General features: G+C 71.4%; 189 protein-coding genes, 2 tRNA genes, 1 pseudogene and 1 riboswitch (1 of these 193 running past the window's edge). Of the genes and pseudogenes, 84 read left to right on the top strand and 108 right to left on the bottom strand.

Going from position 1 to position 230,686, the window contains the following annotated elements; translation table 11 throughout:
* The 5 genes from AC07DO_RS23345 to AC07DO_RS23325 all read left to right on the top strand — a co-directional run.
* A protein-coding gene (locus tag AC07DO_RS23345; protein WP_479062232.1) for a spermidine synthase family protein crosses the window boundary here: on the top strand, positions 1 to 631 show its 3' portion. It extends 47 nt beyond the left edge of the window; 631 of the gene's 678 nt are visible here — the last part of the coding sequence; its start codon lies beyond the left edge, outside the window; its stop codon occupies positions 629 to 631.
* Positions 632 to 696: 65 nt separating this feature from the next.
* Positions 697 to 1,434 carry a response regulator transcription factor gene (locus tag AC07DO_RS23340; protein WP_055568825.1) on the top strand — a complete coding sequence of 246 codons (738 nt, stop codon included), beginning with the start codon at positions 697 to 699 and terminating at the stop codon, positions 1,432 to 1,434.
* Between the two features lie 36 nt (positions 1,435 to 1,470).
* Entirely contained in the window at positions 1,471 to 2,550 is a 1,080-nt protein-coding gene (locus tag AC07DO_RS23335; protein ID WP_479062496.1) for a HAMP domain-containing sensor histidine kinase, read from the top strand.
* 276 nt (positions 2,551 to 2,826) lie between these two features.
* Positions 2,827 to 6,657 carry a multifunctional oxoglutarate decarboxylase/oxoglutarate dehydrogenase thiamine pyrophosphate-binding subunit/dihydrolipoyllysine-residue succinyltransferase subunit gene (locus AC07DO_RS23330; RefSeq protein WP_479062230.1) on the top strand — a complete coding sequence of 1,277 codons (3,831 nt, stop codon included), beginning with the start codon at positions 2,827 to 2,829 and terminating at the stop codon, positions 6,655 to 6,657.
* Positions 6,658 to 6,788: 131 nt separating this feature from the next.
* On the top strand, positions 6,789 to 6,971 hold the full coding sequence (locus tag AC07DO_RS23325) for a DUF6104 family protein (protein WP_003961784.1): 183 nt from the start codon (positions 6,789 to 6,791) through the stop codon (positions 6,969 to 6,971).
* Between the two features lie 38 nt (positions 6,972 to 7,009).
* Here AC07DO_RS23325 and AC07DO_RS23320 read toward each other — a convergent pair whose 3' ends face one another.
* On the bottom strand, positions 7,010 to 7,819 hold the full coding sequence (locus tag AC07DO_RS23320; protein WP_479062228.1) for a hypothetical protein: 810 nt from the start codon (positions 7,817 to 7,819) through the stop codon (positions 7,010 to 7,012).
* Positions 7,820 to 8,005: 186 nt separating this feature from the next.
* Between AC07DO_RS23320 and AC07DO_RS23315 the strand changes: the two genes are divergently transcribed.
* Positions 8,006 to 8,953 (top strand): DUF4097 family beta strand repeat-containing protein, encoded by a 948-nt coding sequence (locus AC07DO_RS23315; protein WP_479062227.1) that lies wholly within the window; start codon positions 8,006 to 8,008, stop codon positions 8,951 to 8,953.
* 1 nt (position 8,954) lies between these two features.
* Positions 8,955 to 9,974, top strand: coding sequence for a PadR family transcriptional regulator (locus AC07DO_RS23310; RefSeq protein WP_479062225.1), 1,020 nt, complete (start codon positions 8,955 to 8,957; stop codon positions 9,972 to 9,974).
* 32 nt (positions 9,975 to 10,006) lie between these two features.
* Here the strand turns inward: AC07DO_RS23310 and AC07DO_RS23305 are convergent, their stop codons facing one another.
* Together AC07DO_RS23305 and AC07DO_RS23300 are read right to left on the bottom strand one after the other, a co-directional pair.
* Positions 10,007 to 10,969: a zinc-binding dehydrogenase gene (locus AC07DO_RS23305; RefSeq protein ID WP_479062223.1), complete on the bottom strand. Its 963-nt coding sequence runs from the start codon at positions 10,967 to 10,969 to the stop codon at positions 10,007 to 10,009.
* Positions 10,970 to 11,088: 119 nt separating this feature from the next.
* Positions 11,089 to 12,303, bottom strand: a complete 1,215-nt coding sequence (locus AC07DO_RS23300) for an NAD(P)-dependent malic enzyme (protein ID WP_479062221.1) — start codon at positions 12,301 to 12,303, stop codon at positions 11,089 to 11,091.
* Positions 12,304 to 12,858: 555 nt separating this feature from the next.
* Here AC07DO_RS23300 and AC07DO_RS23295 point away from each other — a divergent pair.
* The 5 genes from AC07DO_RS23295 (at position 12,859) to AC07DO_RS23275 (ending at position 17,309) form a co-directional block, all read left to right on the top strand.
* Positions 12,859 to 13,821 (top strand): ABC transporter substrate-binding protein, encoded by a 963-nt coding sequence (locus tag AC07DO_RS23295; protein WP_479062220.1) that lies wholly within the window; start codon positions 12,859 to 12,861, stop codon positions 13,819 to 13,821.
* Between the two features lie 29 nt (positions 13,822 to 13,850).
* Positions 13,851 to 14,858 (top strand): amino acid ABC transporter permease, encoded by a 1,008-nt coding sequence (locus AC07DO_RS23290; RefSeq protein ID WP_479062218.1) that lies wholly within the window; start codon positions 13,851 to 13,853, stop codon positions 14,856 to 14,858.
* The gene (locus AC07DO_RS23285) at positions 14,855 to 15,616 is read left to right on the top strand and encodes an amino acid ABC transporter ATP-binding protein (RefSeq protein ID WP_479062216.1); all 762 of its coding nucleotides are present in this window, start codon (positions 14,855 to 14,857) and stop codon (positions 15,614 to 15,616) included. Before AC07DO_RS23290 ends, AC07DO_RS23285 begins: the two co-directional genes overlap by 4 nt.
* Positions 15,617 to 15,730: 114 nt before the next feature.
* Positions 15,731 to 16,387, top strand: a complete 657-nt coding sequence (locus tag AC07DO_RS23280; RefSeq protein WP_479062214.1) for a hypothetical protein — start codon at positions 15,731 to 15,733, stop codon at positions 16,385 to 16,387.
* Between the two features lie 127 nt (positions 16,388 to 16,514).
* Complete coding sequence (locus AC07DO_RS23275) at positions 16,515 to 17,309, top strand: AfsR/SARP family transcriptional regulator (RefSeq protein WP_479062212.1); 795 nt, start codon at positions 16,515 to 16,517, stop codon at positions 17,307 to 17,309.
* 58 nt (positions 17,310 to 17,367) lie between these two features.
* Here AC07DO_RS23275 and AC07DO_RS23270 read toward each other — a convergent pair whose 3' ends face one another.
* Complete coding sequence (locus AC07DO_RS23270) at positions 17,368 to 18,153, bottom strand: methyltransferase (RefSeq protein WP_479062210.1); 786 nt, start codon at positions 18,151 to 18,153, stop codon at positions 17,368 to 17,370.
* 91 nt (positions 18,154 to 18,244) lie between these two features.
* On the opposite strand from AC07DO_RS23270, the gene AC07DO_RS23265 reads away from it, so the two are divergent.
* The gene (locus tag AC07DO_RS23265; RefSeq protein WP_479062208.1) at positions 18,245 to 18,895 is read left to right on the top strand and encodes a CGNR zinc finger domain-containing protein; all 651 of its coding nucleotides are present in this window, start codon (positions 18,245 to 18,247) and stop codon (positions 18,893 to 18,895) included.
* On the opposite strand, the gene sodX is transcribed toward AC07DO_RS23265, so the two are convergent.
* Positions 18,778 to 19,212 carry a nickel-type superoxide dismutase maturation protease gene (sodX, locus tag AC07DO_RS23260; protein ID WP_479062494.1) on the bottom strand — a complete coding sequence of 145 codons (435 nt, stop codon included), beginning with the start codon at positions 19,210 to 19,212 and terminating at the stop codon, positions 18,778 to 18,780. The two genes, AC07DO_RS23265 and sodX, sit on opposite strands and share 118 nt — an antisense overlap.
* 144 nt (positions 19,213 to 19,356) lie before the next feature.
* On the opposite strand from sodX, the gene sodN reads away from it, so the two are divergent.
* Positions 19,357 to 19,752 (top strand): superoxide dismutase, Ni, encoded by a 396-nt coding sequence (gene sodN / locus AC07DO_RS23255; protein ID WP_055564736.1) that lies wholly within the window; start codon positions 19,357 to 19,359, stop codon positions 19,750 to 19,752.
* A 72-nt stretch (positions 19,753 to 19,824) separates the two neighbouring features.
* On the opposite strand, the gene AC07DO_RS23250 is transcribed toward sodN, so the two are convergent.
* Entirely contained in the window at positions 19,825 to 20,493 is a 669-nt protein-coding gene (locus tag AC07DO_RS23250; protein ID WP_479062492.1) for a response regulator, read from the bottom strand.
* Positions 20,494 to 20,570: 77 nt separating this feature from the next.
* The gene (locus AC07DO_RS23245) at positions 20,571 to 22,574 is read right to left on the bottom strand and encodes a sensor histidine kinase (protein WP_479062206.1); all 2,004 of its coding nucleotides are present in this window, start codon (positions 22,572 to 22,574) and stop codon (positions 20,571 to 20,573) included.
* Between the two features lie 106 nt (positions 22,575 to 22,680).
* On the opposite strand from AC07DO_RS23245, the gene AC07DO_RS23240 reads away from it, so the two are divergent.
* Entirely contained in the window at positions 22,681 to 23,805 is a 1,125-nt protein-coding gene (locus tag AC07DO_RS23240; protein ID WP_479062204.1) for a lysostaphin resistance A-like protein, read from the top strand.
* Positions 23,744 to 25,825, top strand: a complete 2,082-nt coding sequence (locus AC07DO_RS23235; RefSeq protein ID WP_479062203.1) for a GTP-binding protein — start codon at positions 23,744 to 23,746, stop codon at positions 25,823 to 25,825. Before AC07DO_RS23240 ends, AC07DO_RS23235 begins: the two co-directional genes overlap by 62 nt.
* Positions 25,826 to 25,834: 9 nt before the next feature.
* Here AC07DO_RS23235 and AC07DO_RS23230 read toward each other — a convergent pair whose 3' ends face one another.
* The 8 genes from AC07DO_RS23230 to AC07DO_RS23195 form a co-directional block, all read right to left on the bottom strand.
* Positions 25,835 to 26,767 carry a sigma-70 family RNA polymerase sigma factor gene (locus tag AC07DO_RS23230; protein ID WP_479062201.1) on the bottom strand — a complete coding sequence of 311 codons (933 nt, stop codon included), beginning with the start codon at positions 26,765 to 26,767 and terminating at the stop codon, positions 25,835 to 25,837.
* Positions 26,768 to 26,800: 33 nt separating this feature from the next.
* On the bottom strand, positions 26,801 to 27,739 hold the full coding sequence (locus tag AC07DO_RS23225; RefSeq protein ID WP_479062199.1) for an oxidoreductase: 939 nt from the start codon (positions 27,737 to 27,739) through the stop codon (positions 26,801 to 26,803).
* 186 nt (positions 27,740 to 27,925) lie between these two features.
* The gene (locus AC07DO_RS23220) at positions 27,926 to 28,555 is read right to left on the bottom strand and encodes an HAD-IA family hydrolase (protein ID WP_479062198.1); all 630 of its coding nucleotides are present in this window, start codon (positions 28,553 to 28,555) and stop codon (positions 27,926 to 27,928) included.
* Positions 28,556 to 28,604: 49 nt separating this feature from the next.
* Positions 28,605 to 29,237, bottom strand: coding sequence for a hypothetical protein (locus AC07DO_RS23215; protein ID WP_479062196.1), 633 nt, complete (start codon positions 29,235 to 29,237; stop codon positions 28,605 to 28,607).
* Positions 29,238 to 29,244: 7 nt separating this feature from the next.
* Positions 29,245 to 30,213 (bottom strand): hypothetical protein, encoded by a 969-nt coding sequence (locus AC07DO_RS23210; protein WP_479062194.1) that lies wholly within the window; start codon positions 30,211 to 30,213, stop codon positions 29,245 to 29,247.
* A 460-nt stretch (positions 30,214 to 30,673) separates the two neighbouring features.
* Positions 30,674 to 31,276, bottom strand: coding sequence for a GNAT family N-acetyltransferase (locus AC07DO_RS23205; protein WP_479062192.1), 603 nt, complete (start codon positions 31,274 to 31,276; stop codon positions 30,674 to 30,676).
* 96 nt (positions 31,277 to 31,372) lie between these two features.
* A complete protein-coding gene (locus AC07DO_RS23200) occupies positions 31,373 to 32,524 on the bottom strand; it encodes a family 2 encapsulin nanocompartment cargo protein polyprenyl transferase (RefSeq protein ID WP_479062190.1) in 1,152 nt (383 codons plus the stop codon).
* A 102-nt stretch (positions 32,525 to 32,626) separates the two neighbouring features.
* Positions 32,627 to 34,033 carry a family 2B encapsulin nanocompartment shell protein gene (locus AC07DO_RS23195; RefSeq protein ID WP_479062188.1) on the bottom strand — a complete coding sequence of 469 codons (1,407 nt, stop codon included), beginning with the start codon at positions 34,031 to 34,033 and terminating at the stop codon, positions 32,627 to 32,629.
* Positions 34,034 to 34,323: 290 nt separating this feature from the next.
* Here AC07DO_RS23195 and AC07DO_RS23190 point away from each other — a divergent pair, with 290 nt between their 5' ends.
* The 3 genes from AC07DO_RS23190 to AC07DO_RS23180 all read left to right on the top strand — a co-directional run bounded on the left by AC07DO_RS23190 (position 34,324) and on the right by AC07DO_RS23180 (position 36,232).
* Positions 34,324 to 34,560: a hypothetical protein gene (locus AC07DO_RS23190; RefSeq protein WP_479062186.1), complete on the top strand. Its 237-nt coding sequence runs from the start codon at positions 34,324 to 34,326 to the stop codon at positions 34,558 to 34,560.
* 138 nt (positions 34,561 to 34,698) lie between these two features.
* Positions 34,699 to 35,289, top strand: a complete 591-nt coding sequence (locus AC07DO_RS23185; protein ID WP_479062184.1) for an N-acetylmuramoyl-L-alanine amidase — start codon at positions 34,699 to 34,701, stop codon at positions 35,287 to 35,289.
* A gap of 10 nt (positions 35,290 to 35,299) precedes the next feature.
* A complete protein-coding gene (locus AC07DO_RS23180; RefSeq protein WP_479062182.1) occupies positions 35,300 to 36,232 on the top strand; it encodes a 1-aminocyclopropane-1-carboxylate deaminase/D-cysteine desulfhydrase in 933 nt (310 codons plus the stop codon).
* 13 nt (positions 36,233 to 36,245) lie between these two features.
* On the opposite strand, the gene AC07DO_RS23175 is transcribed toward AC07DO_RS23180, so the two are convergent.
* A complete protein-coding gene (locus tag AC07DO_RS23175; protein ID WP_479062180.1) occupies positions 36,246 to 37,844 on the bottom strand; it encodes a Na+/H+ antiporter in 1,599 nt (532 codons plus the stop codon).
* A 46-nt stretch (positions 37,845 to 37,890) separates the two neighbouring features.
* Between AC07DO_RS23175 and AC07DO_RS23170 the strand changes: the two genes are divergently transcribed.
* The 3 genes from AC07DO_RS23170 (at position 37,891) to AC07DO_RS23160 (ending at position 39,834) form a co-directional block, all read left to right on the top strand.
* On the top strand, positions 37,891 to 38,151 hold the full coding sequence (locus AC07DO_RS23170) for a UBP-type zinc finger domain-containing protein (RefSeq protein WP_479062178.1): 261 nt from the start codon (positions 37,891 to 37,893) through the stop codon (positions 38,149 to 38,151).
* Between the two features lie 247 nt (positions 38,152 to 38,398).
* On the top strand, positions 38,399 to 38,812 hold the full coding sequence (locus AC07DO_RS23165) for an ATP-binding protein (RefSeq protein WP_030780840.1): 414 nt from the start codon (positions 38,399 to 38,401) through the stop codon (positions 38,810 to 38,812).
* Positions 38,809 to 39,834 carry an RNA polymerase sigma factor SigF gene (locus tag AC07DO_RS23160; RefSeq protein ID WP_479062176.1) on the top strand — a complete coding sequence of 342 codons (1,026 nt, stop codon included), beginning with the start codon at positions 38,809 to 38,811 and terminating at the stop codon, positions 39,832 to 39,834. The genes AC07DO_RS23165 and AC07DO_RS23160 overlap by 4 nt, the downstream gene beginning before the upstream one ends.
* A gap of 16 nt (positions 39,835 to 39,850) precedes the next feature.
* On the opposite strand, the gene AC07DO_RS23155 is transcribed toward AC07DO_RS23160, so the two are convergent.
* Complete coding sequence (locus AC07DO_RS23155) at positions 39,851 to 40,309, bottom strand: hypothetical protein (protein ID WP_479062174.1); 459 nt, start codon at positions 40,307 to 40,309, stop codon at positions 39,851 to 39,853.
* Positions 40,310 to 40,389: 80 nt separating this feature from the next.
* Here AC07DO_RS23155 and AC07DO_RS23150 point away from each other — a divergent pair, with 80 nt between their 5' ends.
* Both AC07DO_RS23150 and AC07DO_RS23145 read left to right on the top strand, forming a co-directional pair.
* Complete coding sequence (locus tag AC07DO_RS23150) at positions 40,390 to 41,358, top strand: diacylglycerol/lipid kinase family protein (RefSeq protein WP_268773390.1); 969 nt, start codon at positions 40,390 to 40,392, stop codon at positions 41,356 to 41,358.
* A 316-nt stretch (positions 41,359 to 41,674) separates the two neighbouring features.
* On the top strand, positions 41,675 to 41,932 hold the full coding sequence (locus tag AC07DO_RS23145; RefSeq protein WP_016639615.1) for a WhiB family transcriptional regulator: 258 nt from the start codon (positions 41,675 to 41,677) through the stop codon (positions 41,930 to 41,932).
* Positions 41,933 to 42,149: 217 nt separating this feature from the next.
* On the opposite strand, the gene AC07DO_RS23140 is transcribed toward AC07DO_RS23145, so the two are convergent.
* Complete coding sequence (locus tag AC07DO_RS23140) at positions 42,150 to 43,616, bottom strand: sensor histidine kinase (protein ID WP_479062490.1); 1,467 nt, start codon at positions 43,614 to 43,616, stop codon at positions 42,150 to 42,152.
* Positions 43,617 to 43,977: 361 nt separating this feature from the next.
* Complete coding sequence (locus AC07DO_RS23135) at positions 43,978 to 44,568, bottom strand: TetR/AcrR family transcriptional regulator (RefSeq protein WP_479062172.1); 591 nt, start codon at positions 44,566 to 44,568, stop codon at positions 43,978 to 43,980.
* A gap of 94 nt (positions 44,569 to 44,662) precedes the next feature.
* On the opposite strand from AC07DO_RS23135, the gene AC07DO_RS23130 reads away from it, so the two are divergent.
* Both AC07DO_RS23130 and nagB read left to right on the top strand, forming a co-directional pair.
* Positions 44,663 to 45,427 (top strand): SDR family oxidoreductase, encoded by a 765-nt coding sequence (locus tag AC07DO_RS23130; protein ID WP_479062170.1) that lies wholly within the window; start codon positions 44,663 to 44,665, stop codon positions 45,425 to 45,427.
* A 259-nt stretch (positions 45,428 to 45,686) separates the two neighbouring features.
* Positions 45,687 to 46,472 carry a glucosamine-6-phosphate deaminase gene (gene nagB, locus AC07DO_RS23125; RefSeq protein WP_479062168.1) on the top strand — a complete coding sequence of 262 codons (786 nt, stop codon included), beginning with the start codon at positions 45,687 to 45,689 and terminating at the stop codon, positions 46,470 to 46,472.
* Positions 46,473 to 46,549: 77 nt separating this feature from the next.
* On the opposite strand, the gene AC07DO_RS23120 is transcribed toward nagB, so the two are convergent.
* The 4 genes from AC07DO_RS23120 to AC07DO_RS23105 form a co-directional block, all read right to left on the bottom strand.
* Positions 46,550 to 48,058, bottom strand: a complete 1,509-nt coding sequence (locus AC07DO_RS23120; RefSeq protein WP_479062166.1) for a glycoside hydrolase family 3 protein — start codon at positions 48,056 to 48,058, stop codon at positions 46,550 to 46,552.
* Positions 48,059 to 48,064: 6 nt separating this feature from the next.
* A complete protein-coding gene (locus tag AC07DO_RS23115; RefSeq protein ID WP_479062164.1) occupies positions 48,065 to 48,895 on the bottom strand; it encodes a carbohydrate ABC transporter permease in 831 nt (276 codons plus the stop codon).
* Positions 48,892 to 49,881 (bottom strand): carbohydrate ABC transporter permease, encoded by a 990-nt coding sequence (locus AC07DO_RS23110; RefSeq protein ID WP_479062162.1) that lies wholly within the window; start codon positions 49,879 to 49,881, stop codon positions 48,892 to 48,894. The genes AC07DO_RS23115 and AC07DO_RS23110 overlap by 4 nt, the downstream gene beginning before the upstream one ends.
* Positions 49,882 to 49,973: 92 nt before the next feature.
* Entirely contained in the window at positions 49,974 to 51,248 is a 1,275-nt protein-coding gene (locus AC07DO_RS23105; RefSeq protein WP_479062160.1) for an extracellular solute-binding protein, read from the bottom strand.
* 325 nt (positions 51,249 to 51,573) lie between these two features.
* Here AC07DO_RS23105 and AC07DO_RS23100 point away from each other — a divergent pair, with 325 nt between their 5' ends.
* The 7 genes from AC07DO_RS23100 (at position 51,574) to AC07DO_RS23070 (ending at position 60,639) form a co-directional block, all read left to right on the top strand.
* Positions 51,574 to 52,356: a GntR family transcriptional regulator gene (locus tag AC07DO_RS23100; RefSeq protein WP_479062489.1), complete on the top strand. Its 783-nt coding sequence runs from the start codon at positions 51,574 to 51,576 to the stop codon at positions 52,354 to 52,356.
* Positions 52,357 to 52,437: 81 nt separating this feature from the next.
* Positions 52,438 to 54,588, top strand: a complete 2,151-nt coding sequence (locus AC07DO_RS23095) for a carbon starvation CstA family protein (RefSeq protein ID WP_479062158.1) — start codon at positions 52,438 to 52,440, stop codon at positions 54,586 to 54,588.
* A gap of 17 nt (positions 54,589 to 54,605) precedes the next feature.
* The gene (locus AC07DO_RS23090) at positions 54,606 to 54,782 is read left to right on the top strand and encodes a CstA-like transporter-associated (seleno)protein (protein WP_479062487.1); all 177 of its coding nucleotides are present in this window, start codon (positions 54,606 to 54,608) and stop codon (positions 54,780 to 54,782) included.
* Positions 54,783 to 54,926: 144 nt separating this feature from the next.
* The gene (locus AC07DO_RS23085) at positions 54,927 to 55,196 is read left to right on the top strand and encodes a DUF3311 domain-containing protein (protein WP_479062157.1); all 270 of its coding nucleotides are present in this window, start codon (positions 54,927 to 54,929) and stop codon (positions 55,194 to 55,196) included.
* Entirely contained in the window at positions 55,193 to 56,839 is a 1,647-nt protein-coding gene (gene mctP, locus AC07DO_RS23080; RefSeq protein ID WP_479062155.1) for a monocarboxylate uptake permease MctP, read from the top strand. Before AC07DO_RS23085 ends, mctP begins: the two co-directional genes overlap by 4 nt.
* Before the next feature lie 106 nt (positions 56,840 to 56,945).
* Positions 56,946 to 57,068: riboswitch (cobalamin riboswitch) on the top strand.
* Between the two features lie 131 nt (positions 57,069 to 57,199).
* Positions 57,200 to 59,617: a ribonucleoside-diphosphate reductase subunit alpha gene (locus AC07DO_RS23075; protein WP_479062153.1), complete on the top strand. Its 2,418-nt coding sequence runs from the start codon at positions 57,200 to 57,202 to the stop codon at positions 59,615 to 59,617.
* Positions 59,617 to 60,639, top strand: a complete 1,023-nt coding sequence (locus AC07DO_RS23070) for a ribonucleotide-diphosphate reductase subunit beta (RefSeq protein WP_479062151.1) — start codon at positions 59,617 to 59,619, stop codon at positions 60,637 to 60,639. Before AC07DO_RS23075 ends, AC07DO_RS23070 begins: the two co-directional genes overlap by 1 nt.
* Before the next feature lie 78 nt (positions 60,640 to 60,717).
* Here AC07DO_RS23070 and AC07DO_RS23065 read toward each other — a convergent pair whose 3' ends face one another.
* From AC07DO_RS23065 to AC07DO_RS23020, 10 genes are all read right to left on the bottom strand, one after another.
* Entirely contained in the window at positions 60,718 to 62,094 is a 1,377-nt protein-coding gene (locus AC07DO_RS23065) for a bifunctional albaflavenone monooxygenase/terpene synthase (protein ID WP_479062150.1), read from the bottom strand.
* Positions 62,094 to 63,122: a terpene synthase family protein gene (locus tag AC07DO_RS23060; RefSeq protein WP_479062148.1), complete on the bottom strand. Its 1,029-nt coding sequence runs from the start codon at positions 63,120 to 63,122 to the stop codon at positions 62,094 to 62,096. Before AC07DO_RS23060 ends, AC07DO_RS23065 begins: the two co-directional genes overlap by 1 nt.
* Before the next feature lie 396 nt (positions 63,123 to 63,518).
* Positions 63,519 to 64,175, bottom strand: coding sequence for a peptide deformylase (gene def / locus AC07DO_RS23055; protein ID WP_479062147.1), 657 nt, complete (start codon positions 64,173 to 64,175; stop codon positions 63,519 to 63,521).
* 63 nt (positions 64,176 to 64,238) lie between these two features.
* Complete coding sequence (locus tag AC07DO_RS23050) at positions 64,239 to 65,219, bottom strand: tetratricopeptide repeat protein (RefSeq protein ID WP_150216282.1); 981 nt, start codon at positions 65,217 to 65,219, stop codon at positions 64,239 to 64,241.
* A 148-nt stretch (positions 65,220 to 65,367) separates the two neighbouring features.
* A complete protein-coding gene (locus AC07DO_RS23045) occupies positions 65,368 to 66,639 on the bottom strand; it encodes an HD-GYP domain-containing protein (protein WP_479062146.1) in 1,272 nt (423 codons plus the stop codon).
* Positions 66,636 to 68,015 carry an HD-GYP domain-containing protein gene (locus tag AC07DO_RS23040; protein WP_479062144.1) on the bottom strand — a complete coding sequence of 460 codons (1,380 nt, stop codon included), beginning with the start codon at positions 68,013 to 68,015 and terminating at the stop codon, positions 66,636 to 66,638. The genes AC07DO_RS23045 and AC07DO_RS23040 overlap by 4 nt, the downstream gene beginning before the upstream one ends.
* A 141-nt stretch (positions 68,016 to 68,156) precedes the next feature.
* A complete protein-coding gene (rsrA, locus tag AC07DO_RS23035) occupies positions 68,157 to 68,468 on the bottom strand; it encodes a mycothiol system anti-sigma-R factor (protein WP_150186125.1) in 312 nt (103 codons plus the stop codon).
* Positions 68,465 to 69,148 (bottom strand): sigma-70 family RNA polymerase sigma factor, encoded by a 684-nt coding sequence (locus AC07DO_RS23030; RefSeq protein ID WP_055563701.1) that lies wholly within the window; start codon positions 69,146 to 69,148, stop codon positions 68,465 to 68,467. The genes rsrA and AC07DO_RS23030 overlap by 4 nt, the downstream gene beginning before the upstream one ends.
* A gap of 231 nt (positions 69,149 to 69,379) precedes the next feature.
* A complete protein-coding gene (locus tag AC07DO_RS23025; RefSeq protein WP_479062142.1) occupies positions 69,380 to 70,033 on the bottom strand; it encodes an alpha/beta hydrolase family protein in 654 nt (217 codons plus the stop codon).
* A 1-nt stretch (position 70,034) separates the two neighbouring features.
* Positions 70,035 to 70,853 (bottom strand): SOS response-associated peptidase, encoded by an 819-nt coding sequence (locus AC07DO_RS23020; protein ID WP_479062141.1) that lies wholly within the window; start codon positions 70,851 to 70,853, stop codon positions 70,035 to 70,037.
* A gap of 49 nt (positions 70,854 to 70,902) precedes the next feature.
* On the opposite strand from AC07DO_RS23020, the gene AC07DO_RS23015 reads away from it, so the two are divergent.
* From AC07DO_RS23015 to AC07DO_RS23000, 4 genes are all read left to right on the top strand, one after another.
* Positions 70,903 to 71,625: a M50 family metallopeptidase gene (locus AC07DO_RS23015; RefSeq protein ID WP_479062140.1), complete on the top strand. Its 723-nt coding sequence runs from the start codon at positions 70,903 to 70,905 to the stop codon at positions 71,623 to 71,625.
* Positions 71,626 to 71,657: 32 nt separating this feature from the next.
* A complete protein-coding gene (aroA, locus tag AC07DO_RS23010) occupies positions 71,658 to 73,004 on the top strand; it encodes a 3-phosphoshikimate 1-carboxyvinyltransferase (RefSeq protein ID WP_479062139.1) in 1,347 nt (448 codons plus the stop codon).
* A 17-nt stretch (positions 73,005 to 73,021) separates the two neighbouring features.
* Positions 73,022 to 74,032: a ribosome small subunit-dependent GTPase A gene (rsgA, locus tag AC07DO_RS23005; RefSeq protein ID WP_479062138.1), complete on the top strand. Its 1,011-nt coding sequence runs from the start codon at positions 73,022 to 73,024 to the stop codon at positions 74,030 to 74,032.
* Between the two features lie 151 nt (positions 74,033 to 74,183).
* Entirely contained in the window at positions 74,184 to 74,507 is a 324-nt protein-coding gene (locus tag AC07DO_RS23000; protein WP_150172050.1) for a DMT family transporter, read from the top strand.
* A 17-nt stretch (positions 74,508 to 74,524) separates the two neighbouring features.
* On the opposite strand, the gene AC07DO_RS22995 is transcribed toward AC07DO_RS23000, so the two are convergent.
* On the bottom strand, positions 74,525 to 75,130 hold the full coding sequence (locus AC07DO_RS22995) for a TetR/AcrR family transcriptional regulator (protein ID WP_479062136.1): 606 nt from the start codon (positions 75,128 to 75,130) through the stop codon (positions 74,525 to 74,527).
* Between the two features lie 139 nt (positions 75,131 to 75,269).
* Here AC07DO_RS22995 and hisN point away from each other — a divergent pair, with 139 nt between their 5' ends.
* Both hisN and AC07DO_RS22985 read left to right on the top strand, forming a co-directional pair.
* Positions 75,270 to 76,070, top strand: a complete 801-nt coding sequence (gene hisN / locus AC07DO_RS22990) for a histidinol-phosphatase (RefSeq protein WP_479062135.1) — start codon at positions 75,270 to 75,272, stop codon at positions 76,068 to 76,070.
* A 155-nt stretch (positions 76,071 to 76,225) separates the two neighbouring features.
* Complete coding sequence (locus AC07DO_RS22985; protein ID WP_479062133.1) at positions 76,226 to 76,627, top strand: CBS domain-containing protein; 402 nt, start codon at positions 76,226 to 76,228, stop codon at positions 76,625 to 76,627.
* Between the two features lie 69 nt (positions 76,628 to 76,696).
* Here the strand turns inward: AC07DO_RS22985 and AC07DO_RS22980 are convergent, their stop codons facing one another.
* Positions 76,697 to 78,166, bottom strand: coding sequence for a catalase (locus tag AC07DO_RS22980; protein ID WP_479062132.1), 1,470 nt, complete (start codon positions 78,164 to 78,166; stop codon positions 76,697 to 76,699).
* Between the two features lie 124 nt (positions 78,167 to 78,290).
* Here AC07DO_RS22980 and AC07DO_RS22975 point away from each other — a divergent pair, with 124 nt between their 5' ends.
* The 4 genes from AC07DO_RS22975 (at position 78,291) to AC07DO_RS22960 (ending at position 81,707) form a co-directional block, all read left to right on the top strand.
* Positions 78,291 to 78,707 (top strand): Fur family transcriptional regulator, encoded by a 417-nt coding sequence (locus AC07DO_RS22975; RefSeq protein WP_479062131.1) that lies wholly within the window; start codon positions 78,291 to 78,293, stop codon positions 78,705 to 78,707.
* A 152-nt stretch (positions 78,708 to 78,859) separates the two neighbouring features.
* A complete protein-coding gene (locus tag AC07DO_RS22970) occupies positions 78,860 to 79,654 on the top strand; it encodes an ABC transporter ATP-binding protein (RefSeq protein ID WP_479062129.1) in 795 nt (264 codons plus the stop codon).
* Positions 79,651 to 80,547 (top strand): ABC transporter permease, encoded by an 897-nt coding sequence (locus tag AC07DO_RS22965; RefSeq protein ID WP_479062127.1) that lies wholly within the window; start codon positions 79,651 to 79,653, stop codon positions 80,545 to 80,547. Before AC07DO_RS22970 ends, AC07DO_RS22965 begins: the two co-directional genes overlap by 4 nt.
* Positions 80,548 to 80,570: 23 nt before the next feature.
* Positions 80,571 to 81,707 carry an ABC transporter substrate-binding protein gene (locus AC07DO_RS22960; protein ID WP_479062126.1) on the top strand — a complete coding sequence of 379 codons (1,137 nt, stop codon included), beginning with the start codon at positions 80,571 to 80,573 and terminating at the stop codon, positions 81,705 to 81,707.
* Between the two features lie 103 nt (positions 81,708 to 81,810).
* On the opposite strand, the gene AC07DO_RS22955 is transcribed toward AC07DO_RS22960, so the two are convergent.
* From AC07DO_RS22955 to AC07DO_RS22940, 4 genes are all read right to left on the bottom strand, one after another.
* A tRNA-Met gene (locus tag AC07DO_RS22955) sits at positions 81,811 to 81,884 on the bottom strand.
* A 77-nt stretch (positions 81,885 to 81,961) separates the two neighbouring features.
* A complete protein-coding gene (locus AC07DO_RS22950) occupies positions 81,962 to 83,806 on the bottom strand; it encodes a tetratricopeptide repeat protein (protein ID WP_479062124.1) in 1,845 nt (614 codons plus the stop codon).
* 245 nt (positions 83,807 to 84,051) lie between these two features.
* Positions 84,052 to 84,125: transfer RNA gene (locus tag AC07DO_RS22945), tRNA-Met, on the bottom strand.
* A gap of 50 nt (positions 84,126 to 84,175) precedes the next feature.
* A complete protein-coding gene (locus tag AC07DO_RS22940; RefSeq protein ID WP_479062485.1) occupies positions 84,176 to 87,130 on the bottom strand; it encodes a UPF0182 family membrane protein in 2,955 nt (984 codons plus the stop codon).
* 148 nt (positions 87,131 to 87,278) lie between these two features.
* On the opposite strand from AC07DO_RS22940, the gene AC07DO_RS22935 reads away from it, so the two are divergent.
* Complete coding sequence (locus AC07DO_RS22935; protein WP_399538573.1) at positions 87,279 to 87,818, top strand: PPA1309 family protein; 540 nt, start codon at positions 87,279 to 87,281, stop codon at positions 87,816 to 87,818.
* 76 nt (positions 87,819 to 87,894) lie between these two features.
* Here the strand turns inward: AC07DO_RS22935 and AC07DO_RS22930 are convergent, their stop codons facing one another.
* The 4 genes from AC07DO_RS22930 to AC07DO_RS22915 all read right to left on the bottom strand — a co-directional run bounded on the left by AC07DO_RS22930 (position 87,895) and on the right by AC07DO_RS22915 (position 91,086).
* Positions 87,895 to 88,986 carry a YlbL family protein gene (locus tag AC07DO_RS22930; RefSeq protein ID WP_479062122.1) on the bottom strand — a complete coding sequence of 364 codons (1,092 nt, stop codon included), beginning with the start codon at positions 88,984 to 88,986 and terminating at the stop codon, positions 87,895 to 87,897.
* Positions 88,987 to 89,046: 60 nt separating this feature from the next.
* Positions 89,047 to 89,217, bottom strand: a complete 171-nt coding sequence (locus AC07DO_RS22925; RefSeq protein ID WP_190329437.1) for a hypothetical protein — start codon at positions 89,215 to 89,217, stop codon at positions 89,047 to 89,049.
* 140 nt (positions 89,218 to 89,357) lie between these two features.
* Positions 89,358 to 89,822, bottom strand: a complete 465-nt coding sequence (locus tag AC07DO_RS22920; protein WP_479062120.1) for a molybdenum cofactor biosynthesis protein MoaE — start codon at positions 89,820 to 89,822, stop codon at positions 89,358 to 89,360.
* 151 nt (positions 89,823 to 89,973) lie between these two features.
* A complete protein-coding gene (locus AC07DO_RS22915; protein WP_150216299.1) occupies positions 89,974 to 91,086 on the bottom strand; it encodes an SDR family oxidoreductase in 1,113 nt (370 codons plus the stop codon).
* Positions 91,087 to 91,277: 191 nt separating this feature from the next.
* Here AC07DO_RS22915 and AC07DO_RS22910 point away from each other — a divergent pair, with 191 nt between their 5' ends.
* Positions 91,278 to 92,753 (top strand): zinc-dependent metalloprotease, encoded by a 1,476-nt coding sequence (locus tag AC07DO_RS22910; RefSeq protein ID WP_479062118.1) that lies wholly within the window; start codon positions 91,278 to 91,280, stop codon positions 92,751 to 92,753.
* Positions 92,750 to 93,274: an NUDIX hydrolase gene (locus tag AC07DO_RS22905; protein WP_479062117.1), complete on the top strand. Its 525-nt coding sequence runs from the start codon at positions 92,750 to 92,752 to the stop codon at positions 93,272 to 93,274. Before AC07DO_RS22910 ends, AC07DO_RS22905 begins: the two co-directional genes overlap by 4 nt.
* Before the next feature lie 98 nt (positions 93,275 to 93,372).
* Here the strand turns inward: AC07DO_RS22905 and AC07DO_RS22900 are convergent, their stop codons facing one another.
* The 4 genes from AC07DO_RS22900 to AC07DO_RS22885 all read right to left on the bottom strand — a co-directional run bounded on the left by AC07DO_RS22900 (position 93,373) and on the right by AC07DO_RS22885 (position 97,242).
* Positions 93,373 to 94,128 (bottom strand): AIM24 family protein, encoded by a 756-nt coding sequence (locus AC07DO_RS22900; RefSeq protein WP_479062116.1) that lies wholly within the window; start codon positions 94,126 to 94,128, stop codon positions 93,373 to 93,375.
* Positions 94,129 to 94,144: 16 nt separating this feature from the next.
* On the bottom strand, positions 94,145 to 94,825 hold the full coding sequence (locus AC07DO_RS22895) for an AIM24 family protein (RefSeq protein ID WP_479062114.1): 681 nt from the start codon (positions 94,823 to 94,825) through the stop codon (positions 94,145 to 94,147).
* Between the two features lie 11 nt (positions 94,826 to 94,836).
* On the bottom strand, positions 94,837 to 96,501 hold the full coding sequence (locus AC07DO_RS22890; RefSeq protein ID WP_479062113.1) for a TerD family protein: 1,665 nt from the start codon (positions 96,499 to 96,501) through the stop codon (positions 94,837 to 94,839).
* A gap of 117 nt (positions 96,502 to 96,618) precedes the next feature.
* Positions 96,619 to 97,242: a M48 metallopeptidase family protein gene (locus tag AC07DO_RS22885; protein ID WP_479062112.1), complete on the bottom strand. Its 624-nt coding sequence runs from the start codon at positions 97,240 to 97,242 to the stop codon at positions 96,619 to 96,621.
* Positions 97,243 to 97,445: 203 nt separating this feature from the next.
* Here AC07DO_RS22885 and AC07DO_RS22880 point away from each other — a divergent pair, with 203 nt between their 5' ends.
* Entirely contained in the window at positions 97,446 to 98,588 is a 1,143-nt protein-coding gene (locus AC07DO_RS22880; RefSeq protein ID WP_479062111.1) for a ThiF family adenylyltransferase, read from the top strand.
* 41 nt (positions 98,589 to 98,629) lie between these two features.
* The gene (locus tag AC07DO_RS22875) at positions 98,630 to 100,030 is read left to right on the top strand and encodes an ABC1 kinase family protein (protein WP_479062110.1); all 1,401 of its coding nucleotides are present in this window, start codon (positions 98,630 to 98,632) and stop codon (positions 100,028 to 100,030) included.
* 12 nt (positions 100,031 to 100,042) lie between these two features.
* On the opposite strand, the gene AC07DO_RS22870 is transcribed toward AC07DO_RS22875, so the two are convergent.
* The 5 genes from AC07DO_RS22870 to AC07DO_RS22850 form a co-directional block, all read right to left on the bottom strand.
* Positions 100,043 to 100,234, bottom strand: coding sequence for a hypothetical protein (locus AC07DO_RS22870; protein WP_479062108.1), 192 nt, complete (start codon positions 100,232 to 100,234; stop codon positions 100,043 to 100,045).
* 117 nt (positions 100,235 to 100,351) lie between these two features.
* Positions 100,352 to 100,672 (bottom strand): hypothetical protein, encoded by a 321-nt coding sequence (locus tag AC07DO_RS22865; RefSeq protein ID WP_479062107.1) that lies wholly within the window; start codon positions 100,670 to 100,672, stop codon positions 100,352 to 100,354.
* Positions 100,669 to 101,043: a WhiB family transcriptional regulator gene (locus tag AC07DO_RS22860; RefSeq protein ID WP_479062105.1), complete on the bottom strand. Its 375-nt coding sequence runs from the start codon at positions 101,041 to 101,043 to the stop codon at positions 100,669 to 100,671. The genes AC07DO_RS22865 and AC07DO_RS22860 overlap by 4 nt, the downstream gene beginning before the upstream one ends.
* Positions 101,044 to 101,213: 170 nt before the next feature.
* Positions 101,214 to 101,555 carry a hypothetical protein gene (locus AC07DO_RS22855; RefSeq protein WP_150172004.1) on the bottom strand — a complete coding sequence of 114 codons (342 nt, stop codon included), beginning with the start codon at positions 101,553 to 101,555 and terminating at the stop codon, positions 101,214 to 101,216.
* Positions 101,556 to 101,718: 163 nt separating this feature from the next.
* Positions 101,719 to 104,007, bottom strand: a complete 2,289-nt coding sequence (locus AC07DO_RS22850; RefSeq protein ID WP_479062484.1) for an ATP-dependent DNA helicase UvrD2 — start codon at positions 104,005 to 104,007, stop codon at positions 101,719 to 101,721.
* A 69-nt stretch (positions 104,008 to 104,076) separates the two neighbouring features.
* Here AC07DO_RS22850 and AC07DO_RS22845 point away from each other — a divergent pair, with 69 nt between their 5' ends.
* Positions 104,077 to 104,316 (top strand): mycoredoxin, encoded by a 240-nt coding sequence (locus AC07DO_RS22845; protein ID WP_150172002.1) that lies wholly within the window; start codon positions 104,077 to 104,079, stop codon positions 104,314 to 104,316.
* 28 nt (positions 104,317 to 104,344) lie between these two features.
* On the opposite strand, the gene nudC is transcribed toward AC07DO_RS22845, so the two are convergent.
* The 6 genes from nudC to AC07DO_RS22815 all read right to left on the bottom strand — a co-directional run bounded on the left by nudC (position 104,345) and on the right by AC07DO_RS22815 (position 115,866).
* A complete protein-coding gene (gene nudC / locus AC07DO_RS22840) occupies positions 104,345 to 105,292 on the bottom strand; it encodes an NAD(+) diphosphatase (RefSeq protein ID WP_479062103.1) in 948 nt (315 codons plus the stop codon).
* Positions 105,293 to 105,406: 114 nt separating this feature from the next.
* Positions 105,407 to 106,810: a dipeptidase gene (locus AC07DO_RS22835; RefSeq protein ID WP_479062101.1), complete on the bottom strand. Its 1,404-nt coding sequence runs from the start codon at positions 106,808 to 106,810 to the stop codon at positions 105,407 to 105,409.
* 10 nt (positions 106,811 to 106,820) lie between these two features.
* On the bottom strand, positions 106,821 to 110,420 hold the full coding sequence (locus tag AC07DO_RS22830; RefSeq protein ID WP_479062099.1) for an ATP-dependent helicase: 3,600 nt from the start codon (positions 110,418 to 110,420) through the stop codon (positions 106,821 to 106,823).
* 82 nt (positions 110,421 to 110,502) lie between these two features.
* The gene (locus tag AC07DO_RS22825; protein WP_479062098.1) at positions 110,503 to 111,198 is read right to left on the bottom strand and encodes a hypothetical protein; all 696 of its coding nucleotides are present in this window, start codon (positions 111,196 to 111,198) and stop codon (positions 110,503 to 110,505) included.
* 160 nt (positions 111,199 to 111,358) lie between these two features.
* Positions 111,359 to 115,108, bottom strand: coding sequence for a UvrD-helicase domain-containing protein (locus AC07DO_RS22820; RefSeq protein WP_479062096.1), 3,750 nt, complete (start codon positions 115,106 to 115,108; stop codon positions 111,359 to 111,361).
* Positions 115,109 to 115,395: 287 nt separating this feature from the next.
* Positions 115,396 to 115,866 carry an MGMT family protein gene (locus tag AC07DO_RS22815; protein ID WP_479062483.1) on the bottom strand — a complete coding sequence of 157 codons (471 nt, stop codon included), beginning with the start codon at positions 115,864 to 115,866 and terminating at the stop codon, positions 115,396 to 115,398.
* A gap of 203 nt (positions 115,867 to 116,069) precedes the next feature.
* Between AC07DO_RS22815 and AC07DO_RS22810 the strand changes: the two genes are divergently transcribed.
* Positions 116,070 to 118,838 (top strand): lysylphosphatidylglycerol synthase transmembrane domain-containing protein, encoded by a 2,769-nt coding sequence (locus AC07DO_RS22810; protein ID WP_479062095.1) that lies wholly within the window; start codon positions 116,070 to 116,072, stop codon positions 118,836 to 118,838.
* Positions 118,839 to 118,862: 24 nt separating this feature from the next.
* Here AC07DO_RS22810 and AC07DO_RS22805 read toward each other — a convergent pair whose 3' ends face one another.
* A complete protein-coding gene (locus tag AC07DO_RS22805) occupies positions 118,863 to 119,630 on the bottom strand; it encodes a YwiC-like family protein (protein ID WP_479062094.1) in 768 nt (255 codons plus the stop codon).
* A gap of 160 nt (positions 119,631 to 119,790) precedes the next feature.
* On the opposite strand from AC07DO_RS22805, the gene AC07DO_RS22800 reads away from it, so the two are divergent.
* From AC07DO_RS22800 to AC07DO_RS22765, 8 genes are all read left to right on the top strand, one after another.
* Positions 119,791 to 123,444: a nitrate reductase subunit alpha gene (locus tag AC07DO_RS22800; protein WP_479062093.1), complete on the top strand. Its 3,654-nt coding sequence runs from the start codon at positions 119,791 to 119,793 to the stop codon at positions 123,442 to 123,444.
* Positions 123,444 to 125,009 carry a nitrate reductase subunit beta gene (gene narH, locus AC07DO_RS22795; protein ID WP_479062092.1) on the top strand — a complete coding sequence of 522 codons (1,566 nt, stop codon included), beginning with the start codon at positions 123,444 to 123,446 and terminating at the stop codon, positions 125,007 to 125,009. The genes AC07DO_RS22800 and narH overlap by 1 nt, the downstream gene beginning before the upstream one ends.
* Entirely contained in the window at positions 125,006 to 125,662 is a 657-nt protein-coding gene (gene narJ, locus AC07DO_RS22790) for a nitrate reductase molybdenum cofactor assembly chaperone (RefSeq protein ID WP_479062091.1), read from the top strand. The genes narH and narJ overlap by 4 nt, the downstream gene beginning before the upstream one ends.
* Positions 125,662 to 126,384 carry a respiratory nitrate reductase subunit gamma gene (gene narI / locus AC07DO_RS22785; RefSeq protein ID WP_479062481.1) on the top strand — a complete coding sequence of 241 codons (723 nt, stop codon included), beginning with the start codon at positions 125,662 to 125,664 and terminating at the stop codon, positions 126,382 to 126,384. Before narJ ends, narI begins: the two co-directional genes overlap by 1 nt.
* Positions 126,381 to 127,589, top strand: coding sequence for a TIGR04053 family radical SAM/SPASM domain-containing protein (locus tag AC07DO_RS22780; RefSeq protein ID WP_479062090.1), 1,209 nt, complete (start codon positions 126,381 to 126,383; stop codon positions 127,587 to 127,589). Before narI ends, AC07DO_RS22780 begins: the two co-directional genes overlap by 4 nt.
* On the top strand, positions 127,586 to 129,025 hold the full coding sequence (hemG, locus tag AC07DO_RS22775; RefSeq protein ID WP_479062089.1) for a protoporphyrinogen oxidase: 1,440 nt from the start codon (positions 127,586 to 127,588) through the stop codon (positions 129,023 to 129,025). The genes AC07DO_RS22780 and hemG overlap by 4 nt, the downstream gene beginning before the upstream one ends.
* Before the next feature lie 104 nt (positions 129,026 to 129,129).
* Complete coding sequence (locus AC07DO_RS22770) at positions 129,130 to 130,680, top strand: alpha/beta hydrolase (RefSeq protein ID WP_479062087.1); 1,551 nt, start codon at positions 129,130 to 129,132, stop codon at positions 130,678 to 130,680.
* Between the two features lie 81 nt (positions 130,681 to 130,761).
* Entirely contained in the window at positions 130,762 to 132,327 is a 1,566-nt protein-coding gene (locus tag AC07DO_RS22765) for an alpha/beta hydrolase (RefSeq protein ID WP_479062085.1), read from the top strand.
* A 43-nt stretch (positions 132,328 to 132,370) separates the two neighbouring features.
* Here the strand turns inward: AC07DO_RS22765 and moeZ are convergent, their stop codons facing one another.
* The 12 genes from moeZ to AC07DO_RS22705 form a co-directional block, all read right to left on the bottom strand.
* On the bottom strand, positions 132,371 to 133,549 hold the full coding sequence (moeZ, locus tag AC07DO_RS22760) for an adenylyltransferase/sulfurtransferase MoeZ (RefSeq protein ID WP_479062083.1): 1,179 nt from the start codon (positions 133,547 to 133,549) through the stop codon (positions 132,371 to 132,373).
* Between the two features lie 63 nt (positions 133,550 to 133,612).
* A complete protein-coding gene (locus AC07DO_RS22755; RefSeq protein ID WP_479062082.1) occupies positions 133,613 to 134,362 on the bottom strand; it encodes a spherulation-specific family 4 protein in 750 nt (249 codons plus the stop codon).
* A complete protein-coding gene (locus tag AC07DO_RS22750; protein WP_150171966.1) occupies positions 134,350 to 135,309 on the bottom strand; it encodes an NAD-dependent epimerase/dehydratase family protein in 960 nt (319 codons plus the stop codon). Before AC07DO_RS22750 ends, AC07DO_RS22755 begins: the two co-directional genes overlap by 13 nt.
* Before the next feature lie 49 nt (positions 135,310 to 135,358).
* Positions 135,359 to 136,879, bottom strand: coding sequence for a hypothetical protein (locus AC07DO_RS22745; protein ID WP_479062081.1), 1,521 nt, complete (start codon positions 136,877 to 136,879; stop codon positions 135,359 to 135,361).
* Positions 136,876 to 138,633 carry a DUF3492 domain-containing protein gene (locus AC07DO_RS22740; RefSeq protein ID WP_479062080.1) on the bottom strand — a complete coding sequence of 586 codons (1,758 nt, stop codon included), beginning with the start codon at positions 138,631 to 138,633 and terminating at the stop codon, positions 136,876 to 136,878. The genes AC07DO_RS22745 and AC07DO_RS22740 overlap by 4 nt, the downstream gene beginning before the upstream one ends.
* 200 nt (positions 138,634 to 138,833) lie before the next feature.
* Complete coding sequence (locus AC07DO_RS22735) at positions 138,834 to 140,459, bottom strand: dipeptide ABC transporter ATP-binding protein (RefSeq protein WP_479062079.1); 1,626 nt, start codon at positions 140,457 to 140,459, stop codon at positions 138,834 to 138,836.
* The gene (locus AC07DO_RS22730; protein ID WP_479062078.1) at positions 140,456 to 141,454 is read right to left on the bottom strand and encodes an ABC transporter permease; all 999 of its coding nucleotides are present in this window, start codon (positions 141,452 to 141,454) and stop codon (positions 140,456 to 140,458) included. The genes AC07DO_RS22735 and AC07DO_RS22730 overlap by 4 nt, the downstream gene beginning before the upstream one ends.
* The gene (locus tag AC07DO_RS22725; protein ID WP_479062076.1) at positions 141,451 to 142,386 is read right to left on the bottom strand and encodes an ABC transporter permease; all 936 of its coding nucleotides are present in this window, start codon (positions 142,384 to 142,386) and stop codon (positions 141,451 to 141,453) included. Before AC07DO_RS22725 ends, AC07DO_RS22730 begins: the two co-directional genes overlap by 4 nt.
* Positions 142,383 to 144,110, bottom strand: a complete 1,728-nt coding sequence (locus tag AC07DO_RS22720; protein WP_479062074.1) for an ABC transporter substrate-binding protein — start codon at positions 144,108 to 144,110, stop codon at positions 142,383 to 142,385. Before AC07DO_RS22720 ends, AC07DO_RS22725 begins: the two co-directional genes overlap by 4 nt.
* A gap of 136 nt (positions 144,111 to 144,246) precedes the next feature.
* Positions 144,247 to 144,339, bottom strand: coding sequence for an Ms4533A family Cys-rich leader peptide (locus tag AC07DO_RS22715; protein ID WP_362328461.1), 93 nt, complete (start codon positions 144,337 to 144,339; stop codon positions 144,247 to 144,249).
* A 78-nt stretch (positions 144,340 to 144,417) separates the two neighbouring features.
* Positions 144,418 to 145,785 (bottom strand): DUF3152 domain-containing protein, encoded by a 1,368-nt coding sequence (locus tag AC07DO_RS22710; protein WP_479062073.1) that lies wholly within the window; start codon positions 145,783 to 145,785, stop codon positions 144,418 to 144,420.
* 8 nt (positions 145,786 to 145,793) lie between these two features.
* Positions 145,794 to 146,795, bottom strand: coding sequence for an alpha/beta fold hydrolase (locus AC07DO_RS22705; protein ID WP_479062072.1), 1,002 nt, complete (start codon positions 146,793 to 146,795; stop codon positions 145,794 to 145,796).
* A 233-nt stretch (positions 146,796 to 147,028) separates the two neighbouring features.
* Here AC07DO_RS22705 and AC07DO_RS22700 point away from each other — a divergent pair, with 233 nt between their 5' ends.
* The 4 genes from AC07DO_RS22700 to AC07DO_RS22685 all read left to right on the top strand — a co-directional run bounded on the left by AC07DO_RS22700 (position 147,029) and on the right by AC07DO_RS22685 (position 148,870).
* On the top strand, positions 147,029 to 147,247 hold the full coding sequence (locus tag AC07DO_RS22700) for a hypothetical protein (RefSeq protein ID WP_479062071.1): 219 nt from the start codon (positions 147,029 to 147,031) through the stop codon (positions 147,245 to 147,247).
* Between the two features lie 167 nt (positions 147,248 to 147,414).
* Positions 147,415 to 148,056, top strand: coding sequence for a TetR/AcrR family transcriptional regulator (locus AC07DO_RS22695; RefSeq protein ID WP_268773320.1), 642 nt, complete (start codon positions 147,415 to 147,417; stop codon positions 148,054 to 148,056).
* Between the two features lie 140 nt (positions 148,057 to 148,196).
* Entirely contained in the window at positions 148,197 to 148,424 is a 228-nt protein-coding gene (locus AC07DO_RS22690; RefSeq protein ID WP_362999486.1) for a DUF3107 domain-containing protein, read from the top strand.
* A 176-nt stretch (positions 148,425 to 148,600) separates the two neighbouring features.
* The gene (locus tag AC07DO_RS22685) at positions 148,601 to 148,870 is read left to right on the top strand and encodes a hypothetical protein (protein WP_479062070.1); all 270 of its coding nucleotides are present in this window, start codon (positions 148,601 to 148,603) and stop codon (positions 148,868 to 148,870) included.
* A 285-nt stretch (positions 148,871 to 149,155) separates the two neighbouring features.
* Here the strand turns inward: AC07DO_RS22685 and AC07DO_RS22680 are convergent, their stop codons facing one another.
* Positions 149,156 to 149,902 (bottom strand): ferritin-like fold-containing protein, encoded by a 747-nt coding sequence (locus AC07DO_RS22680; RefSeq protein ID WP_479062069.1) that lies wholly within the window; start codon positions 149,900 to 149,902, stop codon positions 149,156 to 149,158.
* Positions 149,903 to 150,257: 355 nt separating this feature from the next.
* Here AC07DO_RS22680 and AC07DO_RS22675 point away from each other — a divergent pair, with 355 nt between their 5' ends.
* Both AC07DO_RS22675 and AC07DO_RS22670 read left to right on the top strand, forming a co-directional pair.
* Positions 150,258 to 152,903, top strand: coding sequence for a DEAD/DEAH box helicase (locus tag AC07DO_RS22675; RefSeq protein WP_479062480.1), 2,646 nt, complete (start codon positions 150,258 to 150,260; stop codon positions 152,901 to 152,903).
* A 131-nt stretch (positions 152,904 to 153,034) separates the two neighbouring features.
* Positions 153,035 to 153,964 (top strand): alpha/beta fold hydrolase, encoded by a 930-nt coding sequence (locus tag AC07DO_RS22670; protein ID WP_479062068.1) that lies wholly within the window; start codon positions 153,035 to 153,037, stop codon positions 153,962 to 153,964.
* A gap of 61 nt (positions 153,965 to 154,025) precedes the next feature.
* On the opposite strand, the gene AC07DO_RS22665 is transcribed toward AC07DO_RS22670, so the two are convergent.
* Complete coding sequence (locus AC07DO_RS22665) at positions 154,026 to 154,934, bottom strand: NYN domain-containing protein (RefSeq protein ID WP_479062067.1); 909 nt, start codon at positions 154,932 to 154,934, stop codon at positions 154,026 to 154,028.
* A gap of 184 nt (positions 154,935 to 155,118) precedes the next feature.
* On the opposite strand from AC07DO_RS22665, the gene AC07DO_RS22660 reads away from it, so the two are divergent.
* Positions 155,119 to 155,271, top strand: coding sequence for a hypothetical protein (locus AC07DO_RS22660; protein ID WP_165283191.1), 153 nt, complete (start codon positions 155,119 to 155,121; stop codon positions 155,269 to 155,271).
* Between the two features lie 92 nt (positions 155,272 to 155,363).
* Here AC07DO_RS22660 and AC07DO_RS22655 read toward each other — a convergent pair whose 3' ends face one another.
* The 5 genes and pseudogenes from AC07DO_RS22655 to AC07DO_RS22635 form a co-directional block, all read right to left on the bottom strand.
* On the bottom strand, positions 155,364 to 156,554 hold the full coding sequence (locus tag AC07DO_RS22655) for a cytochrome P450 family protein (protein ID WP_479062066.1): 1,191 nt from the start codon (positions 156,552 to 156,554) through the stop codon (positions 155,364 to 155,366).
* A gap of 44 nt (positions 156,555 to 156,598) precedes the next feature.
* Positions 156,599 to 157,837: a cytochrome P450 gene (locus AC07DO_RS22650; RefSeq protein ID WP_479062065.1), complete on the bottom strand. Its 1,239-nt coding sequence runs from the start codon at positions 157,835 to 157,837 to the stop codon at positions 156,599 to 156,601.
* Positions 157,830 to 159,032, bottom strand: coding sequence for a cytochrome P450 family protein (locus tag AC07DO_RS22645; protein ID WP_479062064.1), 1,203 nt, complete (start codon positions 159,030 to 159,032; stop codon positions 157,830 to 157,832). The genes AC07DO_RS22650 and AC07DO_RS22645 overlap by 8 nt, the downstream gene beginning before the upstream one ends.
* Positions 159,033 to 159,084: 52 nt before the next feature.
* Positions 159,085 to 170,424, bottom strand: a pseudogene (locus tag AC07DO_RS22640) (SDR family NAD(P)-dependent oxidoreductase); the annotation flags it as partial.
* Positions 170,425 to 170,597: 173 nt separating this feature from the next.
* Positions 170,598 to 181,985: a type I polyketide synthase gene (locus AC07DO_RS22635; RefSeq protein ID WP_479062063.1), complete on the bottom strand. Its 11,388-nt coding sequence runs from the start codon at positions 181,983 to 181,985 to the stop codon at positions 170,598 to 170,600.
* Positions 181,986 to 182,698: 713 nt separating this feature from the next.
* Between AC07DO_RS22635 and AC07DO_RS22630 the strand changes: the two genes are divergently transcribed.
* From AC07DO_RS22630 to AC07DO_RS22615, 4 genes are all read left to right on the top strand, one after another.
* Positions 182,699 to 183,778, top strand: a complete 1,080-nt coding sequence (locus AC07DO_RS22630) for a polyprenyl synthetase family protein (RefSeq protein WP_479062062.1) — start codon at positions 182,699 to 182,701, stop codon at positions 183,776 to 183,778.
* Positions 183,775 to 184,692: a terpene synthase family protein gene (locus AC07DO_RS22625; RefSeq protein WP_479062061.1), complete on the top strand. Its 918-nt coding sequence runs from the start codon at positions 183,775 to 183,777 to the stop codon at positions 184,690 to 184,692. Before AC07DO_RS22630 ends, AC07DO_RS22625 begins: the two co-directional genes overlap by 4 nt.
* A 13-nt stretch (positions 184,693 to 184,705) precedes the next feature.
* Positions 184,706 to 186,076: a cytochrome P450 gene (locus AC07DO_RS22620; RefSeq protein ID WP_479062060.1), complete on the top strand. Its 1,371-nt coding sequence runs from the start codon at positions 184,706 to 184,708 to the stop codon at positions 186,074 to 186,076.
* Positions 186,077 to 186,154: 78 nt separating this feature from the next.
* On the top strand, positions 186,155 to 187,522 hold the full coding sequence (locus AC07DO_RS22615; protein ID WP_479062059.1) for a cytochrome P450: 1,368 nt from the start codon (positions 186,155 to 186,157) through the stop codon (positions 187,520 to 187,522).
* On the opposite strand, the gene AC07DO_RS22610 is transcribed toward AC07DO_RS22615, so the two are convergent.
* The 3 genes from AC07DO_RS22610 to AC07DO_RS22600 all read right to left on the bottom strand — a co-directional run bounded on the left by AC07DO_RS22610 (position 187,519) and on the right by AC07DO_RS22600 (position 189,991).
* Entirely contained in the window at positions 187,519 to 188,124 is a 606-nt protein-coding gene (locus tag AC07DO_RS22610) for a MarC family protein (RefSeq protein ID WP_479062058.1), read from the bottom strand. The genes AC07DO_RS22615 and AC07DO_RS22610 overlap by 4 nt on opposite strands.
* Positions 188,125 to 188,266: 142 nt before the next feature.
* The gene (locus AC07DO_RS22605; protein WP_479062057.1) at positions 188,267 to 189,142 is read right to left on the bottom strand and encodes a PHP domain-containing protein; all 876 of its coding nucleotides are present in this window, start codon (positions 189,140 to 189,142) and stop codon (positions 188,267 to 188,269) included.
* 207 nt (positions 189,143 to 189,349) lie between these two features.
* Positions 189,350 to 189,991, bottom strand: coding sequence for a DUF6758 family protein (locus tag AC07DO_RS22600; protein ID WP_268773314.1), 642 nt, complete (start codon positions 189,989 to 189,991; stop codon positions 189,350 to 189,352).
* A 172-nt stretch (positions 189,992 to 190,163) separates the two neighbouring features.
* Between AC07DO_RS22600 and AC07DO_RS22595 the strand changes: the two genes are divergently transcribed.
* Complete coding sequence (locus AC07DO_RS22595) at positions 190,164 to 191,417, top strand: MFS transporter (RefSeq protein ID WP_479062056.1); 1,254 nt, start codon at positions 190,164 to 190,166, stop codon at positions 191,415 to 191,417.
* A gap of 18 nt (positions 191,418 to 191,435) precedes the next feature.
* Here AC07DO_RS22595 and AC07DO_RS22590 read toward each other — a convergent pair whose 3' ends face one another.
* Complete coding sequence (locus AC07DO_RS22590; protein WP_479062054.1) at positions 191,436 to 192,020, bottom strand: suppressor of fused domain protein; 585 nt, start codon at positions 192,018 to 192,020, stop codon at positions 191,436 to 191,438.
* A gap of 498 nt (positions 192,021 to 192,518) precedes the next feature.
* Here AC07DO_RS22590 and AC07DO_RS22585 point away from each other — a divergent pair, with 498 nt between their 5' ends.
* Entirely contained in the window at positions 192,519 to 193,655 is a 1,137-nt protein-coding gene (locus AC07DO_RS22585) for a magnesium and cobalt transport protein CorA (protein WP_479062052.1), read from the top strand.
* 24 nt (positions 193,656 to 193,679) lie between these two features.
* Positions 193,680 to 194,192, top strand: coding sequence for a hypothetical protein (locus AC07DO_RS22580; protein WP_479062050.1), 513 nt, complete (start codon positions 193,680 to 193,682; stop codon positions 194,190 to 194,192).
* Between the two features lie 113 nt (positions 194,193 to 194,305).
* Here the strand turns inward: AC07DO_RS22580 and AC07DO_RS22575 are convergent, their stop codons facing one another.
* Positions 194,306 to 195,076, bottom strand: a complete 771-nt coding sequence (locus tag AC07DO_RS22575; protein ID WP_479062048.1) for a hypothetical protein — start codon at positions 195,074 to 195,076, stop codon at positions 194,306 to 194,308.
* 193 nt (positions 195,077 to 195,269) lie between these two features.
* On the opposite strand from AC07DO_RS22575, the gene AC07DO_RS22570 reads away from it, so the two are divergent.
* From AC07DO_RS22570 to AC07DO_RS22560, 3 genes are read left to right on the top strand one after another with little or no spacing between them, the layout of a single operon-like run.
* Complete coding sequence (locus AC07DO_RS22570; protein WP_479062046.1) at positions 195,270 to 196,547, top strand: magnesium transporter MgtE N-terminal domain-containing protein; 1,278 nt, start codon at positions 195,270 to 195,272, stop codon at positions 196,545 to 196,547.
* Positions 196,537 to 197,094 carry a DUF1003 domain-containing protein gene (locus AC07DO_RS22565; protein ID WP_479062044.1) on the top strand — a complete coding sequence of 186 codons (558 nt, stop codon included), beginning with the start codon at positions 196,537 to 196,539 and terminating at the stop codon, positions 197,092 to 197,094. The genes AC07DO_RS22570 and AC07DO_RS22565 overlap by 11 nt, the downstream gene beginning before the upstream one ends.
* A gap of 44 nt (positions 197,095 to 197,138) precedes the next feature.
* Entirely contained in the window at positions 197,139 to 198,272 is a 1,134-nt protein-coding gene (locus AC07DO_RS22560; protein WP_479062042.1) for an Mrp/NBP35 family ATP-binding protein, read from the top strand.
* Between the two features lie 144 nt (positions 198,273 to 198,416).
* Here the strand turns inward: AC07DO_RS22560 and AC07DO_RS22555 are convergent, their stop codons facing one another.
* From AC07DO_RS22555 to sigE, 5 genes are all read right to left on the bottom strand, one after another.
* Positions 198,417 to 199,085 (bottom strand): hypothetical protein, encoded by a 669-nt coding sequence (locus AC07DO_RS22555; protein ID WP_479062040.1) that lies wholly within the window; start codon positions 199,083 to 199,085, stop codon positions 198,417 to 198,419.
* A 120-nt stretch (positions 199,086 to 199,205) separates the two neighbouring features.
* Entirely contained in the window at positions 199,206 to 199,667 is a 462-nt protein-coding gene (locus AC07DO_RS22550; RefSeq protein WP_479062038.1) for a sec-independent translocase, read from the bottom strand.
* Between the two features lie 157 nt (positions 199,668 to 199,824).
* On the bottom strand, positions 199,825 to 201,390 hold the full coding sequence (locus AC07DO_RS22545; RefSeq protein WP_479062478.1) for a S1C family serine protease: 1,566 nt from the start codon (positions 201,388 to 201,390) through the stop codon (positions 199,825 to 199,827).
* Between the two features lie 718 nt (positions 201,391 to 202,108).
* Positions 202,109 to 203,119, bottom strand: a complete 1,011-nt coding sequence (locus AC07DO_RS22540) for an anti-sigma factor family protein (RefSeq protein WP_479062036.1) — start codon at positions 203,117 to 203,119, stop codon at positions 202,109 to 202,111.
* Entirely contained in the window at positions 203,116 to 203,889 is a 774-nt protein-coding gene (sigE, locus tag AC07DO_RS22535) for an RNA polymerase sigma factor SigE (protein ID WP_190329429.1), read from the bottom strand. Before sigE ends, AC07DO_RS22540 begins: the two co-directional genes overlap by 4 nt.
* A gap of 153 nt (positions 203,890 to 204,042) precedes the next feature.
* On the opposite strand from sigE, the gene AC07DO_RS22530 reads away from it, so the two are divergent.
* Complete coding sequence (locus AC07DO_RS22530) at positions 204,043 to 204,741, top strand: O-methyltransferase (protein ID WP_479062476.1); 699 nt, start codon at positions 204,043 to 204,045, stop codon at positions 204,739 to 204,741.
* Between the two features lie 111 nt (positions 204,742 to 204,852).
* On the opposite strand, the gene AC07DO_RS22525 is transcribed toward AC07DO_RS22530, so the two are convergent.
* Positions 204,853 to 205,020 (bottom strand): DUF3117 domain-containing protein, encoded by a 168-nt coding sequence (locus AC07DO_RS22525; protein WP_003966491.1) that lies wholly within the window; start codon positions 205,018 to 205,020, stop codon positions 204,853 to 204,855.
* A complete protein-coding gene (locus AC07DO_RS22520) occupies positions 205,008 to 205,289 on the bottom strand; it encodes a hypothetical protein (protein ID WP_479062034.1) in 282 nt (93 codons plus the stop codon). Before AC07DO_RS22520 ends, AC07DO_RS22525 begins: the two co-directional genes overlap by 13 nt.
* 39 nt (positions 205,290 to 205,328) lie before the next feature.
* Here AC07DO_RS22520 and chcB point away from each other — a divergent pair, with 39 nt between their 5' ends.
* The gene (gene chcB, locus AC07DO_RS22515) at positions 205,329 to 206,129 is read left to right on the top strand and encodes a 2-cyclohexenylcarbonyl CoA isomerase (protein ID WP_479062032.1); all 801 of its coding nucleotides are present in this window, start codon (positions 205,329 to 205,331) and stop codon (positions 206,127 to 206,129) included.
* Between the two features lie 12 nt (positions 206,130 to 206,141).
* On the opposite strand, the gene AC07DO_RS22510 is transcribed toward chcB, so the two are convergent.
* Positions 206,142 to 206,732, bottom strand: a complete 591-nt coding sequence (locus tag AC07DO_RS22510) for a DNA-3-methyladenine glycosylase I (RefSeq protein ID WP_479062030.1) — start codon at positions 206,730 to 206,732, stop codon at positions 206,142 to 206,144.
* Entirely contained in the window at positions 206,729 to 207,175 is a 447-nt protein-coding gene (locus tag AC07DO_RS22505) for a DivIVA domain-containing protein (RefSeq protein WP_479062029.1), read from the bottom strand. The genes AC07DO_RS22510 and AC07DO_RS22505 overlap by 4 nt, the downstream gene beginning before the upstream one ends.
* Positions 207,176 to 207,300: 125 nt before the next feature.
* Here AC07DO_RS22505 and folP point away from each other — a divergent pair, with 125 nt between their 5' ends.
* Positions 207,301 to 208,161: a dihydropteroate synthase gene (gene folP, locus AC07DO_RS22500; protein WP_479062028.1), complete on the top strand. Its 861-nt coding sequence runs from the start codon at positions 207,301 to 207,303 to the stop codon at positions 208,159 to 208,161.
* Positions 208,162 to 208,341: 180 nt separating this feature from the next.
* Here the strand turns inward: folP and AC07DO_RS22495 are convergent, their stop codons facing one another.
* Together AC07DO_RS22495 and dapE are read right to left on the bottom strand one after the other, a co-directional pair.
* Complete coding sequence (locus AC07DO_RS22495; RefSeq protein WP_479062026.1) at positions 208,342 to 209,124, bottom strand: LOG family protein; 783 nt, start codon at positions 209,122 to 209,124, stop codon at positions 208,342 to 208,344.
* Between the two features lie 108 nt (positions 209,125 to 209,232).
* Complete coding sequence (gene dapE / locus AC07DO_RS22490; protein WP_479062025.1) at positions 209,233 to 210,312, bottom strand: succinyl-diaminopimelate desuccinylase; 1,080 nt, start codon at positions 210,310 to 210,312, stop codon at positions 209,233 to 209,235.
* Positions 210,313 to 210,373: 61 nt separating this feature from the next.
* Here dapE and AC07DO_RS22485 point away from each other — a divergent pair, with 61 nt between their 5' ends.
* Complete coding sequence (locus AC07DO_RS22485) at positions 210,374 to 211,285, top strand: heavy metal transporter (RefSeq protein WP_479062023.1); 912 nt, start codon at positions 210,374 to 210,376, stop codon at positions 211,283 to 211,285.
* A 325-nt stretch (positions 211,286 to 211,610) separates the two neighbouring features.
* Positions 211,611 to 212,054 (top strand): ATP-binding protein, encoded by a 444-nt coding sequence (locus tag AC07DO_RS22480; RefSeq protein WP_479062022.1) that lies wholly within the window; start codon positions 211,611 to 211,613, stop codon positions 212,052 to 212,054.
* A gap of 69 nt (positions 212,055 to 212,123) precedes the next feature.
* On the opposite strand, the gene AC07DO_RS22475 is transcribed toward AC07DO_RS22480, so the two are convergent.
* Together AC07DO_RS22475 and fdxA are read right to left on the bottom strand one after the other, a co-directional pair.
* Positions 212,124 to 213,218, bottom strand: coding sequence for a bifunctional succinyldiaminopimelate transaminase/glutamate-prephenate aminotransferase (locus AC07DO_RS22475; protein WP_479062020.1), 1,095 nt, complete (start codon positions 213,216 to 213,218; stop codon positions 212,124 to 212,126).
* A gap of 97 nt (positions 213,219 to 213,315) precedes the next feature.
* Entirely contained in the window at positions 213,316 to 213,636 is a 321-nt protein-coding gene (gene fdxA / locus AC07DO_RS22470; protein WP_030573070.1) for a ferredoxin, read from the bottom strand.
* Between the two features lie 143 nt (positions 213,637 to 213,779).
* Between fdxA and AC07DO_RS22465 the strand changes: the two genes are divergently transcribed.
* The 3 genes from AC07DO_RS22465 to AC07DO_RS22455 all read left to right on the top strand — a co-directional run bounded on the left by AC07DO_RS22465 (position 213,780) and on the right by AC07DO_RS22455 (position 216,607).
* The gene (locus tag AC07DO_RS22465; RefSeq protein ID WP_479062018.1) at positions 213,780 to 214,781 is read left to right on the top strand and encodes a GNAT family N-acetyltransferase; all 1,002 of its coding nucleotides are present in this window, start codon (positions 213,780 to 213,782) and stop codon (positions 214,779 to 214,781) included.
* Positions 214,782 to 214,851: 70 nt separating this feature from the next.
* Positions 214,852 to 215,682, top strand: coding sequence for a transglutaminase family protein (locus tag AC07DO_RS22460; RefSeq protein WP_479062017.1), 831 nt, complete (start codon positions 214,852 to 214,854; stop codon positions 215,680 to 215,682).
* Positions 215,683 to 215,752: 70 nt separating this feature from the next.
* Positions 215,753 to 216,607, top strand: a complete 855-nt coding sequence (locus AC07DO_RS22455) for a SirB1 family protein (protein WP_479062016.1) — start codon at positions 215,753 to 215,755, stop codon at positions 216,605 to 216,607.
* Between the two features lie 25 nt (positions 216,608 to 216,632).
* Here the strand turns inward: AC07DO_RS22455 and AC07DO_RS22450 are convergent, their stop codons facing one another.
* The 8 genes from AC07DO_RS22450 to AC07DO_RS22415 form a co-directional block, all read right to left on the bottom strand.
* Positions 216,633 to 217,238: a response regulator gene (locus AC07DO_RS22450; RefSeq protein WP_479062014.1), complete on the bottom strand. Its 606-nt coding sequence runs from the start codon at positions 217,236 to 217,238 to the stop codon at positions 216,633 to 216,635.
* Positions 217,235 to 218,431, bottom strand: coding sequence for a sensor histidine kinase (locus AC07DO_RS22445; RefSeq protein ID WP_479062013.1), 1,197 nt, complete (start codon positions 218,429 to 218,431; stop codon positions 217,235 to 217,237). Before AC07DO_RS22445 ends, AC07DO_RS22450 begins: the two co-directional genes overlap by 4 nt.
* The gene (locus tag AC07DO_RS22440; RefSeq protein ID WP_479062012.1) at positions 218,428 to 219,168 is read right to left on the bottom strand and encodes an ABC transporter permease; all 741 of its coding nucleotides are present in this window, start codon (positions 219,166 to 219,168) and stop codon (positions 218,428 to 218,430) included. The genes AC07DO_RS22445 and AC07DO_RS22440 overlap by 4 nt, the downstream gene beginning before the upstream one ends.
* A complete protein-coding gene (locus AC07DO_RS22435; protein WP_479062474.1) occupies positions 219,165 to 220,106 on the bottom strand; it encodes an ABC transporter ATP-binding protein in 942 nt (313 codons plus the stop codon). Before AC07DO_RS22435 ends, AC07DO_RS22440 begins: the two co-directional genes overlap by 4 nt.
* A 153-nt stretch (positions 220,107 to 220,259) precedes the next feature.
* Complete coding sequence (locus AC07DO_RS22430; RefSeq protein ID WP_479062010.1) at positions 220,260 to 222,356, bottom strand: hypothetical protein; 2,097 nt, start codon at positions 222,354 to 222,356, stop codon at positions 220,260 to 220,262.
* Between the two features lie 165 nt (positions 222,357 to 222,521).
* Positions 222,522 to 222,890, bottom strand: a complete 369-nt coding sequence (locus AC07DO_RS22425; RefSeq protein WP_479062472.1) for a DUF6113 family protein — start codon at positions 222,888 to 222,890, stop codon at positions 222,522 to 222,524.
* A 131-nt stretch (positions 222,891 to 223,021) separates the two neighbouring features.
* Positions 223,022 to 223,960 (bottom strand): N-acetyl-1-D-myo-inositol-2-amino-2-deoxy-alpha-D-glucopyranoside deacetylase, encoded by a 939-nt coding sequence (gene mshB / locus AC07DO_RS22420; RefSeq protein ID WP_479062008.1) that lies wholly within the window; start codon positions 223,958 to 223,960, stop codon positions 223,022 to 223,024.
* 22 nt (positions 223,961 to 223,982) lie between these two features.
* Positions 223,983 to 224,177, bottom strand: coding sequence for a hypothetical protein (locus AC07DO_RS22415; RefSeq protein WP_150188427.1), 195 nt, complete (start codon positions 224,175 to 224,177; stop codon positions 223,983 to 223,985).
* Between the two features lie 147 nt (positions 224,178 to 224,324).
* On the opposite strand from AC07DO_RS22415, the gene AC07DO_RS22410 reads away from it, so the two are divergent.
* Entirely contained in the window at positions 224,325 to 226,502 is a 2,178-nt protein-coding gene (locus AC07DO_RS22410) for a S9 family peptidase (RefSeq protein WP_479062007.1), read from the top strand.
* 19 nt (positions 226,503 to 226,521) lie between these two features.
* Here AC07DO_RS22410 and AC07DO_RS22405 read toward each other — a convergent pair whose 3' ends face one another.
* The 4 genes from AC07DO_RS22405 to AC07DO_RS22390 are packed head-to-tail and all read right to left on the bottom strand — an operon-like array spanning position 226,522 to position 230,549.
* Positions 226,522 to 227,583, bottom strand: coding sequence for an ABC transporter ATP-binding protein (locus AC07DO_RS22405; RefSeq protein WP_479062006.1), 1,062 nt, complete (start codon positions 227,581 to 227,583; stop codon positions 226,522 to 226,524).
* The gene (locus AC07DO_RS22400) at positions 227,570 to 228,616 is read right to left on the bottom strand and encodes an ABC transporter ATP-binding protein (protein ID WP_479062004.1); all 1,047 of its coding nucleotides are present in this window, start codon (positions 228,614 to 228,616) and stop codon (positions 227,570 to 227,572) included. Before AC07DO_RS22400 ends, AC07DO_RS22405 begins: the two co-directional genes overlap by 14 nt.
* Before the next feature lie 6 nt (positions 228,617 to 228,622).
* Positions 228,623 to 229,633 carry an ABC transporter permease gene (locus AC07DO_RS22395; RefSeq protein WP_479062002.1) on the bottom strand — a complete coding sequence of 337 codons (1,011 nt, stop codon included), beginning with the start codon at positions 229,631 to 229,633 and terminating at the stop codon, positions 228,623 to 228,625.
* A complete protein-coding gene (locus AC07DO_RS22390) occupies positions 229,626 to 230,549 on the bottom strand; it encodes an ABC transporter permease (protein WP_479062001.1) in 924 nt (307 codons plus the stop codon). The genes AC07DO_RS22395 and AC07DO_RS22390 overlap by 8 nt, the downstream gene beginning before the upstream one ends.
* Between the last annotated feature and the right edge of the window lie 137 nt (positions 230,550 to 230,686).

The following is a 230,686-nucleotide window of genomic DNA, read 5'->3' as shown; positions in this document are numbered from 1 at the left end:
TCCTTACGGCGAGGTCGTCCTGCGGCGCCACGGTGAGCTGCTGCAGATCATCGCCAACGGCTGTTTCCTGATGGACACCTCAGACGGCCGCTCCGAGCGCCTGCTCGTCGACGCGGCCCGCGACGCCCTCGACGACCGCCCCGCTCCCGCCCTCCTCATCGGCGGCCTCGGCGTCGGCTTCTCCCTCGCGCACGCCGCCGCGGACCCCCGCTGGGGACGCATCGCCGTCGTCGAGCGCGAGCAGGCGATCATCGACTGGCACCACGACGGACCCCTCGCCGAGCTCTCCGGACCGGCGCTCCGCGACATACGTGCGCAGATTCTTCACACCGACCTCGTCTCCTACGTAACCGGAGCCACGGAGTCCTACGACGCGCTCTGTCTCGACATCGACAACGGCCCCGGCTGGACGGTGACGGAGGGCAACAACTCCCTTTACTCGCCTGCCGGTCTGGCCGCCTGCAAAGCCCGTCTGAACCCCGGCGGAGTGCTCGCCGTGTGGTCCGCGCAGCCCTCGTCCGCTTTCGACGAAGCTCTACGGAATGCCGGATTCCAGGGGGTACGAACCGAAGAGATCCCCGTTGCCCGAGGCGTCCCGGACGTGGTCCACCTCGGCGTCCGGGCTGCGTAGCCGAGGTGCCTTCACGACCCGTACTCTGCTGACCGAACACAAGCGATCAGTGTCAGGGGCGGGCGATGGAGCAGACACACACCTCCCACAACGGCGCCACGGCGATGCCGGGCGCCCAGCGCCGGGTGCTGGTGGTCGAGGACGACCCGACGATCGTCGACGCCATCGCGGCCCGGCTGCGCGCCGAGGGTTTCGTCGTGCAAACGGCCGGAGACGGCCCCTCGGCGGTCGACACCGCCCAGGCGTGGCAGCCCGACCTGCTGATTCTCGACATCATGCTGCCGGGCTTCGACGGCCTCGAGGTGTGCCGCCGGGTACAGGCCCAGCGGCCCGTCCCGGTCCTCATGCTCACCGCGCGTGACGACGAGACGGACATGCTGGTCGGGCTCGGCGTCGGCGCGGACGACTACATGACCAAGCCGTTCTCGATGCGCGAGCTCGCGGCCCGGGTGCACGTCCTGCTGCGCCGGGTCGAGCGGGCCGCCCTCGCCGCGACGACGCCGCGCAGCGGCATCCTGCGCCTGGGCGAGCTGGAGATCGACCACGCGCAGCGGCGGGTGCGGGTGCGCAGCGAGGACGTCCACCTGACGCCCACCGAGTTCGACCTGCTGGTCTGCCTGGCCAACACCCCGCGTGCCGTCCTGTCGCGCGAGCAGCTGCTGGCCGAGGTGTGGGACTGGGCCGACGCGTCCGGCACCCGCACCGTCGACAGCCACATCAAGGCGCTGCGCCGGAAGATCGGGGCCGAGCGGATCCGCACGGTGCACGGCGTGGGATACGCGCTGGAGACCCCCACCCCGTGAGGCGGAGGACCCCGTGAGGCGGAGGCGCGTGACGTGATGCACGGGCCCTTCGGAGGACTGCGGCCGTTCTCCATCAAGACCAAGCTCGGCGCCCTGGTCGTCGTCTCGGTGTTCATCACCACGGGCCTGCTCCTCGTGGCCATGAAGACCCAGACCGAGCTGCGCTTCATCACCGTCTTCTCGGTGATCGCCACGCTCCTCATCACGCAGTTCGTGGCGCACAGCCTCACCGCCCCGCTGGACGAGATGAACGCGGTGGCCCGCGCCGTCTCGCACGGCGACTACACGCGCCGGGCGCGCGGCGCCGACCGGCGCGACGAGCTGGGCGACGTGGCCGCCACGATCAACGCCATGGCGGACGACCTGGAGGCCCAGGACACCCAGCGCAAGGAGCTCGTCGCCAACGTCTCGCACGAGCTGCGCACCCCCATCGCGGCACTCCGCGCCGTCCTGGAGAACGTCGTCGACGGCGTCTCCGCCGCGGATCCCGAGACGATGCGCACGGCCCTGAAGCAGACCGAGCGCCTGGGGCGGCTCGTCGAGACGCTCCTGGACCTCTCCCGCCTGGACAACGGCGTCGTACCGCTGAAGGCCCGCCGCTTCGAGGTGTGGCCCTACCTGTCGGGCGTCCTGAAGGAGGCCAACATGGTGGCCTCCGCGCGCGCGGGCATCGCGTCGGGCTCCGGCAGCCACACGCGTACGGACGTCCACCTCCACCTCGACGTGTCACCCCCGGAACTGACGGCCCACGCGGACGCGGAGCGGCTCCACCAGGTCGTGGCGAACCTCATCGACAACGCGGTCAAGCACAGCCCGCCGCACGGGCGCGTGACGGTGCGGGCCCGGCGCGGCCCCTACCCCGAGTCCCTGGACCTGGAGGTGCTCGACGAGGGCCCCGGCATCCCGGAGTCGGAGTGGCACCGCGTCTTCGAGCGCTTCAACCGCGGCAGTCACGCGGGAGCCCCCGTGAAGGGCTCGGGCAACGACGGCGGGACGGGCCTCGGCCTGGCCATCGCGCGCTGGGCGGTCGATCTCCACGGAGGTCACATCGGAGTGGCCGAATCCCCTCGTGGCTGCCGGATCCAGGTCACTCTTCCGGGCCTGCCCGAGGCGTGAAGTTGACGTAGGGTTCGAGTGGAAGCGATTCGCGGGTGCCACTTCGGGGCACCCGGTGGGCGCCGCCGCGCGTAGACGTCGTACCCGACGTACCCGCGCGGCCATCTGGCGTTGCAGAACCTCGCTTGTTTCCCGCCATTTACAGCGCCGAAACCACGGATCCAGTGTGACTTACGCGACGGATGCCGGGCCCGGTCTGCACCTCACGGTCCGGGAGGCGTAGCCTTTATTTCCGCTGTCCATCACCTTGTGAAGCGGAAGAGGGCGGTTACCGCCGTGTCGTCACAGTCCCCCAGTAGCTCGAGCATCTCGACCGACCAAGACGGTCAGGGCAAGGACCCTGCTGCTGCCTTCGGTCCCAACGAGTGGCTCGTCGACGAGATCTACCAGCAGTACCTCCAGGACCCGAACTCGGTCGACCGAGCCTGGTGGGACTTCTTCGCCGACTACAAGCCAGGAACGGCAGCCTCTGCGGCCGCCGCCCCGGCGAAGCCGGCGGGTGACACGGCCGCGGGGGCCGCGTCCACCACTGCTCCCGCCCCTGCCGCGCCCGCCGCTCCGGCGAAGCCCGCGGCCCAGGCCGCCCCCGCCGCTCCCCAGGCGCAGGCACCGGCCGCTCCCGCGAAGCCCGCGGCCGCCGCTCCGGCGCCCGCCGCGAAGCCCGCCGCCGCCAAGCCCGCGGCCGCCAAGCCCGCCGCCAAGGCGGAGCCGGCGTCCCCTGCCGAGGGAGCCCCGGCCGGTCCCGAGTTCGTGACGCTGCGCGGCCCCGCCGCCGCGGTCGCGAAGAACATGAACGCCTCGATCGAGGTCCCGACGGCGACGTCGGTCCGCGCGGTCCCGGTGAAGCTGCTCTTCGACAACCGCATCGTCATCAACAACCACCTCAAGCGCGCCCGCGGCGGGAAGATCTCCTTCACGCACCTCATCGGGTACGCGATGGTGCAGGCCATCAAGGCCATGCCGTCGATGAACTACTCCTTCCAGGAGAAGGACGGCAAGCCCACCCTGGTCAAGCCGGAGCACATCAACTTCGGCCTCGCCATCGACCTGGTGAAGCCCAACGGCGACCGCCAGCTGGTCGTCGCGGGCATCAAGAAGGCCGAGACGCTGAACTTCTTCGAGTTCTGGCAGGCCTACGAGGACATCGTCCGGCGCGCCCGCGACGGCAAGCTCGGCATGGACGACTTCACCGGCGTCACGGTGTCGCTGACCAACCCCGGCGGCCTCGGCACCGTCCACTCGGTCCCCCGCCTGATGCCCGGACAGTCGGTCATCATGGGCGTCGGCTCGATGGACTACCCCGCGGAGTTCCAGGGCACCTCCCAGGACACCCTGAACAAGCTCGGCATCTCGAAGGTCATGACGCTCACGTCGACCTACGACCACCGGGTCATCCAGGGCGCCGCCTCCGGCGAGTTCCTGCGCATCGTCGCGAACCTCCTCCTCGGTGAGAACGAGTTCTACGACGAGATCTTCAAGGCGCTCCGGATCCCCTACGAGCCGGTCCGCTGGCTCAAGGACATCGACGCCTCGCACGACGACGACGTCACGAAGGCCGCCCGCGTCTTCGAGCTGATCCACTCCTACCGCGTCCGCGGCCACGTCATGGCCGACACGGACCCGCTGGAGTACAAGCAGCGCAAGCACCCCGACCTGGACATCACCGAGCACGGCCTCACCCTGTGGGACCTGGAGCGGGAGTTCGCGGTCGGCGGCTTCGCCGGCAAGTCGATGATGAAGCTGCGCGACGTCCTCGGCGTGCTGCGCGACTCGTACTGCCGCACCACCGGCGTCGAGTTCATGCACATCCAGGACCCGAAGCAGCGCAAGTGGCTGCAGGACCGCATCGAGCGGACCCACGCCACCAAGCCCGAGCGCGAGGAGCAGCTGCGCATCCTGCGCCGGCTGAACTCCGCGGAGGCCTTCGAGACCTTCCTGCAGACGAAGTACGTCGGCCAGAAGCGGTTCTCCCTGGAGGGCGGCGAGTCCGTCATCCCGCTGCTCGACGCCGTGCTCGACAGCGCCGCCGAGTCGCGCCTGGACGAGGTCGTCATCGGCATGGCCCACCGCGGCCGCCTGAACGTCCTCGCCAACATCGTCGGCAAGTCGTACGCCCAGATCTTCCGCGAGTTCGAGGGCAACATGGACCCCAAGTCCATGCACGGCTCCGGCGACGTGAAGTACCACCTGGGCGCCGAGGGCACCTTCACCGGTCTGGACGGCGAGCAGATCAAGGTGTCGCTGGCCGCCAACCCGTCCCACCTGGAGACGGTCGACCCGGTCATCGAGGGCATCGTCCGCGCCAAGCAGGACATCATCAACAAGGGCGGCACGGACTTCACGGTCCTGCCCGTCGCCCTGCACGGTGACGCGGCCTTCGCGGGCCAGGGTGTGGTCGCCGAGACGCTCAACATGTCGCAGCTGCGCGGCTACCGCACGGGCGGCACGGTCCACATCGTCATCAACAACCAGGTCGGCTTCACCGCCGCCCCGGAGTCGTCGCGCTCCTCCATGTACGCCACCGACGTGGCCCGCATGATCGAGGCGCCGATCTTCCACGTGAACGGCGACGACCCCGAGGCCGTCGTCCGCGTCGCCCGCCTCGCCTTCGAGTTCCGCCAGGCGTTCAACAAGGACGTGGTCATCGACCTCATCTGCTACCGCCGCCGCGGGCACAACGAGTCGGACAACCCGGCGTTCACGCAGCCGCTGATGTACGACCTGATCGACAAGAAGCGCTCGGTGCGCAAGCTCTACACCGAGTCCCTCATCGGTCGCGGCGACATCACCCTGGAAGAGGCCGAGCAGGCGCTCCAGGACTTCCAGGGCCAGCTGGAGAAGGTCTTCACCGAGGTCCGCGAGGCCGTCTCGCAGCCCGCGCAGGCCGACGTGCCCGCGCCGCAGGCCGAGTTCCCTGTGCACGTCGAGACCGCGATCTCCCAGGAGGTCGTCAAGCGGATCGCCGAGTCCCAGGTCAACATCCCCGACCGGGTCACCGTCCACCCGCGTCTGCTGCCGCAGCTGCAGCGCCGCGCGACGATGGTCGAAGAGGGCACGATCGACTGGGGCATGGGCGAGACCCTCGCCATCGGCTCGCTGCTCCTGGAAGGCACCCCGGTCCGTCTGTCGGGCCAGGACTCCCGCCGCGGCACGTTCGGCCAGCGCCACGCGGTCCTCATCGACCGCGCGACGGGCGAGGACTACACGCCGCTGATGTACCTCTCCGAGGACCAGGCGCGCTACAACGTCTACGACTCGCTGCTCTCCGAGTACGCGGTGATGGGCTTCGAGTACGGCTACTCGCTGGCCCGCCCGGAGTCGCTCGTCATGTGGGAAGCGCAGTTCGGTGACTTCGTCAACGGCGCGCAGACGGTGGTGGACGAGTACATCTCCGCCGCCGAGCAGAAGTGGAACCAGCACTCCGGTGTCACGCTGCTCCTGCCGCACGGCTACGAGGGCCAGGGTCCGGACCACTCGTCCGCCCGTATCGAGCGCTTCCTCCAGCTGTGCGCGCAGAACAACATGACGGTCGCGATGCCGACCCTTCCGTCGAACTACTTCCACCTCCTGCGGTGGCAGGTGCACAACCCGCACCACAAGCCGCTGGTGGTCTTCACCCCGAAGTCGATGCTGCGCCTCAAGGCGGCGGCCTCGAAGACGGAGGAGTTCACGACGGGCGGCTTCCGTCCGGTCATCGGCGACAGCCACGTCGACCCGTCGGCGGTCCGCAAGGTCGTCTTCTGCGCGGGCAAGCTGTACTACGATCTGGAGGCCGAGCGGCAGAAGCGCGGCGCCGACGACACGGCCCTCATCCGCATCGAGCGCCTGTACCCGCTGCCGGGTGCGGAGCTCCAGGCGGAGATCGCCAAGTACCCGAACGCCGAGAAATACCTGTGGGCGCAGGAGGAGCCGGCGAACCAGGGCGCGTGGCCCTTCATCGCCCTCAACCTCATCGACCACCTGGACCTGGCGGTCGGCGCGGACATCCCGCACGGCGAGCGCCTGCGCCGCATCTCGCGGCCGCACGGCTCGTCCCCGGCGGTCGGTTCGGCCAAGCGTCACCAGGCCGAGCAGGAGCAGCTGATCGGCGAGGTCTTCGAGGCGTAGTCCCCGACGGTCGTACGCAGGTGGGCCCGTCCCCCGAGTTCCATGACTCGGGGGACGGGCCCTCCGGCGTTCCGGGCCGCGACCGGCGCCTATCCTGAGGTGGAACGATCCGTCCGCATCAGGAGCTTGAGTTGTACTTCACCGACCGTGGCATCGAGGAGCTTGAGAAGCGGCGCGGCGAGGAGGAGGTCACCTTCGAGTGGCTCGCCGAGCAGCTCCGCACGTTCGTGGACCTGAACCCGGACTTCGAGGTCCCGGTCGAGCGCCTGGCGACGTGGCTCGCGCGGCTGGACGACGAGGACGAGGACGAGTAACCGTCACGTCGTCGTCGTGAGGGCGGGGCGCCGGGGCCTCAGGAGCTCCGTACGCGGTCGTACGCGAGTCCCGCCGCGCCCTGGGCCATCAGGAGCGCCGCCGCCGCGCCCCAGCCTCCGCTGCGGCGCCGTACGGCCCACACCGCCAGCGGGACGCCCGCGGCGAGCTGGGCGGCCGCCAGGGCCCTGGCGCGGGGGCCGCGCACCCAGGGGCCCAGAGGGCCCTTCTCGACCGCTCCGAACTCCGCTCTGACCGCGTCCCGCCATCCGGGCCACTCGACCTGGCGCACACCCTCCTGGACGCGGGCCACCGCGCGCAGGCGGTCCGCCGGTTCGCCGGGGCCGAGGCCCGGCGGGAGGGTGAGGCCCGCGCGGGTGAGGACGGCGAGGAGGCCGAGCATCCTGGCCCGCGCGTCCGCCTCCGTGTCGGGGCGGGTCAGCGCCTCCAGGGACTGCATGTCCAGGACGGGGTCGAGGCCGAGCCGCGCCGCGAACGTGCGCATCGCCTCGTCCTCCCCGACGGGCGTCCCGTTGGCCAGCCATTCGTACCCGACCGTCCGCCGGAACCCCGAGGCGAGGGTGTAGCCGGAGCGGTCGCCGTCCCACCACAGGGCGAGCACGGGCCACGCCGAGCCGACGGCGAGCGCGGTGGCCCATCCCGTCAGGACACGGTCGACGGGCTCTTCGCCGTGCAGCCACGGCTTGCCCTCGGGCACGAGCACGCTCCAGTCGCGGCCGGCCTCCGCGAGCAGCATCCGCTCACGGAGCAGCTGGGCCGCGATCTCCACGACGTCGGGCTCGGCCCGGCAGAGCAGCAGCGCACCTGGGGAGGAAACATCGGACGACATGGCCCCACGCTAGGACAGATCGCTGCAATCAGCGCAATCAGCGCACCATCGGTCCAGTCGGCTCAAAGAGCTCTGCATGCGCTCACCCGTACGAGTTCTTGACTTCCCCGTCCCGCGATATATCGTGAATAGCAGAAGACGCGATATGGCGCGTCGTATCCGGCCCGCCGCCCAGGAGGTCAGCTCATGTCGGAGTGGTCCGTCGCCGAGCCCGTGAAGCTCACGTTCGACGCCCCCGTGACCGCACTCCACGTCCGTGTCGTCAACGGGACGGTGAACGTGGTGGGCACGGACGAGGCCTCCGCCCGCCTGGAGGTCAGCGAGATAGAGGGGCCACCGCTCCGGGTGACCCACGAGGACGGCACGCTGACGGTGGCGTACGAAGACCTGCCCTGGAAGGGCTTCCTCAAGTGGCTCGACCGCAAGGGCTGGCGCCGCAGCGCGGTCGTCTCCCTGGCCGTGCCCGCGGCCACGCGCGTCGAGGTGGGCGTGGTCGGCGCGGGCGCCGTGGTCTCCGGCATCGAGGGCCGCGCCGAGGTGAAGGGGGTCACCGGCGACACGACCCTGCTCGGCCTCGCGGGCGCGGTCCGCGCGGACACCGTCTCCGGCGACGTGGAGGCGCAGGGCGTCACCGGCGACCTCCGCTTCAACTCCGTGTCCGGCGGCCTCACGGTCGTCGAGGCGGCGGGCCCCTCCGTCCGGGCCGACTCCGTGAGCGGCTCGATGATCGTGGACCTCGACCCGGCGGGCACCCCGACCGACGTCGCCCTGACGAGCGTCTCCGGCGAGATCGCGATCCGGCTCCCCCACCCCGCGGACGCGGAGGTCGAGGTGGACACGGCGAGCGGATCCGTGTCGAACGCCTTCGAGGACCTGCGGGTCGGGGGCCAGTGGGGCGCCAAGCGGATCACGGGGCGCCTCGGCGCGGGACGCGGGCGGCTCAGGGCGACGACGGTCTCCGGATCCATCGCGCTCCTGCGCAGGCCCCAGATGGAGGAAGATCCGTACGACGACGAGAACGACGGCCCGACCCACGGCCCGACCCACGGCCCGACCGACGGCCCGACCGATGGCCCGACCGATGGCCCGACCGATGGCCCGACCGATGGCCCGATCCACAAGAAGGTGCTCTGAAATGCCCCCCGTGTTCGCCCACGGCCGCCTGCGCCTGTACCTGCTCAAGCTGCTCGACGAGGCCCCCCGCCACGGCTACGAGGTGATCAGGCTCCTGGAGGAGCGCTTCCACGGGCTGTACGCACCCTCCGCGGGCACCGTGTACCCCCGCCTCGCGAAGCTGGAGGCCGAGGGTCTCGTCACGCACACCACCGAGGGCGGCCGGAAGGTCTACGCCATCACGGACGCGGGCCGCGCCGAGCTGGCCGGCCGCAGCGGTGAGCTGGCCGACCTGGAGCTGGAGATCCGCGAATCGGTCGCCGAACTCGCCGCCGAGATCCGCGACGGGGTGCAGGGCGCCGCGGGCGACCTGCGCCGTGAGATGCGGGCCGCTGCCAAGGAGGCGCTCGGCCCGGACGGTTCGGAGAGCTGGCACCAGACCAAGGAGGAGTTCAAGCGCGCCAAGCAGGGGTGGAAGGAACAGGCCCGGCGCGCGAAGGACGAGAGCCGCCGCGCCCGCGAGGAGGCGCAGCGCGCCCGCCGTCAGGCGAAGGACGCCCAGGACCAGGCCCACGCCCAGGCGCGGCAGGCCCAGGCGGAGGCACAGCGCATCGTCCGGCACGTACAGGAGCAGGTGCAGGACCACTTCACGCGCGGCGACTGGCCGACGGGCGTACGGGAGGGGCTGACCGAACTGGCCAAGGAGTTCGGCGACTTCGGGACGCGGCTCGGCAAGGACTTCGGCAAGGGCTTCGGCACCCGCACCGACCCAGGTACCGCCACCGCGGGCAACGAGCCCACGTTCAGCGTCGCCCGCGAGGACCTCCCCGTGGAGTACGCGCCCGACTGGGCCCGCGAGGACACCACCGGCGACCCCGGCCGTGACCTCGACCGTCTCCTCGACCGCTTCCGCGACGACATCCGCGACGCGGCCCGCGACCACGGCGTGACGGAGTCCCAGCTCAGGGAGGCGCGCCGCCACCTGTCGCAGGCGGCGGCACACATCGGCGCGGCACTCCGGGCCCCGGCCACGGAGAGCTGAGGCAGCGGGGAGCCGAGGGAGCCCCGCGAAGGTCAGACCTCCAGCACGATCTTCCCGAACTGCTCGCCCGACTCCAGGCGCTGGAAGCCCTCCCTGGCCCGGTCCAGGGGCAGGATCTCGTCGACCACGGGCCGCACGCCCGTGGTCGCGCAGAAGGACAGCAGGTCCTCCAGCTCGTCCTTGGTGCCCATGGTCGAGCCGACGACCTTGAGTTCGAGGAAGAAGATGCGGGTGAGCTCGGCGTGCGAGGGGCGGTCGCCGCTGGTTGCTCCGGAGATGACCAGCGAGCCGCCCGGCTTCAGCGACTTGACCGAGTGGGACCAGGTCGCCGCGCCCACGGTCTCGATGACCGCGTCCACCCGCTGCGGAAGGCGCGCACCCGCCTCGACCGCCTCCACCGCGCCCAGCTCGAGGGCCCGCTTCCGCTTGGCCTCGTCGCGGCTGGTCGCGAAGACCCGCAGGCCCGCCGCCTTGCCGAGCACGATCGCCGCCGTGGCGACACCGCCGCCCGCGCCCTGCACGAGGACCGAGTCGCCGGGCCGTACACCGGCGTTGGTGAAGAGCATGCGGTAGGCGGTCAGCCAGGCGGTGGGCAGGCAGGCCGCCTCGGCGAAGGAGAGTTCCTTCGGCTTGGGCAGCACGTTCCAGGTGGGGACGGCCACGCGCTCGGCGAAGGTGCCCTGGTACTTCTCGGTGAGGATGGAGCGGCCCTCGTGCGGCCCGACGCCGTGCCCCGACTGCCCGATGACGGAGTGGAGCACCACCTCGTTCCCGTCCTCGTCGATCCCCGCGGCGTCGCAGCCGAGGATCATGGGCAGCTTGTCCTCGCCCAGGCCGACGCCGCGCAGCGACCACAGGTCGTGGTGGTTGAGGGAGGCGGCCTTGACGTTCACGGTCGACCAGCCGGGGCGCGCCTCGGGGGCGGGCCGCTCCCCCAACTCGAGGCCGTCGAGCGGCTGGTCACGGTCGATACGGGCAGCGTAGGCAGCGAACATGAGGAGACCCTAGGCGTGCGGGACGCTCCGGCGGAACCACGTACGGCTGTGACACGCACCGCGCCCCCTGCCGCACTGAGTGGCACGGCAGGGGGCGCGTCCGTTCGCGTGGGCCCGGGTCAGGCGCGGGCGACACCCTCGGCGCGGGCCGCGGCGGCGACCGCCGCGGTCACGGCCGGAGCGACGCGCTCGTCGAACGGCGACGGAATCACGTAGTCCGCGGAGAGCTCGTCGCCGACGACGTCGGCGAGGGCGTCGGCCGCGGCGATCTTCATGCCCTCGGTGATGCGGGAGGCCCGCACCTGGAGCGCGCCCGCGAAGATGCCGGGGAAGGCCAGCACGTTGTTGATCTGGTTCGGGTAGTCCGAGCGGCCGGTCGCCACCACAGCCGCGTACTTGTGCGCGACGTCCGGGTGGACCTCGGGGTTCGGGTTGGCCATGGCGAACACGAACGCGTTCGGCGCCATCGACGCGACGGCCGGTTCCGGGACGGTGCCGCCGGAGACGCCGATGAACACGTCGGCGCCCTTCAGGGCCGCCTCGAGCGAGCCGCTGATCCCGGCCTTGTTCGTCAGCTCGGCGAGCTCGCGCTTGACCGGGGTGAGGTCGTCCCGGCCGCGGCTCACGATGCCCTTGCGGTCCGCGACCGCCACGTCGCCGAGCCCCGCCTCCAGGAGGAACTTGGCGATGGCGACACCGGCCGCGCCGGCGCCGGAGATGACGGCCCGCAGGTCACCGAGGGTGCGCCCGGTCAGCTTCGCCGCGTTCCGCAGCGCCGCCAGCGTCACGACGGCCGTGCCGTGCTGGTCGTCGTGGAAGACGGGAATGTCGAGCCGCTCCTGGAGCTTGCGCTCGATCTCGAAGCACCGCGGCGCCGAGATGTCCTCCAGGTTGACGCCGCCGAAGGACGGGGCGAGGCGCACCACCGTCTCGACGATCTCGTCGGCGTCCGTCGTCGCGAGCGCGATCGGCACCGCGTCCACGCCGCCGAACTGCTTGAACAGGATGGCCTTGCCCTCCATCACGGGGAGGGAGGCCTCGGCGCCGATGTCGCCGAGACCGAGCACGGCGGTCCCGTCGGTCACCACGGCGACGACATTGGATTTCCACGTGTAGTCGTGGACGAGTTCCGGACGCTCGGCGATCGCGCTGCACACTTTCGCGACGCCGGGCGTGTACGCCAGGGACAGGTCGTCCTTGTCGCGGACCGGCACGGTGGCCTGCACGGCCATCTTGCCGCCGCGGTGCAGCGCAAACGCCGGATCGAAGGGCTCGTCTGCGCCCTCGTGACCCGTACTGCTGTCGCTGCGAGGATTGACGATCTCCGCTGCCACTTGTCTGACCCCTTAAGTCTTATTCATCAGTTGAGGGTGTCCACTCCCGGTTGGGAAGTGGGCGGGCACCGCGTCCGTTCCCCGCCTGTCGGCGGAGGGAGGTACGGACACGCGAGCGCGCCGCACACGCGCCCTGGGCCCCGGATGAGGGGTGTAGCCAACCTTTGTACCTGAAGGCGGTGGGCACGGGCGAGTGACATTGGTTGCAGCATGCTCAGCAGAAGTCCCTGGAGGCCGGGACGAGGGGCACTGGGGAATGCCCGATTCCTCCAGATTCTCCGAATAGGGCATTTCGTGGCCCACTCAAGCGCCAATGGTCCACATCGCGAGATACGCCGGATACCGATTGGTTAACGACGATTCGCTCCGACCCCGTTACGCCCCTGCCATACCGGGATGTTGTGTTTCGAGGCCCGCCCGTTATCCGATTTTGATATCTCCGGCACCCAGAATCGGACGGTCCGAATGGCAAGATGCGGTCATCACACGAGGTCGCGACACCCGAAGGTGTGTGCCCGACCGCTCGGCAACTCCCTCATCCGCCGGAGGACCCTCATGACCGCACGCTCCATCTGTCGTACCACCGCCGGTAAGTCCGCGAAGTCCCGGATGGCCACGGTCGGCGCGATCGCGGTCGCCGGTGCGCTGCTGCTGACCGGCTGCGGTGACCAGACCGACTCCGCGAAGGAGGGCGGCGGCAAGGAGAACAGCGCCCCGCTCTTCGACAAGCTGCCGAAGAACATCCAGGACAAGGGCGTCATCAACGTCGGCACGGACGCCCAGTACGCGCCCATGGAGTTCGAGGAGGGCGGCAAGATCGTCGGTATCGACCCCGATCTCGCCACCGCTCTCGGCAAGCAGCTCGGCGTCGAGTTCAAGTTCACCTCCGGCACCTTCGACGGACTGATCACCTCGCTGAACTCGGGCCGCCAGGACGTCGTCATGTCCGCCATGTCGGACACCAAGAAGCGTCAGCAGGGCCTGGACGACAAGGGCAAGAAGGTCGGCACGGGCGTCGACTTCGTCGACTACTTCATGTCGGGCGTCTCGCTCCTCGTGAAGAAGGGCAACCCCGAGAAGATCGAGTCCATGGACGACCTGTGCGGCGAGAAGGTCGCCGTGCAGCGGGGCACGATCTACGAGGACACCTTCAAGGCGCAGTCCGCGAAGTGCAAGAAGGACGGCAAGAAGGCCATCGACATCGGCGCGTTCGAGAACGACGCCGAGGCCCAGACGCGCGTCAAGTCCGGCGGCGCGGTCGCCGACCTGAACGACTCCCCGGTCTCCCAGCACATCGCCAAGACGGCAGGCGGCGGCAAGGAGTTCGAGGTCACGGGCGGCATCACCGACGCGGGCCCGTTCGGCATCGCCGTCAGCAAGAAGAACCCGGAGCTGCGTGACGCCCTCAAGGCGGCCCTCGACGCGATCCTCAAGAACGGCGAGTACGAGAAGGTCCTGGCCAAGTGGCAGGTCAAGGACAGTGCCGTCAAGAAGGCCACCATCAATGCCGGCAAGTGAGCGTCGAGCACCGTTGAAGGGCAGTCACCGTGACTGACAAGTTCGACAAGGCGGCCGACGACACCGTCGGCAAGACGGCCGACGACAAGACGGTGGAAGACACTCCGCCGAAGGCGGCACCGGCCACCACGGTCGTCGACAAAGCACCCCGGCCCGAGGCCATTCGCGCCATCCCCGTCCGCCACTACGGCCGCTGGGTCAGCGGCGTCATCGTGGTCGCTCTCCTCGCCCTGCTGATCTACGCGTTCTCGCAGGGCGACGTGAAGTGGGACACCGTCGGAAGCATGATCTTCGACGACCGCATCGTGAAGGGCGCGGGCCGCACGCTGCTGATCAGCGTCCTTTCGATGATCATCGGTCTGGTTCTCGGCCTCGTCTTCGCCGTCATGCGGATGTCGAAGAACCCGGTGACGAGCGGCGTCGCCTGGCTCTACATCTGGTTCTTCCGCGGCACGCCGGTCTACGTGCAGCTGCTGCTGTGGTTCAACCTGGCGCTGATCTTCCCCGTCTTCAACATCCCGTTCATCTACAAGGACGAGATGACGGACGTCATGACGCCGTTCATGGTCGCCCTGCTGGGACTCGGCCTCAACGAGGGCGCGTACATGGCGGAGATCGTCCGGGCCGGCATCCAGTCGGTCGACCACGGGCAGACCGAGGCGGCCCACGCGCTGGGCATGACCAGCACGAAGACCACCCGCAGGATCGTGCTGCCGCAGGCCATGCGCGTGATCATCCCGCCGACCGGCAACGAGTTCATCAACCTGCTGAAGACGTCCTCGCTGGTCACGGTGGTCACCTACGTGGATCTGCTGCGGTCGGCGACGGTGATCGGCTCCACGTCGTTCGCGGTCATGGAGATGCTCTTCGTAGCATCAGTCTGGTACCTCGCGCTGACGAGCGTGTTCAGCGTCGGCCAGTTCTACCTCGAACGTCGTTACGCGAAGGGGTCGTTGCGTCAGCTCCCTGACACTCCCTGGCAGAAGGTGAAGGCGAACATGCTGTCTCTCGGCCGCCCGAAGGGAGGCGCGGCATGAACGCCATGGTGAAGGCCGAGGCCGTCCACAAGTCGTTCGGTCACGTCGACGTCCTCAAGGGCATCGACCTGGAGGTCGCCCCCCGTGAGGTGTTCTGCCTCATCGGACCCTCCGGCTCCGGGAAGTCGACCTTCCTGCGCTGCATCAACCACCTGGAGCAGATCAACGCCGGGCGGCTCTACGTCGACGGCCGGCTGGTCGGCTACCGGCAGAAGGGCGACAAGCTCTACGAGCTGAAGGACAGCGAGGTCGCGCTGCAGCGCCGGGACATCGGCATGGTTTTCCAGCGCTTCAACCTGTTCCCGCACATGACGGCCCTGGAGAACGTCATGGAGGCGCCGATCCAGGTGAAGAAGGAGGCCAAGGCGACCGCGCGAGCCCGCGCCGAGCGGCTCCTCGACCGGGTCGGCCTCAGCGACAAGGCGGGCAACTACCCGTCCCAGCTCTCCGGCGGCCAGCAGCAGCGGGTGGCGATCGCCCGCGCCCTGGCCATGGAGCCGAAGCTGATGCTCTTCGACGAGCCGACGTCGGCGCTCGACCCGGAGCTGGTCGGTGAGGTCCTCGAGGTGATGGGCGACCTGGCGGAGTCCGGCATGACGATGATCGTCGTCACGCACGAGATGGGCTTCGCCCGGGAGGTGGGCGACAACCTCGTCTTCATGGACGACGGTGTGGTCGTCGAGTCCGGTCACCCCAGGGACGTACTCACGAACCCCCAGCACGAGCGCACCAAGGGATTCCTGTCCAAGGTTCTCTGACATCCGGCCGTGTATGGCGCCGTGTATGCAGGGCGGCCCGATCATCGTTGCGGCGGTGATCGGGCCGCCCTGTTGTTTCCCCCCCACCCCCACTCCCCCCACGGAGGTCCACGTATGAAAGCCGTGCGGAAGGCGCTGGTCGTCCTGCCCCTCGCGCTGGCGCTCCAGTTCGCTTCGACCGTCGATGCCGGCGCGGTCACCAGGCACTGGACGAGCAAGAACTACTACTCGACCACCTCGCACTACTCGCAGGCCCTGAAGCGGTGCATCACCGTCCACCTCACCGGCAAGATGGAGTACCGCTGGTGGCGGAAGGTGCCCCACTCCGACCGCAAGGACATCTGGATCGACCGGGTGCGCCTGTCAAAGCCGCGCATGGGCATCATCGCCCGCACCAACTGTCACCGTGACGGCCGTCCGGCGAAGCTGACCAAGGCGACGCTGTCGCAGCGGTTCTACGACTCCAAGTGCGAGCGGAGCACCGCCGTCGCGGTCAGTGCCCCCTTCGCCGTGGGCATCTCGTCCACGAAGAAGTGCGGCAGGTTCCGGGTCGCGAAGCGCTCGTCGACGTACGGCGCCAACAGCAGCGACTACTGGCAGAACAACAGCGGCCGGCCGGTCACCTTCAAGCCGGACGGGCTGAGCGCCAAGCCGTACGCCGGGCACAAGAACGTCTGCGTGCGGGCCGACGCGCTCGTCGTCGCCTACCGGAGCAACGAGTCGGACTCGTTCACCCGGCACGACAATCTCTGCGTCGCGGCGTTCCGTTAGCCCCTTTCGTCCAGCAAACGGCTGCCGGGGCGGTCACCGACGCGTAAAGCCGTCCGTGAAAAGGCAACCGTTCACCGGCCTCCCCCCTCTTCAGTGGGAACTGGACACTGATCATGGGGGACGCCATATGAGGTTCTTGTACCTGGGGCCTGCTCGCGTGGAGGTCGAGGCGGGCAGGCCCGCGGCATTCCGGCGCCGAAAGCCTCAACTGCTGCTGGCGGTCCTGTTGATGCGCCGCGAGCGTGCCGTCTCCGCCCACGAACTCGTCCGGGAGCTCTGGGGGGACGCCCCGCCGCGGTCGGCGCGCGCCAATCTGCACTCGTACCTGTCCGGTCTGCGCACCCTCCTCGCGGACCCCGGTGCCGCCCGCCTCCGTTCGGGCCCCGACGGCTACCGCATCGAACTGTGCGGCAGCGAACTCGACGTGGCGGATTTTGAACAGCTCACCGCACGGGCCAGGGAGGCCGCGTGCCAGGGCCGTCCCGGGCAGGCCGCGGAGCTGTACACGGAGGCGCTCGGTCTGTGGCGCGGCGACGCGTTCGCCGGCATGGCGCCCTCCCGACTGCTGCGGGCCGAGACGGACCGGCTGGAGGAGCTGCGGCTCACGGCGCAGGACGAGGCCATGGACGTCCATCTCGCCGCAGGGACCCACGCCCGGGTCGTCGGCGAGTTCCGGGAGCGGGTGAAGGAGCAGCCCTTCCGCGAACACCGCTGGGGCAGCCTGATGCTGGCCCTGTACCGGTCGGGCCGGACCAAGGAAGCCCTGGACGTCTACCGCGCGCTGCACGCGCTGCTCGACGCCGAACTCGGGGTGGCGCCCACGGGCGAGCTGCGGCAGCTGCACCAGGCCGTGCTGTCCCGCGATCCCGCGATCGCGGCGGCACACCGTCAGCGCCGCGGCCCCGCACCCGTGCCCGTGTGACCCTCCCCCGTACGACGTACGACGTACGACGCGGGGGCGCCCCAGCGGGGCCTCGCGGCTACTTCAGACCGAGCACCACCGCGTCCGACGGCGAGGCCCACACCGGGCGGGCCTCCGCGAAGCCCGCCTCGCGCAGCGTCCGCGCGTGCCACTCCGCGGAGGGCATGTCCCCGTCCGCGTGCTCGCCGTAGATCTCGAACCGCTTGGCGGTGGGCCCGGCGAGGACCGGGTCCTGGGCGGCGAGCTGCCACCACTCCTTCCAGTCAAGGACGCCCTCCGCCTTGGCGCGGTCCATCTGCCGGTGCCGGTGGGCGCTCTCCGCGGCGTTGATGCGGGGCGTCGCGGGGTCGGGCATGTGGTCGGCGTTCATGAAGACGCCGCCGTCCCGGACGAGCCCGGCGACCTGGCCGTAGAGCGCGGCCAGGGGCTCGCTGAAGAGCCAGTGCAGGGCGGTGGCGGTCAGCACGGCGTCGTACGAGTCGTGCGGCAGCGCCGCGGTCCAGTCCGGGTCCTTCAGGTCGGCGGTGACGAAGGTGACCCGGTCGTCCCCGGCGAAGGTGCCCTCGGCGATGGTGAGCAGCGCGGGGTCGAGGTCGACGCCGACGCTCGTCGCGTCCGGGAACCTCTTGAGCAGCCGGTCCGTAATACTTCCCGTACCGCACGCCAGATCGAGGATGCGCGGCGCGGTCCCGACCACGGCCTCGACCATGTCGAGCATGATGCGGAACCGCTCCTCGCGGTCGGGCAGGTACCACTGCTGCTGCCGGTCCCAGCTGTCCTGCCAGGCGCGCCAGTCGGTGCCGAGCGCGGCGCCGGCCTCGGTCCCGGTCCCCGTTTCCGTCATCAGAACCCCTCCACTCCGTAATACCCTGGTACCGCAATCGGCCATTACCGGCCGACGAGATGACCCTAGCCCGCCCTCGTAAGGACTACAAGTGGAACTGGCCTATTACTCGGACTACGCCGTACGCCTGGTCAACAGCGAGGAGCCGGGCCGCAACAAGGACACGCTGACGTCCGTCGAGGCGATCAGGGAGCTCTTCGGGCCGAGCACGCAGATGGCCCGCCGCGCCACGGACTCCGACGTGACGCGTTTCCGGTCCGTGCGGGCCAGGCTCCGGGCCGTCTTCGAGGCGGCCGACGGCGGTGACGAGACCCTCGCGGTCGACCTGCTGAACTCACTGCTCCTGGAGTTCCCCGTCAGCCCGCAGATCTCGGGCCACGACCACCGCGACGACGACGGCCGTCCGCTGTGGCACCTGCACCTGGCGGACCACCCCTCCAACGCCACGGCCGGGTACGCCGCGATCGCCGCGATGGGCCTCGGCTTCCACCTCACCGAGCACGGCGTGGACCGCCTCGGCCTGTGCGAGGCGGCGCCGTGCCGCAACGCCTACCTCGACACGTCGACGAACCGCTCCCGGCGGTACTGCTCGGACCGGTGCGCGACCCGCGCCAACGTCGCCGCCTACCGCGCCCGCAAGCGCCTGGAGACGGAACGTTCCGCGAGCACCGGCCGCACCGCGCCCAGCGCCCAGCGCGCCAGCGCGAACGGCGAACGGCGGCCCGGCGCCGGCGGACGGTAGCGGAACCGGACCTTCCCGAGGACGAGTTCCTCGGGAACGACTCCGTAGTCCGTGCTGTCCCCGCCCGCGAACGGATTGTCGCCGAGCACCCACCAGCCGCCCGCGCGCCGCTCCTTGGCCCGCTTGACCACCAGGAGGTCCTGCTGGAAGGGGTGGCACAGGACCACCACGTCACCCGGACGCACCCGCGCCCCCCACTGCACGAGCAGCCGGTCCCCGTGGTGCAGCGTCGGCACCATCGAAGGGCCCGTCACCTCCGCGGCCCCCCACGGCACGAGGGCCCTCCCGCGCTCGCTCTCCTGCGACAGCTCCGGCATCACCGGCACCTCCCCGGTCCTATCCTCCACCAGTCCCAGTCTGACCCTGGACTTTTGTCCTAAGCCCATGGGGGCACTCGCGAAAACCCGTCTCTCACGGAGTAATGTCCCACCTGAGAAGACGATCACGAGGAGGACAGCAACATGCTCACCCGCCTGTTTGCCCCCAAGGTGAAGGTCAGCGCGCACTGCGACCTGCCCTGCGGCGTGTACGACCCGGCCCAGGCCCGCATCGAGGCGGAGTCGGTCAAGGCCGTGCAGGAGAAGATGGCCGCCAACGACGACGCGCACTTCCAGGCGCGCGCCGTGGTCATCAAGGAGCAGCGTGCCGAGCTCGCCAAGCACCACGTCTCGGTGCTGTGGAGCGACTACTTCAAGCCCCCGCACTTCGAGAAGTACCCGGAGCTGCACCAGCTGGTCAACGACACCCTGAAGGCCCTCTCGGCCGCCAAGGGTTCGACCGACCCGGCCACGGGCCAGAAGGCGCTCGACTACATCGCCCAGATCGACAAGATCTTCTGGGAGACGAAGAAGGCCTGACGCACCGCGTCGGTTCTTTTCGCGTTCACCGACAGCACCCGGCATCCGCGCGGAGCCGGGTGCTGTCGGCGTTCAGCGCCGCGGTGCGCTCCTGGGTCTGGCCAGGCCCAGGTCGTACGCGAGGATCGTGGCCTGCACGCGGTCACGCAGGCCCAGTTTGCCCAGCACCGCGTTGACGTGGGACTTCACCGTGCCGGTCGTGACGCCCAGCGCGTCGGCGATCTCCGCGTTCGTGTGGCCCCCGGCCACCAGGGTCAGGACCTCGCGCTCGCGGGGCGTGAGGGACTCCAGGAGTTCGGGGTCCGGGGCGGGGACCCGGTCCGGGGCCGTGCCGGCGAAGGCGTCGATGAGGCGGCGCGTGACGGTGGGGGCGAGCATCGCCTCGCCGGACGCCACGATGCGGATGCCCGCGAGGAGTTCGTCGGGCAGTGCGTCCTTCAGGAGGAACCCGGAGGCCCCGGCGCGCAGCGCGTCGTGGACGTAGGCGTCCTGGTCGAAGGTGGTCAGGACGAGCACGCGCGGGCTTCCCGTCCCGGAGGCCGCCGTGAGCAGCCGGGTCGCCGTCAGGCCGTCCATGCCGGGCATGCGGATGTCCATGAGGACGACGTCCGGGGCGAGCTCGGACGCGAGCTGCACGGCACGGGCGCCGTCGGCCGCCTCGGCCACCACCTCGAGGTCCGGTTCCGCGTCGACGATCGCGGCGAATCCGGCACGGACGACAGCCTGGTCGTCGACGACCATCACCCGGATGGAGGTGCCGGCCGTCGGGTACTCGGTGGCGATGGGTGCCTCCTCGGGCAGCGGGTGGTCGGGGCGGGTCACGACGACACCTGCACCGGCTGTGGGCCCGGCCGCCGCTCGGGTACGTCGCCGGGGGCCGTCACCTCTCGCAGCGCGGCCAGCAGCTCACGCATCGCGGACAGGCCCGCCCGCGCCTCCGCGGCGACGCCGCTCAGGTCGCCCGCCTCGGCCCTCGCGACCACCGCGTCGGCGTGCCGCAGGACTCGGCCGCGCAGTTCCACGGCGATGCGGCGCCGTTCCTCGTGCGCCTCGGCGACCGCCGACCACACCGTTGCCGTGAGCGCGTGGTCCTCCCAGGCCCTGACGCGTTCGCGCCGGGACCGTACGGCGGCGCCGAGGCCCCAGAACGCCGCCATCGGCGGCAGGAACGCCGCGCCGAGGATGGCGCCCAGGAACAGCAGGAGCCCTGGGTCGCCGTCCTTCTGGAGCTCCGTCATGCCGTGGGCGGAGGCGAGGGCGAGGCAGGCCAGGCACAGCCCCGCGGCCGCCGCGACCATGACGGGCCAGGTGACCCGTGCCGGGCCCGCGAACGCCCCCACGGCGTACACGGCGACGCACTCCGCGACGGCGCCCGCCATCACCAGGCAGAGCGCCACGTCCGACGAGAGCAGCCCGAACGCGAGGCCGACCGGCGCGAGCCAGGCCGTGGCGAGGACGGCGCAGAGCACCGCCCAGGGTGCGCGGCGCCGCCACAGCAGCGGGAGCGCGTGCGCGACGGCGGGAACGCAGGCCTTGGCGACGGCGATGGGGTCCTCGACGACGACCAGGAAGACGGGGAGCGTGGCGACGGCGAGCGCGACGGCCCCGTCGGACAGGTCGAGGCCGCGCAGGGCGCGGTGGCCCGCGGCCCGTTGGTGCGGGGCGCTCGGCGCGCCCGGCAGGTGGGCGCGGACCGCCCACCCCGCACCGTCCGGACGCGGTCCGGCCGCGAGCGTGCCACCGAGCGCGGTGGCCCGCTCCCGCATCCCGACGGTCCCCCGTCCGCCCCCGAGCCGCTGCCGCGCGGCGGGAACGCCCGGCGCCCCACCCGCCGCCCCGTCGTCCTCCACGGTGACGTCCACGGTGCCGTCGGCGGTCTTGGACAGGACGTCGATGCGTACCGTCGAGCCCGGGGCGTAGCGCAGGGCGTTCGTGAGGGCCTCGCGGACGATGGCGAAGGCCGCCTCCACCGTCGGGCCGGTCAGGGGAGCCGCCTCCGGCGCGACGTGCACGGCGGAGCGCAGGCCCAGCCGGGCGAAGCCCGCGGAGAGTTCGGTGACGCGTTCGCCGAGGGGGCTCTCCTCGTCCGCCGCCGACGTCCGCATCAGCGCCACCAGGCGGTGCAGCGCCGCCGCCGTCTCGCGACCGGTGTCCGCCGCGAACTCCAGCGCCTGGGCCGTCAGTTCGGGCTTGCGGTCGCCGAGTCGCAGCGCGGCGTCCGCGGTGACGACCACTGACGTGAGGTGGTGGGCGCTCACGTCGTGCAGTTCGCGGGCGAGACGCTCCCGTTCGGTGAGCGCGGCACGGGCCCGTTCGGACTCGGCCCGCGCGAGGTCCCGCGCCGCGGTGCGCCGGCCGGCGAGCCAGCGGCGGCGGCTGCGGCCGAGGCCCGCGACGATCAGGAAGAGCACGCAGTTGGCCGCGGCCTCTCCGGCCGCCTCGCCCGCCGAGTCGAACACCACCACCGAGCGGGCCGCTTCGCAGAGCGCGAGGACGGGACCGACGACGGCCGCCGTCCGCCCGGAGCACCGCACGACGACCGAGTACAGGGCGATCGGCACACCCAGCGCGTGCACGAGCGTCGCGTCCTCGGGGAGCGGCAGGCAGGCGATCAGGGCGGCTTCGACGGTGAGCGCCGCGGCGACGGGACGCCGGCGACGGGCGGCGAGCGCCGCGGTGAGCACGGCCGCGGCGGCGAACGCGCCCACCAACTGGACCGCACCCACCGCCGGATCGTCCTCGCGCAGGGCGCGGCCCGGCCAGTCGGCAAGCTGCAGGGCCGTCAGCAGGACGGGCAGCAGCCAATTACGTATTCGCTCCATATCGGACTCGATGATACGGAGGCCGCACCTCTCTATCTCTGGTTGGAGAGCGTGATCGTGCGGGCGGCGGACGCGTCGGCCCGGCGCCACCGGAATGCTGGTGTCCATGACCGCGACGCCACTCCCCGATGCTCCGCTCCCCCCGCCGCTTCCCTACCACCGCCTCGCCCACGCCACCGGTCGGCACCGCTGGTGGCGCCCCCTGGCGGGGACCGCCCTGGTGCTCGGCGGTGGGCTCGTCGCGGCGATCGCGGTGCTGCTGGCCTGCGAGATCGCGGGAGCGGTCCTGAACCGGCCCGTCGACAAGGACGGCTTCCACGTCTGGGGCGGCATCGGCGAGACGGGCAGCGCGCTGCTCTCGCTCGCCCTGCTCACGCCGGTGGTGTTCCTCGCCGCGCGCTGGGCGCAGCGACGTCCTGCGGGCACGCTGTCGTCGGTGACGGGCAGGCTCCGGTGGCACTGGCTGGGGCGGTGTCTCGCGGTCGCGGTGCCGCTGATCGTCGCGTCGTCGGGGGTCATGCTGCTGCTGCCGGATTCGGCGGGCGGCGGCGTGGACGGTGCCGGTGGCGGCACGGAGTGGGCGGGGTGGCCGGACTTCCTGCTGGGTCTCGCGATGGTGTGCGTGCTGGTGCCGTTCCAGGCGTCGGCGGAGGAGTACGTGTTCCGGGGCTGGCTCGTCCAGGCGGTCGGGGCGTGGTGCCGTACGCCGTGGGTGGCGCTCGTGCCGCAGGCGCTGCTGTTCGCGGCGGCGCACGGCTGGGGCACGCCGTGGGGCTTCGCGGACCTCGTGGTGTTCGGCCTTGTGGCGGGGGTGCTGACGGTCCGTACGGGTGGCCTGGAGGCGGCGATCGGCCTGCACGTGGTCAACAACCTGCTGGCGATGGGTGTCTCGGCGGCGATCGCCGGTGCGCTGGCCTCCGACGAGACGGCGGCGGACATGGACCGGATGGCGGTGGGCGTCGACGTGGTGATGCTCTGCGTGTACGCGGCCCTCGTACTGCGCCTGGCGAACCGCCGCGGGGTTAATCGGTTGCCGGAGGGGACGGGAGTTGCTGGACTGGGGCTCGTCGGCGGAAGTCCGGCGGTGTCTGCGGAGGAGAAGGAAATGCGGCGTTCGTGCATGTCCCACACGCATGGAATCCCCACTCCCCCGAAGGACATGACCGTACGTGCAATCAACCCTTCCGCACACCCTGAACCTGGGCATTCTCGCCCACATCGACGCCGGTAAGACCAGCCTGACCGAGCGGCTCCTGCATGCCGCCGGCGTCATCGACGAGGTCGGCCGCGTCGACGACGGGAACACGCAGACCGATTCGCTCGCCCTGGAGCGGCGGCGCGGCATCACCATCAAGTCCGCCGTCGTCTCCTTCGCCATCGACGGTACGGCCGTCAATCTGATCGACACCCCCGGCCATCCGGACTTCATCGCCGAGGTGGAGCGCGTGCTCAGCGTGCTCGACGGGGCCGTGCTCGTGGTCTCCGCCGTGGAGGGCGTCCAGGCGCAGACCCGTGTCCTGCTGCGGACGCTGCGCCGGCTCCGGATCCCCACGCTGGTCTTCGTGAACAAGACCGACCGCGGCGGCGCCCGGTACGAGGGCGCACTGCGGCACATCGCCGAGCGTCTGACCCCCGATGTCGTCCCGATGGGAGCCGTCCCCGGCATCGGCACGCGGGGCGCACGCTTCGTCCCGTTCACCGAAGGGGACGAGGCCTTCGGCGCACGGCTCACCGAGCTCCTCGCCGAGCACGACGACGTGCTCCTCGCCGCGTACGTCGACGATCCGGCGTCCCTCTCGTACGACCGGCTCCGCACCGAACTCGCCCGGCAGACCCGGCGTGCCCTCGTGCACCCGGTGTTCTTCGGGTCCGCGGCGACCGGCGCGGGCGTTCCCGAACTGATGCGTGGTGTACGGGACCTGCTGCCCGCGCGTCGCGGGGACGCCGACGCTCCCGTGTCCGGCAGTGTGTTCAAGGTCGAGCGCGGTGCCGCCGGGGAGAAGATCGCCTACGTGCGCATGTTCTCGGGCACCGTCCGCACACGCGACCGTCTCGACATCCACGGTGGCGGGGAGGGGGACGGGAGCGAGGCCGCCCGTGAAGGCAAGGTCACCGGCGTCAGCGTCTTCGAGCAGGGCGCCGACGTGCGGCGGTCGGAGGTCCGCGCGGGGCAGATCGGCACGTTGCGAGGGCTCGTGGACGTACGGATCGGGGACGTGATCGGCGTACCGCGAGAGGGCGTCCGCGCCGGTGCGCGGCATTTCGCGCCGCCCACCCTGGAAACCGTCGTGAGCCCCCTGCGCAGCTCGGACCGCGGCGCCCTGCACCTGGCGCTCAGCCAGCTCGCCGAGCAGGACCCGCTGATCGACCTGCGGCAGGACGACATCCGTCAGGAGGTCTCCGTCTCGCTCTACGGAGAGGTGCAGAAGGAGGTCATCCAGGCGACGCTCGCCGAGGAGTACGGGCTCGACGTGGCGTTCCGCGAGACCACGACGATCTGCGTGGAGCGGGTCGTCGGCACCGGCGCGGCGTACGAGATCATCGACACCGACCCCAATCCGTTCCTGGCCACGGTCGGGCTGCGGGTGGAGCCCGCGCCGGTCGGGGCGGGGGTGGCGTTCCGGCTGGGGGTCGAGCTCGGGTCCATGCCGTACGCGTTCTTCCGTGCCGTCGAGGAAACGGTCAGGGAGACGCTCCACCAGGGCCTGCACGGCTGGCGCGTCCCCGACTGCACGGTCACGATGACGCACTCCGGCTACTGGCCGCGACAGAGCCACGCCCACGGCACGTTCGACAAGAGCATGTCGAGCACCGCCGGGGACTTCCGGCACCTGACGCCGCTGGTCCTGATGGACGCGCTGCGGGCGGCGGGCACGGCGGTGCACGAGCCGATGCACCGCTTCCGGCTCGACGTGCCGGCCGACACGGTCGGGGCGGTCCTGCCCGTACTCGCCCGGCTGCGTGCCGTCCCGCACACGCCGACGACGAGCGGGGCGTCGTACTGGCTGGAAGGAGATGTCCCCGCGCAGCAGGTGCACGCGCTGGAACAGCTCCTGCCCGGACTCACGCGTGGTGAGGGCGAGTTGGAGTCCGCGTTCGACCACTACCGGCCCGTGCGCGGCGACACGGTCCCGACACGTCGGCGGACCGACCACGATCCGCTCCACCGCAAGGACTACCTGCTGCGCGTGGTGCGCCGGACGGGCGGCAGCGGAGGGGAGGGCTCCGCCACCACCACCGCCTCCCGGTGACTGAGGGTCTCAGCCGGTCCTCAGCGCGCGCGTCAGGACCTCGAGCCGTTCGAGGTCCGCGATGATGTTGATCTCCACGATCCGGCCGTCCACGACCGTGAGGGCGCCGAGCGCGACCGGCTCGCCGCCGGGGAGCGCGACCAGGCCCGGCATGCCGTTGATGAACACCACGTGCTGGTCCGCGGCGACCTGCGCGAACATCGCGGCCTGTCCGGCCACCGCCGCGGCGCCGCGCACCACCTTGGAGAGACCGGACGACAGTTCGCCGGTGTCGGCGCGCAACACGACGTCCGGGTCGAGGAGTTCGAGGAGCGCGTCGAAGTCACCGGCGCGGGTGGCGGCCATCCACGCCTCGACGACCTCGCGCTGCTTGGCGACGTCGGTCTCCGCCGCGGGCGTCGAACCCTGCACGCGGCGGCGGGCCCGGCTGGCCAGTTGCCGGGTCGCGGCCGCCGTGCGCTCCACGATGGGCGCGATGTCGTCGAAGGGCACGGCGAACATGTCGTGCAGCACGAACGCGAGGCGCTCGGCGGGTGCCAGCGTCTCCAGGACGACGAGGAGCGCGAGGCCCACCGAGTCGGCGAGCAGCACCTCCTGTTCGGGGTCGGCGACGTCGGCCCGGGACACGACCGGGTCCGGGACGTGGGTCTCGCCGTAGGCCTGCACGGACGCGTCGAGGGAGTCCTCGCGCCGGGACTGCCGGGTGCGCAGCAGGTCGAGGCAGATGCGGCCGACGACGGTGGTCAGCCAGCCGCCCAGGTTCCGCACCTCCTCCGCCGCGGGCGCCGCCTCGGTGCGGCTCAGCCGGAACCATGCCTCCTGCACCGCGTCCTCGGACTCGCTCAGCGAGCCGAGCATGCGGTACGCCACCGCGTTCAGGCGGGGCCTGTGCTCCTCGAACCGCGCCGCGAGGGCGACTTCAGCCGAACCATTCTCGATCATCCCGCAATTGAACAGGAGACCGGGCGGAAGGCGTCAGGCGGTGGCGCGGAACGCGAAGCGCACGGAGGTGAGTTCCTCCGACAGGTCCCACAGCCTGCGGCCGGTCTCCGGGTCCGCGGCCCGGGGCGCGAGCTCCACCGTCTTCGGCGCACCACGCAGTTCGGCCATCCCGTCGGGGCCGATGAACTGGCCCCCCGTCACGCCCTGGTCGGTCGCCGCGAACAGCGTCGGCAGCGCGCCGCGGTCCGGGGTCTGGGCGAGCGGCAGCAGCATCCCACCGAACAGGAACTTCACCAGGCCCGCGGGTGACGCCGTCTGGAGGTTGGTCGAGGTGTAGCCGGGGTGGGCGAGCAGGCTGCGCACCGGGCTTCCCGCCGCGGTCAGCCGCTGATGGAGCTGCCGGCCGAAGACGGCGTTCGCGAGCTTCGACTGGTTGTAGTAGCGCATCGGCGCGTACGTGCGCTCGCCGTTGATGTCGTCGAAGAAGAGGCCCGCCTGACGGTGGTTGGGCGAGCTCACGGTCACCACGCGCGGGTCGTCCCCGGCCTCCAGGAGGTCCAGCAGCAGCCCGGTGAGCGCGAAGTGGCCGAGGTGGTTGACGGCGAACTGCATCTCGTGGCCCTGGGGGCTGAGGAGGCGCTTCGGCGGCGCCATCAGGCCCGCGTTGTTGACGAGCACGTCCAAGCGCGCGTGGTCCGCGTGCAGCGTGCCGCAGAAGGCGCGGACGGAGTCCAGGTCCGCCAGGTCCACCCGCCGCACCTCGAGGGCCGCCCCCGGGATCTCGGCGGTGAGCCGCTCGGCCGCGGCGCGGCCCTTCGCCTCGTCGCGCACGGCGAGAATCACGTGCGCACCCTTGCGCGCCAAGGCCCGGGTGGTCGCGAGGCCCAGGCCGCTGTTGGCACCGGTGACGACGACGACCCGGTTGCTCTGGTCAGGGATCCGTTCGGCGGTCCACCCACGCTGATTTGTCATGCGACACAAACTGGCGCACTTGGCACTGAGTGTCAACATGTTCTTAGAGTGCCTCAAGGGAACCTCAATGACACGGAAGACGTGCACTCCCGAAGGCGTGCCTCCCGAAGGCGTGCACTCCCGACCGGTACTCGGCGGACAAGCGGTACTCGGCGGACGAGCTCGCGCCCGCGGGCGCCGCCGCGGTCAGACCAGCGGGGCCAACGCCGCGCGCAGGTCCGACGGTTCGCGGTAGAGCAGGCCCGTCATGCCGAGGGCGACGGCGGCGTCCACGTTCTCCTGCCGGTCGTCCACGAAGAGGCAGCGTGCGGCGGTGACACCGGCACGCTCGGCGGCCGTCTCGTAGATGCGCCGGTCCGGCTTGGTCATGCCGAGGTCGGCGCTGCTGATCACGTCGTCGAGGCAGCCGCCCGGCCCGGTGAGGCCGAGCAGGGCGAGATCGTCGGCGAGCCACGGCGTCGCGTTCGTGACGAGCAGGACGGGCAGCCCGGCCGCACGCGCCTGCCGCAGCAGCCCCACCACGGCGTCGTCGGCCCGGAACTTGGTCTCGGCGAGCGTCGTCCCGAGCTCGTACCCGCGCTCCCACGGAACCCGGTCGGCGAGCCCCTCGGCGATCGACTCGATCCACCGCTCCTTGGTGATCTCGCCGCGCATCAGCGGCATGTCGGTCTCGGGCCGGAAGGCGATCTCGGCGGTGCTGCCCGTCGGCAGGCCCGCCGAACGCTCCAACTGCTCCAGCTCCGCCATCTCGTAGAAGCGGATCACGCCGTCGAGGTCAGTCAGTACGGCGTCGAACGCCCGGCCGCGGCTCGTCATGCCCCGTGTCTATCACGCACCCGCGAACCACCCGCCGCCTCGGTCACCGTCACCGAGTGTGCCCCTCCGTGACGTCCGCGCCCCACGCCGCCAGCCGCTCCGCCACCGGCCCCGTTCCGTCCAGCACATGCCGTACGTAGGCGTCCCGCTCGTGCGCGATCACCGCCGCCTCCCAGACGCACGGCGCCAGGCCGACCCTCCCGGGCCGCAGCCCGTCCGGCTTGCCCGCGGGACCGATGAACACGGCGAGGTCCGACATGGAGGCCTCGATCCAGGTGTGGACGAGGACGTAGTCCCCGTCGCCGCCCGCGTGCACGATCAGCACACCGAGCCCGAGCGAGCCACGGGCGCGGCCGAGCTCGAGGTGAGGTCCGGCGACGCGGAGCGCCGACGCCTCCTCCCGTTCCGTCACGACCCGTCCCGGCGCCTCGACCGCGTACACCTTCACGAGGTGCCCGGCGATCTCGCGCGTACCCAACGGCCGTACGGCACGGTCATGGTGCGTCTCGGCGAGGGCGGTCAGAGCACGGACGTCGACGGCGCCGGGCAGGGAAGCCGCAGCGTCCCCCGGGACCGCGCCCGAAACCGCGCCTACACCCGCACCCGCACCCGTAACTGCGCCCGGCGCGGCGGCCGAAGCCCCGACCGGCTCCGACTTCCGGGTCCCCTTGAGTTCACTCATGCACCCATCATCCTGCTTCGCCGAGCGCCTCACGGACCGCTGTCCGCAACCGGTCCTGGTCCCTGCGCACCGCTTCGTAGCGGAACTTGTTGCGGCGCAGGTCGGCACGCTGCTTCTCGGCGGTGACCGCCCACCACACCCCCGTGACGTTCAGCCCCCGGTTGCACTCGACGTCGGCGACGGCCGTGCCCACCTCCCGCCGGGTGCGCCGGGTGTTCCCGTCGTCGCGCCCTTTCCGCCACGCCTTGTCGGTGAACGCCTCCGCGGGGCTCGCGTACCGCTTGAAGCCTCTGTCCTCGACACAGCGCGACCAGTCACGGAACGCCCTGCGGACCCGCTCGTCCTTGGCTACGGCCCCGGCGATCTTCTCCGTCCGCCCGGGGACGTAGCCCCACATGCGCGTCGGGTCGCCCACCGCCGACTCCGTGCGCCGCGTCGCCTCCGCGGAGCAGCCGCCCTTCGGGACCTTCCGGCCGTTCACCACCGAGCGGCCGCCCTCCCCCGCCTCGGGTCCGAACAGCACCTGGTACTCCCGCCGCGTCACCTTGCGCCCCTTCGGCAGGTACTCCGCCCTCCCGCCCTTGGCGGGGTCGAAGCCGTAGCCCCATCGGCGGGCCTCGTCGAGGTCGAGCGTTCCGTACGGGTCCACGGCGATCACTGTCGACTCGAAGTGGGACGCCATCCGGACCCCGCGCCACGTGTCGGGATCGAGCGGGAAGTCCTCGAACCCGAAGCCCCGCATGCACTGCCGCTGCATCCGATCGCGCGCCTCGGCCAGGCGCTTGTCGTCCCCGACGCTGAACTCGTACCGCCTCAGCGGGAGTTCAGGGATGTCGGCCGCGCTCTTCACGCGCGGTACGCCGGGCTTCCGCGCGTAACCGGGCGGCGAGATGTCGTCCGAGTCCGGTCCGGTCCCGGCTCCGCACCCCGCCAACGCCGCGCCCACCAGGGCGAGTACGCCCCACCGCACCTTCATCGGGTCCCCTCCCGGACGGCCGCATCACCGCACCGAGGGACCCTACTCGCTCGCGTCACTCGCCCCGGTCGTCGGATCCGCCCCGGCCATCGGTCCCGCCCCGGCCATCGGGCTCGCTCCCGTCACCGGACGTGCCCCGATCACCGGACGTGCTCCCGTCACCGGGCGGCGCATGCCTTCTGCCGTGCCGCGAGCGGGACCGTCTGGCGCCCGCACCCGACTTCTCGTCCGTCTCGACGACACACGCCTCGCACTCGGCGTTGCGGCACGGCCCGGGTCCCCACACGGGGACGAACACCCCGAGCACCTTCCGCCGCCGGATCGCCGTACCCACCGGCCCTCCGCAGGCCCCGCAGACCGGCTCGTGCTGCGGGACCGGGCCGGGCCGTGGCCCTTCGCTGCCCATGAGTCCAGGCTATTCCGGTCGGGCCGGCCTCGGCAGCCCTGCGACCAGCACTTCTCAGGCCCGCGGCGCGCGCCACATCGGCCACATGGGCGGCCCGTCCGGCAGGTCGAGCGTCGTTCCCATGAAGGTGAAGCCGAGGCGCGCGTACAGGTCGCGGCTGCGCGCGTTGCTGGCCTCCAAGTAGGCGTGCAGGCCGTCGCGGTCGCACCGGTCGAGCACGGCCGTGACGAGTTCCGTGCCGAGTCCTTCGCCCTGACGGTCGGGGTGCACGGCTATGAGGTGCAGGTATTCGTGCGCGCGGTCGGTCGGGTGGATCGCCTCGGTCAGCCGGCCGATCACCTCGACCCGTTCGTTGTCCGGGTCGACGGCCCGGCGCAGCAGCGCGGGCCCGTCCTCCGTACCCGCGCCGTCCCCGTGCGGGCCCGCCGGCACGGACCACCACAGGGCCACGGCCGCACCGTCCTCTGTGATGTCGACGTACCCCTCGTCGAGCGCGATGTCGAGGAAGGCGCCCATCAGGGCCCGGTGCGTGCGCACACGGTGCTCCTCCTCGGGGAAGACCCAACTGCTCACCGGGTCGTGCACCAACGCCGCGTCGAGCAGCCGGATCACGTCCTCCCGGTCGTCCACCCCGGCTCTCCGGATCGCCACACCCACAGCCCGCCCCTGTCCGTTGGTCCGCTCACGACCGCGCGCCCGCCGACTCCGCGCCTGCGGGTCTGCGCGCGGGTCGCAGCGTACGTGGTGACCCGTTCAGTGCGTACGTCGCGTCACGAACTCCGCGAGCGCCAGCAGACCGCCTGCCGCCTCCGGATCAGGCACCGCCGCGGCGAGCCGGCCGATCGCGCGGGACATCCGGTCGGCGGCGTGCGCCTGCGCCCAGTCGCGGCCGCCCGCCCGCTCCACGGCACGGGCCGCGCGCGCCGCGTGCTCGGGCGTGCTCTCCGTGCCGCCGGGCGGCCTGTCGTACAGCTCGGCGAGTTCGGCAGCGGCCGGTGTGCCCGACGCCAGGGCGGCTACGACGGGCAGGGACTTCTTGCGGGCGGCGAGGTCGGCGCCCGCCGGTTTGCCGGTGCGGTGGGGGTCGCCCCAGATGCCGATGACGTCGTCGATGAGCTGGAAGGCGAGGCCCGCCTCCCGGCCGAAGCCGTCGAGCGAGTCGACCTCGTCGAGGTCCGCGCCCGCGTACACCGCCCCGAGCGCGCAGGCGCAGCCGAGCAATGCCCCCGTCTTGGCCTCGGCCATGGCGAGGCACTCGCCGAGCGTGACCTCGTCCGGGCCGCGGTGTTCCAGCGCGCAGTCCGCGTGCTGGCCCGCGCAGAGCTCCATCACGCAGGTGGCGAGACGGGCGGCGGCGGCCGGGGCCCCCGGGTGGGGGTCCTCGGCGAGCATCCGCTGCGCCAGCGCCTGCAGGGCGTCACCGGTGAGGATCGCGTCGGCGTCGCCGAACACGGTCCAGGCGGTGGGGCGGTGCCTGCGCGTGGTGTCGCGGTCCATCACGTCGTCGTGCAGGAGCGTGAAGTTGTGGACCAGCTCCACGGCGGCGGCCGCCCGCACCGCCTCTGCGGGGTCACCGCCGAGGGCCCGCGCCGCGGTGAGCACGAGCGCGGGCCTGATGGCCTTGCCCGCGCTCCCCGCGGCCGGTGTGCCGTCCGCGTGCTCCCACCCGAAGTGGTAGAGCGCGACCCTGCGCAGGGATCCGGGCAGCGTCTCGACCGCCCCGCGCAGCTCCGGGTCGACGAGCTTCCTGGCCGACGCCAGGATGTCCGCGGCCTCCATCTGCTCACCGTGCACATCGAGCTCACCGTGGTCGCCAGGCACACCGGGCTCACCCGGCCCACCGGGTTCCGGGATGTGCCCCTCCACGTGCACCGTGCCTGCCGTGTCCGTCGTCGCGTCCGTCATGGACTCACCCCGGAAAGGATGCGGACGGTGGCTGTTCCTCGGCGTGCGGGCGCGTACGGAGGGGGTGTACCCCGTGCCGCGGCCGGAGACACGGCCCCTGGGTCAACTCCAGCGGCCGATCTCCACGTTCTCCAGGACACCGAGCGCGTCGGGCACGAGCACCGCGGCCGAGTAGTAGGTCGACACCAGGTACGAGATGATCGCCTGCTCGCTGATGCCCATGAACCGGACGGACAGGCTCGGCTCGATCTCGTCCGGGATGCCGGTCTGGTGCAGGCCGACGACGCCCTGTTCCTCCTCGCCCGTACGCATGCAGATGATGGATGTCGTGCTGGCGTCGGTGACCGGGATCTTGTTGCACGGGAAGATCGGCACACCGCGCCAGGTGGGGATCCTGGTGCCGCTCACGTCGATGGTCTCCGGGACGAGTCCGCGCTTGTTGAGCTCGCGGCCGAACGCGGCGATCGCGCGCGGGTGCGCGAGGAAGAGCTTGGATCCGCGCCTGCGACTGAGCAGTTCGTCCAGGTCGTCCGGGCTGGGAACGCCCGCGTGCGGCTGGAGCCGCTGGTCGTACTCGCAGTTGTTGAGGAGGCCGAACTCGCGGTTGTTGATGAGCTCGTGCTCCTGGCGCTCCTTCAGCGCCTCGACCGTCAGACGCAGCTGCTGCTCGGTCTGGTTCATCGGCTGGTTGTAGAGGTCGGCCACGCGCGTGTGGACGCGCAGGACGGTCTGGGCGACGCTCAGTTCGTACTCGCGCGGCGCCGATTCGTAGTCCACGAAGGTGCCGGGGAGCACGGCCTCGCCGACGTGGCCCGCCGACAGGTCGATGGGTGACTCGCCGAACGTGTTGGTGCGCTGCGCCGGCAGTGCGCGCAGGCGCTCGAGGTGACCCCGGAGGGATTCGCTGCGCTCCGCGACCTGCTCGACGTCCTGGCGGGGCAGGGCGAGGACGGTGCACGCCGTCACCGCACGCGCGGTGTACTCCCAGATCGTCTCGGAGTCGATGAGTGCCTGGTCGCCGAAGTGGGCGCCGTCGGCGAGGGTCTCGAGGACGGTGTCGTCCCCGTACGGCCCCGTGCCGATCTTCTCGACACGGCCGTGCGCGATCAGGAACACCTCGTTCGCCGGGCTGCCGAAGGAGGTCAGGACCTCTCCCGCGGCGAACTCCCGCTGCTGGCAGCGCTGGGCGAGCTCGCCGAGGACGTCCTGGTCGTCGAAGTCCCGCAGCACGGGCAGCTCGCCGAGCTCCGCGGGGATGACCTGCACGCGGTCGCCCGTCTTCACGAAGGTCACCCGCCCGTCACCGACCGAGTAGCTCAGCCTTCGGTTCACCCGGTACGTACCACCCTGCACCTGGACCCAGGGCAGCATGCGCAGCAACCAGCGCGAGCTGATCTCCTGCATCTGTGGCGCGGACTTGGTGGTGGTGGCCAGATTCCGTGCCGCGGACGTGCCGAGACTCTTCTGCGGCTGCTCCGACTCGGAACGGATCTCTTCGCCTACCGACATTGGCTATGCCCTCCCGGATACCTGCGGTCATCTGTGCGCCCCACCCTTCCAGCACGGAATGTGCTCGCGCCATTACACAAAAGAGGGGGAATGGATCACCCTCCGGCGGGGCACGTGGGGCTTTCCACTCATTCAGCCCAATTAGGGAGGTGTCGGACTCCGCTCCCTGGTGGGCTCGGGAAATGACCACCTCCGCGGCCTCCGCCGGCCCCGGAGACCGGGAACCACAAGATCCGCGGAACCGTTGGACCCGATACCGCACCACCCGCACCGACCGGCAGGAGAGAGCGATGGCAGGCTTCCTGGATCGCGCCAAAGAGCAGGCCCAGCGGGGCCTGACACAGGGCAAGCAGAAGATCGACGAGGTCCAGGAGAAGCGCGCGGGCGACGCACTCCTGAAGAAGCTCGGCGCGGCGTACTACGCGGAGCGCCGGGGCACCGGCTCCTCGCAGGACACCCAGCAGGCGCTGCACGCCCTGGAGTCCCACATCGCGACCCACGGAGACGGTTTCCTGCACGCCAACTGACCGGATCGGCTCGCACGGTGTCCGAACAGGCCTCGGATCGCTTCCGAACAGCTGGTCCGGGCACCGGAACTCCGGTACAAGCAGGGCGTACGAGGCGGCCGCGACAGGCGGCCGTCGCGCCTTGCAAAGGAGGCGGTCATGGCCCCACCCATGTCCGCGGGCACGTTCCTCGAGGCCCTGCAGGACGAAGGCGTGACCGTCGTCGAGGTCGGCGACTGGAAGCATCACAACCGCAACCACAAAGGCCCCTGGGGGCCCGTTCACGGTGTGGTGATCCACCACACCGTGACGCGGGGCAGCGAGCACACGGTGGAGATCTGCCGCGACGGCTCCGCCTCCCTCCCCGGGCCGCTCTGCCACGGCGTCATCACCAAGGACGGCCGCGTCCACCTCGTCGGGTACGGCCGCGCCAACCATGCGGGCCTGGGCGACGACGACGTGCTCCGCGCGGTCATCGCCGAGAAGCGCCTGCCCCCGGACAACGAGGCGAACACCGACGGCAACCGCCACTTCTACGGCTTCGAGTGCGAGAACATGGGCGACGGCGAGGACCCGTGGCCCGACGAGCAGCTGGAGGCCATCGAGAAGGTCTCGGCGGCGATCTGCCGCCACCACGGCTGGACGGAGCGTTCGGTCATCGGCCACCTGGAGTGGCAGCCGGGCAAGATCGACCCGCGCGGCTTCACGATGGACTCGATGCGGGAACGCATCGAGGAACGCCTCAAGTGACAATGGCGGGGTGCACCACACCCCGCCCGCCCCGCTCGGCCCGCGCCCGCGGCTGCCGTCGCCGCTGCAGCGCATAGCGGACGACCGCTTCGGGCGCCACGGCGTGGAGCTCTCGCTCAAGCGGGACGACCTGATCCACCCGGACCTGCCGGGCAACAAGTACCGCAAGCTCCTCCTGAACCTGCGGTCGGCCGCCGACGCGGGCCACGACACCCTGCTCACGTTCGGCGGCGCCTACTCCAACCACCTGCGCGCCACCGCCGCGGCGGGCCGCATCCTCGGCCTCGCCACGGTCGGCGTCGTGCGCGGCGACGAGCTCGCCGGGCGCCCGCTGAACCCGTCCCTGGCCCGCTGCGCGGCCGACGGCATGCGGCTGCACTTCGTGGACCGCTCGACGTACCGGAAGAAGGCGGAGCCCGGGACGCTGGCCGCACTCCTGCGCGAGACGGGCTGCCAGGACGCGTACGTGATCCCGGAGGGCGGCAGCAACCCCCTCGCCGTGCGGGGCTGCACGGCCCTCGGCGAGGAGCTGCGCGAGCACACCGATGTGGCGGCCGTGGCGTGCGGCACCGGCGGCACCCTGGCGGGTCTCGCCGCGGGGCTCGGCCCCGACCGGCGGGCCCTTGGCGTACCGGTCCTCAAAGGCGGCTTTCTGGGCGAGGACATAGCCGCCCTGCAACGGCGGACGTTCGGCGAACCGACCGCCAACTGGCACCTGGACGAGCGCTTCCACTGGGGCGGTTACGCCCGCACCCCGCCGGAACTCCTCGCCTTCGCCGAGGACTTCGAGCACCGGCACGGGGGCTCGACCGGCCTCTCCGTGGAGCGTCTCTACGTCGCCAAGCTGCTGTACGCCCTGACCGTCCTCTCCGGAGAGGGCGCTTTCCCGCCCGGCACCCGTCTCACCGCGGTCATCACCGGCACGCGCGAGGCGCCCGCATAGGCGCGTCGGCGCCTCAGTCCTCGATCTCGCGGTGGGCGGCCGCCTCTTCGAGGTCGAGCTTGCGCAGCAGCGTCCGCATCATCTCGTCGTCGATGCGGCGCTCGTCCCGCATCCTCACGAACACCTCGCGCTCCGCGGCGATCGCCTCGCGCGCGAGACGCCGGTAGGTGCCGTCCGCCGACTCCCCCGTCACCGGGTTCGCCTGTCCCAGCCGCTCCCACACGGAGTTGCGGCGGCGTTCCAGAACGGTGCGCAGACGGTCCTGGAGGGGCTGTGGAAGGCTGTTGCGCTCGTCCCGCACGAGTTCCTCCACCCGGGCCTCCGCGGCCTGCGAGGCGGCGTTCTGCGCCTGCGCCTCCGCGAGCGTCTGCGCCTGCGCGTCCCGGCCCGGCAGTTTCAGGACGCGGATCAGCCACGGCAGCGAGAGGCCCTGCACGACGAGCGTGCCGATCACCGTGGTGAACGTCAGAAACAGGACAAGATTGCGCGCGGGGAACGGCTCGCCGTCGTCCGTGACGAGCGGGATCGAGAACGCGATGGCGAGCGAGACCACACCCCGCATGCCGGCCCAGCTGACGATCAGCGGCCTGCGCCAGTCCATGTCGTCCTCGCGCTCCTTGATCCGCGCCGAGAGCCCGCGCGGCAGGTACGTCGCCGGATACGACCACACGAACCGCGCCACCACGACGAAGACGAAGACCCCGAACGCGTACCAGACGGCCTGCCCCACGCTGTACTCGCCGAGCCCCTTCAGCACGACGGGCAGCTGCAGCCCGATCAGCGCGAAGACCGCCGACTCCAGGATGAACGCGACGACCTTCCACACCGCGGCCTCCTGCAGCCGCGTCTCGAAGTCGACCTGCCAGGAGCGGTGCCCCAGGTAGAGCGCGACGACGACCACGGCGAGCACTCCGGAGGCGCCGACCTGCTCCGCGGCGGCGTACGCCACGAAGGGGATGAGCAGCGACAGCGTGTTCTGCAGCATCGCCTCCTTCAGGTGGGTGCGCAGCCAGTGGATCGGCACCATCAGGAGCAGCCCGACGCCGACGCCGCCGACCGCGGCCACCAGGAACTCCCGGACACCGCCCGACCAGCTCATGCCCTCGCCGACCGCCGCCGCGATGGCCACCTTGTAGGCGGTGATCGCGGTCGCGTCGTTCACCAGGGACTCGCCCTGGAGGATCGTGGTGATCCGCGATGGGAGGCCCACCCTGCGCGCGATGGCGGTCGCGGCGACCGCGTCGGGTGGCGCGATCACGGCGCCGAGGACGAGCGCGGCGGTCAGCGGCAGGTCGGGGATGAGCAGAAACGCGAGCCATCCGACGGCGACCGTGGCGAACAGAACGTAACCGACCGACAGGAGCGCGACAGGCCTGATGTTGGCCCGCAGGTCCAAGTAGGAGCTCTCCAGGGCGGCGGTGTGCAGCAGCGGGGGCAGGATCAGTGGCAGCACGATGTGCGGGTCGAGGTGGTAGTCGGGCACGCCCGGCACGTACGAGGCGGCGAGCCCCACGGCGACCAGGAGCAGCGGCGCGGGCACCGGTGTCCTGCGCGCCGCTCCTGCGACCACGGCGCTCGCCGCGATCAGCGCCACCAGTGGCAATGCGTCCATCGGCAGACCCCTCCGCCCTCCGTGTTCCCGTCGTAACCTGGCAATCATGAACGAGTGCCCGCACGTCGCAGCGCTGCCGCACCCCGAGCCCGCCCCGCTGAGCGAAACGTGTCTCGAGTGCCAGGCGGCCGGCAGCCACCCCGTCCAGTTGCGGCTGTGTCTGGAGTGCGGGCACGTGGGCTGTTGCGACTCCTCGCCCTTCCAGCACGCGACGGCGCACTTCAAGGAGTCCTCACACCCTGTGATGAGGACCTTCGAACCGGGCGAGAGCTGGCGCTGGTGCTTCGTGGACGGTTCGATCGTCTGACGTTTGGGTACGTCAACCCGGCGCCCGTTCTTTCCAATTGGGCCTGCGCGACCCCTAGCCACTGTCCGTACTCATAGTCTTACTATGAGTGACAGCATCAGGCCGGGGTCCCCGGGACACGGAGCTGGGGAGCGCGGTAGCGTCACCGCAGAACGACGTGGGGCGTTACCCGTGTGACGCAGTCCGGACCACCGCTCGACGGCGGTCCCGGAACCCCGAAAGTGCTTGTACCACCTTGGAGGTGAGGGTGTCCCAGATCGCAGGCGAGCCCGGGAATCAGGACTTCGTGGAGGTCCGCCTTCCGGCTGCGGGTGCCTACCTGTCGGTGTTGCGGACGGCCACGGCCGGTCTGGCAGCGCGCTTGGACTTCACACTCGACGAGATCGAGGACCTCCGCATCGCGGTCGACGAGGCCTGCGCGATCCTGCTCCAGCAGGCCGTGCCCGGCTCGGTGCTCAGCTGCGTCTTCCGGCTCGTCGACGACTCGTTGGAGGTGACGGTTTCAGCGCCCACGACCGACGGCCGGGCCCCGGAGCGGGACACCTTCGCCTGGACGGTGCTGTCGGCCCTCGCAGGCCAGGTGGACTCGACCGTCGCCGAGGACAACACCGTCTCGATCAGCCTCTACAAGAAGCGCGGCGCGGGACCCGGGCCGGCGTGAGGGACGGGGACGGGCCGGTGCAGGACGAAGAGCGCGGCACACGAGGCAGGCCCGCCGGCGGCAGGGAGGGGTTGCGCCGTATGACCACCGGAATCCCCGAACAGCAGGCCAAACCGCACCCGGAGGAGCCGGACCAGTCGAGTCCGCCGAGGGTGGCCGATGTGTCGGAGCAGGCAGAGCCGACCGCCAGGAACGAGCTCGAGCAGCTCTCCGGCCGGGGCGGCGGGCGACGGGCGGGAAACATGAGCGAGCACGTTCGGCACGATCCGCAGGACCGCAGCGGCGCACGCGCGATGTTCATCGAGCTGCGCACCCTGGACGGCGGCAGTCGGGAGTACGCGGAGCTGCGCAACCAGCTGGTCCGCATGCATCTGCCGCTCGTCGAGCACCTGGCCCGCCGCTTCCGCAACCGCGGCGAGCCGCTGGACGACCTGACCCAGGTCGCCACGATCGGCCTGATCAAGTCCGTGGACCGCTTCGACCCGGAGCGCGGCGTGGAGTTTTCCACGTACGCGACCCCGACGGTCGTCGGCGAGATCAAGCGGCACTTCCGCGACAAGGGGTGGGCGGTCCGTGTCCCGCGGCGCCTTCAGGAGCTGCGTCTCGCGCTGACGACGGCGACGGCGGAGCTGTCCCAGCTGCACGGCCGCTCCCCCACGGTGCACGAGCTTGCCGAGAAGCTGGCTATCTCCGAAGAGGAGGTCCTGGAGGGTCTGGAGTCCGCGAACGCGTACTCGACGCTGTCCCTGGACGTCCCCGACACGGACGACGAGTCCCCGGCCGTCGCGGACACCCTGGGCGCCGAGGACGAGGCTCTGGAGGGCGTCGAGTACCGCGAGTCCCTCAAGCCGCTTCTGGAAGACCTGCCCCCGCGCGAGAAGCGCATCCTGTTGCTGCGCTTCTTCGGCAACATGACCCAGTCGCAGATCGCTCAGGAGGTCGGCATCTCCCAGATGCACGTCTCCCGCCTGCTGGCGCGCACGCTGGCGCAGTTGCGGGAGAAGCTCCTCGTCGAGGAGTAATCACTCTCCGTAGTGGCTACTTCTGATCCTGGACGCTGCCGGGGCCCTGGATGCCGAGGGCCTCGGTCGTCGCCGGATTGACCAGGAAGACCAGCGAGGCGACGGCGCAGAGCGCGAGCACGATGCCGGCCGGGATCGCCAGGCTGTCGGCCTGCAGCATCTGCCAGGCCACCGGAAGCGCCATGATCTGCGTGATGATCGCGGGCCCGCGGCTCCACCGGCGCAGCTTCAGGAGGCCCCGCGCGGCGAGCAGCGGAAGCAGCGCGAGGACGATCAGCGTGATGCCGCCCGTCCAGGCCTGCTGCGAGTCGTCGGACGATCCGGTGACGCCCAGCCCGAGCATGTACACGCCCCCGGCGAGGAGGGCGAGGCCCTCCAGCGCGACCAGGGCCGCGGCGGCGGTCACCCGCGCGGGCCGCCGACCCGGCTCGGGCGACTCCGGGGCTTCGGGGGTGGTTTTCCGCTGATTACTCACCCCTGCAGGGTAGCTCCGGGTGCGTCGGCCCCGGCACCTCGGTCTAGGCCGTGTAAAGAGCGCTAGGTAGTCTGCTTCGCATGCGTGCACTTCTCGTGGTCAACCCGGCGGCAACCACCACCAGTGCGCGTACGCGTGATGTGCTGGTCCACGCACTGGCGAGCGAGATGAAGCTCGACGCGGTCACCACCGAGTACCGCGGGCACGCCAGGGACCTCGGCCGGCAGGCCGCGGAGAGCAAGGACATCGAGCTGGTCGTCGCCCTCGGCGGCGACGGCACCGTCAACGAGGTCGTCAACGGACTGCTGCACCACGGCCCCGATCCGGACCGCCTCCCGCGCCTCGCCGTCGTGCCCGGCGGCTCCACCAATGTCTTCGCACGCGCCCTCGGGCTGCCCAATGACGCCGTGGAGGCCACCGGCGCCCTTCTGGACGCCTTGCGCGAGGGCAGCGAGCGCACGGTGGGTCTGGGGATCGCGGGCGGCACACCGGGCACCGAGGACGAGGCGGTGCCCTCGCGCTGGTTCACGTTCTGCGCGGGGCTGGGCTTCGACGGCGGCGTGGTGGGCAGGGTCGAACAGCAGCGCGAGCTCGGCCGGCGCTCGACTCACGCGCTCTACGTGCGTCAGGTGCTGCGCCAGTTCATCGACGAGCCCCACCGCAGGCGCGGAATGATCACCCTGGAGCGCCCCGGCGAGGACCCGGTGACGGATCTGGTGATGTCGATAGTCTGCAACACCTCTCCGTACTCCTACCTGGGCAATCGCCCGCTGTACGCGTCACCGCGGGCGTCCTTCGACACGGCTCTTGACGTGCTGGGTCTGAAGAAGCTCTCCACGGCCGCGGTGGCCCGGTACGGCACCCAGCTCCTGACGTCGACGCCGGAGCGGGGACCGCACGGTAAGCACGCGGTTACGCTCCACGACCTCACAGACTTCACCTTGCATTCAAAGGTTCCTCTGCCCCTTCAGATGGACGGTGACCACTTGGGGCTGCGGACGAGCGTGACGTTCACAGGCGTACGCCGTGCACTGCGTGTGATTGTGTGAGCGGAAGGGCTTAAAGTCCTTTCACTCGAACGTTTAAACCAGGGTCCACCCCATGGAAGTACGGCTGTGACCCAGCCGACACTGAGGAATCAAAAAAAACTTTCCTGAAGGGGTTGTATCCGCAGCCGAGGTTTGCGAATCTCTACATGGCGATCGGGACGGCCCGCAACATCGGCCCCACAGAAAGCCAGAACCCCTCCTCCACCACAGGTCCACACCAGGCAACTGGGCGTCGGCCCTTCCCGTGCGGGGGGATTCGTGAAAGCGTTCACATTCACAAGCAACCTGCATGTAATACCAAGGAGAGGTAGCAGCCATGGACTGGCGTCACAACGCCGTTTGCCGCGAGGAAGACCCCGAGCTCTTCTTCCCCATCGGCAACACCGGTCCTGCGCTGCTGCAGATCGAGGAAGCCAAGGCCGTCTGCCGCCGCTGCCCCGTCATGGAGCAGTGCCTGCAGTGGGCGCTCGAGTCCGGCCAGGACTCCGGCGTCTGGGGTGGCCTCAGCGAGGACGAGCGCCGCGCAATGAAGCGCCGCGCCGCTCGCAACCGTGCACGCCAGGCCAGCGCCTGACGCCCACACCCCCCACGAGCCTGAGCTTGGCGGCGCGTACAGCGCGTACGCAACTCCCGCCCCCGAGCCGCAGCCGCGCAGTACCCCCCGATGCGCAACGCAACGTGAGCAGTGAGCCCCGGACCCATCGGTCCGGGGCTCACTGCTTTCATGCGCTGCTGGTACGTACTTTCCGTCCGCTACTTGTACGCGTCTACTCGTACGCGTCTTCCGTCCGCTACTTGTCGGCGCGGACCGGGATGTCCAGGAGCACCTGCGTACCGCGCTCCGGTGCCCGGACCATGTCGAAGGTACCGCCCAGCTCCCCCTCGACCAGGGTGCGGACGATCTGCAGACCGAGGTTCCCGGAACGGTGCGGGTCGAAGCCCTCGGGGAGGCCGACCCCGTCGTCATGGACGGTGATCAGCAGTCGCGCGTCCTTGGTGGTGCCGCCGCGTACCGCCGACACCTCGACCATGCCGGTGTCCCCCTCGCGGAAACCGTGCTCCAGCGCGTTCTGCAGGATCTCCGTGAGCACCATGGACAGCGGCGTCGCGACCTCCGCGTCGAGAATCCCGAAGCGGCCGGAGCGCCGGCCCGTGACCTTGCCGGGTGAGATCTCGGCGACCATCGCGAGCACCCGGTCGGCGATCTCGTCGAACTCCACGCGCTCGTCGAGGTTCTGGGAGAGCGTCTCGTGGACGATGGCGATGGAACCCACGCGCCGTACGGCCTCTTCGAGCGCCTCGCGGCCCTCGGCGGAGTCGATGCGGCGGGCCTGCAGCCGCAGCAGCGCGGCGACCGTCTGGAGGTTGTTCTTCACCCGGTGGTGGATCTCCCGGATGGTCGCGTCCTTGGTGATCAACTCCCGCTCGCGGCGACGGAGTTCGGTCACGTCACGGAGGAGGACCAGCGAACCGATGCGCGGGCCCTTGGGCTTGAGCGGGATCGCGCGGAGCTGGATCACACCGTCGCCGCCCTCGATCTCGAACTCGCGCGGCGCCCAGCCGCTCGCGACCTTGGCGAGCGCCTCGTCCACCGGGCCGCGGGACGGGGCGAGTTCGGCGGTCGCCGTGCCGAGGTGGTGGCCGACGAGGTCGGAGGCGAGCCCGAGGCGGTGGTACGCGGAGAGGGCGTTCGGCGACGCGTACTGCACCACGCCGTCGGCGTCGAGCCGCAGCAGACCGTCCCCCACGCGCGGGGAGGCGTCCATGTCGACCTGCTGCCCCGGGAACGGGAACGAGCCCGCCGCGATCATCTGCGCGAGGTCGGACGCCGACTGGAGGTAGGTCAGCTCGAGCCGGGACGGCGTGCGGACCGTCAGGAGATTGGTGTTGCGGGCGATGACGCCGAGGACGCGCCCCTCCCTGCGCACGGGGATGGACTCGACGCGCACCGGAACCTCTTCGCGCCACTCCGGGTCGCCCTCGCGCACGATGCGCCCCTCGTCCAGGGCGGCGTCCAGGAGGGGCCGGCGACCGCGCGGGACGAGGTGGCCGACCATGTCGTCCTGGTAGGAGGTGGGCCCGGTGTTGGGCCGCATCTGCGCCACGGAGACATAGCGGGTGCCGTCGAGCGTGGGGACCCAGAGGACCAGATCGGCGAAGGAGAGGTCGGAGAGCAGCTGCCACTCCGAGACCAGCAGATGCAGCCACTCGAGATCGGAGTCACCGAGAGCGGTGTGCTGGCGTACGAGGTCGTTCATGGAGGGCACGTGTGGAGCGTACCTTTCGCGTCCGGCGGCTCCCGTCGAGCCGCGGCGCCAGGGCGGGACCCTCAGCCCGCCCACGGCACCGCAGCCCTTCAGGTGCATCGGCCGCCAGAATGTGCGGTACTGAACAGCCGATCTTGAGGATCCGACGCGGTCAGGGCAGAGAGCGCCGGTTCCTCGGTCCGCTCTCCTGTGCGGGGAGGGCGGAGGCTTTACCCACGCATTGTGGACTAGACCATTCTCCTATGTCTATGCGTCGGCAGATGTTTGTTGTTGTCTCTTTCTCCGGCAATCGAAGCCGACTTTCCCACATCGGCGGAGCCGGTGCCCGGGCTTCGGCCGCGCCCGGCCGGGCCTACGGCCACGCCGTCATGGCGAGATCGGCCACCGCCTCCAGATCCTCCCTGGTGGCGCCGTCCCTGGCCTGTTGCGACATCCCCTGGAAGACTGCCGCCGTGAAACGGGCGAGGGCCGCGGGGTCGGTGCGGTCGGGCAGCTCCCCGGCCGCGACGGACGCGCGGACGCGGGCCTCGATGTCCGCCACGTTCGCGTTCCGGCGCTGCCGCAGGGCCTCCTCCACCTCCGGCGTCGTGCAGTTGGTGGCCGCGGTGATGACGAGGCAGCCGCGGGGGTGGCCGGGGTCGGTGAACTCGGCCGCGGCCTCGTGCAGCAGCCGCGACACCGCGGCGCGGGCGGTGGGCTCCTCCTCGAAGGCGCGCACGCCGAAGGCTCCGTGCGTCGCCCCGTACCGCACCACGACCTCGTCGAAGAGGGTGCGCTTGTCACCGAAGGCGGCATAGAGGCTCGGGGCGCCGATGCCCATGACCCGCGTGAGGTCGGAGACGGACGTCCCCTCGTACCCGTTCTCCCAGAACGTGCGGATCGCCTGCTCCAGGGCCGTCTCGCGGTCGAAGGAGCGGGGGCGCCCACGCTGTTTCGTCGCCATGGAGTGAATTGTATAGCGGGCACTAGCAAAAGGGGACGGGCGTGGGGTAGCGTTCTTTCTGTAGCGACCACTAGAGAAAGAGGGGGCGTCCGTCATGGGTGCACACACGGGGACGGGCAAGCTCGCGGGGAAGACCGCGCTGGTCACGGGCGGCAGCCGGGGCATCGGGCGGGGCATCGCCGAGCGTCTCGGCCGGGACGGCGCGCGGGTCGCCGTGCACTACGGCAGCAACGAGGTGGCGGCGAAGGAGACGGTGGCGGCGATCGAGGCGGCGGGCGGCTCCGCCTTCGCGTTCGGCGCCGAGCTGGGGGTGCCCGGCGACGCGGAGGCGCTCTGGGCCGAGTTCGATCGGCACGCGGACGGCCTGGACATCCTGGTGAACAACGCCGGCATCGGGTTGTACAGCCACGTGGGAGAGGTGCGGGAAGAGGAGTACGACCGCGTGTTCGCGGTCAATACGAAGGCGCTGTTCTTCGTGATCCAGAAGGGACTCGACCGGTTGCGCGACGGCGGCCGCATCATCAACATCTCGTCGGGCGTCACGCGCATCGCGTTCCCGATCACCGTGGCGTACTCGATGACGAAGGGCGCCGTGAACGTGCTGACGCACACACTGGCGCAGGAGATCGGCCCCCGCGGGATCACGGTGAACGCGGTCGCGCCCGGCATCATCCAGACCGAGATGATGGACGGGATCCCCGAGGCCCAGCGCGCGGACATGGCGGGGTACTCGGCCTTCGACCGGATAGGCCAGCCCGCCGACGTGGCGGACATCGTCTCCTTCGTGGCCTCGGAGGACGCACGGTGGATCACCGGTCAGTACATCGACGCGACGGGAGGTTCGGTGCTGGGCGTGTGAGCGGACACCTTCCGGCCCCCGCGCGCGGTCCCCGGCACGCCCCGGGCACGCCCCCGGCACGGTCCCCGCGCGGTTCGCGCGCACAGTGCCCGCGCGCGGTTCGACGGGCGGAGCCGGGGCGGAGAGTCGAGCATGGTTCGAAGAGCGGCGGAATCGGCTGTTCTGGCGGTGCAGCACTGCTGTTTCAGCGGCGCAGCTCTGCTAGATTGGTCTATACCACCAGTACTTTTCGAGCCCTCTCCAGATCGGCAGGCCCAGCGTGGAAGTTGTCATCGTCCCGGACGCCACGGCAGGCGGCGAGCTCATCGCGGAGGCCATGGCCGCCCTGGTGCGTCGCAAGCCTGACGCCCTGCTCGGTGTCGCCACCGGCTCCACTCCCCTGCCCATCTACGAAGCCCTGGCGGCCAAGGTCGCGGCCGGTTCCGTGAATGCCTCGCGGGCCCGCATCTGCCAGCTCGACGAGTACGTGGGGCTGCCCGCCGGGCACCCCGAGTCGTACCGTTCCGTGGTCCTGCGGGAGGTCGTCGAACCGCTCGGGCTGAGCGAGACCTCCTTCATGGGGCCCGACGGCAGCGCCGAGGACGTGCAGGCGGCGTGCGTGGCGTACGACAAGGCGCTCGCCGAGGCCGGGGGTGTCGACCTGCAGCTGCTCGGCATCGGCACGGACGGGCACATCGGGTTCAACGAGCCGTGCTCGTCCCTCGCGTCCCGTACGCGCATCAAGACGCTGACGGAGCAGACGCGGGTGGACAACGCGCGCTTCTTCGACGGCGACATCGAGCAGGTCCCGCACCACGTCATCACCCAGGGGATCGGGACGATCCTGGAGGCGCGGCATCTGGTGCTGCTCGCCACGGGTGAGGGCAAGGCGGACGCGGTGGCCGCGACGGTGGAGGGGCCGGTCGCCTCGATCGTGCCCGCCTCCGCGCTGCAGCTGCACCCGCACGCCACGGTCGTCGTGGACGAGGCCGCCGCGTCGAAGCTGAAGCTGGCGGACTACTTCCGGCACACGTACGCGAACAAGCCTGAGTGGCAGGGGCTGTAGGAGCAACGGACATAGGAAAGGGGCGCCCCCGGCGGGGGCGCCCCTTTCCTATGTGGCGTCTTCGTGCGGCGGGCGGGTCAGCCCGCGACGATGACCTCAGCCGCTGCCTCGCCGCACACGCGGGCCGCGCCGCGCGTCGCGATGTGGAGGGCGCCGGTCGGGGCGGACTGGGGGACGCCCATCTCGACGACGACCGTGTCGGGCCGGGCCGTGACGAGGGTCCGGAGGGCGTCGGCCATCCAGGCGTGGCGGTGTGCGTCGCGGACGACGGCCACGATGCGGCGCGTGCCCGCCGCCGCGAGGGCCCGGCTGCCCGAGCCTTCGCCGGAGTAGGTGGCGGACTCGGTGCCGGGGAGACGGCGCTCCAGCTCGGCGGTGACGCCCCAGGGGGTCTCGTCGCCGACGGCGATGTTGGGGAGCGGGGAGAACGTGGCGACGAAGGGTGCCTCGGTGACCGGGGCCGCGTACGTCTCGCCGCGGGTGACCGTCAGCGCACGGCGGGCCCCGATCAGACCGATGCCGGTGTCGGGCGCGCCCCCCGAACGCTCGGCCGCGCCCGACACCTGCGACGACGCGGCCCAGCCCGCGAGGGCCCGGACGCGGTCGGCCGCGTCGGCGAGCCGCTCCTCGGGCAGCTCGCCCGAGCGCACGGCCGCGACGAAGGCGTCGCGCAGTCGCAGCACGGTCCCCTCGTCGGAGGGGCCGCCGCCCGTGCAGATCGCGTCGGCGCCCGCGGCGATGGCGAGGACACAGCCGCGCTCGAAGCCGTACGTGCCGGCGATGGCCTTCATGTCCATGCCGTCGGTGACGATGAGGCCCTCGTAGCCGAACTCCTCGCGGAGCAGTCCGGTCAGGATGCGGCGGGAGAGCGTGCCGGGGTTGTCCGGGTCCAGGGCCGGGGCGAGGACGTGGGCGCTCATCACGGCCCGGGTGCCGGCGGCGAGGGCCGCGCGGAACGGCGCGAGGTCACGGGAGTTCAGGACGTCCCTGTCGACGTCGATGACCGGCACGGAGTGGTGCGAGTCGATCGCCGTGTCGCCGTGCCCCGGGAAGTGCTTGGCGGAGGTGGCGACGCCCGACGACTGCATGCCCTCGACGTAGGCGGCGGTGTGCCGGGCCACCAGGTCGGGGTCCGAGCCGAAGGAGCGTACGCCGATGACGGGGTTGTCGGGGTTGGCGTTGACGTCGGCCGACGGCGCCCAGTTGAAGTTGATGCCGCAGGCGGCGAGGCGCCGGCCGAGGTCGGCGGCGACCTCACGGGTCAGCGTGGTGTCGTCGACGGCGCCGAGCGCGTGGTTGCCCGGGTAGGAGGAGCCGGTGCGCACCTCCAGGCGGGTGACGTCGCCGCTCTCCTCGTCGATGGCGATCAGGAGGTCGTCGCGTTCGGCGCGCAGCTGCGCGGTGAGGGCGGCCACCTGCTCGGCGGTCCGCACGTTGCGGCCGAAGAGGCTGACGGAGGCGAGGCCTTCGCCGATCCGGCGGCGCAGCCAGTCCGGGGCCGCGGTGGTGCCGTCGAAGCCGGGCTGGAGGACGGCGAGGGCGTTGCGGGTGAGGGTGTCACCGGCGTGCGGCGTGAGTGTCGTCATGAGGCGTTATCCCTTCACTGCGCCGTCGGTCAGGCCGCTGACGGCCCTGCGCTGCAGGAAGACGAAGAGGATGAGGATCGGGATGGCGAAGAGGGAGGCGGCGGCCATGGTGGCGCCCCAGTCGTCGCCGAAGGTGGTCTGGAAGCTGGTGAGCCACACCGGCAGGGTCTTGGACTCGGCTTCCTTGTTCAGCACGAGGACCAGCGGGAACTCGTTCCAGGCGGTGATGAAGCCGAAGAGCGAGGTCGACATCAGGCCGGGTGCGAGCAGCGGCAGGATCACCCGGCGGAAGGCCTGCATGCGGGTGCAGCCGTCGACCATGGCCGACTCCTCCAGCTCCTTGGGCACCGCCGCGACGAAGCCGCGCAGTGTGAGGAGGGTGAAGGGCAGGATCATCACCATGTAGAAGAGGGTCAGCGGGATCAGGCTGTTCAGCATGTCCGCGTCGCGCACGATGATGTAGATCGCGATGACCATGACTTCCCACGGCGCCATCTGCGCCAGCATGAAGCCGATGATGAAGCCGCGCCGGCCCTTGAAGCGCATGCGGGCGAGGGCGAAGGCCGCGGTCACGCCGATGATGAGCGAGAAGGTCACCGCGAGGAGCGTGACGATGAGGGAGTTGCCCGCCATCGTCCAGAAGTGGTCGGCGTCCACCGCCGTCTTGAAGTGTTCGAAGGTGGCGTCGGTCGGGAACCAGACCGGGTCCTCGGCGATGATGTCGCCGGTCGGCTTGAAGGCCGTCGCGAACATCCAGTACACGGGGAAGACGCAGAAGACGAAGATGACGACCGCGACCAGGTTGGGCCAGAGCCGGCCCATCAGCGAGCGCTTCACAGCTCGTCCTCCTCTTGCTTGAGCACGATCCGCAGGTAGAACGAGGTGATGGCCAGCAGGATGATGATGGTGAGCAGCGCGATCGCGGCGCCCATGCCGAAGTGCTGGTTGCCCATGCCCTCGATGTAGGCGTAGACGGGCAGGATCTCGGTGAGCCGGTCGGGTCCGCCCTCGTTGATCGTGAAGACCTGCACGAACGCCTTGAAGACCCAGATGATCTCAAGGAACGTCGTGGCGTAGAGGAAGGGCCGCAGGTACGGCATCGTGACCTGGGTGAACTGCTTCCAGGCACCGGCGCCGTCGAGCGACGCGGCCTCGTACAGCTCCTTGGGAATGGTGGTCGTGGCGGCGTACAGGTTGATCGCCACGAAGGGGATGGACATCCAGACGATGAGCAGCAGCACGACGAAGAACGTCGAGTACTGCGTGGCCAGCCAGTCGTGGTCGGCCATCGACTCGAAGCCGATCTTGGCGAGCACCCAGTTGACGACGCCGAAGCGCTGGGCGAACAGCCACTGGTAGACCGTGCTCGCCGCGACGACGGGCATCGCCCAGGCGAGCACCAGGCCGACCAGGAGGAAGGTGCGCATCTTCCGGCCGAGACGGGCGAGGAGGAGTCCCACCAGCGTGCCGAGGACCATGATCAGCACGACGTTGACGGCGGTGAAGGCGACCGAGCGTCCTGTGACCCGCCAGAAGTCCTCGCCGGTGAGGACCTCCTTGTAGTTGTCGAATCCGTTCCACTCGGTCAAGTGCAGAATGAACTGCCGCATGTTGAGGTTCTGGAACGACAGGATCCCGTTGTTGACCAGCGGCCAGCCCAACAGCAGCAGGGTGACGATGATCGCGGGGGCAAGAAGCAGATAGGGCGTGACGCCGGTGAGACGCCCGGGGGATCTGCGCGGGCCCCCTGGTCGTGGCCCGCCGTCCGATGTCTGCACCTCCGTCGGGCCGGAGGGCGGCCGTTCGGTCTTCTGCACGGTCATGCTCGCCATCTCTTTCGTGGGCATCGCGGTACGCAGAGGTATGCCGGGGCGGCGGGGACGGTTCACCCGCCGCCCCGGCAAGAGGGGCGTTCTTACTGCTTCTGCGCCAGGCGCTTGTTGAGCTCGCCCTCGACCTGCTTGGCCGCGGCCTCAGGGGACTTACCGTTGAGCACGGCGGTCATGTAGTTCTTGATCGGGTTCGGCGGGTTCTCCACCGCGCCCCACTCCGGGATCAGCGGGGTGATGCCGCCGCCGGGAGTGGCGGGCGACATGGCCTTGGCGGCCGGGTTGCCCGCGAGGGACGGCTCCAGCGACTTCTTGTTCGGGATGACGCCGCCTTCCTTGGCGAACTGACCCTCGAACTTGTCGCTCAGCGCGATCTTCAGGAACTCCTTGGCGAGCTCCTGCTTCTTGCTGGTCGCGGCGATGGCGAGGTTGGAGCCGCCGAGGAAGACACCCTCCGGCTTGTCCGCGGTGGCACCCGGGATCGTGAAGTAGCCGATGTCCTTCTCGATCTTCTTGTCGGCCTTGATGGCCAGGGCGGCCTCCCACGGCATGGCGATCATCGTGCCGGTCTTGCCCTTGCCGAAGACCTCGCCCTGCTGCGGCGTGGCCTCGTCCTTGTTCTTGGGGGCCTTGGAGAGCTTCTGGAACTCCTGGTACGTCTTCATGGCCTTGGCGACCTTCGGGTCGCCCAGGTTGGAGACGTACTTGTCGCCGTCCTTCTTGACCAGCTCGGCGCCCTCACCGATGGTGAGGCCGACGAAGTGGTACCAGAACTGGCCGGGCATGTAGAGCGGCTCGGCGTCGGTCTTCGCGCCGATCTGCTTGAGGTCCTTGAGGAACTCGTCGCGGGTCTTGGGGGTGTCCTTGATGCCGGCCTCGGCCCAGATCTTCTTGTTGTAGATCACGACGCGGTTGAGGACGAACCACGGGGCGGCGTACTGCTTGCCGTCGATGACCGAGGCCTTGTTCATCGACTCGGTCCAGTCCGCGCCGATGGACTCCTTGAGGTCGCCGAGCTCGGCGAGGCCGCCGGTCTTGGCGTACGCGGCGGTCTGGGTGTTGCCGATCTCGAAGACGTCCGGCGGGTTCTCCTCGGAGAGGGCGGTGGTCAGCTTCTGCTGGATACCGTTCCACTGCTGGACTTCGAACTTCAGCTTCGCGCCGGTCTTCTTCTCGAAGGCCGCCGTGACGTCCTTCTGCCACTGGTCCGGCGTCGAACCGTCCATCGCCCAGAGCGTCAGGGTCTCGCCCTTGAAGCTGTCGGCTCCCCCGGCCTTCTTGTCGTCGTCGTCACTGCCGCAGGCCGCGACCGAGACCAACATGCCCGCGACACCGATGGCCGCTATGAGCTTGCGCTTCACGTCACCCTCCTCAAGGGATGCCAGTCAACCCCCCACCCGCAGCGACCAAATGGACCGAGATCTGCCCGTGGGACTGGAACCTGGTCTTTAATGGTGTAGACCAGTACGGGGAGCTTGGCCTAGACCTTTAGGGGTGTCAAGGGTGTATAAGAAGGGCTGTCGCCTCCGTTATCGGACCGACACCTGAGCGGGCGGAGTCTTCCCTCAAGCTCTCGACTTCGCTCGACCAGAGGGCACCCCCATGGCCCGGTACGTGCCACGATGTGAGCCGCGACAGACGGAGGAGCCGGTGACGGCAGCAGCACAGGAGCCGGGAAGGTCGATCATGGGCAGCGAGGCAGGCAGCACCGCGGGCGAGATCGACGTGGCCCCGGAGGGTCCGAGCGTCGGCCGCACCGCGCGCGTGCCCAAGTATTACCGCCTGAAGCGGCACTTGCTGGACATCACCGAAACTCTGCCGCCGGGCACCCCGGTCCCCCCGGAGCGCACCCTCGCCGCCGAGTTCGACACCTCCCGCACGACGGTGCGCCAGGCCCTCCAGGAACTGGTCGTCGAGGGCCGCCTGGAGCGCATCCAGGGCAAGGGCACGTTCGTCGCGAAGCCCAAGGTGTCGCAGGCGCTGCAACTCACCTCGTACACGGAGGACATGCGGGCCCAGGGCCTGGAGCCCACCTCGCAGCTCCTGGACATCGGCTACATCACCGCCGACGACCGCCTCGCCGACCTGCTCGACATCACCGCGGGCGGCCGGGTGCTCCGCATCGAGCGGCTCCGGCTCGCCAACGGCGAGGCGATGGCCATCGAGACCACGCACCTGTCGGCGAAGCGCTTCCCCGCCCTGCGCCGCTCCCTGGTCAAGTACACCTCGCTCTACACGGCACTCGCCGAGGTGTACGACGTGCACCTCGCGGAGGCCGAGGAGACCATCGAGACCTCCCTGGCGACCCCGCGCGAGGCCGGCCTGCTCGGCACGGACGTGGGCCTGCCGATGCTGCTCCTGTCCCGCCACTCGCTGGACGGCAACGGCCAGCCGGTGGAGTGGGTGCGCTCCGTCTACCGCGGCGACCGCTACAAGTTCGTCGCCCGCCTCAAGCGGCCCACGGACTGACACCCGTCCGAGGTCTGGCGCGGGTCCCCGTGCTGCTCTACGGTCCTCCCGTCATCGCCTGATGAACGGGAGGACGACCCGGTGCGCAGAGCGAAACCCCGATCCATCGTCATCTGGTCCCTCGTCGCGCTGGTCGGCGCCGCGGGCTGGACCGTCCTGGCCCTCGCGCGCGACGAGGAGGTGTCGGCCGCCTGGATGGTGGCGGCGGCCCTCGGCTCGTACGCCGTCGCGTACCGCTTCTACTCCAGGTTCATCGCGTACAAGGTCCTGAAGGTCGACAAGAAGCGGGCCACCCCGGCCGAGCGGCTCGACAACGGCATCGACTTCCACCCGACCGACCGCCGGGTGCTGCTCGGCCACCACTTCGCGGCGATCGCGGGCGCGGGACCGCTGGTGGGGCCGGTGCTCGCGGCCCAGATGGGGTACCTGCCCGGCACCATCTGGATCATCGCCGGCGTGATCTTCGCGGGCGCCGTGCAGGACATGGTCGTGCTGTTCTTCTCGACGCGGCGCGACGGCAAGTCGCTCGGGCAGATGGCGCGCGAGGAGATCGGCCCGGTCGGCGGGGCCGCCGCGCTGCTCGCCACCTTCGCCATCATGATCATCCTGCTCGGGGTGCTCGCGCTCGTCGTCGTCAACGCGCTCGCCGCGTCTCCGTGGGGCACCTTCTCCATCGCGATGACCGTCCCGATCGCCCTGCTGATGGGCTTCTACCTGCGGGTGCTGCGGCCGGGACGGGTCAGCGAGGTCTCGCTGATCGGCATCGCGCTGCTGCTGCTCGCTCTCGTCGGCGGGCGCTGGGTCGCCGAGTCGTCCCTCGCGGACACCTTCACGCTGGCGCCGTCGACACTGGTCGTCTGGCTGGTGGCGTACGGGTTCATCGCCTCGATCCTGCCGGTGTGGATGCTGCTCGCGCCCCGCGACTACCTCTCCACCTTCATGAAGATCGGCACGATCGTGCTGCTCGCGCTCGGCGTCGTCGTCACCCTGCCGACGCTGAAGATGGACCCGGTGACCGACTTCGCCTCGCGCGGCGACGGGCCGGTCTTCGCGGGCTCGCTCTTCCCCTTCGTCTTCATCACCATCGCCTGCGGCGCCCTGTCCGGCTTCCACGCGCTGATCTCCTCGGGCACGACGCCGAAGATGATCCAGAAGGAGACGCAGGTCCGCATGATCGGCTACGGCTCCATGCTGATGGAGTCGTCGGTCGCGGTGATGGCGCTCGTCGCGGCGTCGATCATCGACCCCGGCCTGTACTTCGCGATGAACGCGCCGGCGGGAGTCGTCGGCGACACCGTCCAGGAGGCGTCGAAGGCCGTCGCCGGCTTCGGGTACGCCATCTCGCCGGCCGACCTGGCGCAGGCCGCGAAGAACGTCGAGGAGTCCTCGCTGCTCTCGCGCACCGGCGGCGCGCCCACGCTCGCGGTCGGCGTCTCGGAGATCTTCTCGAAGGTCACCGGCGGCTCGATGCGGGCCTTCTGGTACCACTTCGCGATCATGTTCGAGGCGCTGTTCATCCTGACCGCGCTCGACGCGGGCACGCGCGTGGGCCGCTTCATGCTGCAGGACATGCTCGGGAACGTCTACAAGCCCTTCCGGAGGATGAGCTGGAAGCCCGGGCTCGTGTTCACCAGCGCCGTCGTCACGGCCCTCTGGGGTTACTTCCTGTGGGTCGGCGTGCACGAGCCGCTCGGCGGGATCAACCAGCTCTTCCCGATCTTCGGCATCGCCAACCAGCTCCTCGCCGCCGTCGCCCTCGCCGTCTGCACCACGCTGCTCGTGAAGTCCGGGCGGCTCAAGTGGGCCTGGATCACCGGCATTCCACTCGTCTGGGACGCGACGGTGACGCTCACCGCGAGCTGGCAGAAGGTGTTCTCCAGCGACCCGCGCGTCGGCTTCTTCCAGCAGCGCGCCAACTACCAGGACGCCATCGACGACGGCAAGATCCTGCCGCCCGCCAAGACCATGGACGACATGCACACCGTCGTCACCAACTCCACGGTGGACGGCGTTCTTTCGGCGGCGCTCGCCCTGCTCATCGTCGTCGTCATCGTGGACGCGGCACGGATATGCATCAAGCACGTCCGCGACCCCGCGGCGTCACGGCTGAGCGAAGCGCCGTACGTGGAGTCGAAGTTGACGGCTCCGGCGGAGCTCTTCGCGACCCGGGAGGAGAAGCAGGAGGAGAAACGGGAGGAGAAGCGGGAGGAGAAGCGGGAGGTGGCGCCGTGACGTGGCTGCTGCGCGGCATGCGCTGGATGCGCTGGTACGTACGGGAAATGACCGACGAGTCGGCGTACGAGCGGTACGTGGCGCACGTACGGAAGGAGCATCCGGCGGCAACCGTCCCCAGCCGCCGCGCATTTGAGCGCATGCGGACGGAGCGGGAGGAGTCGGACCCGCGCCGGGGCTTCCGCTGCTGCTGAACAGGCGACTGAGCAGGCAACTGAGCAGGCAACTCACGACAACGCGACCCGTCCGTTATCCGGACAGGGGTTCCATACAGCGAGACTGTGGCTTAGATTTCCCGCACGTTAAGCATGGGATAAGTGAGGGAACGGAGCCGCGATATGTCAGATGCGCCTGAAGTGAACAGACCGGTGGTCACACCGGTCCGCGTGGTCATCGCAGCCTGCCTTGTCGCGCCCTTCGTGGCAATGCTCTGGGTGGGGTCGTACGCGAAGATCGACCCGACCTTCATCGGCATCCCGTTCTTCTACTGGTACCAAATGCTCTGGGTGCTCGTCTCCACGGCGCTCACGATGATCGCGTACAAGCTGTGGCAGCGTGACCAGCGCGCCCGCAAGGCCGCGCAGGCTCATGGGGGTGCCGGAAAGTGACCACACTCGCATCGGGCGGCGTCAACGGCGTCGCGCTCGGCGTCTTCGTCTTCTTCTTCCTCGCCGTCACCGTCATGGGCTTCCTGGCCGCCCGCTGGCGCAAGGCCGAGAACGAGCAGAGCCTCGACGAATGGGGCCTCGGCGGCCGCTCGTTCGGCACCTGGGTCACCTGGTTCCTGCTCGGCGGCGACCTGTACACCGCCTACACGTTCGTGGCCGTCCCCGCGGCGATCTACGCGGCGGGCGCGGCCGGCTTCTTCGCCGTGCCGTACACGATCCTTGTCTACCCGCTGATCTTCACCTTCCTGCCGCGCCTGTGGTCGGTCTCGCACAAACACGGCTACGTGACCACGTCGGACTTCGTGCGCGGGCGCTTCGGCTCCAAGGGCCTCTCGCTGGCGGTCGCCGTCACCGGCATCCTCGCCACGATGCCGTACATCGCGCTCCAACTGGTCGGCATCCAGGCCGTCCTGGACGTCATGGGGATCGGCGGCGGCCCCGACACCAACTGGTTCATCAAGGACCTGCCGCTGCTGATCGCGTTCGCGGTGCTCGCCGCGTACACCTACTCGTCGGGGCTGCGCGCGCCCGCGCTGATCGCGTTCGTGAAGGACGGTCTGATCTATCTCGTCATCGCCGTCGCGATCATCTACATCCCGATCAAGCTCGGTGGCTTCGACGAGATCTTCCAGGCGGCGAACGAGAAGTTCTCGGCGGCGAACGACGCGGCGGGCAAGCCCGTCGCGGGGCTCGCGCCGGGCGAGGCCGGGCAGTGGACCTACGCCACGCTCGCACTCGGCTCCGCGCTCGCGCTGTTCATGTACCCGCACTCGATCACGGCGACGCTCTCCTCCAAGAGCCGCGACGTGATCCGCCGCAACACCACGATCCTGCCGCTCTACTCGCTGATGCTGGGCCTGCTCGCGCTGCTCGGCTTCATGGCGATCGCGGCCGGGGTCAAGGTCGAGAACGGCCAGCTGGCCATCCCCCAGCTGTTCGAGGACATGTTCCCCGACTGGTTCACCGGTGTCGCCTTCGCCGCCATCGGCATCGGCGCGCTCGTGCCCGCGGCGATCATGTCGATCGCGGCCGCGAACCTCTTCACCAGGAACATCTACAAGGACTTCATCAAGCCGGAGGCGACACCCGCGCAGGAGACCAGGATCTCCAAGCTGGTCTCGCTCCTGGTGAAGGTGGGCGCGCTCGTCTTCGTCCTCACCATGGACAAGACGGTCGCGATCAACTTCCAACTGCTCGGCGGCATCTGGATCCTGCAGACGATGCCCGCGCTGGTCGGCGGCCTGTTCACGCGCTGGTTCCACCGCTGGGCGCTTCTCGCGGGCTGGGCGGTCGGCATGGTCTACGGAACGGTCGCCGCGTACGGCGTCGCGTCGCCGACGCAGAAGCACTTCGGCGGCTCGTCCGACGAGATCCCGGGCATCGGCGAGATCGGTTACATCGGCCTCACCGCGTTCGTCCTGAACGTCGTCGTGACCGTGGTCCTGACCTTCGTCCTGAAGGCGCTGAAGGCGCCCGAGGGCATCGACGAGACGTCTCCCGAGGACTACACGGCGGACGCGGGCGACCCCGGCGTCATCGAGGAACTGCCGCCGGCCACGGTGGGGGCACCGGGCGGGCACTGACCCTTCCCTGCGTACGTCATGCGGGCCGCCGGAGAAATCCGGCGGCCCGTTCTCGTGCACTCCGACACAAGATATGGGGCTGTCACCCAGACCCAGCACAAGATGTATGCTCGTGCTCGCTGTCGCCGCAGGGGAATCCGGTGCAAGTCCGGAACTGTCCCGCAACGGTAGACGTGTACGCATTTGACGTGCGCGGAGTCCGAAGACCTGCCGGCAGTGCACCCGTGCCGTCCGGCCCGGGTGCCGACCGTCCGGGCCTCGTGGAATGGGCCGGTGGACGCGGTACGCCGCCCTGCCCGGGTGCGCCCGTGTGTGCCATCCCCTCCCCCAGGCCCAGAGCCGAGCGAGGGAGAGCTCCACGTGACCATCGCGCCTGCCGAACCTGCGTCAGCGCCGTCACCGCCGACTGCCGAGGGTACCGACGCGCCGGGGACCGCGCTGCTGCGCACCCTGACCGACCTCACCGCCGACCTCCCCGACGCCGACCCCGGCCGGGTCGCCGCCGCCGCGCTGCGCGGCCGTTCGGCCCGGGCCGACGAGGCGGAGCTGCGGACCCTCGCCACCGAGGCGGCCGCGGGACTCATCTCCGAGGACCCGGCGTACTCGAAGCTCGCCGCCAGGCTGCTCACGCTCTCCATCGCCGCCGAGGCCGCCTCCCAGGGCGTGCGCTCCTTCACCGAGTCGATCGCCGTCGGCCACCGCGAGGGCCTGATCGCCGACCGCACCGCCGACTTCGTGGGCGCCCACGCGGCTCGCCTCGACGCGCTCGTGGAGACCGCGCTCGCCGACGGCGCCGACTTCCGCTTCGGCTACTTCGGCCTGCGCACCCTGCACAGCCGCTACCTGCTGCGCCACCCCATCACCCGCCAGGTCATCGAGACCCCGCAGCACTTCATGCTGCGCGTCGCGAGCGGCCTGGCGGAGACCGCATCCGATACGAAGACGGGCAGCACCCGCGCCGTCGACGAGGTCGCCGCGCTGTACGGCCTGATGAGCCGCCTGGACTACCTGCCGTCCTCGCCGACGCTCTTCAACTCCGGCACCCGCCACCCGCAGATGTCGTCCTGCTACCTCCTCGACTCCCCGCAGGACGAGCTCGACTCCATCTACGACCGCTACCACCAGGTCGCGCGGCTCTCCAAGCACGCCGGCGGCATCGGACTCTCGTACTCCCGCATCCGCTCCCGCGGTTCGCTGATCCGCGGCACGAACGGGCACTCCAACGGCATCGTGCCGTTCCTGAAGACGCTGGATGCCTCGGTCGCCGCCGTGAACCAGGGCGGGCGGCGCAAGGGCGCGGCCGCGGTCTACCTGGAGACCTGGCACTCCGACATCGAGGAGTTCCTGGAGCTGCGCGACAACACCGGTGAGGACGCGCGCCGCACGCACAACCTCAACCTGGCGCACTGGATCCCCGACGAGTTCATGCGCCGGGTCGCCGCCGACCAGCAGTGGTCGCTGTTCTCGCCCTCCGACGTGCCCGAGCTCGTCGACCTGTGGGGCGACGCGTTCGACGCCGCGTACCGCACGGCGGAGGCCGCCGGGCTCGCGAAGAAGACGATGTCGGCCCGGGACCTGTACGGCCGCATGATGCGCACCCTCGCGCAGACCGGCAACGGCTGGATGACCTTCAAGGACGCCGCCAACCGCACCGCCAACCAGACGGCGGAGCCCGGCCACACCGTGCACTCCTCCAACCTGTGCACGGAGATCCTGGAGGTGACGGACGACGGGGAGACGGCCGTCTGCAACCTCGGCTCGGTCAACCTCGGCGCGTTCGTCGACCCGGCCGCGCAGGACATCGACTGGGAGCGCCTCGACGCCACCGTCCGCACCGCGGTGACCTTCCTCGACCGCGTCGTCGACATCAACTTCTACCCGACCGAGCAGGCGGGCCGCTCCAACGCCAGGTGGCGCCCGGTGGGCCTCGGCGCGATGGGCCTGCAGGACGTCTTCTTCCAGCTGAGGCTCCCCTTCGACTCCCCCGAGGCGCGGGCGCTCTCCACCCGCATCGCCGAGCGCATCATGCTCGCCGCCTACGAGACCTCCGCCGACCTCGCCGAACGCAGTGGCCCGCTGCCCGCCTGGGAGAAGACCCGCACCGCGCGCGGTGTGCTGCACCCCGACCACTACGGCGTCGAGCTGACGTGGCCCGAGCGCTGGGCGGCGCTGCGGGAGCGCATCGCCGCGACCGGCATGCGCAACTCGCTGCTGCTCGCCATCGCCCCGACCGCCACCATCGCGTCCATCGCGGGCGTCTACGAGTGCATCGAGCCGCAGGTCTCCAACCTCTTCAAGCGCGAGACGCTGTCCGGCGAGTTCCTCCAGGTCAACGCCTATCTGGTGGAGGAGCTGAAGCGGCTCGGGATGTGGGACGCGCAGACCCGCGAGGCGCTGCGCGAGGCGAGCGGCTCGGTGCAGGGATTCGACTGGATCCCCGCGGAGGTCCGCGCGCTGTACCGCACGGCGTGGGAGCTCCCGCAGCGCGGTCTGATCGACATGGCCGCCGACCGCACCCCGTTCCTCGACCAGGCACAGTCGCTCAATCTCTTCCTGGAGACGCCGACCATCGGCAAGCTCTCCTCGATGTACGCGTACGCCTGGCAGCGCGGCCTGAAGACCACGTACTACCTGCGCTCGCGCCCCGCGACGCGCATCGCCCGCGCCGCCGGCGGCTCTAACGCCGCGGCCACCACTCCCGTCCCCGCACAGGCCACGGCCGAAGACGCCGTCGCCTGCTCCCTGGAAAACCCCGAGTCCTGCGAGGCCTGCCAGTAATGAGCTCCACCACCCACAGCGAGAAGAACCTCCTCGACCCGGGCTTCGAGCTGACCCTGCGCCCCATGCGCTACCCCGACTTCTACGAGCGCTACCGGGACGCGATCAAGAACACCTGGACCGTCGAGGAGGTCGACCTCCACTCCGACGTCGCGGACCTCGCCAAGCTCAGCCCCGGTGAGCAGCACATGATCGGCCGTCTCGTCGCGTTCTTCGCGACCGGCGACTCGATCGTCTCCAACAACCTGGTGCTGACGCTCTACAAGCACATCAACTCCCCCGAGGCGCGGCTGTACCTGAGCCGACAGCTGTTCGAGGAGGCCGTGCACGTCCAGTTCTATCTGACGCTGCTCGACACCTATCTGCCCGACCCGGAGGACCGCGCGGCGGCCTTCGACGCGGTCGAGGAGATCCCCTCGATCCGTGAGAAGGCCGAGTTCTGCTTCAAGTGGATGGACTCGGTCGAGAAGCTGGAGCGTCTCGAGACGCAGGCCGACCGCCGCCGCTTCCTGCTCAACCTCATCTGCTTCGCCGCGTGCATCGAGGGGCTCTTCTTCTACGGTGCCTTCGCGTATGTCTACTGGTTCCGCAGCCGCGGCCTGCTGCACGGCCTGGCCACCGGCACCAACTGGGTGTTCCGCGACGAGACGATGCACATGAGCTTCGCCTTCGACGTCGTCGACACCGTCCGCAAGGAGGAGCCCGAGCTCTTCGACGACGCGCTTCAGCAGCAGGTCACGGACATGCTGAAGGAGGCCGTGGAAGCCGAGCTGCAGTTCGCCCGCGACCTGTGCGGCGACGGCCTGCCCGGCATGAACACCGACTCGATGCGCGAGTACCTGCAGTGCGTCGCCGACCAGCGTCTTCAGCGCCTCGGCTTCGCGCCGGTCTACGGCTCCGAGAACCCCTTCTCCTTCATGGAGCTGCAGGGCGTCCAGGAGCTGACCAACTTCTTCGAGCGGCGGCCCTCGGCCTACCAGGTCGCCGTGGAGGGCTCGGTCTCGTTCGACGACGAGTTCTAGACGCGCCCGAGGTGCCCGCTCCCGTTCTGCCGGACGGGGGCGGGCACCTCGGTGTGCCCCTGGCGTGGCCCTGGTGTGTCAGCGCGGGGTGGCCCGCAGGACGAGCCGCTTGGGGTGCAGCGTGATGCCGACCTGGGTGCGGGCGTCGGTCTCCTCGACGGGCCGGAGCCGCCACTTGGGGGCCACCGTCCCGAGGATCAGGGCGAGTTCTGCCAGGCTGAAGTGGTCGCCGGGGCACTTCCTGTTGCCGACGCTGAACGGCATCATCGCGAACTCCGGTACGTCGGCCGCCCGTTCCGGATTCCACCTGTCGGGGTCGAAGTCGAGGTTCCGCTCGAAGGAACGCGGGTCGCGCTGCATCGCGTACACGCTGTAGACGATGTCGGCGTCCGCCGGAATCGAAAAGCCGCCCAGTTCGGTTTCGGCCACGGACCGGCGCGTGAATATCCAGGCGGCCGGCCGTATGCGCATCGCCTCGGTGACGACATTGCGGAGGTGCGGCAGGTCCTTGAGATCGGCGAATGTGATCGCGCGATCCGGCGCCACGACATTTACCTCTTCAACCAACCGCCTTTCCTGCTCAGGGTGTTCGGTCAGGAGATGGAACGCCCACGCCAGCGTCGACGCCACATTCTCCGCACCCGCCACGACGAGCGAAACCACGTTGTCGTGGATCTCCTGGTCGGCGATGGGCCTCCCGGTTTCGTCCGTGGCCCGCAGCAATTCGGCGAGGAGGTCGTCCGGCGCGCCGGGGCCGGCGGCGCGGCGCTCCGCGATGATCTCGTCGACGAGCGTGTGCAGGTCGGCGAGCGCGCTCTCGAACCGCCGGTTGGCGGGGGTCGGCACGCGGTGGAGCGGGCCGACCGAGAGCACCATCCTGCGGTAGAGCCCGTCGAAGACGGTGTGCAGCGAGTCGGCGATCCGGTCCGCCTTGTCCCGTATCGAGTCGACCTCCAGGAGCGAGCGCGAGACGATGCGCACGGCCGTGCGGAACATCTCGGCGCTCACGTCGACGGTGGCGCCCGGCTGCCAGCGGGCCGCCGTGGCCCGGGCCTCCTCCTCCATCACCTTGGCGTAGTCGGCGATCCGCTCGGGCCGGAACGCCGGTTGCATCATGCGGCGCTGGCGTCGGTGCAGCTTGCCGTTGCTGGTCGCCACGCCCTTGCCGAGGAGCACTTCCAGGGTGTCCCAGAGCGGTCCGCCGACGATGTACTCGGGGTTCTTGAGCATGGCGCCGACCAGTTCCGGGTCGCACACCACGTACGCCGTCCTGGGTCCCAGCCTGATCCTGACGAGATCGCCATGGTCGCGCAGTGCGGAGAGGAAGCCGAGCGGGTCGCGCACGAGGTTCCACGCGTGACCGAGGAGCGGGGCACCGCCGCGAACGAGGGGCGGGGTGCGGAGCGGGCCGGGGCCCGAAGCGGGGGGAGCGGGTATTGCGGATTCGACGCTCATTACTCACCTACCAGTTCGTTTTCCGCCATGGCTTCTTCCGTCACATACGGGGGCATGGACCTGTCGTCCCAGCTGTCCACCCGATAGCGACCGGATTCGTGATGGAACCAGTAGACGGACGAGAACCAGTTCCGCATGTTGAAGACGCATGATTTCACCGCGTCCGCGAGTTCCCTGCCGCCGTCATCGCCGTCCGCCAATTCATCGGCGAACTTCAGCACTTCCCGCTCCGCTTCCACGAATTCCTTGACGCATTCAGTGACGCGTCTGTGCACTTCCCGCACCGCTTCTTCTAGCGTCATTCCTTCGTGCTGGATGAGGCTGATCCCGAGATTGTGCAGTTCGTCCCCCGCGAGTTCTTTCGGGAGGGAGCACAGGTCGTTGTACCAGGCCGAGAAATCCTGGGTCGCCCGTGCCGCACGCCGGTAGGCGGGGTGCTTGCGCACCGGGTCCGGCAGCTCGTACCGCGCCGTGGGTTCCAGGAGGTCGATCCACGCCCAGTGCGCGAACGTGAGCCGGCGCAGCTCTATGTACGTCTCAACCGTCGGCACGGTGCCGCAGCGCCGGTTCCTGAACTCCTGGTCGTACGCGTCGATCACGGGGTGGAAGTGCCGGGCGAACCTGGCGTTCCAGCTGGGGCCGAGGAACGCGTACAGACGCAGCACGCAGTCCGCGAAGCCGGCGACCAGTGGATCCTTGTGGTGCCGGTACTGCCGGGGCTCGTTGAGCGTGCCGTGCAGGCCCCGGCAGAGCTGCCGCCACTGGACCGTCCTGCCGTGCACGGAGTCTCTGTCGTGCCGGTCGTCCCACGCGAAGAACCAGCTGCTGAGGTCCGCTATCGCGGTCAGCAACTCGTCGGGTGCCCCAATGTAGTACCCCGCCACCAGATCCGTGTAGCAGAGACTGTCCGCGTACCGCTCGACCTTGTCGGGGGGCATGAGCCGCATTTCGCGCAGCCAGGTCCTGGACTTCTCCTGAAGCTTTGGCCAATACGGATGCAGACGGCGAGGGAACGCTGCTTCGATCATCGGAACAGCCAGTGCCCGCGGTACCGATACCACGGGTGAACGTGGCCGTGTGTGCGGATGTGTCGGTGAAGTGCTCCCGGAATATGCACGCACGAACAAACCCCTTTCAGCCGCCCTGAGGACACGCGCCCCTCCCGCCGTACCGGGCGCGCGCCGTTGCGTATCCCCGCGCTTTCCATTCAGCACCACAACTGACCGTTCAGGGAACAGATTTGCGCCATTCACTACCCCCGGGTGCCGAGAACCTCCCCTTACGTGACTGAATATGGATCACCGGCAGCTTGATTTGCTCGCACACGCGAGCGGGTACGCCAACGGCCCCTGGTCAGGAAGGAGTTCCTGCACCAGGGGCCGCTCGCGTCACGCGGTTCCCGCGCCTCTCGGGCGCCGCGGGAGTCAGCCGTTGTCCACCACGGGGTAGCGCGGGGTGCCTTCTTCCATCTGGCGAAGCGCGTCCTTGCGCTCCCGCTTGGAGAGGCGGTCGATGTACAGGTACCCGTACAGGTGGTCCGTCTCGTGCTGCAGGCAGCGCGCGAAGTAGCCGGTGCCGCGCACCTTGATGGGGTTGCCCTTCGCGTCCTGGCCGGTCACCTCGGCGTAGTCCGGGCGGGCCAGCGGGGCGTACGCGGTCGGGACCGAGAGGCAGCCCTCGCCCGAGTCGTCGAGGCGGCGCTTCTCGGCGGGCAGGTCCTGGAGCACCGGGTTGCAGATCACACCGACGTGGCGCACGCCTTCGTCATCCATGCAGTCGTAGACGAAGACCTTCAGGTCGACGCCGACCTGGTTGGCGGCCACGCCCACGCCCTGCGCGACGCGCTGGGTCGCGAACATGTCGTCGATCAGCTTGGCCAGCTCGTCGTCGAAGGCCGTGACGTCCTTGCACTCCTTGTGCAGCACCGGGTTGCCGACGACCGTGATCGGCCGGGACGTGCCGCGCTCGCGGTAGGCCGTCTCCCGCTCCTCGCAGTCCTCGGTGTCGATGACGAAGCCCTCGTCGTCGACGGGGAGCACCCCGTCCCCGTCGATGGCCTGCTGCTCAGTGTCCTGCGCCATGTCCGCCGTACGCCTTCCTTGAAACCCTCAAGAGTTTGTGCCGGTACAGCCTACGGCGAAGTGTCAGCAGACCTCTTCGAGATCCCGCCAGTCACGGGAATCCGGACTGTCCGCCACCCAGCCGTCCAGGAGACCGCGCACCAGGCCCGCGGGCGCCGCCAGGCCGCACTCGCGCTCCGGCACCCAGAGCGCGCCAGGGCTGCGGTGGCCGAGCGGGCCAGGGTGGCCCGGCTCGCTGTGGTCGTGCGGGTCCAGGTGCTCGCCGTCGCCCTCGTCGCTCGGCATGCGGGACTCGGAGCACATCCGGCAGAGCAGCCGCACGGACGACGACCAGTCCTCCGCGGCGAAGCCGGCGTCGGCCGCGAGCCGCTCCAAAGCGTCCCTGTCGTCCTCGGTGGCGGCCTCCAGGAGGACCACCCAGGTCGGCACCGGTGAGGGCGCCCACAGCTCGATCTCGTCGAAGACGGGGTACGAGTGCCCGTCGCCCGTCGTCCGCTCGCCGTGCGGGACGCCGTCGTGCAGCACGACCTCGCCCCAGCGGCGCCCGGAGGACGGCAGCGGAATGGACAGGACCTCCATGCGGGCCGGGTCGAGACGGCGGCCCCACACGACCTCGGCCTCCCCTTCCGGGGAGAGCCGCACGGCCGCGCTGCCGAGCTCCATGCCCGTCGGCTCGCCGGAGGCGGCCACGCCGCCGGGCACCCGCAGGCCGTACGCCTGCCAGGCGCGGCGGGCCAGGGGCCAGTCCTGGAGCGCGGTCGCCGCGATGCCGACGTTCCACCAGTCGGGGGCGCCCGCGGAACGGTCCAGGAGCGCGACGGCGCGCAGCCCGGCGGCCCGCGCCTGCTCCCAGTCGTGCCGGAACTTGTGCAGCAGCGCCAGGTTGAACCAGGACTCGGACAGCCAGGGTTCGAGATCCGCCGCACGCGTGAGCAGTGCCCCCGCGTCCTCGTACCGGCCGTCGCCGATCAGCGTGAACGCGCGGTCGGTCGCCTGCCGCCATGAGGCGGAGGGCCGGTGCCGTCCCTTGCCGAAGATCCTCACGATTCCCGCCTGATTCCCGCCTGCCACGTATTCCGTAGGTCGCTCGTCGTGGGGGCGCGGCGTCGGGGGCCGTACCCCCGTGCGCCCCATTTCCTGTCGTCTTCGCATCCAACCACGGACGGTCGGACGGCCGCTCATTACCCATGGGTTACCCAGCTCGGCGCGAGGTAAGGCCATGGGTGAGGCCGTCCCTCGACAGGACGCGCGCCAGGGACTCCACGACCTCCGGCTGGTAGTCGTGGCCCGTTGCCAGGCGGAGCCGCTCCAGGGCCTTGAGCGGGCCGTCCAGCGCCCCTGAGGGTCCTTCTCCCCGCGCCATCTCGTCGTACGCGTTCGCCGTCCGCACAATACGCGCGGTGAGCGGCTGTTCGCGGTACGGGTCGGCCTGCCGCTCCACGACGACGGCGACGGCGGCGTCCACCCCGGTCTGCCGGACGACGGCGCCGCCGAGCAGGGCTATTCGGCGCTGTTCCGCCTCCGGGAGGGCGGCGGTGGCCCCCTCGGGGACGGGGTCGACCAGGGAGAGCTGGCCGATGTCGTGCATGAGTGCAGCGTGCTCCAGGACGGTGAGGTCCGACTCGCAGAGACCGAGGTCACGCCCGACGGCCCGGCTGAGCCCGGCCACGCGGTGCGCGTGGCCCTGCGGGGTGTACCCGGCGATCTCGGTGGCCCTGGCGAGGGAGGCGATGGTCTGCCGGTAGGTCGCACGCACCGCCGCGTACCGCCGGAAGGAGAGCTGGGTGAGCAGCAGGGGGAGGCTGAAGACGGGCAGCGCCCACAGCCCCGCCACGGCCACCGCGAGCGCCATCACGGCGCCGCTCGCGCAGACGGCGGAGCCGATGCCGAGCATCGCCCGCAGCTCCTCCCGCAGCAGCGGCCCGAACGGCCACCGGGTGCGGGCGTGCGCCGTCACGGCGCCGAGGACGGCGTCGCAGAGCGCGGTGAGGACGAGCAGGGCGACGATGACGAACGCGAAGTACGGCCCGTGCCCCACCCACTCACCGAACTTGCCCGCGTTGTACAGGGGTTGGAAGCACGCGGCGGCGAACCCGACGGTCAGCACGCGGCGCGCCATCCGGTCGAGCGTGGGGCCGCGGCCGAGCGCCACGTTCGGCACCGCGCCCACGAGGGCGGCCGCGACGACCACGGCGAGCACCTGCAGCACTCCGTGGTGCGTGGCGTGTCCGGCGTTCTCGCCGAGCAGGGCGTACGCGAGGGCCCCCGCGGCGCCGAGCGGGGCGGGCTCCCTGTCCCCTCCGCTCCCCCACCGGGTCAGCTCGCCGAGGGCTATCAGGACGCCGAAGGCGAGGGCGGCCCGGCCTTCGGCGATGCCGTGCCAGAGGGTCCAGACGAGGGAGGCGCAGGCGAGCAGGCCGGCCAGGCAGGCGACCGCGCCCGGCAGCCGCGAGGGCGGCCTCACCGGGCCCCCGGCCACACGGCGGCGGGCGCGGGAGCGGGCCGGACGTGAGGCGGCACGGGCGCGCCCTGCCCCGGTGTGCCCTGCTCCGGCCCGCCCTGCTCCGGCACGTCGGCCGTGACCTCGGGGTGCCATCCGTACCGGTCGAGGGCGCGCGTGAGCGCCCCGACCATCACGGGGTCGAAGTGCGCGCCCGCGCACCGGTTGAGCTCGGCCACGGCCGCCTCGACGGGCCTGGCCCGCCGGTAGGAGCGGGTGGACGTCATGGCGTCGAAGGCGTCGGCGACCGCGACCACCCGCGCGCACTCGGGGATCTGCGGCCCGGTGAGGCCGTAGGGATAGCCGCCACCGTCCATGCGCTCGTGGTGGTGGAGGATCGCGGCGCGCGCCTCGCCCAGGAACCCGATGCCGCGCACCATCTCGTGGCCGTACTCGGGATGGAGCTCGATGATGCGCCGCTCCTCGGGCGTCAGCGGTCCGTCCTTGCGCAACAGCCGGGTGGGGACGCCGAGTTTGCCGACGTCGTGCAGGATCCCGGCGAACCGGAGGACCTCGACGCGGTCGTCGTCCATGCCCAGTTCGCGCGCGATCAGCACGGAGGCGCGGCCGACGCGCTCGCTGTGCCCGCGGGTGTACTTGTCCTTGAGGTCGACGGCCTGCACGAGCGCCCGGATGGTGGCCTGGTGGGCGGCGCGCTCGCGGTGGTACTGCGCGAAGGCCCAGCAGGAGACGCCCATCGGCAGGAGCACGAGGAGTGCGGCCGCGGGGCCGTACGGACTGGTCCAGAGCACCGCCATCATCAGGCCGGCGAGCCCGTGCACGGTGACGGGCGCGAGCGAGCGCAGGAAGAGGCCCCGCCAGGCGGTCCGCGCGGGGACGCGTTCGGCGGTCACGAGGACGCCGCCGTCCAGCACGGTGAGCACGGCGGAGAAGGCCAGCACGGCCGCGCCCGCGGGCCCGAGGACATGCGGGAAGTCGGGGCCGGCACCGGCCGCGGGCCCGCCGAGCGCCGCGTACACACGCGCCGATACCCAGGCGGCGAGGGCGAGTTGAGAGGCGCGCCAGAGACGGCGCACCCAGCGGGGCTCCTGGTCGACCCGGGCGAACAGCGCGCCGGGCACGGCGACGAGCGCGGCCGCGGACGGCGGCAGCAGGAACACTCCGGCGAGCAGTACGGGGAAGAAGGTGCCGAGCCCGCGCGGGACGCGGCCGCCGACGACGCGGCACCGGGTGATCTGCTCGCACCCTGCGTAGAGGATGGCGAGGAGAGCGACGGCGGGCCAGGAGGGGCGCGCGCCGGGGGCGGGCGCGGCGCAGGCCACGCCGGCCAGGGCGACGCACAGGATGTAGACGCGGGCCCGTACCGGCACCGACCGCATGGAGTTCTCCTCCCCGTTCCGGTCCGGAGACTAGAACGGCGCTCCCCCTGCCAGCACCCGCCCGCCGTTAATTAGCACGTTCGAGTGACGGAGGGTTCGGGTGACGGGAGGGGAGAGCGGGCCGCGCGGGGTTCCGAGTGCTCAGGCCTCGGACGGGGCCGTGGTGTCCTGCGTGATGTCCTGCTCGGGCACGGCCTGCCCGGAGCGGATGAGGTCGATGCGGCCCATGACCTTGGCCCGCAGGTCGACGGGGACGTCGTCCTGACCGCAGCAGCGCTTCACCAGCTTCTTGACCGCCTGCTCGAGGCCGTACTTCTCCAGGCACGGAGAGCACTCCTCGAAGTGCGTCTCGAACTTGGTGCAGTCGCTGTCCGGCATCTCGTGGTCGAGGAACTCGTAGAGATGGTCCAGGACTTCACTGCAGTCAGTCTCGTGCGGCTCTCCGCAGCTCATGAGCCCGAGCCTTTCGTTCCGTTCGACTCCCCTGCACCCGCCGGGACGAGCCCGCGCTCACGGGCGTAGTCCTCCAGCATGCCGCGCAGCTGGCGGCGGCCCCGGTGCAGTCGGGACATCACCGTACCGATGGGTGTCCCCATAATGTCCGCGATCTCCTTGTACGCAAAGCCCTCTACGTCGGCCAGATAGACGGCGATGCGGAATTCCTCGGGGATCGCCTGCAGCGCCCGCTTCACGTCCGTGTCGGGCAGGTGGTCCAGCGCCTGCGACTCGGCCGAGCGCAGACCGGTGGACATGTGCGACTCGGCGCGTGCCAGCTGCCAGTCCTCGATCTCCTCGGCGGCACTGCGCTGGGGCTCGCGCTGCTTCTTGCGGTACGAGTTGATGAACGTGTTGGTGAGGATGCGGTAGAGCCACGCCTTGAGGTTCGTGCCCTCGCGGAACTGGTGGAACGACGCGTACGCCTTCGCGTACGTCTCCTGCACCAGGTCCTCCGCGTCCGCCGGGTTGCGCGTCATGCGCAGCGCCGCCGAGTACATCTGGTCGAGGAACGTCAGCGCGTCCCGCTCGAAGCGGGCCGTGCGCTCAGCGGCCGTCTCGGACTTCTCCGAACTCTCTCGGGGCTGCTCCGCCTGGCCGTGCTCGGTCCCTGCGTCGGTCCCAGTGACCGGACCCACCTCCTCCAACGACGTGGCGAGGCCGAAAGCAGCCCCACTCGAATCGGAGGATAGACGACGACCCGCACCCCGCGCCGCCCGAATAGATGCGGTTTTGGGTGCGCTCAGCACCGTCCACTCCAGGTCAGCGGCGCTGGAGCGGTTCGGGCAGATGGTCGAACCCATGCGGCGGACTCCCTCTCGTACGAACAGCTGTCGACGGCGTTTGCCGTCTGTCCGCCACAACAGAGGTCACACCTCCAGCATTCCCGCCCAGCGGGTGACTCCGTCCGTGATGCGCTTCACTGCCTCGTCCTGCCCGATGTCGGCGTGCTTGGGCACGGTGAATCCGTGGTCGCCGAACGGGATCTCCACCAGTTCGTACGTGCCTTCGGGGAACTCGGCGGGCTTCCCGAAGGGGTCGTTGCCGCCCTGCACGACGAGGGTGGGCACACCGGCGCCGAGCAGTTCGCCGGCGCGGGACTTCTCGGGCCTGCCCGGGGGGTGCAGCGGGAAGCTGAGGGCGAGCACGGCGGCGGCTCCCAGTTCGGTGGCGGTGCGGCAGGCGACGCGGGCACCGGCGCTGCGGCCGCCCGAGATCACCGGCAGCCCCTTCTTCTCCAGCGCGGGCCAGATGCCGCGCCACCCCGTGTCCAGCGTCTTCGGCGCGGGGGCGAGCTTCTTGCCCGCGACGCGCCAGGGCTGCTCGACGAGGGCGACGCTCACGCCGTGCGCGGGCAGTGCGGCGGCGAGGGCCTGGAGGTCGCGGGCCTCGATGCCGCCGCCCGCGCCGTGGCTGACGGCCAGCAGCAGGCGGGCGCTCCCGGCGGGGGCCGGGTGCCAGGTGATGCGCGCCTCACCGGCGTCGGTCGGGATGAGCTCGCTCTTCGGTGCGTCCTTGGTCACGTCAGAAGAGTGTGCCCTCTTCGGGGCCGTCCAGCTCCTTCAGCAGCTCCGGGCCGTTGTTGCGCACGTTGCTGACGGCGGTGGACACCGGGAAGGCCCGCATCAGTCCGTGCGGCGGCGGCTCCAGGAGGGTGCGCAGGTCCTCGACGTCCGTGCGGGACGGGTCGAGCCACGCGTCCCAGCGGTCCGGCGTCAGCATGAGCGGCATGCGCGGGTGGATGTCCGCGAGCGAGCGCGGGCCCTCGTCGGGGCCGGCGGCGAGGGGCGCGGTCTCCGCCTCCGTGGTGATCACCGTGCACGTCACCCACCAGGCGAGGGGGTGCTCGTCGGGCAGGGTCTTGTCCCGCCAGAATTCGTAGAGCCCCGCCATGGCGAAGACCGAGCCGTCGGCGGGCGTCACGAAGTAGGGCTGCTTGCGCGGCCGCTTCTTCTTGCCCTCGACCTCCAGCTGCCGCTCCTCGGGCGCGGTCACCCACTCGTAATAGCCGTCGGCCGGGATGACGCAGCGGCGGGAGGTGAAGGCACGCCTGTAGGAGGGCTTCTCGTGGACGGTCTCCGCGCGGGCGTTGATCATCCGCGCGCCGCCCTCGGGCGTCTTGGACCAGGAGGGGACGAGGCCCCACTTCAATGTGCGGAGCTGGCGAACCGGACGCGGGTCGTCGGCGTCTTTCAGGGGGCGGTCGAGGACCGCGTAGACCTCCTTCGTGGGCGCCACGTTGAAGTCGGGGGCGAACTCCTCCTGGGGCTCCTCCCACTTCTCCACCTCGAAGGTCGCCGCGAGATCCTCGGGCCTACGACTGGATGCAAACCGTCCGCACATACGTGCCAGACTGCCAGACCGCGTACGACCTGAGGGAGCCGTCCCAGTAATGGAAAGCACCGCCAACGCCAGTCTGACCGACCTCTGGGACCGCGTCTTCGGCACACAGGCCGCGCCCGAGCAGTGGCTGGTGATCGCGGCAGGAGTCGTCGCCCTGGCGGTCGTGGTCCAGCGCACCGTATGGCGCGTTGCCCGCAACGCCATCACCATCGCGCACGAGGGCGGCCACGGCCTGGTCGCCCTGCTCACCGGGCGCCGCCTCGACGGCATCCGGCTGCACTCGGACACCTCGGGCCTGACCGTCTCGCACGGAGAGCCCACCGGCCTCGGCATGATCCTCACCGCGGCCGCCGGCTATACCGCTCCCCCGCTGCTCGGCCTGGGCGGCGCGGCGCTGCTCGACTCGGGACGCATCACGGCGTTCCTGTGGATCGCGACGGCCCTGCTCGTCGTGATGTTGGTGATGATCCGCAACGCGTACGGCGCCCTGACGGTGATCCTCACCGGCGGCACGTTCCTGGTCGTCTCCTGGCTGGCGAACACAGACGTGCAGGCGGCCTTCGCGTACGCGGTGGTGTGGTTCCTGCTCCTGGGAGGCGTACGTCCCGCCTTCGAGCTGCAGTCCATGCGCAGGCGCGGGGGCGCGGGCGACTCGGACGCGGACCAGCTCTCGCGGCTGACGCACGTCCCGGCGGGCATGTGGCTCTTCTTCTTCCACGCCGTGTCGCTCTGTTCCCTGATGGGCGGGGCCCGCTGGCTCCTTGACGTCTGAGCGGTGTCCCTGCCAGCCACTAAAGTGAGGGCATGACCGAAACCCCGGCGCACACCGCCCTCTGGCCCGCCCCGCACGCAAGCGGAGCCGTCACCGCGACGGTCCACGTCCCCGGTTCGAAATCGGTCACCAACCGCGCGTTGGTCCTGGCCGCGCTGGCCGCCGAGCCGGGCTGGCTGCGCCGCCCGCTGCGCTCCAGGGACACCCTGCTGATGGCGGGCGCGCTGCGCGCGATGGGCGTCGGCATCGAGGAGACCGTGTCGTCGAGCTCCGCCGTCGCGGGAGGTCAGGACGGCACCGGCGAGGCGTGGCGCGTGATCCCCTCGGGCCTGCACGGCCCGGCCACGGTCGACGTCGGCAACGCCGGCACGGTCATGCGTTTCCTGCCGCCGGTCGCCGCCCTCGCCGACGGCCCCATCCACTTCGACGGCGACCCCCGTTCGTACGAGCGCCCCCTGCACGGCGTCATCGACGCGCTGCGCGTGCTCGGTGCCCGCATCGACGACACGCGGGGCACGCCCGGCGCGCTGCCGCTGACCGTGCACGGCTGTGGCGCCCTCGAGGGCGGCCGGGTCGAGATCGACGCGTCGTCGTCCTCGCAGTTCGTGAGCGCCCTGCTGCTCTCGGGTCCGGGCTTCAACCAGGGTGTGGAGGTCCGGCATGTGGGCGGCGCGCTGCCGTCGATGCCGCACATCCGGATGACCGTCGACATGCTGCGCTCGGTCGGCGCCCAGGTCGACACCCCCGAGGCGGGCGGCGAGCCGAACGTGTGGCGGGTCACCCCCGGCGCCCTGCTCGGCCGCGACCTGACCGTCGAGCCCGACCTGTCGAACGCGCAGCCGTTCCTCGCCGCCGCCCTGATCACCGGCGGCACGGTCACGATCCCCGACTGGCCCGCGCACACCACGCAGCCCGGTGACGCGCTGCGCGAGATCTTCACCGAGATGGGCGGTTCCTGCGAGCTGACCGAGCAGGGCCTGGTCTTCACCGGCTCCGGGTCGGTCCACGGCATCGACGTGGACCTCAGCGAGGTCGGCGAGCTGACCCCCGGCATCGCGGCGGTCGCGGCCCTCGCGGACTCCCCCTCGACGCTGCGTGGCGTCGCCCACCTGCGTCTGCACGAGACGGACCGCCTGGCCGCGCTCACCAAGGAGATCAACGAGCTCGGCGGTGAGGTCACGGAGACCGCCGACGGCCTGCACATCAAGCCGCGCAGGCTGCACGGCGGCATCTTCCACACGTACGACGACCACCGCATGGCGACCGCGGGCGCGATCATCGGCCTCGCCGTGGACGGCGTACAGATCGAGAACGTCGCGACGACGGCGAAGACGCTCCCGGACTTCCCCGACCTCTGGACCGGGATGCTGGGGAACTGACGGGCGGATCGAGAACCATGCGCCGCTACGGCAAGAACCCCGACGAGGACGACATCCGCGTCCGCCCCAACCGCAAGGGCAACCGCCCCCGCACCCACATCAGGCCCAAGCACGAGGACGCGGCCGAGGGCATGGTCCTCACCGTCGACCGCGGCCGGCTCACCGTCCTGGTCGACGACCGGATCGTGATGGCGATGAAGGCCCGCGAGCTGGGCCGCAAGGCCGCCGTGGTGGGTGACAGGGTCGCGGTCGTCGGGGATCTCTCCGGCAAGAAGGACACGCTCGCGCGGATCGTGCGGATCGCGGAGCGCACCTCCGTCCTGCGGCGCACCGCCGACGACGACGACCCGTACGAGCGGGTGGTCGTCGCCAACGCCGACCAGCTGGCCATCGTCACGGCCCTCGCCGACCCCGAGCCGCGGCCGCGCCTGATCGACCGGTGCGTCGTGGCGGCGTACGACGGGGGTCTCGAGCCGATCCTCGTGCTGACCAAGTCGGACCTGGCGTCCGCGGACAAGCTCCTGGAGACGTACGCCTCCCTCGACATCCCCTATGTCGTCACCAGCCGTGAGGAGTTCACCGACGGCGCGGAGCTCGCGCGCGTCCACGAGCTGCTCGACGGCAAGGTCACCGCCTTCGTGGGGCACTCCGGGGTCGGCAAGACGACACTCGTCAACGCGCTGGTCCCGGAGGCGCGGCGGCGGACGACGGGGCACGTCAACGCGGTCACGGGCCGCGGCAGGCACACCACCACCTCCGCCCTCGCGCTCCCTCTGGAGGGCTCCGGCGGCTGGGTGATCGACACTCCCGGCGTGCGGTCGTTCGGCCTCAACCACGTCGACCCGTCGCGCGTCATCCTCGCCTTCCCCGATCTGGAGCCGGGGACGGTGGAGTGCCCGCGCGGCTGCAGCCACGACGAGAAGGACTGCGCCCTGGACGCGTGGGTGGCCGACGGGCACGCGGATCCGTCGCGCCTCTACTCCCTGCGCAGGCTGCTCGCCGCTCGGGAGCGACGCGAGGGCGACTGACCTCTTCGGTGGATGCGTCGCGACGAGTTTGCGGGACGCTTCGCGACGAGTTTGCGCCGCGGACGGCAAAGGTAAATGCATAATCGCACCAAGCCGGATTCAAGCCAGACGAAGCGGCCTCGGGACGCGGGCGACTACGGGAGGCAAGGACATGGCGTGGCTGCTGGTCATCGTCGCGGGGATCCTCGAGACCGGCTTCGCGGTCTGTCTCAAGCTGTCGCACGGTTTCACCAGGCTCTGGCCCACGATCGCGTTCGCCTGCTTCGCCCTCGGCAGCTTCGGTCTGCTGACGCTCGCGCTGCGCAAGCTGGACGTGGGTCCCGCGTACGCGGTCTGGACGGGCATCGGTGCCGCGGGCACGGCCATCTACGGGATGGTGTTCCTCGGTGACCTGGTCTCCACGCTGAAGATCGTCTCGATCTCCTTCGTCATCATCGGCGTGATCGGCCTTCAGCTGTCGGGCTCGGCCCACTGACGGCGTACGCCTCGCGCCTACTTGGCTGCCACCCAGCGCCCGATGGCCCCGCGGACCACTTCCGCGGGGTCGTCGTCGTTCCCGGCGGGCGCGACGACGTAGGACAGGGCGAGGCGGACGGCGCTCTCGCAGGCGCGGGCGAGGTCGGGGTCCCTGACGCGGCCGCGGCCGCCGAGCGCGAGGACCGTGCGGTCCCGTACGAGGGCGAGCAGCTCTCCTGCCGAGGGCACTCCCGCGTCCGCGCGGCGCTGCGCCGGCACCGAGGAGGTCGATCCCGCGGCGCGGCTCGGCGCGGGCAGCCGCTCGCTCCAGCAGCCGGTGAGCGCGGCCCGGACCAGCACGTTGGTGCGGGCGGCGCCCACGGTCCACGCGGCGACGGCGGCGAGCCGGTCGGCGGGGTCGCGCTCCTCGGCGAGTGCGCGTTCGACGCCGTGCAGATAGCCGTCCGTCTCGCGCCGCAGCAGGGCACGGGCGAGGCCGTCCTTGCTGCCGAACTCGTTGTAGAGGGTCTGCCGGGAGACCCCGGCGGTCGCCGCCACATCGACCATGCGGACACCGGGCCACGGCCGTCGCGCGAGCGCTGTGTACGCCGCGTCCAGTAAGGATTCCCGTGCTGCAGGCATCGTCGCCTCCGGGTCAGAGCGGCTCCCGTGCCAGAGTTGACGCGCTCGGCGGCACTGTCAATAGCTCCGGCAGCAATGTGCGTGACGTCCGCGCCACGGCCCTGTGGATCGCGTCGATCGAGATCGATACTGTTCACCCATGCCCGACTACCACGATGATCTGCGTCTCGCCCACGTCCTCGCGGACGCCGCCGACGCCGCGACCATGGACCGGTTCAAGGCCCTCGACCTGAAGGTCGAGACCAAGCCGGACATGACGCCGGTGAGCGAGGCCGACAAGGCCGCCGAGGAGCTGATCCGTGGCCACCTCCAGCGGGCCAGGCCGCGCGACGCGATCCTCGGCGAGGAGTACGGCGTCGAGGGCACGGGGCCGCGCCGCTGGGTGGTCGACCCGATCGACGGCACCAAGAACTACGTACGAGGCGTCCCGGTGTGGGCCACCCTGATCGCCCTGACCGAAGCGGGCGAGGGCGGCTACCAGCCGGTGGTCGGGGTCGTCTCGGCGCCCGCGCTCGGCCGCCGTTGGTGGGCGGCGAAGGGCGGCGGCGCGTACACGGGCCGTTCCCTCACCTCGGCGACGCGCCTGCAGGTCTCCAAGGTCTCTCGGATCGCGGACGCCTCGCTGGCGTACTCCTCGCTCTCCGGCTGGGAGGAGCAGGGCCGCCTCGACGGCTTCCTCGACCTCACGCGGTCGGTCTGGCGCACGCGCGGATACGGCGACTTCTGGCCGTACATGATGGTCGCCGAGGGTTCGGTCGACCTCTGCGCGGAGCCGGAGCTCTCGCTCTGGGACATGGCGGCGACCGCGATCGTGGTGACGGAGGCGGGCGGCACCTTCACCGGCCTCGACGGCAGGCCCGGCCCCCACAGCGGCAACGCGGCGGCGTCGAACGGCCTGCTCCACGACGAACTGCTCGGCTATCTCAACCAGCGGTACTAACTGAACCCGCCCGGCCCCTTGCTGCCCCTCCGCGGGGCTGCGACTCTATGAGTCCCCCCACTTGTGAACTTGTGAATCCGTTCTCCAGCAGGTAGCGGAGGCAATCCTTCGCCCACCGGGAGGCCGCGGTTTCACCAAGGAGGTGGCTCACGCCCATGCTCGTCCGCGACGCCATGAGCACGGTGGTCCTGACCATCGGCCCCACCCACACCCTGCGCCAGGCGGCCAGGCTGATGTCAGCGCGCCACGTCGGAGCGGCTGTCGTCCTCGACCCCGACACCTATGGGCTCGGCATCCTGACCGAGCGCGACGTCCTCAACTCGCTCGCCCTCGGCCAGAGTCCGGACACCGAGATCGCCGGCACCCACACCACGACCGAGGTCGTCTTCGCCACCCCGGCGTGGACCCTGGAGGAAGCGGCGGACGCCATGTCGCACGGCGGCTTCCGGCATCTGATCGTCATGGAGGAGAACGAGCCCACGGGCATCGTCTCGGTGCGCGACATCATCCGCTCCTGGGCGCCCGACCGGCGCGCGACGGCTCAGCTGACGGGGTGAGAGCACGGCGGCGGGCCGGTCCCCCGAAGGGAAACCGGCCCGCCGTCTCTCTACGACAAGGGGTACTGGTCAGCCGCGCAGGGCCTGGACCGCGGCCTCCAGCCGCTTGCCGAAGTCTCCGTCGGCCTGACGGAAGTTGTCGACCGCGCGGTCGACGATGTCCTCGCGCGAGACCTTGGCGAGGAAGCCCGACAGGTTGTCGATCAGGCGGCCCTTCTCGTCCTCGGACATCAGGCGGTAGAGGTTGCCCGCCTGCACGAAGTCGTTGTCCTCGGCGTGCCGGGGCGTCTCGTGGTTGCCGGTGGCGCCGGTGACGGGCGTGGGCTGCCACAGCGCCCGGTCCGTCTGGAAGGGGCCGCCGAAGCTGTTGGGCTCGTAGTTCTTCGCGCCCTTGTGGCGGCCGTCGTACAGGAAGCCGTCACGGGAGTTGGTCCGCGCCTCCGTGGCGTGCGGGCGGTTCACCGGCAGGTGGTCGGCGTTGATGCCGACGCGGTAGCGGTGGGCGTCGCCGTACGCGAAGAGACGGCCCTGGAGCATCTTGTCCGGGGACGGGCCGATGCCGGGCACGAAGTGGGCGGGGCTGAAGATGGACTGCTCGACCTCGGCGAAGACGTTCTCCGGGTTGCGGTTGAGCTCCAGCTTGCCGATCTCGATCGGCGGGTAGTCCGCGTGCGGCCACACCTTGGTGAGGTCGAACGGGTTGAAGCGGTACGTGGCCGCGTCCGCCGCCGGCATGATCTGCACCTGCACGGACCAGCTCGGGAACTCGCCGCGCTCGATGGCCTCGCGCAGGTCGCGCTGGTGGGAGTCCGGGTCCTCACCGGCGAGCTTGTTGGCCTCGTCCTGGGTGAGGTTCTTGATGCCCTGGTCGGTCTTGAAGTGGTACTTGACCCAGAAGACCTCGCCCGCTTCGTTGTTCCACTGGAACGTGTGCGAGCCGAAGCCGTCCATGTGGCGGTACGAGGCGGGGATGCCGCGGTCGCCGAAGAGCCAGGTCACCTGGTGGGTGCTCTCCGGGCTGAGGCCCCAGAAGTCCCAGACGTTGTCCGCCTCCTGCGAGCCCGTGTAGGGGTCCCGCTTCTGGGTGTGGATGAAGTCGGGGAACTTGATGGCGTCCCGGATGAAGAAGACCGGGGTGTTGTTGCCGACGAGGTCGTAGTTGCCCTCTTCGGTGTAGAACTTCAGCGCCCAGCCGCGCGGGTCGCGCACCGCGTCGGCCGCGCCGAGGTTGCCGGCCACGGTGGAGAAGCGCAGGAACGTCTCGGTCTGCTTGCCGACCTCGGAGAGGAACTTGGCGCGCGTCCACTGCGAGACGTCACGGGTGAGCGTGAACGTGCCGTAGGCACCCGCACCCCGGGCGTGCACCACACGCTCCGGGATCCGCTCGCGGTTGAAGTGGGCGAGCTTCTCGAGCAGCAGCTGGTCCTGCACGAGGACCGGCCCGCCGAGACCCGCGGTCTCACTGTTCTGGTTGTCGGCGACCGGCGCGCCGGCCTCCGTGGTGAGCGGTCCCTGCGTCACGTGCGCCTCCTGCGTCATACCTGCGGGTCCTGTCCCTTGGCTTGCGATGACCCAATCCTACAATGGACAATGTCTAAGTCAAGTAAGCATCCAAAGTCACACCTGTTCGGGACTTGTTCCCTCGCCTGTTAGGCTGGTTTTCATGAGTGACCTGTTGGAACGACTGCGTGGACGCGGTTGGCGCATGACGGCGCAGCGACGCGTCGTGGCCGAGGTCCTCGACGGTGACCACGTCCACCTCACGGCGGACGAGGTGCACGCGCGTGCCGTCGGCAAGCTGCCGGAGATCTCCCGGGCCACCGTGTACAACACCCTGGGCGAGCTGGTGTCCCTCGGCGAGATCCTGGAGGTCTCCACGGACCGCCGCGCCAAGCGGTACGACCCGAACGCGCACCGCCCCCACCACCACCTCGTCTGCGCCCGGTGCGGGGCGATCAGGGACGTTCACCCCACGGGCAACCCCCTGACCGACCTCCCCGACTCGGAGCGCTTCGGCTTCACGGTCGAGGACGTCGAGGTCACCTACCGGGGCGTCTGCCCGAACTGCGCGGGCGCGTAAGCACTCTTCCGTACGGCACGAAGGGCCCGGCACCAAAATCGGTGCCGGGCCCTTCGTGCCGTCCCGGCCGCGGCGCACCCCTTCCAAGATCTGACGGACCGTCATATTCTCTGCGGCGCCCGACATCCGCCTGCCCTCCGCAAGGAGAAGCCGTGGAAGATCCGCACCAGTCACATCCCTCACCACCCAAACTCCGCGCCCGCGCGGTGACCAGGACCTTCGGCCGGGGCGCCGGAGCGGTGCACGCGCTCGGCCCCGTCGACCTCGACATCGCCCCCGGCGAGTTCACCTGCGTCGTCGGCCCCTCGGGGTGCGGCAAGTCGACCCTTCTGCGCATCGCCGCCGGCCTTCTGCGGCCCAGCTCCGGCGAGCTGAGCATCCGCACGTCCGCCCGCCGGCCGGTCGCCATGATCTTCCAGGACTACGGCATCTACGACTGGAAGACGGTCCTGGCCAACGTACGTTTCGGCCTGGACATCCAGCGCGTCCCCCGCGGAGAGGCCAACGCGCGCGCCGAGGAGTGGCTGGCCCGCATGGGCCTCGCGGAGTTCGCGGGGGCCTATCCCGCCACCCTCTCCGGCGGCATGCGCCAGCGCGTCGCCATCGCCCGCGCCCTGGCGGTGGAGCCCGAGATCCTCCTGATGGATGAGCCCTTCGCGGCCCTCGACGCCCAGCTCCGCACCATCCTTCAGGAGGAGCTGCTGGCCCTCACACAGACCACGGAAACCACCACCCTTTTCATCACCCACAGCCTTGAAGAGGCGATCGTTCTCGGCGACCGCGTCCTGGTGATGTCGGCCCGGCCGGGACGCGTCATCGCCGCACGCCGCCCGCCGTTCCCGCGCCCCCGCAGCGGCGACGTACGGACGGCACCGGAGTTCACCGCGCTCAGGAGCGAGCTGTGGGACCTGCTGCGGGCCGAGGTCGGCACGGAGGCCGCCGCATGACCACCGCCACCGGCAAGAGCCCGGCCCCGCGGGACGCCCCTGGAGCCACAGCCCGGGAAGACCTCCTGGTCAGAAGGCCGGGCCCGCAGGAACTGCACCCCGTCCGCACGCATCGCCGCCGCCGCGCACTGGAGCTGTCGCTCGCCGTGGGCGTGCCCGCCGCCCTGATCCTGCTGTGGCAGCTGGCCGCCGTCGGGGGCTGGATCGACGACCGCGTCTACCCCGCGCCGCAGACGATCCTGGAGGACGGCTGGCACCGGGCCGCCGACGGTGAGCTGTGGCCCGACGTCCGGGCCACGCTGAAGCGCGTGCTCGCCGGGTACGTGATCGGGACGGTCGCCGGATACGCGCTCGGCCTCCTGATGGGCTCCCTCTCCGTCGTACGGGCCGCCCTGGAACCCACCCTCGACGCGCTGTACGTCGTGCCCAAGCTGGCGCTGCTGCCCGTCTTCCTCAACATGTTCGGCCTCGGCGAGGGCCCGCAGATCGCGCTCGTCGCCGCCACGGTCTTCTTCTTCGTCTGGATCTCGACGATGGCGGCGGTCCTCGCCGTCCCGTCCGGGCACCGCGACGCCGGGCAGGTCTTCGGCGCCTCGCCCTGGCAGATGTTCCGCCACGTCCTGCTGCCCGCGTCCCTGCCCGCGGTGCTGGTCGGTGCGCGGATCGCCGCGGGGGTCGCGGTCCTGGTGATCGTCGCCTCGGAGCAGATCGCGGCGGCCGACGGTCTCGGGCACCTCATCTTCGACTCGCGGGCCCTCTTCCAGAACGACGTGATGTTCGTCGGCATCGTCTGTGTCGCCGTGCTCGGCGTCGTCTTCTCCGAGCTGGTGCGGATCGCGGGCCGGCTGCTCACGCCGTGGGCCCCGCGGGACCGGGGCCGGAGCCATTCGTGACCAACCTGTCCCCGGGAGGCTCCATGCGCACCCGTACCACCGCTCTGGCGCTGTTCGTGGCGGGCTCACTGCTCGCGGCGGCGGGCTGTGCGAAGGAGGACGATGCGCCACCGCCCGCCGAGCCCGCGAAGCCCCGCGCCGTCAGTCCGGTGGCGGGCTGCGGCAAGGGCAGCTGGACCGACCCCGCCGATCTGACCCCCGACCGGAAACCGGCCCGCTGCGACTCGGGCACCCCCGCTCCCCGACCGCTCGCCGAGAAACGGGACCTCACGATCGCCACCGGCACCCTGAGCGCCGAGTACGTGGCACCCCTCCAGATGGCCGTCGCGAAGGGCGAGTTCAAGAAGGAGGGCCTGAACGTCGCCCTGAAGGTCCTGCCCACGCCTGACGCGCTCCCCCTCCTCGCGAAGGGCGACGTCGACGCCCAGTGGGCCGCCCCGGAGGCCGCCGTGATGAACGGCATCACCAGCGGGTTCGACATCAAGTGGACGGCCGGCAACTTCTCCCCCGACCCCCGCTCCAAGAGCGGCCTGTGGGTACGCCTCAAGGAGGACGAGACGGCGGACCACGTCCCCATGGCGGGCCGCACCCTCGGCACGATGATCGGCAAGGGGTCCGTCATCGCGTACCCCATGGGCAAGGCGCTCCACAAACACGGCGGCGGGCTCGACGAGATCCAGTTCCAGCAGCTCGGCTCGGCGGACGTCCTCACCGCGCTCCAGAACGGCGGCACCGACGCGGCGTGGCTGCTCGATCCCGTGTGGCGCAAGGTCGACGGCGACAAGCGGTTCGCGTTCCTCGGCGGCCAGCCGCAGGCCGAACCGCTCGGCGGCCTCCTCTTCGGACCGAACCTCCTGAGGAAGGATCCGGACGCGGGGGTCGCGCTGCTGCGCGCGTACATCCGGACGGTGAACACCTACTTCGCGGGCGACTACAAGGCCGACAGGGCCTTCGCCACGGAGCTCGCCAAGGTGCTCAGCACGGACAAGGAGGTCCTGCTGGCCACGCCGTCGCTCCGCATGGACTGGGAGATCCGCGCGGGGACGACGGACCGTCTGCAGGACGCGTACCGCGCGGCGGGTGTCTCGAAGGGCGACAAGGTGCCCGAGAAGAAGGCGGTGGACCGCGAGCTCTACGAGGAGGCGGTGGGCCACAAGTGAGTGAGCAGCCGAGGCACGCGAGTGGTTCGCCGACGGAGGACGACCGGGGCCACACATGAATCGAGGGCCGGAAGCCAATTGGCTTCCGGCCCTCGACCGTCAGTAGCGGGGACAGGATTTGAACCTGCGACCTCTGGGTTATGAGCCCAGCGAGCTACCGAGCTGCTCCACCCCGCGTCGGTGAACACAACTCTACGTCAGCGCTACGACCAGCGCAAATCCGTTCCCCCCGCGGGCGTCCCTGCGTGCGGGGGCTACGCCGTCAGCTCCTGCCGCAGCGCCTCGCGCAGGCGTCCCGCACGCTCGGCGACCTCGGCGGGACCGAGATCGACCGCGCGCGATGCCCACCGCTGCCCCTGCGCCAGCTGCCCGCGCCGGGCGTAGAGCAGGGCGAGCCGGAGCGCCGCCCGCCCGTGCCCCGCGTCGGCGGCCCTGGTCCACCACAGTGCGGCCTCCGGCTCGCTGCCCTCGCGGGCGAGGAGCAGTCCGAGGTTGAACGCGCCGTTGCGGCTGCCGGCCTCGGCCGCCTTGCGGTACCACCGCGCGGCCTCGACCACGTCGCCGCGGGCCGATGCGAGCATGCCGACCCGGACCTGGGCGCGGCGGTGGCCCATCTCGGCCGCCCGCTCGTACCACTCCTCGCACTCGGTCTTCTCCGCCGCGGGCTCACCGAGGACCGGCGCCTCGGCAGGGCGGCGCCGCGCGTCGAGCAGCGTCCCGAGGCGGTACGCCGCTTCGGCGCTGCCGCCACCCGCCGCGCACCGCAGGTGCCGCTCGGCCTCCTGCTCGTCGCCCTCGCGCAGCCGCGCGGTGCCGACCTGGAGGGCGGCGTCGGTGTGCCCGGCGGCCGCCGCCCGCTCGTACCACCGCAGGGCGGCGGCCTCGTCGTCACGGCTGGCGTAGAGGATCCCGAGGTTGAACGCGGCGTCGACGCTGCCCGCCTCCGCGGCCTTGGAGAACCACGGCTCGGCGCCTGCCGCGTCGCCGCCCTGGAGCAGCAGCACGGCCAGCGCGTTGGCCGCCTCGCGGTGTCCCGCGTACGCGGCGCGGCGGTACCACTGGTCGGCGTGCGCGGTCCGCCCCTGCTCGGCGCAGAGCAGCCCGAGGTTGTACGCGCCGTTCACGTCGCCCGCGTCCATGGCGGCGCGGTACCAGCGCTCGGCGGTCTGCGTCTCGCCCCGCTCGGCGTGCAGGGCGCCCAGCGCGTTCGCTGCGTTGCCGTCGCCGTCCTGGGCGGCCTTGAGCCACCACACGGCGGCGCTCTCCTCGTCGCCCGCGTCCCGGAGCAGGAATCCGAGGGCGCAGGCCGCACGGGACTCGCCGTCCTTGGCCGAGTTGAGGTACCAGCGTCCTGCCTCCTTCAGCTCGCCGCGCCGCTCCAGGATCGCGCCGAGGTGCAGCGCGGCCCTGCGGTGGCCGCGGGCGGCCGCCTGGCGGTACCACTGCTCGGCCTCGTCGGCGGGCGTGCGCGCCGCGTCGTCCGCGCGGTCCGTGCGGCGTCGGGGCGCGGTCGTGGGGCGCTCGGCGCGGTCCGGGCGCTCCGCGGCGGCGCGCCGGTCGAGCGCGCGGGCGAGGCGGTAGGCGGCTTCGCGGTGACCGCGCTCGGCGGCGGCGCGCAGCCAGCGCTCGGCCCCGACGTCGCCGCGGTGCTCCAGGAGGTCGGCGAGCGCGTACGCCCCGAGGGTGTGGCCCTGCTCGGCGGACTGGCGCAGCCAGTACTCGGCGGCGGGTTCGTCGCCGCGCTCGCGGTGGTGCCTGCCGAGCGCGTGCGCGGCCGCGGCGGACCCGGCGACGGCGGCGACCCGCCACCAGCCGGCGGCCTCGTCGGCGTACCCGCGCTGGTGCAGGAGGACTCCGAGGTTGTTGGCGGCGGCGCGGTCGCCCTCGGCGGTCGCCGCGCGCAGCAGAGATTCGGCACCGTCGAGATCACCGCGGCGCAGCAGAAGGCTTCCGAGGACGCTCATCGCGGCCACGTCGCCGGCCTCGGCGGCCAGCCGGTGGCGCATCTCCTCGGCGGCCGCCCCGGGATCCTCCCGGTCGGCCGGCTGCACAAACCGCCCTGTCTCCAACAGAGTTGCCTTGTCCCCCATAACGTCCATCGTCGCACCACCTGCAACCTGGGTACATCTGGTATACCGCAGCCAGTGAGGTCACTTCAGCGTTTTGTCGACATGCCCACAGAGAGATAAGTCAAACACAGATCCCCCAACTCTCCCCCGACCGAGCACCGTTCACATTTCTTGGCATAGGACACCCGCACGCGCACAAGACACCCGCACACGACAGGCACCGGTACACACGACGAAGGCCCGGATCCGTAAGGATCCGGGCCTTCACCTTGCAGTAGCGGGGACAGGATTTGAACCTGCGACCTCTGGGTTATGAGCCCAGCGAGCTACCGAGCTGCTCCACCCCGCGCCGTTGTGTTGCAACCGTACCACGGCGCGAGGGGGGTGCTTTGCCACTCGCTAGCCGGTCTGATCCCCCTCCTGACCTGCTCCGTTGTCCGCGTCCTTCTTGTCGGCGTCCTTGTCGGCGTTCTTGTCCGCGCTCTTGTCGCTCTTCTCGGTGGCCTTCTGCGAGGCCTCCTCAGCCCGCTCAAGGGCCTCCTGAAGGCGGTCCTGCGCCTCGCCGTACTTCTTCCAGTCGCCGTCCTTCATGGCCTTCTCACCGTCCTCGAACGCCGTCTGGGCGTCGTCGAGCGCGGCCTGCACCGTCGGATCGTTCGTCTTCGGTGGCTTGGTCGGCTCGTCGCCGTCCTGGTCGGCCGGTGGCTTGGTGGCCCCCTCCGTACTGAAGACCTGGTTCAGGCCCTCACCGAGGGTGTCCGCGAAGGCGGTCTCCGTGCCGTACGACACAGCGACCTTCTTCAGAAGGGGATACGCCGACTTGCGTCCCTGTACGTAGACGGGTTCGACGTACAGGAAGCCGTCGTCCAGTGGCACGGTCAGCAGATTGCCGTAGAGGACATCGGAGTCGGCGCCCTTCATGTCCCGGACGAAGTTGCCGACCTCCGTCATGGAGTTCAGCTTGTTCTGCACCTGCTCCGGGCCGTCGACGTCGCCCTGGACTCTGAGCAGCTGCATCTTGCCGTAGTTCTTGCTTCTGGCATCGGCGTCGACCGTCATGAACGCCCGTAGGTTGGGCCGCTCGCTCGGGGTGAACGTCGTCGTCAGGGAGAACTGCTGCTGCGTCTGTCCCGGCGACTTCATGGACAGGTAGTACGGCGGGACCGCACTGTCGTCCTTCTTCGTCGGGTCGTTCGGCACCTGCCAGGCGTCACTCGCGTTGTAGAACTGGCCGGGGTCCGTGACGTGGTACTTCGTCAGCAGTTCGCGCTGCACCTTGAACATGTCCTGCGGATAGCGCAGGTGGTCCATGAGCTTCGGCGGGATGTCGCTCTTGTCCTTGACGGTCCCCGGGAACGCCTTCTTCCAGGTCTTCAGGACCGGGTCCTTGTCGTCCCAGGTGTAGAGCTTGACGTCACCGGTGTACGCGTCGACGGTCGCCTTCACCGAGTTCCGGATGTAGTTGACCTGGTTCTGCTGGGCGATCACCGTGCGCTGGCTGTCGGCCTGCGACAGGGAGTCCGCGGTGGTGTCGCCGAGCGTCGTCCGCGAGGCGTACGGGTAGCCGTTGCTCGTGGTGTAGGCGTCGACCACCCACTGGATGCGGCCGTCGACCACCGTCGGGTAGACATCGCCGTCGATGGTCAGCCAGGGAGCGACCGCCTCGACGCGCTCCTTGGGGGTGCGGTTGTACAGGATCCGCGAACCGTCGCCGATGGCTCCGGAGTAGAGGATCTGCGGCTCTCCGAACGACACCGCGTACGCCGCGCGGTTGATCGGGTTGGAGAGGTTGACGCCGCTGTCGCCCTTGTAGCTGTACGTCTTCTGACCGCCGCCGTTCTCTTCGTAGTCGAGCTCCTTCTGGGGCCCGCCCACGATCGAGTACTGGGTGGTCTTCTCGCCGTAGTAGATCCGCTGCTCGTACTCACCGAGATCGCCGTTGGTCGGCAGACCGGACTCGGTGAACGCCGGGGCGCCCTTGGAGCCCTTCTTCGTCTCCGTGCCCTTGGCCGCGACCATGCCGTAGCCGTGCGTGTAGGCGAAGTGGTCGTTGATCCAGTTGCGCTTGTCGAGCTTGTTCACGTCGATCTCGCGCAGGCCGACGATGGTGTCCTGGCCGTTGTAGCGGTCCACGTCCAGCGTCTTCGGGAACTGGTAGTAGCTGCGCTCCTGCTCCAGCTGCTGGAAGGTCGGCGAGACGATGTTCGGGTCGTTCAGGCGGTAGTTGGCCGCCGTGTCCGCGTTCTCACGCTTCTTCTTCGGATCCTCGTCGACCTTGCCCCCGCCCTTGTACTCCTCGGGCTTCACACCGTTGATGCCGTAGGCGTCGCGGGTGGCCTCGATGTTCTTCTCGATGTACGGGGCTTCCTTGGCCTGCTCGTTCGGCTGGACCTGGAACTTCTGGACGATCGCGGGGTAGAGCCCGCCGATGAGGATCGCCGAGAGCACCATGAGGCCGAAGCCGATCACGGGCAGCTGCCAGGTGCGCCGCCAGAGCGTCGCGAAGAAGAGGACCGCGCAGATGACGGCGATGCAGAACAGGATCGTCTTCGCCGGCAGGTACGCGTTCGCGTCGACGTACCGCAGGCCCGTCCAGTTACCGGTCGCCTTGAAGTCGCTGGACTTCACCGCGAGGCCGTACCGGTCGAGCCAGTACGCGATGGCCTTCAGCGACACGAAGACGCCGAGCAGCACCGAGAGGTGGCCGGTGGCCGCGCCGGTCGCGCGCGCGCCCGGGCTGGTGATCCGCAGCCCGCCGTACAGGTAGTGCGTCAGGGCGGCGGCGACCAGGGAGAGCACCGTCGCCGCGAAGCCGAAGCCGAGCAGGAAGCGGTACCAGGGCAGGTCGAACGCGAAGAACGCCACGTCCATGTGGAACTGGGGGTCCTTCTGGCCGAAGGACACGCCGTTGACCCACAGGAGCCAGGTGCGCCACTGTCCCGCGGCGGACGCGCCCGCGATCAGCCCCACCAGAGCGGTGACCCCGATGAGGAGCCACTTCTTGTAGGGGGCGATTCCCATGCGGTAGCGGTCGAGGCTCTGCTGCTCCATCGACATGGCGCTCAGCGGCGGACGCAGCCGGTGCGCCAGCCAGATGTTCACGCCGACTGCGGCCGCCATGAGCAGGCCGAAGACGAAGAACAGGCCGATCTTGGTCCGCAGGGTCGTCGTGAAGACCGACGAATAGTTGACCGATCGATACCACAGCCAGTCCGTCCAGAACCCGGAGAACATGACGAAGGCCATGGCCAGGACGGCAAGGACCCCCAGTGTCATGAGCAGGGTCCGGACGCGCCGGGAGGGTCGGCCCACTCTGATCCGTGGCCCCGTCGGGCCTCCGCCGCGGTCCGGCATCTGGAAAGCCAAGGTGCGCACCTCGAAGTTCGCTGTTGATTCGCTGTTGGTCCGTCAGGCCCCCGAGATCGCGGACCCACACCTATGCAACTTACCTACGCTTTACTCGGTTCCCGTTTCTCGGGACTAACGAGGCAGGATTGTGACCATGTCCAACACTCCCATGGCAGCGAGCCCCCTCACTCGGGCGGTCCTCGAGATCGACGAGTACGTATCCGGCCTCGGCTGGGACCGGCCCGCCCGCCTCTTCGCGCTGGTCGACACGGCGCGACTGCGCACCCAGGAACCCGGCCTCGCCTCCCAGCTCGGCCTCGACGACGGCGTGGAACACGCCGGCTACACCCCCATCGAGCAGGAGGAGATTCCCGCGGACAAGCCGCTGGACGAATTCCTCGGCACCATCGCCTGGCCGGACGCGGTGGCGGGCTGCGCCCTCACGGTGGAGCGCCTGATGCTGCCGCCGTCCGCCGAGGCGTCCGTCCCCGACGGTCTCGGTGAGGCGCAGCTCGCGAAGTGGGTGGCCGAGCACCCGGACCGTCAGGAGGTCCGCATGACGGTCGCGGTGCTCCGTGACGGTGCGCGCGAGTCCGCGCTGCGGCTGCGCGAGAAGGACTCGCCGACCGAGGTCCTCACCGGCTCGGACCTGGTGCCCGGCCTGGCCGAGGCGCTCGCGGCGACGTTCGCCTAGCGGTAGGTCTTCTTCCGTTCCGTACGCGGGTGGGGCTCCCCCACCCGCGTACCGCTGTCTCAGGGCTGGGTCGGGGTCAGCTCGCGGTGCACTGCGGCAGGCTGTCGGTGTCACCCTTGCGGATCTTCTCCAGGGACTTCACGGCGTCGGCGATGGTGTCCACCTTGACGAGCGTGAGGCCGTCGGGGACGTCGCTCGCGGCGGCCGCGCAGTTGCCCTTGGGCGTGAGGAAGTACTCGGCGCCCTTCTCGCGCGCGCCGACGGTCTTCATCTCGATGCCGCCGATCGGGCCGACCTTGCCGTTGACCTCGATGGTGCCGGTGCCGGCCACGAAGTTGCCGCCGGTGAGGTCGTCCGGGGTGAGCTTGTCGACGATGCCGAGGGCGAACATGAGGCCGGCGCTCGGGCCGCCCACGTCGGCCAGCTTGATGTCGATCGTGAACGGGTACGTGTGGTCGGTGCCCGCCTTGATGCCGACGACGGCGTGGTCGGGGTCGCCCTCCGCCGCCTTCGTCGTGATCTTGATTTCCTCGGTCTCGGTCGGCTCCTTGCCGGCCTTCTCGGCGGCCGCCGCGACCTTGACCGGCACGACCGTGAAGGTGACGGGCTCGCCGGGCTTGCGCTCGGTGACGAGCTTCGCGACGTCCGTCATCTCCTTGACGGGCTTGCCGTCCACCTTCTTGATGACATCGCCCGCGTGCAGCTTGCCCTCCGCCGGGTCGCCCTTGAAGACGGTGGAGACGATGACCTGGGACTTCACCGGGATGTTCAGCTGCCTGAGCGCCGCGACCTTGGCACTCTCCTGGGACTCGCTGAATTCCTCGGCGTTCTCCTGGGAGGACTGCTGTTCGGTCTTGCCGTTCGGGTAGAGCGTGTCGTGCGGCACCACGATGTTGTCGTGGGCCAGCCAGCCGTAGACGGCCTCCGCGAGGTTCATGTTGTAGTCGGCGCTGGTGACCCTGACCGTCGTCATGTTGAGGTGACCGGTCGTCGGGTAGGTCTTGCGTCCGGAGATCTGCAGCACCGGCTCACCGTCGTGGTCTCCGAGGGTGTTCACCGTGGGGCCGGGGGACATCTCCGAGTACGGCACTTTGATGAGCACTCCGGCGCAGAGCAGCGCGATCAGCATCAAGGTGGAGGCGAGCATCGTCGCGGTGCGGCGTGGCATGGAACGACAGTACGGGACCTGCCTGTGAGAGCACCCCCGGGGCCGGGCCGTACGGGGAGGTCACGTCCCTGTGTGGGACTTCTCCATCGCCTCGCGGAACGCGGCGTAGCCGTTGAGTTCGGTGACGTCGCCCGTCCGGCCGGACTTGCGGTTGCGTGCCGCCCAGCTCGCCCACAGACCCGCACCGACGGCTGCCAGGAGCGGAATCAGCAACCACGCGAGTGATGCCATGTCGACCTCCCGACCCCATGAGCCATCTCAACTGACTGATCAGCAGATTAACCATCCGCATGGTCAACGCTCACGGCAGGGGTCGGGTTACGCAACCGGAGCCGCACGGCCCCATCACACCCCAGGGGACCGGCCTCGCCTCAACAGGCCCCGACCCACTCCTCCTTGCCGTCGGAGAAGCGCTGGTGCTTCCAGATCGGCACCTCGTGCTTGAGGTCGTCGATCAGCTTGCGGCAGGCGTCGAAGGCCTCCGCGCGGTGCGGGCAGGAGACGGCGACGACCACCGCGAGGTCCCCGACGGCGAGGTCCCCGACACGGTGCACGGCGGCCAGGGCGCGCACCGGGTACTCGGCGACGACCTTCTCGGCCACCCGGCGCATCTCGGCCTCGGCGGTGGGGTGGGTCGAGTACCCCAGCTCGTCGACGTCGGCGCCGCCGTCGTGGTTGCGCACGGTCCCCACGAAGAGCGCGGTGCCGCCCGCCGCGTCGTCGCCGACGGCCCGGAAGACCTCGTCCAGGGAGAGCGGGGTGTCGCGGATCGCGAGGAGGCGGATCGGGTCCTGCGCGGCCTGCTCGCCGGGGTTGTCCATCGTGGTGCGTGCCATGCGGCCATGGTGCCGCACGGCACGCGCATCACGGAATAGACCTTTCGCCCGGCGCGCGCGTGTCCCGCCTTGGAGCTCCCTACAGGGGGCTGCTGGAGCTCCCCGCAGAGGGCGACGGGGCTGCCCGGCGCGGAGCGGGCCCCGTGCCGCCTCAGATCCTCCTGCGGGCCTTCCGCGCCCTGCGCACCACCGCCGCCGCGCCCAGCAGGGCGACCGTCGCGCCCGCCGCGCCCGCGGCCGTGGCGTCCTTGCGGCCGAGCCGCCGCCCGGCCACGGTGCGCCGCCCGGAGACCTCGTCGAGGAGTTCCGTGAGGACTTCCTCGTTGGTCCACTGGGGGCGCCACCCTGCGTCGTGCAGCCTGCTGACGCTGACCACCCAGGGGTACATCGTGTACGCCAGGTCACCGGCCGGTGACGGGGTGAGGCCGATGCGGTGCAGCCGGGCGGCGGCGCCCAGCGCGACCGTCGAGGGCAGCTCCATGCGCCGGATCCCGCTGAGCTCCTCGACCTCCTCCTGCTCGAGCCAGCCCTCGCAGCCGACGGCCAGCTCGCCGTCGACCTTCTCCAGGACGGCGTACTCCAGAGCGCTGCACAGGTCCTCGACGTGGCAGAACTGCCAGGCAGGCCGCGAACCGGCGACGACCAGGAGGCGGGGCGACTCGAAGTAGCGCGTGAGGGCCGTGTCCGTGCCGCCGACCAGCGTCGCGGGGCGTACGACGGTGACGTTGAGGCCGGGGTGCGCGCGGGGCGCGCGGCGGGCGAGGCGCTCCACCTCCAGTAGGTCGCCGACACCGGTGGCCTCGGCCGTGGCGCGCAGTTCGGCGTCTTCGGAGAGGGGCAGTTCGTTGTCGGGCAGCGCTCCGTAGACCATCGCCGAGGTGCACAGGACGACACGGTGGACGCCCGCGGCCGCCGCGGCGGTCAGGACGGTCTGGGTGCCGCGCACGTTGTACGCGGTGCGGGCCGCGCCGTCGGTCTCCAGGTCGAGATCGAGCGCCAGGTGCACGACGACGTCCGCGCCGCGCAGCTTCTCCGCGATGGCCGGATCGCGCACGTCCAGGATGTGCCACTGGGCCTGCGTGCAGTCGCCCCTGCGCTCGTCGATCGCGATGACCTGCTTGATCGCCTCCGACGTGGCAAGGCGCTCGGTCAGGAGCGCGCCCACACCGGAGGCGGCGCCGGTGACGGCGACTACGGGCCCCCGGACGGGCGCCGGGGTTGACGGGTTTCGCGCTGCGCGAACCTGTGGATCTGGGGAACTCACCGGGCGTCTCCAGCGGTTGTCTTCAGTACGTACGCGAATGACGCGTACGTACCAGGTGGCATCCATCCTGCCGCAGGCCATGAGTCGGCGAAGCACCGAGGCCCGATCCCGTCACGGTGTCTACGCTGGGTGGTGTTGTAGGGCAGCCGCCGCCGGAACGAAACCGGCGGCCTGACGAGCCGAGGAATCCCGTGAGTGACACCCCATTCGGATTCGGCCTTCCGCCGGAGGAGCCGGAAGACGGCGACGAGGGCAAGAAGAAGGAATCCCCTGGAGAGGGACAGCGCGGGGGACAGGGCGCAGGTGGACCCGCGAACCCGTTCGGTTTCGGGGGCTTCCCCGGAGCCGGAGCCGGCGGCCCCGGAGGCGGTGACAATCCGTTCGCCGCGATGTTCGGTTCCATGAACCCGAACGACCTGGGTGCCGCGTTCCAGCAGCTCGGCCAGATGCTCTCGTACGAGGGCGGCCCGGTGAACTGGGACATGGCCAAGGACATCGCCCGCCAGACCGTGTCCCAGGGCACGGCGGACGGCACCAAGGACGCCAGCGTCGGTCCCGCCGAGCGCTCCGCCGTCGAGGAGGCGGTGCGCCTGGCCGACCTGTGGCTGGATGACGCGACGTCGCTGCCGTCCGGGTCCGGCACGGCCGTGGCCTGGAGCAGGGCCGAGTGGGTCGAGGCGACCCTGCCGGTCTGGAAGGAGCTCGTCGACCCGGTCGCCGAGCGCGTCGGCCTGGCCATGGGCGATGTGCTGCCCGAGGAGATGCAGGCCATGGCGGGCCCGCTGATCGGCATGATGCGCTCCATGGGCGGCGCCATGTTCGGCCAGCAGATCGGCCAGGCCGTGGGCGTGCTCGCGGGCGAGGTCGTGGGCTCCACCGACATCGGTCTGCCGCTCGGTCCCTCGGGCAAGGCAGCGCTGCTGCCGGTGAACATCGAGACGTTCGGCAAGGACCTCGGCGTCGACAAGAACGAGGTCCGGCTGTACCTGGCGCTGCGCGAGGCCGCCCACCAGCGGCTCTTCGCCCACGTCCCGTGGCTGCGCTCGCACCTGTTCGGCGCGGTCGAGGGGTACGCGCGCGGGATCAAGGTCGACACGGCCAAGCTGGAGGACGTCGTCGGCCAGCTCGACCCGCAGAACCCGGAGCAGCTGCAGGAGGCGCTCCAGCAGGGCATGTTCCAGCCGGAGGACACTCCGGCCCAGAAGGCCGCTCTGGCGCGTCTGGAGACCGCTCTGGCGCTCGTGGAGGGCTGGGTGGACGCGGTGGTCCACGCCGCCGCGAAGCCGCGTCTGGCGTCCGCCGACGCCCTTCGGGAGACGCTGCGCCGCCGCCGTGCGACGGGCGGCCCCGCGGAGCAGACGTTCGCCACGCTGATCGGCCTCGAGCTGCGCCCGCGCCGCCTGCGGGACGCCTCGCGCCTGTGGGCCTCGCTCACGGACGCGCGCGGTGTCGACGGCCGCGACGGCCTGTGGGAGCACCCGGACATGCTGCCGACCGCCTCCGACCTGGACGATCCGGACGGTTTCGTGCACCGCGAGCAGCTGGACTTCTCCGAGCTGGACAAGATGCTCGGCGAGGCGGCGGGCGGCAGCACCGCCAAGCCCGACCTCAACAAGGACACCGGGGACGACACCGAGGGCGACGGCAAGGACGACGGCGACAAGTGAGTCTGTACGACGACACGGTCCTCGCGCTCAAGGAGTACGGGGACCAGCCCGAGCTGCGCCAGGCTTATCTGGATCACTTGGCGGCGCACGGCGACGCCGGCATGTGGAAGTCCTGCACGGACGGCCACGTGACGGCGAGCGCCCTGGTGGTGGACCCGTCCCGCGGGCGCGTCCTGCTGACCCTGCACAAGAAGCTGCGGATGTGGCTTCAGATGGGCGGCCACTGCGAGCCGGGCGACCCGACGCTCGCCGCGGCGGCGCTGCGTGAGGCCACGGAGGAGTCCGGTGTGCCCGGCCTGACGCTGCTCGCGGGCGGTCCCGTCCGCCTGGACCGGCACCCGATCCCGGGGCCGTGCACACAGCATCTGGACGTGCAGTACGCCGCGCTCGCCCCGGCCGACGCGATCGAGGCGATCAGCGACGAGTCGCTGGACCTGCGCTGGTTCGCGTACGACGAGGTGGCGGGGGTGGCGGACGAGTCGGTGGTACGACTGGTCGAGGCGACAAGGGCACGTCTGTAGCCGGGGAGCGCCCCTGACAGGGGCGCGGGGAACTGCGCGACCCACAGCCGGCCCGCAGTTCCCCGCGACCTGTTCCCTGCGGCACCGAAGCGGAGCGCTCAGCTCCAGACGTCGCCCTGGTTCTGCCCCCGGGCCCCCTGCTGGCCCACCCCGAACTGCGCCCGGGCGCCCTGCCCGATGACCGCGTTCTGCGGCGGCAGCATCTCGCTCGGCTGGACGAGCGCGTAGCCCTGCCCCATGAAGCTGAGCTCCCAGCCCTCGCCGGTGTTGCCGCGGCGCCGCCAGACGCCCGAGGAATGGGTCTGGGCCTGCATCTGGACACGGAGGCCGTTGGACCACGCGACGATCGCGTCGGCGTCCGCGTTGACGTACCGGTCCGGCGTGACCTGGAGCATCAGCGGCTGGCCCGACGTCATCAGGGCGACCTTGCCGCGGCCGGTGATGTTGAGCTGGTACTTGCCGGAACCGGAGATGCCGTACTGGCTGTCGACGGCGATGACCTGGTGGGTCAGCGACGAGTCCATCGCGAGGACGTAGCTGCTGTCGACGGTCAGCCCGTCCTGGTCGACATCCACTACGTGGATGTACTGGGCGAGGTTGGCGAAGTAGACCGTGCCCTGGCCGTGGCAGCGCATCAGGTCGAGGCCCTCGCCGGTGTGCGCGCGGGCACGCTGGTTGCCCTGGCTCTGGTACTCGGCGTCGAACTCGAGCAGCCCTTGGTAGGCGACCATCGCGCCCTTGCGGGCCAGGACGTCGTCGTGCCCTTCCAGGGCGACCCGCAGCAGCTGCGGGTTCTGGACGGAGTAACGCTCCTGGGTCTGCTGTTCGGCGTGCGCGAAAAGTGGGCTCTGCATGGTGTGTTGCTCCCCCTCAGCCCCGTGCTCGGAGGCGGTCGGTGCTGTCCTCGCTGGGCTGTACGACGACGATGCCCTCTCCGGAGAAGCCCATCTGGTAGGCCTCGCCGCTGCCGCGCCCGATGAGGGAGCCGGCCTTGAAGCTGCGCTTGCCCTTCACCTTGAGGTTCGGGGACCAGGCGATCAGGGCGTCCGGGTCGACGTACGTCTCGTCCTCGCCGCGGCCGCAGTCGACGACGATCGGCGTGCCGCGGGAGGTCAGCGCGACCCAGCCCTGGCCGGAGATCTTGATGTTCCACAGGCCCTGTCCGGCGAACTTGGCCATGCCCTTGACCCGCTCGACGCCCCACTGGAGGGATGTGTCGAAGGCGAGCAGGTTGGTGCCGTTCACCGAGAGGGAGTCGCCCGCCAGGTTGATGAGGACGACGTCCGCTCCGTAGTCGGCGAGGTAGAGCAGGCCGTCTCCGGAGCACTTCATCAGGGGCGCGCCCTCGCCGGTCATCCACTCGCGCGCGACCTGACGGACGGCGGGCGGATTCGGCTCGTACTGCACGAATCCTTCGTAGGCGACCATCGAGCCCACGCGCGCGAAGAGGTCGTTGCCGGTCTGCATGGCCACCTTGACCATGTGGTGGCCGTGGTTCTCCATGCGGGCGGCGACGGGTGCGGGAGCGAAGCCCGCGAGTTGCTGGTTCATGACGGGCTCCCTCAGACCTCGTACGGCTGGACGACGATGAAATTGCCGGGCGCGCCACGGAACTGAAGGTTCACGCTCTCCCCCGTGGAGCCCGCGTACGCGTTGCTGCGCAGCCTGACCTGGCTGGAGACGATCGCCTGAGCGGCGGCCGACCAGGCGACGACGGCGTGGCAGTCCGCGAACGTCGTCGGCGTGACGGGCAGCACGACGGGCACGCCGTGGGTCTTCACGATGACCGTGCCGGTGCCCTGGAACTGCATGACGAACAGTGCGCCGCCGGGGATTCCGTGCCCCTCGATCCTGCGCACCTCGTGCTGGAGGGTCTCGTCAAAGGCGAGGACGTTCTCCGCGGAGACGCAGATCGCGTCACCCTGGAGTTCGATGGGGTGCAGGTGGGTGGCTTCCTCGGCGAGGAAGACCTGGCCGCGGCCGGAGCAGCGCATCAGCTGCATCTCCTGGCCGGTGGCGTTGCCCACGATGCGGCCCGCGAAGCCCGCGCCCTTGTAGCTGAACTCGACCTTGCCCTGGTAGAGCACCATGCTGCCCTGACGGGCCAGGATCGGCTGGTCGGCGACGCCCAGGTCCACGCGGATCAGCTTCTCGTTCTGCTGCGTCCAGCGCTGGCCGGTGGGGGCCTCGCGGTACTTCTGGAGGGCCGCGGACACGCCGGCGCCCTGGGGTGCCGCGCCCTGCGGGGCTGCGGGCTGGCCGGGGAACTGACCACCCGGGGGCTGCTGGCCGTAGCCGGGAGGCGGTGGGGCGGTGGGCTGCTGGCCGTACCCCGGAGGAGGCGGCGGTGTCTGCTGCTGGCCGGGGATCTGGCCGAACTGGGGCTGCTGCGGGGGCTGCTGTCCCGGCTGGCCGTACGGCGAGGGGGCCGGCGGGGGCGGCACGGACCCTCCCGGCGGCTGGTTCAGCGGGGCCACGACGGTCTGCGCCGCGTGCACCGACGGGTCCACGGGGGCGGGCGCCGGGGGCGGAGTGGCGCCCTGCGGCGGCGCGAAGTGCTGCGCGGGGACGGGCGCGGGGGCAGGGGCCTGGGGCGGCGCGGGGGCGGCCGGGGCGCCGAACGCGGGCGGCGCGGCGGCCTGGGCGGGCGGCGCGAAGGAGGGCGCGCCTGCCTGCTGCTGCGGGGCGGCGGGCTCCTCCTCGGCGACCTCGCCGCCGAAGTTCCGCAGGAGCGCCTCGAGACCGCCGTCGAAGCCCTGTCCGATGGCGGCGAAGCGCCAGACGTCCTTCAGGTAGAAGTCGCCCAGCATGACGGCGCGCTCGGTGGAGAACTCCGCGCCGGTGAAGGCGTAGCGCACGACTTCCTCGCCACCCGCGACGATGCGGATGTACCCGGAGGCGACCTGCGACATCTGCCCGGCGCCGTCGATCGTCGCCGTGAACGAGAGGCGCTGGATCTGCTGCGGGACGCGGTCGAGCGTGACCCGGAAGGATTCGGAGTCGCCCGCCTGGGCGCCCAGGAGCTGGATCGACTCCTCGGGCGACTTCGGCTGGTTGAAGAAGATGAAGTAACGGTCGTCCGAGAGCCGCTCGCTCGCGTCCAGGCCGAAGCAACTGATGTCGAACGTCAGTCCCGGCGCCGAGATCTGTACGCCGACGTACAGATCGGTTCCGGCGGTGAGGTCACTGACCTTGGCCTTGTGGCCGCGTTGGAATTCCCTGGCCATACGTAACGACCGTCCCCCATCCCGAATGTGAATACGTCGCGTCAGGCTAACCGCAAAGTCCGACGGCGGGCCAAGCCGGTACAGACCCGCTACACAACTGCGGGATCCGGCGGACGTTCACTCCTCGCGGGCGGCGGGCAGATGCGGCAGGCGACCGGCCGCGACGACCCCTTCGAGGTACCCCCTGGCGCGCTCGGTGCGGGGGTAGGCCTCCAGAAGACGCCAGAAACGGGGGCCGTGGCCGGGGACGAGGAGGTGGGCGAGTTCGTGGACGAGGACGTAGTCCACGACGTACTCGGGCATGCCCTGCAACCGGTGCGAGAGGCGGATGCTGCCCTCGGCCGGGGTGCAGGAACCCCACCGGGTGTTCTGGTTCGTGACCCAGCGGACCGACTCGGGCCTGGCGCGACCAGCGAAGTACTGGTCGGAGAGCTGTCCCGCGCGCTCGGCGAGCTCCGCGTCACCGAGGAGCCGCTTGCTCTCCTGGGCCGCGAGCTTGTCGAGCATCACGTTGACCCAGCGCTGCTCCTCCGCCTCGGACATGCGGGCGGGGATGAGGACGACGGTGCGGTCCCCCTCCCGGTACGCGGAGACCGTTCTGCGGCGGCGGGCGCTCCGTCTGACCTCGACCGCGCTGGTCCCCCTCCCGGGCGGCGGCGGGCTGGTCGTGCTGCGCTGCGGAGCTCCGGCGCGACGCGCTGAGGTCTCCCCAGCGACGCGAGGGGACGGGTCGGCGGGCACGCCCCGACGTTACCCGCTGGGCATAGGGGAAGTCCCGCCTCCGGGACGGTTCGGCGATGTTCCGCTCCCCGTCCGTTTGATTGGTACGACTAATGCCCACCGCCTGTGGACAACGCGACGCGGGGGTCCAGTGAGGCGGGCATTCTGGCATTCGATCGAGCGCGGAGGACGGATCCGCGCCGAGCGGCCGACGGGGGACGACCATGCATCCGATCCTCAAGCCCGCGCTGCGGCGCGGCTGGCGGGACCTGAGCACCGTGCAGTTCGGGGTGGCGCCCGCGCACGCCTTGGTGCTCGGACCGATGGACACGGCGACGGGCAGCTTTCTGACCTTGCTGGACGGCACCCGCGGGGTTCCTCTGCTGCGGGAGGAGGGCCGGCGGATGGGGCTGCCGGACGGGCACGTGGACAGGCTGCTGGGCGAGCTGTCGCGGGCCGGTCTGCTCGACGACTCGACCGGGGGTGGCCCGGCTGCCGATGCGCTGCGCGAACGCGCGGAGACCCTCGACCGGCTGCGGGGGGACGTGGCCTCACTGTCTCTTCTGTCGCCCGGGCCGGGCGATGCGATTGCGAAGACGGCGGCGCGCGGGACCGTGCGGGTGCGGGTCCAGGGCGCCGGTCGGGTGGGTGCCGTGGTGGCCTCGTTGCTGGCGGGCGCGGGGGTCGGGCGTGTCGATGTGCGGGACGGTGGGCAGGTGCGGCCGTGGGATGTCGCGCCGGGCGGGCTGCCTGCCGAGTCCGTCGGCGAGCGCAGGGAGACGGCAGCACGCCGCATGGTCCGGCAGGCGGCCCCCGGTCGTCCGCCCCGACAGCCCCGGCGGTCCGGATCCGAGGGGGACGGAGCGGATCTGTCCCTCGTGATCATCGCTCCGAGGGACGGCCTGGATGCGTACGCGCCGTCCCCCGCGGCGACCGAGGAGCTGCTCGCCTCCGGCACCCCTCACCTCTACGCCGGCGTGATCGAGGGGACGGGTGTGGTCGGCCCTCTGGTCCTGCCGGGGACGACGGCGTGCGCGGAGTGTCTGTTCCGGCACCGCGCGGACCGCGACCCCACCTGGCCGCGGATGCTCGCCCAGTGGCGCTCAGGTTCCTCGCGCCACGTGCCCGCGTGCGACCTGGCGCTGTCGGCCTCGGTCGCCGGTCTTGCGGCGGGGCATGCCTTGGCCTTCTTGGACGGCGGTCCTTCGGCCTGTGCGGGGGTTCGCCAGACGGCCTCCATTCCAGGACTCGAGTGGCTCTCGAGCCCGATTTGGCCCCATCCATCATGCTCTTGTGGGGCGGGCGTGTCCGTTAAGGGGGATCGGCTCACCGCTGCTGAGAAGCCACACGCAACAATGGCCGGGTAACCGCCTGACAAGGCGCGGCTGTCTGGGAATTGGAGGGGCGCATGTCTGATCTTCCCCGGAAGGCGGTCACCCGTACCGCCAAACTGGCCGCGCTGCCACTCGGCTTTGCGGGGCGCGCGACCTGGGGGCTGGGCAAGCGGATCGGGGGCAAGTCGGCGGAGATCGTGGGGCGCGAGCTCCAGCAGCGCACGGCCGAGCAGTTGTTCAAGGTCCTCGGGGAGCTGAAGGGCGGTGCCATGAAATTCGGGCAGGCGCTGTCCGTCTTCGAGTCCGCACTGCCCGAAGAGGTCGCGGGACCGTATCGCACGGCGCTGACGAAGCTGCAGGAAGCGGCACCGCCGATGCCCAGCCGGACCGTGCACTCCGTCCTGGAGGAGCGGCTCGGCAAGGACTGGCGCGAGCTGTTCCTCGAGTTCGATGACAAGCCCGCCGCCGCCGCGTCGATCGGACAGGTGCACCGGGCCGTCTGGACGGACGGACGGGAGGTCGCGGTCAAGGTGCAGTACCCGGGAGCGGGCGAGGCGCTGCTGTCCGACCTCACCCAGCTCAGCCGGTTCGCCCGTCTGCTGGGACCGCTGGTCCCGGGGATGGACATCAAGCCCCTCATCACGGAGCTGCGCGACCGCGTGTCGGAAGAGCTGGACTACAGCTTGGAGGCCCAGGCCCAGCAGGCGCACGCCGACGAGTTCGCGGACGACCCCGACGTGCTGGTGCCGCAGGTGGTGCACCAGAGCGATCAGGTCCTGGTGACCGAGTGGATGGACGGGACGCCTCTCTCCGAGGTGATCGCGGAGGGCACGGAGGAGCAGCGCGACCAGGCCGGTCAGCTCCTGGCCCGCTTCCTCTTCTCCGGTCCCGCGCGCACGGGTCTGCTGCACGCCGACCCGCACCCCGGCAACTTCCGGCTGCTCTTCGACGAGAAGGCGGGGTACCGCCTGGGGGTGCTGGACTTCGGCACGGTCGACCGGCTGCCCGACGGGCTGCCGCCGACCATCGGAGCGTCCCTGCGGATGACGCTGGAGGGCGAGGCCGACGCGGTCTACGACATGTTGTGCGAGGAGGGCTTCGTCAAGGAGTCCGTCGATCTGGCACCGCAGGCGGTGCTCGACTATCTGCTGCCGATCATCGAGCCCACGGCAGTCGAGGAGTACACCTTCACCCGCGCGTGGATGCGCAAGCAGGCGGCCCGGCTGGCCGACGTGCGCTCCCCCGCCTACCAGTTGGGCCGGTATCTGAACCTGCCGCCCGCCTATCTGCTGATACACCGCGTGACGGTGAGCACGATCGGGGTGCTGTGCCAGCTGGGTGCGACGGTTCGGATGCGGGACGAGCTGGAGGAGTGGCTGCCCGGCTTCGTTGCGGAGCCGGAGGAGACCGAGGAACCGGAGGAAGACGAGGCAGTCGAGGCGGTCGCGGAGGGCAGCGCGGCGGCGAAGGCCTGACCGCGGAGCAGCTCACCACCAGTCGGAGTCGAGGCGTCCTTCGATGGCTCTGAGGTTGGCCCGGGCGCAAGCGTCGCAGAAGTAGTGCCGGACGCCGTTCTCCACGGAGCAGGTCCAGGTCGGCGGCGTGCCCTCGGCGACCGTGCCGCAGCGGGAACACACGAGCTGCTCCGGCTCCGGGGACTGGGGGGTCTGCTGTTCCACCGGGCGACCATATCGCCGTACGGGAGGGGTCGGTGAGTACAACGCACTGCGGGGGACGGTCCGTTCGGACCGTCCCCCGCACTCGTCTGTCGTCGTACCGCAGCGCCTGCGCGGCTCTTACTGCATGACCGCGATGGCGAGCGCGCGCCGGGCACGCAGCGAGGCGCGCTCCGCGCGGCGCTGCATGCGGCGGGCCGCCATCAGGCGCTCGGCCGGGCGTTGAGCCTCGGCTTCGCGCAGGCGTTCGTGCATATGCGCACGAGCCATGGCTTCGGGGCTGAGTTGCATTTCTCGGATCCTGTTCTGACGCGGAACGTACGCGCCGGTGGTGAAGTCTGGGGTGGCGGTGCCTGCCGACTCGCTGGTGGCTGCCTTCATCGGGGCCTGCTTCTTGGGGTCGTGCGTGAGGGGACGGTCGATGGTTCCGGCGGTGTTCATGCGACGACCGGGTTCTTGCGCGGGCGACCACGGGGCCGCTTGCGGGCAACGACGACGCCCTGGACGAACAGCTCGCCGCCCCAGACGCCCCACGGCTCACGCCGCTCCTTGGCACCCGCGAGGCAGGCCTCCATCAGCGGGCAGGTGCGGCAGAGGGACTTGGCGTACTCGACGTCGGCCGGCGACTCCGCGAAGAAGACCTCCGGGTCGTAGGCACGGCAGGGGACGGGTACGCCGAGGTTCTCGATGGCGTCGTCGAGCGCGGTGAGCGCGGTGAGCGCGGTGAGGGGAGTCAAGGTCGGGTCCTCCGTGGGTGCGGGGGGGAGCGTCTGTGAAGGCGGTACGGACGGGGCGTGCGCTTCGAGTTGCACGGTGGTGTTTTCCTCGTCTGGTCGTGCCGGCCTGGGTCGGCCGGTTGGCGGCTGGTACCGGGTCTTGCTGTCGGCCCCTTCGCTCTGTTCTCCCTGTTTTGGGGAAAACAGAAGGGCCGCGGATCCCGGGTGGGGTTCCGCGGCCCTGAAGGCGCCGGTCTGATCGAGGATCAGACTGGATCACTCCAGGGTTCGAGCCCACGGAAGGCCCACATCGTGTGGTGCTGCGTCGTCTGCTTCCGGAATCCGGCACCGGCTGCCGCAAAGGCATAGGCCTGGGCCTGGGCCTCCGCTACTGCTGCTTCCGGTGCCTTGGTCGGTCGCTCATTGCCCTCATTGGCCTCGCGGACGGGAAGACCGGCGAGAGGCAGGGAGGGAGACATCGGACGGACGGCGGGGATGCCGCCGGACAGACCGGTGCCCTGGTTCGAGAAGCCGAGCAGGCAGGAAGCGACGACCGAGCGATCGGTCATTTTCGCGGTGCTGATGAAGCTCTCGTTGATGCTGATCACTGGAATTCGCCTCCTCTCGGCGTCTAGGGGATCGGCCGGAACCGATCCTGCGGGCTATCAAGTACAGCACGGAACCTCGGCTTCGGAGAAGCCGCTGTTTCCGTGTTAAGAACCTATGGGTCTTCCTTGCGCATGCGCAAACTATTTTTTCGACGAGTTTGAATCACTCGTCGTCGGCGCCCCTTACATAGTCCTGACCTGCGCAGATGGCGAGTACCTCGGCGCCGAAGCGGTGAAACTTGCGGACGCCGACGCCGGGGATGCGTGCCAGCTCGCCCTCGTCCTCGGGCACCGCCTCGGCGATGGCGATCAAGGTTTTGTCCGTGAAGACGCAGTAGGCGGGCTGTCCCAGCTCCCTCGCCTGGCCGGATCGCCACTCCCGCAACCGCTCGTAGAGCCCTTCGTCCATGTCGGACGGGCAGTCCTCGCACCGCATGAGCTTCATCTCGCCCGCCTCGGTCAGGGTCCGTCCGCAGACCCGGCAGCGGGCGGGCGTGCGGCTCTTGCGCTGCCGTCGGCCCGCCGCCGGGGCCGCGGTCCCGCCGCTGCCGCGCTCGATGCCCCCGGGGCCGCCGCCCGCGGCCCGGGCCGCGGTGCCCGCTCCGGAGCCCGGCCGCTGTCCGTCGAGGAAGCGGCTGGGGCGACGGCCGGGGCGGCCGCCCGGAGAGCGGGAGAGGGCCCAGGAGAGGGAGAGGTGGACGCGGGCGCGGGTCACTCCCACGTAGAGGAGACGGCGCTCCTCCTCGATCTGCTCGTCCGTCTTGGCGTAGGTGATCGGCATCATGCCTTCGGCGAGGCCCACGAGGAACACGGCGTCCCACTCCAGGCCCTTGGCCGCGTGCAGCGAGGCCAGCGTGACGCCCTCGACGGTGGGGGCGTGCTGGGCGTTCGCCCGCTCGTCGAGCTCCGTCACGAGGTCGGCGAGGGTCGCCTCCGGTCTGGCCCGCGCGAAGTCCTCGGCGAGCCGCACCAGTGCCGCCAGGGACTCCCAGCGGTCGCGCACCGCCCCGGACCCCGCGGGGGGCTCGGTCGTCCACCCCTTGGTGGAGAGCACGGCCCGTACCTGGGAGGGCAGGTCGACCACGTCGTCGAGGAGCGCGTCGTTGCCCCCGAAGCGGGCGGCGCCGCGCAGGGCCGCCCCCGCCTCGCGCACCTCCGTGCGCTCGAAGAACCGCTCGGCGCCCCGCAGCTGGTAGGGGATGTTCGCGTCGGCGAGCGCCTGTTCGTAGATCTCCGACTGCGAGTTCGTCCGGAACAGGACCGCGATCTCGCTGGCGGGGACGCCGTCGGCGAGGAGCGCGCGGATGCGGCGGGCGGCGCCTTCGGCCTCGGCCGGCTCGTCCACGTACTCCGTATAGACCGGTTCGGGTCCGGCGTCGCGCTGCGAGACGAGTTCCAGGCGGTGGTCGGCGGCGCGGCCGCGGGCCTGGGAGAGCAGGCCGTTGGCGAGGTGGACGACCTGGGGGGTGGAGCGGTAGTCACGGACCAGCTTGACCACCGTGGCCCCCGGGTGGCGGGTGCGGAAGTTCAGGAGGTGGTCGGGGGTCGCGCCGGTGAACGAGTAGATCGTCTGGCTGGCGTCGCCGACGACGCAGAGGCTGTCCCGGTCGCCGAGCCAGAGCTCCAGGAGGCGCTGCTGCAGGGGGCTCACGTCCTGGTACTCGTCCACCACGAAGTGCTGGTACTGGGCGCGGATCTGTTCGGCGATGTCGTGACGGTCCTGGAGGATGCCGACGGCGAGCAGCAGCACGTCCTCGAAGTCGATGACGGCGCGATCGCGCTTCAGGTCTTCGTACGCCGCGTAGAGCTGGGCGATCTCGGCGGGGTCGCGGGGCACGTCGCGGCCCGCCTTCGCGGCGGCGGCCGCATAGTCCGCGGGGACGGTCTGGGTGACCTTGGACCATTCGATCTCGCTGGTGAGGTCGCGCAGCTCGTTCCGGTCCAGGCGGATGCGGCAGGCCGCGGCCGCGTCCGCGACGAGTTTGATCTTGCGGTCGACGATCCGGGGCAGCGGGCCGCCGACTGCTTTCGGCCAGAAGAACTGGAGCTGGCGCAGGGCCGCGGAGTGGAAGGTGCGGGCCTGGACACCGGAGGCACCGAGCTGGCGGAGGCGGCCGCGCATCTCTCCGGCGGCGCGGTTGGTGAAGGTGACGGCAAGCACACTGGCGGGCTGCAGCATCCCGGCCCGCACCCCATAGGCGATCCGGTGGGTGATCGCCCGAGTCTTGCCGGTGCCGGCACCGGCGAGGACGCACACCGGCCCGTACAGGGCGGTGGCGACCTCGCGCTGCTCCGGGTCGAGCCCGTCGAGCACCGCGTCGGGAGAGTCCGGGACCTGCGGGAAGAGGGTGGAGTGCGTTGCTGATGTCACCCAGCCAGCTTGCCAGGTCTCCGGGGGCGGGTGAGCCGGTTGTCCACAGGGAGGCGGAGCCGATCGTACTAATGCGGGAATGGTGGCCGGGTCGCGTACGTTCGACCCATTGCGATGACGCACCCCGAGCAACGAAGGAGCACAAGAGACATGCCGGGCACTGTGACGATGTACAGCACCACGTGGTGCGGCTACTGCCGCCGCCTCAAGGGCCAGATGGACCGTGAGGGCATCGCCTACACCGAGATCAACATCGAGCAGGACCCGGACTCGGCGGCCTTCGTCGAGAAGGCGAACGGCGGAAACCAGACGGTCCCCACCGTTCTCTTCCCGGACGGCTCGACCCTCACGAACCCCTCGCTGGCCCAGGTCAAGCAGAAGCTGGCCTGAGGCACGGCGCACACGGTGCGGGCGGGGCTCAGCCCACGGTCCCCGGCTTCGGCAGGGGCTTCCCGTACCAGAGCTCGATCAGCCGGGCCGCAATCGAGATGCCGTAGGGAGGCAGGACCTCCCCGGACTCGAATGCGGCCCGCAGGTCTTCCCGGGAGAACCAGCGGGCCTCCTCGATCTCCTCGCCGTCCACGTTGATCTCCGAGGAGGTCGCGTCGGCCATGAAGCCCAGCATGAGGCTGGAGGGGAAGGGCCAGGGCTGGCTCGCGACGTACTCGACGTCGCCGACCGTGACGCCCGCCTCCTCGAAGACCTCGCGCCGCACCGACTGCTCGATGGACTCCCCCGGCTCGACGAAGCCCGCGAGGGTCGAGAAGCGGCCCTCGGGCCAGTGCACCTGGCGGCCGAGGAGGATGCGGTCCTCGGTGTCCCTGACTGCCATGATCACGGCGGGGTCCGTGCGGGGGTAGTGCTCGGCGCCGCAGGCCTGGCAGCGGCGGATGTGGCCGGCCGCCGCGATGACGGTGCGCTCGCCGCATCGCGAGCAGAAGCGGTGCAGGCGCTGCCAGTTCTCCAGAGCCACTGCGTGCACCATCAGGCCCGCGTCGCGGGGCGACAGGAGCAGTCCGGCCTCGCGCAGTCCCGCGGGGCGCGCCGACTGGTCCATGCGGCCCGGCAGGGTGTCCTTCTGGAGCGCGAAGTAGCTGACGCCGTCGTCGTCCGTGCCGAGGAAGTAGCGGTGCTCCTCGGTGAGCGGCGCTTCGAAGGAGGGCGTCATCACCAGTTCGGTGTGTCCCTCGGGCGTCTCGTCGATGAGCACCTGACCGCCGGAGACCACGAAGACCCGGGTGGTGGGATGGCTCCAGGCGGCGGCCAGCCACGCCTCGTCCATGCGGTGGTGCGCGGCGCGGTCGATGCCGCTCGGCGCGGTCAGCGAGACGGGCCGGTCTGCGGTGCTGTCGGTCCAGGTGGTCACAGGTGCTTCCAACTCCCCCGATGGAATGGGTGGTTCAGCAGGGCGTGCGGCAGGACGTGCGGCGATGTCCGGGGTGGGGTGTGGGGCGTGGCGTGCTCGGCGGTCCGGCGGATCTCAGCGGCCATCGCGCCAGTTCTCCGCGAGGTCGCCCCAGAGGTGCGCGGTGGTCTCGACGCCCTTGAGCAGCAGATCGATCTCGACCTTCTCGTTCGGCGCGTGCCAGCCGTCCGAGGGGACGGAGATGCCGAGGAAGAGCACGGGCGCCCCGAGGACGTCCTGGAGGTCGGCCGCGGGTCCCGAGCCGCCCTCGCGCGTGAAGCGGATCTTCTGCTCGAAGGCGCGGCCCATCGCGCGGACGACGGACTGCAGGGCGGGGTGGTCGAGCGGGGTCAGGCACGGGCGCGTGGCGCCGCCGAAGGTGACCGTGTGGCGGATTCCGGCGGGGATGCGGTCGGCGGCCCAGGCGCGGACGGCCTGCTCGACGTGGGCCGGGTCCTGTCCCGCGACCAGTCGGAAGGAGAGCTTCACCAGGGCGGACGACGGGATGATCGTCTTGCTGCCCACGCCCTGGTAGCCACCGCCGATGCCGTTGACCTCGGCGGTGGGGCGGGCCCATATCCGCTCCAGAGTGGTGTGTCCTGCCTCACCGTGGGTGGCGTGCGACTTGGCCGTGTGCAGCCAGCGGCCCTCGTCGAAGGGCAGCTCGGCGAAGAGTTCGCGCTCGCGGTCGGTGAGTTCCGTGATGCCTTCGTAGAAGCCGGGGATCGCCACGCGTCCGTGTTCGTCGTGGAGGGCGGCGACAAGACGGGCGACCTCGGTGGCGGGGTTCGGCACGGCGCCGCCGAAGGAGCCGGAGTGGATGTCCTGGTCGGGGCCGTGCAGGGCGATCTCGCACTCGGCGAGGCCCCGCATGCCCGTGCAGACGGTCGGGGTGTCCTCCGACCACATGCCGGTGTCGGAGACGATCACCGCGTCGGCGGCGATGCGGTCCTTGTGGGCTTCGACGAGCGCGCGGAAGTTCGGGGAGCCGGACTCCTCCTCGCCCTCGACGAGCAGCTTGAGGTGGACCGCGGGCGCCGTGCGGCCGGTGGCGGCGAGGTGGGCGCGGACGCCGAGGGTGTGGAAGAACACCTGTCCCTTGTCGTCGGCCGCTCCGCGCGCGTGGAGGCGGTTTCCCCGGACGACGGGCTCGAAGGGGCCGGTGTCCCAGCCGTCCTCGCGGGCGGCGGGCTGGACGTCGTGGTGGCCGTAGACGAGGACGGTGGGGGCGTCCGGGTCGTCGGAGGGCCACTCGGCGAAGACGGCGGGCGCTCCGGGCGTCTCCCAGACCTCCGTGGTCGGGAAGCCGGTCTCCTTGAGGGCCGCGGCGAGCCAGTCGGCGCTGCGGCGCACGTCCCCGGCGTGGTCGGGCTGCGCCGACACGGACGGGATGCGCAGCCACTCGGAGAGGTGGTCGAGGAAGGCGGCGCGGTGGTTCTCGATGTACGTGCGAACGGCGCTGTCCGGTGTCTCGCTCATGGTCACGAGCCTATCCGCCATCCGGGGCGGGCTCGTCCCGCGGCTCGTCGACCAGGGCCTCGGCCGGTTCCTCCAGAAGGAGGCGTTCGAGCTCGGCGCGGCCCGGCAGGTTCCTGGGGCGTGCGGTCTCGCCGCTGCGTACGTAGAGGAAGGCGGCCTTGACCGACTCCAGGGGGACGCCCTGCTGCTCGGCCCAGGCGAGCCGGTAGACGGCGAGCTGGAGGGGGTCGGCGGTGCGGGTGCGGCTGGTCTTCCAGTCGACGATCTCGTACGTCGCTCCGGGGCCGTCACCGTCCTTGTAGACGGCGTCGATGCGGCCCCTGATGACGCGGCCCGCGATCACGAACTGGAAGGGGACTTCGACGCGGTGGGGCGCGCGGTGGGCGTACTCGGTGCGTTCGAAGGCTTCCTTGAGGGCTTCGAGGTCGCGCTCGTCGGCGATCTCGGCCTCGTCGGGGGCGCCGCCCGGCAGGTCCTCCGGGGAGAGCATCGGCAGCGGGAGCTCTTCGAAGCGGGACTCGATCCAGGCGTGGAAGCGGGTGCCGCGGCGGGCCGCGGGCTGCGGCGGGCGCGGCATGGGCCGGGCGAGGTCGCGTGCGAAGCCGTCGGGGTCGGCGGCCAGGCGCATCAGTTCGGACGCGGTGAGCGAGGCGGGCACGGGGACGTCCCTGACGGCTTCGCGGGCGCGCAGGAGCTCGCCGGTCAGGGCGTCGAGGTCGCGGTCCCAGGAGGCGAGGGTGCGGACTTCCTCCGGGGTGAGGGGGGTGGCGGGCTCCTTCGGGGGCTCCTCCGAGGACTCCTCCGGGGCGGGGTGGGGGCGGACGTCCGGGCGGGGCGCGGGGAGCTTTACGTGCGCGGGTGCGGGGCCCGGGGCGTGCACGGGTGCGGGGCCCGGGGCATCTGCGGGGTGCGGGACCGCGGGGCGCTCCGTCGCCATGGAGTCCCAGTCCTCTTCGTAGAGCCCCTCTTCGTCTTCGTAGAGGGGCTCTTCGTCCTCGGGAGGGGGTGGCCATTCGGGGTCGTCGGCCGGGGGCACGTCGTCGTGTGCCGACGGGTGGGCCTCTTCGTGGGAGCGGGCGGGCTCGGGGGTGCTCTCCCCCGTCAGCCGGTCCAGGTGGGCGAGGACCGTCTGTGCGGCGGCCCGGCGCCGGGCCAGGGAGGTGGGGTCCAGCGGGAGCGGCCACGCCTGGTCGGCGGTCGACTCCTCAAGGGCGGGGTTCTCCTCGTCCTCGGCCGGTGCGTCGGCCCAGGCCTCGATCTCGCCGTGGCCGGCCGCGCAGTGGTCGTACAGGGCCTGGAGGAAGTCGGAGGGGCCGCGCGGCTTCTTCTGGGAGGGGCCCCACCAGTGGCCGGAGCCGAGGAGGAGGGAGCGGGGGCGGGTGAACGTCACGTACCCGAGGCGGAGTTCCTCGGTGCGCTGGTGGTCCTTCATCGCTTCGTGGAAGGCCTTCATGCCCTTGGCGTCCCACGCGTCGACATCGGGCAGCGTGGCCCTGTCGCCACGCAGCTCGTGCGGGACGACCTTGGCCTGTGCGGTCCACTTCTCGCGCCCCTGAGCGCTCGGGAAGGTGCCGTTGACGAGGCCGGGCACCGCGACGACGTCCCACTCCAGGCCCTTGGACCGGTGGGCGGTGAGCACCTTGACGGTGTTCTCGCCGCCCGGCAGGGCGTTGTCGAGCCCCTTCTCGTACTGGGCGGCGGTACGCAGGAAGCCGAGGAAGGCGAGGAGCGTCGCGCCGCTGTCGTTCGCGGCGAAGGAGGCGGCGACGTCCAGGAAGTTGGAGAGCGTCTCGCGGCGGCGGGCCGCGAGGGCGCCCGGGGACGCGGAGAGCTCGACCTCGAGGCCGGTGACGGCGAGCACGCGGTGCAGCACGTCCATCAGCGGGTCGGCCAGCGATCGGCGCAGCTCGCGCAGTTCGGCGGCGAGCCTGGCGAAGCGCACCCGGGCGTCCGCCGAGAAGGGCAGCCCGTCGTCCGCTCCGGAGGCGTCGTCCGGGTCGAGCGGTGACTCCAGGAAGGTGTCCAGGGCGTCCGCGAGCGATATCACCTCGGCCGGGTCGACCCCCTCGACGGCTTCGGCGAGACGGCGGTCCGGGTCGTCGGGGGCGGCGTGCCCGGGGCGTACGAGGAGGCGGGCGCGGCGCCCCAGGAGGGCGAGGTCGCGGGCGCCGATCCGCCAGCGGGGGCCGGTGAGGAGCCGCACCAGGGAGGCGTTGGCTCCCGGGTCCTGGAGGACCTCGCAGACGGCGACGAGGTCGGCGACCTCCGGGAGGTGCAGCAGTCCGGAGAGGCCGACGACCTCCACGGGGATGTCGCGGGCGACGAGAGCGGCCTGGATCTCGGCGAAGTCCGTGGCGGTGCGGCACAGGACCGCGATCTCGCCGGGCGCCTTGCCGGTGCGGACGAGGTGGGCGATCGAGTCGCCGAGCCAGTCGATCTCCTCGGCGTGCGTGCGCAGCAGGGCGCAGCGCACGACGCCGTCCCGCTCGGCGCCCGGGGCGGGGCGGAGCGCCTCCACGCCCGCGTGCATGGCGCGCAGGGGCTCCGCGAGGCTGTTGGCGAGGTCCAGGAGGCGGCCTCCGCTGCGGCGGTTCTCGCTGAGCGCGTGGCGGGCGGCGGGGCGGCCGTCGGCGTGCGCGAAGTGGTCGGGGAAGTCGTCGAGGTTCGCGACGGAGGCACCGCGCCAGCCGTAGATGGCCTGGCAGGGGTCGCCGACCGCGGTCACCGGGTGTCCGGTGCCTCCGCCGAAGAGCCCGGAGAGGAGGATGCGCTGGGCGACCGACGTGTCCTGGTACTCGTCGAGGAGGACGACGCGGAACTCCTCACGGAGGATTTCGCCGACCTCCGCGCGGGTGTCGGCCAGCGTCGCGGAGAGGGCGATCTGGTCGCCGAAGTCGAGGAGGTCGCGCGAGCGCTTCGCCGCGCGGTAGCGACCGACGAGCTCGGCCAGTTCGAGGCGGGCCGCCGCCGTCTCGGGGACCTTGCGCAGGTCGGCGTTGGAGAGCTTCACGCCGTCGAGGGCTCGCAGGAGCTCGGTGTCGTACGCGCGGAGCCTCTCGGGCCGCACCAGGTGCTCGGCGAGCTCGCTGTCGAGGGCGAGGAGGTCGCTGACGAGGTCGGGGAAGGAGCGGGTGAGCGCGGGATAGGGCCCGGGGGCCTCGCGGAGCACGCGCGCGGCGAGCTGGAAGCGGGTGGCGTCGGCGAGGAGGCGGGAGGTGGGCTCCAGGCCGATCCGCAGACCGTGATCGGTCAGGAGGCGGCCCGCGAAGGCGTGGTACGTGGAGATGACGGGCTCGCCCGGCGGGTTGTCGGGGTCGACCGCGTCGGGGTCGGTGACGCCCGCCTTGATCAGCGCCTGGCGCACGCGCTCGGCGAGCTCGCCCGCCGCCTTGTTCGTGAACGTCAGGCCGAGGACCTGCTCGGGGGCGACCTGGCCGGTGCCGACGAGCCACACCACGCGTGCGGCCATCACCGTCGTCTTGCCCGAGCCGGCTCCGGCCACGATCACCTGCGGAGCGGGCGGCGCGGTGATGCAGGCCGTCTGCTCCGGGGTGAACGGGATCCCGAGGAGCTCCTTGAGCTGCTCGGGATCGGTGATGCGAGGTGACACATCAGAGAGGCTAGCGGTGGCCACTGACATCCGGGGCGGGCCCGGACTCGGGCGGCCACCGCCCGCTCGTGGGACGCGTGGGTCAGGAACCGGCGGCGAGCTTGGCCGGGTCGACGACCTCGCCGGCCGGCGGCGCCTTCACATCGACGTCCTTGCCGTAGTCGCTGAAGGTCACCGAGCCGGGCTCGTCGCTGTCCTTGTTCACGACCTTCAGGAAGTAGGGCTTGCCCTCCATCGCCACGTAGAACGTCGTGGTCTCGGAGCCCTTCTTCTTGGTGAGGACGGCGGCCTTCTTGCCGTCGACGTCGGCGTCGTCCTCACGCTTCAGGTTCTTGAGCTTGTCGGACTTGAACATGTCGTCCGGGTTGCACGCGCTCTGACCGCTGTCGTTCGACTTCACCCAGCGGCCCTTGAGGAGCTCGGCCGTGCTGCCGCCGCCCTTGGCGTCCCAGAACTTGTCGTCGGCCTTGACGTACGTGGTCTTGCCGATGGAGAGGAACTCGGCGGTGCCGGTCTTGGGCGAGCCCATCGTGCCCTTGCAGTCGCCGGACTCGGCGACGGAGAACTCGATGTTGCTCTCCTCGCCCTTCTGCTCCATCTTGCCCTTCATCGTGAAGGAACCGGCGTCCTTGGAAGCCTTGGAGGCCTTGTCGGCGATCTTGTCGGCGCTCATGCCGTCGAAGGGGTCCTTGTCCCCGTCGCTGCTGCAGCCCGTCACGCCGATGACGGCGGCGGCACAGGCGACGGCCACTGCCAGGAGCTTCCGGTTGGCTGCCATATACGCGCATCTCCTCGAAAAGGTGCACTTTCAGCCAGTGCACAGGGTGTCTTTACGGAGACTTTAGATTGCTTCAGGGAGTGCTGTGCCCCCGGGTGACGCGACGTGACAATCGCCACGGGCGAGGCGCCCCCGTGTCACGCCACCCCTCGCTCCCGCGTCACTCCACCACATGGCGGCCCTCCGGACGCGCGCTGCACGAGGCGCGGAAGGCGCAGTGCGTGCAGTGCTGGCCGGTGGTGGGTGCGAAGCGTTCGTCGAGGACCTTGCCCGCGGCCGTCGCGAGCAGGTCGCCGATCCACTCCCCGGAGAGGGCCTCCTGGGCCTGCACCTTCGGGAGTGCTTCTCCGCCGTTCTTCTTGGCGGCGCCCTGGCGCAGCTGCACCAGTTCGGCGCCGCCCGGCTCGGGACGTGCGCCTTCGAAGAGGTCGTCGGCGGCGCCCTCGCGGACCGCCAGCTGGTAGACCGCGAGCTGCGGGTGGCGGGCGACCTCGGCGGCGCTCGGCGCCTGCTTGCCGGTCTTGAAGTCGACTACGTAGGCACGGCCTTCGGCGTCCTGTTCGACCCGGTCCATGGAGCCGCGTACCCGCACTTCGTAGGGGCCCGCTTCCAGGGTCACGTCGAAGCCGTGCTCACTGGCGACGGGGGTGCGGCTCGCGCGGTCCATCACATGCCACTGGAGGAAGCGCTCCAGCGCCACGCGCGCGTGCTCCTTCTCCTGCGCCGACTTCCAGGGCGCGTCGAAAGCGAGCGCGTCCCATACGGAGTCGAGGCGCTCCATGAGGACGGCGAGGTCGGCGGGGGTGCGCCCCGAGGCCACCTCGTCGGCGAGGACGTGCACGACGTTCCCGAAGCCCTGGGCCGCGGTCGCGGGCGCGTCCGCCTTCACCTCGCGGCCGAGGAACCACTGCAGGGCACAGGTGTTGGCGAGCTGGTCGAGCGCGCTTCCGGACAGCACGACGGGCTTGTCGCGGTCCCGCAGCGGCACCTCGCTCACCGTCGGTTCGTACATGCCCCACCAGCGGTAGGGGTGCGCGGCCGGCACGAGGGGGCGGCCGTCCGTGTCGGCGAGCGCGGCGAGGCGGGCCAGGCGCTGGGCCGCGGCCTCGCGCAGGGACTCCGAGACGCGCGGGTCGACGGTGGTCGCGCGCAGCTCGGCGACGAGCGCGGCGACGGACAGGGGGCGGCGCGGGCGGCCCGTTATGTCCTTGGGTTCGACGCCGAGTTCCGTCAGGAAGCGGGACGGCTGGTCGCCGTCCTCCGCGGGTGCCTTCACCGCGGTCACGACGAGGCGTTCCCGCGCGCGCGTGGCGGCGACGTAGAACAGCCGGCGCTCTTCGGAGAGGAGCGCCCCGGGGGTGAGGGGTTCGGCGAGGCCGTCGCGCCCGATGCGGTCGGCCTCCAGGAGGGAACCGCGGCGGCGCAGGTCGGGCCAGAGCCCCTCCTGAACGCCCGCGACCACGACGAGGCGCCACTCGAGCCCCTTGGAGCGGTGCGCCGTCATCAGGCGTACGGCATCGGAGCGGGCCGCCCGGCGCGTGAGGGTGTCCGCGGCGATGTCCTGCGCCTCGGTCTCCTCCAGGAAGTTGAGGGCGCCGCGACCGCCCGTGCGCTCCTCCGCGCGGGCCGCCGCCGCGAACAGGGCGCACACGGCGTCGAGGTCACGGTCGGCGTTGCGGCCGGCCGCGCCGCCACGCCGCGCGGTGCGTTCCAGGCGCCTGGGCCAGGGCGTGCCGTCCCACAGCTCCCACAGCGCCTCCTCGGCCGTTCCGCCGCCCGCGAGGCGCTCACGGGCCTTGCGGAGCAGCGCGCCGAGCCGCTGGGCGCCACGGGCGTACGTCGGATCGTGCGCGACGAGCCGCTCCGGCTCGGCGAGGGCGCGGGCCAGCAGTTCGTCGGAGGGCGGCGGCACGTGGTTGCCCGCCGCGCGCTCCTCCTCGCGCAGGGCGCGGCCCAACCGGCGCAGGTCGGCGGCGTCCATGCCGGCGAGGGGGGACGTCAGGAGGGTGAGGGCGGTCTCGGTGTCGAGCCATTCGGGAACGATGCCTCTGCCGCTCCGTGCCCCACCCGCTGCGCCGAGCTCGGCCTCGGACACGGCCTCGGTTTCGGTCTCGGTTTCGGTCCCGGCCTCGGTTTCGGCCCCGGTCCCGGTCCTGGCCTCGGCCCCGGTCTCGGTTGCGGTCTCGGTCTCGGTCCCGGTCTCGGTTTCGGTCCCGGTTTCGGTCCCGGCCTCGGTTTCGGCCCCGGTCCCGGTCCTGGCCTCGGCCCCGGTCTCGGTTGCGGTCTCGGTTTCGGCCCCGGTCCCGGTCCTGGCCTCGGCCCCGGTCTCGGTTGCGGTCTCGGTCTCGGTCCCGGTCTCGGTTTCGGTCCCGGTCCCGGTCCTGGCCTCGGTTTCGGCCCCGGCCCCGGCCCCGGCCTCGGTTTCGCTCCTGGCCTCGGCCCCAGCCTCGGTTTCGGCCTCGGTCCCGGTTTCGGTCCCGGCCTCAGAGCCCGTCCCGTCCTGGGACGCCGACTCGGCCCCGGCCTCGACCCCGGCCTCGGACACGGACCGAGGTGCGGCCTCCGGAGAGGCCCCCTGCGAAGAGCCCCCCTCCGGAGAGGTCGCCTCCGAAGTGGAGCCCTCCGCGTCCACCGCCATCGCCACCACCCGCAACGCCGTCAGCAACGGCGTCACCGCCGGTTCGTGGCGCAGGGCGATGTCGTCGCCGTCGATCTCCAGGGGGACGCCCGCCGCGCTGAGGCTGCGGCGGACCGCGGGGATCGTGCGGGCGCCCGCTCGGACCAGGACCGCCATCTCGCCCCAGGGGACGCCGTCCTCCAGGTGTGCGCGGCGCAGGATGTCCGCGATGTTGTCGAGTTCCGTGCCCGCCGTCGGATACGTGTACACCTCGACGCGGCCGCCGTCCCTGACCGGCGCCGGCTCCCGGTGCACCCGCACCTTCTCCGCGGGGAGCCGGGTCAGCGGCATGCGCCGGGTGAGGAGTCGCGTGGCCGCGAGGAGCTGCGCGCCCGACCGGCGGGAGGTCGTGAGGACCTCGACCGGCGCGGGGGACCCGTCCACGCGCGTGAAGGCGTCGGGGAATTCCAGGATGCCGTTCACGTCGGCGCCACGGAAGGTGTAGATCGACTGGTCGGGATCGCCGAACGCGACGAGCGTGCGGCCGCCCCCGGCGAGCGCGTGCAGCAGCCGCACCTGCGCCGGGTCGGTGTCCTGGTACTCGTCCACGAAGACCGCGTCGTACTGCGCGCCGAGCGCCCGCGCCACCTCGGGGCGGCGCGCGAGCAGCACCGCGCGGTGCACCAGTTCCGCGTAGTCGAGCACCCCTTGGAGGTCGAGCACGTCCAGGTACTCGGCGAGGAAGGCCGCCGCCGCGCCCCAGTCGGGCCGGCCGCTGCGGCGCGCGAAGGCGTCCAGGGCGTCCGGGCCGAGGCCGAGCTCACGGCTGCGGGCGAGCACCGCGCGGACCTCGTCGGCGAAGCCGCGGGTGGTGAGGCAGGCGCGGAGCTCGTCCGGCCAGCGGATGTGGCCGTGTCCCTCCCGCGCGAGGTCGATCTGTCCCGCGAGCAGTTCACGTACCGCCACGTCCTGCTCGGGACCGGACAGGAGCCGCAGCGGCTCCACGAACAGTTCGGTGTCCTGGTGGGCGCGGACCAGGGCGTAGCAGAAGGAGTGGAACGTCGTGGCCTGCGGGGCGCGCGCCGCACCCACGCGCAGCGCCATGCGGTCCCGGAGCTCGACCGCCGCCTTGCGGCTGAAGGTGAGCACCAGGATCCGTGCGGGGTCCACGCCCTGGGCGACACGCGCGGCGACACTCTCCACAAGCGTGGTGGTCTTGCCCGTGCCGGGTCCCGCGAGGACCAGCAGCGGGCCGCCCTTGTGGTCAACCACACGGCGCTGACCTGCGTCCATGCGAGGGGGATCCATCTGGTCCGGCGGCGTACGCACCAGTCGGTAGCCATCTCGGGTCCCCTGTCGTACCTGCTGGTGCGACGGGTGCCGGATGTGCCGAGTGGAAGAAGGGGAGCTCACGTGGGTCGCCGGTCCTGGTGGGTGTGCTGGTCTGTGAGCGGCCGCACGGTGGCCGCGGGGTGAGGGGGATGCGTGCTGTCGACGCTACGCCAGTGGGCGTGAAGGACGCGTGCCTTCCCCCGTACGGGCCACCGGTCCCCCGTCGGGCCGCCGGATGCCGGAAGCTGTCAGGTGTGATCCTTTGGAGCCGCGCCGACCGGGGCCGCGCCCTCCGACGCCGGGCCGTCCGGAACGACGCCGACCGGAGCAGGGCCCTCCCCTGCCGGGCCCGCCGGAGCCTCGCCGTCCGCAGTCGGGCCCCCCGACGTCGCGCCGTCCCACCGCGCCCGCCGCATGTCGAGCTTCGGGACGTGTCCCTGGGCGGCGCGCGAGGCCTGCCGCAGAGGGGTGCCCTCCTCCCGGTACCTCTCCAGGGCCCGGAGTTCGTGGCCGGGCAGGAGCACGCCGTCGGAGCGGACGACACGCCACCACGGAACGCCCCCTCCGTAGAGGGCCATCACGCGTCCGACCTGTCGGGGACCACCCTCCTCCAGCCACTCGGCAACGTCCCCGTAGGTCATCACCCGACCCGGAGGGATCAGTTCCGCGACCTCCAGGACCCGTTCCGCGTACTCCGGCAACTCGCTCATCCGGACCATCCTGCCGTACGCCACCGACACGGTGACAGGCCCGCCACACAGCGTGCCGCTACCCGTCCGACAGGGCGCAAAGTGTCGTTTCGTGACCACTTCGCAGCCTTGCGTTGCCCCCTGCTGCCCCCCTCCACGGGCTGGACATGCCACCATCGTGCGGGCGGTGACTGGTGATACGAGATCAAGAAGAGACCACGGAGCGGCAGGGCGTGCATCCCGATGAGAAGGCGGGCACCTCTGCGTCCGAGTCACACCTGGACACCGGTGAGCGCGCCCTGAAGAGCGAGAAGAACGAGAACGGCAACGGGAGGACCGACGTCGGCGACGGCCCCGGGACCGACCTCGACCACGGCCCCGGCTGCGCCGACGACGGGGCCCACGCCGAGCGTGTCGAGCGCGACGAACCGTTGCTCGCCGCCCGCGTGCACCGCCCGTCCGACCTCATGCGGCTCCTCGTCGGCGTCCTCGCCATCGCCGTGCTCCTCTCCATCGCCGCGTTCGCGCACGGCACGACGTCCGGGCTCGAGCAGGACATCGACAAGGGCACCGAACAGGCGCCCGACCTGCTGATCAAGGTCGCGGGACTCGTCGCCAGCATCGGTGTGCTGCTCGTCCCCGTCGCGTTCGCGATCGAGCGGCTGATCAAACGGGACGGGCTGCGCATCGCCGACGGCGTCCTGGCCGCCGTGCTGGCGCACGGCGTGACGCTCGCCACCGACCTCTGGGTCGCGAAGGCCGCCCCGGACTCGATCCAGGACGCGCTGACCAAACCGTCCCCCGCCGACCTCCACGCGTTCACCGATCCGGTGCACGGCTATCTCGCGCCCGTGATCGCGTACATGACGGCCGTCGGCATGTCCCGCAGACCGCGCTGGCGCCTGGTGCTGTTCGTGGTGCTGCTGCTCGACGCGTTCACGATGCTGGTCACCGGCTACACGACGCCCTTCTCGATCATCCTGACGGTGCTCATCGGCTGGGCCGTGGCCTACGGAACGCTCTACGCGGTCGGCTCGCCCAACGTGCGGCCCACCGGGCAGACGCTGCTCGCCGGCCTGCGGCACGTCGGCTTCCACCCCGTGAGCGCCTCCCGCGAGGAGTCCCCCGACAGCGAGCACGGCGACCGCGGGCGCCGCTATTTCGTCACTCTGGAAGACGGCCCTCCGCTCGACGTCACGGTCATCGACCGCGAACAGCAGGCGCAGGGCTTCTTCTACCGCGTCTGGCGCAGGCTCACCCTCCGGGGCATCACCCAGCGGCGCAGCCTGCAGTCCCTGCGTCAGGCGCTGGAGCAGGAGGCCCTCCTCGCGTACGCGGCCATCGCGGCCGGGGCGAACGCGCCCAAGCTGATCGCCACCTCCGAGCTCGGCCCCGACGCCGTGATGCTCGTCTACGAGCACACGGGCGGCCACTCCCTGGACTCCCTGCCGGACGAAGCCATCACCGACGAGCTGCTGTGCGACACCTGGCGTCAGGTGCAGGCCCTGCAGTCCCGGCGGATCGCGCACCGCAGGCTCGCGGGCGACGCGATTCTGGTGGATCGTTCCGGCACGGTGATCCTCACGGATCTGCGGGGCGGCGAGATCGCCGCGGGCGACCTGGTCCTGCGCATCGACATCGCCCAGCTCCTGGCGGCCCTCGGCCTGCGGGTGGGTGCCGAGCGCGCGGTCGCCACCGCCGTCGAGATCCTCGGTCCCGACGCGGTGGCCGACTGCCTGCCGCTGCTGCAGCCCATCGCCCTCACCCGCTCCACCCGCTCCACGCTGAGCAAGCTGGCCCGTGAACGGTCCCAGCGCGAGCGGGAGGCCGTCCTGGAGGCCTCCCGCAAGTCCCGGCAGAGCGTGCGTGTGGAGGTCGCCGAGGACGGGCAGCCGGACAAGCCGTCCTCGAAGCAGGAGAAGCAGGCGGCCAAGCAGGAGCGGCAGGCCGAGAAGCAGGCCATAGACGATGCCCTGGAGCAGGCGCGCGAGGAGGATCTGCTCACCCAGATCCGCCACCAGGTGCTGCTCATCCGCCCGACGGCGCCGGTCGAGCCCGCGCAGCTGGAGCGGATCAGGCCGCGCACGCTGATCAGCTTCATCGCCGGCGCCATCGGTGCCTACTTCCTGCTCTCGCAGCTGACGCACGTCGAATTCGGCACCCTCTTCCAGGAGGCGGAGTGGGGCTGGGTGGCCGCCGCGGTCGGCTTCTCCGCGCTGAGCTACTTCGCGGCCGCGATGAGCCTGCTGGGGTTCGTGCCGGAGCGGGTGCCGTTCCTGCGGGCGGTGGCGGCGCAGGTCGCCGGGTCGTTCGTGAAGATCGTGGCGCCCGCCGCGGTCGGCGGTGTCGCGCTGAACACGCGGTTCCTCCAGCGGTCCGGGGTGCGCTCGGGCCTCGCGGTGGCGAGCGTCGGCGCCTCGCAGCTCTTCGGGCTCGGTTCGCACATCCTGCTGCTGCTGATCTTCGGGTATCTGACGGGTACGGAGAAGACGCCGTCGTTCACGCCGTCCCGGACCGTCATCGCCGGTCTGCTGTCGGTCGCGGTGCTGGTCCTCGTGGTGACCGCCATCCCGTTCCTGCGCAAATTCGTCGTCACGCGCGTGCGGTCGCTTTTCGCCGGTGTCGTGCCGCGCATGCTGGACGTGCTCCAGCGGCCGCAGAAGCTGCTCACCGGCATCGGCGGGATGCTGCTGCTCACCCTGATGTTCGTGCTCTGTCTGGACGCCTCGGTGCGGGCCTTCGGCAACGAACAGATGACGTCGCTGAGCCTCGCGAGCGTCGCGGTCGTCTTCCTCGCGGGCAACGCCCTGGGGTCGGCGGCGCCGACACCCGGCGGTGTCGGCGCGGTCGAGGCGACGCTGACCCTCGGCCTGATCGCGGTGGGCGTGCCCAAGGACGTGGCGGCGCCCGCGGTGCTGCTGTACCGCCTTCTCACGCTGTGGCTTCCGGTGCTCCCCGGGTGGCTGTTCTTCAACCACCTCACAAGGAAGGGCCTGCTCTGACCGTCCGGCACGGTCAGCGGGCCCTCAGAACACCAGCAGGAGCGCGGCCGCCAGCAGCACCGCGCCCATGACCTCCACCGCCCCGACCACCGGCACCTTGAGGCCCTTCCCGGGGAGCACCGCCGCGCGCGCCAGGTAGGCCGCGAACAGGACCGCGAGCCAGGGACCGAGCATGTACGCGACGGGCACGGCGAGGACGTGGTACGTCACCGACGCCCGGTAGTACGCGCGTGAGTCGCGCTCCCGGATCATCGTCTTCACGTAGGGCACCGTTCCCGCGAAGAACAGCAGGCAGGCGAGTGCGGGGCGCCAGCCTTCGGAGAGCTCGCCGCCGCCCATCCGCAGGGTGACGAGGAGCATGCCGCAGGCGGGGACCACCGCGGCCAGGCCGTTCAGGAGGGCCCGCTCCTCGTTGCGCCACGCGTACCAGGTGTTGACGGCCACGAAGGGCGCGGCACAGGCGGCCGCGAGCAGCAGCCAGGGGTACGCGAACAGGAGCGGCACTCCGAAGACTGCGGAGACCGCCGCCGCGCCGAGGGCGGGACGCACGTGGCGGCGCGGGGCCCTCGGGTTGCGGGAGAGGCAGCGAAGGCGGAGCCACTGCTGGACGTGGAATGCGGTGACGTACCCCGCCAACCAGGCGACGAACAGCGGCAGGTGGGCCCACCGGGGGCCTTCGCCCGGCCCGTCGCCGAGGAACGCGCCCGCCGCGAACGGCACCGCGAGCATCGCCCACGCGCCGTGCTGGTTCGGCAGCCACGAACGGAGCGCGCCCCGCTTCTTCCTACCCATGCGTTCCAGCATCCCAGCACAGGGCCCGAACAATTCCGGAAAGAGGTCACCCCTGCACGGGACCTAAGTCCCCGGTATGTCAACCCCCGCCAGGCTTAGGGTCGTTGCAGGTGGCACGTGCCGTGCGGCCTTTTCTTCGGGACGGCCGGGAGATGTGACGTTGCAGCAGAGGAAAGACATCGCCGAGTCGCTCGTGAAGGCCGGGAGTTTCTTCACCCGGACCGCGGAGACCTCCGAGGATCTGCACCGGGTGCAGCACACGGGAGGCCGGGACGGGGAATCCTTCTACCGTGACCGTTGGAGCCACGACAAGGTCGTGCATTCCACGCACGGCGTGAACTGCACGGGATCGTGCCGCTGGAAGGTGTACGTCAAGGACGGCATCATCACCTGGGAGACGCAGGCCACGGACTATCCCTCCGTGGGACCCGACCGTCCCGAATACGAACCCCGCGGATGTCCGCGCGGAGCCTCGTTCTCCTGGTACACGTACTCGCCCACGCGCGTGCGTTATCCCCATGTGCGCGGAACCCTTCTCGAAATGTACCGAGAGGCCAAGGCGCGACTGAAGGACCCCGTGCTCGCCTGGGCCGACATCCAGGGCGACCCCGAGCGCCGCCGGCGCTACCAGCGGGCGCGCGGCAAGGGCGGCCTGGTGCGGGCGAGTTGGGACGAGGCCGTCGAGATCGTGGCGGCGGCCCACGTGCATACCATCAAGGAGCACGGCCCGGACCGTGTCGCGGGGTTCTCCCCCATTCCCGCGATGTCGATGGCGTCGCACGCCGCGGGGGCCCGTTTCCATTCCCTGATCGGCGCCCCGATGCTGTCCTTCTACGACTGGTACGCGGATCTCCCCGTCGCCTCTCCGCAGGTGTTCGGCGACCAGACCGACGTACCGGAGTCGGGTGACTGGTGGGACGCCGCGTATCTGATGATGTGGGGTTCCAATGTGCCGGTGACGCGGACTCCGGACGCGCACTGGATGGCGGAGGCGCGCTACCGCGGGCAGAAAGTCGTCACCGTGTCGCCGGATTTCGCGGACAACACGAAGTTCGCCGACGAATGGATGCACCCGCACCCCGGAACGGACGGCGCGCTGGCCCTCGCGATGGGGCACGTGATCCTCAAGGAATTCTTCGTCGAACGGCAGACCCCGTTCTTCCAGGATTACGTGCGCCGCTACACGGACCTGCCTTTCCTGGTCACGCTCGCCGAGACCGAGAAGGGTCTCGTGCCGCACAAGTTCCTCACCGCCGCCGACATCGGCGAGGAGACCGAGAACGCGCGGTGGAAGACCGTCCTGATCGACGACGCGAGCGGCGACCTCACCGTGCCCAACGGCACGCTCGGCCACCGCTGGGGTACGTCCGGGACCCCCGACTGGAACCTCGACCTCGGCGACACCGTGCCCCGGCTCACCCTGTACGGCGAGGGCGCCGCGGAGATCGTGCTGCCCCGCTTCGAAGAGGGTGCCCACGGCGAGGGCGGTGTCGTACGCCGCGGCGTTCCCGTACGCCGCGTCGGCGGCCGGCTCGTCACCACCGTCCACGACCTGATGCTCGCCCAGTACGGGGTCCCGCGCGCGGGGCTGCCCGGTGAGTGGCCCGCCTCCTACGAAGACGCCTCCCAGCCCGGCACACCCGCCTGGCAGGAGACCCTCACGTCCGTGCCGGCCGCGCAGGCCACGCGCGTGGCGCGCGAGTTCGCCGACACGGCCGAGGCGTCACAAGGGCGCTGCATGATCCTCATGGGCGCGGGGACCAACCACTGGTTCCACGCGGAGACGACGTACCGCGCGTTCCTCGCGCTGCTCACGCTCACCGGCTGTCAGGGGCGCAACGGCGGCGGATGGGGGCACTACGTGGGGCAGGAGAAGTGCCGCCCGGTGACCGGCTGGGCGACGCTCGCGAGCGCCTCCGACTGGGGGCGGCCGCCCCGGCACATGATCGGCGCGGGCTGGTTCTACCTGCACACCGACCAGTGGCGCTACGACACCCTCCCCGCCGAGTCCCTCGCGTCCCCTCTGGGAGAGGGCCGTTTCGACGGGATGACGGGCGCCGACTGTCTCGCCGCGTCCGCGCGCATGGGCTGGATGCCGTCGTACCCGACCTTCGACCGCAACCCGCTGGACCTGGGCGCCACCGAGGACCCCGTGGCCGACACCGTGCGGGAGCTGAAGGAGGGCACGCTGGGCTTCGCGGGCGAGGACCCCGACGCGCCCGGCAACTGGCCGCGCGTGCTCAACGTATGGCGGGCGAACCTGCTCGGCTCGTCCTCCAAGGGCAACGAGTACTTCCTGAAGCATCTGCTCGGCACGCACTCCAACCTCCCCGCTGACGGGCCGCGGTGCGCGCCCCGCGACGTGAAGTGGCACCCCGAGGACGTCGAGGGGAAGCTCGATCTGCTGCTCTGCCTCGACTTCCGGATGACGTCCACGACGCTGCTCTCCGACGTCGTCCTGCCGGCCGCCACCTGGTACGAGAAGCACGATCTGTCCTCCACGGACATGCATCCCTTCCTGCACGCCTTCACACCGGCCGTGGACCCGCCCTGGCAGGCGCGCACCGACTACGACGCGTTCCTCGCCGTCGCGCGCCGGTTCGGCGAGCTGGCGGGCGAGCACCTGGGCGTGCGCCGCGACCTCGTCGCCACGGCGCTGCAGCACGACACCCCGGGCGGCGAGATGGCGCAGCCCGGCGGGGTGGCGCTCGACTGGTCGAAGGGCGAGTGCGAGCCCGTCCCGGGACGCACGATGTACAACCTGGCCGTCGTGGAGCGGGACTACGGAGCGGTGGGCGAGAAGTTCGCGGCGCTCGGCCCGCTCGTCGACGAGCTCGGCGTCACCACGAAGGCGGTCACGTTCGACGTCGCCGAGGAAGTCGCGTACCTGAAGGAGAAGAACGGCACCGTGCGCGGCGGCACCGCGGACGGCAGGCCCCGCCTGGACACCGCCCAGCGGGCCTGTGAGGCCATCCTGTCGCTCTCCGGGACCTCCAACGGCCGCCTGGCCACCCAGGGCTTCAAGACGCTGGAGAAGCGCGTCGGTACGGAGATGGCGCACCTGGCCGCCGAGGCGGAGGGCAAGCGGATCACCTTCGCGGACACCCAGGCCCGCCCGGTGCCGGTCATCACGTCGCCCGAGTGGTCGGGCAGCGAGTCCGGAGGGCGCCGCTACACCGCGTTCACCGTCAACACCGAGCACCTGAAGCCGTGGCACACCCTCACCGGGCGCCAGCACTTCTTCCTCGACCACGACTGGATCCACGAGGTCGGCGAGGCGCTGCCCGTCTACAAGCCGCCGCTGAACATGCACCGCCTCTACGGAGAGCCCGAGTTGGGTTCCCGGACGGACGGCCGCGAGGTCGCCGTGCGGTTCCTGACCCCGCACAACAAGTGGGCGATCCACTCCCAGTACCAGGACAACCTCTACATGATGACGCTCGGCCGCGGCGGACAGACGGTGTGGATGTCCCCTCAGGACGCGGACGCCATCGGCGTGCGCGACAACGAGTGGATCGAGGCCGTCAACCGCAACGGCGTCGTCACGGCCCGCGCGATCGTGTCCCACAAGATGCCGCCGGGGACGGTCTACATGAACCACGCCCAGGAGCGGACCGTCGGCGTCCCGAAGACGGAGAAGACGGGCCGCCGCGGCGGCATCCACAACTCCCTCACCCGGATCATGCTCAAGCCCACCCACCTGGTGGGCGGCTACGCCCAGTTGACGTGGGCGTTCAACTACCTGGGCCCGACGGGCAACCAGCGTGACGAGGTGACGGTCATCCGCCGCCGCGACCAGGAGGTCTCCTACTGATGCCCCGTGACGGAGTCACCATCGGACGCGTCATGACCCAAGTGGCCATGGTCATGAACCTCGACAAGTGCATCGGCTGCCACACGTGTTCGGTCACCTGCAAGCAGGCGTGGACGAACCGCAAGGGCACCGAGTACGTCTGGTTCAACAACGTCGAGACGCTCCCAGGACAGGGCTATCCGCGCCGCTGGGAGGACCAGGAGCGGTGGAAGGGCGGCTGGGAGCGGACCAGGTCCGGCCGGCTGCGGCTGAGGGCGGGAGGGCGCCTCAAGCGGCTCGGCCGGCTCTTCGCCAACCCCGAGCTGCCGGAGCTCACGGACTACTACCAGCCGTGGACGTACGAGTACAAGAACCTCACCGACGCCCCGGCCGGTGACGACATGCCCGTCGCCAAGCCGGTCTCGCAGGTGACGGGCGAGCCCATCGGCACCATCGAGTGGGGCCCCAACTGGGACGACAACCTCGGCGGCGCCCCGGAGCACGGCCCGAAGGATCCGCTGGTCGAGAAGGTCCGCGACGAGGTGGGGGAAAGGATCCGCTTCGAATTCGAGCAGAGCTTCATGTTCTACCTGCCGCGGATCTGCGAACACTGCCTCAACCCCGCGTGCGTCTCGTCGTGCCCCTCCGGAGCGATGTACAAGCGCGTGGAGGACGGCATCGTCCTCGTCGACCAGGACCAGTGCCGCGGCTGGCGGATGTGCGTGACGGGCTGCCCATACAAGAAGGTCTACTTCAACCACGCCACCGGCAAGGCGGAGAAGTGCACCTTCTGCTTCCCGCGCGTGGAGGCCGGGATGCCGACCATCTGCTCGGAGACCTGCGTCGGGCGCATGCGCTACCTGGGCGTCATGCTGTACGACGCCGACAAGGTCGCCGAGGCCGCCGCCGTGGAGGACGAACAGGACCTCTACCCGGCACAGTTGGAGTGCTTCCTCGACCCGGACGACCCTGCGGTCGTGGCCGCCGCGCGCGCCTCGGGCATCACCGACGAGTGGCTCGACGCGGCCCGCCGCTCCCCCGTGTACGACCTGATCAGGACGTACCAGGTCGCGCTGCCGCTGCACCCGGAGTACCGCACCATGCCGATGGTCTGGTACGTGCCGCCGCTCTCCCCCGTGGTCGAGGCGGTGGCCGCCGCGGGCCACGACGGGGAGGACGCGGGCAACCTCTTCGGAGCGATCGACGCGCTGCGGATCCCGGTGGAGTACCTCGCCGCGCTGCTCACCGCGGGCGACACCTACGCCGTGGAGGCGGTGCTGCGCCGGATGGCCGCCATGCGCGCATACATGCGCCGCATCAACCTCGGTGAGGAGCGCGACGCGTCCATCGCCGCGGCGGTCGGCCTCACCGCCCAGGAGATGGAGGACATGTTCCGGCTCCTCGCGATCGCCAAGTACGAGGACCGCTACGTCGTCCCGACCGCCGCCCGCGCCGACGCGGACGCCCTCGCGGAGGCGCATCCCCTGGACGACGTGGCCGACGGCTGCCCGGTGGCCGACGCCCCGGGCACCGCCTCCAAGGACCGCGTCATGCTGAACCTCAGCCCCGCCCGGAGGGCCGTATGACCCCCGACGCCGTCGTCCGGCTCGTCGCCGGAAGGCTCCTCCAGTACCCGGACGAGCGGCTGTACGCGGATCTGGACCGCCTCCACGAAGCGACCGGCCACCCGCTGCTGCGGGAATTCATCTCCCACGCGCGCGTGCGGCGCCCCCTGGACCTCGCCGCGCACTACACGGACGTCTTCGACACCCGTAACCGCCGCTGCCTGTACCTCACCTGGTGGTCGGACGGCGACACCCGCAACCGAGGCCTCTCCCTGGTGCGCGTCAAGCGGGTGTACCGCGAGCACGGCCTGGAGTTCGCCTCCCAGGAGCTGCCGGACTTCCTTCCGGTGCTGCTGGAGTTCGCCGCCCGCGAGGAGGAGGCCGGCACGGCCCTCCTGGAGGAGCACCGGGCCGGACTCGAACTGCTGCGGCTCGCCGTGACCGACGCGGACACGCCCTACGCGCGCGTACTCGAAGCGGTCTGCGGGACGCTTCCCGGCCCCTCTCCGAAGACACGCGCCGAGGCGAAGGCGCTGGCCCGCGGCGGACCACCCCGCGAGACGGTCGGACTCGAACCCTTCGGCCCCGGTGTGGACCTCCCCTGGCCCACCGTTCCCGCCGCGCCGGATTCCGCCGCCCAGGCACCCGCCGCCCAGGAAAGGACCCCGGCGTGATGGACCTCCTCCTGTGGGGCGTCATGCCCTACGTCGCCGTCACCCTGCTCATCGCGGGCCTGGTCTGGCGGGCCCGCTACGACCGGTTCGGCCTGACCACGCACTCCTCGCAGTTGCAGGAGTCGCGGCTGCTGCGCATCGGCTCGCCGCTCTTCCACTTCGGGATGGTCTTCGTCGTGCTCGGCCACGTCGTGGGCCTCGTCATCCCGGACAGCTGGACCGACGCGGTGGGCGTCAGCGACCACACGTACCACTTGGTGGCGGTCTCCACCGGGGCGGTCGCGGGCGTCGCGGCGGCCGCCGGCATCGGCATCCTCGTGTACCGGCGCCTCACGGTGCCGGCCGTCCGCAAAGCCACCCTCCGTAGTGACCACCTGATGTACACGGTGCTGCTCGGGGCGATGCTGCTCGGGCTCGTCGCGACCGTCCTCAACTCCTCCGGAGCGGTCGACTACAACTACCGCGAAGGCATCTCCGTCTGGTTCCGGAGCCTGTTCACGCTCCAGCCCGACCACCACCTGATGGGCGCCGCGCCGCTCGCCTTCAAGCTGCACGTCGTCTTCGGCTTCGCGCTGTTCGCGCTGATCCCGTTCTCGCGGCTCGCCCACGTCGTCAGCGCGCCCTTCAAGTACCTGTTCAGGCCGTACGTCGTCTACCGCGGCCGGGATCCGCGGGAGCTCGCGAACCGGCGCCCGAAGCGCGGCTGGGAGCGGGCCTCGTGAGCCGCGTCGTACGGCGTCCGCGGCACGATGTCGCCGAGCGCCCCTTCATCGTCATCTGGGAGGCCACGCGCGCGTGCCCGCTGGCCTGTCTGCACTGCAGGGCCGAGGCGCGGCCCGCACGGGACCCGCGCGAGCTGGACGGTGCGGACGCCCGCCGCCTCATGGACCGGGTCGCCGACTTCGGGAAGCCGAGCCCGCTCTTCGTGATCACCGGCGGGGACCCGTTCCAGCGGCCCGACCTCACCGACCTCGTCGCGTACGGAACAGCGCTCGGACTGCGCGTCGCCGTCTCCCCCTCGGGGACGCCGACCTTGGACCGGGCGAACCTGACCGCCGTGCGCGACGCGGGCGCCGTCGCCCTGTCCCTGAGCGTCGACGGGTCCACGGCCGCGCGGCACGACGCGTTCCGCGGCGTGGACGGCGTCTTCGAATGGACCCTCGACGGCTGGCGCACGGCCCGCGAACTCGGCCTGAAGGTACAGGTCAACACCACCGTCACCCGCGACAGCCTGGAGGACCTCGCGGACATCGCGGCCCTGGTGCGCAGGGAGGGCGCGATGCTGTGGAGCGGCTTCGTGCTCGTGCCGACAGGACGCGGCGAACAGCTCTCCTCGCTCACCCCCGACGAGGTCGAGGACGTCCTGCACTTCCTGTACGACACGGGCGCGGTGATGGCCACCAAGACCACAGAGGGCCACCACTTCCGCCGCGTGGTCCTCCAGCGCACCGTCCTGGAACGGCACGGCGAGGAACCCGATTTGGGACCCCTGTACGCCCGTCTGACGGCACGCGCGCGTGCCGTCGGTCTGCACGACGGGGAGCGGCGCGCGGTGCGCAGGCCGCCCATGGACGTCGGCTCGGGGCGCGGCTTCGTCTTCGTCTCGCACACCGGAGAGGTCCACCCCAGCGGCTTCCTGCCGCTGTCGGCCGGCAACGTGAAGCACCATCCGCTGGTCGACATCTACCGCGGCTCCGCGCTGTTCACGACGTTGCGCCAGCCCTCACTGCTCGGCGGCGCCTGCGGGCGCTGCGAGTTCAACACCGTGTGCGGGGGCTCCCGTTCGCGCGCGTACGGGGCGACGGGGCGGGTGCTCGCCGCCGACCCCTGGTGCGCGTACGAACCGGGGAGCTTCCCCTACCAGGACGAGCTGCGAGAGCTGCTCTCCGGAGACACCCGGTCCCGTACGGAAGGGAGCGCGGCATGAAGCGTTCAGTGATCGTCGTCGGCGGCGGCATCAGCGGACTGACGGCCGCCTGGCGGCTGCGTGCCGACGCGGAAGTGACCGTCCTGGAGGGTGCCCCTCGCATCGGCGGCAAGCTGCGCACCGGCACCCTCGCGGGCGTCCCCGTCGACGAGGGCGCCGAGTCCCTGATGGCGCTGCGTCCGGAGGCCGTGCGCCTCGCGCAGGAGGTCGGCCTCGGCGACGCGCTGTGCGACCCGGCCCCGGCGCCCACCACCCTGTGGTCGAACGGCGCGCTGCGCCCGCTGCCGCCCGGCCACGTCATGGGCATCCCCACCGCCCCGGACACGCTGGCGGGCACGGGACTGCTGTCCGACGACGGCGTGGCCAGGCTGCGGCACGAGGAGACGCTGCCCGCCGAGCCGATGACCGAGGACGCGTCGGTGGCCGAGTACCTCGGCGGCCGGCTCGGCCAGGAGACCGTGGACCGGCTCGTGGAACCGCTGCTCGGCGGTGTCTACGCGGGCCGTCCCGACCGGCTCTCGCTGCGGGCCGTGCTGCCGCGCGTGGCGGCGGTCGCCGAGCGCGGGGAGCCACTGCTCGGGGCGCTGCGCCGGATGCGTACGCCCGGTGGCGGCGCCTTCCCGCGCGCGGCAGCCCCCCGCACCGTCCCCGTCCAGGGACTGCGCGGCGGCACCGGGCGCCTGCCCCTCGCCGTGGCGGCGGCGAGCGGCGCCCGGGTGCTCACCGGCACACGCGCGCGTGAGCTGCAGCGCACACAGGGAGGACGGTGGCGGGTCCTCGCCGTCACAGGCGACGGCCCTCTCCTCCTGGAGGCGGACGCGGTGATCCTCGCCGTACCCGCGTACGAGGCCGCGGAGCTGCTCCGGCCGCACGCGCCGCTCGCCGACGCCGACCTCGGCGCGATCCAGCACGCCAGCACCGCCGTGGTGACCTTGGCGTTCCCCCGCGCGAAGGCCCTCGTCCGGGCGCACGGGAGCGGGCCCGGCCACGGCCCCGGAGAGGCGTTTCCCGAGGGCAACGGCTTCCTGGTGCCGGCCGTCGACGGACGCACCCTCAAGGCGGCCACGTTCCTCAGCAACAAGTGGCGGTGGCAGCGCGAGGAGGCACCCGACGTCTTCCTGCTGCGCACCTCCATCGGCCGCGTCGCCGAGGAGCACCGCCTCGCCGTCCCCGACCGCCATCTGATCCGCGGCTCCGTCATCGAGCTGCACCAGGCCCTGGGCTCCATCGGCGAGCCCGTCGCGGCCCGCGTCACCCGCTGGGAGCGCGGTCTGCCGCAGTACGGCGTCGGGCACATCGAGCGCGTCGCCCGCGTCCGTGAGGCCGTCGGCAAGCTGCCGGGGCTCGCCCTGTGCGGTGCCGCGTACGACGGTGTGGGCGTCGCCGCGTGCGTGGCGACGGGGACGGCCGCGGCCCGGCAGATCGCCGAAGGCTGACACGGAGTCGGGTGGTCGTCCGCCACCCTCACCAAGTAGCCGATTCCTCACCCACACGGCCCGCGCCCCGAGCGCACCGTCTGGACCCACCACAGGATGAGCACATGCCCACACAGTCCACGCCGCGCGCCACCGCACTGGCCGCCGCCACCCTGCTCCTGTCCGCCGCCCTCGCGGGGTGCGGCGGCAGCGACGACTCCAAGGACGAGGATCTGTCAGCTCAGAAGCTGAGCTGGAAGGACTGCCCCGCGCCCGACGCGGCGGAGGGCGGCGGCGAGGCCCCGTCCCCGCTGCCCGGCGGCGCCGAATGGCAGTGCGCCACCATGAAGGCCCCCCTCGACTGGTCGAAGCCCAAGGGCGAAACGGTCGACATCGCCCTGATCAAGGCGGCCACGAGCGGCGACAAGAGCGACCGCATCGGCTCGCTCGTCTTCAACTTCGGCGGCCCCGGCGGCTCGGGCATCACCACGCTGCCCGCCTTCGGAGAGGACTACGCCAAGCTGCGCACCCGCTACGACCTGGTCAGCTTCGACCCGCGCGGCGTCGGCCGCAGCGCCGGCATCCGGTGCGAGGACGACTCCGCCCTGGACACGTACTTCCAGCAGGACGCCACGCCCGACGACGAGGCCGAACGCGAGAAGCACCTCGACAACGTCCGCACGTTCAACAACGGGTGCGAGGAGAACGCCGGAAAGACCCTCCCGCACGTGCGCACCACCGACGCCGCCCGCGACATGGACCTGATGCGCCAGGTCCTCGGCGACGACAAGCTGCACTACTTCGGCATCTCGTACGGCACCGAACTCGGCGGGGTCTACGCACACTTGTTCCCCAAGAAGGTGGGGCGGGCCGTCTTCGACGCCGTCGTCGACCCCACGGAGACCGCCGAACAGGGCTCCCTCGGCCAGGCGGAGGGCTTCCAGCTCGCGCTCGACAACTTCGCGAAGGACTGCACGTCACAGGCGGCGGACTGCCCGGTCGGCGACACCGAGCAGGACGTCAAGGACCGGATCGCGAAGCTCCTGAAGGACCTGGACAGCAAGCCGATCCGCGGCATTCCGCCGCGCGAGCTGACGCAGACGGCCGCCACCGGCGGCATCGCGCAGTCCCTGTACTCCAAGGACTTCTGGCCGTATCTGACCCAGGGCCTCGAAGAGGCCTACGAAGGCGACGGCAAGATCCTGATGGCGCTCTCCGACTCGATGAACGGACGCAACGAGGACGGCGAGTACAGCAACATCCAGTCCGCCAACATCTCGATCAACTGCGCGGACGACAAGGCGCGTTACGACACGGAGTACGTCGAGAAGAGGCTGCCCGAGTTCCGCAAGGCGTCGCCCCTGTTCGGCGACTACCTCGCGTGGGGCATGGTCGGCTGCACCGACTGGGCGGTCGAGGGCCAGGCCGACCACCCCGACGTGAGCGCGGAGGGCGCGCCGCCCATCGTCGTCATCGGCAACACGGGCGACCCGGCCACGCCGTACGAAGGGGCCCGCAAGATGGCGCGGGCGCTCGGCAAGGGGGTCGGCGTCGAGCTGACGTACAAGGGCCAGGGGCACGGGGCGTACGACAGCAAGAACAAGTGCGTGCGGGACGCCGTGAACAGCTATCTGCTGGACGGGAAGGTCCCGGAGGAAGGGACGGTCTGTTCCTGAGAGCCGCCTCCCCCGCCCCTGCCCTGTCAGTGGCCCCGCCTACGATGGCCTGAACTGTCTTCCGAGGGGGGAAGCGCCTTCATGCAGCGTTTCGTACGGTCCGCGGCCCTGGCCGCAGCAGGCGTGCTCGTGGCGGGTCTGGCCGCCGGTTGCGGCTCGTCCGACGACGGGGAAGGGGGCGACGGCAAGAACCCCTCGGCGACCGCCCCCGAGCCGAAGCCGAAGCCGGACCCCTCCTCCACCCTGCCTGCCTCGCTGACCGCCCAGAAGCTGGACTGGGGCCGCTGCAAGGCCCCGGAGGGCGGCAGCGCGCCGGGCAACGAATGGCAGTGCTCGACGCTGAAGGTCCCGCTGGACTACGGCAAGCCGGACGGCGGGACGATAGGCATCGCCCTGATCCGTGCCAAGAGCACGGGCAAGGGCGACCGCATCGGTTCCCTCCTCTTCAACTTCGGCGGTCCCGGCGGCTCGGGCGTCTCCGGCCTCCCGTCCTTCGCCGACTCGTACGGCTCGCTGCGCGAGCGGTACGACCTGGTGAGCTTCGACCCGCGCGGCGTCGCGGCAAGCAAGGGCGTGCGCTGCCGGGACGACGCGGCGACCCGGGCCGCGGAGGAGAAGGTCGACCTCTCGCCGGACACCGCGGCCGAGGAGAAGGCGTACTTCAAGGACGCGAAGGACTTCGGCGCGGGCTGCGCCCGGAACTCGAAGAAGCTCGTCGGGCACGTCTCGACGGACGACGCGGCCCGCGACATGGACGTCCTGCGCCAGGTCCTCGGCGACGACAAGCTGCACTACTTCGGCGTCTCGTACGGCACCGAACTCGGCGGCACGTACGCCCACCTGTTCCCCCGGCGCGTCGGCCGCCTCGTGTTCGACGCGGTCGTCGACCCGAGCGCCGACTCGATCGGCCACGCGGAGAACCAGGCGCGGGGCTTCCAGCGCGCCCTGGACAACTACTTCACCTCCCGCGGCCAGGACCCCGAGGCGGGCTCCGCGAAGATACGGAAGCTGTTCGAGCGCCTGGACGCCGAGCCGATGCGCGCCTCGGGCGACCGGAAGCTGACCGAGTCCCTCGCCTACACCGGCGTCCTGGTGACCCTCTACAGCAAGCAGACCTGGCCCGCGCTGACCCGCGGCCTGGAGGACGCCGAGAAGGGCGACGGTTCGGCGCTGCTCCAGCTCGCCGACGCCTACAACGAACGCGACGCCTCGGGTCGCTACAGCACGCAGAGCCACTCCCAGCGGGCCATCGCCTGCCTGGACGCCAAGGCGCGGACCACTCCCGCGGAGGCGAAGAAGCGCCTGGACCGGTTCCGCGGGATATCGCCGGTCTTCGGGGAGTTCCTCGGCTGGGACACGGCGGGCTGGTGCCACGAGTGGCCGGTGGCCGGTCTGCACGACTCCCCCGAGGTCAGCGCACCCGGCGCCGACCCGATCCTCGTCGTCGGCAACACGGGCGACCCGGCCACCCCCTACGCGGGAGCCCGCAAGATGGCGGACGAGCTCGGCAAGGACGTCGGCGTCCACCTGACGTGGAAGGGCGAGGGCCACGGGGCGTACGGCAAGGGCAGCGACTGCGTGGACGACGCGATCGACACGTACCTCCTCGACGGCGAGGCGCCGGAGGACGGCAAGGTCTGCTCATGAGAAAAGCCCCGCTCACCTTGGGTGAGCGGGGCTTTCCAACAGGTCAGTAGACCGGCTTGTCCGGCTCGATCTGGTTGACCCAGCCGATCACGCCGCCGCCCACGTGCACGGCGTCCGAGAAGCCCGCGGACTTCAGCACGGCGAGGACTTCCGCACTGCGGACACCCGTCTTGCAATGCAAGACGATCTTCTTGTCCTGCGGGAGGTCCTGGAGCGCGTTGCCCATGAGGAACTCGTTCTTCGGGATCAGCTTGGCGCCGGGGATCGAGACGATCTCGTACTCGTTGATCTCGCGGACGTCGATGATCTCGATGCTCTCGCCGTCGTCGATCCACTCCTTGAGCTGCTTGGGAGTGATCGTCGAACCGGCCGCCGCCTCCTGGGCCTCCTCGGACACGACGCCGCAGAAGGCTTCATAGTCGATGAGCTCGGTGACGGTGGGGTTCTCGCCGCAGACGGCGCAGTCGGGGTCCTTGCGGACCTTGACCTGGCGGTACTGCATCTCCAGGGCGTCGTAGATCATCAGGCGGCCGACCAGCGGGTCACCCGTGCCCGTGAGGACCTTGATCGCCTCGGTGACCTGGATGGAGCCGATCGACGCGCACAGCACGCCGAGCACGCCGCCCTCGGCGCAGGAGGGGACCATACCGGGCGGCGGGGGCTCCGGGTAGAGGCAGCGGTAGCAGGGGCCGTGCTCGCTCCAGAAGACGGACGCCTGGCCGTCGAAGCGGTAGATGGAACCCCATACGTACGGCTTGTTGAGCAGCACGCACGCGTCGTTGACCAGGTAACGGGTCGCGAAGTTGTCGGTGCCGTCGACGATCAGGTCGTACTGGCTGAAGATGTCCATCACGTTGTCGGCCTCGAGCCGCTCCTTGTGAAGGATCACGTTCACGTACGGGTTGATGCCGAGGACCGAGTCCTTCGCGGAATCCGCCTTGGAACGGCCGATGTCCGCCTGGCTGTGGATGATCTGCCGCTGCAGGTTGGACTCGTCGACCTCGTCGAACTCGACGATGCCGAGCGTGCCGACACCCGCCGCGGCCAGGTACATCAGCGCCGGCGACCCGAGGCCACCGGCGCCGACACACAGCACCTTGGCGTTCTTCAGCCGCTTCTGCCCGTCCATCCCGACGTCGGGGATGATCAGGTGGCGGGAGTACCTGCGAACCTCATCGACGGTGAGCTCGGATGCGGGCTCGACCAGGGGTGGCAGCGACACGGGGACTCCGTTGGTCGGTTATGCGGAACGGTTGTTCTGCACGTAACACTGCCACGCCCTTCTTCATTCCGAGACACCTGTTCCGATACGCGAGACGATTTCGTCCCAGTAACCGGGCATGGATTCCCAGGGGTCGCCCGAGCCACCCCCGTCCACGCGGTCCGTGAAGTAGATCGTCGAGGCGCCCTGCCAGCGGGCGATGCGCAGCGCCTCCTCCAGGTGACCGCGCGGCATGCCGTGCACGAAGTGGCAGAAGCGCTCGGGCGGGTACTCCGCGGTCCACTCGGCGACCTGCGACCAGCGGTAGTCGCTCCACGGGCCGGCGAAGGTCACCAGCTGGTCGCCCGTCTCGGCGTACCCGGGGTACGGGTGCGTCCCGTGCCCGAGGACGATGTGCGCGTCCCGGATCATGGCCCGCAGGGTCGTCACCGTCCTGCGCACCTCGGGGAGCGCGGCCCGCTCGGTCGGACAGCGGTCCAGCGAGAAGCCGTCGACCTGGTACCAGTCGAGGTAGCGGTGCGCGTCGGAGATCAACTCGCCGAAGGCGCGCGCTCCATACGTCGTGTCCAGGTGGCCGAGGACGCGGACGCCCGCGTTCCGCAGCCGGCCCGCCGCCTCCAGACAGTGCGGGTCCGGCCGCTCCCCCGGGCCGTTGGCGACATTCAGGACAACCCACTTCAAGGGGGTGCCGGGCCGGGTGAGTTCGGACCATTCGACGGGGGCGATCAGCGGGTGGGCGAAGCCCGGGACGCCGAAGCCTATGCGTACCTCGGTGCTCGCGGTACCCCTCGTGGTCCTGGTCAGATGCGGCATGCGGCCTCCATCCAGATGTCGGCGAGTGACTCTTCGAGGTTGATGCGGGGCCGCCAGCCGAGCCGGTCCCGCGCGGTGCGGACGTCGGCCTGCTGCCAGCTCCCGCAGCCGTCCGGGTAGGGGTACGCGGCCGCGGCCGGCCCCCCGTGCTCGGATTCGCCGCGGGGGTGGCCGATGGATGTCCGCACGGGCACCTGGTCGAGTTCGTGCAGCGCGCCGCCGTACCCCGCGACGCGGGCCAGGACGGCGGCCGCGTCACGCAGTCGTACGGCGCGTCCGGCGCCGATGTTCACGATTCCCTGGGCCGCGGAGAGCGAGGCGGCGTGCACGGCGCGCGCCACGTCGCGCACGTCGACGAAGTCGCGCTGCACTCCGAGCCCTCCGAGCTTCAGCTCGCCGTCCCCCGCCTGCATCGCGCGCCGCATGGCCTCCGCGAGCCGCCCGAGCGGCGAACCGGCGGGCGTGCCGGGCCCGGCGGGCGAGAAGACGCGCAGGACCACGGCGTCGAGCCCGGAGCCGAGCACCAGTTCCGTGGCGGCCAGCTTGCTGACGCCGTAGGGGCCGCCGGGCCGCGGCACCGCGTCCTCGGCCGTGGAGGATCCCGGCTGGCTCGGCCCGTACTCCGCGCCGCAGCCGAGCTGCACGAGGCGCGCCCCGCAGCCGCTGCGCCGCAGGGCCTCGCAGATGGTGGCGACGGCGACGGTGTTGTGCCGGGTCAGGTCGCGGGCGCCGCCCCGGGTGGCACCGGCGCAGTTGATGACGACGCCCGGGTGGACCGCGTCCAGGAAGCGGGTGAGCGCGCCGGGGCTCCCGCTGGCGAGGTCGAACCGTACGTCCGAGTCGTCGCCGCGGCCGAGCGCGGTGAGCTGCACGGCCGGGTCGGCGAGCAGCCGGTCGGCGACGAACCGGCCGAGGTATCCGTTGGCTCCGATCAGCAGCACCCTCATCGGGCGCCTCCCGGGGTGGCCGCTCGGCGGCGGAGACGGCTGCGGGTGGTCATCTGTGTTTCTCCTTCGGGAAGTTGCCGTGGTGCACGGGGTGGGCCCGCGGTGTCGGCCCCGCGGGAGAGTGGTCGGAGGAGTGGTCCGCACCGGAACCGGCGTGGGCCGAGGCCAGGGTGAGGGTCCTGGCCGCGTGGACGAGGAGGACGAGGGCGGCGGCGCCGCACGCGGCGGCCGGCACGACGCCGGGGCCCCACGCCTCGATGACGGCGGTGGCGGGGGCGTCGAGCGCGTCGAGCCCGGGGAGCCGACCGGCGAACACCAGGGCCAGTGCGGCCGCTTCGCAGGAGCCCGCGACGCCGATGAGCAGGCCGGGGGCGCGGGTGAAGCCGTGGACGGCGAGGAGCCGGGCGAGCAGGAGCAGGGCGCCGAGTGCGAACGCGCCGGTCAGGGCGGGGGCTCCGGCCCCCGGGCCGGTGCCCGCGTCGCCGAGCAGCGCGTACGCCCCCGCGAGCAGCGCGCCGAGCGCACACAGGAACAGCGCGAGGACGCCGAGGAGCAACGGCCGTACGGCGGCGGCGAATTCGTCGAGCCCGCGACTGGCGGCGAGCCGCATCCCGGCCCGTACCGCGAAGAGGCGGGCGCACCAGATCGCGGGCGCGACGGCGAGCGCGAGTCCGAGGAGCGCGGCGACCGCCGGGTCCCAGAGGTCGCCGGGGCCGCCCGTGACGGCACCGTTCAGGAGGCCGTCACCGAGCAGGGCGTACGCGAGGAGCCAGCACACCCACGCGCGTGTGGCGGGTACGGGGCGGGTGACGGCGCGCCGGGTGCCGCTCCGTCGGGCGATGCGCAGGGGGCCGTTGTGCAGGGCGACGCGCAGGGCGAGGGCGACGGCGAGTGCGCCGACGGACGCGATCACGAGCCGTGCGTGCCCCGCACTGAACGCGACCCCCGCGACGACGGCCGCGCAGACGGCGCCGGGCAGGAGGGCGAACAGGGCCCAGCCGCGGGGGACTTCTCGTTGCGGGGACGGCGCGGGGCGTACCTCCGCCGTCGACGGGGTGCGTCCGTCCGGGAGGGTCGGCACGCGCGCGTACATCTCCTCGGCCAGCGCGAACACGTCCCGGTGCCGGAAGCGTGCGGCCGCCCGGTCGGTGACGCCGTGCGCCTCGAGGCCCGCCGCGATCTCCAAGGGGTCGATGGCACGCTCGCACAGCTCGCGGTGCCGGTGCATGAGGGCTTTCACGGGGTCGGCGGCGCCGCGCCGGGGCGTCCTGGCTCGGGCGGTGGCGCGGGCGAGCGGCGACCGGCTCGCGGCGCCCTCGCGCCTGCCCTTGCCGCGCGCGTCCCAGCCACTGTCGCCGTCGTCGCCGTCCACGAGCCCGGCGAAGCCGCCCTGCCCACCTTCACCGAACGCGGGCACGGACACGGGGGCGGGAACGGACACCCCGCCGCCGGGCAGAGCCGCCCCGGCGTGCAGCAGCTCCTCCGACCGGGAGTCCCAGCCGCTCGCGCCTTCCGGGGCGCGCGGCGCGTCCACGGCACCGGTCGCACCGGCCCCCTTGTGCCCCTTCATACGGCAGCCCCCTTCAACCGATCCCCCACAGGAACCTCTTCCGTCACGGCCCAACTCGGCACCGGCACCGGCACCGCCACCGGCACCCCGTCCTCGGCGTCCCGGTGGTCCGCCCCGGTCGTGGCACCCACCGCGGCCGCCCAGCGCCCCGGGACGTACGCCTCCGCCGGGTGCGCGAACGGCACCGGTTCGCCCGCCTCGTCCACCGCGTCCCTGCGGACGGGACAGTGCGAGACGATTTCCAGGTAGATGCTCCGAAATGCCGCGATGTTCTGCTCGACGGTGAAGAGTTCGAGAGCTCGCGCCCGCGCCGCAGCGCCGAGGCGCGCGCACCGCTCGGGGTCGCGCAGGAGCGCCACGCACGCCTCCGCGAGCGCCCGCGGGTTGCGCGGCGGTACGACGAGTCCCGTGCCGCCGATGACCTCGACCACCGCCCCGACATCCGTCGAGACGGTCGCGCGTCCGCAGAACATGGCCTCGACGAGGCTGATCGGGAAGCCCTCGACGACGCTGGAGAGGACGACGACGCCCGCGGAGGCGTACGCGTCGGCGAGGCCGGGCACGTCGGGTCCGCCGATCTCCTCGAAGGAGACGGGGTTGTCGCCGATGGCGTGCGCGCCGGCCGCCTCGTCGGGGAAGAGCTGCGCGGCGAGGACCCGGCAGTGCGCGAGGTAGGCCTGCGCCTCGGGTCCTTCCGCGGGCGCCCCGACGATGCGCAGACGCGCCCCCGGTACCTGCGCGCGGATCTCCGCGAAGGCGTGGAGCAGGGAGATCAGGTCCTTGGCGGGCTCGACGCGGCCGACCCACAGGAGGGTGTCGGGGGCGGCGCCGAAGTCGTCGTACCCCGCCTCGCCGATCTCCGTGAAGCGGCCCGCCTCCATGCCGGGGTGGACCGTGCGCAGCTTGGCGCGGTCGGCGCCGCAGCGTTCCTGCCAGCGCCGGGCGTGGGTGTTGCCGGGGGTGACGAGTGTGGCCGCGCGGTAGACCTCCGCGGCGAGGAGGCCGTGGAAGGAGGCGAGCAGGGCCCGCGTCGGCGTGCTCAGGTCCGTGCCGCCCGCCGCGAGGTAGTGCGCGCGCAGCTGCACGCCGTACTCGGTGACGAGCAGCGGCACCCCCGCGAAGTGCTTCGCCAGGAGTCCGGGGAGCGCCGCGGGACCGCCGGAGGTGGCATGGCAGAGGTCGACGGCGCCGAGTGCGTCGGGCCCGTACCAGTCGAGGGAGAGCGGCCGCAGGGCCCGCTCCATCAGGCCGGCGGCGGCGAGCAGGTCGGGGACGCGTGCGGTGTGGGCGGCCCGCAGCGCGCCGGGCGCGCGGCAGACCCGTTCCAGGGCGCGGACGGCGGACTCCGAGCGCAGCGCGCCGACCAGACCGCCTTCGTCGCGGGCGAGTTCGGCGAGTCCGTACAGAGCGTTGCCGAAACGGTCCGCCACCGCGTCGCGATCGCCCCCGCAGACGGCTTCCGCGAGTTCGCCGAAGTGCTCTTCGAACCGCCGCCGCGCCCGCCGTCCGCGCCCCCCGCGGGGCCCGGCGGCGCGGAGCGTCCCGTCGTCGACGGTCCACAGCGGCGCCGTGCACACCCTGCCGACCTGGGGCGGCAGCTCGACCCGGCCTTGCGCCTCCTGCCGCGCACTGCGGCTGAGCGCGTAGATGTCGAACTCGTGCTGCCCGAGCCCCCGTACGAGCCGGTCGCACCAGAGCCTCGCCTCACCGCTCACATACGGATAGCCACCCTCCGTAAGCAGTCCGACGCGCACGAGCGCACCCCCGATCTCCCGTTCGGTGAGCCGCCGTTGGCCGGCGGCTCGCAGCGGGACGAACGTAAGCGGTCATGCGGGTGGCGCGACGGACGGTTGTCCATCGCGCCACCAGAAGGGGTGAACGGCAGTAACTTTCCCGCGCCGGTAGCGTTCTGTCGCGCTATAGCGGTTCAGAGGCTGCTTTTCGTCACCGTCGGTCAGGCTGCGGCCAGCTCCTCGCGGGCCGCCCGCCGCCGGGCCGCGGCCTCCGGGTCGAGCGCGGGCACGGCCGCGAGCAACCGTTTCGTGTAAGGGTCCCGGGGCGCCCCGTACACCTCCGCCACCGGGCCCTGCTCCACGATCCGCCCCTGCCGCATCACGGCGACCCGGTCGCTGACCTGGCGCACCACGGCGAGGTCGTGCGCGACGAAGACCAGGGCGAGGCCCAGTTCGCGTTGCAGCTCGGCGAGCAGGTCCATGACCTGTGCCTGGGTCGTCACGTCGAGCGCCGACACCGGCTCGTCGCACACGATGAGGCGCGGCTCGCCCGCGAGCGCCCGCGCGATGCCCACGCGCTGGCGCTGTCCGCCGCTGAACTCGTGCGGGTAGCGGTCGTAGTGCGCCGGATCGAGGCCGACGCGCTCCAGGAGCTCCCGCGCACGCCCCCGTACAAGGGTGTCGCTCTCACCCCGTGCGCGCAGCGGGTCGGCGATCGACTCGCCGACGGAGCGCCGCGGGTTGAGCGAGGAGACGGGGTCCTGGAACACCATCTGCACGCCCGGCACCACCTGCCCGCCGGGCTTCTCCGCACCCCCGTGGAGGAGCTGCCCGGCGGTGGGGGCCAGAAGGCCGACCAGCATGCGTCCGAGCGTGGTCTTGCCGCTGCCGCTCTCGCCGACCACACCGAGGGTCTCGCCCCGGCGGACGGTGAGGGAGACGTCGTCGACCGCGGTGACCGCGCGCTTCCCGCGTCCGAACTCGCGCCGGAGCCCGACGGCTTCGAGCACGACCTCGCCCGGCTCCCCGGCGGCCGGCACGAGCGGTGCGTCCACCCGGGGCACCGCCTTGAGGAGTTCCTGTGTGTACGCCTCCCGGGGCGCGCCGAGGATGTCCCGCACCTCGCCGCGCTCCACCGCGCGCCCGCCCCGCATGACGAGGACCTCGTCGACGCTCTCCGCCGCGACGCCCACGTCGTGGGTGACGAGGAGCAGTCCCATGCCGGTCTCGGTCCGCAGCGTGTGCAGCAGGTCGAGGATCTGGGCCTGGACGGTGACGTCGAGCGCGGTGGTCGGCTCGTCGGCAACCAGCAGCGCGGGCTCGCACGCCAACGCCATGGCGATCAGCGTGCGTTGGCGCATGCCGCCGCTGAACTCGTGCGGCCGTGAGCGGGAGCGGCGGGCCGCGTCGGGAATGCCGACCCGGTCGAGCACTTCCACGGCACGCGCGCGTGCCGCCCGCCGGGACGCTCCGGTGTGCACGCGGTACACCTCGGCGATCTGGTCGCCGACCGCGTAGTACGGGTCGAGCGAGGAGAGCGGGTCCTGGAAGACCATCGCGGCCTTTCCGCCGCGCAGCCCGCGCAGTTCGGCCTCGGACGCCGCCTGTACGTCGACGCCGTCGACCAGCACCTTCCCGTCGACGCGCGCGCCCGTGCCCCGGTGGAGGCCGAGGAGCGCGGACGCCACGGTCGACTTGCCGGATCCCGACTCGCCGACGAGGGCGAGCGCGCCGCCCTTCTCCAGCGTGAAGGAGACGCCGTCGACGGCGCGTACGACACCGGCGCCCCCGGCACCGGATCCGGCCCCGAACTCGACGCTCAGGTCCTCGACCCGTACGAGACTCATGACAGCACCACCCGTCGGTCGGCCACCGCGTACAGCACGTCCGCGACGGCATTGGCGAGCACCACGAAGAAGCCGGTGACCATGACCATCCCGACCACCACCGGCAGGTCGACGACCTTGACCGCGTGCACGAGTTCGCGCCCGAGTCCCGGCAGTCCGAACAGCGTCTCGCTGAGCACCGCGCCGCCGAACATCGACCCGAAGTCGTTGGCGGTCAGCGCGATGACGGGCGCGACGGCGCCGCGCAGCGCGTGCTTCCCGATGATCGTCCGCTCCCCCACGCCGTACGCGCGAAAGGTCCGCACGTGGTCGTCGGCGAGGGTCTCCAGCATCGAGGAACGGGTCAGGCGCGCGTACTTGGCGGCCTCGATGAGGGCCAGCGAGAGCCAGGGCAGGAGCAGGTTCCACGCCCACTGCGTCGGGTCGTCCGCGAAGGGCACGTACTGCGGGAAGGGCAGCCACTGGAGCTGACCGCAGACCACGATCATCAGGAGCAGGCCGATCACGAAGACGGGCGTGGCGGTGCCCGCGAGCGTGACGGCGGTCAGCACGCGCTCGCTGATCCGGCCGCGCCGCCAGGCGGAGAGCACGCCCGCGCCCACCCCCAGGACGAGCCACAGCACCATCGCGCCCAGCGCGAGCGACCCGGTGACCGGCAGCTTCGTCGTGATCAGCGCGGTGACCTGCTGGTCGCTCTGGTAGGAGATCCCGAGGCAGGGCGCGGCGCAGTGTTCGGTGCCGGTGCCCGTCGAGTAGTCCTGGCCCACGACGATGCCCCGCAGGAAGTCCCAGTAGCGGACGTACAGCGGGTCGTCGAGCCGCAGTTGCTCGGCGACCTGCTGGACCTGGGCGGGTGAGCAGCGCGGGCCGCAGGTGATCTGGGCGACGTCGCCCGGAGCGGTGTAGAAGACCGCGTAGATGATGACGGAGAGCGCGAGGAGCGTGACGACGGCGCCGATGAGGCGCCGCAGCAGGAACCCGGGGAAGCCGGTCATGCGCGGGCCTCCTGCTTCCGGCCGGCGCCGATCCGCAGCCGCGACGCGGCCCGCGGGTCGAGCGCCGTGCGCACACCGTCACCGAGAACGGTGAGGGCGAACACGGTCACGAACAGCGCGCCCGCCGGATACAGCAGGTACTGCGGCGCCGCCTGGTACCAGACGTCGGCGGACGTGAGCATCTGTCCCCATGACGCGGTGGGCGGTTTCACGCCCACGCCGAGGAAGGACAGCGCGGCCTCGACGGTGATGTTGGTGGGGACGAGCAGTGCGGCGTAGGTGATGACGGGCGCGGCGAGGGCGGGCAGCAGTTCGCGGCGGGCGATCCGCACGGAGCCCCAGCCGCTGAGCCGCGCGGCGGCCACGTGGTCGAGCTCCTTGAGCGTGATGGTCTGCGCGCGCACGATCTTGGCGATGCCGCCCCAGGCGACGAGCCCGATGACGAGGGCGACGAGCACGGGCCGCGGGAATCCGCTGGGCACGACCGCCATCAGCGCGAGGGCGAAGACCATGAGCGGCAGGGCCACGATGACGTCGGTGGCCCTGCTGAGCACCTGGTCGACCCAGCGATTGCCGAACCCGGCGGCCATCCCGACCGCCACACCGACGGTGACCTGCACGACGGTCGCGGCGAGCGCGACGCCGAGCGAGACCCGCGCCCCGTACACGAGGCGGGCGAAGAGGTCGCGCCCGGTCTGCGGCTCGACGCCGAGCCAGTGCTCGCCGCTGATCCCGCCGAGCGGGCCGACCGGCACGCCGCCGCGCGCCGAGTCGATGAGGTCCGGGTGGTACGTGGTGGGGTCCTGCCCCTCCAGGGCGGTGAGCAGCGGCGCGGCGAGCGCCACGACGACGAGCAGCGCGACGACGCCCGCCGCCACGAGGGCGGCGCGCTGTGCGCGCAGCCGCCCCCAGAAGACGGAGCGGACGGTCACGACGACTCCACCGCGACCTGGGAGACATCGAGGACGCCGGTCCAGTCGCTGATGACGACGTTCTTGACGTCCTTGCCGTACAGGCGCTTGTAGACCGGGTGGAAGAGCGGCACGGTCAGCGCCTCCTCGCCGATCTTCTTGTCGAGGGCGCCCCACCGCTTCGCGGCGGCCTTCAGGTCGGTCAGCTTGTTGATCTCGTCGATCTCGTCGTTGACGGACTTGTCGTCGAGGAAGCCGGTGTTGAAGTTGGCGCCGTCCTTCACGATCTGCCGTCCGTCGAAGATCGGGGCGAGGAAGGGGCCGCCGGAGGGCCAGTCGGCACCCCAGTGGGCGAGGAAGAGGCCGGGCTCGTCCTTGGCGCTGTGCGTCTTGTCCTTGTAGTCGTTGTCCTCGAGGCCCTGGAGTTTGACGGTGATCCCGGCCTTCTTCAGCGCGTCCTGGACGGCGGTGGCGATCTCGGGGCTGGTCTCGAAGTCCTTGGCGTTGGAGTGCGTGAGCGTGATGGTGAGCCCGTCCTTGTGCCCGGCCTCCTTCAGGAGCTCCCTGGCCTTCTTCGGGTTGCCGGAGGGGCCCGCCGGGAAGTGGTCGTACTTCGTGTATCCGAACGACTTCTGGTTCGGCAGGTACGTGGTGGCGGGCTCGGCGAGCGAGGAGCCGCCTGCCGCGTTGACGACCGAGGAGCGGTCCACGGCGTACGAGATGGCCTGGCGGACCTTCGGGTCGTCGAACGGCTTCACCTTCGGGTTGAAGGCGAGGTAGTTCGTGTAGCCGAAGTGGCCGGTGCCGACGTGCGAGGAGAGCTCCTTGTCACCGGCGACCTTGGCGAGCTCGGCGGGGCCGAGGTTGGTGTCGGTGGTGACGGCGGCGGCGTCGGCGCCCTGGCTCGCGGAGAGCCGCTGGTTGATGACGGACTGGTCGAGCCCGGACCGTACGTCGATGACGTCCGGGTAGGCCTTGCGCTCGGGGTCGTTCTTCGCGGACCAGTGCGGGTTGCGCTCCAGACGCAGCCGCTCGCCGTCGTTCTCGTTCTTGACGACCTTGTAGGGCCCGGACGAGACCGGGTGCTCCTCGTACTTCGTGCCCTTGTCCTTGGCCTTCGGCACCGGCGTGAACTGCGTCTGCGTCGCCAGGAAGGGGAACTCGCCCTCGGGCTTGTTCAGATGGAAGACGATGGTCCGCTCGTCGGGCGTCTCGATGGACGCGAGCCCCTTGCCGCTCTTGTCCTTGTAGGGCCCCTGGTATTTGTCCCCGCCGATGAGCCAGTCCCGCAAGTAGGGCGCGCCACCGCTGAGTTCGGCGGCGAAGGACCGCTCGATGCCGTACTTCACGTCCGCCGACGTGATCGCCGAGCCGTCCTCGTACTTGAGGCCCTTCTTCAGGGTGTACGTCCACACGGTGGCGTTCTTGCTCGGCTTGCCGAGGTCCGTCGCGAGGTCGGGGACGACCTCCGCGCCCTTGGCGCCGTCCTCGCGGTTGCGGGTGGTCAGCGTGCGGAAGACGAGGCTCGGCACGTTGCCGCCGCCGGAGGTGTACAGGCGCGCGGGGTCGAAGTCGGTCTGCGGATCGCGGTTGAGGACGGTGAGCGTGCCGCCCTCGGCGGGCTTGCCGTCGCCGCTCCCGGCGCCGCTGTCCTTCGGGCCCGCGCAGGCGACGGCGCCCGAGGCCAGGACCAGGCTGACGGATGCCGCTGCCACGCGGCGGGCTATGACGGACGTTTGACGCATCGGAAAGAGACCTCTCGGGGATGAGTGAGAAAAGGGAGCGACAGAGCTCACCCCGGGAAAGGTGCGGGAGAAAACGGCACACGGGCGCGGAAAAGCGCAGGAGCCGGAGAAAGCGACGCACTCGCCGGGGCGGGCGTCAGCAACAGTGGATGTCGGCCACGCAGAGCGCGGTCACGCCGAACAGCGCCAGCTCAATGGCGGCGCTCGTAGGGGCGTGACGGTTCGACATGCGGAGAAATATGAACGAACTTCCGACAAATGTCAAAGCGGAACGGACGGCGCGGGGCGGCAGGGGTGACTCCCCGACTCAACTCTTCGGAAAGGCCCAGGGGTTGGCCTTGCACTTGATTCCGTCGTGTTCCAGGAACTTCGTCTGCTGCTGCATGACGGGCGCGAGGTCCCCGCTCTTCGAGCAGTCCGTGTGGTTGAAGCCGAGCCGGTGGCCGACCTCGTGGTTGATCAGCATCTGCCGGTAGGGGTGGATGGCATTGCCGAACTTCTTCTTGACCTCGTCGCCGTAGGTGGGCGCGCCCTGGGCCCATCGATAAGCGTTGATCATTACGCGGTCCGTCGCGGCGGAATCGCACGACACGTTGTCCTGGGTCGTGTCGAGACCGGATTTCGCGCACCAGTCGCCGGTCGTTCCCGGGCTGGCGAGCGTAATGACGAAATCGGGCTTGCCCGACGATATGCGCTCGAAGGTGCGGGCGCCCTTGTGGGCCCAACTGCGGTCGTCGTTCAGGGTCTTCTGCACGGCCTGCGCGAAGAGTTTCCCGTCCAGACCGAGTCCCTTCTCCACGTCGACGCGGTAGCGGAACTTCTGTCCCCTGCCGGGCGCCCTGTCGAAGCCGGCTATCGCGTCGAAGTCGCCGGACGCCTTGAGCTTCGCGTCCAGCGGGTACGTCTTCTTCATCTTCTCGTCGTACGTCGCCGGGGTCTCCTTCCGCACCTCGGCGGGGGTGGGGCGGCGGTCGGAACGGGACGCGGGGTCCTCCGTGTCGCGCGCGCCGCCCGGGGCCGCGCGGGGCCGCGGGTCCGAGCCCTCGGCCCCGCCGGCCATCTGGCCCGCGACGACCACGGCGATCACAGTGGTCACGGCGGCGGCCACGACGACGGTCATGGTGCAGTTGCGGCCGCGCTTCCTGCCGCCGCCGTCCTCACCGTCCGCGAGGTCACCGTCTCCGTCGGGCTCCGTGTCCCATTGGGTGACGGAGGCGTACGGGTCGCGGGGGGCCTGCGGCCGCACGCCCGGCCTCCGGCCCTCGGGGAAGGCGGCGACGTAATCCTGGCGGGGGCCGGGGACGGTGCCGGACCCGGAGCCGGTCACGATGCGGGGGCCGGGGCCCGTGGCGCGGGGGCCGGGGCCGGTTCCTGTGGCGTCACCCCTGGTGTCTCCCCAGGCGCCGCCGGGCTCCCGCTGCTCGGGGTGCCCGCCGCGGACGTGCGGGACGCCGTGGGGCGGGGTGGGCCGGGGCACGCCGTGGGCGGGCGTCCCGTCCGCCGGTGTGCCCTCCGCCGACGTGCCCTCCGCCGACGTGCCGTCCGCCGCGCTGCCCCGCCTGCGCCGCCCCGTGCCGGGCTCCGGCTGCCGGCCCACGCTCCGCGACAGCGGTGTGCCCGAGGTGCCGGTGTTGTCGGTCGTGTCTGCCGGGCTCCGGCGGCTGTGACGTCCCACGCGCCGCCTCAGCTCCCCGAACCCACGCGTGCGGCACCCTGGCCCACGGCATCCGACTCACCTGTGTCGACGAGCAGTTCACGGAATCCGGTGGCCACCGTCTCGGGGTACTCCATCATCGCGACGTGTCCCGCGTCGGGCAGCGTGAGCAGCCGCGAGTCGCGGAACGCGGCGGCCGCCCTGCGCGCCATGCGGAAGGAGACGAGCAGATCGCGCCCGCCGTAGACGAGGAGCGTCGGCGCGAGCACCCGCTCGGCCTGCCGCCACAGTCCGTGCTGGCCGCCCAGCGTGTACGCGTTCACGATGCCGCGCGCCGAGCGGGCCATCGCGTCCCAGAAGTAGGGGAGCTGGAGCCTGCGCTCCATCTCGTGGACCGCCGCGGTGAATCCTTCCGGCGTGACCTTGCCCGGGTCGCCGTAACAGAGCCCCATGACGCCGCGCACCCGCTGCTCGGCCGTCCACTCCCTGGTGAGCCGCGTGAAGAGGGTGGCGACGCCCGGCACCGCGAGGAGTCCGGTCGGCACCGCCGTGCGCTGCACGCGCAGCTCGGGCAGGGCGGGCGAGACCAGGGTGAGCGTCCGGACCAGGTCCGGGCGGACCGCGGCGACGCGCGTCGCGATGGCGCCGCCGAGCGAGTTCCCGAAGAGGTGGACGGGGCCGCGGTCACGCGCGTCGAGGTAGCGGATGACGGCGCGGGCGTGCCCCGTGACGGAGTAGTCCCCGTCGTCCGGTGGCGGGGAGTCCCCGAATCCCGGCAGGTCGAGCGCCTCGCAGTCGACGACGTCCTCGAGGCGCGGCATCAGGGCCGACCAGTTCTGCGAGGAGCCGCCGAGCCCGTGCACGAAGAGCGCGGGCGGCAGTCCGGGGCCGGTCGACGGCCGTGAACGCACGGTCAACGACAGTCCTGGCAGTGCCACGGAGTCGAGCCGCTCGCCGTCCGCGACCGCCACGACACCCGGCTTGGGAGCGACGGTGGAGGCCAGCAGGCCGGGCAGCTCGGTCGAAGACATGCGGCAATGTTACGAGACGATCACGCGGTAGTTCACGTGTTCGCCGTCACAGGTTGTGCACGAATCGCGTAGCGCCCCATGCGTGTCTCTTCTACGCTCGAAGCAGCTTGTGGAGACTTGTGGAGATCGTCATGAAGGGCGATGAATTGAGGGACTACGGGGCACTCGCACCACACTGAGTACGAGGCCACCGTCAGGGGGCCACCGAGTACCGCGAGGGAAGCGAGCCACACATGAGTGTCGACCCGACCGATCCCGACACCTTCGAGACGGAGAACACCGCAGGCGAGGCCGATGTCGAGGCCCCGGAGGCGGACGCGGCGGAACAGCACACGGACCTCACCCCCAGCCGGGACGACTCCCTCCAGGAGGCCGACCCGAGCGCGGCGAACGAGGCCGACCTGGCCGAGCAGGCCCGCGTCATCAGCCTGGACGAGGACGACTACCGCTGAGGCCTCGTCGCGGGCTGCCCGTGTTTGCCCTGCTACGCACCGTTGAACAGCCCGTCGACGGTGGTCCAGTCCATGAAATTCTGCGCTCGTACCGCACACATCGCTGTTACCGAAAAGTACGATGGCGGCGCGGCGCTCACCGCACATCGGACGATTTGGGAGGCGGCGTGACAGCCATCGAGCAGACAGAGGCGGCACGCCCGCGGGGCACACGCCTGCCGCGCCGTGCCCGACGCAACCAGCTCCTCGGGGCCGCGCAGGAAGTTTTCGTCGCGCAGGGGTACCACGCGGCGGCGATGGACGACATCGCCGAGCGCGCGGGCGTCAGCAAGCCCGTGCTCTACCAGCACTTCCCGGGCAAGCTCGACCTCTACCTCGCCCTGCTCGACCAGCACTGCGAGTCGCTGCTGCAGTCGGTGCGCACGGCGCTGGCGTCCACCACGGACAACAAGCTCCGCGTCGCCGCGACGATGGACGCCTACTTCGCGTACGTGGAGGACGAGGGCGGCGCGTTCCGTCTGGTCTTCGAGTCGGACCTGACCAACGAGGCGGCCGTGCGGGAGCGCGTGGACCGCGTCACTCTGCAGTGCGCCGAGGCGATCTGCGAGGTCATCGCCGAGGACACCGGCCTGCCCCGCGACGAGGCGATGCTCCTCGCCGTCGGCCTCGGCGGGTACTCGCAGGTCGTCGCCCGGTACTGGCTGGCGAGCTCCAGCACGGTCCCGCGCGAGAAGGCGGTCCAGCTGATCACGTCGCTCGCCTGGCGCGGCATCGCGGGCTTCCCGCTGCACGGCGCCGAGGGCCACTGACCCCTTCGCGCTTCTGTTCCCGTTCCGTGTTCGCTACCGGCGTGCACGGCCGCGGCCGTCCCCGTCCCCTCACCGGGCTAATGTGTGCTGGGTACGGCGCGGACGGCCGCGCACAGACTGACCGTCGGAGGGACATAGCCGTGGAGGTCAAGATCGGCGTGCAGTACGCGCCCCGCGAGATCGTGCTGGAGAGCGGCCAGAGCGCCGAGGAAGTCGAGCACGCGGTGTCCGAGGCGCTGACCGGCAAGTCGCCGCTGCTGAGCCTCGTGGACGACCACGGCCGCAAGGTCCTGGTTCCGGCCGACCGCCTCGCGTACGTGGAGCTCGGCGAGCCCACCACGCGCAAGGTGGGCTTCAGCGCCCTGTAGGACGCTCTTGGTGGATCTTGATGGAACGGCCCGGTGGTTGGCTCAACCACCGGGCCGTTCTTGTGCGTTGTACGAGGGTGTGGCGACGCGACCCGATCTTGGAGGGTTGCGTTCCGGCCGCCGGGGGTAGACCGGCTACGACCGATTTGCACCGGCCGCAAGGGAGGGCACACACCGTGATTCTGGAAGCACTCGGCTCCATGCTGCTCGGCCTGGCCCTGGCCTGGGCCGCCGCGCACCGCTACGGGCACCGGCTGCCCGCGCGCGCTCTGGTCCTGTCGACGGGCCCCGCGGGCGCCCTCATCGGCGCCTTCATCACACACATGGCACTCGGCCCCGGCCACGCCCCCGCGACGCTCGTGGGAGCGGTGGCCGTCTCCGTGGCCCTGCTGTCCCTCCTGCTCCGCCCCACCCGCACCAGACTGCACCGCTCGGCGACGGCGTAGCTCCCTCAACCGGGGGGGGCGGGATTTATCCGCGGGTCCGCTGTGGCTGGTCGCGCAGTTCCCCGCGCCCCCAAAATCCCCGCACCACCCCGACGCCCCCTCAGGGGCAACCACTCAGGAGCGCGGGAAACTGCGGGACGAGCCCCGGCGGGACTTTTCAGGGGCGCGGGGAACTGCGCGACCAGCCACAGGCGGCCCGCAGCCTGCCGCCGACCCCGGCGGGATCTTTCAGGGGCGCGGGGAACTGCGCGACCAGCCCCCACGCGCCCGCACCCGAGAGACGACCTACGCCGCCAGGCCCAGCGCGGCCATCCGCTTCGTGTGGGCCTCGGTGATCCGGGAGAACATGCGTCCGACCTCCGCGAGGTCGAACCCGTCGGCGACACCCCCGACCAGCATGGTCGACAGCGCGTCACGGTCGGCGACCACCCGCTGCGACTGCGACAGCGCCTCACCCATCAGGCGCCGCGCCCACAGCGCGAGCCGCCCGCCGACCCGGGGGTCCGCCTCGATCGCGGCGCGCACCTTCTCCACGGCGAAGCTCGCGTGCCCCGTGTCGTCGAGGACGCCGAGCACCAGCGCACGCGTGTCGCCGTCGAGACGCGCCGCGACCTCGCGGTAGAAGTCACTGGCGATCGAATCGCCGACGTACGCCTTGACCAGGCCCTCCAGCCAGTCGGAGGGAGCGGTCTGCCGGTGGAAGCCGTCGAGCGCGGCGACGAACGGCTCCATCGCCTCCGTCGGCTCCACGCCGATCGCCGAGAGCCGGTCCCTGAGCTGCTCGAAGTGGTGAAACTCGGCCGACGCCATCTTCGCCAGCTCCGCCTTGTCGCCGAGCGTCGGCGCGAGCTTCGCGTCCTCCGCGAGCCGCTCGAACGCGGCGAGCTCCCCGTAGGCGAGCGCGCCGAGGAGGTCCACGACAGCGGCGCGGTACTGCGGCTCGGTGGCGGCTTTCGCCCAGTCCTGGGCGGCGATTCCGGTGAGCTCGGGGGCGGATTCTGCAGGGGTGTCGGGGGTCTCCATGAAGCGCACAATAGCCCGCTTGCCGGACGGCGTAAGGCCCTGGTCAGTGACTGTGACGACGACCATGTGACGAATTCGCCGGACACACATGCGAGATTACGCGGTACAGTGGTAATGCGCCTGCCGAATATTCGACGGGCCGTATGAATGAGGATGCCCGGTCGGTGGCCCGATCGGCTCCGACCCGACAGCCCTCCGGGCGGTACGCACAGGTGCGTGCGGCACGAGGAGGGAACCTCAGCGGTAAGAGCGCTCGAGCGCCGGCAGTGGTCCCGCGCCCCCGGCCCGCCCACCAAGCGGCCGGCGGTAGTGGCACGGTCACGACCCCCAGCGTTCGCCTCACGCCGCGTCTCACAGAAGAGGCATAGCCCTGACTACGACTTTCCGAGAGCTCGGGATCCTTCCCGAGACGGCCGAGGCCCTCGAAGCCGTCGGCATCATCAATCCCTTTCCCATCCAGGAGCTGACGCTCCCCGTCGCCCTCTCGGGTACGGACGTCATCGGCCAGGCGAAGACCGGCACCGGCAAGACGCTCGGCTTTGGCCTCCCGATCCTGGAGCGCGTGACCGTCCCCGCCGACGTCGAGGCGGGCCGCGCCGAGCCCGAGCAGCTGACCGAGGCCCCGCAGGCCCTCGTGGTGGTTCCCACCCGCGAGCTGTGCCAGCAGGTGACGAACGACCTCCTGACCGCCGGCAAGGCACGCAACGTCCGTGTCCTCGCCATATACGGCGGCCGGGCCTACGAGCCGCAGGTCGAGGCCCTCAAGAAGGGCGTCGACGTGATCGTCGGCACCCCGGGCCGCCTGCTGGACCTCGCCGGTCAGCGCAAGGTCGATCTCAAGCACGTCAAGTGCCTGGTCCTCGACGAGGCCGACGAGATGCTCGACCTGGGCTTCCTGCCCGACGTCGAGAAGATCATCAACATGCTTCCCGCGAAGCGCCAGACGATGCTGTTCTCGGCGACCATGCCGGGCGCGGTCATCGGCCTGGCCCGTCGGTACATGTCGCAGCCCACGCACATCCGCGCCACCGCGCCGGACGACGAGGGCCAGACCGTCGCGAACACGAAGCAGTACGTGTACCGCGCGCACAACATGGACAAGCCCGAGATGGTCTCGCGCATCCTGCAGGCCGAGGGCCGCGGACTCGCGATGATCTTCTGCCGTACGAAGCGGACGGCCGCCGACATCGCCGAGCAGCTGGAGCGCAGGGGCTTCGCCTCGGGCGCCGTGCACGGTGACCTCGGGCAGGGCGCGCGCGAGCAGGCCCTGCGCGCGTTCCGCAACGGCAAGGTGGACGTGCTCGTCTGCACGGACGTCGCCGCGCGCGGCATCGACGTCGGTGGCGTCACGCACGTCATCAACTACCAGTCCCCCGAGGACGAGAAGACGTACCTGCACCGCATCGGCCGCACCGGCCGCGCGGGCGCCAAGGGCATCGCGATCACGCTGGTCGACTGGGACGACATCCCGCGCTGGCAGCTGATCAACAAGGCGCTGGACCTGGGCTTCAACGACCCGGTCGAGACGTACTCCAGCTCCCCGCACCTGTACGAGGAGCTGAGCATCCCGGCAGGCACGAAGGGTGTTCTGCCGCGCGGCGAGCGGACCCGTGCGGGTCTGGGCGCGGAAGAGGTCGAGGACCTCGGCGAGACCGGTGGCCGCGGCCGCGGTGGCCGCTCCGGCGGTCGTACGCAGGACCGCGACCGGGACCGTGACCGCGGTCGGGACCGCGGCCGTGACAGGGACCGGGACCGTGACCGGGACCGTGACAGGGACCGGGACCGTTCGGGCCCGGCGGCCGCCGAGGGCGAGCGTCCCGCGCGTACGCCGCGGCGTCGTCGCCGTACCCGTGGCGGCAGCCCGCTAGAGGCCACCGCGTCGGCTCAGGCCGCTCCGGCGGCCGAGGCGAGCGCTCCGGTCGCCGAGGTGAGCTCCCCGGTGGCCGAGGCGACCGAGCCGCGTACACCGCGTCGTCGTCGGCGCACGCGTTCCGGTGCGGCGTCCGAGGTGGCTCCGGCCGGGACCGCGACCGCCGTCGTGACGGAGGCGCCCGCGCCTGCCGCCGCCGAGGTCGCCACCGTCCCCGCCGCCGCCGAGGCGGAGGCTCCGGTTACGAAGCCGCGCCGCCGGACCCGCAAGGCGGCGGAGAAGGTCGTCGAGGCAGCCGCGCCCGAGTCCACCACGGAGGCCCCGGCCGAGGACAAGCCCAAGCGCCGCACCCGCAAGGCCGCGGAGAAGGCACCGGAAGCTGCCGCCCCCGAGGCCACGGCCGAGGACAAGCCGAAGCGCCGCACCCGCAAGACCGCGGAGAAGCCCGCCGAGACAGCCGCGCCCGAGGCCACCACGGAGGCCCCGGCCGAGGACAAGCCCAAGCGTCGCACCCGCAAGGCCGCGGAGAAGGCACCGGAGGCTGTCGCCCCCGAGGTCACCGCGACCGACGCCGAAGCCGAAAAGCCCAAGCGCCGCACCCGCAAGACCACGGCCAAGGCACCCGAGGCTGCCGCCCCCGAGGCCACCGCGACCGACGCCGAAGCCGAAAAGCCCAAGCGCCGCACCCGCAAGACCACGGCCAAGGCACCCGAGGCTGCCGCCCCCGAGGCCACGGCCGAGGACAAGCCGAAGCGCCGCACCCGCAAGACCGCGGAGAAGGTCGTCGAGGCAGCCGCACCCGAGGCCACCACGGAAGCCCCGGCCGAGGACAAGCCCAAGCGCCGCACCCGCAAGACCGCGGAGAAGGCACCGGAGGCTGCCGCCCCCGAGGTCACCGCGACCGACGCCGAAGCCGAGAAGCCGAAGCGCCGCACCCGCAAGACCGCCGCCAAGGCCACGGAGGCAGCCGCCCCCGAGGCCGGGATCCCCGCCCAGGCGACGGAGGAGCCCAAGCCCCGTCGTCGTACGCGCAAGGCCGCTGCCGCCCCGGCGGAGACGGTCGAGGCCGAGGCGACCGCCCCGGCGCCGCGCCGTCGCACGCGCAAGAAGGCGGAAGCCGTGGAGACGTCGGAGGGCTGACCTTCCGGTCCCCTCCGGTCCGGTCCTCCACCGGCCGCCCGCCTCGCAGAAGGCCCGCCCCCACCCGGGGCGGGCCTTCTCGCGTCGGGCACGGCACACAGCTGTGCACGGCACGCGTTAGCCTCGGGGCCATGAGCAGGCCGCCCACCTTCGTACCGCCCCCCTGCGCGAGCGCGCGGACCCTCCGCACCACGCGGGGTGACTTCGCCGTTCTCGACGCCGTTCCGGCGGAACGTGTCCGGCGCCGGGGGACCGTGCTCCTGCTTCCCGGGTTCACCGGCAGCAAGGAGGACTTCATCGCCCTCCTGGAGCCGCTGACCGCCGCGGGCTACCGCGCGGTGACCGTGGACGGGCGCGGACAGTACGAGACGCCGGGTTCGGACGACGTGGCGGCGTACGCCCAGGAGGAGCTGGCCCGCGACGTGCTGGCGCAGGCCGCCGCCCTGACCGGGGACGGGGACGGGCGCGGGGATGGGGGCGGGGGCGGGCACGAGGGCGCCCTCGGCCGACTTCATCTCCTCGGTCACTCCCTCGGCGGCCAGATCGCCCGCGCCGCCGTCCTGCTCGACCCCGGCCCCTTCGCCACCCTCACCCTGATGTCGTCGGGCCCCGCCGCGATCGACCCCCTCCAGCGGACGCGCGCCAAGATGCTGGCGGACGCCCTCGCGACACTGTCCATGGACGAGGTGTGGCAGGCGATGCGGGCCATGGAGCCGCCGCCCCCGCAGGAGGCGGAGACGGGCGCGGAGGTCGACGGGGCGGCGGACGACAGCGAGACCCTGCGCGCACGGTGGCTGCGGCACAGCCCGGCCCAGCTCATCGCCACCGGCAGGCAGCTCTCCACGGAGCCGGACCGCGTGGCCGAGCTCGCCGCGCTGCCGCTGCCCAAGCACGTGATCTCGGGCGAGCGCGACGACACCTGGCCCGTGCCGCTCCTGGACGACATGGCCCGCCGTCTGGACGCCCACCGCACGGTGATCCACGGCGCCGAGCACTCCCCCAACACCGACCGCCCCGCGGAGACGGCCGCGGCCCTGGTCGGCTTCTGGGGCGAGAACTGAGCGACAAGAACTGAGCGACGAGAACTGAGCGTCGAGAACGGGGCCGGATGATCCCGGAGGGTCAGTACTGCGCCTGCAAGTGCTCCCAGAACCCGTCCCGCAGCGCCCTGCGCAGGTCCGACTGGCCGCGCAACGAGTACTGGAGCAGCCGCTCCGCCTCGACCAGGAGGTCCTGGTCCACGGACCCGGGCAGATAGGGATGTCCCGGCAGGAGCCCCACCAGGGCTTCGCGGCCCCGCGCCCCGAGCCACTTCGCGGCGATCTGCGCGCCGACGAAGCGGACGTCGTCGCGGGAGGGGCGGTGGGCCGCCGCGGCCGTCTCGTACGTCGTGACGGCGCGCCGCGCCACGTACGGCTTGAAGAAGTCCAGGTCGAACGTGCGCTGGCTGTCGACCTCCCAGAGCAGTGCCTCCGCCTGGTTGCGTCCGTCGGCGGCCTCGATGCCCCACAGGTGCACCCGCGCGCCGTACCCCTGCGCCGCCTCGACGGCCGAGACGAGGTCCTCGTCGCCGCCGATGAGCGCCGCGTCGCTGATGGCGCGGTGCCTGGCGAGTGACTCCAGGTCGCTGCGGATCAGGGAGTCGACGCCCTTCTGCTGGTTGTTGGCGTTGAGGTTGCCGAGTCTGACCTTGACGTCGGGGAGCTCGGCGATCGACTGCTGCTCGGTGGTGTGGATGCGGCGCCTGGCACCGTCGTACCAGTAGACGCGCAGCAGCCGGCTGTCCGCGAAGATCGTGCGCGCCTTGTCGATGAGCGCCTCGATGAGGCCCTCCGCGTCGAGGTCGAAGGCGCGCCGGTCCTCGGTCCCGGCGGCGAGGCGGCCCGCGGCGGCGTACAGGTACCCGGCGTCCACGAAGATCGCGTGCGTGGACGGTGTCCTCGCCACCTCGGCGAGGACACGCTCCAGCAGGCTGTTGGCGCGCTCCAGCTGGGCGCTGATGTCGACTGCACTGGGGTCGGCGTCGTTCATATCGGTCCCAGTCTCCCGCTGGTCACGCAGCGAACACAACTGCTCTCGCTACTCGCAGGTAATTAGGTTACCGAAAAATTTCTTTAGCGTAGGGAATGTTTGCAGGGGGCAACTCGTTGACACCATCAGACACACCACAGCAGTTCTCCTTGCAGGAGGATGACCAGACGAAGGGAGAAGCCCTATGCGCTTCGAAATCATGCGACTCGACGATGTCGACGGCTCGGCCGTGGACAGCACCGTCGTGGACGCCGCCTCCGTCAATCGGATCGTGCAGCAGGCCGCAGCGATCGGCCAGCGCATCTACATCCGCCCGGCCGACACCACGGCCTCGTAACGCAGACGTCGAAGGGCCCCCGGCACGGATCCCGTGCCGGGGGCCCTTCGTATGTGCGGGCGTTCGCGACCGTGTCGCGCGGTGCGGTGCGGTCAGCCGAAGGTGACCGGCAGCTGGTGCAGTCCGCGCAGCATCAGGCTGGGGCGCCAGCTGAGGGTCTCGGGATCGGTGTCGAGCGCGAGGCCGGGGCAGCGCTCCAGGAGCGTACGGAACGCGATCGCGCCCTGCATACGGGCCAGCGGCGCGCCCAGGCAGTGGTGGATGCCGTAGCCGAACGCCATGTGGCCGCGGGCGTCCCTGCGGATGTCGAAGCGGTCGGGCTCGGCGAACTTCCTGGGGTCACGGGAGGCGGCGGCCAGCACCACGGCCACCGACTCGCCGCTGTCGACGCGCACCCCGCCGATCTCCACCGGCTCCTTGGTGTAGCGGAACGCGGTGGTCTCCACCGCTCCCTCGTAGCGGAGCATCTCCTCGACCGCGTTCTCCAGGAGCGACCAGTCGGCGCGCAGGGCCGCCAGCTGGTCGGGGTGGCGCAGCAGGGCGAGCGTGCCGCTGGAGAGCAGGTTGGCCGCCGTCTCGTAACCGGCGACCAGGAGCAGGAAGGCCATGCCGAGCATCTCCTCCGGGGAGAGCCGGTCGTCGTCCGTGCTCAGGCCGCCGGCCAGCGCGCTCAGCAGGTCCGCTCCCGGATCCTGCCGCTTGGCGGCGACGAGTTCTGCGAGGTAGCCGGTCATCGCCTGCGCGGCGGCGCCGGCCTCCTCGGGCCGGGTGAAGTCGGTGCTCGCCAGATACCAGTCGTGGAACATCTTGCGGTCCCCCGCCGGCACCCCGAGCAGTTCGCAGATCACCGCGAGGGGCAGCGGCAGCGCGAACGCCTCCAGCAGGTCCGCCCTGCCGAGCGGCAGCATGGCGTCCACCAGCTCGTCGGCGATCTGCTGGATCCGGGGCCGCAGCTCCGCTATCCGCCGGGGCGTGAAGTCCTTGGCGACGAGCTTGCGCAGCCGGGTGTGCTGCGGCGGGTCCGTCTGGACCATGTTCAGGCCGATGGAGTTGCCTCCGTCGTCCTGCCATCCGGCCGAGTGCCGGATGTCGTTGGACAGGCGCGGGTCGGCCAGGGTGAGGCGCGCCGCCTCGTGGCCCACGACGAGCCAGAACTCACCCGACGCGGCGGTCCGCACCCGGTGCACGGGGCCCTGGGCGCGCATCCGCTCGTAGACCGGGTACGGATTGTCGACGAAGTCCTGGCCGAGACCGGTCAGATCCTCGAAGTCTGTCACTGCCACGGTGTTTCCTCACATGAGTACGGGACGGGCCGGAAGGGGCGGGGTCAGCCCGTGGTCCAGGTGACCGGGAGGGCCAGCAGCCCGTTGATGACAAGGCCGCCCGGAAGGTGCTGCGGCGCGAAGCCGGGCGCGAGTTCCAGGTCCGGCAGGGCGTCGGCCAGCGTCTCCAACGCCACCCGGCCCTCGAGACGCGCCAGGCCCGCCCCGAGGCAGGAGTGGGGGCCGTGGCCGAACGCGAAGTGCCGCGGCGGGCCCGTACGGTCGAGGCGGAAGGTCTCCGGGTCCTCGGCCGACTCCGGAGCGCGGCCCACCGCCGCGACCATCGCGTGCACCTTCGCGCCGGCCGGGACGGCCACCCCGGCCAGCGTCACGTCCTCGGTGACCGTGCGGGACGCGCTCTGCACCGAGGTGGTGAACCGGAGACCCTCCTCCACGGCAGCGGAGATCAACTCCCGGTCGGCGACGAGCGTCTCCCACCGCCTGCGGTCCCGCAGCAGCTGGTGGACGGTGTTCGCGACGAGGTGGGTCGTCGTCTCGTGACCGGAGGCCAGCAGGACGAGGACCGCGAGGACGGCGTCGTCGACGGTGCACACCGGGTCGCTCTGCGCGGCCGCGTCGGCGAACACGGAGAGCAGGTCGTCGGCCGGCTGCCGCCGCCGGTCCGCCAGCAGGGCCCGGACGTACGCCTCGTACTCCAGCAGGCTCTTCGCGCACCGCAGTTGGTCCTCCGGTGGCAGCGGGAGCACCTGCATGAGCAGCCAGTCGCCCAGCCATCCCTTGACGGTGGCCCGGTCCCCGGACGGGATGCCGATGATGTCGCAGAGCACGGTCAGCGGCAGCGGGTGCGCGAACCCGGCGAGCAGGTCGACGCCGCCCGCGTCCTTGAAGCCGTCCACCAGCGCGCGGGCCGTGGCCCGTACGGCGGGCTCGTGGCGGCGCAGGGCGTCCGGCGAGAACTGCCCGTCGACGAGCGCGCGGAACCTGCCGTGCTCGGCGGGGTCGGTGTTGAACGACGGGACCCGGTAGAAGACCGAGTCGGCGAGCAGCTCGCCGCACGCGTCGGTGAACCCGTACGCGCCATGGGTGTTGGTGCGGCTGGTGAACCGCGCGGTGTCCGTCAGGACGGCGGCCACCTCGTCGCGCCCCGTGACGATCCACGGCCCTTCCGCCGACATGGGGCAGACGGGGGCGCTCTCCCGGGCGACGCGGTAGGCCTCGTACGGGCTCGCCATGTAGGCGGGGTCCATGAGGTCGAACAGCTTGGCCGGGTCGGTGTCAGTCACTGGCGTTCCTTCCGTAGCGCACCGGCAGGTGGAGGAGTCCGCGCATGAGGCTGGGGCGCCAGGCCAGCGTGTCGGGGTCCGTGTCCAGGGCCAGGTCGGGGCAGCGCTCGAGCAGGGCGCGCAGCGCGACGGTGGCCTCCAGGCGGGCGAGCGGCGCTCCGAGGCAGTGGTGGACTCCGTGGCTGAAGCCGAGGTGGCCGCGCGCGTCGCGCCGGATGTCGAAGCGGTCGGGCTCGGGGAAGCGTTCGGGGTCCCGGTTGGCCGCCGCGAGGAGGACGAGGACGGGGTCCCCGGCCGGGATCACCGAGCCCGCGATGTCCACGTCCTCGGCGGCGAAGCGGTGCGCCGTGGAGTGCGAGGGGCCGTCGTAGCGGAGCATCTCCTCGACGGCGCCGTCGATCAGCGCGGGGTCGGATCTCAGTGCGGCGAGCTGCTCCGGATCGCGCAGCAGCGCGCACGTGCCGTTCGCGATGAGGTTGACGGTGGTCTCGTGCCCGGCGACGAGCAGCAGGAACGCCATGCCGAGCATCTCGTCCGCCGAGAGGCTGTCGCCGTCCTCGTCCATGGTGCGCACCAGCGCGCAGAGCAGGTCGTCGCCGGACGAGCGGCGCTTGCCCTCGATGAGCGCGGCCAGGTAGGCGGTCATCTCCTGGACCGCGGCACCGGCGGCTTCGGGGCTGCTGGGGAAGACGAGCTCCCCCGACCAGCGCTGGAACTGCTCCCGGTCCGCGGCGGGCACGCCGAGGAGTTCGCAGATGACGGCCATCGGCAGCGGCATCGCGAACGCCTCGACGAGGTCGGTCCTGCCCAGCGGCAGCATGGCGTCGAGCAGTTCGTCGGCGATCTGCTGGATGCGCGGGCGCAGCGCCTCGATGCGGCGGGCGGTGAACTCCCTGGCCACGAGCCGTCGCAGCCGGGTGTGGTGCGGCGGGTCGGTCTGGAGCATGTTCAGGCCGATGGCGTTGCCGCCGTCGTCCTGCCAGGAGGACGAGTGGCGGATGTCGTTGCGCAGGCGGGGGTCGGTCAGGGCGGCGCGGGCCTCCGCGTGCCCGACGATCAGCCAGATGTCGCCGGCGTCGTACGTGGGCACGCGGTGCACCGGTCCCTGCTCGCGCAGGTGGGTGTAGATCGCGTAGGGGTCCGACGCGAAGTCCGCGCCGGGCGGGGCCACCTTTTCGAAGGCGGGCATGGTCATGAGGACGTTTCCTGTCATCTGGTCGCTGAGGGCGTCGAAGCCCGGGAAGGGATCACAGACCGCGTTCGGCGAGCCAGCTCTCGATGGCGCCGGTGGTCAGCGGCAGGTTGTGTTCCATGATCGTGAAGTGGTCTCCGGGGGTTTCCTGAGCCGTGTGGGGCAGCGGCCAGTAGGCCCGCCAGCCCTCGTCCTCGTAGCCCTCGTCCTGGTACGGCATGGGGTCGGCGGCGCTGAGGAAGAGCGTCGGGGCCTTGATCGGGCGCAGCACGCACTGCTGCATGAACAGGGCGTTGTAGCGGCCCATGGCCGTCAGCTTCACGCCGTTCAGGGCGAACGGGCCGAGGAGCCGTTCGCGGGAGTCCAGGCCCTCGTTCATGGCGAGGGTGGTCTTCTCCGCGAACTGGTGGGTCGCCTGGAACGTGTCGAGGAGGACCACCGCGTCGGGCAGCAGGCCCGCCTCCTCGGCCCGCATGGCCAGGGTGTGGGCGATGAGGCCGCCCATGGAGTGCCCGAGCAGGACGAACGGCTCGCTTCCCACGGTCTCGCGCAGCTGCACGAGGTGCGTCTCGATCAGGGCGTCGAAGGTGTCCGCCACCAGCTCGCCCTCGGCGTAACCGGGGTTGACCAGGGACAGGACGTCCCGCTTGCCCTCGAAGTGCTGCGCCATCATGGCGTACTGGATCGGTCCCGCGGTGGCGGTGATGGCGGGCAGGCACACCAGCTTGGTCCTGCTGCCGTCACCGGTGGCCATCCGGACCGGGGGCAGTACGTGGTCGGCGGCCTCCTCGACGGTGAAGGACGGCCGGAGCCAGCCCGCCGCCTGGATCAGGTCCATGCCCGTCGAACCGGTCCTGCCGACGGCGTACGCCTGGTGGTAGAGGGCGGTGATGCTGTCCAGGGGTTCGGCCGCGGGGAGGGCGGCCGGCTCGGGCGTCGGCTCCGCCTCGGGCCCGGCCGTGGCGTCCTGCCCGGCCCCGGTCGCCGGCTCGGTTGCCCCGGCCTCGGCCTGTGCTTCCGTCCGGGCGGCCAGCAGCTCGGCGAGACGGCCCGCGAGCAGGGTGGTGGTGGAGTACTCGAACGTCGTCGTCGCGGGGAGCCGCAGGTCCAGCAGGGTGCCGAGCCTGTCCCGCAGGGTGATGCCCCCGATCGAGTCGATTCCGAGGTCCAGGAACGTGACATCCCCTCCGACGTCGGTGGCGTCGTGGCGCAGGACGGCGGTGAGTTGATCGCGGACGAGGCGGGCGAGGAGTTCGGGGCGGTCCTCCGGGGCGGCGTCCCGCACCAGGCGGGCGGCGGCGCTGTCCGCGGCCGTCCGCCGCGGACGCTCACGCGGTTCGGGCCCAGCGGCCGCGGTGTTCTCCGTCGCCTCCTGGAACCGTGCGCGGTCGACGGCCCGCAGGCTCAACTTGTCGATGGATACGACCGGTTGGCCGATGCTGCCCGCGAGGTGGACGGCGATGGTGTCCGGGCCCGTGGCCGAGAGGCGCACGCGGAGCGTGGTGGTGGGCGCCGAGTGCAGGTGGATCCCGGACCAGGAGAACGGGATGCGGACCTGCGCCGCGCCCCCGCCGTCCGGCCCTTCGACGGCGCCGTCGGCCGCTCCCGCCGCGTGCAGGGAGGCGTCGAGGAGCGCGGGGTGCAGGGCGAAGCCGTCCGCGGTGCCGGCCGCTCCGTCGCCCAGGGACACCTCGGCGAAGATCTCCGTACCGCGCCGCCAGGCGGCGTGCAGGCCGCGGAAGGCGGGCCCGTACGTGAATCCGCGGTCGGCGAGGCCGTCGTAGAAGCCGTCCAACGGAACGGCCGTGGCGTCCGGCGGGGGCCAGGCGCCGGAGAGCTCCGCGAAGGCGGAGGTGTCGGTGCCGGGACTCCCGTCTGTGGGTCCCGTCGGGCCGGCGAGGGCCGTGACGTGGCGCGTCCAGCCGGACGCCGTGTCGGCGCCGGTGGTCTCGGCGCGGGAGTGGACGGTCAGGACGCGCTGCCCGCTCTCGTCGGGCGTGCCCACCTCCACCTGGACGTGCACGGCGGTGGACGCGTCCAGGAACAGGGGTTCCTCGACGGCGAGTTCGCCGATGCGGGGGCAGCCCGATTCGGTGCCCGCGTACAGCGCCCAGTCGACGAAGACGCTGCCGGGCAGGATCACCGCGCCGAGCACGGAGTGGTCGGCGAGCCAGGGGTGGGTCGTACGGGACAGCCTGCCGGTGTACACGAGGGTGTCGCTCCCGACCGGGGCGACGGCGCCCGCCAGCAGCGGGTGGTCCGTCCCCGTCAGGCCGACGCCGCTCGCGTCGCCGGTGCGTTCGGGGGCGTCCAGCCAGTACCGCTGCCTGCGGAAGGCGTAGGTCGGCAGGTCGACGGTCCTGCCGCCCTCGAAGGTCTGCGCCCAGTCCACGGTGCCGCCGTTCACGAACACCTCGGCGAGGGCCGTGAGCAGCTGCTCCCCGCCGTCCTCGTCGCGCCGCAGCGTGCCGGTGACCACGGCACGGACGTCCGTGCCGCCCGCGCCGTCCGTGCTGCCCGGGCGCTCCTCCAGCGTGTGCTCGATCGCGTTGGTCAGGACCGGGTGCGGGCTGACCTCCACGAACACGCGGTGTCCCGCGGCGGCGATGGCGCGCGTCGCGGAGTCAAACCGTACGGTCTCGCGGAGATTGCGGTACCAGTACTCGGCTCCGGCCGCGTCGCCGTCCAGTGGTTCTCCGGTGACGGCGGAGTACATCGGTACGTCGCCGGGGGCGGGCACGACCGGCGCCGCCAGGTCGAGGAGCGCGGTGCGCAGACGCTCGACCTGCGGGGTGTGCGAGGCGTAGTCCACGGGGATGCGGCGGGCCCGCACGCCCTCGCGCTCGCACGCCTCCATCAGCTCGTCCAGGGCCGCCGCGTCACCGGCGACCACGGTGGCGCCGGGTCCGTTGACCGTGGCCACGCAGATCCGCTCGCCCCACGGCGCGATGAGCTCCGGCACGCGGTCGACCGGGCGGGCGAGTGACACCATGCCGCCCTGGCCGGACAGTTCGCCGCCGATCAGCCTGCTGCGCAGGGCCACGATCCGGGCGGCGTCGTCGACGGACAGCACGCCCGCCACGCACGCCGCGGCCAGCTCGCCCTGCGAGTGCCCCACCACGGCGGCGGGCTCCACGCCGTACGAGCGCCACAGCTCGCCCAGCGACACCATCACGGCCCACAGCACCGGCTGCACGACGTCGACCCGGTCCAGCGACGGCGCGCCCGGCCGCGAGCGCAACACGTCGAGCACCGACCAGTCGGTGTGCGCCGACAGTGCCTTGGCACACCGGTCGACGGAGTCCGCGAACACCGGGGAGGCGTCCAGGAGATCCGCGGCCATGCCGGCCCACTGCGACCCCTGACCAGGGAAGACGAACACGGTCCCGGGCCGTCCGGCGGCGACGCCTCGGACCGCGCCCGCGGCCGGTTCGCCCCGGCCCACCGCCGCCAGCCTGTCGAGGAGTTCCTCGCGGGTCCGCCCGACGACCACGGCACGGTGGTCGAAGAGCGAGCGGGTGGAGAGCAGCGACCGGGCGATGTCGGCGGGCTCGGCGACGGGGTCACCGTCCACCCGCTCGTACAGCCGACGGGCCTGCTCACGGAGGCTGTCGGCGTTCTTCGCCGAGATCACCCACGGCACGGGGTGGCCGAGGGCGGGGTCGGTGGGTCCGGCGGGGTCAGTGATCTCGGTGGGCTGGGTGCGTTCCGTGCGCTCGGCCGGGGCCTCCTCCACGACCACGTGTGCGTTCGTGCCGCTGATGCCGAACGACGAGACCGCGCCGCGCCGCGGCCTGCCGTCCCGGGTCCACGGCTCGTCATTCTCCGCCAGGCGCACCGCGCCCGCCGTCCAGTCGATGTGCTCGGCGGGCCGCTCGACGTGCAGGGTGCGCGGTACGACGCCGTGGCGCAGCGCAAGGACCATCTTGATGACTCCGGCGACGCCTGCCGCCGCCTGGGTGTGGCCGATGTTGGACTTCACGGAGCCCAGCAGCACCGGACGGTCGGCGGGGCGGTCCTGCCCGTACGTCGCCTGGAGGGCCTGCGCCTCGATCGGGTCGCCCAGCGGGGTGCCCGTACCGTGCGCCTCGACCACGTCGACCTCGGCGGCCGTCACACCCGCGGCGGCCAGCGCCTGCCTGATCACGCGCTGCTGGGCCGGTCCGCTGGGGGCGGTCAGGCCGTTGGACGCGCCGTCCTGGTTGAGCGCGGAGCCGCGGAGCACCGCGAGGACCTGGTGCCCGTTGCGCCGGGCGTCGGACAGCCGCTCCACCACCAGCATGCCGACGCCCTCGGCGAAGCCCATGCCGTCGGCGTCGGCGGAGAACGCCTTGGACCGGCCGTCGGGGGCCAGCCCGCCGACGCGGCTGAACTCGATCATCGGCCGCGGCGTCGACATCACCGTCGCGCCGCCGGCGACCGCGAGCGTGCACTCGCCCCGCCGCAGGGCCTGCGCGGCCAGGTGCAGCGCGACGAGCGACGACGAACAGGCGGTGTCGACCGTGATCGCGGGCCCCTCCAGACCGAGGGTGTACGCGATGCGGCCCGACGCGACGCTGCCCGCGCTGCCGTTGCCGAGGTATCCCTCGAATCCGCCGAGCGGCTCGGGGAAGCGTGCGGCGTAGTCGTGGTAGATGAGCCCGGCGAACACGCCCGTCGCCGTGGAGCGCAGCGTCGTGGGGTCGATTCCGGCGCGTTCGAACGCCTCCCACGTGGCTTCGAGGAGCAGCCGCTGCTGCGGGTCGGTGGCGAGCGCCTCGCGCGACGACATGCCGAAGAACTCGGGGTCGAACTCGGCCATGTCGTGGAGGAATCCGCCGACCCGGTCGAAGCGGTCTTCGGGCGACGCGGCGTCGCCGAGTTCGACGTGCCAGCCTCGGTCGTCGGGGTACGCGCCCATGGCGTCCCGGCCGTCGGTGAGCAGCTGCCAGAGATCCTCGGGCGAGCGCACCCCGCCGGGGAACCGGCAGCTCATGCCGACGATGGCGATGGGTTCGTCGGCGTTCGTGCTGTCCGGAGCGGTGGCCCGGGCGGCCGCGTCTCCGTCCGTGCCGACCGTGCTGTCCGTGCCGTCCGTACTGTCCGTGCCGACCGTGTCGTCCGTGCTGTCCGGCATGAGCCGGATGAGCAGGGCCGCCGCCAGGGCGGCCGGTGTCGGATGGTCGAACACGGTGGTCACGGGGAGCCGCAGGCCCGTCGCGGTGCCGAGGCGGTTGCGGAGCTCGACCGCTGTCAGCGAGTCGAACCCCATGTCCTTGAAGGCCCGGTCCTCGGCGACGGTGTCCGCGTGCCCGTGGCCGAGGACCGCGGCGGCCTGGGCGCGCACGAGTGCGGTGAGCGTCCGGCCGCGGTCCGCCGGGGCGAGTCCGGCGAGCCGCTCCCGCAGTCCGCCTCCGCCGCCTCCGCCGGTCGTGTTCACCGCCGAGCGCCTGACCGGCGTACGGACGAGGCCGCGCAGGAGCGGTCCCGGGTCGTCCTGCCGCCGCAGGGCCGCCACGTCGAGCGCGGCGGGCACGCTCAGGGCGCGCGGCGCGCGTACGGCCGCGTCGAAGAGCGCCAGGCCCTGGTCGGCGGTGAGCGGCCGTATCCCGGTGCGGCGCATCCGGTCGAGGTCGGTGTCCGTCAAGTCGCCGGTGAGCGCGCTGCGTTCGGCCCACAGGCCCCATGCGAGCGAGTGGGCGGGCAGGCCCTGGGTGCGGCGGTGCCGGGCGAGCGCGTCCAGGAACGCGTTGGCGGCGGCGTAGTTGCCCTGTCCTGCCGCTCCGAGCACCCCGGCGGCCGAGGAGAACAGGACGAAGAGCGACAGGTCGTGGTCCCGGGTCAGCTCGTGCAGGTGCCAGGCCGCGTCCGCCTTGGCGCGCAGCACGGCGTCCAGGCGCTCCGGGGTCAGTGCGGAGACCACGCCGTCGTCCACCGTGCCCGCCGCGTGCACCACGCCCCGCAGGCCGGGCAGCCCGTCGAGGAGTGCGCCGAGCGCGCTCCGGTCGGACACGTCGCACGCCACGACCCGCACCGAGGCGCCCGACGCGGTGAGCTCCGCGACGAGTTCGGCGGCTCCCGGGGCTTCGGCGCCCCGGCGGCCCGCGAGGACGAGGTCGGTGGCGGTGCCGGTGGTGGCCAGGTGCCGGGCGACCGCCGATCCGACGACGCCCGTACCGCCGGTGATCAGCACCGTGCCGTCGACGGCGGCCGCGGGAGTGGTCAGCACGGCCTTGCCCGTGAGCCGGGCCTGGCTCAGCTGCCGGAACGCCTCGGGGGCCTCCCGGGTGTCCCATGCGGTGACCGGCAGCGGGGTCAGCACGCCCCGGTCGAAGAGTCCGGCCAGCTCGGTGAGCATGGTCCCGAGGCGCTCGGCCCCGGCCTCCCCCAGGTCGAACGCCTGGTACCGCACGCCGGGCCACCGCGCGGCCACGTCGTCGGCGTCACGGATGTCCGTCTTGCCCATCTCGACGAACCGGCCGCCCCGCGGCAGCAGCCGCAGTGAGGCGTCCACGAATTCACCGGCCAGGCAGTTCAGTACGACGTCGACGCCGCGGCCTCCGCTCTCCGCCAGGAACCGGTCGGCGAACTCGCGGGTGCGCGACGACGCCGTCCGTGCGGCGGGGACGCCGGTGCCGTGCACCACGGGCCACTTGGGCTCGCTCGCGGTGGCGTACACCTCGGCGCCGAGGTGGCGCGCCAGCTGCACCGCCGCCATGCCGACCCCGCCGGCGGCGGCGTGGACCAGCAGCGACTCGCCCACCCTGATCCGGGCGAGGTCCGTCAGCGCGTAGGAGGCGGTCAGGAAGACCGCGGGCACGGCGGCCGCCTGGGCGAAGGACCAGCCGCGGGGCATCGGTACGACGAGACGGCTGTCGGCGACGGCGACGGGTCCGCCGTACGCCCCGGACAGCAGTCCCATGACCCGGTCGCCCGCCGCGAGGCCGGTGACCCCGTCGCCGACCTCCAGCACGACGCCCGCGCCCTCACTGGCGAACAGCCCTTCCCCGTCCGGGACGACGCCCAACGACACCAGCACGTCGCGGAAGTTGACCCCGGTCGCGCGCACCGCGACCCGTACCTCGCCCGCACCGAGGGGCTCCTCGGCCCGCGGGCGCGGGGTCAGCCGCAGGTCGTCCGGTGTGTCACCGGCACCGAGGTCCAGGCCCCAGGCCCCGCCCCCGTCGGGGACGGCCAGCACCTTCGGGTCCGACGGCGAGACCCGGGCCAGCCGCGGCACCGACAGAGTTCCGGCGCGTACGGCGATCTCGGGTTCTCCGACGACGAGCGCCGCGGTCCGCACCGCCGGTGCGGGGCCGGTGGCGTCCACGTCGACCTGCGCGAACCGCTCCGGGTGTTCGGAACACACCGAACGCCACAGTCCGCGCACCCCGGACACCACCACGTCGCCCCGCTCACCGGGGCTGACGGCGGCCGCGCCCCGGGTCACCAACACGAGCTTCGCGGACTCCAGTTCGGCACGGCCGAGCCACTCCTGCGCGGCCGCCAGCGCCGCGGCGAGCCGCTCCCGGGCGGCCGCCGGGACATCGGGCACGTCACCGGCGGGCGGGCACGGCAGCAGCACCGCATGCGGCGCCGCGCCGCCCGCGCGGACGGCGTCGGCGAGCGATGCGACGTCCGCGTACACGGGGGCGTCGATCCCTTGGAGGTCACCGTCGAGGCCGTCACCGACCACGGCGATCCGGGCGTCCGCCTCCCCGGGGGCTGCGGGTGAACCACTGGGCAAGGGCGCCCAGTTGAGCTCGAACAGCGAGTCCGGCGGCAGGGCGGCGGCCGACGGCGTGACGGCGGCCGGCGCGCGGACGACGATCTCGTCGATCGTGACGACCGGCAGGCCCGCGAGGTCGGCCATCACCAGCGAGAAGGCGTCCGGCCCCGTCCTGGTCACCCGTACCCGCGCGGCGGTCGCACCGGTGGCGTGGATCCGGGCGCCGGAGAACGAGAACGGCAGCATTCGCTCCGCCGTCCCGTCGAGCAGCTCGACGAGCCGGGTCTGCAGGGCCGCGTCGAGGAGCGCCGGGTGCACGCCGAACCGGCCGGCGTCACCACCGGACTCCGGCAGCGCGACCTCGGCGAACATCTCGTCGGCGCCGCGCCGCCAGACGGCACGCAGGCCCTGGAACACCGGCCCGTAGGCGTAGCCGTGCCCGGCAAGGCGCTCGTAGAACCCGTCGATGCCGACCGGCTCCGCGCCCGGGGGCGGCCACTGCGTCGCGAACTCCGCGGCGGCGGGCCCGTCGGCCGTGGGCCCGTCGGCCGTGGTCTCGTCCTGGCGCGGTGTCCCGGCCAGGTTCCCCGTGGCGTGACACTCCCAGGCGGCAGCGTCGTCGCCGAGCTCCGACAGGTGGGGCCGGGCGTGCAGGCGTACGGCCCGCACGCCGTGGTCGTCGGCGGCGTCGACGCCCACCTGGATGTCGACGGCGGCACCGTCGGCCGGTACGACCAGCGGGGACCGCAGGACCAGCTCGTCCAGCCGGTCCGCACCCGCGTACTGACCGGCCTGGAGCAGCAGTTCCGCGACGGCGGCCCCCGGCACCACGATCCGGTCGAGGACCGCGTGATCGGCCAGCCAGGGCTGCGAGCCGGTGGAGAGACGGCCGGTGAACAGGAACCCGCCGCCTTCCGCCACGCTCACTCCGGCCGCCAGCAGCGGGTGCCCCGTGCCCGACATGCCGGCGCCCCGCACGTCTCCGGTGCCGACGGACGTGAGCCAGTAGTGGTGGCGCTGGAAGGCGTAGGTGGGCAGGTCGACGGGGTCGCCGTCGGGAGCGGGCAGGATCGCCGCCCAGTCCGGGGCCACGCCGTTCGCCCAGAGTGCGGCGAGGGAGGTGAGGAACTGGCGGTCGCCGCCGTGGTCGCGGCGCAGGGTGCCGGTGACGGTCAGCGGCTTGTCCGCCGCGTGCCCGGTCTCCTCGATCGCCGCCGTCAGCACCGGATGCGCACTGACCTCCACGAAGGTCGTGTGGCCGTCACTGATCAGGGCGTCGATCGTCTCGTGGAAACGGACCTGCTCGCGGAGGTTGCGGTACCAGTGCGCGGCGTCGAGGTCCTCACCGGCGACCGGGCCGCCGGTCACGGTCGAGTACATCGGGATGTGTCCCGCACGGGGCGTGACGGGGGCGGCGAGCTCCATCAACCGCTCGCGGACCGCCTCCACGTGCGGCGTGTGCGAGGCGTAGTCCACCGGGATACGGCGCGCCTGCACGCCCTCGCGCTCACATACGTCCACCAGCTCGTCGAGCGCCGCCGCGTCACCGGCGACCACGGTGGCCTCCGGACCGTTCACGGCGGCCACACAGATCCGGCCGTCCCACCGGGCCAGCAGCTCAATCACCTGATCGACCGGCCTGGCCAGCGACACCATGCCGCCCTGCCCCGCCAACTCCTCACCGATCACCTTGCTCCGCAGAGCCACGATCCGAGCACCGTCCTCGAGCGACAGCACCCCCGCCACACACGCGGCAGCGATCTCACCCTGCGAATGACCGACCACAGCGGCGGGCTCCACACCCCGCGAGCGCCACAGCTCGCCCAGCGACACCATCACAGCCCACAGCACGGGCTGCACGACATCGACCCGGCCCAGGGACGGCGCCCCCGGCCGCGAACGCAGCACGTCGAGCAACGACCAGTCGGTGTGGAGCGCGAGGGCCTGCGCACACCGGTCGACGGAGTCCGCGAACACCGGGGACGTGTCCAGCAGATCCGCGGCCATACCGGCCCACTGCGACCCCTGACCAGGGAAGACGAAGACGACGCCCTCGTCGCTCTCCCCGTCGGGTGCGGTGCCGGTGACCACGTCACCGGAGGGCTCGCCCGAAGCGATGGCCTCCAGCCCCGCCAGGAACTCGTCCCTGCTCTCGGCCACCACGACCGCACGGTGTTCCAGTGCCGCCCGGCGCGTGGCCAGCGACCATCCCACGTCCGCGAGGGATGCGTCCTCGGCCGCGGCGAACTCGCCGAGCCGCGCCGCCTGACCCCGAAGGCCCTCCGCCGACCGCCCCGACACCAGCCAGGGCACCACACCGGTACGTACGACCGGAGGATCGGCAGACACCGGAACAGAATCCGCGACCGGCGGAGCCTCGACGATCACGTGCGCGTTCGTACCGCTCACGCCGAACGACGACACAGCAGCCCGCCGCACCCGACCCGACCCCGACTCCGCAGCCGAAGCCGAAGCCGACTCGGGCCACTCGGTGTTCCGCGTCACCAACTCCACCGCGGCCGACGCCCAGTCCACGTGGGGACTGGGCTCATCGGCGTGCAGCGTCCGGGGAACCACCCCTGCTCGGATGGCCATCACCATCTTGATGACCCCGGCCACGCCCGCCGCCGCCTGGGTGTGACCGATGTTGGACTTCACCGAACCCAGCAGCACCGGACGGTCGGCGGGGCGGTCCTTCCCGTACGTCGCCTGCAGAGCCTGCGCCTCGATCGGGTCACCGAGCGCCGTACCCGTCCCGTGCGCCTCGACCACGTCCACGTCGGACGCGGAGACGCCCGCGTTCGTCAGCGCCTGCGTGATCACCCTCTGCTGGGCCGGACCACTGGGCGCGGTCAGGCCGTTGGACGCGCCGTCCTGGTTCACCGCCGAGCCGCGGATCACCGCGAGCACCCGGTGGCCGTTGCGCTCGGCGTCGGACAGGCGCTCCACCAGGAGCATGCCCACGCCCTCGGACGCGCCCATGCCGTCGGCGTCGGCGGAGAACGCCTTGCACCGGCCGTCGCGGGCCAGCCCCCGCTGCCTGCTGAACTCGGTGAAGAGGTCGGGCGTCGACATCACCGCGACACCGCCGGCGAGGGCGAGCGAGGACTCGCCGCGGCGCAGCGACTGCACCGCCAAGTGCAGTGCGACCAGGGACGACGAGCACGCCGTGTCCACCGTGAGGGCCGGGCCCGTCAGACCGAGCGAGTACGCGATGCGGCCGGAGGCGACGCTTCCGGCGACACCGGTCATGGCGTGGCCTTCGACCTCCTCGGGGATCGCGGCCAGCCTGCTCCCGTAGTCGCGGAAGCTGGCGCCGACGAAGACGCCGGTCCGGCTGCCGCGCAGCGACGTCGGGTCGATGCCGGCGCGCTCGAGCGTCTCCCACGAGGTCTCCAGGAGGAGCCGCTGCTGCGGGTCCATGGCGAGGGCCTCACGCGGCGAGATGCCAAAGAAGTCCGCGTCGAACTCGCCCGCTTCGTGCAGGAATCCGCCCCGGTCGGTGTACGAGGTGCCAGGACGTCCGCCGTCGGGGTCGACGAGCGAGTCCAGGTCCCAGCCACGGTCGACGGGGAATCCGGAAATGCCGTCGCCGCCCTCCGACACCAGGTCCCACAGTGCCTCGGGGGAGGACACACCGCCGGGGTAACGGCAGCTCATCCCGACGATCGCCACCGGCTCTCCGTCGGCCGCTTCCGCCGCCCTGAGTCGTGCTCGCGTCTCCTGGAGTTCGGCGGTGACCCGCGTCAGGAAATGGCGGAGCTTCTCGACGTCGTCCATTACTTGTGCTCCATGCGGTGAGTCAGCAGGTAGGTCGGGAGAGGTGCCGTGGCGGTGCGGCCGGCGCGGACTTCGGCGGGTCAGGAGATCCCGAATTCCTTCTCGATGAAGGTGAAGAGTTCGTCATTGGTGGCGGCGGCGAGATGGCTCTCGCCGTCCGTGGGGTTCTCCGCGGGGTTGTCCGCGGCCCGGCCGGTGCCCTCGGCCGCACGGAGGAGACCGCGGAGCCGTTCGGCGATCGTGTCCCTTGCGGGGTCGTCGTCCGCCATCGTCGCCAGCAGGCCGTCCAGCCGGTCGAGGTCGGCGGCACCGGCGGTGGCGGCAGTGTCGGCTGTGCCGGCGGTGCTGGTGGTGCCTGTGATGCCGGTGCCCGTGTCGAACAGCTGGGCACCGAGGTGAGCGACGAGTTCGTTCACCGTCGGATGGTCGAAGATCACGGTGACCGGCAGCCGGATCCCGGTGATGCCGTTCAGCCTGTTGCGGAGTTCCACGGCGGTGACCGAGTCGAGGCCGAGGTCCAGGAACTGCCGCCCGGCGCCCACGGATTCGGCCGAGTCGTGTCCGAGGACGGCGGCCACCTGGGCGCGTACGGCGTCGAGCAGGCGCCGCTTGCGTTCCCTGGGCTCGGCATCGGCGAGCTGGTCGCGCAGGGAGGTGTTCGTACCCCCGGTGGCACTCCCACCAGTTCCCCGGTCGGCTCCCCCGGCGGACGCGGACGTGCCATCGGCTCCGTCGCCGGCCGCGCCGAGCGCCCGCCGGGCCTCGGGGACCCCGTCGAACAGGCCGCTGGGCCTGACGGCGGTGTACGCGTGGATGAACCGGTCCCAGTCGATGTCGGCGACGACGACCGCCGTCTCGCCGTGGTCCAGGGCCGCTTCCAGACCGAGCACCGCCGTCTCCGGAGGCAGCAGCGGCAGACCGTGCCGGAGCCGCAGCCCGGCCACCGCGTCGGCGTCGGCCATGCCGCCCTCCGCCCACGGACCCCACGCCACGGAGGTGGCCGTCAGCCCTTGCGCGCGACGGTAGCGGGCCAGCGCGTCCACGTAGGCGTTCGCCGGCGCGTAGTTGCCCTGGCCCGCCATGCCGACGCTGCCGGCCACGGAGGAGAACAGGACGAAGGCGGACAGCTCCCGGTCGAGGGTGAGTTCGTGCAGCCGCCACGCGGCCCCCGCCTTGACCCTCAGTACGCCGACGGCCTGCTCGGGCGTCAGGGCCTCGACGGCCGCGTCGTCGAGTACCGCTGCCGTGTGGAACACCGAGGTGAGGGGGCAGTCGGCCGGTATCGACGCCAGGAGCTCGCGGAGGGCGTCGTCGTCGGAGATGTCGCATGCCGCCACCGTCACCCCGGCGCCCGCCCGGACGAGCTCCGCCTCCAGGTCGGCCGCGCCCGGCGCGTCGCTTCCGCGGCGGCTGACGAGCAGCAGGTGTTCGGCGCCCCGGTCGGCCAGCCTGCGGGCGACCTGGCTCCCGAGCGCCCCGGTGCCTCCGGTGATCAGTACCGTTCCGCTGCCCGGCTTCCAGTCGGTGCCCGCGATGTCGCCGAGCGGGGCCCGGACGAGCCTGCGCCCGAACGTCCCTGCGGGGCGCAGTGCGACCTGGTCCTCGTGGCCCTCGGCCGCCAGGACCGCGCACAGCCTGTCCACGGTCCGCCGGTCCGTGTCCTCCGGCAGATCGATCAAGCCACCCCACAGGGTGGGGAGTTCCTGTGCCGCGGCTCGCCCGAGGCCCCACACGAGCGCCTGTGCCGGGCTGGTCAGCGGGTCATCGGCGGTTACGGACGCGGCGCCCCGGGTGACGCACCACAGGGGCGCGGCGAACTGGGTCGCCGCCAGCGCCTGGATCAGCAGGAGCGTCCGCCGGAATCCGCTGAATTCGCTCGGGAACGCGGCCGCGTCCGTGACGGACGGCTCGTCGAGAGCGAGCAGCGAGACCACGCCGGCTGCCGAGGGCCGCATCTGTGCCGCGAGCGTGTCGGCCCACTGCTGTGGATCGTCGGGCGCCACGAGCGTCTCGACCACGGCTCCGTGTTCGCGGAGCCCTTCGACGACCGCCTCGTGCACCGCGCTTCCGACCTGGTCGGGGGCGACGGCCACGAGCCAAGTGCCGGTGCCCGTGCCGGTGCCGGTGCCGGTGCCGGTGCCGGTCAGCTTGGCACCGGCACGATCGGGCAGCGGCGTCCAGTCCTCCCGGTAGCGCCAGGAGTCCAGCGCGGACGCGGCGCTGTGCCGCCGATGCCAGGCCGACAGCGCGGGCAGCACCGCCGTCAGCTCGGTCCGGTCGCCGTCCCACTCCAGGGTCCGCCCCAGTTCGTCCAGGTCCTCGCGCTCCACGGCGGCCCAGAACTCGGCGTGCGTGTCCGGTGTGTCCGGTGTGTCCGGTGCCGTGGTGTGCTTCGGTGCGGCGGGGGCGAGCCAGTAGTGGTCGTGCTGGAAGGCGTAGGTGGGCAGGTCGACGGGGTCGCCGTCGGGAGCGGGCAGGATCGCCGCCCAGTCCGGCGTCACCCCGTGCACCCACAGGGCGGCGAGGGACGTGAGGAACTGCCGTTCACCGCCCTGCTCCCGGCGCAGGGTGCCGGTCACGGTCAACGGCTTGTCCGCCGCGTGCCCGGCCTCCTCGATCGCCGCCGTCAGCACCGGATGCGCACTGACCTCCACGAAGGTCGTATGCCCCTCACTGATCAGCGTGTCAATCGTCTCGTGGAACCGCACCTGCTCCCGCAGATTCCGGTACCAGTACGCGGCATCCAACCCCTCACCCGCGACCGGTCCTTCACCGGTCACCGTCGAGTACATCGGAATCCGCCCCGCACCGGCCGCCACGGGCGCGGCAACCTCCATCAGCCGCTCACGCACCGCCTCCACGTGCGGTGAGTGCGAGGCGTAGTCCACCGGTACACGACGGGCTCGCACGCCCTCGCGCTCGCATACGTCCATCAGCTCGTCGAGCGCCGCCGCGTCACCGGCGACCACGGTGGCCTCCGGACCGTTCACGGCGGCCACACAGATCCGGCCGTCCCACCGGGCCAGGAGTGACGTGGTCTGCTCGACCGGCCTGGCCAGCGACACCATACCGCCCTGCCCCGCCAACTCCTCACCGATCACCTTGCTCCGCAGAGCCACGATCCGAGCACCGTCCTCGAGCGACAGCACCCCCGCCACACACGCGGCAGCGATCTCACCCTGCGAATGACCCACCACGGCCGCAGGCTCCACACCCCGCGAGCGCCACAACTCCCCCAACGACACCATCACGGCCCACAACACCGGCTGCACCACATCGACCCGCTCCAGAGACGGCGCCCCCGGCCGCGAACGCAACACATCCAGCAACGACCAGTCGGTGTGCGGCGCGAGGGCCCGCGCACACCCGTCGACCGAGTCCGCGAACACCGGGGACGCATCCAGAAGATCCACGGCCATGCCAGCCCACTGCGACCCCTGACCAGGGAAGACGAACACCACACCGGCGTCCGACCCACCCTGGGCCACACCGCTCACCACGTCACCGGAAGGCTCGCCCGAAGCGATCGCCTCCAGCCCCGCCAGGAACTCCTCCCGACCCTCGGCCACCACAACCGCACGGTGCTCCAACGCGGCCCGGCGCGTAACCAGCGACCAACCCACATCCGCCACAGAAGCGTCAGCGGACGCCGCGAACTCACCGAGCCGCGCCGCCTGCCCCCGAAGCCCCTCCGCCGACCGTCCCGACACCAGCCAGGGCACCACACCGGTACGTACGACCGGAGGATCGGCAGACGCCGGAACGGAATCCACGGCCGCCGGAGCCTCGACGATCACGTGCGCGTTCGTACCGCTCACGCCGAACGACGACACAGCAGCCCGCCGCACCCGACCCGACCCCGACTCCGTCTCCGGCCACGTCTCGTTCCGCGTCACCAGCTCCACGGCACCCGATGACCAGTCCACATGCGGAGTCGGCTCGTCGACGTGCAGCATCCGGGGAACGACGCCCGCCCGCATGGCGAGCACCATCTTGATGACGCCGGCCACACCCGCAGCGGCCTGCGTGTGCCCGATGTTCGACTTCACCGAACCCAGCAACAACGGCCGCCCGACCGGACGATCCTGCCCGTACGTCGCCAACAACGCCTGCGCCTCGATCGGATCACCCAGCGCCGTACCCGTCCCGTGCGCCTCGACCACATCCACATCCGACGACACGACACCCGCGTCCGCCAACGCCTCACGGATCACCCGCTCCTGGGACGGGCCGTTCGGTGCCGTCAGACCGTTCGACGCGCCGTCCTGGTTCACCGCCGAGCCGCGGATCACCGCGAGCACCCGGTGCCCGTTCCGCTCGGCATCCGACAGGCGCTCCACCAGCAGCACTCCGGCGCCCTCCGCCCATGCGGTGCCGTCCGCCGACGCCGCGAAGGGCTTGCAGCGGCCGTCGGGCGCGAGTCCGCGCTGGTGGCTGAACTCCGTGAAGATCCCGGGCGTGGACATCACGCTGGCCCCGCCCACGAGCGCCATCCCGCACTCGCCGTTGCGCAGGGCGCGTACGGCGAGGTGCAGTGCGACCAGGGACGACGAGCACGCCGTGTCCACGGTGATGGCAGGACCGGTCAGGCCGAGCGAGTAGGCGATGCGACCCGACGTCACGCTGCCCGCCGACCCGGTGAAGAGGTACCCCAGGGAGTTCGCGGCGTCGGCCGCGCCACTGCCGTACCCCTGCGGGACGGCACCGACGAAGACACCGGTCCTGCTGCCGCGCAACGACAACGGGTCGATGCCGGCCCGTTCGAGGGCCTCCCACGAGGTCTCCAGGAGCAGCCGCTGCTGCGGGTCCATGGCGACGGCCTCACGCGGCGATATCCCGAAGAAGCCCGCGTCGAACTCCCCCGCGTCGTGCAGGAACCCGCCCTGGTGGACGTAGCAGCTGCCGGGCCGTGTGGTGTCGGGGTGGTACAGCTCGTCGAAGTTCCAGCCGCGGTCCGTCGGGAACCCGGAGATCACGTCGTGGTCCGACAGCAGTACGTCCCACAGGTCCTCCGGGGACCGTACGCCACCGGGGAAACGGCAACTGGTCGACACGATCGCGATCGGCTCGTCGGAGCCGCCGAGCGTCGCGACGGACGTGCCGGATCCCGGAGCCGTGGTGTCCACCCCGAGGATTCCGTCCCGCAGGTACTCGGCGAGCGCCACCGGAGTCGGGTGGTCGAACACCGCCGTGGGCGAGAGGGCGAGGCCCGTCGCCGCGACCAGGCGGTTACGCAGTTCGACGCCGGTCAGCGAGTCGAAACCGAGGTCGCGGAAGGCCCGTCCGACCTCCACCTCGTCCGCCGATGACCAGCCGAGGACGGCCGCCGCCTGGCGGCACACCTCCCGCAGCACGACCTGCTTCCGCTGCGCGGGGGTGGCCGCTTCCGCCACCCGTCGCGGGAACCCCTCGAGCGACCCGGACCCGCCCTCGGACCCGTCCTCGGGGCCGGGCTCGGCCGGCAGGTCGACCCGGACATCGGGCGCGGAGCCGGTGGGGGCGAGCCAGTAGCGGTGGCGCTGAAAGGCGTAAGTCGGCAGGTCGACGGGGTCGCCGTCGGGGGCGGGCAGGATCGCCGCCCAGTCCGGCGTCACCCCGTGCACCCACAGGGCGGCGAGGGACGTGAGGAACTGCCGTTCACCGCCCTGCTCCCGGCGCAGGGTGCCGGTCACGGTCAGCGGCTTGTCCGCCGCGTGCCCGGCCTCCTCGATCGCCGCCGTCAGCACCGGATGCGCACTGACCTCCACGAAGGTCGTGTGACCCTCACTGATCAGGGCGTCGATCGTCTCGGCGAAACGGACCCGCTCCCGCAGGTTCCGGTACCAGTACGCGGCATCCAGGCCCTCACCGGCGACCGGTCCTTCGCCGGTCACCGTCGAGTACATCGGAATGTGTCCCGCACGGGGCGTGACGGGGGCTGCCAGCTCCATCAGCTGCTCGCGGACCGCCTCCACGTGCGGCGTGTGCGAGGCGTAGTCCACCGGGACGCGACGCGTCCGGACACCGGCCGCCTCCGCGTCCGCGGCCACCCGGTCCAGCCCCTCAAGACCGCCCGCCACCACCGTCGCGGCGGGCCCGTTCACGGTGGCCACCCACACGCCCTCCCGGTCACCCAGGAGCTCTTCCACCCGCGCGGCCGACGCCGCCACCGACAGCATCCCGCCGTGGCCCGCCAGTTCACCCGCGATGACCGCACTGCGCAGGGCCACGATCCGAGCACCGTCCTCGAGCGACAGCACCCCCGCCACACACGCGGCAGCGATCTCACCCTGCGAATGACCGACCACAGCGGCGGGCTCCACACCCCGCGAGCGCCACAACTCCCCCAGCGACACCATCACAGCCCACAGCACGGGCTGCACGACATCGACCCGGCCCAGGGACGGCGCCCCCGGCCGCGAACGCAGCACGTCGAGCAACGACCAGTCGGTGTGGAGCGCGAGGGCCTGCGCACACCGGTCGACGGAGTCCGCGAACACCGGGGACGTATCCAGCAGATCCGCGGCCATACCGGCCCACTGCGACCCCTGACCAGGGAAGACGAAGACGACGCGTGTATCGGCGCCGCCCGGAGCCGTACCGCTCACCACAGCACCGGAAGGCTCGCCCGAAGCGATCGCCTCCAGCCCCGCCAGGAACTCCTCCCGACCCTCGGCCACCACCACCGCACGGTGTTCCAGTGCCGCCCGGCGCGTGGCCAGCGACCAGCCCACATCCGCCACAGAAGCGTCAGCGGACGCCGCGAACTCACCGAGCCGCGCCGCCTGCCCCCGAAGGCCCTCCGCCGACCGCCCCGACACCAGCCACGGCACCACACCGGCCCGTACGACCGGAGGATCGGCAGACACCGGAGCCTCGTCCGCGACCGGCGGAGCCTCGACGATCACGTGCGCGTTCGTACCGCTGATGCCGAACGACGAGACAGCCGCCCGCCGCACCCGGCCCGACTCCGGCCACTCCGCGGTCCGCGTCACCAGCTCCACCGCGCCTGACGCCCAGTCCACCTGCGGACTCGGCTCGTCGACATGCAGAGTTCGCGGCACAACGCCCGCCCGCATGGCCATCACCATCTTGATGACCCCGGCCACACCCGCAGCGGCCTGCGTGTGCCCGATGTTCGACTTCACCGACCCGAGCAACAACGGGCGGTCCGCGTCCCGGCCCTGCCCGTACGTCGCCAACAACGCCTGCGCCTCGATGGGATCGCCCAGCGCCGTACCCGTCCCGTGCGCCTCGACCACATCCACGTCCGACGACACGACACCCGCGTCCGCCAACGCCTCACGGATCACCCGCTGTTGGGAGCGGCCGCTGGGTGCTGTCAGTCCGTTCGACGCGCCGTCCTGATTGACCGCGGAACCGCGGATCACCGCGAGCACCCGATGGCCGTTCCGCTCGGCATCCGACAGGCGCTCCACCAGCAGCATTCCGGCGCCTTCGCCCATCCCCGTACCGTCCGCGGCAGCGGCGAACGCCTTGCACCGGCCGTCACGGGACAGGCCGCGCTGCCTGCTGAACTCCGTGAAGATGCCCGGGGTGTTGAGAACGGTCACGCCGCCGGCGAGGGCGAGCGAGGACTCTCCGCGGCGCAGCGACTGCACCGCCAGGTGCAGTGCGACCAGGGACGACGAGCACGCCGTGTCCACCGTGAGGGCCGGGCCCGTCAGACCGAGCGAGTACGCGATGCGGCCGGAGGCGACACTCGAGGTCTTTCCGGTGAGCAGGTACCCGTCGAGCGATGCGGGCGCTTCGTGCAGCCGGGGCCCGTACTCCTGGTCCATGGTGCCGATGAAGACGCCGGTCCGGCTGTCGCGCAGTGACGCCGAGTCGATGCCGGCCCGTTCCAGCAGCTCCCAGGAGGTCTCGAGGAGCAGGCGTTGCTGCGGGTCCATGGCGAGGGCCTCACGCGGCGATATCCCGAAGAACCTGGCGTCGAACTCGCCCGCCTCGTCCAGGAACCCGCCGCCCAGGGCGAAGCTGCTGCCGGGGCCCTCGGTGTCGTGCAGACGCTCCAGGTCCCAGCCGCGGTCCTCGGGGAACGCGGAGATCGCGTCCCGCTCCGAGGCCACCAGCTGCCACAGGTCTTCCGGGGAGTGGGCTCCGCCGGGAAGGCGGCAGCTCATCGCGATGATGGCGATGGGGTCGTCGTCACCGGCCGGGTCCGCGGCCCCGGACCGCCGGGCGGGGGCGGGCGCGTGGACGGTGGCGGGCGCGCGGACGGTGGCGGACGCATGGACAGTGGCGGTGGGGGTGGCCGTAGCGGTGACGTGGGCGGCGAGTTCGGCCGGGGTGGGGTGGTCGAAGAGCGTGGCCGTGGTCAGGCCGAGGCCCAGCGCGGCGTTGATCCGGTTGCTCAGCTCGCCGAGCATGATCGAGTCGAACCCGAGGTCCTTGAACGTCCGTCCCGTGTCGAGTCCGTCGGGCGTGGCATGTCCGAGGACCGCTGCGACGTGGGCCCTTACCTGACGGGCGGCGTCGACGGGCCGCCCGGCGGCCGCGGATACCGGCGCGCTACCCGTGACGCCGAAACCCGCCTCGCTGGAACCCGCCTCGCCGGAACCCGACTCGTCGGCACCAGCCCCGTCGAGACCCACCTCGCCGAGAACCACATCTCCGAGATCCGCCTCGCCGAGATCCACCTCATCGAGACCCGCCCCGTCGAGGCCCGCGGTCTCGAACCAGTACCGGCGGCGCTGGAAGGCGTACGTAGGCAGGTCGGTCCGGCGCGCACCCGTGCCGTCGAAGACCGCGGCCCAGTCGACGGCCGCGCCGTTGGCCCAGAGCTGGGTCAGCGAGGTCAGGAGCTGCCTTCTGCCGCCCTTGTCCCTGCGCAGTGTTCCCGTCGTGGCGACGGCCGCGCCGGCGGCCCGGCCGGTCTCCTGGACGGCGTTGGTGAGGACGGGGTGCGGGCTGACCTCCAGGAAGAGGGTGTAACCCGCCTCGACGATGCTCTGCACGGTGTCCTTGAAACGCACCGTCTCACGCAGGTTGCGGTACCAGTAGTAGGCGTCCAGCGACTCGCCCGCGACGGGCCCCGCAGCGGCCGTCGAGTACATCGGTACGTCGGCGGCCCGCGGCGCGATCGACGCCACCCGCCGCAGGAGCTCGTCCCGTATCTCTTCCACATGGGGCGTGTGCGAGGCATAGGCGTTCTCGACGGTACGGGTGCGGTGACCGGCGTCCTCCGCCCGCGCCACGACCTCGGCCACCGCCTCCGGGCTGCCCGCCACCACGGTCGCGGAGGGGCTGTTGACCGCGGCGATCCAGGCGTCGTCCCGGCCCGCGAGGAACTCGGCGGCCCGCTCCGCCGGCGCGTCCATGGACGCCATCGCGCCCTTGTCGGTCAGCCGCCCGGCGATCCGGCTCCGTAAAGCGATCAGGAGCGCCGCGTCCTCCACGGACAGCGCACCGGCGACGCACGCCGCGGCGATCTCACCCTGCGAATGGCCGATGACCGCGGAAGGGACCACTCCGAGGGAACGCCACACCCGTGCCAGCGAGACCATCACGGCCCACAGGGTGGGCTGCAGGACGTCCACCCTCTGCAGCGCGCTGCCGTCCGAGGTGTCCTTCAGTACGTCGCGGAGATCCCAGTCGACGTGCGGGGCGAGCGCCCGGGCGCACTCCTCCACGGACTCGGCGAACACCGGTGAGGTACGCAGGAGTTCGGCGGCCATGCCGACCCACTGCGCGCCCTGACCGGGAAACACGAACACCACGCCGGTGTCGCGGGGGGCCGTGCCGGTGGCGCCAGAAGCCACTCCGGTGCCCCGGGGAGCCGTGCCGGTGATCACATGTCCGGCCGGCTCCCCGGACGCGAGGGCGTCCAGTCCGGCCAGGAACTCCGCACGGCCGTCGGCCACGATCGCCGCGCGGTGCTCCAGGGCGGTTCGGTGCCCGGCGAGCGACCACCCGATGTCCTCGCGGGAGGCGTCACCGGCCGCCACGGAGTCGCGCAGCCGTGCCGCCTGGCCCCGCAACCCTTCCGGAGTCCGCGCGGAGACCACCCACGGCAGCACGCCGGGAGCACGGTCTCCGCCGGGGACAGAAGCAGCTTCGTGACCACCGGACGCCGACACCGACGACGGAACCGGCGACGGAACCGGCGATGGAACCGGCGCCTCGGAAACGATCACATGCGCGTTCGTCCCGCCCACCCCGAACGCCGACACCCCCGCGACCAGCGGCACGTCGGGGCACGGCCAGGGCGACAGTTCCGTCTGCACCCGCAGGTTCCAGTCGTCCAGCGGTACGGCCGGGTTGGCGGTCCGGAAGTTCAGGCTGGGCGGCAGCTGCCGGGCCCTGAGGGAGAGCAGCACCTTGATCAGTCCGGTGATGCCCGCCGCACCTTCGAGGTGTCCCACGTTCGTCTTGGCGGAGCCGACGAGCAGCGGCCGGTGCCGGGGATGCGCGGAAGCCACGGTCTCCGCCAGTGCCGCCGCCTCGATGGGGTCGCCGACCGCGGTGCCGGTGCCGTGGAGTTCCACGTACTGCACCTCGTCGGGGGCGACACCCCCGGCGGCGCAGGCCCGGCGCAGGACGTCCTCCTGGGCGGACCGGCTCGGTGTGGTGAGGGTGTCCCCGCCACCGTCGTTGTTCACGGCACTGCCGCGCAGCACACCGTGGATCCGGTCGCCGTCGGCGAGTGCCCGGGTGAGCGGTTTGAGCAGGACCAGGCCGCCGCCCTCGCCCCTGACGAACCCGTTGGCGCGGGAGTCGAGGACGAAGCACCGGCCGTCGGGGGACAGTCCGCCGAAGCGCGCGACGCTCAGGGTGCTGTCGAAGGCGAGGTTGAGGTGCAGGCCGCCCGCGAGAGCCGTCTCGCACTCGCCGGCGCGCAGGCTCTGGCAGGCGGTGTGCACCGCGACGAGGGAGGAGGACTGGCCCGTGTCGATCACCATGCTCGGGCCGCGGGCCCCCAGCAGATAGGAGAGCCGGTTGGCGATCATGCCCCGGTTCAGGCCGGTCAGCGTGTGGTGCGTCACCGCCGCGGCGCCGCGGCGGCGGAGCAGGGTGGCGTAGTCGTCGCCGATGGCGCCGACGAAGACTCCCGTACGTCGTCCTGCGAGGTCGGACGTGCGCAGGCCCGCGTCTTCGAGTGCCTCCCAGCCGATTTCGAGCATGAGGCGCTGCTGCGGATCCATCGCGGCCGCCTCGCGCGGCGAGATCCCGAAGAACTCGGCGTCGAACAGGTCCGGCCCGTCGATGAAGGCCCCGTGCTCCATGGCGGCGTTGGCGGTGCCGGCCGCGCCCCCTCCGCTGCCCGTGCCCGCGTCGCCGCCCGCACCCCTGCCCGCGCCCCGCGCCCACCGGCCCGGCGGCACCGAAGTGACCGCGTGCTCACCGGAACTGAGCAGCCGCCAGAACTCGGCCGGACTGCTCGCCCCGGGCAGCCGGCAGGCGATGCCGACGACCGCGATCGCGCTCTCGGCCTCACGGTCCGACAGCGCAGCAGGAACTACGGACATTTAGGCACCTTCCCCCGACGCCTGAAAAACGCTTACCTGCCCCTCTATACGAAGAGGGACCGTAAGCGCACTTGAATAAGCCGGCCCTACTCAACACCGACTCAAAAAGCACACGCAGATGTGTCGACAGAGGACACGCCATTCGGCAACTCAAGCCATTTGAGGCCACATTGCCAACATATATTGATCAACTACGGTGATCCGAACGTACCCCAGCCCGCAGCCCCACGCAACCATGTTCCTGACGGCCCGGAGCTGCGGGTAAGGGACGGGGAAGGGACTGCGTGGGGCCGCCACCCATCCCCGGGCCGCCGCAAGTGATCCCTTCCGAATCCACGGATCTTGTGCCTAGACTGGCGACGCATCAGAGAGTTGGCCGGACTCCGACGGGGGAAATGTCGAGTGGCAAGCAGAAGACTCTTCCACGCACACGTACGGGCGTGCCGCGCATGAGTCACCGCAAGGTGGCCGCGCGGTAGCCGACGATCGGCAACCCAACACAGCATTGAGAGCGTTCCCACGCCGTGGGTCCATGAGGCATGCCCTTTACCGGTAGTGCCCCTGCTCTTCCCTTTTTCATGGGACTTTGTTGTGGACCTTGCCGTGAGATTTTACGGTGGGCCTTTGCCCGTGGGCCGGAGAGCTTCTGCGCCAGCACCCTCACCCCTCCAACGAGAACCCTTCCAATATGCCGAACGGGGGAAGTTGGCTCAATGACAGTACCCATAACCGCTCTGGACGCCTTAGACGCGGAAAAGATTCTCGCGTCCGTGGACGACACGCTCACGGACTTCCTGGAATCGAAGAACGACGCCACGGCACAACCGCACCTGCCCTATCTCTCGCAGCTGGTACGGGACTTCCTGTCGGGGGGCAAACGCATTCGCCCCCTTCTCTGCGTGACGGGCTGGCACGCGATCGGGTGCGGTGACGACGTCGAACCGATCATTCGGGTCGCCGCCTGCCTGGAGTTGTTCCACGCCTTCGCGCTCATCCATGACGATGTCATGGACAACAGCGACACCCGCCGCGGCCGCCCCACCATTCACCGCACGATGGCGGCGCACCGCGCCGTGTCCCGGGGCCCGGACGATGCCGAATGGTTCGGCGTGAGCGCCGCGGTCCTGCTCGGCGATCTCACGCTCACCTGGTCCGACGAACTCCTGCACAAGGCCGGACTCACCCGCACGCAACTCGACGCGGCGCTTCCCCTTCTCGGCGAAATGCGCACCGAGTTGATGCTGGGTCAGTACCTCGACCTGCACGCCACCGGGGCGCTGACGGACGACGTCGAGGCCACCCTGAACATCTACCGGTACAAGACGGCCAAATACACCATCGAGCGCCCCTTGCACATCGGCGCCGCCATCGCGGGTGCGGGACCCGCGGTCCTGGCCGCCATCAGCGACTACGCCCTCCCCCTCGGCGAGGCGTTCCAGCTCCGCGACGACCTGCTCGGGGTGTACGGCGACCCGTTGGTCACCGGGAAGTCCCGGCTCGACGACCTGCGGGCGGGCAAGAACACCGCTTTGACCGCGCTCGCGCTCAGCCGCGCCGACAGCCGGCAGACGGCCCAGCTGCGCCGGCTGCTCGGCGACCCGCTGCTCGACGAGGAGGGCGCCGACGTCGTGCGCGGCATCTTCGAGGCGACCCGCGCCCGGGCCGGCGTCGAGCGCATGATCGACGACCGCCGGCGGCAGGCGCTGCGCGCCCTGGACCGGGCTCCGTTCACCACGGACGCGACCGTCGCCCTTGAGCAGATCACCCGCAAGGCCATCGTGAGGGACTCATGACCACTGACATTTCCGTACCCGGGCAGACCGAACTCTCCGGAATGATGCGGCACTGGGAGAAAAGCACCAGCAGATTCGCCGAGGCATTCGAGCAGCACATCGGCAGGGGCCCGGAGATGTGCCCACTCACCGATGCCGAACTGCGGGAGATCATCGACGCCTGCAATACGGCGGTGGCGCCTTTCGGGAAGTCGGTCTCGGACGAGCGCTGGATCTCGTACATGGATGTCGTCCGGTGGTCGCAGAGCGCCCGCCACATCAAGGACATGGAGGCCTTCAAGGCCGTCTGCATCCTGAACTGCGTCACCTTCGTGTGGGACGACATGGATCCGGCGCTGCACGACTACGACGCCTTCTTCCCCGAACTGCGGAAGATCTGTGAGAAGTACTACAGCGAGGAAGACGCCCGATTCGCCCTCGAAGGGGCACGGGCGTTCATCACCAGCGATCACATGTTCCGCGGCTCGCCCATCAAGGAAGTGCTCTGCACCACTTCCCCGGAGCAGTACTTCAGGTTCCGGGTCACGGATGTCGGCGTCGACTTCTGGATGAAGATGTCGTACCCGATCTACCGCCACGCGGAATTCACCGAGCATGCGAAGACGGGCCTGGCCGCCCGTATGACGACGCGCGGCCTCGCGATCGTCAACGACTTCTATTCCTATGACCGCGAGGTGTCGCTGGGGCAGATAACCAACTGCTTCCGGCTGTGCGACGTCTCGGACCAGAGCGACTTCGAGCGGTTCTTCCAGGACCGCCTCGACGACATCGTCGAAGACCTGCGCTGCATAGCCGCCTTCGACGACACAACGCGAGATGTCCTGTTCGACCTCATTTACGGCAACTTTGTCTGGACCACCAGCAACAAGCGGTACAAAGCAGCTGTGAACAACGTCAACTCGCGTATTCAGTAGGGAAGCGAGAAACGTGACCACGGCGAAGGAATCCGTCAAACAGGAACGCTCCTGGTCGTTCGGGACCGCACCGGGAGCGGTCCCCCTCCTGGGACACACGCTCGCGCTCTGGCGCCGGCCGCTGGACTTCCTGGCCTCCCTGCCCGCCCACGGGGATCTGGTCGAGATCCGGCTCGGCCCGAGCCGCGCCTATCTGGCCTGCCACCCCGAGCTCGTCCACCACGTCCTGGTGAACCCCCGCGTGTTCGACAAGGGCGGCGTCTTCGACAAGGCCCGCCAGCTGCTCGGCAACAGCCTGTCCGTCTCCCGCGGCGACGACCACCGTTTCCAACGACGCGTCATCCAGCCCGCGTTCCACTCGACCCGCATCGCCGACTACACCGCCGCGGTCGGCGACGACACCCGCGCCGCGATCGACGCGTGGCGGCCCGGGCAGACGCAGGACATCGGCGAGGCCATGCACGCCCTCCTCATGCGGGTCGCCGCCAGGACGCTGTTCTCCACCGGTGTCGACACGGCGACCATCGAGGAGGCGCGGCAGTGTCTGCGCACCGTCTCGCAGGGCATCTACAAACGCACCGTCGCACCGCTCGGCCTGATGGAGAAGCTGCCCACCCCCGAGAACCGGCGCTACGCATGGTCGAACACCCGGCTGCGGGAGATCGTCGACACAATGATCAGTGAGCGCCGCCGGTCCGACGAGGACCACGGCGACCTCCTCTCCACCCTCCTGCGGGCCGAACACCCGGAGACCGGGCAGCGGCTGACCGACGAGGAGGTCCTCGACCAGGTCGTCACCTTCCTGGTGGCGGGCAGCGAGACGACCGCGTCGACGCTCGCCTTCGTCTTCCACCTGATGGGCGCGCACCCCGAGGTCGAGCGGCGGGTGCACGCCGAGATCGACGCCGCCGTCGGGGACCGCTCACCGGTCTTCGACGACCTCCCGAAGCTGGAGTACACCCGCGCGGTCATCACCGAGGCGCTGCGCCTGTACCCGCCGTCCTGGATGTCCATGCGGGTGGCGTCGGCCGACACCGAGCTCGGGGGCCACCCCATTCCGTCCGGCGCCATGGTGGTGTACAGCGCCTGGGCCATGCACCACAACCCGGAACTCTTCCCCGAACCGGAGAAGTTCGCCCCCGAGCGCTGGCTGGACGAGCGCGCCAAGGACGTGCCGCGCGGCGCCCTGCTGCCGTTCGGGGCGGGCAGCCACAAGTGCATCGGTGATGTGCTCGCGCTCACCGAGACCGCCCTCATCGTGGCCACCATCGCCAGCCGGTGGCGGCTCCGTCCCGTGCCCGGCAGCACGCTGAAACCGGAGCCCAAGGCCACCTTGGAAGCCGGCACGCTGCCCATGCGCTGCGAACAGCGCCGGCCGTCCTGAGGCAGCCGGTCCCCCGACGGCCCGGCTGCCCGCGCCCCGGGCCGGCGCACCAGACGTAGGCGAAGAGATGAAGGAGACATGGGTACGAGAACCGCGCACCAGCAACCCGCGACACACGACTGGCGGTTCGCTGCCGCGCCAGGACGTCTGCCGCTGATCGGGCACGCCGTACAGATGGCCCGCAGGCCGATGGAGTTCCTGTCCTCGCTGCCGGCCCACGGCGACCTGGTCGAACTCCGCCTCGGCCCCAACCGCGCCTATCTGCCCTGCCACCCCGACCTGGTCCAGCAGATCCTGCTCAACGCGCGCGTCTACGACACGGGCGGACCGGTGAAGGAGAAGGCCCGCCCGATCCTCGGCAACGGCCTGATCACGTCCGACTGGGCGGACCACCGCAGGCAGCGGCGCCTGGTGCAGCCGGCCTTCCACACCGCGAGGCTCCCCGCGTACGCCGAGGTGATGCAGTACGAGAGCGAGGTCGAAGCCCGGGCGTGGGAGGCGGGGCGGGCCATCGACATCAGCAACACCATGCAGGCGCTGACCGCCCGGGTCACCGCCCGCGCGCTGTTCTCCACCGACATCGCGGGCAAGGCGGTCGCCGAGATCCAGCACTGCCTGCCGGTCATCGTGCACGGCGCGTACCGGCAGGCGATGGACCCCACCGGGCTGTTCGCGAAGCTCCCCATCGCGGCCAACCGCCGCTTCGACGAGGCGCTGACCCGGATGCACCGGCTGATCAACCAGATCGTCGAGGACTACCGGCGCACCGAGGACGACCGCGGCGACCTGCTGTCGGCGCTGCTCACCGCCGAGGACCCGGAGACCGGCGGTCGCCTGGACGACCAGGAGGTCCACGACCAGGTCATGACGCTGCTGCTGGCCGGGATCGAGACGACGGCCAGCGCCCTCGCGTGGACCTTCCACCTCCTCGGGCAGAATCCGCGGGTCGAGGCGGCCCTGCACGCCGAGCTCGACGAGGTGCTCGACGGCCGGGTGGCCTGCTACGCCGACATCCCGCGCCTCGACTACAGCCGCAGGGTGTTCACCGAGAGCCTGCGGCTCTACCCGCCCGCCTGGCTCTACACACGGACCACCACGGAGGCCACGGAGCTCGCGGGACGGCAGCTCCCGCCGAACTCCGACATCATGATCAGCCCCTACGTCCTGCACCACAGCGCGGCGCTGTTCAAGGACCCCGAGTCCTTCGATCCCGACCGGTGGCTCCCGGAGCGGGCGAAGGACGTGTCGCGCGGCAGCTATCTGCCGTTCGGCGCCGGCAGCCGCAAGTGCATCGGGGACGTGTTCGGCATGACGGAGGCGACGATCGCCCTGGCGACCATCGCCTCGCGCTGGCGGCTGCGGCCCGTGCCGAACACGACGGTCAGGCCGCGACCGCACATGAGCCTCAGCGCGGGACCGCTCCCGATGGTTCCGTCCCGGCGCTAACCGCCGTTGATCACCTGCGTCACGCCGTTGATGATCTGCTGCACGGCGATGGCGGACAGCATCATGCCCGCGAGGCGCGTCACGAGCACCACGCCGCCGTCCTTGATGACGCGGATGATCAGCAGCGAGTACCGCATCACCAGCCACAGCACCACGTGCATGGCCACGATCGCCGCCCAGACGGAGATCTGCGTGCCGACGCTGTCGGCGTCCTGGACGGCCAGGATGACGGAGACGATCGCGCCGGGGCCCGCGAGCAGCGGCATGCCGAGCGGGACCAGCGCGACGTTGACGTCCTTGGTCTGCTTCGGCTCGTCGGTCTTGCCGGTGAGCAGGTCGAGCGCGATGAGGAGCAGCAGCAGGCCGCCCGCGATCATCAGCGCGGGGACGGAGACATGCAGGTAGTCGAGGATCTGGTGGCCCACGAGGCCGAAGACCGAGATGACGCCGAAGGCGACGCACACGGCCTGGAAGGCCATGCGCTGCTGCACCTTGGCGGGGCGGCCCGCGGTGAGACCGAGGAAGATCGGGGTGATCCCCGGGGGGTCCATAATCACGAAAAGCGTGAGAAAGAGGGATCCAAAAACGGCGACGTCGAACACAGTGATGGCCTTGCAGAGAGTCGTACGAAGGTGCCGCGGCGTGCGGCACCGAGCGCGGGGCAGGGCGGCCGCGGCCACGGAACCGTGGAGTGCGGTGAAGTGAGAGTGAGGGGAAGGGCGGTCCCCGTGCGGGGACCGGCCGCTAGGCGGCGGGGCGTCCGCCCGCTCCGGGCACCGGGAACGCTCCCGTGGCCCGGCGCGTGATCTCGCCGTAGATCTCGGGGTCCGTGGTGAACTCGCCGAGTACGCAGGTCTTGCGGCTGCCGTGGTAGTCGCTGGAGCCGGTGACCAGCAGGCCGAGGTCCCCGGCGAGGGCGCGCAGCCGGGCGCGGGTCTCGGGCGTGTGGTCCATGTGGTCGACCTCGACGCCGTCGAGGCCCGCTGCCGCGAAGTCGGCTATCACGCTCTCCGGCACGACCTTGCCGCGCTTGGCGGCCCCGGGGTGCGCGAGGACGGTGACGCCGCCGGCCGCCTTGACCAGGCGGATCGCGTCGAAGGGGTCGAGTTCGTGCTTCTCGGCGAACGCGCGGCCGCCGTCGGCGAGCCACTCGGCGGTGAAGGCGTCGGAGACGGTGGGCACGACGCCGAGCTCGACGAGCGCCTCGGCGATGTGCGGGCGGCCCACCGAGCCGTCGCCCGCGATGCGCGCGACCTGCTCCCAGGTCACCGGCACGCCGAGCCCCCGCAGCTTCTCGATCATCGCCTTCGCGCGCGGCACCCGGTCGTCGCGGACCAGCTCGCACTCGCGGGCGAGCTCCGGCTCCTCGGGGTCGAAGAGGTAGGCCAGCATGTGCAGGCCCATGCCGTCGAGGTTGAAGGAGAGTTCGGCGCCGGTCACCAGGGTCAGGCCCGTCGACAGCTCGCTCAGGGCCTTCTTCGCCTCGGCGTATCCCCGGGTGGTGTCGTGGTCGGTCAGCGCGACGACGTCGAGGCCGGCGGCCGCCGCGTTGCGGACCAGCTCGGCCGGGGTGTCCGTGCCGTCGGACGCGGTGGAGTGGGTGTGCAGATCGATGCGCACGACGCTGACTCCAGTGTTCTGACGGGGCGGACGGCAAGGTGAGGGCGGACGCTCAAGGATAACGGGGATCGGACGCCGCACGGCCCGCCCCGCGAGAGGCATCGCTCACCCCGCCGCACGCGCCGCCCGCGAGGAGACACCACTCACCCCCACCCCGCAGGCCACCCCGGAAGAGCACCACTCACCCGCCGCCCGCCAGCCGCTCCCCTACGGTGTGAGCAGCCGAGGCGACAGCGCCCCGCACGGCAGCAGGTCCACCTCCGCGCCCGCGTCCCGCAGATCCGTGAGGACCAGCTCGTCGTACATGAGCAGGCCCGACTGCTCCGGCCACGCGATGGCCCACAGCCACAGGCCGCGTGCCTCCCCCGCGAAGACGGCGCGGTCGTCCGGCGTCCCGGAGACGTGCCACATCGGCGTCGGCCGCCCGGCGGCGAGGACCTTGGTCTGCGGCGGCTTCTCGACGCTCATGTGGGGGCCCGGGTCGGGTCCGTCGATGCCGGCGTACCGCGCGCCGAGCCCGACGCCGAGCTCCTCGGCGACGAGCACCAGCTCACCGACGCCGCCGAGCGGCGCGGGGCCCGAGCAGGCCACGGCCGTCGCACGGCCACCGCTCCTGTCGTCGCCCGCGCAGGCCACGCCCGTGAACAGCCAGCCGACCGGCAGCGGCCACGGCATCCACACCGGGACCTGTGTGCGGTGCACCACGACCTGGACGGCCTCGACGCTGGGTGGGATCACGGGCTGCAACGGGTGCACCGTGCCGTGCACGTCGCACTGCCAGGAGTCGGCAAAGAGACCGGGAGCCCTGACCCGGCCACCACACTTCGGGCAACTGGGTTCGCCCCTCATAGCGCTCAACGGTCCTCCCCGGTTGCCGCCCCGTCAAGGACGATCACCCGTCCGGTGGCGCTGTCACCAGGCGAAATTAAGTGTAGCTTGCATCAATTAGCCTTGCTAACTTAATATGTGCATACGTCAACGACTTCCGTGGAGGCAGCGGAAGCAGCGAAGGAGCGGCTGTATGAACAGCAGCACAGGGGGTCCCGCCGAAGGGGACCCGTTCGACGCCGGGGCGGGCAGCCTGCTGCGGCAGCCGAAGGCCGTCTGGGCGACGGCGGGCGCCTCCGTCGTCGCCTTCATGGGCATCGGACTCGTCGACCCGATCCTGCCCTCCATCGCCAAGGGCCTGGACGCGAGCGCGAGTCAGGTGTCCCTCCTCTTCACCTCGTACTTCCTGATCACCGCGGTCGCGATGCTGGTCACCGGCTTCGTCTCCAGCCGCATCGGCGGCAAGAAGACCCTGCTGCTCGGCCTCGCGCTCGTCGTGGTCTTCGCGGCCCTGTCCGGCACGTCGGGATCGGTCGGCGAACTCGTCGGCTTCCGGGCCGGCTGGGGGCTCGGCAACGCGCTCTTCGTCTCGACCGCCCTCGCCGTCATCGTCGGCGCCGCGGCCGGCGGCAGCGCGGCCGCGATCCTGCTGTACGAGTCGGCGCTCGGCCTCGGCATGGCCTGCGGCCCGCTCGTCGGCGCGCTGCTCGGCGACGCCAGCTGGCGCTACCCGTTCTTCGGCACCGCGGCCCTGATGGCGATCGGCTTCCTCTGCATCACCGCGTTCCTCAAGGAACAGCCGAAACCCGTGCGGAAGACGTCCCTGCTCGACCCGGTCAAGGCGCTCGGCCACGGCGGACTCGCCTCCGCGGCCGCCTCCGCCTTCTTCTACAACTACACGTTCTTCACCGTGCTGGCCTTCACGCCGTTCGTACTGAACATGTCCCCGTACAAATCGGGCGCGGTCTTCTTCGCCTGGGGCGTGCTCCTCGCGGTGTTCTCCGTACTGGTGGCGCCGCGACTGCAGGCGCGGTTCGGCTCGCTGAAGGTGCTCGGCAGCTCACTGGTGCTGCTCGCCGCCGACGTCCTGGTGCTCGGCTACGGCAACCACACGGTCGCCGTCGTCTGCACCATCCTGTCCGGCGCCTTCATCGGCGTGAACAACACCGTCTACACCGAGCTCGCCCTCGGGGTCTCCGACGCGCCGCGCCCGGTGGCCAGCGCCGGCTACAACTTCGTCCGCTGGTTCGCGGCCGCCGCCGCGCCGTTCTTCGCGCCGAAGATCGAGGAGTGGAGCAACATCCACATCCCGTTCGTGGTCGCGGCCGTCACAGCGGTGCTCGGCGCGGTCGTGGTGTGGGTACGCAGGAACGCCCTCACGCACGAGGCCGAGGAACTGGAACCCCAGCACGCCGCCGAGGACAGCGTCACGGTCTTCGCCAACTGAGTCGTCAGCGGCGGGACTTCAGTCCAGGGACACGGACTTGCGCAGCGGATCGCGCAGGTCCGTTCCGCTGTTCAGCCAGCGCTCCTGCAAGGCCGCCGCGCCGTGCACCCGCTTCCACGCCGCCTCGTTCGGCGTCATGGGAAGCAGCGGCAGGAACCGTACGGGATCCATGGGCTCGTCCAGCGCGAGGTCCTCGACCAGACCGCCGGACTCCGCCACCAGCACCGAGGTGAACGGCGCGCCCGGCCAGAGCGGTTCGCCCACGTCCAGCGACGCGCCGGGCGCCACGATCAACCCCTCGACCTGGGGCGAGGCGGCGAGGACGGCGAGCGGCCGCAGCACCTTGTCCGTGTCGGCGAGCCCGGCTCGTACCGAGAGCACCAGCTCGGCGCGCGGCCCCTTGACCGGGTCGGCGAGCGCGGCGGTGGGGTCGGCCATCGGCTGGGCCGACATCCCGAGCGTGGCATAGCGCACCACGTCGCCGTCCGTGAAACGCAGCACTTCCACGCGGTCGGTACCGAGGAAGGTCACCGCGGCGCGCGCGTCGGGTTCCCCCAGGCCGGTAAGGAGACGGGCCTCGACCAGCGCAAGAACATCAGCCATGACGCGAGCATAGAACTCGTCAGGTAAGGGCAAAACGGGGGCTTGACCTTCTGTCGGCTGATAGTGTTGGCCGCTGGCTCAGGGCAGCACGCAGAAGCGTCGCTTTCAAGCCCTGCAGACAGACACTGACTTCGCGCCACGGGCGTGAAGGGCGCATGGGACTTCCCTTACGGGGGACCGGCCGGAGGAGGTGGGGCTGCAATGGACCGAAGTCGACCGTGCAGTACCACCCGCTCTTCCGCCCGGTGATTCCCGCAGCCCCGTAGCTGCGCGAGCACACGCACGCACCGCGAGCACTGTTCGTGCCGTGTGCGTCGGAAGAGCACTTCGTTCCCACCTGATCTGTCTGAGTTTCCTGATCTGTGTCAGTAGCGAAGCTGCCACCGCGACGGTGCGGTGCTTCCCGCTTTGCGGACGTGCCAAACATCCCGCAGTAGGACGTCCCCATTCCGGGCAGTTCCAACCGTCGCCGGCGGCCTCCTTCGAAGGAGCCTGCCCATGTCGATGATCCGCGACCTTCGTGCCGCCGTCCGCCCCTCGCTGCGCAAGGAAGGCACCGCCTACCCCTCCTCCCCCGCGTCGTACGACACCTACGACGCCACCCGTGACGCCGCCTCCGCCGTCGTCGACTGCGCCGTCTACCGCGACGGAAGCCGCCTGGAGTGCGCCGACACCCTCACCCCCCACGAGGCGATGCTCGAGGTGCGCCGGCGGGGCGGCTTCGCCTGGATCGGCCTGCACGAGCCGACCGAGGCCGAATTCGCCGGTATCGCGGCCGAGTTCGGGCTGCACCCGCTCGCCGTCGAGGACGCCGTCCACGCCCACCAGCGGCCCAAGCTGGAGCGGTACGACGACACGCTGTTCACCGTCTTCAAGACCATCCACTACGTCGAGCACACCGAACTCACCGCCACCAGCGAGGTCGTGGAGACCGGCGAGGTGATGTGCTTCACCGGCCGGGACTTCTTCATCACCGTCCGGCACGGCGGCCACGGCTCGCTGCGCGCCCTGCGCCGCCGCCTCCAGGAGGACCCCGAGCTGCTCGCCAAGGGCCCCTCCGCCGTTCTGCACACCATCGCCGACCACGTCGTCGACGGGTACATCGCGGTCGCCGACGCCATGCAGGACGACATCGACGACGTGGAGAGCGAGGTGTTCTCCGCGCCGAGCAAGGGCAAGGGCACCTCGCGCGGCGTCGACGCCGGGCGGATTTACCAGCTCAAGCGCGAGGTCCTCGAGTTCAAGCGGGCCGTGTCCCCGCTCCTTCGGCCGATGCTGCTGCTCAGTGAGCGGCCGATGCGGCTCGTCGACCCCGACATCCAGAAGTACTTCCGTGACGTCGCCGACCACCTCACGCGCGTCCAGGAACAGGTCATCGGCTTCGACGAGCTGCTCAACTCGATCCTCCAGGCCAACCTCGCACAGGCCGCCGTCGCGCAGAACGAGGACATGCGCAAGATCACCTCGTGGGCGGCGATCATCGCCGTGCCCACGGCCGTCTGCGGGGTCTACGGCATGAACTTCGACCACATGCCCGAGCTGCGCTGGCGGTACGGCTACCCGATGGTGCTCGCCCTCATCGGCGGCGTCTGCTTCGCGATCCACCGGACCCTGAAGCGCAACGGCTGGCTGTGACCCCCACTCGGTAGGCTGCCGTCCATGACTGCTGACCCGCTGCTCGACCGCGCCCTCGTCGAGGAGGCCACCAAGAAGTCCGGCCTCATCTGGGTTCAGGGCGAGGGCTCGCCCGCCCGGGCGCTCTGGCACATCTGGCACGAGGGCGCCGTGCACCTCGTCGGCGACGGTCCCGGCGAGCAGCCGCTGCCGGGGCTCGTCGACGGGGGCACCGCCGAGGTGACCGTGCGCAGCAAGGACAAGGGCGGGCGCCTTGTCGCCTGGACGGCGGACGTGAGTGAGCCGGCGCCCGGCTCCCCGGAGTGGGAGGCGGCTGTCGCCGAGCTCAAGGGGAAGCGGTTGAACGCGCCGGACGCCGAGCGGGTCACCGTGCGGTGGGCTGAGCAGTGCCGGGTCGTCCGGCTCACGCCGCGCGACGTGACGACGGAGCTGCCGTCCGCGTCTCTTGCGGCTGCGCCGCTGCCGACCGGGGCCACTACGCGCGAGGCGTTGCCTGCGGGGCTTCCTCGGCTGTTGTTCCGCCGCAAGCGCCGTTGAGGGGTTCGCTGCTTTGCCCTGCGGGTGCGTCGTGGTTGCTCGCGCAGTTCCCCGCGCCCCTGAGGCTCGCCCCTGCGGGGCTTGCCTCATCCGGCCCGCGATCCCGGCCCCCGTCAGGACGTCGGGAGTTGTTTTCCGTAGTCGACCATCTCGTCCTTGGTCGGCTCCTCCAGCGGGAAGTCCGTGTTCCAGTCCGTGAGTTTCAGGGTGCCCGCGTGGCCGCCGCGGTCCAGGCGCAGCGGGTACGGCTTGCCGTCCAGCGAGACGGAGAGCGTGCCCCCCGCGCCCTCGTCGCCGGCGATCTTGATGCTGCGCAGTGCGCCCGTCTTGCCGCGGTCGCCCACGGTGAGCTTGCCGTGCAGCGTGAGCATGCCGCTCAGGAGCCTGTCCTTGTCCGTGAAGCCGCTCAGCTGCTGGTAGGCGGGGTCGCCCTGCGGCACCTTCACGTACTTGCCGTCCAGCTTGGCGGCGGCCGTCGCGTCGGCCTTCCCGGACTTCCCGTCGGCCTGGCCCCCGCCCGTCCAGAACTCCGTGTCGGCCTTCAGGTACAGCTGCTCGCCGATCCGCAGCAGCTGGAACGTCCTCCCCTTGGAGGTGACCGAGCCGGTGCCGCCCTCGCCCTTGAGGCGCATGTCGAGGCTGTACGTGTGGCTCTTGCTGACCACCGTGCCGGAGAGCCGGACCGCCGACGCCGACTCGGCCGCCTTGTCCGCCTTGCCCTGGATCTTCGGCGCGGAGAGTTTCCCGACGCCGTTGGTGCCGGCGTCCGGGTCCTCGCCGCTGCTGCAGCCCGTCAGACTCGTCGCCGCCGCGACCAGGCCCGCGCACATCGCGCTCACGAACGCTGCCCTGCGGGCGCGGCTGACCAGGGGAAGAGCGGTCACAGGTGGCGCTGCCTCTCGTACGGACGACCTCTACGGCTTCGGCAGTACGGCAGCGTACCTGTGTCGGCCGAGTCGACCGGCGGCAGTCCTTACGGACCCTCCGCCGGGGCGCGCCCGACCGGGACGGGCTAGCCTGAAGCCCGTATTGACGGACCAAACGGCATGAAACTCCCGGCCTGAAGGAGGAGCACGTATGGCGGCAGGTGCCCCCAGGGTCTTCGTCTCACACCTCTCCGGCACCCCCGTCTTCGACCCGAACGGCGACCAGGTGGGCCGGGTGCGCGATCTGGTGGCGATGCTGCGGGTCAGCAGACGGCCGCCCCGGCTCCTCGGGCTCGTCGTCGAGCTCGCGACGAGGCGCCGCATCTTCCTGCCGATGACCCGCGTCACGGGCATCGAGTCGGGCCAGGTCATCACCACCGGCGTCCTGAACGTGCGGCGCTTCGAACAGCGGCCCACGGAGCGGCTCGTGCTCGGCGAGATGCTCGACCGGCGGGTGCGGCTCGTCGAGACGGGCGACGAGGTCACCGTCCTCGACGTATCGATTCAGCAGCTGCCCGCGCGCCGCGACTGGGAGATCGACCGCGTCTTCGTACGGAAGGGCAAGGCCGGCACGTTCCGGCGCAAGGGCGAGACGCTCACCGTCGACTGGTCCGCCGTGGACGGCTTCTCCCTGGAGGAGCACGGGCAGGGCGCGGAGAGCCTCCTGGCCACCTTCGAGCAGCTGCGCCCCGCCGACCTCGCGAACGTCCTGCACCACCTCTCCCCGAAGCGGCGGACGGAGGTGGCCGCCGCCCTCGACGACGACCGGCTCGCCGACGTCCTGGAGGAGCTCCCCGAGGACGATCAGATCGAGATCCTCGGGAAGCTCAAGGAGGAGCGCGCCGCCGACGTCCTGGAGGCCATGGACCCGGACGACGCGGCCGACCTCCTGGCCGAGCTGCCCGAGGAGGACAAGGAACGGCTGCTGACGCTGATGCAGCCCGACGACGCGGCGGACGTGCGGCGCCTGATGGCGTACGAGGAGCGGACCGCCGGCGGCATGATGACCACCGAGCCGATCGTGCTGCGGCCCGACGCGACGGTCGCCGACGCGCTCGCCCGGGTGCGGCAGCAGGACCTCTCCCCCGCGCTCGCCGCACAGGTGTACGTGTGCCGCCCGCCGGACGAGACGCCGACGGGCAAGTACCTCGGCACCGTGCACTTCCAGCGGCTGCTGCGCGATCCCCCGTACACGCTGGTCGGCTCGATCCTGGACGACGATCTGCTGCCGCTCGCGCCCGGCACGACGCTGCCCGCCGTCGCGGGGTACTTCGCGACGTATGACATGGTGGCGGCCCCCGTCGTCGACGAGAGCGGCTCGCTGCTCGGCGCGATCACCGTCGACGACGTGCTCGACCACATGCTGCCGGACGACTGGCGCGAGACGGAGTTCCACCTGGAGGAGGAAGGGGCGGGCCATGGCGGCTGACCGCGACCGCGAGAACCGTCCCGAGCAGCGGACCCCGCGCTTCCGCCTGGACCAGCCGAGGCCCCCGCGCAACAGGCTCCTGCCCGACTACGACCCGGAGGCCTTCGGGCGGCTCTCGGAGCGGATCGCACGGTTCCTGGGGACCGGCAGGTTCATCGTCTGGATGACGGTCGTCATCATCATGTGGGTGGTGTGGAACATCGCCGCCCCCGACCACCTGCGCTTCGACCAGTACCCGTTCATCTTCCTGACGCTGATGCTGTCGCTGCAGGCGTCGTACGCCGCCCCGCTGATCCTCCTCGCGCAGAACCGCCAGGACGACCGCGACCGCGTCAACCTCGAGCAGGACCGCAAGCAGAACGAGCGGTCCATCGCGGACACCGAGTACCTCACCCGCGAGATCGCCTCGCTGCGCATGGGCCTCGGCGAGGTGGCCACCCGCGACTGGATCCGCTCCGAGCTCCAGGACCTGGTCAAGGAGCTGGAGGAGCAGCGCGCCGTATTCCCGTCGGAGCGTTCGCGCGGGAGTGATGTAGGCGACCGCTGACATACCTTTCCAGGGCAGGGTTACCGCGCCGTACTATCGGTCCCATGGCTACGGAAGACGCGGTGCGTGAAGCACTGGCGACGGTGAACGACCCCGAGATCCAACGACCCATCACCGAACTGGGGATGGTCAAATCGGTGGACATCTCCGCCGAGGGGGCAGTAGCGGTCACCGTGTACCTGACGGTCTCCGGCTGCCCGATGCGCGAGACCATCACCAAGAACGTGACCGACGCGGTCGCGGCGGTCGAGGGCGTCACGGACGTCACGGTGACCCTGGACGTGATGGGCGACGAACAGCGCAAGGAACTGGCGGCCGCGCTGCGCGGCGGGACCGCCGAGCGTGAGGTCCCCTTCGCCAAGCCCGGCTCGCTGACCCGCGTCTACGCGGTCGCGTCCGGCAAGGGCGGCGTCGGCAAGTCCTCGGTGACGGTGAACCTCGCCGCCGCGCTGGCCGCCGACGGCCTGAAGGTCGGCGTCGTGGACGCGGACATCTACGGCCACTCGGTGCCCCGCATGCTGGGCGCCGACGGCAAGCCCACCCAGGTCGAGAACATGATCATGCCGCCGTCGGCGCACGGCGTGAAGGTCATCTCCATCGGCATGTTCACCCCGGGCAACGCGCCGGTCGTGTGGCGCGGCCCGATGCTGCACCGCGCGCTCCAGCAGTTCCTCGCGGACGTCTTCTGGGGCGACCTGGACGTGCTGCTCCTCGACCTGCCGCCGGGCACCGGCGACATCGCGATCTCGGTCGCACAGCTCGTCCCGAACGCCGAGATCCTGGTCGTGACGACGCCTCAGCAGGCGGCCGCCGAGGTCGCCGAGCGGGCCGGCTCCATCGCCGTCCAGACCCACCAGAAGATCGTCGGCGTCGTCGAGAACATGTCGGGCCTGCCCTGCCCGCACTGCGACGAGATGGTCGACGTGTTCGGCACGGGCGGCGGCCAGAAGGTCGCCGAGGGCCTCACGAAGACGACGGGCACGGCGGTGCCGGTCCTCGGCTCCATCCCGATCGACGTACGGCTGCGTGAGGGCGGCGACGAGGGCAAGCCGGTCGTCCTGTCCGACCCGGACTCCCCCGCGGGTTCGGCGCTGCGCGCCATCGCGGGCAAGCTGGGCGGCCGCCAGCGCGGCCTGTCGGGCATGTCCCTGGGCATCACACCGCGCAACAAGTTCTAGAAGACTCCGGGAGCGCCCCGTAAGGGACGTGGGGAGCTGCGCGACCAGCCACAGCGGTCCCGCGGACGACGTACGAGCAGATCTCTTGGAAGGGGGGGCGCCGTCACTCCGACGGCGCCCCCCGTCTCCGTTCGGCCCGCCGCCCTAGGCGTACGCGCCGATGTCCTGGACGACGGAGAAGCCCAGCCCGTACGCGCTCATGCCGCGCCCGTACGCGCCCAGGTGCACGCCCTCCTTCGTGGAGCCCGCGAGGATCCAGCCGTACTCGGACTCGCGGTAGTGGAAGGGCGTCGGCACCCCGTCGACCGGCAGCGACAGCGAGGACCAGTCGGAGCCCTCGAGGTCGTCGGCGAGGACCCAGGCGGTCTCCGTCTGCTGGTCCAGCCAGTCGTCGCGCAGGGTGTGGTCCATCTGGCCGGGCCAGGTGAAGTTCAGCAGGCCGACCCCGGCGAGCCAGGCCGCCGAGGAGACCGACGTGGCCTCCAGGACGCCCGTGCCGTCCGCGGTGCGCCGCACCGGGTTGGCGGCGACGGTCACCACGACCGCGAAGCGCTCCTTGTCGCTGGTGCCGAGGGTGCCCTCGGCCAGGACCGACGGCTCGTCACCGTGTCCGATGGAACCGTGCTCCACGGCACCGTCCGATGTCGCGCCGACCTGCATCAGCCAGCGCTGCCCCGTGAAGGCCTCGTCGAGGCCGTACCAGGGGAAGGGCGCCAGCAGGTAGCCGTCGACCGTGCGCCGGGCGGTCGACACCGCTGGTGCGGTGCCTTCCGCGGTCGGCGTCTGCGCGCCCACCCGACTTGTCGTCTCCATGTACCCGGCCGCCTCCTCGCTCTCGTCGGTCCGGAGCGGCCCGCCCCCCTCGGGCGTCCTCACCCCGGACAACAAGGCAGGATAGCCACACCTGTTGGCGGGGGCAGGTCAGGAGAGGGCTCAGGTGGCGTCCGCGTCGAACGGCGGACGGTCGTCGGCGACCGGCTTCCGGGGCTCCGCGGAGTTCTTCCGCATGTCGACGCGGGCTCCGCCGGACGAGGCAGCGGAGGCTCCCGCGCCGGTGTCGGAGGAGTCGCTGTCGCGGCCGTGCACGGCGTCCGCGACCTCGTTCATCTCCTTCTTCAGGTCGAAGCCGTTGCGGATCTCCTTGAGCCCGAGATCGTCGTTGTCGAGCTGCTTGCGGATGAACTTCTTGGGGTTCAGGTCCTCGAACTCGAAGTCCTTGAACTCGGGGCCCAGCTCATCGCGGATGTCCGCTTTCGCGCTGTCGGAGAACTCGCGGATCTTGCGGATCGTGCGGGAGATGTCCTGAATGACCTTCGGCAGCTTGTCCGGACCGAAGATGAGCACGGCGAGGACGACCAGCGTCACTATCTCGAGTGCGCCAATGTCATTGAACACCTAGAGCTCCTTGCGATGTCCGCGATGTCCTCAGCCCGCAGCAGGTCGTCGGCAACAGGTCGTCGTCCGGGTCGGACCGTGACCACGGTACCCGTCGCTGATGTCTGTCCGGTAGCCGCTGCACGACAACCCGGAGCAGACGTGGCCAGTCCTTTACTCAGCCACTGCCGGCCGATCCCAGCACCAGGGTCACCTCGCGGTCGCCGCCGTCACGCTCGACGGTCAGCCGCAGACGGTCCTTCGGACGGTGGGCGCGGACCTTGACGATCAGTTCGTCGCTGGAGTGCACGGCGCGGCCGTCGACCTCGGTGATGACGTCGCCCGGCTTCAGGCCCGCCTTGTCGCCGGGGCCGTTCTCGTTGACCGACGGGCCGCCGTTCTTGCCCTTGTCCGCTATGCGGGCCCCGTCGCCGTTGAACTCCGTGTCGAGAGTGACGCCGATCACGGGGTGCGTCGCCCTGCCGAAGTTGATCAGTTCTTCGGCGACGCGCTTGCCCTGGTTGATCGGGATGGCGAAGCCGAGTCCGATGGACCCGGCCTGGCCGCCGCCCGGCTCGGAGCCTTCGTCCGCGGAGCGTATGGCGCTGTTGATGCCGATGACGCGGGCCTTCGAGTCGACGAGGGGGCCGCCGGAGTTGCCCGGGTTGATCGGTGCGTCGGTCTGCAGGGCGTCCACGTACGAGATGTCGCTGCCGTCGCCCTTCTCGCCGCCCGCGGTGATGGGCCGCTCCTTGGCGCTGATGATCCCGGAGGTGACCGTGTTCTCCAGGTCGAAGGGGGCGCCGATGGCCACGACGGCGTCGCCCACCTGGACGTTCTCGGAGTTGCCGAGGGGCAGGGGCTTGAGGCCGCGGACTCCGCTCACCTTGACGACCGCGAGGTCGTAGCCGGAGTCGCGGCCGACGACCTCGGCCTTGGCGGTCTCGCCGCCGCTGAAGGTCACGGAGACCTCGCCGCCGGTGCCCGCGGGCTCCACGACGTGATTGTTGGTGAGGATGTGGCCCTTGCCGTCGAGGACGAAGCCGGTGCCGGTGCCCTGCGCGGAGTCGCCGCTGACGTGCAGCGTCACGACGCCGGGCAGGCTGGCCGACGCGATGCCGGCGACGCTGCCCTTGGGCCGGTCGGCGGACTCGGCGTCGGCCTGCCGCAGCTCGATGTCACCGGTCCCGTTGCGCTCCAGGTACGCGCCGGTGGCGCCACCGATGAGCCCCGAGAGCAGGGCGATGACGGCGACCCCGATGAACAGCACCCGACGCCCCCGCCTGTCCCGCTTCTCCCGGGTCTCCGGGGGCAGCGAGCCGATCTGCTGGAGGGGCGCGTTCCAGGGGTCGTACGGCTGCCTGGGCGCACCCTGAGCGCCCCCGGGCTGCACGGGCCCCGCCATGCCCTGCGGAGGCTGGGGCTGCTGTTGAGGCACGTGCGGGGCGGGCCCGGGCGTGCCGTGCGGGGGCGTGCCGCCGTGCGGGGGCGGCGGGAGCTGGGTGCCGTGCGCCGGGGTCGCCGCGGGGTGCTGCACGGGAGGCGCGGGCGCCCAGGGCCCCGGCTCCCCGTAGGGCGGAGTGCTGTACGGATCCGGGTCGTGCAGGGGCCGCGGCCGCTCCCCACCCCCGGGCTCCTGCGCGCCCGACCCGCCGGGCGCGGCCGGGTACTCACCGGACTGCGCCGAACCACCCCGAGACTGCGGCTGCGGCTGCGGCTGCGCGCCAGGCTCGGCCCACGCCACATGCGGCTGCGCCTGCGTTTGGCCCTGCGGTACGTCGGCAGGAGGCAACGGCTCGCTCCACGTCGCGTCCGACTGGCCCGGGGCCTGCGCGGAACGGCCGGGCACCGCCGAAGCGTCCGGCGCCTGGCCCGGCGCAACGTCGGCCGCGAGCGACGGCTCGGCCCACACCCCGCCCGGCTGCCCCGGGACCTCGGCGGAGCCGCCCAACGACCGCCCCGACGCAACGTCGGCCGGGTGCGACGGCTCGGCCCACACCCCGCCCGGCTGCCCCGGGACCTCGGCGGAGCCGCCCAACGACCGCCCCGGCGCAACGTCGGCCGGGTGCGACGGCTCGGTCCACGTCGCATCCGGCTGGGCCGGGGCCTCGGCGGAGCCGCCCAGCGACTGCCCCGGCGCAACGTCGGCCGGGTACGACGGCTCGGTCCACGTCGCATCCGGCTGGGCCGGGGCCTCCGAAGCGGGGGGCGGGGCGTCTGTGGGGTGCGGGGGCTGTGGCGAGGGCTCGTCTGACGTAGCCCGCTCGCCCGGCCGTGGGCGGCTCCACCAGTTCGCCTTCGTGGGCTTCCCCTCGTCCATGTTCTCCCCACAACTGGCCCGCGGCGGACGCCGTTTGCTTGCTCAACCCCGTGACCGCCGAATCCCCGGCGGGCACGGCCCACCGAGGATTCAACCAGGTTCCCGCGCGGAAGCGCAGGGCGCCGTCGCGTCAGCCGTCACGTCAGCGGACCTGCGACGTGCCCTTCAGCGGTCCGGCGCCCGGAGCCGTCGCGTCGGCGCGCATCGGATCCGCGTCCCCCGGCACCACGGCATCCGACGCCTGCGGCAGCTTGATGCCGGGCAGGGCGGCGGTGTGCCGGCCGGGCGTCCCCGGGCGTATGAGGGGCGAGATGGCGGCGGCGCCCGCGAGCATCGGGGCCGTCAGCTCGTACACGGAATCGCGGGAGCGGAGCGGCTGCGCGGGCGCACCGGGCAGTAGCGGACCCGTGACCTCCGTCGGCGCGACCGGCGCCGAAAGCGCACCGGGACGCTGCCCCTGCACCGACAGCGGATTGCCTCCGCCGCGACGGCGCACGGAGTCGGGGGTGGCGGCGGTGCCGGAACCCTGACTGCGCTGCGGGGTCACATTGCTCCCGGAGCCGCCCGCGCGGGTGTCGCCCCCGGAGTCCGTGGGAACGCCGACCGTGACACCACCGAGCGCGATCGCGGCCATCGACACCGCGCCGGCCGCCGCGAACGCGAACCGTCGCCCGCGCCAGGCCGGACGCTCCGCCTCGGACCGGCGGGCGACCTCGTGGATGCGGAAGCCGCGCTGCTCGCTGGGCAGCACCGCGGCATGGGCGCCCGCGGGCACGTACTCCACGAAGGGCTCCGTGCTCACGCCGAAGATCCCGTTCCGCGGGAGCCCGGCGGAGCCGGTCACTCCGGTGGCGAACCCGTCTTCGGCGCCGGGTCCTCCGGACGGCCCGGAACCGCCTCCTGGAAGACCTTGGAGGCGGGCGAGGAAACTCTCGGTGGGCGGTGGCGGGGCCGCCTGCGCGAAGACGTTCTTCAGGCGACGCTGCGCGTCCGCCTCCGTCTTGCACATCGGGCAGGTCGCCAGATGTGCGAGGACGCGCTCGCGCGCGTCATGACCCAACTCGCCGTCCACAAGGGCGGCGAGCCGGTCCCCCAGATGCTGCTCGGCCTCGGCTACGTGCCGTTCGGCAGGATTCGACCGTGATCCACTCACGCGGTCGCGCCCCCTCCTCCCAGCGCCACGGCACCCGTGACCGCGAGCGAACGGCGCTCGGCGCGGGCCTCGGGAGACCGGTGCTGGAGGGCTTTGCGCAGCTGCGACCGGCCCCGGTGGATACGGCTGCGGACCGTACCGAGCTTGACGCCGAGGGTTGCGGCGATCTCCTCGTACGAGAGGCCTTCGATGTCGCAGAGGACGACGGCCGCACGGAACTCGGGCGCGAGGGTGTCCAGCGCCTGCTGGACGTCCGCGTCGAAGTGCGTGTCGTTGAACACCTGCTGGGGCGACGGCTCACGGCTCGGCAGCCGCTCCGCCGCGTCGTCCCCGAGCGCGTCGAACCGGATGCGCTGCTTGCGGCGCACCATGTCCAGGAAGAGGTTCGTGGTGATGCGGTGCAGCCAGCCCTCGAACGTGCCGGGCGTGTAGGTCGAGAGGGACCGGAAGACACGGACGAAGACCTCTTGCGTGAGGTCCTCGGCGTCGTGCTGATTGCCGGTCAGGCGGTACGCCAGGCGGTATACGCGGCCGCTGTGCGTGCTGACGATCTCCTCCCAGGTGGGCGGAGTCCACGCCTGCGATTCCGCGTCAGCGGCAAAGGTCGCGGTCTGAGCGGAATCGTTGGCACGGATGCGGTCAGCGGTGTCGGTCACGGATTTCGGCTCACCCGCCAACCCGAGAAAGCGCCGAAGCACTCCTCCCCGATCCGCGGACGCAGCCGCACCTCCCCTGTCGGCTCTGGTGGTGTCCAGTGGAGCCCCTACCATAACCACCTCGCCCGTTAGCTCCGGATAAGCGTTTTTACGTGAATTTGGTACGGGCTTCGCTGCAGGTGTCCTGCCCCTGCGAGCCGCCCACTTCAAGTCTTGATCCATCCGTTACCCCCGCTGTGCTCCCACCCCCTATAAACGCGCGGTCCCATCTGCGGGTTCCCGCGCCCAACGGATACAGTCACGGCCAGGCAACCACGGGGACAGGAGAGGGCCATTACCGGCAACCGGCAGACGGGATGGGCGTTCGCCGACGCCTTTGTCGCCGAGGACGAGGCGCTGCGCTGGGCCCGGGACCGGGCCCGGGAGGCAGGCCTGCCCTCGGTGTCCCCCGGCACCGGCGCCGCGCTGCGCATGCTCGCCGCCACGGCTGACGCGAAAGCGGTGGCCGAAATCGGTACGGGCACGGGAGTGTCGGGCATCCACCTGCTGCACGGCATGCGGCCCGACGGCGTGCTGACCACCGTCGATCCCGAACCCGACCACCAGCAGTTCGCCCGTCAGGCCTTCCGGGCGGCCGGCTTCGCGGGCAACCGCGCGCGGTTCATCCCGGGCCGCGCCCTCGACGTACTGCCGCGTCTCGCGGACGGCGGGTACGACCTCGTCTTCTGCGACGGCGACCGCCTGGAGTCCCTCGAATACCTCGCTGAATCGTTGCGCCTGCTGCGGCCCGGCGGTCTCGTCTGCTTCGAGGGCGTCCTCGCGGACGGCAGGACCGTCGACTCCGGACCCCAGCCGGTGGAGGTCCTGCACCTGCGCGATCTGCTGCGGACCGTGCGCGAGAGCCCTGATCTGGTGCCGTCGCTGCTGCCCGTCGGCGACGGGCTGCTCTGCGCCGTCAAGCGCTAGCGCGGGGCCCCGCCACCAAGGCCCCTGGGGCCCCGGACCCGGAAAACACCACTGCCCCGGCATCGTCGTACGATGCCGGGGCAGTGGAAAAAGTATGCGCGCGCTTCCGCGTCAGCCGACGACCTTCTTCAGGGCGTCGCCGAGCGCGTCGGCCTCGTCCGGAGTCAGTTCGACGACAAGTCGTCCGCCGCCTTCGAGCGGAACGCGCATGACGATGCCCCGCCCCTCCTTGGTCACCTCGAGCGGGCCGTCGCCCGTCCGCGGCTTCATGGCCGCCATGCTCGTTCCCCTTCCTGAAACCAGCTCATCGCAGCCGACAACCCAGGTGTCACCGGCATCGAACACATTGCTTCCAGGCCATTATCCCGCATGGCAGGACCCGATGACCAACATCGGTCGGCATCGCTTGGGCAACGCGCGCCCGCAAAACCACTCAATTCGGCGATGTGGCTGCGATACTTCGCCGCCCCATACGCCTCAGGGTCCCGGATTTCTTTGACGCAGGTCACATAGATGGCCTCATGCCGGACCTCGATGATCTCCGTCATGCTGAGCTCCTACGTACTGGACCAGCGGAGGGGGCCACGATGGCCGACAGCGTGCTCTACGAGGTGCACGACGGACTCGCGACGATCACGATCAACCGTCCCGAGGCGATGAACGCCATGAACACGGAGGCCAAGGTCGCCCTGCGGGAGGCCGCGCTCGCGGCCGCCGCCGACGACGCCGTCCGCGCGGTCCTGCTCACCGCGACGGGCCGCGCCTTCTGTGTGGGCCAGGACCTCAAGGAGCACATCGGCAGCCTGGCCGCGGACCGCGAGGCGGGCACCGGGCAGACGATGAGCACCGTCCGGGAGCACTACAACCCCATCGTCCGGGCGCTGACCGGCATGCGGAAGCCGGTCGTGGCGGGCGTCAACGGCGTCGCCGCGGGAGCGGGCCTCGGCTTCGCGCTCGCCGCCGACTACCGCGTGGTCGCCGACACCGCCAAGTTCAACACCTCCTTCGCCGGCGTCGCGCTGACCGCCGACTCGGGCGTCTCCTGGACGCTGCCGCGCGTGATCGGCCCCGGCCGCGCCGCGGACCTGCTGCTGTTCCCGCGCAACATCGACGCACGGGAGGCGTACGACCTGGGGATCGCCAACAAGATCGTCCCCGCCGCCGACCTCGCCGCCGAGGCGGCGCAGGTGGCCCGCGCCCTGGCCGAAGGCCCGACGCTGGCCTACGCAGCGCTCAAGGAGTCCCTCGCCTACGCGGCGGGCCACTCCCTGGACGAGGCGCTCGACAAGGAGGACGAGCTCCAGGGCAGGGCCGGGGCGTCCGAGGACCACGCGATCGCCGTCCAGGCCTTCATCGCCAAGGAGAAGCCCAAGTACCTGGGGCGCTGAGCCACGGACCCGTCACGACGCCTCGCGGGCCACGCAGTCCGCGAGGTGGTCGTCGACCAGGCCGCAGGCCTGCATCAGCGCGTACGCCGTGGTGGGGCCGACGAAGCGGATGCCGCGCTTCTTGAGTGCCTTGGACAGGGCCGTGGACTCGTCGGTGATCGCGGGCACGTCGGCGAGGGTCCGCGGGACCTCGCGGGTCGCGGGGTCCGGCGCGAAGGACCAGATCAGGGAGTCCAGTTCGCCCTCGGACCAGTCAGCGAGCACGCGCGCGTTGGCGAGGGTCGCGTCGATCTTGGCGCGGTTGCGGATGATCCCCGGGTCGGCGAGGAGCCGCTCGCGGTCCTCGTCGGTGAACTCCGCCACCGAGGCGATCCTGAAGTCGGCGAAGGCGGCGCGGAAGCCCTCGCGGCGGCGCAGGATCGTGATCCAGGAGAGGCCCGACTGGAACGCCTCCAGGCAGAGCCTCTCGTACAGCGCGTCGTCACCGCGGACCGGGCGGCCCCACTCCTCGTCGTGGTACGTCACGTAGTCCTCGGTGGACAGGCCCCAGGGGCAGCGGAGCCCGCCGTCCGGACCCGCGACCGCGCCGCTCCCGTCGCTCACTGGTCGTCGCCCTTCTCGTCCCGCACCTTGTCCTGGACGGACTTGCCCCGGACGGACCTGTCCTCGACGGACTTGTCCTCGACCGCGCCCGGTTCGTACCCCTCGTACCCCTCGAAGAGGGCGGGGCCCGCGACCGCGGTGGCCTGCGCGCCGGCCAGGGCGGCCTCCAGCTCGGCGATGCGGGCGTCCCGCTCGGCGAGCTCGGCACCCAGCCGGCCGAGCACGTCGTCCACCTCGCCCATGTGGTAGCCGCGCAGGGTCATCGGGAAGCGCACCAGGTCGACGTCGGCGCGGCGCAGCGGGCGGTCGGGGGGCAGCGGGTCGGTGAACCGCTCGGGCGCGGCGTCGGGCAGCGCGCCGCTCTCCCCGCCGCCGATCACGGCCAGGGTCACCGCGCCGACCACCACGAGGAGGGCGATGACCAGGAACAAGAACAAGACCATCTCTTCAGGCCCTCACGCTCGACTGCCCGTGCTCAAACTGTCAGGGTCCGATCGTGCCACGTGGTTCCGACAGTTAAGGTCACAGGCGGCCGAACCGCGACTAGGACCCAGGAGGGCCACAGGGGATGCTCAGGCTTGGCAGGCGCGAGTTCGACGCGCACGAGCCGGTGATCATGGCGATCGTGAACCGGACCCCGGACTCCTTCTACGACCAGGGGGCCACGTTCCGCGACGAACCGGCGCTCGCGCGCGTGGAGCAGGCCGTGGCCGAGGGTGCCGCGATCATCGACATCGGCGGGGTCAAGGCGGGTCCTGGCGACGAGGTGAGCGCCGAGGAGGAGGCGCGCCGCACGGTCGGTTTCGTCGCCGAGGTGCGCAGGCGGTTCCCCGATGTGGTGATCAGCGTCGACACCTGGCGGCACGACGTCGGCGAGGCGGTCTGCGAGGCGGGCGCCGATGTGCTCAACGACGCGTGGGGCGGCGTCGACCCGAAGCTCGCGGAGGTCGCCGCGCGGTACGGGGCGGGCCTTGTCTGCACGCACGCGGGCGGCGCCGAGCCGCGCACGAGGCCGCACCGCGTCACGTACGACGACGTGATGGCGGACATCCTGCGGGTGACGGTCGGCCTGGCCGAGCGCGCGGTGGAGCTGGGTGTGCCGCGCGAGTCCGTGATGATCGACCCGGGGCACGACTTCGGCAAGAACACCCGGCACAGCCTGGAGGCGACCCGCCGCCTCGGCGAGATGACGGAGACGGGCTGGCCCGTCCTGGTCTCCCTCTCCAACAAGGACTTCGTGGGCGAGACCCTCGACAAGCCGGTCAAGGAGCGCGTCCTCGGCACCCTCGCGACGACGGCGGTCTCGGCCTGGCTGGGCGCGCAGGTGTACCGCGTGCACGAGGTGGCGGAGACGAAGCAGGTGCTCGACATGGTGGCGACGATCGCGGGGCATCGGGCGCCGGCCGTCGCACGGCGCGGACTGGCCTGAGCCCCGGCCGCAGCCGGACGGAGTCCGGCACAGCCACGCGAAGCCCGGAAGGCGCCCCGGCGCCGAACGGCGCGAGCGTGGCACGAAGAAGAGGTCATGGTGGCGACGAACGCGGGGCACAGGCCCCCGGCGGTCGCCCGCCGGGGGCTTGCGTGAACTCCCCTTCGGGGAGTTCCGCCTTTACTTGCCCACTTCTTTCGTCACCAGGGAGATGGCCTCTTCCACGTCGTCCGTGACGTGGAAGAGGAGCAGGTCGGCCTCCGAGGCCTTGCCCTGGGCGATGACCGTGTTCTTCAGCCAGTCGACGAGGCCGCCCCAGTACTGCGAGCCGAAGAGGACGATCGGGAACCGCGTGACCTTGCGGGTCTGGACGAGCGTGAGCGCTTCGAAGAGCTCGTCCAGGGTGCCGAGGCCGCCGGGCAGGACCACGAAGCCCTGCGCGTACTTCACGAACATCGTCTTGCGGACGAAGAAGTAGCGGAAGTTGACGCCGATGTCGACATACGGGTTGAGGCCCTGCTCGAAGGGCAGCTCGATGCCGAGACCGACCGACGTGCCCTTCGCCTCGACGGCCCCTTGGTTGGCGGCCTGCATCGCGCCGGGCCCGCCGCCCGTGATCACCGCGAAGCCCGCCTCCACGAGCGCCTTGCCGATCTCGACCCCGGCCGCGTACTCCGGAGAACCCTCCCCCGTGCGCGCCGAGCCGAACACGCTGATCGCGGGCGGGAGTTCGGCGAGGGTACCGAAACCCTCGATGAACTCGGACTGGATGCGCAGGACTCTCCAGGGGTCCGTGTGGACCCATTCGGAGGGTCCGTCGGAGTCGAGGAGACGCTGATCGGTGGTGCCGGCCTGCACCTTGTCCCGCCGGCGCAGCACCGGACCGAGCCGCTGCTCCTCAGGACGCTTCCTGGCACCGGTGTCGCGGGCAGCGCTCTCGGCGCTTTTCTCCGGATGGCCCATCGTCTGCTCCCTCCATGCGTACGTGACTGCGTACGTGACTCACAGCGTAGATCTACGCGGGTTACGTCCGAGGGACGTCGGGATGTCCGGCACCGGGTGCCTCGCCCGTCACGACGTCAGCCAGGACCGCAGCCTCTCCTCCGCCACCGGAATCAGCGACGCCTCGACGCGCTCGTCGATCTTGTGCGCGAGCAGCGGGTTGCCGGGGCTGTAGTTCACCGCGGGCACGCCGAGCGCGCTGAAGCGGGAGACGTCCGTCCAGCCGAACTTGGGGCGTGCCTCGCCGCCGACGGCCGCCATGAACGCCGCGGCGGCCGGGTGGGTGAGGCCGGGGCGGGCCGCGCCCGTGTGGTCGTCGACGATGAACTCGTCGACGCCGCAGTCCGCGAAGTAGTCGCGGACGAAGGAGAGGGCCTCTTCCTCGCTGCGGTCGGGGGCGTAGCGGAAGTTGACGGTGACGGTGCACTCGTCGGGGATGACGTTGGTGGCGACGCCGCCCTCGATGCGGACGGCGTTGAGGCCCTCGTGGAACTCCAGGCCCTCCACCACCGGCTTGCGCGGCTCGTACGCGGCGAGCTTCTCGAGGATCGGGGTGGCCGCGTGGATCGCGTTGGAGCCCATCCACGCGCGTGCGGAGTGCGCCCGTACGCCCCTGGTCTTCAGGAGGACCCGCAGGGTGCCCTGGCAGCCGCCCTCGACCTGTCCGTCGGTGGGTTCGAGGAGGACGGCGAAGTCACCGGCCAGCCAGTCGGGGTGGGCCTCGGCGACGTGCCCGAGGCCGTTGAGGTGGGCGGCCACCTCTTCGTTGTCGTAGAAGACGAAGGTCAGGTCGCGGTTGGGCTCGGTCACCGTCTGCGCGATGCGCAGCTGGACGGCGACGCCCGACTTCATGTCGCAGGTGCCGCAGCCCCACAGGACGCCGTCCTCGTCGAGGCGGGAGGGCACGTTGTCCGCGATCGGCACGGTGTCGATGTGCCCGGCGAGGATGACCCGCTCCGCGCGGCCGAGGTTCGTGCGGGCCACCACGTTGTTGCCGTGCCGGTCGACCGTGAGGTGCGGCAGGGCGCGCAGGGCCGTCTCGATGGCGTCGGCGAGCGCCTTCTCCTCGCCGCTCGGGGACGGGAAATCGACCAGTCGCGCGGTGAGCTCCGCGGCGTCGAGCGTGAGGTCAAGCGGTGTGTGAGGCATGCCGACGACCCTAAGCCAGCGGGCGCGCCGGGCGGTCGGTGGACTCCAGTACCTTGGACGCGTGCCTGAGCCCCCCACCCTCGTCCGGCGCGGCCGTCTCCTCCGTATCGGGGCCGCGGCCGCCGTGCTGCTCGCCGTCGTCGGCTATGTGGCGCTGCAGTACGTGTACGGGGGCAAGCCCGAGCCGCGGTGCACGGTGGTGTCGGGGAAGGGCGACGGCGCTTCGTACACGTTCACGGCCGAGCAGGCGGGGAACGCCGCGACGGTCGCCGCGGCCGGCACCTCGCGCGGGATGCCGGAGCGCGCGGTGACCATCGCACTCGCCACCGCGCTGCAGGAGTCCGGGCTGCGCAACATCACGCACGGGGACCGGGACTCGCTCGGCCTCTTCCAGCAGCGCCCCTCGCAGGGCTGGGGCAACGAGCGGCAGATCATGGACCCGGCGTATTCGGCGGGCCGTTTCTACGAGCACCTGGCCGAGGTGCCGGGCTATTCGCGGCTGCCCCTCACGGTCGCCGCGCAGCGGGTGCAGCGCAGCGGCTTTCCGCAGGCGTACGCCAAACACGAGCCGGACGCCGCGCTGCTCGCCGCCGCGCTCACGGGCCGCGCGCCCGCCGCGTTCAGCTGCGAGGGGCGCCCGGACACGGACCCCGGCGGCCCCGCGCGGGTGCGGGCCGCCCTGGCCCGCGACTTCGGCCGCGAGGTGCGCCCCGGCGCGGTCCGGGGGCGCACGGTGACGGTTCCCGTGCCCGCCGCCGTGGCCACCGACCGGGCCCCGCGGCGCGGCTGGGAGCTGGCGCACTGGGCCGTGGCGCACTCCTCGGCGCTGCACGTCGAGCGGGTGGCGTACGGGGGGCGGGAGTGGCACGCCGGAGGCGCCGGGAAGTGGCGCGCGGTCGGCCGCGCGGCGCAGGAGGGCGGGACCGCGGGGGCGAGGGCCGCCGACGAGGTCCGGATCGTGACCGGGCAGTAGTGCGACAGGTCCCTCAATGGGGGCATGCCGAGTGCTACGGACCGACACCCTGTCCGACTTTCCCGCGCACACCGCGCCGAAACCCAAAAACCCTTGAGATCACTAGGCATTAAGGATTCTGCAGCGAAACGGCCCGGACTCTCTTTGCCCGTTTTTATCCGCAGCCGATAATGCGACGCATTGCCAACTCTTTACGTTGGCGCACCGAAACCTTCGCGGACTTCGAGCGGTAGTCACTGCGTCCGAACGCCGGAAGCCGTCCGGTGGGACGCCGGGTCCGAACCGGCCGGACACCCCAACGTTCTCTCCCGTCTGAAGGAGCATCATGTCCCTCCCCCTGACCCGCCGGATCGCCCGTGCCGCGCTGCTCAGCGCCGCGGGTGCAGCTTCCGTGGTCGGTGCGGCCGGCTCCGCGAGCGCCGTTGACCTCCCGGCCTCCCCCGACCTGGGCAGCGTGTCCACGCTGGACGGCGAGGGCCTCGGCAACACCGTCGACGATGCGGCTCAGAACGTCAGCAACCTCGCCGGTGACACCGGCAGCAAGGCCGTGAAGAAGTCCGTCCCCGCCGCGGGCAAGGCCGTGGGCCGCGTCGGCAAGACGGCCACCCCCGCCGCCCAGCAGGCCGCCGGTGACGTCGCGGGCGGCGCGGGCAAGGCGGTCGGCGAGACCGCCGACTCGGCCACCGGCGGCGGCCTGCCCACCGACTCGCTGACCAAGGGCGGTCTCCCCACCGACCAGCTGCCGGTCGGCACCCTCCCCCTCGGCTGATCACCCGGCACGCACAGAGGGCCCGGAGCCACTGGCTCCGGGCCCTCCGCCGTGTTCACGGCACCGGGCTCAGCCCAGGCGCTCCACCGCCGCGGCGACGCGCTCGTCCGTCGCCGTCAGGGCGACGCGCACGAAGCGGTCGCCCGCCGGGCCGTAGAAGTCGCCGGGCGCCACCAGGATGCCCAGCTCCGCGAGGTGGCCCACGGTGTCCCAGCAGGACTCGTCGCGGGTGGCCCACAGGTACAGGCTCGCCTCGCTGTGCTCGATACGGAAGCCGTGCTTCACCAGGGCGTCGCGCAGCGCGGTGCGCCGGGCGACGTACCGCTCACGCTGCACGCGCACGTGCTCGTCGTCACCGAGCGCCGCCACGACGGCCGCCTGGGTCGGCGCGGAGGTCATCATGCCGCCGTGCTTGCGGATCTGCAGCAGGTCCCCGAGGACGGCCGCGTCACCGGCGACGAACGCCGCGCGGTAGCCCGCCAGGTTGGACCGCTTGGAGAGCGAGTGGACGGCGACGATCCCGTCGTACGAACCGCCGCAGACGTCAGGGTGCAGCACCGACACCGGCTCGGCCTCCCAGCCGAGCTCCAGGTAGCACTCGTCGCTGACGAGCAGCACGCCGTGCTCGCGCGCCCACGCGACGGTCCGGGTGAGCTCGTCCTTCGACAGGACGCGACCGGTCGGGTTGGACGGCGAGTTGAGCCAGAGCAGCTTGAGGTTCGCCGGGTCGAGCGACGTCGGGTCGTCGTACGCGACGTACTCCGCACGGGCCAGGCGCGCGCCCACCTCGTACGTCGGGTAGGCGAGCCGCGGGTAGGCCACCACGTCGCCCGGGCCGAGGCCCAGCTGCGTCGGGAGCCAGGCCACCAGTTCCTTGGAGCCGACGACCGGCAGGACGTTGCGGTGCGTGAGGCCGCGGGCGCCGAGCCGCCGCTCGCACCAGCCGGTGAGCGCGTCGCGCAGCTCCGGCGTGCCCCAGACCGTCGGATAGCCCGGCGAGTCCGCAGCCGCGATCAGCGCTTTCTGGATCAGCTCGGGGACCGGGTCCACGGGAGTGCCCACCGACAGGTCGACGATGCCGCCGGGGTGGGCGGCCGCCGTGGCCTTGTACGGCTCGAGCTTGTCCCAGGGGAAGGTGGGAAGCCGGTCGGAGACTGCGGACACGTGGTGACTCCCGTGCTGGTACTGGTCGTTGCAAACGCCTCGGTCCCGTGCGGCGGAGATGCCGTACGGGACCGGGGCGACGCTCGGGCTGCCGCTGTTACTGGTTCTGCGGCGGCAGGGCGGCGATGAAGGCGTGGTCACGCTCGATCAGGCCGAGCTTGCTCGCGCCACCGGGCGAACCGAGCTCGTCGAAGAACTCGACGTTCGCCTTGTAGTAGTCCTTCCACTCCTCAGGAGTGTCGTCCTCGTAGAAGATCGCCTCGACCGGGCAGACCGGTTCACAGGCTCCACAGTCGACGCATTCGTCCGGGTGGATGTACAAGGACCGGGAGCCCTCGTAAATGCAGTCGACCGGGCACTCCTCGATGCACGCCTTGTCCTTGACGTCGACACAAGGCTGCGCGATGACGTAGGTCACGCTGTCGTTCCTCCTCGATACGGGCGTTGGCGGGCCGTCCTCAGGCTCCGCTCGCCTGGCGCGCGGGAGCGCGGCGTCGTCGATGCCCACCCCTAGTATCTCCGTTCCCGGGCATGATCCGAACAGGAGGGGCTGACAGAGCTGTGGAATTCGCTGCCGGTGGACGACTCGAGGTCCGCATCACCCCTGCTGACGTGGGCAAACGCGTTTCGGTACGACGCTTGACCGACACATCGATCTCGGGCGGGAAGTTCACTGACACGGTGGGTGTTCTCGCATCGTGGAACGACGGTGTGGTGCTCATCACACGCCGGACCGGCGAAACCGTCCGCATACCGGAAGGATCCCTGGTCGCCGGCAAGGTCGTGCCGGCCGCGCCCGCGCGCAGAAGGGGTCCCGCCGCCTCGTACGAGGAGCTGGCGCGCGTCTCCGCCCGCGCCTGGCAGCCGGTCGAGAGCGAGCGCCTCGGTGAATGGGAGTTGCGGTCGGCGGCGGGGTTCACCCGGCGCGCCAACTCGGTCCTGCCGCTGGGCGATCCCGGCCGGCCGCTGGACGAGGCGCTCGCCTACGTCCGCGAGTGGTACGCGGCCCGCGGCCTGCCGCCCTACGTCCAGACCGCGACCGGCGCCGAAGGCACCCAGGAACTGCTCTGCGCCGCCCTGGCGGAACACGGCTGGAAGCGCGAGGTCAGCGCGCAGCTGCACATCGGCGGCCTCGCCCCGGTCGCCGACCTCGACGCGGACACGGACCGCGTGACGCTGTCCCGGACCTTCGACGAGCCGTGGCTGCGGCGGTACAAGCGGTTCGGGGTTCCCGGCCCGCATGTGCTCGAGGTGCTGGCGGGCGGGCCCTCGGTATGGTTCGCTTCCGTGCCCGGGAGCGGTGACGCTCCGGCCGCCATCGGACGGTGCGTCGTGGACGGGCGCTGGGCGGGCTTCATGGCGGTCGAGGTGGCTCCGGAGCACCGGCGCGAGGGGCTCGCCACCGCGGTGATGACCGCGCTGTCCCGGCAGGCCCTGTCCGAGGGCGCTTCGGCGGCCTGGCTGCAGGTCGAGGACGACAACGACGGCGCGCGGGCGCTGTACGACGGGATGGGTTTCGCCGCGCATCACGCCTATCACCACTACCGGCACGGCCCCGCCTGAGCGGGCGGCACAACGGCAGAGCAAGAACGGCACGGAAACAGCGCCCGGCGAGGGCAGACACGAGGCACGTATGCACGCGGAGTCCGGCGAATGGCGGCGGCGGTTCACCGAGGAAGCACGGTCGGGGCGGCCCGGTCTCGCGCCGCTGTGCCTGCTGATCGGCACCGAGGCGGACCCTTCGCTCGACGAGGCGGGGATCGACGCCGCGGAGATCGAGCTCGACCGTCTCGCGGGCCTGCTGCCGTTCCGCCCCGGCGGGCCCCGCGCGTGGGCCGTCGCGATGGCCGAACTCCTCGGTGAACAGTGCGGGTTCGAGGGGACTCCGGGCGATTACCAGCGTCTTGACTCCTCCCTGCTGCACCAGGTCCTGAAGCGCCGCAGGGGGCTGCCGATCCTGCTCTCCGTCGTGTGGATGGAGGTGGCGCGGCGGGCGGGCGCCCCGGTGTACGGGGTGGCGCTGCCGGGGCACTTCGTCGTCGGCTTCGGGCCCAAGGACGACCAGATACTCGCCGACCCGTTCGACGGCGGGCGGCTGCTGACCGGGGCCGACGCGGAGCTCCTGGTGGCGGGGACGGCGGGCACGGGCATCCAGCCGTCGATGCTGACGCCCGCCGATCCGCTGAACATCGTGCAGCGCATCCTCAACAACATCCGCGCCTGGGCGGCCGCCAGGCCCGAGCGCTCCGACGTCGCGCTGTGGGCCCTGGAACTGTCGCTCCTGCTGCCCGCCCATCCGGCACGGCTGCGCTACGAGAGGGCACAACTCCTCGTGCAGCGGGGTGACTTCCTCGGGGGCGCGGCGGAGCTCGACGCCTACGCGGATGTGGTGACGACGGTGGAGCCGACCACGGCGGAGCGGGTCCGCCAGCAGGCGCGGGCCGCACGGGCGATGCTCAACTGACCTCCGGGCGGGCCCGCGCGGCCCCGCCCGGAGGTACGTATCGATCGAGGCGACCGGGCACGAGGGACGTATGCACCCCCGACCCCCCGGAACCACCGAGTGGCGGCGGCTGTTCGCGGCCGAGGCCGGGTCGCCCCGGCCCGACCTGTCGCTGCTGTGCCTGCTGATCGGCGCCGAGGCGGACCCTTCCCTCGACGAGGCGGACATCGACGCCGCGCGGCGCATGCTCGACCGGCTGGCGGAACAGGTCGCGTCCGGCCGCCGCCCCGGCCGCTCCCCCGACCCACTGGACTGGGCCGTCGCCCTCTCCGAACTCCTCGGCGAGGGCTTCGGGTTCAAGGGCAGACCCGGCGACTACCAGCGTCTGGACTCCTCCCTCCTGCACCAGGTCCTGCGGCGCCGCAGAGGGCTGCCGATCCTGCTCTCCGTCGTGTGGATGGAAGTGGCGCGGCGTGCCGGCGCCCCGGTGCACGGCGTGGCGCTGCCCGGGCACTTCGTCGTCGGCTTCGGCCCTCCGGAGGAGCGTGTGCTCGCCGATCCGTTCGGCGGCGGGCGGCTGCTGACCGAGATGGACGTGGAGCTCCTCGTCGCGGCCGCCACGGGGACGCCGCTCGCGCCGTCGATGCTGCGCGCCGCGGAGCCGCTGGACATCGTGGCGCGCATCCTGAACAACATCCGCGCCTGGGCCGCGTCCCGCCCCGAGCGCTCCGACGTATCGCTCTGGGCGGTCGACCTCTGCCTGCTGCTGCCCTCGCCGTCGCCGCGTCTGCACTACGAACGGGCCCAACTCCTCGTACAGAAGGGGGAGTACCAGGCGGGCGCGCGGGAGCTCGACACCTACGCCGACGAGGTCGCCGCCCTGGACCCGGTGACGGCGGGCCGGGTGCGGCGGCAGGCGCAGGGGGCGCGGGCGATGCTGAACTGACGGCCCCCGGCCGGCCCCTGGGCCGTCAGAGCCAGCCCTTGTCCCTGGCGGCCCTGACCGCCTCCGCGCGGTTGCGGACGGCCAGTTTCTGGATCGCCGTCGAGAGGTAGTTGCGGACCGTGCCCCGGGAGAGGTGCAGGGCGGTGGCGAGTTCGGCGTTGGTGGCGCCGTCGGCGGCCGCGCGCAGCACCTCGCGCTCGCGGTCGGTCAGCGGGTTCGCGCCTCCCGCGAGGGCGGCCGCCGCCAGCGTGGGGTCGATGACCCGCTCCCCCGCGAGCACCTTGCGCACCGCCGCGGCGAGCTGCGCCGCGGGCGCGTCCTTGACCAGGAAGGCGTCGGCGCCGGCCTCCATGGCGCTGCGCAGATAGCCGGGGCGGCCGAAGGTGGTCAGCACGACCACCTTCAGCGCGGGCAGCGCCGCGTGGAGTTCGGCGGCCGCCTCGATACCGGTGCGGCCGGGCATCTCGATGTCGAGCAGTGCCACGTCCACGGCGTGCTCACGGGCCGCCGCGAGCACCTCGTCGCCGCGCGACACCTGGGCGACGACCTCGATGTCCGGTTCGAGGCCGAGCAGCGCCGCGAGGGCCTCGCGGACCATGGCCTGGTCCTCGGCGAGGAGGATTCTGATCATGAGGGCGATCCTACGGTGGCCTTCGCCAGGGGTACGCGGACCGCCAGGCGGAACCCGCGGCGGTCCGCGGGGCCCGTCTCCAGAGCCCCGCCGACCGCTTCCATGCGCTCGGCGAGCCCCGTCAGACCGTTGCCCGCACCCGCGCCGGAGGCGCCCACTCCGTCGTCCTCCACGGAGAGCTCCAGGAGGCGTCCCGCGAGCGTCTGCCGCGCCGTGAACGCCACCGTGCAGCGTCGGGCCCCGCTGTGCCGCACGACGTTCGTGACGGCCTCACGCAGCGCCCAGGCGAGCGCCGCCTCCGCCTCCTCGCCGGGCAGTTCGGCGGGCGGCTCCACCGGCACCACGGCGTCGACACCCGCGGCGGTGAGCGCCGTGCGCGCGCCGGCGAGTTCGCCCGCGACGGTGCGCCGCCGGTAGCCGGAGACCGCCTCGCGCACGTCCACCAGCGCCTGCCGGCTGACCTGTTCGATGTCGGCGACCTGCTGGGCGGCCTTGTCGGGGTCGGTCGGGAGCATCCGCCCCGCGAGCTCGCTCTTGAGCGTGATCAGGGACAGCGAGTGGCCGAGCAGATCGTGCAGGTCCCTGGCGAGCCGCAGCCGCTCCTCGTTGGCGGCGAGCTGCGCGACGGTCGCGCGGGCCTGGCGGAGCTGGACCGTCGTACGGATCAACTCCCGTACGCCGGACATCGCGAACCCCACCAGGAGCGTGATCACCCCGAGGTTGGTGATCAGGTCGCCGAGGCCGTCGTCGCGCAGGCCGACCAGGATCATCAGGAGCGTGACCGCGGGGATGACCCCGAGCGCGTACCGCACCGGCAGGACGGCGCCCGCGGAGACCGACACGTACACGAAGAGTCCGAGCCAGTGGTCGCCGAAGCCGAACGCGAGGACCACGGCGAGGCCCACGAGCAGCGCGAAGCAGGCGATGACGGCGCGCCACCTGAGGATCCTGGTGGTGTAGCGGAAGACGAGGGTCAGATAGCAGGCCACGAAGAGCGCGAGGCCGACCGAGCCGAGGACGGTGGCGAGGGGCGTGTGGTGCCCTTCGGCCAGGTCCTTGACCGGAGAGCTCAGGAACACCAGCCAGACACCGATCCAGGCGGACTTCGTCAGGAGCTGGCGGCGGCCCTGCGGCGGGCGTCCGAACGTGTAGACCGGGTGGAGTTCGCTGCCCTCAGCGTCTGTCGTGTTCACGCCTTCAGTGTGTCCTTCCGGTACAGCCATGCCGCGCCGCCCGCGAAGAGGAGGAAGTAGGCGACCAGGAGCGTGATGTCCTTCGCGTGCGGTGCCTCGCCCAGTTCGATGGCCTGCCCGAGGGCAGCGTACGCGTGGGTGGGCAGCCAGGACGCGGTCTCCCGCAGCCAGTGCGGGAACGTCGTGACGGGCATCCACAGGCCGCCGAGGATGGAGAGCCCGAAGTAGATGATCATCGTGATGGGGCGTACGGCGTCGCCGGTCGCGAGGTAGCCGATGGCCACGCCGAGCGCGGCGAAGCAGAGGCTGCCCGCCCAGATCGCGCCGGTCAGCGCCGCCCACTGCCAGGCGTCGAAGCGCACGTCCTTGAAGGCCGCCGCGACGGCGAAGACCACGACGATGGACGGCAGGCTGACCACGGCGGCGCTCGCGGTCTTCGCGAGGACGTAGCCGCGGCCGGGCAGGGACGTCAGGCGCAGCTGCCGCACCCAGCCGCTCTCGCGCTCCTTGGCGATGCGCTCGCTGTTGCCCATGAGTACGGCGGTCAGGGCGCCGAAGGAGGCCATCGAGACCATCATGAACGCGGAAACGGACAGACCGGTCTCGGGAACCTTATCGGCGCCGTTCTGGTTGCCCGCGATGATCACGAAGAGCACCGACGGGTAGATCACGGAGAAGAAGAGGAACTTGCGGTTGCGCAGGGCGCGGGTGATCTCAAGCTTGATCAGGCTGTTCATCGGGTCCTGGCCTCCTCGGCCTCGGTGATCGCCACGAAGGCCTGCTCCAGGCCGAGCCCGGCGACTTCGAGGTTGCGGGGGTAGACGCCGAGGCCATACAGCGCGTGGACCGTGGCGTCGGCGTCCGTCGACTGGGCGCGGACGGTGTGGCCCGCGATGTCGAGCGTGGTCAGGAAGGGCAGCGCGCGGAGCCGCTCCGCGAGCGCCGCGTCGATCCGCTCCAGGTCGAAGGCGACCTTGCGGGCGCCCGCCTTCGCCTTGATCTCGGCGGCGGTGCCGTCCGCGAGGAGGCGGCCGCGATGCAGGACGAGGACGCGGTCCGCGATCGCGTCGGCCTCCTCCAGGTAGTGCGTGGCGAAGAGGACCGCGCGGCCCTGGTCCGCCTGCTCCCGCATGGTGGCCCAGAACGCCTGGCGGGCGGTGACGTCCATCCCGGTGGTGGGCTCGTCGAGCACGATCAGGTCGTGGGCGCCCGCCGTGGCGAGCGCGAAGCGGACGCGCTGTTCCTGGCCGCCGGAGAGCTTGTCGACCTTGCGGTCCGCGATCTTCGTGATGTCCGCGTGGGCGAGTACGTCGTTCACGCGGTACGGCCTGGGGTGCAGATCGCAGGCGAGCGTGACCAGTTCGCGCACGGTCACCTCGCCCATCAGGCCGCCGCTCTGCAGCATCGCGCCCACCCGGCCCGCGGTGATCGCCTCGCGCGGCTCGGTGCCGAGGACCCGTACCGTGCCGCTGTCCGGCCGGCGCAGGCCGAGCAGCAGGTCGAGGGTGGAGGACTTGCCCGCGCCGTTCGGCCCGAGGAGCGCCACCGTCTCGCCGGGGCGGAGGGCGAGGGTCAGGCCGTCGACGGCGCGGACGTCGCCGAAGCTCTTGGTCACCCGCTCAAAGCTCACCACGTCGGCGGTGGGCGGTGCTGTGGTCGTCGTCATGCCGACCATCGTCACAAAAGCGCAGGTCACAGCGGCAGTGTCGGATGTAGCGACTCCGGCATGACAGATGTCATGCCGGAGTCGGTGACGCGGGTGCCGTGCGTGATGCCGGTGACGCGGGTTACGCGGGTTACGCGGGTTACGCGGGTTACGCGGGAGGGATCAGCTCGCGTTCGTCTCGATGACCCCGATGCGCTCCGCGGGCGTCTTGCCGGTCAGCGCCTTGCCCATCGCCTGGGCCACGTCGGTCGGCTGGACCGGCGTCTTGGAGCCGTTGCCGCGCTGGATCATGACGCCGTCGAAGACGTTGCCGTACAGCTTCTTGAGCTCTTCGAGGTCGTAGTGGACCTGAAGGGTGCCGTCCTTGAGTGGCGTCGTCCGAAGGATCTTCGGCAGCGACCTCTCCGGGCCGAAGGGGATCGACTTGGCGCCCGCCTTGATGGTGACGTTGGCGGACATCGCCGGCTTGGCGAACCGGGTCATGAACTTGTCGACCTCGGCCTTGGAGATCGTCGGCTTGCGCGTGGTGACCGGCACCTGGACCGTGCCCGCGCTGCCCGTCTCGACCTGCTTCTCGTACGCCTCGGCGACCGCCTTGGTCGACGCCTGCGGGTCGATGCCCTTGCCGACCTTGCCGTAGACCGGAACGGCCTTGCCGGGCACGAACTTGACCGTGCCCTCCTGCGCCGTACCCGAGCCGCCCGCTGCGCGCTCCAGGGCGGCCGCCAGCTTCTCCTCGTCCACGGGCATGTCGGGCTCGACGACCCGCTGGCCGCCGAAGAGCGAGCCGATCACCGAGACGGGGTTGTAGTCGCTGCCCGCGGCCTCGCGGACGGTGGCCTGGCTGTCCAGGGTCAGGCCCGCCTGGTCCGGCTTGAGGCTGACGGTGTCGCCGTCGACCGACAGCTTCAGCGGCTTGGTGACGCGCTCGTCGAGCGCCGCGTCGAGCTTCTGGACGGCCTCGTCGCGGGTGCCGCCGCCGATGTCGACGCCGAGCACGGTGGTGCCCTTGGGGACGTCGGCGTGGTTCATCAGCAGGCCCGCGCCGTACGCGCCGCAGCCCACGACCACGACGGCGGCCACGAGGAGGACCAGCTTGTTGCGGCCCTTCTTCTTTTTCGCCTTCGGGGCGGGCGCGGCGGGCGGCACGTCCGAGCGGACCGGCTCGGGCAGCTTCGGCGGGGTGTGCGGCACGGGTCCTTCACCCTGCGGTCCCGGCGCGAACGGCGGGTTGTCCTGCGCGGGCGGTACGACGGGGATGCCGCTGGTGAGGGTCTCACCGGAGACGTTGGAGCCCGGCGCGGGGGCTCCGGGACCGCCGGGCGCACCCGGTCCGCCGGGGCCACCGGGACCGCGGGGCGGGGAGACCGGGCCGGACTTCTGCGGCGTGAGGATCGCGGTGTCGTCGCTCATCGCACCGGAACGGGGCGGCCGGGGGCCGGAGTTCGCGGGTCCACCGGGGGTGCCGGGGCCGCCAGGGGCACCGGGCGCGCCCGGGCCCGAGGGACGGCCCTGTGCCGGTGCCGGGGGCGCCAGCGGGCTGTCACCCGTGACGGGACCGCCGGTCGGCCCGGACGGGGGCCGGGAGTCCCCGGGACCGTCGTTGAAGTAGGGCAGGTCGCCGCGGTGCGGGTCGCCCTGCGGGGCGCCCGTGCCGAGGGGGCCCGACGCCACGGCGCCGGACACGTCGAAGGAGCCGGTGCCGGTGCCGGAAGTGCCCGTACCGCTTCCGCCGTCGCTCCGCGGCGGCTTGCGCGGCGCGAACCAGTCGCTCGTCTTCTCCTCTGCCGGGGAGGAGGGAGCGGCGGCTCCGGCGCCGCTCTCGCCAGGACCGGTGGACCCGGAGGCGGCCGGGGCGCCGGGCGGACCGGGCTCGGCACCGTCGCCGAAGCCGCCGTCACCACGTCCGCCGCCACCACGTCCGTCATCGCCGCGACCGCCGTCGCCACGGCCGTCGCCGCGTCCGCCGTTCAGAGGCACGGATTCCCCGCGCGGACCCTCGTCACCGACGGGCGTGCGCATGACGACCGGCGGGATGGGCCGCGAGCCGGGGATGTTGATCCGGATGCGGGTGGTCAGCGTGGTCTGGGTCTCGGGCTCGTCGGGCCGCTCCTCGGCGGCCTGCCGCCGCGCTCCGTCCCTGCCGCCGTCGGCGGCAGCACCTTGTGCCGGGGAGCCGTACGGCGGCGTCCCCGAGGGGTAGGCGGCTCCACCGCGCCCCTGGGGCCCGGAGGACGAACTGTCAGTTTCACGACTCAAGGCAGGTTCTCCTGGTTGACTCCGCCGCCCGTCTCGACCTCATCCGGGGTCCCCCCGGCCGGAGGTTGGGGGAGGCTCGGCGGCCGCACCACCATACTGGCCGCCGTCGGCACTCATCCCGTGACCGGCGTCAAACCCGGGCGCGACACGGGGCGAAGTGGTACGTCACTTGCCAAGTCGGGCGGCGGGCGCGGCCGGTTGCGATCCCTGCCCGAGCGTGGCGCACATCACAGCGACGGCCATTCCGCCGAGCAGGTAGCCGTACGAGCCGATCCCCGCGCCGAAGAGGAAGTCGCCCTCGGGTCTGGTGGCGGTGAGCAGCATGACCGCGACCAGCCAGCCGGCCGCGGGCGCAACGGCCCCCGCCCTGGTGCCGATCGCCCGCGATCCGCCGTAGAAGAGACCGGCGGCGCCGAGGAGCGCGAGCAGCAACCCCGCGGGGAAGAAGCCGCCTTGGACGAGCGACCCGGCGACGCCGACGACAGCGCCGAGGACGAAGAGGAGCGCGTAGACGGCGAGCCGTCCCGCTCTCAGAGGCTGCGCGAGGAAGCTGCCTCCGGCACCGGCGGCCGCCGCGCCGGAGGTCGGACCTGACCCCGCCCCCGGAGGGGTGGGGGGCTTGGAGGCCCCGGAACCGGCCCCCGACGACGCACGGGAACGCGTACTCACAGCGCGGTCACCTCAGCCATATCCGTCACCCTTTCGAGTCCCGCGAACAGATCCGTCTCGCGGGACGGTCCCTCTGCCGACGGTTCCTCTGCCGACGCTTCTCCCCGCACCAGCTCGTAGTACTCCACATCGAAGATCGGCTGCGCGAGCTGGTTGGAGAGGACGAAGAGCGGACCGCTCACCGTGATCTGGGTGACGTGCGCCGCCATCGCCGCGGCCTTGGCGGCCTTGTAGGGGCGGCCGTCGATCTCCGTGGTGATCCGCTCGTCGTCCGTGACGCCGGGCACGTCCGCGACGGCGGCGGACGCGCGGAACGGCGAGTGCCGCAGCGCGCCGGACATCCAGGTGAAGCGCTCCTCGACCACGGACCGCGGGGCGCGGTTCCAGTAGATCTTGTCGATCGTGTGCGGCGCGCCGGGGTCGGCGTGGAAGGCCGGGTCGGCGGCGAGGTCGGCCGCGCGCATGGCGACGCGGTGCGCCTTGATGTGGTCGGGGTGGCCGTAACCCCCGTCGGGGTCGTACGTCACGAGGACCTGGGGGCGCACTTCGCGGATCACCTCGACGAGGTGGGCGGCGGCCTCGTCGAGGTCCGCCGACCAGAAGGCACCCGGGCGGCCGTTCTGCTCGACGCCCATCATCCCGGAGTCGCGGTAGCGCCCGGGGCCGCCGAGGAAGCGGTGGTCGGTGACGCCCACTTCCTTCATGGCGGCCGCCAGCTCCCCGACGCGGTGGGCACCGAGGGAGTCGTCCCGGTCGGCGGCGAGGTGGGCGAGCTCGGCCGGGATGACCTCGCCCTCCTCGCCCAGGGTGCAGGTCACCAAGGTGACGTGGGCACCCTCGGCCGCGTACTTGGCCATGGTCGCGCCGGTGGTGATCGACTCGTCGTCGGGATGCGCGTGCACGAGCAGCAGGCGCCGGGCGGGCAGTTCCGTCATGGGACCACCCTACGAGCCCGCGTCAGAACTTGATGTCCCCGATCATCCCCGCCACGTTCGTCGTCAGCTCGTTGATGGTCGGTGCGACGGACGAGCTCGCCAGGTAGAAGCCGAGCAGCGTACACACGACCGCGTGCCCCGCCTTCAGTCCTGACTTCTTGACCAACAGGAAGACGATGACTGCCAGCAGCACCACCGCCGAAATCGAGAGTGCCACGGCGGTCACCTCCAACTCGTTGTCGTACCCCAGTGCGGACGTCAGCAGGTTCATACCCACCAAGCGCTACGGATCATAACTATCCGTGCGGACGCATGAGTCGGAGCACGGCAGCACAAGGGGGCGCATGAGCCATAGGCTCGGGGGATGACCACCGAGAACCCCGGAATTCCCAGGCCCGACGAGAGCCAGGCACAGCGGCTCTCCTTCCCGCGTCAGCACGCCCGCACCCAGCGCTTCACCCTCGGCGCACCCCGTGCGTTCACCGTGGCGCCGGACGGTTCACGCGTTGTTTTCCTGCGCTCCTCCGACGGCACCGACCGGGCGAACCGGCTGTGGGTCCTTGACGTGTCGGACGGCAGTGCCGAGCGGGTCGCCGCCGATCCGCACGTGCTGCTCGGCGGCGCCGTCGAGAAGTTGTCCGCGGCGGAGCGCGCACGGCGCGAGCGGAGCCGTGAGGGCGGTGCGGGCATCGTGGGCTACGCGACGGACGCCGCCGTGGAGCTGGCCGCGTTCGCCCTGTCGGGCCGCCTGTTCACCGCGGAGCTGCGCGCGGGCACGGCGCGCGAACTGCCCGTGCCGGGACCGGTGATCGACCCGCGCCCCTCGCCGGACGGGCGTCAGGTGGCCTACGTGGCGCGGGGCGCCCTGCGCGTGACGGGCGCCGACGGGGAGGGCGACCGGGCCCTCGCGGAGCCCGAGACGGGCCAGGAGGCGACCGTCACGTACGGGTTGGCCGAGTTCATCGCGGCGGAGGAGATGGCCCGTTCACGGGGCTTCTGGTGGTCGCCGGACTCGCGTCGGCTGCTCGTCGCGCGGGTGGACGACGCCCCCGTGCGGCGGTGGTGGATCGCGGATCCCGCGCACCCGGACCGGGCGCCGGAGCAGATCGCGTACCCGGCCGCGGGCACGCCCAACGCGGAGGTCGGCCTGTGGGTCCTCGGCCTCGACGGATCGCGGACCGAGGTGGTCTGGGACCGCGCCCGCTTCCCGTACCTCGCGCGTGTGCACTGGTCGGCGGATGGTGCGCCGCTGCTGCTCGTGCAATCCCGCGACCAGGGCAGCCAGCTGTATCTGGCGGTGGACCCGGACAGCGGTGCCACGCGGATGGTGCACGCGGAAGAAGATCCAGAATGGCTTGAACTTTTCCCTGGCGTGCCGTGCTGGTCGCCCAGCGGGAAGCTCGTGCGGATCGCGGACGAGGGCGGCGCGCGCGTCCTCGCGTGGGGGGAACGTCCCCTGACAGGACCCCAGTTGCACGTGCGTGCGGTGCTCGACGTCACCGAGGAGGACATCCTCGTGTCGGCGTCCGCGGGTGCGGCGGCGGCCGACCCGGAGACCGGGGAAATCCATGTGTACCGCGTCAACGAACTGGGCGTGGAGCGCGTCTCGCAGGAGCCGGGCGTCCACTCGTCCGTCCGTGCGGGCGGCCTCACCGTCCTGGTGTCCGCGACGCTCGACCGCCCCGGCGCCCAGGTGCAGGTGTTGCGCGAGGGCAAGCAAGTGGCGACCATCGCCTCACACGCCCAGCGCCCGGGGCTCACTCCGCGCGTGACGCTCACCGAGGGGGGCACGCGGAACATCCCGTGCGCCGTCCTGCTCCCCACGGATTACAAGGAGACGGACGGCCCTCTTCCGGTACTGCTCGATCCGTACGGCGGTCCGCACGGCCAGCGCGTGCAGCGTGCGCACAACATCTTCCTGACCTCGCAGTGGTTCGCCGATCAGGGTTTCGCGGTGCTCGTCGCGGACGGCCGCGGCACCCCGGGCCGCTCCCCCGGCTGGGAAAAGTCGATCAAGAACGACAAGACCCTCACTCTCGAGGACCAGGTCGACGCCCTGCACGCGCTCGCCGAGCGGTTCCCGTTCGACCTGGGCCGGGTGGCGATCCGCGGCTGGTCCTACGGCGGCTACCTCGCCGGCATGGCCGCGCTGCGCCGCCCCGACGTGTTCCACGCGGCGGTGGTCGGCGCCCCGGTCACGGACCTGCGGCTCTACGACACGCACTACGAGGAGCGGTACCTGGGCGATCCGAACCGGACCCCGGAGACGTACCGGCACAACTCCCTGATCTGGGACGACGGTCTCGTGGAGGCGGCCGAGCCGCACCGCCCGATGCTCATCGTGCACGGCCTGGCCGACGACAACGTAGTGGTGGCGCACTCCCTGCGGCTGTCCTCCGCGCTGCTCGCCGCGGGCCGCCCGCACGAGGTCCTGCCGCTGTCCGGGGTCACCCACATGACCCCGCAGGAGCAGGTCGCGGAGAACCTGCTCCTCTTCCAGGTGGACTTCCTGAAGCGCTCGCTGGGCCTGCCGAGGGAGTAGGCCCGTCGGGCCCCGCCCGTTACGGCACGACCTGCTTCTCCTCGGCGAAGTGGCAGGCCGAGTCGTGCGCGGCGGGGCTGTCGTCGAGCCGGAACTCCGCCGGCACGGCGAGCAGCGGGACCTCCAGCGCGCACCGCTCCCGCGCCTTCCAGCAGCGGGTGCGGAAGCGGCATCCGGAGGGCGGGTTGGCGGGTGAGGGCACGTCTCCGGAGAGGATGATCCGCTCGCGGTGCTCGCGCGCCTCGGGGTCGGGGACGGGCACGGCGGAGAGCAGCGCCTGGGTGTAGGGGTGCGTGGGGTGGTCGTAGATCTCGGCGTCCGAGCCGATCTCGACGATCCGGCCGAGGTACATCACGCCGACCCGGTCGGAGATGTGCCGCACGATCGACAGGTCGTGGGCGATGAAGACGTAACTGAGGTCGAACTCGTTCTGGAGCTTCTCCAGGAGGTTGATGACCTGCGCCTGGACGGAGACGTCGAGGGCGGAGACCGGTTCGTCGGCGACGATCACCTCGGGCCGCAGCGCCAGGCCGCGCGCGATGCCGATGCGCTGGCGCTGGCCGCCGGAGAACTGGTGCGGATAGCGGTTGATGTACTCGGGGTTGAGCCCGACCACGTCGAGCAGCTCCTGCACCTTCCGCCGGCGCGAGCCCTTCGGGGCGACCTCGGGGTGGATCTCGTACGGTTCGCCGATGATGTCGCCGACCGTCATGCGGGGGTTCAGCGAGGTGTACGGGTCCTGGAACACCATCTGGATGTTGCGGCGCACCGCCTTGAGTGCGCGGCCGGAGAGCCTGGTGATGTCCTCGCCCTTGTAGCGGATCTCGCCCGCCGTCGGCCGCTCCAGGTTGACCAGCATCTTCGCGACCGTCGACTTGCCGCAGCCGGACTCACCGACGATGCCGAGCGTCTCGCCGTGCCCGAGGTCGAAGTCGACGCCGTCGACGGCCTTGACCGCGCCGACCTGCTTGCGGAAGACGATGCCCTGGGTGAGGGGGTAGTGCTTGACGAGCCCGCGGACCTGGAGGATCGGCTCGCGTCCGGCGGGCGTGCCGACACCGGCGAGGTCAACGTGTCGCATCGAGCGTCTCCTTCCAGAAGTGGCAGGCGCTCCTGCGGTCGGCGGTCAGTCCCTCGTACGTCACCTTCGCGAGCGGCGGCTCGTCGGTGCGGCAGATGTCCCGCGCCATGGGGCAGCGGGGGTGGAAGGCGCAGCCGGGCGGGATGTTCATGAGGTTCGGGGGCAGCCCCTTGATCGCGTACAGCTCCTGGCCCTTCTGGTCCAGGCGCGGGATGGATTCGAGGAGGCCGCGGGTGTAGGGATGAGCGGGTGCCTTGTAGATCTCGTGGACGGGGGCGCGTTCGACGATGCGGCCCGCGTACATGACGGCGATGGTGTCGGCGACGTCCGCCACGACGCCGAGGTCGTGGGTGATGAGGATCAGGCCCATGTTCATCTCGCGCTGGAGCTCGGCGAGGAGGTCCATGACCTGGGCCTGGACGGTGACGTCGAGGGCGGTGGTGGGTTCGTCGGCGATGATCAGCGAGGGTTCGAGGGCCATCGCCATGGCGATCATGATGCGCTGGCGCATGCCGCCGCTGAACTGGTGCGGGTACTGCCCGACGCGTTCCCTGGCGGCCGGGATGCGGACCCGGTCCATCAGCTCGACGGCTTTGGCCTTGGCGTCCTTCCTGGACATGCCCTTGTGGACGACGTACATCTCGCCGAGCTGTTCGCCGACGCTGAGCACCGGGTTCAGGGACGACAGCGCGTCCTGGAAGATCATCGCCATCCCGGCGCCGCGGACCTTGCGCCGCTCGTCCTCCTTGAGCTCCAGCAGGTCCCGCCCCCGGAAGAGGATCTCCCCGGAGGTGATCTTTCCGGGCGGGGTGTCGAGGATGCCCATGACGGCCTGGGCGGTGACGGACTTGCCGGACCCGGACTCGCCGAGGACGGCGAGGGTCTCGCCCGCGTCGACGCTGTAGTCCACCCCGTTGACGGCTCTGGCGATGCCGTCCCTGGTGCGGAACTCGACGTGCAGGTCCCGTACTTCGAGCAGTCTGGACGCCGCGGGCGTGCCGGACGCGGCTGCCTCGGATGCCACGGTTGCCATGGGCGCCTACCTCAGCTTCGGGTCGAGGGCGTCGCGCACCGCGTCGCCGAGCATGATGAACGCGAGGACGGTGATCGCGAGGGCTCCGGCGGGCCAGAGCAGCATGTGCGGGGCGTTGCGGATGTACTGGGAGGCGGCCGAGATGTCGATGCCCCAGCTCACCGTCGGCGGCTTCAGGCCGACGCCGAGGTAGGAGAGCGTGGCCTCCAGGGCGATGTACGTGCCGAGGGCGATGGTCGCCACGACGATCACGGGGGCGACGGCGTTCGGGGTGATGTGGCGGAGCAGCATCCGGGAGTTGGAGGCGCCGAGGGCGCGCGCCGCCTGCACGTAGTCGTTCTGTTTGGCGGTGATGACGGAGCCGCGGGCGATGCGGGAGATCTGCGGCCAGCCGAGCAGCACCATGAAGCCGATCACCGGCCAGACCGTGGAGCTGGTGACCACCGACAGGAGGACCAGGCCGCCGAGGACGACGGGGATGGCGAAGAAGATGTCGGTGATACGGGAGAGGACCGCGTCCCAGGCCCCGCCGAAGAACCCGGCGAGCCCGCCGAGGACGCTGCCGATGAGTGCGACGCCGAGGGTGGCGCACACGCCGACGGTGACGGAGACGCGGGTGCCGTAGACGACCCGGGTGTAGACGTCGCAGCCCTGCTCGTTGAAGCCGAAGGGGTGCCCCGGGGCCGAGCCCTTCTGCGCGTTGGAGAGGTCGCAGTCGAGCGGGTTGCCGGAGGCGATGAGGGACGGCCAGAGGGAGATGACGACGAGGAAGAGGATGACCAGGCCCGAGATGATGAAGACCGGGTTGCGCCGCAGGTCCCGCCAGGCGTCGGACCAGAGGCTGCGGGCGGGGGCCGAGGGGCCGCCCTCGGGGCCGCCCGGTGTCTTCTCCAGGGAGGTCGCCTCGCTGGTGGCGAGGTCCATCGCCCCGCCCATGCCGGTGGCGGCGATGCTGCCATCTTCTGGGGAGCGACCCCCAGACCCCCGAAGGGCTCCTGGCTCCTGCGGTTCAGGCATAGCGGATCCTCGGGTCGAGTACGGCGTACAGGAGGTCGACGATGAGGTTGGCCACCAGGAAGACCAGGACGAGGACGGTCACGAAGCCGACGACGGTCTGGGTGCTCTGGCGGAGGATCCCCTGGTAGAGCTGGAAGCCGACGCCGTGGATGTTGAAGATCCGCTCGGTGACGATCGCGCCGCCCATCAGCGCGCCCACGTCGGTGCCGATGAAGGTGACCACGGGGATCAGGGAGTTGCGCAGCAGGTGCCGGGTGATGACGCGGCGGCGCGGGAGGCCCTTGGCGACCGCGGTGCGGACGTAGTCGGCGCGTCGGTTCTCCGCGATGGAGGTGCGGGTCAGGCGGGTGACGTACGCCAGCGAGACCGAGGCCAGCACGAGTCCCGGGATCAGCAGTTCGTTGAAGGGCGCCTCGCTCGACACGGAGGGTTTGATGACGCCCCACTGCACGCCGAGCAGGAGTTGCAGGACGAGCCCGGTGACGAAGGTGGGGATGGAGATGACGACGAGGGTCAGCAGCAGCACCACGGTGTCGATGGGGCGCCCGCGCCGCAGGCCCGTCAGGACGCCCAGCGAGATGCCGATGACGATCTCGAAGACGATCGCCACGACGGTGAGGCGGATGGTGACGGGGAAGGCGGCCGACATCAGCTCGGTGACCTTCTGGCCGTTGAACGCGGTGCCGAAGTCGCCGGTGAAGACGTTGCCCATGTACGTCAGGTACTGCTGCCACACCGGCTTATCGAGGCCGAACTCCTTCTTGAGCTGGGTGGCGGTGGCGGGGTCGCACTTGCGGTCGCCGCACAGGCCCGCGACGGGGTCGCCCATCACGTTCACCATCAGGAAGATCAGCAGCGTGGCGCCGATGAAGACCGGGATCATCTGCAGCAGACGCCGGATCACATAACGTCCCATGGGGGGGCTCCGGTTTCAGGGGGAGCGGGCGTCCGGCTCCCCCTTTCCTGGGCTAAAAAGCCCCCCCCCCCCCCTCCCCCTCCCCCTCCCTCGTTTTTTCCCCCCCCACCACAACCGCCTCAGGGGAAACCAGAGCA

Source organism: Streptomyces sp. NPDC045678, assembly GCF_056432085.1.
Note: the sequence above shows the minus strand (reverse complement) of the source record. Positions and strands in the feature narration are given on the sequence as shown.

Excerpts from the sequence above, each read along its gene's own strand:
- AC07DO_RS23340 (WP_055568825.1), top strand. The coding sequence starts at position 697 with ATGGAGCAGACACACACCTCCCACAACGGCGCCACGGCGATGCCGGGC.
- AC07DO_RS23335 (WP_479062496.1), top strand. The coding sequence starts at position 1,471 with ATGCACGGGCCCTTCGGAGGACTGCGGCCGTTCTCCATCAAGACCAAG.
- AC07DO_RS23320 (WP_479062228.1), bottom strand. The coding sequence starts at position 7,819 with ATGTCGTCCGATGTTTCCTCCCCAGGTGCGCTGCTGCTCTGCCGGGCC.
- AC07DO_RS23315 (WP_479062227.1), top strand. The coding sequence starts at position 8,006 with ATGTCGGAGTGGTCCGTCGCCGAGCCCGTGAAGCTCACGTTCGACGCC.
- AC07DO_RS23310 (WP_479062225.1), top strand. The coding sequence starts at position 8,955 with ATGCCCCCCGTGTTCGCCCACGGCCGCCTGCGCCTGTACCTGCTCAAG.
- AC07DO_RS23305 (WP_479062223.1), bottom strand. The coding sequence starts at position 10,969 with ATGTTCGCTGCCTACGCTGCCCGTATCGACCGTGACCAGCCGCTCGAC.
- AC07DO_RS23295 (WP_479062220.1), top strand. The coding sequence starts at position 12,859 with ATGACCGCACGCTCCATCTGTCGTACCACCGCCGGTAAGTCCGCGAAG.
- AC07DO_RS23285 (WP_479062216.1), top strand. The coding sequence starts at position 14,855 with ATGAACGCCATGGTGAAGGCCGAGGCCGTCCACAAGTCGTTCGGTCAC.
- AC07DO_RS23280 (WP_479062214.1), top strand. The coding sequence starts at position 15,731 with ATGAAAGCCGTGCGGAAGGCGCTGGTCGTCCTGCCCCTCGCGCTGGCG.
- AC07DO_RS23275 (WP_479062212.1), top strand. The coding sequence starts at position 16,515 with ATGAGGTTCTTGTACCTGGGGCCTGCTCGCGTGGAGGTCGAGGCGGGC.
- AC07DO_RS23270 (WP_479062210.1), bottom strand. The coding sequence starts at position 18,153 with ATGACGGAAACGGGGACCGGGACCGAGGCCGGCGCCGCGCTCGGCACC.
- sodX (WP_479062494.1), bottom strand. The coding sequence starts at position 19,212 with ATGCCGGAGCTGTCGCAGGAGAGCGAGCGCGGGAGGGCCCTCGTGCCG.
- sodN (WP_055564736.1), top strand. The coding sequence starts at position 19,357 with ATGCTCACCCGCCTGTTTGCCCCCAAGGTGAAGGTCAGCGCGCACTGC.
- AC07DO_RS23250 (WP_479062492.1), bottom strand. The coding sequence starts at position 20,493 with ATGGTCGTCGACGACCAGGCTGTCGTCCGTGCCGGATTCGCCGCGATC.
- AC07DO_RS23245 (WP_479062206.1), bottom strand. The coding sequence starts at position 22,574 with ATGGAGCGAATACGTAATTGGCTGCTGCCCGTCCTGCTGACGGCCCTG.
- AC07DO_RS23240 (WP_479062204.1), top strand. The coding sequence starts at position 22,681 with ATGACCGCGACGCCACTCCCCGATGCTCCGCTCCCCCCGCCGCTTCCC.
- AC07DO_RS23230 (WP_479062201.1), bottom strand. The coding sequence starts at position 26,767 with ATGATCGAGAATGGTTCGGCTGAAGTCGCCCTCGCGGCGCGGTTCGAG.
- AC07DO_RS23225 (WP_479062199.1), bottom strand. The coding sequence starts at position 27,739 with ATGACAAATCAGCGTGGGTGGACCGCCGAACGGATCCCTGACCAGAGC.
- AC07DO_RS23220 (WP_479062198.1), bottom strand. The coding sequence starts at position 28,555 with ATGACGAGCCGCGGCCGGGCGTTCGACGCCGTACTGACTGACCTCGAC.
- AC07DO_RS23215 (WP_479062196.1), bottom strand. The coding sequence starts at position 29,237 with ATGAGTGAACTCAAGGGGACCCGGAAGTCGGAGCCGGTCGGGGCTTCG.
- AC07DO_RS23210 (WP_479062194.1), bottom strand. The coding sequence starts at position 30,213 with ATGAAGGTGCGGTGGGGCGTACTCGCCCTGGTGGGCGCGGCGTTGGCG.
- AC07DO_RS23200 (WP_479062190.1), bottom strand. The coding sequence starts at position 32,524 with ATGACGGACGCGACGACGGACACGGCAGGCACGGTGCACGTGGAGGGG.
- AC07DO_RS23195 (WP_479062188.1), bottom strand. The coding sequence starts at position 34,033 with ATGTCGGTAGGCGAAGAGATCCGTTCCGAGTCGGAGCAGCCGCAGAAG.
- AC07DO_RS23190 (WP_479062186.1), top strand. The coding sequence starts at position 34,324 with ATGGCAGGCTTCCTGGATCGCGCCAAAGAGCAGGCCCAGCGGGGCCTG.
- AC07DO_RS23185 (WP_479062184.1), top strand. The coding sequence starts at position 34,699 with ATGGCCCCACCCATGTCCGCGGGCACGTTCCTCGAGGCCCTGCAGGAC.
- AC07DO_RS23175 (WP_479062180.1), bottom strand. The coding sequence starts at position 37,844 with ATGGACGCATTGCCACTGGTGGCGCTGATCGCGGCGAGCGCCGTGGTC.
- AC07DO_RS23170 (WP_479062178.1), top strand. The coding sequence starts at position 37,891 with ATGAACGAGTGCCCGCACGTCGCAGCGCTGCCGCACCCCGAGCCCGCC.
- AC07DO_RS23150 (WP_268773390.1), top strand. The coding sequence starts at position 40,390 with ATGCGTGCACTTCTCGTGGTCAACCCGGCGGCAACCACCACCAGTGCG.
- AC07DO_RS23145 (WP_016639615.1), top strand. The coding sequence starts at position 41,675 with ATGGACTGGCGTCACAACGCCGTTTGCCGCGAGGAAGACCCCGAGCTC.
- AC07DO_RS23140 (WP_479062490.1), bottom strand. The coding sequence starts at position 43,616 with ATGAACGACCTCGTACGCCAGCACACCGCTCTCGGTGACTCCGATCTC.
- AC07DO_RS23135 (WP_479062172.1), bottom strand. The coding sequence starts at position 44,568 with ATGGCGACGAAACAGCGTGGGCGCCCCCGCTCCTTCGACCGCGAGACG.
- AC07DO_RS23130 (WP_479062170.1), top strand. The coding sequence starts at position 44,663 with ATGGGTGCACACACGGGGACGGGCAAGCTCGCGGGGAAGACCGCGCTG.
- AC07DO_RS23120 (WP_479062166.1), bottom strand. The coding sequence starts at position 48,058 with ATGACGACACTCACGCCGCACGCCGGTGACACCCTCACCCGCAACGCC.
- AC07DO_RS23110 (WP_479062162.1), bottom strand. The coding sequence starts at position 49,881 with ATGACCGTGCAGAAGACCGAACGGCCGCCCTCCGGCCCGACGGAGGTG.
- AC07DO_RS23100 (WP_479062489.1), top strand. The coding sequence starts at position 51,574 with ATGGGCAGCGAGGCAGGCAGCACCGCGGGCGAGATCGACGTGGCCCCG.
- AC07DO_RS23090 (WP_479062487.1), top strand. The coding sequence starts at position 54,606 with ATGCGCTGGATGCGCTGGTACGTACGGGAAATGACCGACGAGTCGGCG.
- AC07DO_RS23085 (WP_479062157.1), top strand. The coding sequence starts at position 54,927 with ATGTCAGATGCGCCTGAAGTGAACAGACCGGTGGTCACACCGGTCCGC.
- AC07DO_RS23070 (WP_479062151.1), top strand. The coding sequence starts at position 59,617 with ATGAGCTCCACCACCCACAGCGAGAAGAACCTCCTCGACCCGGGCTTC.
- AC07DO_RS23065 (WP_479062150.1), bottom strand. The coding sequence starts at position 62,094 with ATGAGCGTCGAATCCGCAATACCCGCTCCCCCCGCTTCGGGCCCCGGC.
- AC07DO_RS23060 (WP_479062148.1), bottom strand. The coding sequence starts at position 63,122 with ATGATCGAAGCAGCGTTCCCTCGCCGTCTGCATCCGTATTGGCCAAAG.
- def (WP_479062147.1), bottom strand. The coding sequence starts at position 64,175 with ATGGCGCAGGACACTGAGCAGCAGGCCATCGACGGGGACGGGGTGCTC.
- AC07DO_RS23040 (WP_479062144.1), bottom strand. The coding sequence starts at position 68,015 with ATGCGGTCGGTGCCGGTACGGGCCCGCGTCTACATCCTGTGCGTCGCC.
- rsrA (WP_150186125.1), bottom strand. The coding sequence starts at position 68,468 with ATGAGCTGCGGAGAGCCGCACGAGACTGACTGCAGTGAAGTCCTGGAC.
- AC07DO_RS23020 (WP_479062141.1), bottom strand. The coding sequence starts at position 70,853 with ATGTGCGGACGGTTTGCATCCAGTCGTAGGCCCGAGGATCTCGCGGCG.
- AC07DO_RS23015 (WP_479062140.1), top strand. The coding sequence starts at position 70,903 with ATGGAAAGCACCGCCAACGCCAGTCTGACCGACCTCTGGGACCGCGTC.
- aroA (WP_479062139.1), top strand. The coding sequence starts at position 71,658 with ATGACCGAAACCCCGGCGCACACCGCCCTCTGGCCCGCCCCGCACGCA.
- rsgA (WP_479062138.1), top strand. The coding sequence starts at position 73,022 with ATGCGCCGCTACGGCAAGAACCCCGACGAGGACGACATCCGCGTCCGC.
- AC07DO_RS23000 (WP_150172050.1), top strand. The coding sequence starts at position 74,184 with ATGGCGTGGCTGCTGGTCATCGTCGCGGGGATCCTCGAGACCGGCTTC.
- AC07DO_RS22995 (WP_479062136.1), bottom strand. The coding sequence starts at position 75,130 with ATGCCTGCAGCACGGGAATCCTTACTGGACGCGGCGTACACAGCGCTC.
- hisN (WP_479062135.1), top strand. The coding sequence starts at position 75,270 with ATGCCCGACTACCACGATGATCTGCGTCTCGCCCACGTCCTCGCGGAC.
- AC07DO_RS22985 (WP_479062133.1), top strand. The coding sequence starts at position 76,226 with ATGCTCGTCCGCGACGCCATGAGCACGGTGGTCCTGACCATCGGCCCC.
- AC07DO_RS22980 (WP_479062132.1), bottom strand. The coding sequence starts at position 78,166 with ATGACGCAGGAGGCGCACGTGACGCAGGGACCGCTCACCACGGAGGCC.
- AC07DO_RS22975 (WP_479062131.1), top strand. The coding sequence starts at position 78,291 with ATGAGTGACCTGTTGGAACGACTGCGTGGACGCGGTTGGCGCATGACG.
- AC07DO_RS22965 (WP_479062127.1), top strand. The coding sequence starts at position 79,651 with ATGACCACCGCCACCGGCAAGAGCCCGGCCCCGCGGGACGCCCCTGGA.
- AC07DO_RS22960 (WP_479062126.1), top strand. The coding sequence starts at position 80,571 with ATGCGCACCCGTACCACCGCTCTGGCGCTGTTCGTGGCGGGCTCACTG.
- AC07DO_RS22950 (WP_479062124.1), bottom strand. The coding sequence starts at position 83,806 with ATGGACGTTATGGGGGACAAGGCAACTCTGTTGGAGACAGGGCGGTTT.
- AC07DO_RS22940 (WP_479062485.1), bottom strand. The coding sequence starts at position 87,130 with ATGCCGGACCGCGGCGGAGGCCCGACGGGGCCACGGATCAGAGTGGGC.
- AC07DO_RS22935 (WP_399538573.1), top strand. The coding sequence starts at position 87,279 with ATGTCCAACACTCCCATGGCAGCGAGCCCCCTCACTCGGGCGGTCCTC.
- AC07DO_RS22930 (WP_479062122.1), bottom strand. The coding sequence starts at position 88,986 with ATGCCACGCCGCACCGCGACGATGCTCGCCTCCACCTTGATGCTGATC.
- AC07DO_RS22925 (WP_190329437.1), bottom strand. The coding sequence starts at position 89,217 with ATGGCATCACTCGCGTGGTTGCTGATTCCGCTCCTGGCAGCCGTCGGT.
- AC07DO_RS22920 (WP_479062120.1), bottom strand. The coding sequence starts at position 89,822 with ATGGCACGCACCACGATGGACAACCCCGGCGAGCAGGCCGCGCAGGAC.
- AC07DO_RS22900 (WP_479062116.1), bottom strand. The coding sequence starts at position 94,128 with ATGCAGAGCCCACTTTTCGCGCACGCCGAACAGCAGACCCAGGAGCGT.
- AC07DO_RS22895 (WP_479062114.1), bottom strand. The coding sequence starts at position 94,825 with ATGAACCAGCAACTCGCGGGCTTCGCTCCCGCACCCGTCGCCGCCCGC.
- AC07DO_RS22890 (WP_479062113.1), bottom strand. The coding sequence starts at position 96,501 with ATGGCCAGGGAATTCCAACGCGGCCACAAGGCCAAGGTCAGTGACCTC.
- AC07DO_RS22880 (WP_479062111.1), top strand. The coding sequence starts at position 97,446 with ATGCATCCGATCCTCAAGCCCGCGCTGCGGCGCGGCTGGCGGGACCTG.
- AC07DO_RS22875 (WP_479062110.1), top strand. The coding sequence starts at position 98,630 with ATGTCTGATCTTCCCCGGAAGGCGGTCACCCGTACCGCCAAACTGGCC.
- AC07DO_RS22865 (WP_479062107.1), bottom strand. The coding sequence starts at position 100,672 with ATGAACACCGCCGGAACCATCGACCGTCCCCTCACGCACGACCCCAAG.
- AC07DO_RS22845 (WP_150172002.1), top strand. The coding sequence starts at position 104,077 with ATGCCGGGCACTGTGACGATGTACAGCACCACGTGGTGCGGCTACTGC.
- AC07DO_RS22835 (WP_479062101.1), bottom strand. The coding sequence starts at position 106,810 with ATGAGCGAGACACCGGACAGCGCCGTTCGCACGTACATCGAGAACCAC.
- AC07DO_RS22825 (WP_479062098.1), bottom strand. The coding sequence starts at position 111,198 with ATGGCAGCCAACCGGAAGCTCCTGGCAGTGGCCGTCGCCTGTGCCGCC.
- AC07DO_RS22820 (WP_479062096.1), bottom strand. The coding sequence starts at position 115,108 with ATGGACGCAGGTCAGCGCCGTGTGGTTGACCACAAGGGCGGCCCGCTG.
- AC07DO_RS22815 (WP_479062483.1), bottom strand. The coding sequence starts at position 115,866 with ATGGTCCGGATGAGCGAGTTGCCGGAGTACGCGGAACGGGTCCTGGAG.
- AC07DO_RS22805 (WP_479062094.1), bottom strand. The coding sequence starts at position 119,630 with ATGGGTAGGAAGAAGCGGGGCGCGCTCCGTTCGTGGCTGCCGAACCAG.
- narH (WP_479062092.1), top strand. The coding sequence starts at position 123,444 with ATGCCCCGTGACGGAGTCACCATCGGACGCGTCATGACCCAAGTGGCC.
- narJ (WP_479062091.1), top strand. The coding sequence starts at position 125,006 with ATGACCCCCGACGCCGTCGTCCGGCTCGTCGCCGGAAGGCTCCTCCAG.
- narI (WP_479062481.1), top strand. The coding sequence starts at position 125,662 with ATGGACCTCCTCCTGTGGGGCGTCATGCCCTACGTCGCCGTCACCCTG.
- hemG (WP_479062089.1), top strand. The coding sequence starts at position 127,586 with ATGAAGCGTTCAGTGATCGTCGTCGGCGGCGGCATCAGCGGACTGACG.
- AC07DO_RS22770 (WP_479062087.1), top strand. The coding sequence starts at position 129,130 with ATGCCCACACAGTCCACGCCGCGCGCCACCGCACTGGCCGCCGCCACC.
- AC07DO_RS22765 (WP_479062085.1), top strand. The coding sequence starts at position 130,762 with ATGCAGCGTTTCGTACGGTCCGCGGCCCTGGCCGCAGCAGGCGTGCTC.
- AC07DO_RS22755 (WP_479062082.1), bottom strand. The coding sequence starts at position 134,362 with ATGCCGCATCTGACCAGGACCACGAGGGGTACCGCGAGCACCGAGGTA.
- AC07DO_RS22750 (WP_150171966.1), bottom strand. The coding sequence starts at position 135,309 with ATGAGGGTGCTGCTGATCGGAGCCAACGGATACCTCGGCCGGTTCGTC.
- AC07DO_RS22745 (WP_479062081.1), bottom strand. The coding sequence starts at position 136,879 with ATGAAGGGGCACAAGGGGGCCGGTGCGACCGGTGCCGTGGACGCGCCG.
- AC07DO_RS22735 (WP_479062079.1), bottom strand. The coding sequence starts at position 140,459 with ATGAGTCTCGTACGGGTCGAGGACCTGAGCGTCGAGTTCGGGGCCGGA.
- AC07DO_RS22730 (WP_479062078.1), bottom strand. The coding sequence starts at position 141,454 with ATGACCGGCTTCCCCGGGTTCCTGCTGCGGCGCCTCATCGGCGCCGTC.
- AC07DO_RS22720 (WP_479062074.1), bottom strand. The coding sequence starts at position 144,110 with ATGCGTCAAACGTCCGTCATAGCCCGCCGCGTGGCAGCGGCATCCGTC.
- AC07DO_RS22715 (WP_362328461.1), bottom strand. The coding sequence starts at position 144,339 with ATGTCGAACCGTCACGCCCCTACGAGCGCCGCCATTGAGCTGGCGCTG.
- AC07DO_RS22705 (WP_479062072.1), bottom strand. The coding sequence starts at position 146,795 with ATGTCTTCGACCGAGCTGCCCGGCCTGCTGGCCTCCACCGTCGCTCCC.
- AC07DO_RS22700 (WP_479062071.1), top strand. The coding sequence starts at position 147,029 with ATGAGTGTCGACCCGACCGATCCCGACACCTTCGAGACGGAGAACACC.
- AC07DO_RS22670 (WP_479062068.1), top strand. The coding sequence starts at position 153,035 with ATGAGCAGGCCGCCCACCTTCGTACCGCCCCCCTGCGCGAGCGCGCGG.
- AC07DO_RS22665 (WP_479062067.1), bottom strand. The coding sequence starts at position 154,934 with ATGAACGACGCCGACCCCAGTGCAGTCGACATCAGCGCCCAGCTGGAG.
- AC07DO_RS22660 (WP_165283191.1), top strand. The coding sequence starts at position 155,119 with ATGCGCTTCGAAATCATGCGACTCGACGATGTCGACGGCTCGGCCGTG.
- AC07DO_RS22645 (WP_479062064.1), bottom strand. The coding sequence starts at position 159,032 with ATGACCATGCCCGCCTTCGAAAAGGTGGCCCCGCCCGGCGCGGACTTC.
- AC07DO_RS22635 (WP_479062063.1), bottom strand. The coding sequence starts at position 181,985 with ATGTCCGTAGTTCCTGCTGCGCTGTCGGACCGTGAGGCCGAGAGCGCG.
- AC07DO_RS22630 (WP_479062062.1), top strand. The coding sequence starts at position 182,699 with ATGACAGTACCCATAACCGCTCTGGACGCCTTAGACGCGGAAAAGATT.
- AC07DO_RS22625 (WP_479062061.1), top strand. The coding sequence starts at position 183,775 with ATGACCACTGACATTTCCGTACCCGGGCAGACCGAACTCTCCGGAATG.
- AC07DO_RS22615 (WP_479062059.1), top strand. The coding sequence starts at position 186,155 with ATGGGTACGAGAACCGCGCACCAGCAACCCGCGACACACGACTGGCGG.
- AC07DO_RS22600 (WP_268773314.1), bottom strand. The coding sequence starts at position 189,991 with ATGAGGGGCGAACCCAGTTGCCCGAAGTGTGGTGGCCGGGTCAGGGCT.
- AC07DO_RS22595 (WP_479062056.1), top strand. The coding sequence starts at position 190,164 with ATGAACAGCAGCACAGGGGGTCCCGCCGAAGGGGACCCGTTCGACGCC.
- AC07DO_RS22590 (WP_479062054.1), bottom strand. The coding sequence starts at position 192,020 with ATGGCTGATGTTCTTGCGCTGGTCGAGGCCCGTCTCCTTACCGGCCTG.
- AC07DO_RS22585 (WP_479062052.1), top strand. The coding sequence starts at position 192,519 with ATGTCGATGATCCGCGACCTTCGTGCCGCCGTCCGCCCCTCGCTGCGC.
- AC07DO_RS22580 (WP_479062050.1), top strand. The coding sequence starts at position 193,680 with ATGACTGCTGACCCGCTGCTCGACCGCGCCCTCGTCGAGGAGGCCACC.
- AC07DO_RS22570 (WP_479062046.1), top strand. The coding sequence starts at position 195,270 with ATGGCGGCAGGTGCCCCCAGGGTCTTCGTCTCACACCTCTCCGGCACC.
- AC07DO_RS22565 (WP_479062044.1), top strand. The coding sequence starts at position 196,537 with ATGGCGGCTGACCGCGACCGCGAGAACCGTCCCGAGCAGCGGACCCCG.
- AC07DO_RS22560 (WP_479062042.1), top strand. The coding sequence starts at position 197,139 with ATGGCTACGGAAGACGCGGTGCGTGAAGCACTGGCGACGGTGAACGAC.
- AC07DO_RS22555 (WP_479062040.1), bottom strand. The coding sequence starts at position 199,085 with ATGGAGACGACAAGTCGGGTGGGCGCGCAGACGCCGACCGCGGAAGGC.
- sigE (WP_190329429.1), bottom strand. The coding sequence starts at position 203,889 with ATGGTAGGGGCTCCACTGGACACCACCAGAGCCGACAGGGGAGGTGCG.
- AC07DO_RS22525 (WP_003966491.1), bottom strand. The coding sequence starts at position 205,020 with ATGGCGGCCATGAAGCCGCGGACGGGCGACGGCCCGCTCGAGGTGACC.
- AC07DO_RS22520 (WP_479062034.1), bottom strand. The coding sequence starts at position 205,289 with ATGACGGAGATCATCGAGGTCCGGCATGAGGCCATCTATGTGACCTGC.
- chcB (WP_479062032.1), top strand. The coding sequence starts at position 205,329 with ATGGCCGACAGCGTGCTCTACGAGGTGCACGACGGACTCGCGACGATC.
- AC07DO_RS22505 (WP_479062029.1), bottom strand. The coding sequence starts at position 207,175 with ATGGTCTTGTTCTTGTTCCTGGTCATCGCCCTCCTCGTGGTGGTCGGC.
- folP (WP_479062028.1), top strand. The coding sequence starts at position 207,301 with ATGCTCAGGCTTGGCAGGCGCGAGTTCGACGCGCACGAGCCGGTGATC.
- AC07DO_RS22495 (WP_479062026.1), bottom strand. The coding sequence starts at position 209,124 with ATGGGCCATCCGGAGAAAAGCGCCGAGAGCGCTGCCCGCGACACCGGT.
- dapE (WP_479062025.1), bottom strand. The coding sequence starts at position 210,312 with ATGCCTCACACACCGCTTGACCTCACGCTCGACGCCGCGGAGCTCACC.
- AC07DO_RS22480 (WP_479062022.1), top strand. The coding sequence starts at position 211,611 with ATGTCCCTCCCCCTGACCCGCCGGATCGCCCGTGCCGCGCTGCTCAGC.
- AC07DO_RS22460 (WP_479062017.1), top strand. The coding sequence starts at position 214,852 with ATGCACGCGGAGTCCGGCGAATGGCGGCGGCGGTTCACCGAGGAAGCA.
- AC07DO_RS22455 (WP_479062016.1), top strand. The coding sequence starts at position 215,753 with ATGCACCCCCGACCCCCCGGAACCACCGAGTGGCGGCGGCTGTTCGCG.
- AC07DO_RS22450 (WP_479062014.1), bottom strand. The coding sequence starts at position 217,238 with ATGATCAGAATCCTCCTCGCCGAGGACCAGGCCATGGTCCGCGAGGCC.
- AC07DO_RS22440 (WP_479062012.1), bottom strand. The coding sequence starts at position 219,168 with ATGAACAGCCTGATCAAGCTTGAGATCACCCGCGCCCTGCGCAACCGC.
- AC07DO_RS22435 (WP_479062474.1), bottom strand. The coding sequence starts at position 220,106 with ATGGTCGGCATGACGACGACCACAGCACCGCCCACCGCCGACGTGGTG.
- mshB (WP_479062008.1), bottom strand. The coding sequence starts at position 223,960 with ATGACGGAACTGCCCGCCCGGCGCCTGCTGCTCGTGCACGCGCATCCC.
- AC07DO_RS22410 (WP_479062007.1), top strand. The coding sequence starts at position 224,325 with ATGACCACCGAGAACCCCGGAATTCCCAGGCCCGACGAGAGCCAGGCA.
- AC07DO_RS22405 (WP_479062006.1), bottom strand. The coding sequence starts at position 227,583 with ATGCGACACGTTGACCTCGCCGGTGTCGGCACGCCCGCCGGACGCGAG.
- AC07DO_RS22400 (WP_479062004.1), bottom strand. The coding sequence starts at position 228,616 with ATGGCAACCGTGGCATCCGAGGCAGCCGCGTCCGGCACGCCCGCGGCG.
- AC07DO_RS22395 (WP_479062002.1), bottom strand. The coding sequence starts at position 229,633 with ATGCCTGAACCGCAGGAGCCAGGAGCCCTTCGGGGGTCTGGGGGTCGC.
- AC07DO_RS22390 (WP_479062001.1), bottom strand. The coding sequence starts at position 230,549 with ATGGGACGTTATGTGATCCGGCGTCTGCTGCAGATGATCCCGGTCTTC.